This is a genomic window from Bradyrhizobium sp. 2S1, assembly GCF_011516625.5.
Lineage (GTDB): Bacteria > Pseudomonadota > Alphaproteobacteria > Rhizobiales > Xanthobacteraceae > Bradyrhizobium > Bradyrhizobium septentrionale.
The window spans coordinates 8,292,674-8,519,034 of sequence record NZ_CP147717.1 but is presented as its reverse complement, the minus strand read 5'-3'; the positions used below and the strand labels follow the sequence as shown (position 1 = coordinate 8,519,034).

Annotated in this window: 204 protein-coding genes, 1 tRNA gene and 18 pseudogenes (2 of these 223 running past the window's edge); 137 read left to right on the top strand and 86 right to left on the bottom strand. The window is 64.5% G+C overall.

Translation table 11 applies throughout. From position 1 onward, the window contains the following. Window positions 1-831: the 3' portion of an amino acid permease gene (locus HAP54_RS40315; protein ID WP_166306902.1), read on the top strand. Its footprint begins 657 nt before the window's first position; only the last 831 of its 1,488 coding nucleotides appear in the window; the start codon falls outside the window, past its left edge; its stop codon occupies window positions 829-831. A gap of 354 nt (window positions 832-1,185) precedes the next feature. Here HAP54_RS40315 and HAP54_RS40310 read toward each other — a convergent pair whose 3' ends face one another. Together HAP54_RS40310 and HAP54_RS40305 are read right to left on the bottom strand one after the other, a co-directional pair. Then, on the bottom strand, window positions 1,186-2,535 hold the full coding sequence (locus HAP54_RS40310; protein ID WP_224741576.1) for an aspartate aminotransferase family protein: 1,350 nt from the start codon (window positions 2,533-2,535) through the stop codon (window positions 1,186-1,188). A 12-nt stretch (window positions 2,536-2,547) separates the two neighbouring features. Then, complete coding sequence (locus HAP54_RS40305) at window positions 2,548-3,492, bottom strand: GntR family transcriptional regulator (protein ID WP_166296757.1); 945 nt, start codon at window positions 3,490-3,492, stop codon at window positions 2,548-2,550. A 56-nt stretch (window positions 3,493-3,548) separates the two neighbouring features. Here HAP54_RS40305 and HAP54_RS40300 point away from each other — a divergent pair, with 56 nt between their 5' ends. From HAP54_RS40300 to ggt, 6 genes and pseudogenes are all read left to right on the top strand, one after another. After that, on the top strand, window positions 3,549-4,709 hold the full coding sequence (locus HAP54_RS40300; protein WP_166296754.1) for a C45 family autoproteolytic acyltransferase/hydolase: 1,161 nt from the start codon (window positions 3,549-3,551) through the stop codon (window positions 4,707-4,709). After that, window positions 4,709-6,280, top strand: coding sequence for an ABC transporter substrate-binding protein (locus HAP54_RS40295; RefSeq protein WP_175619296.1), 1,572 nt, complete (start codon window positions 4,709-4,711; stop codon window positions 6,278-6,280). Before HAP54_RS40300 ends, HAP54_RS40295 begins: the two co-directional genes overlap by 1 nt. A gap of 16 nt (window positions 6,281-6,296) precedes the next feature. Beyond that, a complete protein-coding gene (locus tag HAP54_RS40290) occupies window positions 6,297-7,241 on the top strand; it encodes an ABC transporter permease (protein WP_166296751.1) in 945 nt (314 codons plus the stop codon). A 16-nt stretch (window positions 7,242-7,257) separates the two neighbouring features. Next, window positions 7,258-8,070, top strand: a complete 813-nt coding sequence (locus tag HAP54_RS40285) for an ABC transporter permease (protein WP_166296748.1) — start codon at window positions 7,258-7,260, stop codon at window positions 8,068-8,070. Continuing rightward, a pseudogene (locus HAP54_RS40280) lies at window positions 8,067-9,681 on the top strand (dipeptide ABC transporter ATP-binding protein). Before HAP54_RS40285 ends, HAP54_RS40280 begins: the two are co-directional and overlap by 4 nt. 127 nt (window positions 9,682-9,808) lie before the next feature. After that, a complete protein-coding gene (gene ggt / locus HAP54_RS40275) occupies window positions 9,809-11,545 on the top strand; it encodes a gamma-glutamyltransferase (RefSeq protein WP_166296745.1) in 1,737 nt (578 codons plus the stop codon). 66 nt (window positions 11,546-11,611) lie between these two features. Here the strand turns inward: ggt and HAP54_RS40270 are convergent, their stop codons facing one another. Continuing rightward, window positions 11,612-11,965: a hypothetical protein gene (locus tag HAP54_RS40270; RefSeq protein WP_166296742.1), complete on the bottom strand. Its 354-nt coding sequence runs from the start codon at window positions 11,963-11,965 to the stop codon at window positions 11,612-11,614. Between the two features lie 552 nt (window positions 11,966-12,517). Here HAP54_RS40270 and HAP54_RS40265 point away from each other — a divergent pair. The 3 genes from HAP54_RS40265 to HAP54_RS40255 all read left to right on the top strand — a co-directional run bounded on the left by HAP54_RS40265 (window position 12,518) and on the right by HAP54_RS40255 (window position 15,822). Next, complete coding sequence (locus HAP54_RS40265) at window positions 12,518-14,995, top strand: penicillin-binding protein 1A (protein ID WP_166296739.1); 2,478 nt, start codon at window positions 12,518-12,520, stop codon at window positions 14,993-14,995. A 158-nt stretch (window positions 14,996-15,153) separates the two neighbouring features. Further along, window positions 15,154-15,227 (top strand) — tRNA-Gln (locus tag HAP54_RS40260). Window positions 15,228-15,414: 187 nt separating this feature from the next. Then, window positions 15,415-15,822 (top strand): GNAT family N-acetyltransferase, encoded by a 408-nt coding sequence (locus tag HAP54_RS40255; RefSeq protein ID WP_166296736.1) that lies wholly within the window; start codon window positions 15,415-15,417, stop codon window positions 15,820-15,822. Between the two features lie 20 nt (window positions 15,823-15,842). Here the strand turns inward: HAP54_RS40255 and HAP54_RS40250 are convergent, their stop codons facing one another. The 3 genes from HAP54_RS40250 to HAP54_RS40240 all read right to left on the bottom strand — a co-directional run bounded on the left by HAP54_RS40250 (window position 15,843) and on the right by HAP54_RS40240 (window position 20,773). Further along, the gene (locus HAP54_RS40250) at window positions 15,843-16,355 is read right to left on the bottom strand and encodes an invasion associated locus B family protein (protein WP_175619593.1); all 513 of its coding nucleotides are present in this window, start codon (window positions 16,353-16,355) and stop codon (window positions 15,843-15,845) included. Window positions 16,356-16,460: 105 nt separating this feature from the next. Next, a complete protein-coding gene (locus tag HAP54_RS40245; RefSeq protein ID WP_166296730.1) occupies window positions 16,461-19,607 on the bottom strand; it encodes a multidrug efflux RND transporter permease subunit in 3,147 nt (1,048 codons plus the stop codon). After that, complete coding sequence (locus HAP54_RS40240) at window positions 19,604-20,773, bottom strand: efflux RND transporter periplasmic adaptor subunit (protein ID WP_166296727.1); 1,170 nt, start codon at window positions 20,771-20,773, stop codon at window positions 19,604-19,606. The genes HAP54_RS40245 and HAP54_RS40240 overlap by 4 nt, the downstream gene beginning before the upstream one ends. 182 nt (window positions 20,774-20,955) lie before the next feature. Between HAP54_RS40240 and HAP54_RS40235 the strand changes: the two genes are divergently transcribed. The 7 genes from HAP54_RS40235 (at window position 20,956) to HAP54_RS40205 (ending at window position 27,624) form a co-directional block, all read left to right on the top strand. Next, window positions 20,956-21,417, top strand: coding sequence for a MarR family winged helix-turn-helix transcriptional regulator (locus HAP54_RS40235; protein WP_166296724.1), 462 nt, complete (start codon window positions 20,956-20,958; stop codon window positions 21,415-21,417). A gap of 126 nt (window positions 21,418-21,543) precedes the next feature. Then, window positions 21,544-21,783 carry a hypothetical protein gene (locus HAP54_RS40230; RefSeq protein WP_166204262.1) on the top strand — a complete coding sequence of 80 codons (240 nt, stop codon included), beginning with the start codon at window positions 21,544-21,546 and terminating at the stop codon, window positions 21,781-21,783. Window positions 21,784-22,047: 264 nt separating this feature from the next. Beyond that, on the top strand, window positions 22,048-24,594 hold the full coding sequence (locus HAP54_RS40225; protein WP_166296721.1) for a TonB-dependent receptor: 2,547 nt from the start codon (window positions 22,048-22,050) through the stop codon (window positions 24,592-24,594). A 20-nt stretch (window positions 24,595-24,614) separates the two neighbouring features. After that, window positions 24,615-25,304 (top strand): Fe2+-dependent dioxygenase, encoded by a 690-nt coding sequence (locus HAP54_RS40220; protein ID WP_166204264.1) that lies wholly within the window; start codon window positions 24,615-24,617, stop codon window positions 25,302-25,304. A 3-nt stretch (window positions 25,305-25,307) separates the two neighbouring features. Beyond that, entirely contained in the window at window positions 25,308-26,348 is a 1,041-nt protein-coding gene (gene exbB / locus HAP54_RS40215) for a tonB-system energizer ExbB (RefSeq protein ID WP_166296718.1), read from the top strand. Between the two features lie 3 nt (window positions 26,349-26,351). Further along, complete coding sequence (exbD, locus tag HAP54_RS40210) at window positions 26,352-26,819, top strand: TonB system transport protein ExbD (protein ID WP_166296715.1); 468 nt, start codon at window positions 26,352-26,354, stop codon at window positions 26,817-26,819. Between the two features lie 13 nt (window positions 26,820-26,832). Next, on the top strand, window positions 26,833-27,624 hold the full coding sequence (locus HAP54_RS40205) for a TonB family protein (RefSeq protein ID WP_166296712.1): 792 nt from the start codon (window positions 26,833-26,835) through the stop codon (window positions 27,622-27,624). A gap of 112 nt (window positions 27,625-27,736) precedes the next feature. On the opposite strand, the gene HAP54_RS40200 is transcribed toward HAP54_RS40205, so the two are convergent. The 5 genes and pseudogenes from HAP54_RS40200 to HAP54_RS40180 form a co-directional block, all read right to left on the bottom strand. Then, window positions 27,737-28,957 carry an ABC transporter substrate-binding protein gene (locus HAP54_RS40200; protein ID WP_166296709.1) on the bottom strand — a complete coding sequence of 407 codons (1,221 nt, stop codon included), beginning with the start codon at window positions 28,955-28,957 and terminating at the stop codon, window positions 27,737-27,739. Between the two features lie 78 nt (window positions 28,958-29,035). Further along, window positions 29,036-29,748 (bottom strand): annotated as a pseudogene (locus HAP54_RS40195) (IS5 family transposase). 204 nt (window positions 29,749-29,952) lie between these two features. After that, window positions 29,953-30,381 (bottom strand): hypothetical protein, encoded by a 429-nt coding sequence (locus tag HAP54_RS40190; protein WP_224741577.1) that lies wholly within the window; start codon window positions 30,379-30,381, stop codon window positions 29,953-29,955. 81 nt (window positions 30,382-30,462) lie between these two features. After that, window positions 30,463-31,143 carry a site-2 protease family protein gene (locus HAP54_RS40185; protein WP_029078626.1) on the bottom strand — a complete coding sequence of 227 codons (681 nt, stop codon included), beginning with the start codon at window positions 31,141-31,143 and terminating at the stop codon, window positions 30,463-30,465. 85 nt (window positions 31,144-31,228) lie between these two features. Then, on the bottom strand, window positions 31,229-32,143 hold the full coding sequence (locus HAP54_RS40180) for a DMT family transporter (RefSeq protein WP_166296703.1): 915 nt from the start codon (window positions 32,141-32,143) through the stop codon (window positions 31,229-31,231). A gap of 91 nt (window positions 32,144-32,234) precedes the next feature. Between HAP54_RS40180 and HAP54_RS40175 the strand changes: the two genes are divergently transcribed. Then, complete coding sequence (locus HAP54_RS40175; RefSeq protein WP_166296700.1) at window positions 32,235-33,119, top strand: LysR substrate-binding domain-containing protein; 885 nt, start codon at window positions 32,235-32,237, stop codon at window positions 33,117-33,119. A gap of 83 nt (window positions 33,120-33,202) precedes the next feature. Here the strand turns inward: HAP54_RS40175 and HAP54_RS40170 are convergent, their stop codons facing one another. From HAP54_RS40170 to HAP54_RS40155, 4 genes are all read right to left on the bottom strand, one after another. Then, a complete protein-coding gene (locus HAP54_RS40170; RefSeq protein ID WP_166296697.1) occupies window positions 33,203-33,934 on the bottom strand; it encodes an SDR family NAD(P)-dependent oxidoreductase in 732 nt (243 codons plus the stop codon). Between the two features lie 26 nt (window positions 33,935-33,960). After that, on the bottom strand, window positions 33,961-34,692 hold the full coding sequence (locus HAP54_RS40165) for an SDR family oxidoreductase (protein WP_166296694.1): 732 nt from the start codon (window positions 34,690-34,692) through the stop codon (window positions 33,961-33,963). Window positions 34,693-34,812: 120 nt separating this feature from the next. Then, window positions 34,813-36,651, bottom strand: a complete 1,839-nt coding sequence (locus tag HAP54_RS40160; protein ID WP_166296691.1) for an IlvD/Edd family dehydratase — start codon at window positions 36,649-36,651, stop codon at window positions 34,813-34,815. Window positions 36,652-36,863: 212 nt separating this feature from the next. Beyond that, window positions 36,864-37,892 (bottom strand): LacI family DNA-binding transcriptional regulator, encoded by a 1,029-nt coding sequence (locus HAP54_RS40155; RefSeq protein ID WP_166296688.1) that lies wholly within the window; start codon window positions 37,890-37,892, stop codon window positions 36,864-36,866. Window positions 37,893-38,098: 206 nt separating this feature from the next. Between HAP54_RS40155 and HAP54_RS40150 the strand changes: the two genes are divergently transcribed. The 10 genes from HAP54_RS40150 to HAP54_RS40105 all read left to right on the top strand — a co-directional run bounded on the left by HAP54_RS40150 (window position 38,099) and on the right by HAP54_RS40105 (window position 48,360). Then, window positions 38,099-39,166: an ABC transporter ATP-binding protein gene (locus tag HAP54_RS40150; protein WP_166296685.1), complete on the top strand. Its 1,068-nt coding sequence runs from the start codon at window positions 38,099-38,101 to the stop codon at window positions 39,164-39,166. A 78-nt stretch (window positions 39,167-39,244) separates the two neighbouring features. Continuing rightward, a complete protein-coding gene (locus HAP54_RS40145) occupies window positions 39,245-40,564 on the top strand; it encodes an ABC transporter substrate-binding protein (RefSeq protein ID WP_166296682.1) in 1,320 nt (439 codons plus the stop codon). Between the two features lie 109 nt (window positions 40,565-40,673). Then, window positions 40,674-41,633, top strand: a complete 960-nt coding sequence (locus HAP54_RS40140; protein ID WP_166296679.1) for a carbohydrate ABC transporter permease — start codon at window positions 40,674-40,676, stop codon at window positions 41,631-41,633. Between the two features lie 65 nt (window positions 41,634-41,698). Next, window positions 41,699-42,625, top strand: a complete 927-nt coding sequence (locus tag HAP54_RS40135; RefSeq protein ID WP_166296676.1) for a carbohydrate ABC transporter permease — start codon at window positions 41,699-41,701, stop codon at window positions 42,623-42,625. A 70-nt stretch (window positions 42,626-42,695) separates the two neighbouring features. Continuing rightward, window positions 42,696-43,682 carry a D-erythronate dehydrogenase gene (gene denD, locus HAP54_RS40130; protein ID WP_166296673.1) on the top strand — a complete coding sequence of 329 codons (987 nt, stop codon included), beginning with the start codon at window positions 42,696-42,698 and terminating at the stop codon, window positions 43,680-43,682. Between the two features lie 29 nt (window positions 43,683-43,711). Continuing rightward, a complete protein-coding gene (locus HAP54_RS40125; RefSeq protein WP_166296670.1) occupies window positions 43,712-44,668 on the top strand; it encodes a sugar kinase in 957 nt (318 codons plus the stop codon). Then, window positions 44,665-45,315, top strand: coding sequence for a bifunctional 4-hydroxy-2-oxoglutarate aldolase/2-dehydro-3-deoxy-phosphogluconate aldolase (gene eda, locus HAP54_RS40120; protein WP_166296667.1), 651 nt, complete (start codon window positions 44,665-44,667; stop codon window positions 45,313-45,315). Before HAP54_RS40125 ends, eda begins: the two co-directional genes overlap by 4 nt. Before the next feature lie 45 nt (window positions 45,316-45,360). Beyond that, window positions 45,361-46,533 (top strand): acetyl-CoA acetyltransferase, encoded by a 1,173-nt coding sequence (locus HAP54_RS40115; protein ID WP_166296664.1) that lies wholly within the window; start codon window positions 45,361-45,363, stop codon window positions 46,531-46,533. A gap of 1 nt (window position 46,534) precedes the next feature. Then, window positions 46,535-48,085, top strand: a complete 1,551-nt coding sequence (locus HAP54_RS40110) for a class I adenylate-forming enzyme family protein (RefSeq protein ID WP_166296661.1) — start codon at window positions 46,535-46,537, stop codon at window positions 48,083-48,085. A gap of 74 nt (window positions 48,086-48,159) precedes the next feature. Then, window positions 48,160-48,360, top strand: coding sequence for a hypothetical protein (locus tag HAP54_RS40105; RefSeq protein WP_029078642.1), 201 nt, complete (start codon window positions 48,160-48,162; stop codon window positions 48,358-48,360). 139 nt (window positions 48,361-48,499) lie between these two features. Here the strand turns inward: HAP54_RS40105 and HAP54_RS40100 are convergent, their stop codons facing one another. Continuing rightward, window positions 48,500-49,564, bottom strand: coding sequence for an IS630 family transposase (locus HAP54_RS40100; protein WP_166204319.1), 1,065 nt, complete (start codon window positions 49,562-49,564; stop codon window positions 48,500-48,502). 81 nt (window positions 49,565-49,645) lie between these two features. Here HAP54_RS40100 and HAP54_RS40095 point away from each other — a divergent pair, with 81 nt between their 5' ends. From HAP54_RS40095 to HAP54_RS40075, 5 genes are all read left to right on the top strand, one after another. After that, window positions 49,646-50,845 carry a CaiB/BaiF CoA transferase family protein gene (locus HAP54_RS40095; protein ID WP_166296658.1) on the top strand — a complete coding sequence of 400 codons (1,200 nt, stop codon included), beginning with the start codon at window positions 49,646-49,648 and terminating at the stop codon, window positions 50,843-50,845. 11 nt (window positions 50,846-50,856) lie between these two features. Continuing rightward, the gene (locus HAP54_RS40090; protein ID WP_166296655.1) at window positions 50,857-52,023 is read left to right on the top strand and encodes an acyl-CoA dehydrogenase family protein; all 1,167 of its coding nucleotides are present in this window, start codon (window positions 50,857-50,859) and stop codon (window positions 52,021-52,023) included. Window positions 52,024-52,185: 162 nt separating this feature from the next. Next, on the top strand, window positions 52,186-53,322 hold the full coding sequence (locus tag HAP54_RS40085) for a thiolase family protein (RefSeq protein WP_166296652.1): 1,137 nt from the start codon (window positions 52,186-52,188) through the stop codon (window positions 53,320-53,322). Continuing rightward, window positions 53,319-53,678, top strand: coding sequence for a Zn-ribbon domain-containing OB-fold protein (locus tag HAP54_RS40080; protein ID WP_166296649.1), 360 nt, complete (start codon window positions 53,319-53,321; stop codon window positions 53,676-53,678). Before HAP54_RS40085 ends, HAP54_RS40080 begins: the two co-directional genes overlap by 4 nt. Before the next feature lie 572 nt (window positions 53,679-54,250). Next, entirely contained in the window at window positions 54,251-54,778 is a 528-nt protein-coding gene (locus HAP54_RS40075) for a carboxymuconolactone decarboxylase family protein (protein WP_166296646.1), read from the top strand. Between the two features lie 163 nt (window positions 54,779-54,941). On the opposite strand, the gene glsA is transcribed toward HAP54_RS40075, so the two are convergent. The 4 genes and pseudogenes from glsA to HAP54_RS40055 form a co-directional block, all read right to left on the bottom strand. Beyond that, window positions 54,942-56,801: a glutaminase A gene (glsA, locus tag HAP54_RS40070; protein ID WP_166296643.1), complete on the bottom strand. Its 1,860-nt coding sequence runs from the start codon at window positions 56,799-56,801 to the stop codon at window positions 54,942-54,944. A gap of 22 nt (window positions 56,802-56,823) precedes the next feature. Continuing rightward, window positions 56,824-59,020 (bottom strand): annotated as a pseudogene (locus tag HAP54_RS40065) (TRAP transporter permease). Window positions 59,021-59,067: 47 nt separating this feature from the next. Continuing rightward, window positions 59,068-60,231, bottom strand: coding sequence for a TAXI family TRAP transporter solute-binding subunit (locus HAP54_RS40060; RefSeq protein WP_166296640.1), 1,164 nt, complete (start codon window positions 60,229-60,231; stop codon window positions 59,068-59,070). 153 nt (window positions 60,232-60,384) lie between these two features. Continuing rightward, window positions 60,385-60,606: an acetyl-CoA carboxylase biotin carboxyl carrier protein subunit gene (locus tag HAP54_RS40055; protein ID WP_166296637.1), complete on the bottom strand. Its 222-nt coding sequence runs from the start codon at window positions 60,604-60,606 to the stop codon at window positions 60,385-60,387. 130 nt (window positions 60,607-60,736) lie between these two features. Between HAP54_RS40055 and HAP54_RS40050 the strand changes: the two genes are divergently transcribed. Together HAP54_RS40050 and HAP54_RS40045 are read left to right on the top strand one after the other, a co-directional pair. Continuing rightward, entirely contained in the window at window positions 60,737-61,711 is a 975-nt protein-coding gene (locus HAP54_RS40050; RefSeq protein ID WP_166296634.1) for an IclR family transcriptional regulator, read from the top strand. After that, a complete protein-coding gene (locus HAP54_RS40045) occupies window positions 61,641-63,200 on the top strand; it encodes an acyl-CoA carboxylase subunit beta (RefSeq protein WP_166296631.1) in 1,560 nt (519 codons plus the stop codon). Before HAP54_RS40050 ends, HAP54_RS40045 begins: the two co-directional genes overlap by 71 nt. Window positions 63,201-63,323: 123 nt before the next feature. Here HAP54_RS40045 and HAP54_RS40040 read toward each other — a convergent pair whose 3' ends face one another. After that, a complete protein-coding gene (locus HAP54_RS40040) occupies window positions 63,324-64,487 on the bottom strand; it encodes a patatin-like phospholipase family protein (RefSeq protein ID WP_166296628.1) in 1,164 nt (387 codons plus the stop codon). Window positions 64,488-64,709: 222 nt separating this feature from the next. Between HAP54_RS40040 and HAP54_RS40035 the strand changes: the two are divergent. The 3 genes and pseudogenes from HAP54_RS40035 (at window position 64,710) to HAP54_RS40025 (ending at window position 68,017) form a co-directional block, all read left to right on the top strand. After that, window positions 64,710-65,494, top strand: a pseudogene (locus HAP54_RS40035) (acetoacetate decarboxylase). 138 nt (window positions 65,495-65,632) lie between these two features. Then, entirely contained in the window at window positions 65,633-66,652 is a 1,020-nt protein-coding gene (locus HAP54_RS40030; RefSeq protein WP_166296625.1) for a transporter, read from the top strand. Window positions 66,653-66,676: 24 nt separating this feature from the next. Beyond that, entirely contained in the window at window positions 66,677-68,017 is a 1,341-nt protein-coding gene (locus HAP54_RS40025; protein WP_166296622.1) for a carbohydrate porin, read from the top strand. 27 nt (window positions 68,018-68,044) lie between these two features. Here HAP54_RS40025 and HAP54_RS40020 read toward each other — a convergent pair whose 3' ends face one another. Beyond that, window positions 68,045-69,349, bottom strand: a complete 1,305-nt coding sequence (locus HAP54_RS40020; protein WP_166296619.1) for an MFS transporter — start codon at window positions 69,347-69,349, stop codon at window positions 68,045-68,047. Between the two features lie 110 nt (window positions 69,350-69,459). After that, the gene (locus tag HAP54_RS40015; RefSeq protein ID WP_166296616.1) at window positions 69,460-70,656 is read right to left on the bottom strand and encodes an acetyl-CoA C-acyltransferase; all 1,197 of its coding nucleotides are present in this window, start codon (window positions 70,654-70,656) and stop codon (window positions 69,460-69,462) included. 726 nt (window positions 70,657-71,382) lie between these two features. Between HAP54_RS40015 and HAP54_RS40010 the strand changes: the two genes are divergently transcribed. Beyond that, a complete protein-coding gene (locus tag HAP54_RS40010) occupies window positions 71,383-71,643 on the top strand; it encodes a hypothetical protein (RefSeq protein WP_166293446.1) in 261 nt (86 codons plus the stop codon). Window positions 71,644-71,697: 54 nt separating this feature from the next. Beyond that, window positions 71,698-72,303, top strand: a complete 606-nt coding sequence (locus tag HAP54_RS40005; RefSeq protein WP_166296613.1) for a CarD family transcriptional regulator — start codon at window positions 71,698-71,700, stop codon at window positions 72,301-72,303. Window positions 72,304-72,374: 71 nt separating this feature from the next. Here HAP54_RS40005 and HAP54_RS40000 read toward each other — a convergent pair whose 3' ends face one another. Then, entirely contained in the window at window positions 72,375-73,058 is a 684-nt protein-coding gene (locus HAP54_RS40000; RefSeq protein ID WP_166296610.1) for a hypothetical protein, read from the bottom strand. Window positions 73,059-73,453: 395 nt separating this feature from the next. On the opposite strand from HAP54_RS40000, the gene HAP54_RS39995 reads away from it, so the two are divergent. The 4 genes from HAP54_RS39995 (at window position 73,454) to HAP54_RS39980 (ending at window position 75,879) form a co-directional block, all read left to right on the top strand. Further along, a complete protein-coding gene (locus HAP54_RS39995) occupies window positions 73,454-73,924 on the top strand; it encodes a VOC family protein (RefSeq protein ID WP_339156805.1) in 471 nt (156 codons plus the stop codon). A gap of 274 nt (window positions 73,925-74,198) precedes the next feature. Beyond that, a complete protein-coding gene (locus HAP54_RS39990) occupies window positions 74,199-74,534 on the top strand; it encodes a hypothetical protein (protein WP_224741578.1) in 336 nt (111 codons plus the stop codon). A 6-nt stretch (window positions 74,535-74,540) separates the two neighbouring features. Further along, entirely contained in the window at window positions 74,541-75,200 is a 660-nt protein-coding gene (locus HAP54_RS39985; RefSeq protein ID WP_224742013.1) for an aminoacyl--tRNA ligase-related protein, read from the top strand. After that, a complete protein-coding gene (locus HAP54_RS39980) occupies window positions 75,109-75,879 on the top strand; it encodes a His/Gly/Thr/Pro-type tRNA ligase C-terminal domain-containing protein (protein WP_312022782.1) in 771 nt (256 codons plus the stop codon). The genes HAP54_RS39985 and HAP54_RS39980 overlap by 92 nt, the downstream gene beginning before the upstream one ends. A gap of 36 nt (window positions 75,880-75,915) precedes the next feature. Here HAP54_RS39980 and HAP54_RS39975 read toward each other — a convergent pair whose 3' ends face one another. Both HAP54_RS39975 and HAP54_RS39970 read right to left on the bottom strand, forming a co-directional pair. Next, window positions 75,916-76,428 (bottom strand): ParB N-terminal domain-containing protein, encoded by a 513-nt coding sequence (locus HAP54_RS39975; protein ID WP_166306890.1) that lies wholly within the window; start codon window positions 76,426-76,428, stop codon window positions 75,916-75,918. A gap of 177 nt (window positions 76,429-76,605) precedes the next feature. Beyond that, the gene (locus tag HAP54_RS39970) at window positions 76,606-76,773 is read right to left on the bottom strand and encodes a hypothetical protein (protein WP_166296607.1); all 168 of its coding nucleotides are present in this window, start codon (window positions 76,771-76,773) and stop codon (window positions 76,606-76,608) included. A 195-nt stretch (window positions 76,774-76,968) separates the two neighbouring features. On the opposite strand from HAP54_RS39970, the gene HAP54_RS39965 reads away from it, so the two are divergent. Further along, window positions 76,969-77,613 (top strand): hypothetical protein, encoded by a 645-nt coding sequence (locus HAP54_RS39965; RefSeq protein WP_166296604.1) that lies wholly within the window; start codon window positions 76,969-76,971, stop codon window positions 77,611-77,613. A gap of 216 nt (window positions 77,614-77,829) precedes the next feature. Next, the gene (locus tag HAP54_RS39960; RefSeq protein ID WP_166204319.1) at window positions 77,830-78,894 is read left to right on the top strand and encodes an IS630 family transposase; all 1,065 of its coding nucleotides are present in this window, start codon (window positions 77,830-77,832) and stop codon (window positions 78,892-78,894) included. A gap of 9 nt (window positions 78,895-78,903) precedes the next feature. Here HAP54_RS39960 and HAP54_RS39955 read toward each other — a convergent pair whose 3' ends face one another. Further along, a complete protein-coding gene (locus HAP54_RS39955; protein WP_248114375.1) occupies window positions 78,904-80,124 on the bottom strand; it encodes a histidine kinase in 1,221 nt (406 codons plus the stop codon). Window positions 80,125-80,161: 37 nt separating this feature from the next. Here HAP54_RS39955 and HAP54_RS39950 point away from each other — a divergent pair, with 37 nt between their 5' ends. Then, entirely contained in the window at window positions 80,162-80,806 is a 645-nt protein-coding gene (locus HAP54_RS39950) for a response regulator transcription factor (protein WP_166296601.1), read from the top strand. 270 nt (window positions 80,807-81,076) lie between these two features. On the opposite strand, the pseudogene HAP54_RS39945 reads toward HAP54_RS39950, so the two are convergent. Further along, a pseudogene (locus HAP54_RS39945) lies at window positions 81,077-81,841 on the bottom strand (IS5 family transposase). Window positions 81,842-81,919: 78 nt separating this feature from the next. Beyond that, entirely contained in the window at window positions 81,920-82,066 is a 147-nt protein-coding gene (locus HAP54_RS39940) for a hypothetical protein (protein WP_166296598.1), read from the bottom strand. A gap of 363 nt (window positions 82,067-82,429) precedes the next feature. Between HAP54_RS39940 and HAP54_RS39935 the strand changes: the two genes are divergently transcribed. Beyond that, window positions 82,430-83,689, top strand: coding sequence for an MFS transporter (locus HAP54_RS39935; protein WP_166296595.1), 1,260 nt, complete (start codon window positions 82,430-82,432; stop codon window positions 83,687-83,689). A gap of 99 nt (window positions 83,690-83,788) precedes the next feature. Here the strand turns inward: HAP54_RS39935 and HAP54_RS39930 are convergent, their stop codons facing one another. Beyond that, a complete protein-coding gene (locus HAP54_RS39930; RefSeq protein WP_166296592.1) occupies window positions 83,789-84,559 on the bottom strand; it encodes an enoyl-CoA hydratase in 771 nt (256 codons plus the stop codon). Window positions 84,560-84,693: 134 nt separating this feature from the next. Here HAP54_RS39930 and HAP54_RS39925 point away from each other — a divergent pair, with 134 nt between their 5' ends. Then, window positions 84,694-85,269, top strand: coding sequence for a PaaI family thioesterase (locus HAP54_RS39925; RefSeq protein WP_166296589.1), 576 nt, complete (start codon window positions 84,694-84,696; stop codon window positions 85,267-85,269). Window positions 85,270-85,329: 60 nt separating this feature from the next. After that, window positions 85,330-85,941, top strand: coding sequence for a TetR/AcrR family transcriptional regulator (locus HAP54_RS39920; protein ID WP_166296587.1), 612 nt, complete (start codon window positions 85,330-85,332; stop codon window positions 85,939-85,941). A 28-nt stretch (window positions 85,942-85,969) separates the two neighbouring features. Here the strand turns inward: HAP54_RS39920 and HAP54_RS39915 are convergent, their stop codons facing one another. After that, complete coding sequence (locus HAP54_RS39915; protein WP_166296584.1) at window positions 85,970-87,541, bottom strand: winged helix-turn-helix domain-containing tetratricopeptide repeat protein; 1,572 nt, start codon at window positions 87,539-87,541, stop codon at window positions 85,970-85,972. A 171-nt stretch (window positions 87,542-87,712) separates the two neighbouring features. Here HAP54_RS39915 and HAP54_RS39910 point away from each other — a divergent pair, with 171 nt between their 5' ends. Beyond that, complete coding sequence (locus tag HAP54_RS39910; protein ID WP_166296581.1) at window positions 87,713-87,952, top strand: DUF1127 domain-containing protein; 240 nt, start codon at window positions 87,713-87,715, stop codon at window positions 87,950-87,952. 113 nt (window positions 87,953-88,065) lie between these two features. Here HAP54_RS39910 and HAP54_RS39905 read toward each other — a convergent pair whose 3' ends face one another. Next, window positions 88,066-88,971, bottom strand: coding sequence for a LysR substrate-binding domain-containing protein (locus HAP54_RS39905; RefSeq protein ID WP_166296578.1), 906 nt, complete (start codon window positions 88,969-88,971; stop codon window positions 88,066-88,068). A gap of 103 nt (window positions 88,972-89,074) precedes the next feature. On the opposite strand from HAP54_RS39905, the gene HAP54_RS39900 reads away from it, so the two are divergent. Continuing rightward, on the top strand, window positions 89,075-89,968 hold the full coding sequence (locus tag HAP54_RS39900) for an acyl-CoA dehydrogenase family protein (RefSeq protein WP_166296575.1): 894 nt from the start codon (window positions 89,075-89,077) through the stop codon (window positions 89,966-89,968). After that, the gene (locus HAP54_RS39895; protein WP_176422114.1) at window positions 89,863-90,234 is read left to right on the top strand and encodes a hypothetical protein; all 372 of its coding nucleotides are present in this window, start codon (window positions 89,863-89,865) and stop codon (window positions 90,232-90,234) included. Before HAP54_RS39900 ends, HAP54_RS39895 begins: the two co-directional genes overlap by 106 nt. 3 nt (window positions 90,235-90,237) lie before the next feature. On the opposite strand, the pseudogene HAP54_RS39890 reads toward HAP54_RS39895, so the two are convergent. Then, a pseudogene (locus tag HAP54_RS39890) lies at window positions 90,238-91,163 on the bottom strand (LysR family transcriptional regulator). A gap of 120 nt (window positions 91,164-91,283) precedes the next feature. On the opposite strand from HAP54_RS39890, the gene HAP54_RS39885 reads away from it, so the two are divergent. From HAP54_RS39885 to HAP54_RS39845, 9 genes are all read left to right on the top strand, one after another. Continuing rightward, window positions 91,284-92,780, top strand: a complete 1,497-nt coding sequence (locus tag HAP54_RS39885; RefSeq protein WP_166296569.1) for a CoA-acylating methylmalonate-semialdehyde dehydrogenase — start codon at window positions 91,284-91,286, stop codon at window positions 92,778-92,780. Between the two features lie 22 nt (window positions 92,781-92,802). After that, a complete protein-coding gene (locus HAP54_RS39880; protein WP_166296566.1) occupies window positions 92,803-93,948 on the top strand; it encodes an isobutyryl-CoA dehydrogenase in 1,146 nt (381 codons plus the stop codon). Beyond that, on the top strand, window positions 93,945-95,027 hold the full coding sequence (locus tag HAP54_RS39875) for an enoyl-CoA hydratase/isomerase family protein (protein ID WP_166296563.1): 1,083 nt from the start codon (window positions 93,945-93,947) through the stop codon (window positions 95,025-95,027). The genes HAP54_RS39880 and HAP54_RS39875 overlap by 4 nt, the downstream gene beginning before the upstream one ends. Window positions 95,028-95,052: 25 nt before the next feature. After that, window positions 95,053-95,940, top strand: coding sequence for a 3-hydroxyisobutyrate dehydrogenase (mmsB, locus tag HAP54_RS39870; protein WP_166296560.1), 888 nt, complete (start codon window positions 95,053-95,055; stop codon window positions 95,938-95,940). 99 nt (window positions 95,941-96,039) lie between these two features. Next, the gene (locus tag HAP54_RS39865) at window positions 96,040-97,764 is read left to right on the top strand and encodes an AMP-binding protein (RefSeq protein WP_166296557.1); all 1,725 of its coding nucleotides are present in this window, start codon (window positions 96,040-96,042) and stop codon (window positions 97,762-97,764) included. 13 nt (window positions 97,765-97,777) lie between these two features. Next, the gene (locus HAP54_RS39860) at window positions 97,778-98,257 is read left to right on the top strand and encodes a MaoC family dehydratase (RefSeq protein WP_106323062.1); all 480 of its coding nucleotides are present in this window, start codon (window positions 97,778-97,780) and stop codon (window positions 98,255-98,257) included. A 311-nt stretch (window positions 98,258-98,568) separates the two neighbouring features. Next, entirely contained in the window at window positions 98,569-98,715 is a 147-nt protein-coding gene (locus tag HAP54_RS39855; protein ID WP_165123242.1) for a hypothetical protein, read from the top strand. A gap of 264 nt (window positions 98,716-98,979) precedes the next feature. Beyond that, complete coding sequence (locus HAP54_RS39850) at window positions 98,980-99,867, top strand: SDR family NAD(P)-dependent oxidoreductase (protein ID WP_166296554.1); 888 nt, start codon at window positions 98,980-98,982, stop codon at window positions 99,865-99,867. A 32-nt stretch (window positions 99,868-99,899) separates the two neighbouring features. Further along, complete coding sequence (locus tag HAP54_RS39845) at window positions 99,900-101,120, top strand: NAD(P)/FAD-dependent oxidoreductase (RefSeq protein ID WP_166296551.1); 1,221 nt, start codon at window positions 99,900-99,902, stop codon at window positions 101,118-101,120. Window positions 101,121-101,211: 91 nt separating this feature from the next. On the opposite strand, the gene HAP54_RS39840 is transcribed toward HAP54_RS39845, so the two are convergent. Further along, window positions 101,212-102,429: an MFS transporter gene (locus HAP54_RS39840; RefSeq protein WP_166296548.1), complete on the bottom strand. Its 1,218-nt coding sequence runs from the start codon at window positions 102,427-102,429 to the stop codon at window positions 101,212-101,214. Window positions 102,430-102,521: 92 nt separating this feature from the next. Here HAP54_RS39840 and HAP54_RS39835 point away from each other — a divergent pair, with 92 nt between their 5' ends. Beyond that, window positions 102,522-103,424, top strand: a complete 903-nt coding sequence (locus HAP54_RS39835) for a LysR family transcriptional regulator (RefSeq protein WP_166296545.1) — start codon at window positions 102,522-102,524, stop codon at window positions 103,422-103,424. Between the two features lie 183 nt (window positions 103,425-103,607). On the opposite strand, the gene HAP54_RS39830 is transcribed toward HAP54_RS39835, so the two are convergent. From HAP54_RS39830 to HAP54_RS39820, 3 genes are all read right to left on the bottom strand, one after another. Further along, on the bottom strand, window positions 103,608-104,687 hold the full coding sequence (locus HAP54_RS39830) for a D-TA family PLP-dependent enzyme (RefSeq protein WP_166296542.1): 1,080 nt from the start codon (window positions 104,685-104,687) through the stop codon (window positions 103,608-103,610). Between the two features lie 108 nt (window positions 104,688-104,795). Continuing rightward, window positions 104,796-106,622, bottom strand: coding sequence for an ABC-F family ATP-binding cassette domain-containing protein (locus tag HAP54_RS39825; RefSeq protein WP_166296539.1), 1,827 nt, complete (start codon window positions 106,620-106,622; stop codon window positions 104,796-104,798). Window positions 106,623-106,626: 4 nt separating this feature from the next. After that, window positions 106,627-107,124, bottom strand: a complete 498-nt coding sequence (locus tag HAP54_RS39820; RefSeq protein WP_166296536.1) for a YaiI/YqxD family protein — start codon at window positions 107,122-107,124, stop codon at window positions 106,627-106,629. Between the two features lie 136 nt (window positions 107,125-107,260). Between HAP54_RS39820 and HAP54_RS39815 the strand changes: the two genes are divergently transcribed. Then, window positions 107,261-108,052, top strand: coding sequence for a hypothetical protein (locus HAP54_RS39815; protein ID WP_166296533.1), 792 nt, complete (start codon window positions 107,261-107,263; stop codon window positions 108,050-108,052). Between the two features lie 161 nt (window positions 108,053-108,213). Here the strand turns inward: HAP54_RS39815 and HAP54_RS39810 are convergent, their stop codons facing one another. Then, the gene (locus HAP54_RS39810; protein ID WP_166296530.1) at window positions 108,214-110,586 is read right to left on the bottom strand and encodes a xanthine dehydrogenase family protein molybdopterin-binding subunit; all 2,373 of its coding nucleotides are present in this window, start codon (window positions 110,584-110,586) and stop codon (window positions 108,214-108,216) included. 212 nt (window positions 110,587-110,798) lie between these two features. Between HAP54_RS39810 and HAP54_RS39805 the strand changes: the two genes are divergently transcribed. From HAP54_RS39805 to HAP54_RS39795, 3 genes and pseudogenes are all read left to right on the top strand, one after another. Beyond that, the gene (locus HAP54_RS39805) at window positions 110,799-111,842 is read left to right on the top strand and encodes a Ppx/GppA phosphatase family protein (protein WP_175619294.1); all 1,044 of its coding nucleotides are present in this window, start codon (window positions 110,799-110,801) and stop codon (window positions 111,840-111,842) included. A gap of 171 nt (window positions 111,843-112,013) precedes the next feature. Next, window positions 112,014-112,706 carry an RlmE family RNA methyltransferase gene (locus tag HAP54_RS39800; RefSeq protein ID WP_166296524.1) on the top strand — a complete coding sequence of 231 codons (693 nt, stop codon included), beginning with the start codon at window positions 112,014-112,016 and terminating at the stop codon, window positions 112,704-112,706. 387 nt (window positions 112,707-113,093) lie between these two features. Further along, window positions 113,094-113,845 (top strand): annotated as a pseudogene (locus HAP54_RS39795) (IS5 family transposase). A 69-nt stretch (window positions 113,846-113,914) separates the two neighbouring features. On the opposite strand, the gene HAP54_RS39790 reads toward HAP54_RS39795, so the two are convergent. After that, window positions 113,915-115,249: an IS1182 family transposase gene (locus HAP54_RS39790; protein WP_166296518.1), complete on the bottom strand. Its 1,335-nt coding sequence runs from the start codon at window positions 115,247-115,249 to the stop codon at window positions 113,915-113,917. Window positions 115,250-115,451: 202 nt separating this feature from the next. Here HAP54_RS39790 and HAP54_RS39785 point away from each other — a divergent pair, with 202 nt between their 5' ends. The 4 genes from HAP54_RS39785 (at window position 115,452) to HAP54_RS39770 (ending at window position 119,556) form a co-directional block, all read left to right on the top strand. Next, window positions 115,452-115,703, top strand: coding sequence for a hypothetical protein (locus tag HAP54_RS39785; protein ID WP_018271177.1), 252 nt, complete (start codon window positions 115,452-115,454; stop codon window positions 115,701-115,703). Window positions 115,704-115,902: 199 nt separating this feature from the next. Beyond that, the gene (gene guaB / locus HAP54_RS39780; RefSeq protein ID WP_166306884.1) at window positions 115,903-117,393 is read left to right on the top strand and encodes an IMP dehydrogenase; all 1,491 of its coding nucleotides are present in this window, start codon (window positions 115,903-115,905) and stop codon (window positions 117,391-117,393) included. A gap of 732 nt (window positions 117,394-118,125) precedes the next feature. Continuing rightward, window positions 118,126-119,148, top strand: a complete 1,023-nt coding sequence (locus HAP54_RS39775; protein WP_166296515.1) for an NADP-dependent oxidoreductase — start codon at window positions 118,126-118,128, stop codon at window positions 119,146-119,148. 144 nt (window positions 119,149-119,292) lie between these two features. Further along, window positions 119,293-119,556, top strand: a complete 264-nt coding sequence (locus HAP54_RS39770) for a hypothetical protein (RefSeq protein WP_166296512.1) — start codon at window positions 119,293-119,295, stop codon at window positions 119,554-119,556. Window positions 119,557-119,562: 6 nt separating this feature from the next. Here the strand turns inward: HAP54_RS39770 and HAP54_RS39765 are convergent, their stop codons facing one another. Both HAP54_RS39765 and HAP54_RS39760 read right to left on the bottom strand, forming a co-directional pair. Beyond that, entirely contained in the window at window positions 119,563-120,402 is an 840-nt protein-coding gene (locus HAP54_RS39765; protein WP_166296509.1) for a metallophosphoesterase family protein, read from the bottom strand. Between the two features lie 135 nt (window positions 120,403-120,537). Next, window positions 120,538-120,642, bottom strand: a pseudogene (locus HAP54_RS39760) (IS5/IS1182 family transposase); the annotation flags it as partial. Between the two features lie 219 nt (window positions 120,643-120,861). Here HAP54_RS39760 and HAP54_RS39755 point away from each other — a divergent pair. Beyond that, complete coding sequence (locus tag HAP54_RS39755; protein ID WP_166296506.1) at window positions 120,862-122,067, top strand: serine hydrolase domain-containing protein; 1,206 nt, start codon at window positions 120,862-120,864, stop codon at window positions 122,065-122,067. Window positions 122,068-122,342: 275 nt separating this feature from the next. On the opposite strand, the gene HAP54_RS39750 is transcribed toward HAP54_RS39755, so the two are convergent. Beyond that, complete coding sequence (locus HAP54_RS39750) at window positions 122,343-122,780, bottom strand: hypothetical protein (protein ID WP_166296503.1); 438 nt, start codon at window positions 122,778-122,780, stop codon at window positions 122,343-122,345. A 149-nt stretch (window positions 122,781-122,929) separates the two neighbouring features. Between HAP54_RS39750 and HAP54_RS39745 the strand changes: the two genes are divergently transcribed. Both HAP54_RS39745 and HAP54_RS39740 read left to right on the top strand, forming a co-directional pair. Further along, on the top strand, window positions 122,930-123,352 hold the full coding sequence (locus HAP54_RS39745; RefSeq protein WP_166296500.1) for an MAPEG family protein: 423 nt from the start codon (window positions 122,930-122,932) through the stop codon (window positions 123,350-123,352). Window positions 123,353-123,374: 22 nt separating this feature from the next. Beyond that, window positions 123,375-124,682 (top strand): RsmB/NOP family class I SAM-dependent RNA methyltransferase, encoded by a 1,308-nt coding sequence (locus tag HAP54_RS39740; RefSeq protein ID WP_166296498.1) that lies wholly within the window; start codon window positions 123,375-123,377, stop codon window positions 124,680-124,682. Window positions 124,683-124,782: 100 nt separating this feature from the next. Here HAP54_RS39740 and HAP54_RS39735 read toward each other — a convergent pair whose 3' ends face one another. After that, entirely contained in the window at window positions 124,783-126,060 is a 1,278-nt protein-coding gene (locus HAP54_RS39735; protein WP_166296496.1) for an MFS transporter, read from the bottom strand. 116 nt (window positions 126,061-126,176) lie between these two features. Between HAP54_RS39735 and HAP54_RS39730 the strand changes: the two genes are divergently transcribed. Beyond that, entirely contained in the window at window positions 126,177-126,629 is a 453-nt protein-coding gene (locus HAP54_RS39730) for a winged helix-turn-helix transcriptional regulator (protein WP_166296494.1), read from the top strand. A 203-nt stretch (window positions 126,630-126,832) separates the two neighbouring features. Here HAP54_RS39730 and HAP54_RS39725 read toward each other — a convergent pair whose 3' ends face one another. Both HAP54_RS39725 and HAP54_RS39720 read right to left on the bottom strand, forming a co-directional pair. Beyond that, a complete protein-coding gene (locus tag HAP54_RS39725; protein WP_166296492.1) occupies window positions 126,833-127,165 on the bottom strand; it encodes a DHCW motif cupin fold protein in 333 nt (110 codons plus the stop codon). A 221-nt stretch (window positions 127,166-127,386) separates the two neighbouring features. Continuing rightward, window positions 127,387-127,758 carry a nuclear transport factor 2 family protein gene (locus HAP54_RS39720; protein WP_166296490.1) on the bottom strand — a complete coding sequence of 124 codons (372 nt, stop codon included), beginning with the start codon at window positions 127,756-127,758 and terminating at the stop codon, window positions 127,387-127,389. A gap of 138 nt (window positions 127,759-127,896) precedes the next feature. Between HAP54_RS39720 and guaA the strand changes: the two genes are divergently transcribed. Further along, window positions 127,897-129,495 (top strand): glutamine-hydrolyzing GMP synthase, encoded by a 1,599-nt coding sequence (gene guaA / locus HAP54_RS39715; protein WP_166296488.1) that lies wholly within the window; start codon window positions 127,897-127,899, stop codon window positions 129,493-129,495. 172 nt (window positions 129,496-129,667) lie between these two features. On the opposite strand, the gene HAP54_RS39710 is transcribed toward guaA, so the two are convergent. The 5 genes from HAP54_RS39710 to HAP54_RS39690 form a co-directional block, all read right to left on the bottom strand. After that, window positions 129,668-129,904, bottom strand: coding sequence for a hypothetical protein (locus HAP54_RS39710; RefSeq protein ID WP_166296486.1), 237 nt, complete (start codon window positions 129,902-129,904; stop codon window positions 129,668-129,670). 294 nt (window positions 129,905-130,198) lie between these two features. Beyond that, window positions 130,199-132,493 carry a calcium-binding protein gene (locus HAP54_RS39705; RefSeq protein ID WP_166296484.1) on the bottom strand — a complete coding sequence of 765 codons (2,295 nt, stop codon included), beginning with the start codon at window positions 132,491-132,493 and terminating at the stop codon, window positions 130,199-130,201. Between the two features lie 334 nt (window positions 132,494-132,827). Next, window positions 132,828-133,784, bottom strand: a complete 957-nt coding sequence (locus tag HAP54_RS39700; RefSeq protein WP_210297476.1) for an alpha/beta fold hydrolase — start codon at window positions 133,782-133,784, stop codon at window positions 132,828-132,830. A 27-nt stretch (window positions 133,785-133,811) separates the two neighbouring features. Continuing rightward, window positions 133,812-134,207, bottom strand: coding sequence for a DUF427 domain-containing protein (locus HAP54_RS39695; protein ID WP_166296482.1), 396 nt, complete (start codon window positions 134,205-134,207; stop codon window positions 133,812-133,814). A gap of 54 nt (window positions 134,208-134,261) precedes the next feature. After that, complete coding sequence (locus tag HAP54_RS39690; protein WP_166296479.1) at window positions 134,262-135,005, bottom strand: SDR family NAD(P)-dependent oxidoreductase; 744 nt, start codon at window positions 135,003-135,005, stop codon at window positions 134,262-134,264. Window positions 135,006-135,122: 117 nt separating this feature from the next. Here HAP54_RS39690 and HAP54_RS39685 point away from each other — a divergent pair. Continuing rightward, window positions 135,123-136,036 (top strand): annotated as a pseudogene (locus HAP54_RS39685) (LysR family transcriptional regulator). Window positions 136,037-136,607: 571 nt separating this feature from the next. On the opposite strand, the gene HAP54_RS39680 reads toward HAP54_RS39685, so the two are convergent. Continuing rightward, a protein-coding gene (locus HAP54_RS39680; RefSeq protein ID WP_166204126.1) for an IS3-like element ISRj2 family transposase occupies window positions 136,608-137,737 on the bottom strand; the annotation gives its coding sequence in 2 pieces (ribosomal slippage) (window positions 136,608-137,485 and window positions 137,485-137,737; 1,131 coding nt in all). A gap of 90 nt (window positions 137,738-137,827) precedes the next feature. Here HAP54_RS39680 and HAP54_RS39675 point away from each other — a divergent pair. Beyond that, window positions 137,828-138,594: pseudogene (locus tag HAP54_RS39675) on the top strand (IS5 family transposase). Between the two features lie 449 nt (window positions 138,595-139,043). On the opposite strand, the gene HAP54_RS39670 reads toward HAP54_RS39675, so the two are convergent. Next, entirely contained in the window at window positions 139,044-140,057 is a 1,014-nt protein-coding gene (locus tag HAP54_RS39670; RefSeq protein WP_166296476.1) for an IS30 family transposase, read from the bottom strand. A gap of 166 nt (window positions 140,058-140,223) precedes the next feature. Then, a complete protein-coding gene (locus HAP54_RS39665) occupies window positions 140,224-141,288 on the bottom strand; it encodes an IS630 family transposase (protein ID WP_166204319.1) in 1,065 nt (354 codons plus the stop codon). A 181-nt stretch (window positions 141,289-141,469) separates the two neighbouring features. Here HAP54_RS39665 and HAP54_RS39660 point away from each other — a divergent pair, with 181 nt between their 5' ends. After that, window positions 141,470-141,946: a VOC family protein gene (locus HAP54_RS39660; RefSeq protein WP_166296474.1), complete on the top strand. Its 477-nt coding sequence runs from the start codon at window positions 141,470-141,472 to the stop codon at window positions 141,944-141,946. 127 nt (window positions 141,947-142,073) lie between these two features. Here HAP54_RS39660 and HAP54_RS39655 read toward each other — a convergent pair whose 3' ends face one another. The 5 genes from HAP54_RS39655 to HAP54_RS39635 all read right to left on the bottom strand — a co-directional run bounded on the left by HAP54_RS39655 (window position 142,074) and on the right by HAP54_RS39635 (window position 145,503). Continuing rightward, the gene (locus HAP54_RS39655; protein WP_166296472.1) at window positions 142,074-142,571 is read right to left on the bottom strand and encodes a peptide deformylase; all 498 of its coding nucleotides are present in this window, start codon (window positions 142,569-142,571) and stop codon (window positions 142,074-142,076) included. Between the two features lie 69 nt (window positions 142,572-142,640). Then, complete coding sequence (locus tag HAP54_RS39650; protein WP_166296470.1) at window positions 142,641-143,513, bottom strand: bifunctional helix-turn-helix transcriptional regulator/GNAT family N-acetyltransferase; 873 nt, start codon at window positions 143,511-143,513, stop codon at window positions 142,641-142,643. A gap of 78 nt (window positions 143,514-143,591) precedes the next feature. Continuing rightward, on the bottom strand, window positions 143,592-144,059 hold the full coding sequence (locus HAP54_RS39645) for a carboxymuconolactone decarboxylase family protein (RefSeq protein ID WP_166296468.1): 468 nt from the start codon (window positions 144,057-144,059) through the stop codon (window positions 143,592-143,594). An 80-nt stretch (window positions 144,060-144,139) separates the two neighbouring features. Next, on the bottom strand, window positions 144,140-145,000 hold the full coding sequence (locus tag HAP54_RS39640) for a DMT family transporter (RefSeq protein WP_166296466.1): 861 nt from the start codon (window positions 144,998-145,000) through the stop codon (window positions 144,140-144,142). Beyond that, window positions 144,997-145,503 (bottom strand): MarR family winged helix-turn-helix transcriptional regulator, encoded by a 507-nt coding sequence (locus HAP54_RS39635; RefSeq protein ID WP_166296464.1) that lies wholly within the window; start codon window positions 145,501-145,503, stop codon window positions 144,997-144,999. The genes HAP54_RS39640 and HAP54_RS39635 overlap by 4 nt, the downstream gene beginning before the upstream one ends. 215 nt (window positions 145,504-145,718) lie before the next feature. On the opposite strand from HAP54_RS39635, the gene HAP54_RS39630 reads away from it, so the two are divergent. Continuing rightward, window positions 145,719-146,516 carry a DUF899 domain-containing protein gene (locus HAP54_RS39630; RefSeq protein WP_166296462.1) on the top strand — a complete coding sequence of 266 codons (798 nt, stop codon included), beginning with the start codon at window positions 145,719-145,721 and terminating at the stop codon, window positions 146,514-146,516. Between the two features lie 34 nt (window positions 146,517-146,550). Here HAP54_RS39630 and HAP54_RS39625 read toward each other — a convergent pair whose 3' ends face one another. Next, the gene (locus HAP54_RS39625) at window positions 146,551-147,435 is read right to left on the bottom strand and encodes a LysR family transcriptional regulator (RefSeq protein ID WP_166296460.1); all 885 of its coding nucleotides are present in this window, start codon (window positions 147,433-147,435) and stop codon (window positions 146,551-146,553) included. A 99-nt stretch (window positions 147,436-147,534) separates the two neighbouring features. Here HAP54_RS39625 and HAP54_RS39620 point away from each other — a divergent pair, with 99 nt between their 5' ends. Together HAP54_RS39620 and HAP54_RS39615 are read left to right on the top strand one after the other, a co-directional pair. Then, the gene (locus tag HAP54_RS39620) at window positions 147,535-148,092 is read left to right on the top strand and encodes a GNAT family N-acetyltransferase (protein WP_166296458.1); all 558 of its coding nucleotides are present in this window, start codon (window positions 147,535-147,537) and stop codon (window positions 148,090-148,092) included. Then, window positions 148,089-149,282 (top strand): MFS transporter, encoded by a 1,194-nt coding sequence (locus tag HAP54_RS39615; protein WP_166296455.1) that lies wholly within the window; start codon window positions 148,089-148,091, stop codon window positions 149,280-149,282. The genes HAP54_RS39620 and HAP54_RS39615 overlap by 4 nt, the downstream gene beginning before the upstream one ends. 1 nt (window position 149,283) lies before the next feature. Here the strand turns inward: HAP54_RS39615 and HAP54_RS39610 are convergent, their stop codons facing one another. Beyond that, window positions 149,284-150,723, bottom strand: a complete 1,440-nt coding sequence (locus HAP54_RS39610; protein WP_166296452.1) for an MFS transporter — start codon at window positions 150,721-150,723, stop codon at window positions 149,284-149,286. A gap of 127 nt (window positions 150,724-150,850) precedes the next feature. On the opposite strand from HAP54_RS39610, the gene HAP54_RS39605 reads away from it, so the two are divergent. Then, window positions 150,851-151,777, top strand: coding sequence for a LysR family transcriptional regulator (locus HAP54_RS39605; protein ID WP_339156802.1), 927 nt, complete (start codon window positions 150,851-150,853; stop codon window positions 151,775-151,777). Between the two features lie 12 nt (window positions 151,778-151,789). Here the strand turns inward: HAP54_RS39605 and HAP54_RS39600 are convergent, their stop codons facing one another. Next, window positions 151,790-152,698, bottom strand: a complete 909-nt coding sequence (locus tag HAP54_RS39600; protein ID WP_166296446.1) for a LysR family transcriptional regulator — start codon at window positions 152,696-152,698, stop codon at window positions 151,790-151,792. Between the two features lie 162 nt (window positions 152,699-152,860). Here HAP54_RS39600 and HAP54_RS39595 point away from each other — a divergent pair. Both HAP54_RS39595 and HAP54_RS39590 read left to right on the top strand, forming a co-directional pair. Continuing rightward, window positions 152,861-153,807 (top strand): IS630 family transposase gene (locus HAP54_RS39595; RefSeq protein ID WP_166296443.1). Its coding sequence is split into 2 segments (ribosomal slippage): window positions 152,861-153,200 and window positions 153,200-153,807, totalling 948 coding nucleotides; the frame shifts between segments, so codons are not numbered across the junction. A gap of 159 nt (window positions 153,808-153,966) precedes the next feature. Beyond that, window positions 153,967-155,483, top strand: a pseudogene (locus HAP54_RS39590) (MFS transporter). Window positions 155,484-155,534: 51 nt separating this feature from the next. Here HAP54_RS39590 and HAP54_RS39585 read toward each other — a convergent pair. Both HAP54_RS39585 and HAP54_RS39580 read right to left on the bottom strand, forming a co-directional pair. Further along, on the bottom strand, window positions 155,535-155,939 hold the full coding sequence (locus HAP54_RS39585; RefSeq protein ID WP_166306878.1) for a cupin domain-containing protein: 405 nt from the start codon (window positions 155,937-155,939) through the stop codon (window positions 155,535-155,537). 93 nt (window positions 155,940-156,032) lie between these two features. Further along, window positions 156,033-156,434, bottom strand: a complete 402-nt coding sequence (locus HAP54_RS39580) for an Ohr family peroxiredoxin (RefSeq protein ID WP_166296440.1) — start codon at window positions 156,432-156,434, stop codon at window positions 156,033-156,035. Between the two features lie 148 nt (window positions 156,435-156,582). On the opposite strand from HAP54_RS39580, the gene HAP54_RS39575 reads away from it, so the two are divergent. Further along, window positions 156,583-157,050 (top strand): MarR family winged helix-turn-helix transcriptional regulator, encoded by a 468-nt coding sequence (locus tag HAP54_RS39575; protein ID WP_224741582.1) that lies wholly within the window; start codon window positions 156,583-156,585, stop codon window positions 157,048-157,050. A 144-nt stretch (window positions 157,051-157,194) separates the two neighbouring features. Beyond that, window positions 157,195-157,653: an EF-hand domain-containing protein gene (locus HAP54_RS39570; RefSeq protein WP_166296434.1), complete on the top strand. Its 459-nt coding sequence runs from the start codon at window positions 157,195-157,197 to the stop codon at window positions 157,651-157,653. 8 nt (window positions 157,654-157,661) lie between these two features. Here the strand turns inward: HAP54_RS39570 and HAP54_RS39565 are convergent, their stop codons facing one another. Beyond that, a complete protein-coding gene (locus HAP54_RS39565; protein ID WP_166296431.1) occupies window positions 157,662-158,999 on the bottom strand; it encodes an ATP-binding protein in 1,338 nt (445 codons plus the stop codon). Then, entirely contained in the window at window positions 158,996-159,742 is a 747-nt protein-coding gene (locus HAP54_RS39560) for a response regulator (RefSeq protein ID WP_224741583.1), read from the bottom strand. The genes HAP54_RS39565 and HAP54_RS39560 overlap by 4 nt, the downstream gene beginning before the upstream one ends. Window positions 159,743-160,005: 263 nt before the next feature. On the opposite strand from HAP54_RS39560, the pseudogene bamA reads away from it, so the two are divergent. Beyond that, window positions 160,006-162,519, top strand: a pseudogene (gene bamA / locus HAP54_RS39555) (outer membrane protein assembly factor BamA). 109 nt (window positions 162,520-162,628) lie between these two features. After that, complete coding sequence (locus tag HAP54_RS39550; protein WP_166296428.1) at window positions 162,629-163,180, top strand: carboxymuconolactone decarboxylase family protein; 552 nt, start codon at window positions 162,629-162,631, stop codon at window positions 163,178-163,180. 8 nt (window positions 163,181-163,188) lie between these two features. Here the strand turns inward: HAP54_RS39550 and HAP54_RS39545 are convergent, their stop codons facing one another. Next, a complete protein-coding gene (locus tag HAP54_RS39545; protein ID WP_166296425.1) occupies window positions 163,189-163,332 on the bottom strand; it encodes a hypothetical protein in 144 nt (47 codons plus the stop codon). A 40-nt stretch (window positions 163,333-163,372) separates the two neighbouring features. On the opposite strand from HAP54_RS39545, the pseudogene HAP54_RS52655 reads away from it, so the two are divergent. From HAP54_RS52655 to HAP54_RS39530, 4 genes and pseudogenes are all read left to right on the top strand, one after another. Further along, a pseudogene (locus HAP54_RS52655) lies at window positions 163,373-163,657 on the top strand (hypothetical protein); the annotation flags it as partial. 441 nt (window positions 163,658-164,098) lie between these two features. Further along, entirely contained in the window at window positions 164,099-165,265 is a 1,167-nt protein-coding gene (locus HAP54_RS39540; RefSeq protein ID WP_224742014.1) for an ABC transporter substrate-binding protein, read from the top strand. A gap of 142 nt (window positions 165,266-165,407) precedes the next feature. Further along, entirely contained in the window at window positions 165,408-166,625 is a 1,218-nt protein-coding gene (locus HAP54_RS39535) for an MFS transporter (RefSeq protein WP_166296419.1), read from the top strand. Between the two features lie 170 nt (window positions 166,626-166,795). Beyond that, the gene (locus tag HAP54_RS39530; protein WP_166296416.1) at window positions 166,796-167,128 is read left to right on the top strand and encodes a hypothetical protein; all 333 of its coding nucleotides are present in this window, start codon (window positions 166,796-166,798) and stop codon (window positions 167,126-167,128) included. A 27-nt stretch (window positions 167,129-167,155) separates the two neighbouring features. Here the strand turns inward: HAP54_RS39530 and HAP54_RS39525 are convergent, their stop codons facing one another. Next, window positions 167,156-167,806, bottom strand: coding sequence for a glutaminyl-peptide cyclotransferase (locus HAP54_RS39525; protein WP_166296413.1), 651 nt, complete (start codon window positions 167,804-167,806; stop codon window positions 167,156-167,158). Between the two features lie 88 nt (window positions 167,807-167,894). Beyond that, window positions 167,895-169,115: a helix-turn-helix domain-containing protein gene (locus HAP54_RS39520; protein WP_166296410.1), complete on the bottom strand. Its 1,221-nt coding sequence runs from the start codon at window positions 169,113-169,115 to the stop codon at window positions 167,895-167,897. 92 nt (window positions 169,116-169,207) lie between these two features. Here HAP54_RS39520 and HAP54_RS39515 point away from each other — a divergent pair, with 92 nt between their 5' ends. After that, window positions 169,208-169,456 (top strand): hypothetical protein, encoded by a 249-nt coding sequence (locus HAP54_RS39515; protein ID WP_414646165.1) that lies wholly within the window; start codon window positions 169,208-169,210, stop codon window positions 169,454-169,456. A 5-nt stretch (window positions 169,457-169,461) separates the two neighbouring features. Here the strand turns inward: HAP54_RS39515 and HAP54_RS39510 are convergent, their stop codons facing one another. Continuing rightward, window positions 169,462-170,553, bottom strand: a complete 1,092-nt coding sequence (locus tag HAP54_RS39510; protein ID WP_166296407.1) for an adenylate/guanylate cyclase domain-containing protein — start codon at window positions 170,551-170,553, stop codon at window positions 169,462-169,464. 75 nt (window positions 170,554-170,628) lie between these two features. Here HAP54_RS39510 and HAP54_RS39505 point away from each other — a divergent pair, with 75 nt between their 5' ends. Further along, a complete protein-coding gene (locus HAP54_RS39505) occupies window positions 170,629-171,081 on the top strand; it encodes an SRPBCC family protein (protein WP_166296404.1) in 453 nt (150 codons plus the stop codon). 12 nt (window positions 171,082-171,093) lie between these two features. On the opposite strand, the gene HAP54_RS39500 is transcribed toward HAP54_RS39505, so the two are convergent. From HAP54_RS39500 to HAP54_RS39490, 3 genes are read right to left on the bottom strand one after another with little or no spacing between them, the layout of a single operon-like run. Next, window positions 171,094-171,255 (bottom strand): hypothetical protein, encoded by a 162-nt coding sequence (locus HAP54_RS39500; RefSeq protein WP_166296401.1) that lies wholly within the window; start codon window positions 171,253-171,255, stop codon window positions 171,094-171,096. 36 nt (window positions 171,256-171,291) lie between these two features. Beyond that, the gene (locus tag HAP54_RS39495) at window positions 171,292-171,771 is read right to left on the bottom strand and encodes a Dps family protein (RefSeq protein ID WP_166296398.1); all 480 of its coding nucleotides are present in this window, start codon (window positions 171,769-171,771) and stop codon (window positions 171,292-171,294) included. 41 nt (window positions 171,772-171,812) lie between these two features. Continuing rightward, window positions 171,813-172,454 (bottom strand): HD domain-containing protein, encoded by a 642-nt coding sequence (locus HAP54_RS39490; protein ID WP_166296395.1) that lies wholly within the window; start codon window positions 172,452-172,454, stop codon window positions 171,813-171,815. Window positions 172,455-172,660: 206 nt separating this feature from the next. On the opposite strand from HAP54_RS39490, the pseudogene HAP54_RS39485 reads away from it, so the two are divergent. Together HAP54_RS39485 and HAP54_RS39480 are read left to right on the top strand one after the other, a co-directional pair. Continuing rightward, window positions 172,661-173,626 (top strand): annotated as a pseudogene (locus HAP54_RS39485) (GlxA family transcriptional regulator). An 89-nt stretch (window positions 173,627-173,715) separates the two neighbouring features. Next, a complete protein-coding gene (locus HAP54_RS39480; protein ID WP_166296392.1) occupies window positions 173,716-174,282 on the top strand; it encodes a histidine phosphatase family protein in 567 nt (188 codons plus the stop codon). Between the two features lie 122 nt (window positions 174,283-174,404). Here HAP54_RS39480 and HAP54_RS39475 read toward each other — a convergent pair. After that, a pseudogene (locus tag HAP54_RS39475) lies at window positions 174,405-174,671 on the bottom strand (MmcQ/YjbR family DNA-binding protein); the annotation flags it as partial. An 88-nt stretch (window positions 174,672-174,759) separates the two neighbouring features. On the opposite strand from HAP54_RS39475, the gene HAP54_RS39470 reads away from it, so the two are divergent. Next, window positions 174,760-175,889, top strand: a protein-coding gene (locus HAP54_RS39470) for an IS3-like element ISRj2 family transposase (protein WP_166296389.1) whose coding sequence is annotated in 2 segments (ribosomal slippage) — window positions 174,760-175,012 and window positions 175,012-175,889 — 1,131 coding nt in all. Because the reading frame shifts where the segments join, the coding sequence is not laid out codon by codon here. Window positions 175,890-176,035: 146 nt separating this feature from the next. Here HAP54_RS39470 and HAP54_RS39465 read toward each other — a convergent pair. Further along, window positions 176,036-176,116 (bottom strand): annotated as a pseudogene (locus tag HAP54_RS39465) (MmcQ/YjbR family DNA-binding protein); the annotation flags it as partial. Between the two features lie 197 nt (window positions 176,117-176,313). On the opposite strand from HAP54_RS39465, the gene HAP54_RS39460 reads away from it, so the two are divergent. The 3 genes and pseudogenes from HAP54_RS39460 to HAP54_RS39450 all read left to right on the top strand — a co-directional run bounded on the left by HAP54_RS39460 (window position 176,314) and on the right by HAP54_RS39450 (window position 178,423). Further along, window positions 176,314-176,934, top strand: coding sequence for a PadR family transcriptional regulator (locus tag HAP54_RS39460; protein ID WP_166306869.1), 621 nt, complete (start codon window positions 176,314-176,316; stop codon window positions 176,932-176,934). 26 nt (window positions 176,935-176,960) lie between these two features. Then, a complete protein-coding gene (locus HAP54_RS39455) occupies window positions 176,961-177,605 on the top strand; it encodes an O-methyltransferase (protein WP_166296386.1) in 645 nt (214 codons plus the stop codon). 123 nt (window positions 177,606-177,728) lie between these two features. Beyond that, a pseudogene (locus tag HAP54_RS39450) lies at window positions 177,729-178,423 on the top strand (GNAT family N-acetyltransferase). Window positions 178,424-178,459: 36 nt separating this feature from the next. On the opposite strand, the gene HAP54_RS39445 reads toward HAP54_RS39450, so the two are convergent. After that, on the bottom strand, window positions 178,460-180,376 hold the full coding sequence (locus HAP54_RS39445) for a right-handed parallel beta-helix repeat-containing protein (protein WP_166296383.1): 1,917 nt from the start codon (window positions 180,374-180,376) through the stop codon (window positions 178,460-178,462). Between the two features lie 255 nt (window positions 180,377-180,631). Between HAP54_RS39445 and hchA the strand changes: the two genes are divergently transcribed. After that, entirely contained in the window at window positions 180,632-181,504 is an 873-nt protein-coding gene (gene hchA / locus HAP54_RS39440) for a glyoxalase III HchA (protein ID WP_166296380.1), read from the top strand. Window positions 181,505-181,689: 185 nt separating this feature from the next. Continuing rightward, window positions 181,690-182,394: a PA1136 family autoinducer-binding transcriptional regulator gene (locus tag HAP54_RS39435; protein ID WP_166296377.1), complete on the top strand. Its 705-nt coding sequence runs from the start codon at window positions 181,690-181,692 to the stop codon at window positions 182,392-182,394. A 26-nt stretch (window positions 182,395-182,420) separates the two neighbouring features. Here the strand turns inward: HAP54_RS39435 and HAP54_RS39430 are convergent, their stop codons facing one another. Further along, a complete protein-coding gene (locus HAP54_RS39430; protein ID WP_166296374.1) occupies window positions 182,421-183,353 on the bottom strand; it encodes a LysR family transcriptional regulator in 933 nt (310 codons plus the stop codon). A gap of 97 nt (window positions 183,354-183,450) precedes the next feature. On the opposite strand from HAP54_RS39430, the gene HAP54_RS39425 reads away from it, so the two are divergent. Next, window positions 183,451-184,674: an MFS transporter gene (locus HAP54_RS39425; protein ID WP_166296371.1), complete on the top strand. Its 1,224-nt coding sequence runs from the start codon at window positions 183,451-183,453 to the stop codon at window positions 184,672-184,674. Window positions 184,675-184,737: 63 nt separating this feature from the next. Next, a complete protein-coding gene (locus HAP54_RS39420; protein WP_076831854.1) occupies window positions 184,738-185,082 on the top strand; it encodes a Lin0512 family protein in 345 nt (114 codons plus the stop codon). Between the two features lie 30 nt (window positions 185,083-185,112). Here HAP54_RS39420 and HAP54_RS39415 read toward each other — a convergent pair whose 3' ends face one another. After that, the gene (locus HAP54_RS39415; protein WP_166296368.1) at window positions 185,113-185,994 is read right to left on the bottom strand and encodes an SDR family oxidoreductase; all 882 of its coding nucleotides are present in this window, start codon (window positions 185,992-185,994) and stop codon (window positions 185,113-185,115) included. A gap of 78 nt (window positions 185,995-186,072) precedes the next feature. On the opposite strand from HAP54_RS39415, the gene HAP54_RS39410 reads away from it, so the two are divergent. Continuing rightward, the gene (locus tag HAP54_RS39410) at window positions 186,073-186,777 is read left to right on the top strand and encodes a glutathione S-transferase family protein (protein ID WP_166296365.1); all 705 of its coding nucleotides are present in this window, start codon (window positions 186,073-186,075) and stop codon (window positions 186,775-186,777) included. Here the strand turns inward: HAP54_RS39410 and HAP54_RS39405 are convergent. Beyond that, window positions 186,774-187,328 (bottom strand): disulfide bond formation protein B, encoded by a 555-nt coding sequence (locus tag HAP54_RS39405; protein ID WP_166296363.1) that lies wholly within the window; start codon window positions 187,326-187,328, stop codon window positions 186,774-186,776. The genes HAP54_RS39410 and HAP54_RS39405 overlap by 4 nt on opposite strands. A gap of 8 nt (window positions 187,329-187,336) precedes the next feature. Further along, the gene (locus HAP54_RS39400; RefSeq protein ID WP_165445965.1) at window positions 187,337-187,495 is read right to left on the bottom strand and encodes a DUF5993 family protein; all 159 of its coding nucleotides are present in this window, start codon (window positions 187,493-187,495) and stop codon (window positions 187,337-187,339) included. A gap of 143 nt (window positions 187,496-187,638) precedes the next feature. On the opposite strand from HAP54_RS39400, the gene HAP54_RS39395 reads away from it, so the two are divergent. The 3 genes from HAP54_RS39395 to HAP54_RS39385 all read left to right on the top strand — a co-directional run bounded on the left by HAP54_RS39395 (window position 187,639) and on the right by HAP54_RS39385 (window position 191,706). After that, complete coding sequence (locus tag HAP54_RS39395) at window positions 187,639-188,967, top strand: dicarboxylate/amino acid:cation symporter (protein WP_166204477.1); 1,329 nt, start codon at window positions 187,639-187,641, stop codon at window positions 188,965-188,967. 417 nt (window positions 188,968-189,384) lie between these two features. Continuing rightward, window positions 189,385-190,026: a glutathione S-transferase family protein gene (locus tag HAP54_RS39390; RefSeq protein WP_166296361.1), complete on the top strand. Its 642-nt coding sequence runs from the start codon at window positions 189,385-189,387 to the stop codon at window positions 190,024-190,026. Between the two features lie 426 nt (window positions 190,027-190,452). Next, window positions 190,453-191,706, top strand: coding sequence for a Spy/CpxP family protein refolding chaperone (locus tag HAP54_RS39385; protein ID WP_166306866.1), 1,254 nt, complete (start codon window positions 190,453-190,455; stop codon window positions 191,704-191,706). Window positions 191,707-191,795: 89 nt separating this feature from the next. Here the strand turns inward: HAP54_RS39385 and HAP54_RS39380 are convergent, their stop codons facing one another. After that, window positions 191,796-192,278 carry a lipocalin-like domain-containing protein gene (locus HAP54_RS39380; protein ID WP_166204480.1) on the bottom strand — a complete coding sequence of 161 codons (483 nt, stop codon included), beginning with the start codon at window positions 192,276-192,278 and terminating at the stop codon, window positions 191,796-191,798. A 342-nt stretch (window positions 192,279-192,620) separates the two neighbouring features. Next, window positions 192,621-194,162, bottom strand: coding sequence for a winged helix-turn-helix domain-containing tetratricopeptide repeat protein (locus HAP54_RS39375; protein WP_166296359.1), 1,542 nt, complete (start codon window positions 194,160-194,162; stop codon window positions 192,621-192,623). Between the two features lie 163 nt (window positions 194,163-194,325). Between HAP54_RS39375 and HAP54_RS39370 the strand changes: the two genes are divergently transcribed. From HAP54_RS39370 to HAP54_RS39360, 3 genes are all read left to right on the top strand, one after another. Next, window positions 194,326-195,366, top strand: coding sequence for an alpha/beta fold hydrolase (locus tag HAP54_RS39370; RefSeq protein ID WP_166296357.1), 1,041 nt, complete (start codon window positions 194,326-194,328; stop codon window positions 195,364-195,366). 21 nt (window positions 195,367-195,387) lie between these two features. After that, window positions 195,388-195,897 (top strand): cytochrome P460 family protein, encoded by a 510-nt coding sequence (locus HAP54_RS39365; protein WP_166296355.1) that lies wholly within the window; start codon window positions 195,388-195,390, stop codon window positions 195,895-195,897. Window positions 195,898-195,995: 98 nt separating this feature from the next. Then, window positions 195,996-196,364, top strand: a complete 369-nt coding sequence (locus tag HAP54_RS39360) for an ArsC family reductase (RefSeq protein ID WP_166296353.1) — start codon at window positions 195,996-195,998, stop codon at window positions 196,362-196,364. Between the two features lie 812 nt (window positions 196,365-197,176). Here the strand turns inward: HAP54_RS39360 and HAP54_RS39355 are convergent. After that, window positions 197,177-198,520 (bottom strand): IS1380-like element ISBdi2 family transposase, encoded by a 1,344-nt coding sequence (locus HAP54_RS39355; RefSeq protein WP_166296351.1) that lies wholly within the window; start codon window positions 198,518-198,520, stop codon window positions 197,177-197,179. A gap of 291 nt (window positions 198,521-198,811) precedes the next feature. On the opposite strand from HAP54_RS39355, the gene HAP54_RS39350 reads away from it, so the two are divergent. Next, window positions 198,812-199,072 carry a hypothetical protein gene (locus HAP54_RS39350; RefSeq protein ID WP_166296349.1) on the top strand — a complete coding sequence of 87 codons (261 nt, stop codon included), beginning with the start codon at window positions 198,812-198,814 and terminating at the stop codon, window positions 199,070-199,072. 381 nt (window positions 199,073-199,453) lie between these two features. Beyond that, complete coding sequence (locus HAP54_RS39345) at window positions 199,454-200,797, top strand: IS1380-like element ISBdi2 family transposase (protein ID WP_166204320.1); 1,344 nt, start codon at window positions 199,454-199,456, stop codon at window positions 200,795-200,797. Between the two features lie 166 nt (window positions 200,798-200,963). On the opposite strand, the gene HAP54_RS39340 is transcribed toward HAP54_RS39345, so the two are convergent. Beyond that, a complete protein-coding gene (locus HAP54_RS39340; RefSeq protein ID WP_166296346.1) occupies window positions 200,964-201,581 on the bottom strand; it encodes a hypothetical protein in 618 nt (205 codons plus the stop codon). A gap of 342 nt (window positions 201,582-201,923) precedes the next feature. On the opposite strand from HAP54_RS39340, the gene HAP54_RS39335 reads away from it, so the two are divergent. From HAP54_RS39335 to tnpC, 3 genes and pseudogenes are all read left to right on the top strand, one after another. After that, a complete protein-coding gene (locus HAP54_RS39335) occupies window positions 201,924-202,271 on the top strand; it encodes a transposase (RefSeq protein ID WP_029085231.1) in 348 nt (115 codons plus the stop codon). Continuing rightward, window positions 202,268-202,612 carry an IS66 family insertion sequence element accessory protein TnpB gene (tnpB, locus tag HAP54_RS39330; RefSeq protein WP_165125830.1) on the top strand — a complete coding sequence of 115 codons (345 nt, stop codon included), beginning with the start codon at window positions 202,268-202,270 and terminating at the stop codon, window positions 202,610-202,612. Before HAP54_RS39335 ends, tnpB begins: the two co-directional genes overlap by 4 nt. A 74-nt stretch (window positions 202,613-202,686) precedes the next feature. After that, window positions 202,687-204,278: pseudogene (gene tnpC, locus HAP54_RS39325) on the top strand (IS66 family transposase). On the opposite strand, the gene HAP54_RS39320 reads toward tnpC, so the two are convergent. Further along, window positions 204,253-204,702, bottom strand: coding sequence for a PAS domain-containing protein (locus HAP54_RS39320; RefSeq protein ID WP_166296343.1), 450 nt, complete (start codon window positions 204,700-204,702; stop codon window positions 204,253-204,255). The pseudogene tnpC and the gene HAP54_RS39320 overlap by 26 nt on opposite strands. Before the next feature lie 249 nt (window positions 204,703-204,951). Between HAP54_RS39320 and HAP54_RS39315 the strand changes: the two genes are divergently transcribed. The 8 genes from HAP54_RS39315 (at window position 204,952) to HAP54_RS39280 (ending at window position 213,219) form a co-directional block, all read left to right on the top strand. After that, complete coding sequence (locus tag HAP54_RS39315) at window positions 204,952-206,295, top strand: IS1380 family transposase (RefSeq protein ID WP_166296340.1); 1,344 nt, start codon at window positions 204,952-204,954, stop codon at window positions 206,293-206,295. Window positions 206,296-206,666: 371 nt separating this feature from the next. Beyond that, on the top strand, window positions 206,667-207,422 hold the full coding sequence (locus HAP54_RS39310; protein ID WP_024581422.1) for an ABC transporter ATP-binding protein: 756 nt from the start codon (window positions 206,667-206,669) through the stop codon (window positions 207,420-207,422). Beyond that, window positions 207,415-208,158 (top strand): ABC transporter ATP-binding protein, encoded by a 744-nt coding sequence (locus HAP54_RS39305; RefSeq protein ID WP_166296337.1) that lies wholly within the window; start codon window positions 207,415-207,417, stop codon window positions 208,156-208,158. The genes HAP54_RS39310 and HAP54_RS39305 overlap by 8 nt, the downstream gene beginning before the upstream one ends. Window positions 208,159-208,200: 42 nt before the next feature. Then, window positions 208,201-209,421 carry an ABC transporter substrate-binding protein gene (locus tag HAP54_RS39300; RefSeq protein ID WP_166296334.1) on the top strand — a complete coding sequence of 407 codons (1,221 nt, stop codon included), beginning with the start codon at window positions 208,201-208,203 and terminating at the stop codon, window positions 209,419-209,421. 64 nt (window positions 209,422-209,485) lie between these two features. Further along, the gene (locus tag HAP54_RS39295) at window positions 209,486-210,349 is read left to right on the top strand and encodes a branched-chain amino acid ABC transporter permease (RefSeq protein WP_029083566.1); all 864 of its coding nucleotides are present in this window, start codon (window positions 209,486-209,488) and stop codon (window positions 210,347-210,349) included. Window position 210,350: 1 nt separating this feature from the next. Beyond that, window positions 210,351-211,319, top strand: a complete 969-nt coding sequence (locus tag HAP54_RS39290) for a branched-chain amino acid ABC transporter permease (RefSeq protein ID WP_166296331.1) — start codon at window positions 210,351-210,353, stop codon at window positions 211,317-211,319. 147 nt (window positions 211,320-211,466) lie between these two features. Next, a complete protein-coding gene (locus HAP54_RS39285) occupies window positions 211,467-212,111 on the top strand; it encodes a DUF47 domain-containing protein (protein ID WP_166296328.1) in 645 nt (214 codons plus the stop codon). 103 nt (window positions 212,112-212,214) lie between these two features. Then, window positions 212,215-213,219, top strand: coding sequence for an inorganic phosphate transporter (locus tag HAP54_RS39280; protein ID WP_166296325.1), 1,005 nt, complete (start codon window positions 212,215-212,217; stop codon window positions 213,217-213,219). A gap of 56 nt (window positions 213,220-213,275) precedes the next feature. Here the strand turns inward: HAP54_RS39280 and sugE are convergent, their stop codons facing one another. After that, on the bottom strand, window positions 213,276-213,590 hold the full coding sequence (gene sugE / locus HAP54_RS39275; protein ID WP_029083562.1) for a quaternary ammonium compound efflux SMR transporter SugE: 315 nt from the start codon (window positions 213,588-213,590) through the stop codon (window positions 213,276-213,278). A 155-nt stretch (window positions 213,591-213,745) separates the two neighbouring features. Between sugE and HAP54_RS39270 the strand changes: the two genes are divergently transcribed. Then, window positions 213,746-215,362 (top strand): peptide chain release factor 3, encoded by a 1,617-nt coding sequence (locus HAP54_RS39270; protein WP_166296322.1) that lies wholly within the window; start codon window positions 213,746-213,748, stop codon window positions 215,360-215,362. A gap of 381 nt (window positions 215,363-215,743) precedes the next feature. Here HAP54_RS39270 and HAP54_RS39265 read toward each other — a convergent pair whose 3' ends face one another. After that, complete coding sequence (locus HAP54_RS39265; RefSeq protein WP_210297479.1) at window positions 215,744-216,634, bottom strand: LysR substrate-binding domain-containing protein; 891 nt, start codon at window positions 216,632-216,634, stop codon at window positions 215,744-215,746. Window positions 216,635-216,733: 99 nt separating this feature from the next. On the opposite strand from HAP54_RS39265, the gene HAP54_RS39260 reads away from it, so the two are divergent. The 11 genes from HAP54_RS39260 to der form a co-directional block, all read left to right on the top strand. Further along, a complete protein-coding gene (locus HAP54_RS39260) occupies window positions 216,734-217,192 on the top strand; it encodes an amidase family protein (RefSeq protein WP_166296319.1) in 459 nt (152 codons plus the stop codon). A gap of 59 nt (window positions 217,193-217,251) precedes the next feature. Further along, a protein-coding gene (locus tag HAP54_RS39255; RefSeq protein ID WP_166204126.1) for an IS3-like element ISRj2 family transposase occupies window positions 217,252-218,381 on the top strand; the annotation gives its coding sequence in 2 pieces (ribosomal slippage) (window positions 217,252-217,504 and window positions 217,504-218,381; 1,131 coding nt in all). 148 nt (window positions 218,382-218,529) lie between these two features. Continuing rightward, entirely contained in the window at window positions 218,530-219,363 is an 834-nt protein-coding gene (locus HAP54_RS39250; protein ID WP_166296316.1) for an amidase family protein, read from the top strand. 57 nt (window positions 219,364-219,420) lie between these two features. Beyond that, the gene (gene gloA / locus HAP54_RS39245) at window positions 219,421-219,816 is read left to right on the top strand and encodes a lactoylglutathione lyase (RefSeq protein ID WP_166296313.1); all 396 of its coding nucleotides are present in this window, start codon (window positions 219,421-219,423) and stop codon (window positions 219,814-219,816) included. 100 nt (window positions 219,817-219,916) lie between these two features. Further along, window positions 219,917-220,528, top strand: a complete 612-nt coding sequence (locus HAP54_RS39240) for a hypothetical protein (RefSeq protein ID WP_166296310.1) — start codon at window positions 219,917-219,919, stop codon at window positions 220,526-220,528. Window positions 220,529-220,726: 198 nt separating this feature from the next. Continuing rightward, complete coding sequence (locus HAP54_RS39235; protein ID WP_166296308.1) at window positions 220,727-221,311, top strand: NnrU family protein; 585 nt, start codon at window positions 220,727-220,729, stop codon at window positions 221,309-221,311. Between the two features lie 2 nt (window positions 221,312-221,313). Next, window positions 221,314-222,135 (top strand): 3-methyl-2-oxobutanoate hydroxymethyltransferase, encoded by an 822-nt coding sequence (panB, locus tag HAP54_RS39230; protein ID WP_166296306.1) that lies wholly within the window; start codon window positions 221,314-221,316, stop codon window positions 222,133-222,135. An 11-nt stretch (window positions 222,136-222,146) separates the two neighbouring features. After that, on the top strand, window positions 222,147-223,739 hold the full coding sequence (locus HAP54_RS39225) for a class I adenylate-forming enzyme family protein (RefSeq protein ID WP_166296304.1): 1,593 nt from the start codon (window positions 222,147-222,149) through the stop codon (window positions 223,737-223,739). Window positions 223,740-223,896: 157 nt separating this feature from the next. Then, window positions 223,897-224,553 (top strand): tetratricopeptide repeat protein, encoded by a 657-nt coding sequence (locus HAP54_RS39220; RefSeq protein ID WP_166296302.1) that lies wholly within the window; start codon window positions 223,897-223,899, stop codon window positions 224,551-224,553. A gap of 108 nt (window positions 224,554-224,661) precedes the next feature. Then, window positions 224,662-225,225, top strand: coding sequence for a hypothetical protein (locus HAP54_RS39215; protein ID WP_166296300.1), 564 nt, complete (start codon window positions 224,662-224,664; stop codon window positions 225,223-225,225). A gap of 140 nt (window positions 225,226-225,365) precedes the next feature. Continuing rightward, on the top strand, window positions 225,366-226,361 hold the 5' portion of the coding sequence (gene der, locus HAP54_RS39210; protein ID WP_166296298.1) for a ribosome biogenesis GTPase Der. 390 nt of this gene lie beyond the right edge of the window; 996 of the gene's 1,386 nt are visible here — the first part of the coding sequence; the start codon lies at window positions 225,366-225,368; the stop codon falls past the right edge of the window.

The following is a 226,361-nucleotide window of genomic DNA, read 5'->3' as shown; positions in this document are numbered from 1 at the left end:
TCGGTGTCGCTGGCGAACTGGGTGACGGCGGGCAATCCGGACGGCGCGCTGATCCCGCCGAATGCCGGCCCTGGCGCATTCGGCTGGTCCGGTGTGATCCGCGGCGCGGCGGTGGTGTTCTTCGCCTATATCGGCTTCGACGCGGTCTCGACTGCGGCGCAGGAGGCGAAGACGCCGGAGCGCGACATGCCGATTGGCATTCTCGGCTCGCTTGTGATCTGCGCCGCGCTCTATGTCGCGGTCGGCTTCGTGCTGACCGGCATCGTGCCATACGACAAGCTCAGCGTGCCCGATCCGATCGCGGTCGGCATCGATGCGATCGGCATCGGCTGGCTCGGTCCGTTCATCAAGCTCGGCATCCTGTTCGGGCTGACATCGGTGATCCTGATCATGCTGCTGGCGCAGCCGCGGATCTTTCGCGCCATGGCGCATGACGGGTTGCTGCCGGGCTTTGCCGCCAAGATCCATCCGCGCTTCCGGACCCCCTATGTCTCGACCATCTTCTCCGGCACCGTCGCCGCTGTTCTCGGTGGGCTGCTGCCGATCGGGCTGGTCGGCGAACTCGTCTCGATCGGCACGCTGTTCGCATTCACCGTGGTCTCGATCGGCACGCTGGTGCTGCGGCTGCGCGATCCGGAACTGCCACGCCCATTCAGGGCGCCGGCGATCTGGCTGGTGGCCCCGGCCGGCGCTGGGACGTCGCTGTTCCTGATGTTCGGCCTGCCGCTCGACACCTGGATCAGGCTCGCAGTGTGGCTCGTGATCGGGCTGCTGATCTATGCCGCCTATGGTCGTCGCCACAGCCGGCTGCGGGCGAGGGGTGGGGTGTAGATTGGCCGCAGCGAGGATTCGCTTTGTTCGCGACATTGCGAGCCCGTTTCCGCGAAGAGACAATCGTCCCTGCGAAAGCACTTGCCCCGTCATCCTGAGGTGCGAGCCTCTTCGGCGAGCCTCGAAGGATCGACGGCCACCAGCCGGGCCGTGCATCCTTCGAGGCTCGCTCCGCTCGCACCTCAGGATGACGGGTAAGTCTCGCGCACTGTCAAAGAGCATTGAGGACGTGGATCCGCATTCTTGCGACACGATCTGCCCGAGCTTTGCATCGCTTCGCCGACTGCCCGAACTGGCCACGCGAGCGAGGCGCAAGTTGCGTCCGATCCGTGGCCGGTCGAGTTCGGCCGGGGCTCAGCCGATCGCGTGCAGCGCGCGGCGGATTGCTGCGAAGATGGCCTCGATCTGCTCCTCGGTGATGATCAGGGGCGGTGAGATCATCAATGTATCGGCGGCGGCGCGGATCAAGATGCCGTCGTCATCGTAGCATCGCCTAGCGCATTCGGTGCCGCGCGCGCCGACGGCGCCGTCGCGCGGCTTCAGATCGATCGCAGCCAGCAGGCCGATGTTCCTGACATCGATGACATGGGGAGCATCCTTCAACGCATGCGCTGCCGCCTCCCAGATCGGCGCAATGCGCCGGGCGCGGTCGAACAGGCCGAGGTCCTGATAGACGTCGAGCGCGGCCAACCCTGCCGCGCAGGCAAGCGGATGCGCCGAGTAGGTGTAGCCGTGGAACAGCTCGACGGTATTTTCCGGTCCGTTCATCAAAGCGGAATAGACTTTGTCTCTGACGATGACGCCGCCCATCGGCACGGCGGCATTGGTCATGCCCTTGGCGCAGGTGATGAGGTCAGGCGTCACGCCGAGCGCATTGGCCGCGAACGGCGCGCCGAGCCGCCCGAAGCCGGTGATCACCTCGTCGAAGATCAGCAGGATGCCGTGCTGGTCGCAGATCTTGCGTAGCCGCTCGAGATAGCCTGATGGAGGCGGGTAGACGCCGCCCGAACCGGTCACGGGTTCGACGATCACGGCCGCGACGGTCGAGGGATCGTGGATCAGCAAGAGCTTGTCCAGCTCATCGGCGAAATGCGCGCCCCATGCCGGTTGCCCGCGCGAGAATGCGGTGTGCTCGGGATCATGGGGGAGCGACAGATGGTCGACCTCGGGCAGCAGCGGGCCGAAATCGCGACGGTGACGGTAGAGGCCGCTCACCGACAATCCGCCCCAGCCCATGCCGTGATAGGCCTTGGCGCGCGAGATGAAGCGGATGCGGCTGGCTTCGCCGCGGGCGCGGTGATAGCCGCGGGCGATCTTGAGCGCGGTATCGACCGACTCTGAGCCCGAATTGGTGAAGAATACGTGGTCGAGGCCTTCAGGCGTGATCTCGGTGATGCGTCCGGCGAGCTCGAATGCGGCCGGGTGGCTCATCTGGAACGAGGACACGAAATCGAGCTTCGCGGCCTGCGCCTGGATCGCCTCGACGATCCGCTTCTGGCCGTGCCCGGCGTTGACGCACCAGAGCCCCGCCATGCCGTCGAGAATGCGCCGGCCGTCCTGCGTGATGTAGTGCATGCCCTCGGCGCCGGTGAACAGCCGCGGGTTGGATTTGAACTGGCGATTGGGCGTCATCGGCATCCAGAACGGCTCCATCGCCTCGCGGGTGAGGGGCGTGTTCGTCGCCGCGGCGTGCGGTGAATGCATGGAGGCCTCCTGTTACTTGCTGTTGTTGATGCGGCGGCCGTTGGCCGGATCGTCGGTGACGCGTTTGACCTTTGAGGCGCCTTCGAGATGGCTGCGCATCAGCGCGGCCGCGGCCTCGCGCTCGCCGGCCTCGAGCCGGTCGAGGATCGCAAGATGCTCGCGGCAGTTCACCAGCACGCGCTGATAGCCAAAGGTCCAGTCGTAGTTCGCGAAGCTGCGCAGCCGGTTCTGCTGCTGCACGGCGACCAGCAGGAAGCGGTTGCCGGACGCGGCCGCCAGTCCTTCGTGGAAGGCTGCGTTCATCTCGAAGAAGGCGATGCTCGCGGTCTCATTCCAGGTTTGCCTGGTCGCGTCCTGATGACGCCGGCGCATCTCGGCGGCCCAGCCTGGGTCGAGCTGAAAGCCCGGCTCCAGCAGGGCGGCCGGCTCGATCAGCATCCGGTAGCGATAGCTTTCGGCGCGCGCCTGCGCGTCGGCGATGATCGGCTGAAATCGCCAGCCATGCCCGGGCTTGCGCTGCACCGCCGCGACCTCTGCAAGCTTGGCCAGCACCCGCTGCACCACCGGACGCGACGCGCCGTAGCGCTGCATCAGGTCGCGCTCGGAGACGTCGACCGGAAGACGGCCGCTGCGCCGGTCGCGCGCGATCGCAACGAACAGCCGGTCGGTATCTGCTGGCGCGGGCTTGCCTGGTGTCTTCGGCGCTGGCGGTGCCGTGTCCGTCACGAAGTAGCCGCGGCTTGCACCGACCCGTACGAGGCGGCGGCCTGCCAATAATTTCAGCGCCGCGCGCACCGGCGTGCGTGAAACCTGCAGCCGCTCCGCCAGCGCCACCTCGGCAAGTCGCGTGCCGGGCGCGAGTTTTTCCGCCCGGATCAGCTCCAGGATGCCCGCGGACAGTTCGCGCTGCAGGCGGCTCGGGGCTGCCTTCGCAATGGGCGCAGATTTTTGTTTCATGTACTCACAAAATACATTAGTCTTTGTGGAAACGCAAAAGGAAGTTGGCGCAAACGATGGTCGAACCCTTTCCCCTGATCGAGATTTCCGGTCCGCCTCATGAGCGTGGCAAGCAGTACGGCCGCCAGGCGGCCGATCGCATCCGCAAGGGCACCTCGCACTACTTCTCCCAACTCAAGGAGCTTTCGCTCGACGCCGCCGGCGTGGCCGAGCTGGTGCGCGACTATCTTCCGGTGATCGAGGCGTTCGAGCCTGATTATATCGAGGAGATGCACGGCATCGCCGAGGGCGCCGGCGTTCCGTTCGAGGATATCGTGCTGCTCAATGCCCGCACCGAGATCCTCAAGCTCGCCGAGCCCTCGGTTCGGGCGCGGCTGAAGACGCCCGACGAGCCCGACGGCTGCACCGGCGTCGTCGTGCTGCCGCAGGCGAGCGCGTCGGGGCGGCTGATCCACGCCCAGAACTGGGACTGGAAGCGCGAATGCGCAGAGACCGCCGTCGTGCTGAAGGTGCGCCGCGACGATGGTCCTGATCTGATGACCTTCACCGAGGCCGGTGCGCTCGGCCGCTGCGGCTTCAACGCGGTTGGTATCGCCATCACCGCGAATTATCTGCAGTGCGACCGCGACTATCGTCAAATCGGCGCGCCGCTGGCGCTGATCCGGCGCAAGGTGCTGGAGAGCGAGCATGTCGCGCTGTCGATGCGCACGGTCTATTGCACCAAGAAATCCGCCGCCAACAACATGATTGTCAGTCACCGCGACGGTGTTGCGATCGACTTCGAATGTGCGCCGGACGAGACCTTCCAGGTGCATCCCGATCGCGGGCTGCTGGTGCATGCCAACCATTTCGTCAGCCCGGTCGCGCTCGGCAAGCTCAAGGACACCGGCATCGCCAGCACGCCGGACAGCCTCTATCGCGACATCCGGGTCCGCGATTTGTTGCAGCCGCATCTCGGCGCCATCAGCTTCGAGACCGTGAAGTCGGCGCTGTTCGACGATTTCGCCTATCCATGGTCGGTGTGCCGGCCGCCGCGCCGCAACCTCGGCAACAATCTCAGCGCCACGGTCGCGATGATCCTGATGGAGCCGGCCAGCGGGCTGATGGAGGTCGCGCCGCTGCCGGCGCTGAACCGGCAGTTCACCAGCTACCGGCTCGAGGTGGCGGCCAGCCCGCGCAATGAGGCGGAGCCATCAGCGATCGCGAGGGCGTCCTGATGAACCTGTGTCGGCCATCGCGTGCGATGATGGTCGGCCTGATGGCGCTCGCCGCGGTGGTCGCGGCGCAGCCGTCGCGCGCCGGCGCCGAGACCCTGTTGCGGGCGCGGCTCAACGCCGACATCCGCTCCACCGATCCCGGCACCAACCGCGACGCCAACACCGACGGCGTGATGGCGCATATCGTCGAGGGCCTGGTCGCGTTTCGCGACGATACCTCGATCGGTCCGATGCTGGCGGATAGCTGGACCACCTCGAACGACGGCAAGACCTACACGTTCCATCTGCGCCAGGGCGTCAAATTCCAAAACGGCGCGATCATGACGGCCGCCGACGTGGTGTGGTCGTTGAAACGCTGGCTCGATCCCGCCACGCAATGGCGCTGCCTGTCCGAGTTCAGCGCAACCGGCATCGCCCGGATCGAGGCCATCGAGACGCCTGATACGCAGACCGTCGCGATCAACCTCGACCGTCCGACGGCGCTGTTCCTGTCGACATTGGCGCGGCCCGATTGCGGGCAGACCGCCATCATCCATCGCGACTCGGTCGGGGCGGACGGCAAGTGGATCGCGCCTGTCGGCACCGGGCCGTTCAAGCTCGGCGAATGGAAGCGCGGCCAGTACGTCGATCTGGTGCGCTTCGACGGCTACGCCGCGCGCAGCGAGCCGCGCACCGGCTATACCGGCGCCAAGATCGCGGAAGTCGACCGGATCAGGTTCAACGTCGTTCCCGACGGCTCGGCGGCCAAGGCGGGCCTGTTGTCCGGCTCGCTCGATGCAATCGGCAATCTTGCGATCCCTGATGTCGAGGACCTCAAGGGGCGGCCGGACGTGCAGCTCAGCATCACGCCCGCGCTCGGTCTCACCGGCATCCTGTTCCAGACCCGCGATCCGCTGCTCAAGGACGTGCGGATCCGGCGGGCGATCGCGCTCAGTCTCGACACGCCGCAGATCATCGAGGCGGTGATGGAGGGCATCGCGCGCGCCAACAATTCGGCGCTGCCGATCGGAAGCCCGTTCTACGGCGAGGTGGAGACGCATGGCTACACCCAGGACATCGCCGAGGCCAAGAAGCTGCTGGCGCAGGCCGGGTGTCACGGCCAGCCGATCAGGATGATTGCCAACAAGCGCTACAGCTACGTGTTCGATTCAGCGGTGCTGGTACAGGCGATGGCGCAGGCCGCAGGCATCAATATCGAGATCGAGGTGCTGGACTGGGCCGCCCAGCTCGATCGCTACAACCGCGGCGATTATCAGTCGATGGCCTTCGTCTACTCGCCGCGGCTCGACTCGTCGCTCAGCTTGGAGATGTTGATGGGGCCGAAGGCTGTGCAACCGCGCAAGGTCTGGGACAATCCGGAGGCGCAGCGGATGCTGCAGGAGTCGATGATGATCGACGACAAGGCGAAACGCCAGCTTTTGTTCGACGAGCTGCACCGCCGCTTCATCGACGATGTGCCGATGATCGTTCTGTTCAACGGCGCCGAGATCGCCGCCCTGCGCAACAACGTCAAGGGATTTTCCGGCTGGCTGTTCGGGCAACCGCGCTTCTGGGGCGTGAGCGTGCAGTAGGGGAGGGATCGCGGCGATGCTGGGCTACCTCGCACGACGGCTGGCCATGACGATCCCGACGCTGCTCCTGGTGGCGGTCGCGGTGTTCACGCTGGTGCGTCTGATCCCGGGTGATCCGGTTCAGGTGATGCTCGGCGACAACGCCGATCCGGCGCAGGCCGCGCAATTGCGCGCGCAGCTAGGGCTCGACCAGCCGGTGCCGCTGCAATTCCTGTACTGGCTCGGCAAGCTTGCGACCGGCGACCTCGGTCATTCCATCACCAACAATCTTCCGGTGCTGCCGCTGATCCTGGAGCGCTTCCAGGTCTCGGCCGTGATCGTGCTGGTGGCGGTCGGCCTTGCCGCCTGCATCGCGGTGGTGGCGGGCCTGATCGCGGCCTGGAAGCAGAACAGCGCACTTGATCTTGCGATCGTCGGCGGTGCCACGCTGTTGCTGTCGATCCCGAGCTTCTGGCTCGGCCTTCTGCTGCTTTTGCTGTTCGGCTTGAAGCTGAAATGGCTGCCGGTGATCGGCTACGTGCCGTTCTCGGAGAATGTCTGGCAGGCGATGATGTTCATGGTGCTGCCGATCGTGACGCTGACCGCCGTCGAGATCGGCGTGCTGACGCGGATGGCGCGTGCGGCCTCGATCGAGGTGCTGCGGCTCGAATATGTCACGCATGCGCGCGCCAAGGGCGTTCCGGAATGGCTGGTGCTCGGCCGCCATGTGCTGCCGAACGCCTTCGCACCGACCTGGACGCTGATCGGGCTGGTGCTCGGCCATCTGCTCGGCGGCATCGCCGTGATCGAAACCGTGTTCACACTGCCGGGGCTCGGTCGGCTGCTGGTCGATTCGATCTTCGCGCGCGACTATCCGGTGGTGCAGGGCTGCCTGCTGTTCACGGCGGTGATCTATGTCGTCGTCAATTTGATCGTCGATCTCTGTTATCCGCTGTTCGACCCAAGGGTGGCCGTGGCATGAAATGGGTGGCCGTGGCATGAAATGGCGCGTCAACACCATGATCGGCGGCGTGCTGATCGCGCTGCTGCTCGGCACCGCCGTAACAGCCGCATTCTGGACGCCGTTCGATCCGCTGCGGATCAATTTGAAGGCGCGGCTGCAGGCGCCCTCCGCGCTGCACTGGTTCGGCACCGATGAATTCGGCCGCGACGTGCTGAGCCGGCTGATGACGGGAGCCGCCGCCAGCGTGGTGGTGGCGCTCGCCACCGTCCTGATCGCCGTCAGCATCGGCGTGCTGGTCGGCGGCGTTGCGGGCTACCTGCGCGGCTGGACCGACCGCGTCATCATGGCGGTCAACGACGCGCTGCTGGCGTTTCCCGGCATCCTGCTGGCGCTTGCGGTGATGATCGTGATCGGCGCCAACAAGTCCGGCCTCGTGCTGGCGCTGGGGCTTGCCTATATCCCCTCGGTTGCGCGCGTGGTCCGCGGCACCGTGCTGTCGATCCGCGAGAAGGAATACATCGAGGCCTCGCGCGTGATCGGCAACTCCGAACTCTATTCGATGCTCCGCCACGTCTTGCCCAATGCGATCGCGCCGGTGGCGGTGCTCGCGACCAGCATGTTCGGCTGGGTGCTGCTGGCCGAGAGCGCGTTGAGCTTCCTCGGTCTCGGCGTGCCGCCGCCGGCGCCGACCTGGGGCAACATGCTGGCGGCGAGCCGTCCCTATATGGAAACCGCGGCCTGGCTCAGCATTGCACCGGGGCTCTGCATCGCGCTGACATTGCTCGGCATTAATCTGCTCGGCGATTCCCTGCGCGATCGCCTCGATCCCAGGATGGCGCACGGATGACCGCGCCGCTCTTGACCGTCGATCATCTGCGCATCGAAGCCGCCAGGACCGGCGCTGTTGTCGTTGGCGATGTGTCGTTTGCGATCGAGCGCGGCGAATTCCTCGCCGTGGTCGGCGAGTCCGGCAGCGGCAAGACCGCGGCGGCGCGTGCCATTCTCGGCCTGCTGCCGCCGGGCCTGCGGCTGGTCGGCGGCGCGGTCCGGCTCGATGGCGAGGATCTCGCTGTTATCGCGCCTCAGCGCATGCGCGCGCTGCGCGGCCGCTCGGTCGGCATGGTGTTCCAGGAGCCGATGGTGTCGCTCAATCCGGCGATCAGCGTCGGCACGCAGATGGCCGAGGGCCTCGCCCTGCACGAGAAGCTGACGCGGGGCGAGATCAGGCAGCGCTGCCTCGACATGCTGGCGCGGGTGCAGATCCGCGATCCCGCGCGGACCTTCGATGCCTATCCGCATGAATTCTCCGGCGGGATGCGGCAGCGGATCATGCTGGCCTCGGTGATGCTGTTGAAGCCGAAGCTGCTGTTGGCCGACGAACCGACCACCGCGCTCGACACGCTGAGCCAGCGCGAGGTGCTCGACCTGATGGTCGAACTGGCGCGCGATCACGGCACCTCGGTGATGCTGATCACCCACAATCTCGGCCTGGTGTCGCGCTATGCGCAGCGCGCGGTCGTGCTGCGGCAGGGCAAGCTGGTGGAGACCGGCAGCGTCCGGCAGATCCTCTCTGCGCCGCGCGAGGCCTACACACGTCAACTGGTCGATGCGCTGCCGCGGCGGCGCGCCGCGACCGGGCGCCGCGCGGCCGGCGAGCCGCTGATCAGCGTGCGCGGCTTGAAGGTCTCGTTCGGCGGGCGGCAGCGGCTGTTCCGCAGGGATGCCGATGTTGCGGCGGTCAATGGTGTCGATCTCGAGATCGGCGCCGGCGAAACCGTCGCCGTGGTCGGCGGCAGCGGCTCGGGCAAGACCACGCTTGGCCGCGCCATGCTGCGGCTGATCCCGGCCGCAGGCGGCGAGATCCGCTTTCAGGGCAGGGACGTGATCGCGACGCGCGACCGCGCGTTTCGCCTTGGCCTCGCAGCTCGTGTTCCAGGATCCGTATTCGTCGCTCGACCCGCGCATGCGGGTCGGCGAGATTGTCGCCGAGCCGCTGCGGCATGTCCCGGCGCTTTCGTCCGCCGAGCGCGATCGGCGCGTCGCTGATATGCTCGACGAGGTCGGGCTTGCCGGCTTCGCGCAGCGCTGGCCGCATGAACTCTCAGGCGGTCAGCGCCAGCGCATCGCGATCGCACGCGCAATCGTGCGACATCCGTCCTTCGTGGTCGCCGACGAGCCCGTCTCCGCGCTCGACATGACGATCCAGGCCCAGGTGCTGAAGCTGTTCGAACGGCTGCAGGCGCAATACGGCTTTGCCTGTCTCTTCATCAGCCATGACCTCGCCGCAGTCGAGCAGGTCGCCGACCGCGTGGTGGTGATGCAGGGCGGCCGTATCGTCGAGCAGGGTTCGCGCGACGACGTGTTCGACCGTCCGCAGCATGCGTACACAAAGGCGCTGCTCGCCGCGACGCCGGTGTTGGATTTTTCCGGGCAAGCCGCGGCGCGCGCGTCGGGCTGATGGAACTCCAACGCTGACGCTGCGCGCGACGACCCCATAGTCCGCGGGCGCGCGGCCTGCTACACTTGCTCGCTCCGATAGAAGGAACTCACGCCGCACCCAGACGGCGGCAATCGGGGAACTCCCAATGCGGAATCCACGAACGGGCACGCGATGGATGATCGCGGCCATTGTCGCGATCGGCCTCACAGCTTCAGTCCCTGGCCGCGCCGCGTCGGTTGCGCCGGTCGCTGCCGAGAACGGCATGGTGGTCTCGGCGCAGCATCTCGCGACCCAGGTCGGCATCGAGGTGCTGAAGCGGGGCGGCAATGCGGTCGACGCCGCGGTCGCGGTCGGCTACGCGCTCGCGGTGGTCTATCCCGCCGCCGGCAATCTCGGCGGCGGTGGCTTCATGACCATCCAGTTCGCCGACGGCCGCAAGACCTTCCTGGATTTCCGCGAAACCGCGCCGAAGGGCGCCACCGCCAACATGTATCTCGACAAGGACGGCAAGGTCGTCAACGGCCTCTCCACCAAGGGGCATCTCGCCGTCGGCGTGCCAGGCTCGGTGTCAGGCATGGAATATGCGCGCGAGAAATACGGCACCATGAAGCGCGCGGACGTGCTCGCGCCGGCGTTGCAACTCGCCGAGGACGGTTTTGTGCTCGACCGCGGCGACATCGAGATGTTGAACTCCGCGGTCGACGATCTTCGCGAGGATCCGCCTTCGGCCGCGATCTTCCTCAACAACGGAAAGCCGTTCCAGGTCGGTGAGCGGCTGGCGCAGCACGAACTTGCCGAGACGCTGCGTGAGATCAGCAAGCGCGGCACCGACGGCTTCTACAAGGGCTGGGTCGGGGCCGCGATCGTGGCCGCGAGCCAGGCCGGCAAGGGCCTGCTCACGCAGGAGGATCTCGACCATTACAGGGTTCGTGAGCTCGCGCCGGTCGAATGCGACTATCGCGGTTACCACGTGGTCTCCGCGCCGCCGCCAAGCTCGGGTGGCGTGGTGATCTGCGAGATCCTGAACATTCTGGAAGGCTATCCGCTCAAGGATCTGGGCTACCATTCCGCGCAGGCGGTGCACTACCAGATCGAGGCGATGCGTCACGCCTATGTCGATCGCAACAGCTATCTCGGCGACCCCGACTTCGTGAAGAATCCGCTCGCGCGTCTGCTCGACAAGGACTATGCGGCGAATATCCGCGCCGTGATCGATCCGGCCAGGGCAGCCGTCTCCAAGGACATCAAGCCCGGCGTTCCGCCGCATGAGGGCAGCAACACCACGCATTATTCGATCGCCGACAAGGACGGCAACGCGGTGTCGGTCACCTACACGCTGAACGACTGGTTCGGCGCCAAGGTGACCGCGGCCAAGACCGGCGTGCTGCTGAACGACGAGATGGACGACTTCACCGCCAAGGTCGGCGTGCCGAACCTCTATGGCCTGGTGCAGGGGGAGGCCAATGCGATCGCCCCCGGCAAGCGTCCGCTGTCCTCGATGAGCCCGACCATCGTATCCAAGGACGGCAAGCCGGTCATGGTGGTGGGCACGCCGGGTGGCAGCCGCATCATCACGGCCGTGCTGCTGACGATGATCAACGCCATCGACTATGACATAAACGCGCAGGAAGCCGTGGACATGCCGCGCTTCCACCAGCAGTGGCTTCCCGAAGCCACCAATGTCGAGGATTTTGCGCTGTCGCCGGACACGCGGAAAATCCTGGAAGGCATGGGCCACAAATTCGGCCCGCCGCAGCCGGCCAACCATCTCGCGGTCATCATCGTCGGCGCGCCGTCGCTCGGCGGCAAGCCGGTCGGCAACAACCGCTTCTATGGCGCGAACGATCCGCGCCGCAATTCGGGGCTCGCCGCCGGCTATTGATTGTCGCTGTGCGATTGCGTGGTGGCGGCCGGGCAGGGCCCCGGCGCTTGCGAGATGGATCTCGCGTCAGGCGACCGCCGTCGACCTGCCGTCGCCGTCCTGGCCGCCGATAAGCAGCAAGCGCCGGCGGATCGCGTCCTCGACCAGCGCCAGCGATTGCCGGGCTTCACGCGCCTCGGCCTCGGCGGCCTGAGCGCGGAATTCGGCGGCGTCGATCTGCTCCTGCTGGGACTCGATGCGCCGTCGGGCCTCCTCGAGCGCCCGGGAGGCGTCCCCCAGCTTGCGCTCTGTGGCAGCGATGATTTCGAGCTGCGCCTGTTCGGCGGCCTCGGCGCGCGCCTCGCCGGCGCGGGCCCGGTCCTCGATGCTGCGGAACAAATCCGCCGCCTGATAGACGAGGTCCAGGGCTTCCGTGCCCACAGCCGATGTGGGTGGTCTTGGAAATCCAAGAACGGTTGAATCGGTTGTAAAAGGCCGTCTAAGTCCGCGCAGTGCCATCGGAAATCAGCCCGCCGCGAGTAACGTGAATGGCAGCAGCTTGCGGTAGTTATAGTTAACAAATCTTTAATCCAGCCGACCCGGCGGTACTGTCCACCGATTTCTGATATCGCACCACCCTCAACGGCAGCGGGGTAGTGCAAGCGATGGGGCGGGCCCGCGTTTTTTTCGCAACGCGCGCTCTGCGCAAGCGCAGCGGTTGGAGAACGGCGGGCAATTCGGTGAGGCGCGCGCGAATCGCAGTGCCGTGTATCGGAGATCGATGCAGCACCGTGGAGCGTCGCCCGGTCGGGATGTCTGCTGATTTGGCTTGAGCGCGCGAGCCGGGCTCTATGGCATAAGTTTGACGCCTGGCCTGGTTTAATTCTCCCGCGTTGAATTGCAGGTCCCTGGGGCGACCGATATACCGGGCATCCTAAGTGGCACGCAGCGCGCTCAGAACGAGCGACGCACTCGCCACGGAAAATCTGGTCGATGAAATTTCTGTTGCGGTTCTTCGGGTTCCTGTTCACCGCAGGAACCATCCTGTTCCTGGCTGGTCTGGCCGCGGTCGCAGGGCTGTTCTGGCATTTTTCCAAGGACCTGCCCGACTATTCGCAGCTGCAGAACTACGAGCCGCCGGTGATGACCCGCGTGCACGCGGCCGATGGCTCGCTGCTCGGTGAGTTTGCCAAGGAGCGCCGGCTTTATCTGCCGATCCAGGCGGTGCCGAAGCTCGTGATCAACGCGTTCCTCGCCGCCGAGGACAAGAATTTCTATGAGCACGGCGGCATCGACTATACCGGCATGGCACGTGCCGGCGTCTCCTATGTCCAGAACTTCGGTTCCAACCGCCGTCCACAGGGCGCCTCCACGATCACCCAGCAGGTCGCCAAGAACTTCCTTCTGACCAACGAGGTCTCGTTCAGCCGCAAGATCAAGGAAGCCCTGCTGGCGATGCGAATCGAGCGGGCCTATTCCAAGGACAAGATCCTCGAGCTCTATCTCAACGAGATCTATCTCGGCCTCGGCGCCTATGGCATCGCGGCCGCCTCGCTGGTCTATTTCGACAAGTCGGTGAACGAGCTGACCGTCGCCGAAGCAGCCTATCTGGCGGCGTTGCCGAAAATGCCGGCCAGCCTGCATCCGGTGCGCAACCGCGCGCGCGCCATCGAGCGGCGCAATTACGTGATCGACCGCCTGCAGGAGAACGGCTGGATCACCACTGCCGACGCCGACAAGGCGCGCAAGGAGCCGCTGACCGTCACCAACCGCAGCAATGGCGCACACACCTTCGCCGGCGAATATTTCTCGGAAGAGGTCCGCCGCGACATCTTCGAGCGCTACGGCGAGAAGAAGCTGTATGAGGGCGGCCTGTCGGTGCGCACCACGCTCGATCCCAAGGTCCAGGTGATGGCGCGCAAGGCCATGGTGGCGGGGCTCGTCAATTATGACGAGCAGCAGGGCTATCGCGGCGCGATCCAGAAGCTCGATCTGACCAGCGACTGGGGCGTGCCGCTCGCCGAGATCAAGTCGCTCTCCGACATCTCACCGTGGCGGATGGCCGTGGTGCTGGAGAGCAACGACCAGTCGGCGCGGATCGGCTTCCAGCCGGGCCGTGAGCTCGGCGGCGCCGTCAGCAAGCAGCGCGAGACCGGCATCGTCACGATGGACGGCGTGCGCTGGGCCAAGAGCAAGGGCAAGACGCCGACCTCGGTGGCGCAGGTGCTGCAGCCCGGCGACGTGATCTACGCCGACCCGCTGTTCAAGGACGGCCGCGCCGTCGAAGGCCAGTACCGGCTGCGCCAGATCCCCGAACTGTCGGGCGCGATGGTGGCGATGGACCCGCACACCGGGCGCGTGCTCGCGATGGTCGGCGGCTTCTCGTTCGACCAGAGCCAGTTCAACCGCGCGACCCAGGCCTATCGGCAGCCCGGCTCGACCTTCAAGCCGATCGTTTATTCGACGGCGCTCGACAACGGCTATACCGGATCGACCGTGATGATCGACGCGCCGATCGAGATCGACCAGGGGCAGGGCAATGTCTGGCGGCCGGAGAACTTCTCCACCGGCAAGTATCAGGGCCAGGTGACACTGCGCAACGCGCTCCGGCTGTCGCTCAACACAGTGACGGTGAGGCTGGCGCAGGAAATCGGCATGCCTGTCATCGGCGAATACGCCAAGCGCTTCGGCGTCTATGACGAGCTGCCGAACTATCTCGCCTATGCGCTCGGCGCCGGCGAGACCACGGTGATGCGGATGGCCACGGCCTATTCGATGATCGCCAATGGCGGCGTCCGCGTGAAGCCGACCCTGATCGACCGCATCCAGGACCGCTACGGCCGCACCATCTTCAGGCACGACCAGCGTGAATGCCGCGGCTGCGACGCCCCGGAGGGCTGGAAGAACCAGGCGGAGCCGCAGCTCGTCGACCGCCGCGAGCGGGTGCTCGACGCGATGACCGCCTACCAGATCACCTCGCTGATGGAGGGCGTGATTCAGGCCGGTACCGGCACCGCGCTGAAGGAGGTCGGCAAGCCGATCGCCGGCAAGACCGGCACCTCCAACGAGGCCAAGGACCTCTGGTTCGTCGGCTTCTCGCCGGACCTCGTGGTCGGCCTCTATGTCGGCTACGACAAGCCGCGCTCGCTCGGCCGCAACGCGCAGGCCGGCCACACCGCGGCGCCGATCGCGCGCGACTTCATGAAGCTCGCGCTGGCCGACAAGCCCGCCACGCCGTTCAAGCAGCCGGTCGGCATCAGGCTGGTGCTGGTCGATTCCAAGACCGGCCTGCGCGCCTCGTCCGGTCAGAACAGGGGCGTGGTGCTCGAAGCCTTCAAGCCGGGCCAGGCGCCGCCGTTCTATGATCCGACGATGGTCGCCGGTACCGATGTGATCGACGGGACCCAGCAGCCGATCTCACCTGACGCGGGCCGTGCGGTGATGCAGTCCAGCCCGAGGGGGCTGTATTGAGGGCGATTTTCACGCCCATTCCCCGCCAACAATGCTTGCCAAGCGTGGGACCAAGCAGGTAGAAGGTCGCACTCGCGCGGGCGCTGATTTGGCAAGCGAAGGCGCTGCACCGAGATGTCCAGTCATCCAGCTAAGCTGTTGATACCACGGACAATTCTTGGGGAATGGTGTAACGGTAGCACAACAGACTCTGACTCTGTTTGTCTTGGTTCGAATCCAGGTTCCCCAGCCAATCTGCCTTAGTGGCGCGAGCAACCCTCAAAATCCCGACGCGACTGCGCGGCGCAGCCTGCTCCTGATGGAGGACCGGTCGTCACCCAGCGTGCCCTCACGGCATCGAGGGTGGATTAGACCAGCGCAATCCACCATGGTCGCGCGCGGCTCCGGCCGCTGCAATGTTGCGACAAAGGTTTAAGCTGATGGACGAACTTCTTTATGCCCGCGAGCCGTCGATCGGCATCGACGAGTTCATCGAGGTGCTGCGCCAGTCGAGCCTCGGCGAGCGGCGTCCGCTCGCGGATACCGACCGGATGGAGCGCATGATCGCCAATGCCAATCTGATCGTGACGGCGCGGAAGGGGCACACGCTGATCGGCGTCTCGCGCGCGCTGACAGATTTCGCCTATTGCTGCTACCTGGCCGATCTTGCGGTCGATCGTCGGCACCAGGGGCACGGCATCGGCAAGCGGCTGATCGCGGAAACGCGGCGCCACGCCGGACCTGAATCGATGTGCCTGTTGCTGTCGGCGCCCGACTCGATCGGGTTCTACAAGTCGATCGGCATGCCGCAGCCGGACAACGCGTTCCTCTACAAGCGGGAGCGATAGCGCGGGCAGCATGCGCGGCCTTACTTGATCTTGTCGTAGACCGCCGCGAAGTCGGCGAGCGGCATCGGGATGCTGATAGTTTCCTTGGCGAGATTCTGGAACGAGACCTTGAGCTGCTTGCCCGATTTCAGCTGGCTCAGCACATCGGCCGCGATCGGCGCATTGATGTAGCAGCCGCGCGCCTCGCAGGTCTGGATCGGCACGTCGACGGCCTTGCCGTCGTCGACCTGCAGCTTGGCGCCAACGGGCAGGTTCAGCCCGAGCGGAAGCTGGATCAGCGCGACCGGCGTGCGGGTGTCGCCGGGAACGCGGATGTTGACCAGCACGATGAGCTGGCCGGTCTTGGTGAGTACCGCGGTCTGCTCCATCGCGCATTCGAGCGGCGCGTCGCGGCTTGCGCTGGTGCAGCGCGCGACCCAGCCGGTGTTATTGCCCGATGCGGCGTCGCCTTGCGGAGCTGCGGGAGCGGCTGCCTGAGCCGGCACGGGGGCATTCTTGGCCTTGGGCGTCTGAGCGTGGCCGAGGCCGGCCATGCCGAACGCGGTCAACAGGACGACAAGCGACTTTGCGACAATCTGCACGGTACCGGCTCCGAAACGAACATCTTTCGGATGTGCCGGTATGAGGGCAAAGTCAAGTCACTCGGCGGCCTGCTTGACCGATCCGTCTTCGCCGTCGTCAGCGTCGTGGTCGGCGCGCGGCGAGCGGCCCCAATTCGCAAACGCGTTGGAGAGCTTGTCGAGATAGAGATAGACGACGGGCGTCGTGAACAGCGTCAGCGCCTGGCTGACGATCAGGCCGCCGACCATGGCGTAACCGAGCGGCTGGCGGATTTCCGAGCCGGTGCCGGTGCCGAGCATCAGCGGCACGCCGCCGAGCAATGCCGCCATCGTCGTCATCATGATCGGGCGGAAGCGGAGCAGGGCAGCCTGACGGATCGCCGCCTCCGGCTCCATATGCTGGTCGCGTTCGGCGGCGATCGCGAAGTCGACCATCATGATGCCGTTCTTCTTCACGATGCCGATCAGCAGGATGATGCCGATCAGTGCGATCAGCGAGAAGTCGAAACCGGCCGCCATCAGGATCGCCAGCGCGCCGACGCCGGCCGAAGGCAACGTCGACAGAATGGTGATCGGGTGGATGTAGCTTTCGTAGAGAATGCCGAGGATCAGGTAGACCACCACGAGCGCGGCAAGGATCAACAGCGGCACGGTCGACAGTGATTGCTGGAACGCCTGCGCCGTGCCCTGGAAGCTTGTGCTCAGGGTCGCCGGCGCGCCGAGGTCGACCATCGCCTTCTGCACCGCTTCCGTCGCCTGGCCGAGCGCGACACCCTGCGCCAGGTTGAAGGAGATGGTGATCGCCGGGAACTGGCCCTGGTGGCTGATCGAGAGCGGCCGCACCGGCACGCTGGTCCATTTCGCAATGGTCGAGATCGGCACCTGTTCGCCGGTCAGCGGCGACTTGATGTAGATGTTGTTCAGCGTGTCGATCGCGCCCTGCAGCTCGGGCAGGACCTCGAGGATCACGTGGTAGCTGTTGAGCTGGGTGAAGTACTGCGTCACCTGGCGCTGGCCGAACGCGTCATAGAGCGTGTCGTCGATCAGCTGCGGCTGGATGCCATAGCGCGAGGCGGTGTCGCGGTTGATCTTCAGCTCGACCGTGGTGCCGTTGGTCTGCTGGTCGGTGGCGACGTCGCGCAGCTGCGGCAGCGTCTGCATCTTGCTGAGGATTTTCGGCGCCCACTGGTTCAGTTCGCTGAGGTCGGCATCCTGCAGCGTGAACTCGAACTGGGTGCGGGTCGGGCGGCCGCCGAGACGGACGTCCTGCGCCGCCTGCATGAACAGCCGGGCACCCTCGATCTTCTCCAGCTTCGGACGCAGCCGGGCGATCACTTGCTGCGCGTTGGCGTCGCGATCCTTGAGTGGCTTGAGCGTGATGTACATCGCGCCGTTGTTGCCGGCACGGCCGCTGCCGCCGATCGCCATCGCCACCGTCGCGACGGCCGGATCCGTCATCACGATCTTGCCGAGCTCTTCCTGTCTCCGCTTCATTTCGGCGAAAGAGATGTCCTGGCTGGCTTCCGACGTCGCCGTGATCAGGCCGACGTCCTGCTGCGGGAAGAAGCCCTTTGGAATGACGACGAACAGGTAGACCGACAGCGCCAGCGTCCCGAAGAAGATCATCAGCGTCGTGAACTTCCAGCGCAGCGCGAGATCGAGCCCGGACTGATAGCCGCGCAGCATCGCGTCGAAGCCGCGCTCGCTGAGCTGGTAGAAGCGGCCGTGCCGTTCCTCATTGTGGGCGCGCAGGAACCGCGAGGCCATCATCGGTGTCAGCGTCAGCGACACGAACATCGAGACGAAGATCGTCATCGCCAGCACGACCGCGAATTCGCGGAACAGGCGGCCGATGATGCCGCCCATCAAGAGCAGCGGGATCAGCACCGCGACCAGCGAGATGCTGATCGAAACGATGGTGAAGCCGATTTCCTGCGAGCCCTTGAAGGCGGCCGCCATCGGCTTCTCGCCCTCTTCGATATAGCGGCTGATGTTCTCCAGCATCACGATGGCGTCGTCGACCACGAAGCCGACGGCGATCGTCAGCGCCATCAGCGACAGATTGTCGAGCGTGTAGCCGAACACCCACATCAGCGCGCAGGCGCCAAGCAGCGCCAGCGGCACCGTGACGGTCGGGATCACGGTCGCCCAGAAACTGCGCAGGAAGACGAAGATCACCATCACGACCAGGAAGATGGTCAGGAGCAGGGTGAACTGGACGTCCTCCACCGCGGCGCGGATCGTGGTGGTGCGGTCGGAGATGACATCGATCTTGATCGCCGGCGGGATCGCCGCCACCAGCCGGGGCAGCGCTGCCTTGATCTTGTCGACGGTGTCGATGACGTTGGCGCCGGGCTGCTTGAAGATGACGAGGAACACGCCGCGCTTGCCGTTGGCCCAGGCGGCCTGCTTGGCGTCCTCCGGGCCGGTGACCGCCCGGCCGATGTCGCGAATGCGCAGCGGCCCGCCATTGCGGTAGGCGATGATGACGTCGTTCCACGGATCGGCCGTGAGCAGCTGGTCGTTGGCATAGATGGTGTAGGCGCGGGTGGCGCCGTCGATATTGCCCTTCGGGCTGTCGACGGTGGCGATGTTGATCGCGGCGCGGACGTCTTCCAGCGACAGACCTTTGGCGACCAGCTTAGCCGGATCGATCTGGACGCGAACCGACGGCTTCTGCTGACCGCCGATGATGACCTGCGCGACGCCGGAGATCTGGCTGATCTGCTGGGCAAGTTGCGCATCGACGGCATCGCTGACCGTGGTCAGCGGCAGCGTGTCTGACGTCGCCGACAGCAGCATGATCGGCGAGTCGGCCGGGTTGACCTTGCGATAGGTCGGCGGCGAGGGAAGGGTCTTCGGCAGCTGGCCGCTTGCCGCGTTGATGGCGGCCTGCACGTCGTTGGCGGCGCCGTCGATTGAGCGGTAGAGATCGAACTGGATGGTGACCGCCGCGGTGCCCAGATAGCTCGTCGAGGTCATCTGCGCGATGCCGGGGATCTGCGCGAACTGGCGTTCCAGCGGCTGAGCGACCGAAGTCGCCATCGTCTCCGGGCTTCCGCCCGGCAGCGTCGCGGTGATCTGGATGGTCGGAAAGTCGACCTGCGGCAGCGGCGCCACCGGCAGCAGCGGATAGGCGACGAGACCTATGAACAGGATGCCCGCCATCAGCAGCGAGGTGCCGATGGGGAAGCGAATGAATGGTGCGGAAATTCCGGCGCTCATTCCTGCGTGACCTTCGACTGGGATTGATCCGAGCTCGCCACCGCCGTCGTCACCAGGGTCCCCGGCGAGACCTTGTACTGGCCCGCGGTGATCACCTGCTGTCCCGGCGACAGGCCTTCCTCGATCACCGACTTGCCGTCGATCGACTGGCTGACCTTGATCTTGCGAAGCTCGGCCTTGTTCTCCTGATTGACTGAATACGCGTAGAGGCCTTCGGTGCCATGCTGCACCGCGTCATCCGGGACGACGGTGGCATCTTTCAAGGTCCTGACCAAGAGCCGGGTCGAGACCGACTGCCCTGGCCACAGCGCATGGTCCTTGTTATCAAACACCGCCTTCAGCCGGACAGTCCCGCTTGACGTGTCGACCTGATTGTTGATCAGCGCCAGGGGTCCGGTGGACAGCACCCGCTTGCCGTCGGTGGTCAGGGCAATGGTCTTGGGCGGCGCCACGGCCAGCGCCGCCTTGATGTCGGGCAGCTGGTCTTCGGGTGCGGTGAAGATCACCGTGATCGGCTCGATTTGGGTGATCGTCACAATGCCGGTCTGGGCCGAGGCGTTGACGATGTTGCCGATATCGACCAGTCGCAGGCCGACGATGCCGTCGATCGGCGACTTCACGGTGGTGTAGTCGACCTGGGTCTGGGCGTTGAAGATGGCGGCCTCGTCGGCGGCGATCTGGGCCGTGAGCTGGGCCACGGTGGAACGCTGGGTGTCGAGCTGCTGGCGCGTCGCGAACTCGCCGAGCTTGGTGTAGCGCTGCAGGTCGAGATTGGCGTTGGCGATATTGGCCTCGTCCTGCGCCTTCTTGGCCTTGGCCTGGTCGAGCGTTGCCTGATAGGGCCGCGGATCGATCTCGACCAGCGTGTCGCCGGCCTTGACGAACTGGCCTTCCTTGAAGGCGATCCTGGTGATCTGGCCGTCGACCCGGGTGCGGACCTGGACGGTGTTGAAGGCCTGCACCGTGCCGAGACCGGTGAGATAGACCGGGAAGTCAGCCTTCTCGACCGGAGAGATCTTGACCGGAACGGCCGGGCGCTGGGCAGCCCGCTTCTGCGCAGCCGCGATCGCCTGCTGGTTGTCGGTGTATTTCTGCCAGCCGAAATAGCCGGCCGCGCCGACCGCCGCGATCACTAAAACCCAACCGATGGTGCGTGACTTTGACATGCGGACTCTTGGGCTCGACGTAACAATAAAGGGTGATCGAAACGGTTCACAGAGCTTGCGGATATAATATGCGTGCACTTAATGTGTAAACACACCAAGGCTTGAGAATCCTAAACATTTGGAAAGGTTTAGGTCAGAAACGAGCAGAAACATTCCGTCTGGGAAACGCACCGAGGACCCCTATGTCGCTCGATCTCAAACGCCAGTTCATTGCGCAACTCGTGGAGAGTTCCAGGCTGCTGCGCAATTATATCGATCATCGCGCCAAGGCGCGAGGCACCACGCGTGCACAATGGATTGTGCTGTTCCGCCTGCGCGAGCAGGAGGGACCGTCCCAGGTCGATCTCGCCGACGTGCTCGAACTGCAGCCGATCTCGCTGGTGCGACTGCTTGATCGCCTTGTCGAGCATGGCCTGCTCGAACGCCGGCCTGACCCCAGAGATCGCCGCGCCAATCGCCTGTTCCTGACCAGGACCGGGCGCCGCCTCGTCGACGACCTCGACAGTCTGCGCGATGCGATCGCCGTCGACGTGCTGCGCGACGTATCCGACAAGCATGTCGAAAGCGGCCTCAACACGCTTCGCGAGGTCAAGGATCGCATCAAGGCGCTCGGCGAGCAGGCGGAGCACATCGCCGCGAAATAGCGCGGATCTCGTCGCGCGCAGATCTGCTTTCTTGTCCGTTCACCTGCTGCAGCTTGCGCGACGTGGTTGAAACGCCGCGTGATGTCGTTCATACGCGAGCGACGATGCGAGAGGATGAGGGCAGCGATGGATGAGTTGAACGGGCGCATGATGGCATGCCAGATCCTGGTCACCGGATTGATCGCGCGCGTCGCCAACGAGCAGCGCGACCCGCTGCGCTTCCTCACCGACTTCCGCGACGAGATCAAAGCTGTCGTCAACGGCGTCAATATCACGGGCCTGGAGAACAGCGACAGCGTGCGGCAGGTCGCGCAGCGAACCATCGACGAGCTGTTTTCGCTGATGAAGCCACCGAGCGCCGAGTGATCGGGACGACGTACAGATCAGCGCCTTGCAAGGCGGTGGCCGGTAACGCTTGGTTGCCACTTTAGAACAGTTATTAGAACGCTTAAAAACTAGAGTTTAGAACGATTTCAAAGCGCAGATTAGAATCGCTTTGAATTGGGGCGATTCAAGCCGATTGTGGCGCTGATCGCATTGATAAAAAAACTCACGCTCGATAACCGATGAAGACAGTTCGTCGCAGCTTCATTTCGCGAACGAACTGGATTTATCTGGGGCACGCAAAAAATGAGCAATGTGAAGGCGCCGAGATCGTTGCGCTTCGATGCAGCGAACGGTTCGGCTGATGATACGGGCTATTCCGCCACGAAGGTTTCCGCGGTCGCTGGTCTGATCGCGGTGGCGTCGTTTTCGGGGGCGGAAGCGCAGCAAACCAACCTTCCGCCGGTGAATATCGATGCGCCGGTCGCTCGGCCCAAGCCCGTCACGTCAAAGCCGACCTCGGACCAGGTGCGCGCCCGCAATGCGCTGCGTCGTGCCGCGCGCCACAACAATCAGCAGGCGCAGCAGGCACCGGTGCCGTTTCCCAACGCAGGCGGTCTTGCCGCCGATCGTGATCCCTACGCTGACCCGGCCGCGCCGTACAAGGGCGACCGCTTGCAGGCATCCGGCAAGTATCCCGAGCCGATCCTGAACACGCCGAAGTCGGTCACCGTGCTGACCAAGGACGTGCTCGAAGACAAGAATGCGACCTCGCTGAAATCGGCGATCCTGTCGACGGCGGGCGTCACGCTCGGCACGGGCGAGGGCGGCAACGCCTTCGGCGACCGCTTCTTCATCCGCGGCTTCGATGCGCGCAATGACATCTTCATCGACGGCGTCCGCGACGCCGGCGTCAGCGTCCGCGAGAACTTCTTCACCGAGCAGGTCGAGATCCTGCGCGGTCCGGGCTCGTCCTTTGCGGGACGCGGCACCACCGGCGGTGCGATCAACATCGTCACCAAGCAGGCGACGACGGAGAAGAGCTTCTACAACATGGACACCACGTTCGGCACCGATCGCACCAAGCGGGTGACGCTCGATGTCAACCAGGTGATCAGCCCGACGTTGGCGATCCGCGCCGGCGGTCTGTTCCAGGATGCCGGCGTTGCCGGCCGCAGCTACGTCACCGACAATCGCGATGGCGGCTTCGTCGCGGCGACCTGGAAGCCGGTCGATGCGGTCAAGATCACCGGCAACTACATCCACACCGAACTCACCGGTATCCCGGATTTCGGCGTGCCGTACTACCGGCCGAGCACGGCCGGTGGCCCGTTCCCGGACTTCGGCGTCAACCGCAACAATTTCTACGGCTTCGTCAACCGCGACTTCTTCAGGACCGGGCAGGACATCGGCACGATCAATGCCGAGGTGCAGATCACGCCGGATCTGATGATCAGCAACAAGATCCGGGAATCGCGTTCGACCCAGAAATACATCGGCACGCTGCCTGAATCGCCGACGCTGGCCGCCGGCGCGCCGTTCACGGCGTATACGCTGAGCGCCAATCCGCAGAGCCGCTTCCAGGTCACCGACGTGTGCGCCAACCAGACCGAGGCGACCTACAAGTCGGTCGACGGGCTCGGCTTCAAGCACACGACGACGGCCGGCGTCGAATACGACAACGAGCGGTCCTCGATTGACAGCTTCACCGGCCTGAGCTCCGAAATCACCACCGGCACATCGTCGTTCACGGGGAGCGGTTCGCTCTCCGGCGTCAGCGTCTTCAATCCGCAATATACAAATCAGCCGTTCGGGATACCGTCGCTCCTGGGAAGACCGACCAAGATCGGTATCGATACGGTGAGCGGATACGTCATGGATTCCGCCAACTACAACGACTTCGTCATCCTCAATGGCGGCGTCCGTTACGACGACTACAAGATCAACACGTCCGCATTCGCGACCAATGGTACCCTCGGCCAGCAGTCGGCCGAGTTCGGGATGCCGAACTTCAACCTCGGCCTCACCCTGAAGCCGCTCCCGAACGGCAGCGTCTATGCAGCCTACGCGACCTCGTCCAACCCTGTCGGCGCCGAGTTCGACGGTACCAGCACCGCCTATGGCGGCATCAATCCCAACCTTCCCGGCGGCAACACCCAGATCTTCGGGCCGGAAAAGAACAAGGCCATCGAGGTCGGCACCAAGTGGGAGCTGTTTGATCGCCACTTGCTGGTGACGGCGGCGCTGTTCCAGACCGAGAAGGAAAACGCGCGCGAAGCGCAGAATGTCAACAACGCAACCGCGGCTTCAGCGCTTGGATGCACCTACCCAGCCGGAACGACCGGCAACATCTCCTGCATCACGGCGGGAGCCGCCTATCGCATCCGCGGTATCGACCTCGGCGTCGGCGGCAAGATCACCGACAAATGGAGCGTGTTCGGCGGACTCGTGCTGATGCAGTCGGTCGTGACGAAGTCGCTCGCGCCGCCGGCCAACACGATCTTGTACTCCAGCAACGTTGGATTGCCGCTCGCCAACGTCGCGCCTCAGTCGTTCAGCATGCTGACGAAGTACCAACTCACCGACATGTGGGAGCTCGGCGGGCAGGCGGTGTACCGCTCGAAGGTGTATGGCGGCACGTTGCTCGCAGCGAACCAGGGCACGTCGATCCCGAGCTACTGGCGCTTCGATGCCTTCGCCGAGGCAAAGATCGACAAGAACTGGACCATGAAGCTGTTCGTCAACAACATCTTCGACAAGCGCTACTACGACGCGTTGTACCAGAGCGCAGCACCGTTCGTGCTCGAAGCACCCGGACGCGCCGCGTATCTGGTTGTTTCTGCGCGTTACTGACGGAGGCTTCGCGGCGGACGATGCTGGTCTGTGTTCCCAACGTATTGAGCAAGGCTGATGTGGCGGACTTCCGCCGCATCATGGATGCCAGCGGATGGGAGGACGGCCGCTCGACCGCCGGTGCTGCTTCCGCGCTGGTCAAACGCAACGAGCAGCTGCCGCCCGACAGCGAGGTCGCGCGGCAGCTTGGCAACCGGATCCTGAGCGCGCTGTCGGCAAGCCCGCGCTTCATCTCGGCGGCGATCCCGCTTAGAATCTTTCCACCCTTGTTCAACCGCTATGCCGCAAGCGACGGGCACCATTTCGGCCTGCATGTCGACAATGCGGTGCGCGGCGACAAGCTGACGGGCCTACGGATCCGCACCGACCTCTCGGTCACGCTGTTTTTATCGGAGCCGGAGGACTACGATGGCGGCGAGCTTGTGATCGAGGACCTCTACGGATCCCATGAAATCAAGCTGCCGGCGGGCGATCTCGTAGTTTATCCTGCTTCCAGCTTGCATCTGGTCACGCCGGTCACCCGGGGCACCCGGGTTGCGTCTTTTTTCTGGCTGCAGAGCATGGTACGGGATGCACACGTGCGCAGCCTGATCTTCGATCTCGATACGGCGATCCAGGCTCTGGTGGAGCGGCTGGGGCGCGATGACCCTGAAACGGTCAAATTGACCGGCATCTATCACAACCTGATCCGTCACTGGGCTGAAGTGTAACTGATGATGACATCCAAGTTCCCCGCTGCATCCGCCGTGATCGCCTCGCTGGCGATGTTGATGCTGGCCGCGCCGTCTTCGGCGCAGCAGCAAACGGCGCCTGCCGCGAAACCAGCGCCCGTGACCCAGTCTCAGTTGCCCGTGGCCCAGGCGCCCGCGGCCCAACAGGTGCCGGCGGCCCCATCCCCAGTGGCTGCGCCGGTGGCCCCGGCGGCACCCCAAGCGCAGGCCGCCCCGGTACCTGCCGCGGCGGCTCCGGCACCGACCGCGATCGATGCGTCGTCGGCCGCGCCCGCAGGCGGCGATGGCAAGTCGCTGAAGTCGACCGGCACCGGGCTGCGCGAATTGTCGCCGTGGAATATGTTCCTGAACGCCGATATCATCGTGAAGGCGGTGATGCTCGGCCTTGCCTTCGCGTCGCTCGTCACCTGGACGGTGTTCATCGCCAAGATGGTCGAGCTGACCGTGGCGCAGAGCAGGCTGCGTGGCGCGCTGGCCAAGATCGCTGAATCGCGCTCGCTGGCGGAAGCCCAATTCGCGCTCGGCGCCAAGGGCAGCGTGCTGTCGTCGTTTATCGCGGCCGCGATGCGCGAGGGACGTCTGTCGGCGGGGATCTCCAGCGACAGCGGCATCAAGGAGCGCGCCGCGTCGAGCTTTGCCGAGATCGTGCGCGCCGAAGCCCGCAAGATCCGCATCGGCATGGGCCTGCTCGCGACCATCGGCGCAACGTCGCCCTTCGTCGGCCTGTTCGGCACCGTCTGGGGCATCATGAACAGCTTCATCGGCATTTCGAAGTCGCAGACCACGAATCTTGCCGTGGTGGCGCCGGGCATCGCGGAGGCGCTGCTGGCAACCGCGATCGGCCTCGTCGCGGCGATCCCCGCCGTGATCATCTACAACCATTTCTCGCGCGTCACGAAGGTCTACCTCGAACTCGTCAACCGCGCCTCGGGTGCGGCCGGACGTCTGTTGTCGCGCGATCTCGATCGCACCCATGGCAGCGTTCCGCTCGGCACGCATGCGCGCGCCGCGGCGGCGGAGTAGGCGATGGCAGTCTCGATCTCCGAGAACGATGGCGACGACGATTTCGCGGAATCGCACGAGATCAACGTCACGCCGTTCATCGACGTGATGCTGGTGCTGCTGATCATCTTCATGGTGGCGGCGCCGCTCTCGACCGTCGACTTGCCGATCGATCTGCCGACCTCCAGCGCGACGCCGCAGAAGAAGCCGGACAAGCCGACCTATGTCAGCATCAAGCCGGACCTGACGCTGGCGATCGGGGAGAATTCGGTGAAGCGCGCCGACCTGGTCAATGCGCTGGATGCGGTGCCCGAGATGAGCAGGGACAAGTATGTGTTCGTGCGTGCCGACCGTGTCGTGCCCTATGGCGAGCTGATGGGTGTGATGGAGCTGCTGCGCGCCGGCGGCTACACGCGGGTCAAGCTCGTCACGCTCGAAGGCGTTCCGGGAGCGCCCGCGGCACCGCAGGCCGCCGAGCCGGCCAAACCCTGACGGGCGAACGACGATGTCCACCAACCCCGATCTCGATCTGCGGACGTCCAAGCGGCTCTGGGTGATCGCCGCGGTGACGGCGGTCGGGCTGCATCTGGGCGGCGCGGCGCTGGCGCTGACCAATTTACGCGACGACGGCGACGAGGGCCTTGGTGCTGCCGGCGCGGAATATGCCGTCGAGCTTGCCTCCCCGGATGTGCCTGAGGAAGCGGCACCGCCCGGAGCGCCGGCCGACGAGCAGCAGGCCGTGCAGGAGATGACCCAGCAGAAAGCGGAGGTCAAGGATACCGACCTGCCGCAGGCCCAGCCGATGGAGGCCGACGACCCCGATCGCATCGTCACCGAGGACAACAGCAAGAAGCAGAAGGAGGAGGAGGCCAAGGTCGCCAAGGTCGAGACCAACGCGCAGGAGGCTCAGCAGGCTTCGGAAGCGGCGGCGCCGACCAAGCTGGAAGACGCTTCGCGCCAGTCGGAGACCACCAAGGCCCCCAATCCCGGCATCGGCAAGGACAAGCTCGCGCTGACCGCCAAATGGGGCAAGAAGATCAGCGCCTATCTCGACCTGCACAAGAAATTCCCGGAGAACAAGATCAAGGATGCCAAGGTCAAGGTGGCCCTTGTGCTCAACCGCGTCGGCAAGGTGCTGTCGGTCGCTGTGATGGAATCGTCGGGTGACGCCGCCTATGACGACGCGGCGGTCTCGATGGTGCACCGTTCCGATCCGGTGCCGGCGCCCCCGGCCGACCTGACCGACGATCAGTTCTCCTTCAGCCTCGACGTCAAGTTCAACAAGCCGAAGAAGTAAGCGGAAAGACTCGCGACATAATCGCAAGTCTTCGTCATTCCGGGGCGCGACGAAGTCGCGAGCCCGGAATCCATTCCACCGTTGAATACGCTGCCCAGTCGCGTAGGGCGCGTTAGCTTTTCTTCACCAATGGGCAGACGCTCTTCTCGAGCGGCAAAAAGGCTTCATCGGCGGGGATGGTGGCGACCAGCTTGTAATAGTCCCACGGGTACTTTGACTGCGACGGCTTCTTCACCTCGAACAGATAGGCGGGGTGGATCTTGCGGCCGTCGATGCGGATCGAACCCTTGCCAAACAGCGGATCGTCGGTCGGCAATTCCTTCATCTTGGCGACCACGGCGCGGCCGTCATGCGGATTGCCACCGAGCGCCTCAAGCGCCTTGAAATAATGGATCAGCGACGAATACACGCCGGCCTGCACCATGGTCGGCGGGTTCTTCTTGAAGCGCTCCATGAACCGCTTGGTGAAGGCGCGGGTCTGGTCGTTCAGGTCCCAGTAGAACGTCTCGGTGAAGTTCAGGCCCTGCGCGACGTTGAGGCCGAGCGCGTTGACGTCGGTCAGGAACATCAGCATGCCCGCCAGCTTCTGGCCGCCGGCGACGATGCCGAACTCGGCCGCCTGCTTGATCGCATTGGTGGTGTCGCCGCCGGCATTGGCCAGGCCGACGATCTTGGCCTTCGAGCTCTGCGCCTGCAGCGGGAAGGACGAGAAGTCGGCGTTATTGAGCGGATGCTTGACGCTGCCGAGCACCTTGCCGCCATTCGCGGTGACGACCGCCGCGGTGTCGCGCTCGAGCGCCTGGCCGAACGCGTAGTCCGCGGTGAGGAAGAACCATGTGTCGCCGCCGGACTTCACCAGCGCCTTGCCGGTGCCGTTGGCCAGCATGTAGGTGTCGTAGACCCAGTGCACCGTGTTCGGCGAGCATTGCGCGCCGGTGAGGTCGGAGGATGCCGAGCCCGAGTTCAGGTTGACGACGTTCTTCTCCTTGGCGAGGTTGGCAATCGCAAGCCCGACGCCCGAGCTTGCAAGGTCGACGAACACGTCGACCTTCTCGACGTCGATCCACTGCTTGCCGATGTTGACGCCGACGTCGGGCTTGTTCTGGTGATCGGCCGAGATCACATCGATCTTCCAGCCCTTGGCGAGCAACCCGGAATCCTCGATCGCCATCTGCGCCGCCACCGTCGAGCCGGGACCGCCGATGTCCTGATAGAGACCGGACTGATCGCCGAGGCTGCCGACCCGGACAACCTTGTCCATCGTCTGCGCCAACGCAGTGCCGGCAAACACGAGGCTCGTGGTCATAATCAGGGCTGCAATGGAACGCTTCATCTTCCCTCCAGTATGATTTTGTTTTTTGAGTTCCACATTATGCCCGGCATCGGGCGTATCGCCTAGGTGGTGTGGACACTAGCGCATCCATAGAACGATGGCTGCGAGAGTGACGACGGCCCGGTAGTTCCGGGCCGTTTTTTCGAAGCGGGTTGCGACGCGGCGGAACTGCTTGAGCTTTGAGAAGCAGCATTCGACGAGATGACGCTGGGCATAGAAATGCTTGTCGAGTGGATATTTGAGCGCGCGTGACGGGTTGTTGGGGATCACGGCGAGCGCGCCTTTGGCGGCGATGGCTTGGCGCAAGTGATCGGCGTCATAGGCCGTATCGGCCATGACGACCTCGGCGGATAAGCCTTCGATCAATGCGGCGGCTTGCGGTGCATCGCCCTTCTGACCTGCGGTGAGCTTGAACCGCACCGGACATCCCAAGCCTCGAACGGCCATATTGTATCTTGGTGCTCAGGCCGCCGCGCGAGCGGCCGATCGCTTGATCTTCCGCTTGATCTTCAGACCCCCCTTTTTGGCGCCGGCGGCGTGCTGATGCGCCCGAACGATGGTGGAATCGACGATCAGATATTCGAAGTCCGGATCATCGGACATCGCCTCGAAGATCCGCCACCAAACACCCTTGATGCTCCATCGACTGAAGCGCCGGAACACGCTGTTCCAGTCCCCAAACACCTCCGGAAGCGCCCGGTGGAGCCCTTCTGATCGGGGCGCCCTATGATCAGCGGCGCTATCCGCTCCCACGCCGCGTCGCTCAATACCAAACGGTCCATCACACCCAAGGCGGCCTCCCCAAAAGCAGCCTTGAATCTGATTTGCTCCTAAAAGGGAATCCTTAGAGTCCACACCACCTAGGGCACTGGCGCGATCGGTCGCACGCGTTATTCCACGCTGCGGCGATATGAGTGGCCGGTGACGCGCGACGGGATGCCGCGGCGTCCGCGCGTCGATCATCAAAACGGGAAAGGGTTGAAGCGCGGCCTGCGCTATTTGAAGTAGTAGCGGATCGCGACGTAAACCACGACAAGACAGGCGAAGATCAGCGCGACCGGCATCGGGCGCTTCGCGTTCGCGTCGGAGGCGCTCGCCTTCTTCGCAGGCAGGCGGCGAAACGTGGTGACGTTGCCGGTGTCGGCGACCGGTTCGCGCGAGCGCGCTGGAACTTCCGGCGCTTTGCCGGCGCCGCCCATCTCCGCATAGTAGGTGCGATACATCTGCTGGATGGTTGCCTCGCCGGCATCGGCTTCGCTCATCTGGTCCACAAGCTTCTTGTAGATGGCGAGGAAATTCTGCGCCTCGGGCGGCAATGCGGAGGCGCCGTTCAGCTTGGCCATCATCTTCCAGGTCGCAAAGTCAGCCCGCGCGCGGGTGTCGGCGCGTCGTGCAATCAGCATATCGGCAGCTTTGATCACCATGGCCTCGAAGCGTTCCCGTTCCCGCGCATGACCCGGACAAATGGACGCCGGTTTTCCGATCAGGTCATGCCTAAAGCAAGGCTATGTGTTTCCGGTAATGAGGAGAAGGGCATTGATCACATAGCCGGTCAGAGTTCGCAGTATCGTTGAAATAACATCAAGATTTAGGCCGATCTGCCGGCCGACCACCGGCAGCAGGATCAACAGCCCGATCAGGATCAGCATGCCGTAGGGCTCGAGCCTGGAGAGCGGGATCGCCAGCGGCCGCGGCAACAGCCCGACCGCGACCCGGCCGCCGTCCAGCGGCGGAATCGGCATCATGTTGAAGATTGCGAGCACGATATTGATCAGGAAGGCGTTTTTCAGGTTGTCCGCGGTCCATTTTGCGGCATCGGCCGGCACCAAGGGCAGCGCGTGGAATGCCAGCGCTGCCGCGGTCGCCAGGATGATGTTGGTCACCGGGCCGGCCAGCGCCACCCACACCATGTCGAGCTTGGGATGGTTGAGCTTGCGGAAGTTCACCGGAACCGGCTTGGCGTAGCCGAATAGGAACGGCGAATGCGCGAACAGCAGCATGGCCGGCAGGATCAGCGTGCCGAACGGGTCGATGTGCTTCAGCGGGTTGAAGCTGACGCGGCCAAGCTGCCAGGCGGTGTCGTCGCCGAGCCGGTGCGCGACGAAGCCGTGTGCGGCTTCGTGGAAGGTGATGGCGATGAGGACCGGCAGCACCCAGACGGAGACGTCGTAGAGGGAAATATTCAAATGCGTGCCGCCTGTGCGTTCGGGACCAGACCGTCAGGCTAGCACGGATTCGCCAAAGACTTGGCTGGCAGGCGTTTGCCGCAGGTCAGCGCGGGTCAGGTGCGACGGCGGGCCCGGTTGCGTGCGCCTGTTGCGGCCGGGTGGTGGCGATCCAGATGCCGGCGAACACGGTGACGATGCCGGCGATCAGATTCCAGCTCAGCGGCTCGCCGAGCAGGACTGCGCCGACCAGCGAGGCCGCGATCGGGTTGACGGTGACTGATATCGCCACCCGGGTCGGCGTAGTCCGCTCCAGCGCGAAGGCCCAGAGATAGAATGTGAGCGCTGCGCCGAAGGCGCCGAGATAGATCGCGCCGAACCATTGCGGTGCGCCGAAATCGGCAACCGGCGCAAAGCTGCCGCGCACGAGCGAGGCCGTTATGAGGACCGCAGCCCCGGCCGCCATGGCGAGTGTGGTGAAGGGGATCGGGCCGGAACGGCGGATGAAGGGTTTCGACCAGATGCTGTAGAGCGCCATGCACAGCGCGGCGGCGACCATCAACAGGTCGCCGCGCCAGGCGCCCACGGGCGCCGTGGCGAGGCCGGAGAGCAGCGCCAGCGAGACGCCAAGGATCGTGACCAGCACGCCTGTAGTCTTGCGTGCGGTCAGCGGCTCGGCACCGAGTGCCGCGCCGACCAGCATCGTCAGCAGCGGCAGCGTCGAGAGCGCGAGCGCGCCGCGCGCGGCGGTCGTTGATATCAGCGAAGCGTTGAACAGGATCGGAAACGCCGCAAAGAACAACAGGCCAAGGCCGGCGACGCCGGGCCAGTCACGCCGCGGCGGCCAGCTCCGACGCTGCAACAGCGCCAGCGGCAGCAACGGCAAGACGCCGATGCCGAAGCGGAATGAGCCGATGGCCAGCGGATCGATGGCGCCGACCAGATACCGCGTCGCCCCGATCGAGGTGCCGCCGAGCGCACTCGACAGCACCGCCGCCAACACCCCAGAGATCTCGCCCATGCCGTTCGCCCCCGGTTTCGCTTGCGCAATCTAGGGAAGGGGAGATAATCAGGAAATGGAATAGATTTGATAAATCAAATCACGGTTCGTTATGACTGTTCCTGTCCTGGATCCGGATCTGCTGCAGGCCTTCGTCGCGGTGGCGGAGCATCGCTCCTTCACCCGCGCCGCCTCGGCGCTGAACCGGACCCAATCGGCCGTCAGCATGCAGGTGAAGCGGCTGGAGGAGCGGTTGCAGGCCGAGCTGTTCCACCGCAGCACGACCAATGTCGATCTGAGCGCCGCCGGCGAAGGGCTGCTTGGTTACGCCCGCCGCATTCTGAGCCTCAATGCGGAAGCAGTCGGCCGGGTGCGCGAGCGCGGCACGGACGGGCGGGTGCGCCTTGGCGTGATGGACGACTACGGGACATTGATCGTCCCGCCGTTGCTCAAGGACTTCATCGCCAACTATCCGCTGATCCATGTCGAGATGGAGACCGGACTGACCTCGTCGATGACCGACCGGCTCGGCGAAGCCTATGACCTCGTGATCGCGATGCACCCCGAGGGGCGCGGCGAGGGCGAGCTGCTGCGCACCGAGCAGGCGGTGTGGGCCGCGAGCCCCGCGTATCGCGTCGAGCAGCTCGATCCGCTGCCCGTCGCGCTCTATCCGCAGGGCTGCCTGTTCCGGAGCTGGGCGATGCAGGCGCTCGACGAGGCCAACCGGCCGTGGCGGCTCGCCTTTGTCAGCCACAGCCTGTCCGCCGTCGAGGCGATCGCGGCGCAAGGCCTTGCCGTGACCGTCGTCAAGTCGGGTACATTTCCGCCGAGCTTGCGGCGCCTGACCGCGCGCGACGGCATGCCGCGACTGCCGCGTGCGGAGATCCGCCTGCACCGCGCGCAAAATCTTTCGCGCGCCGCGGCATTGCTGGCCGATCATCTCGTCACGGCGCTGCGGCAGCCGGGGAAACGGGGCGCGTTAGAGCCAAGGTTCTGATCAGATCAGAACCTTGGCTCTAGTTGTTATTTTTTGACGCGTTTTCTTCACGCGAACCGGGGTCCACTTCGCTCGAAAACGCTCTAGTAAGTCGCCCGGCCGCCGGAGATGTCGAACACCGCGCCGGTCGAGAAGGCGCAATCCTCCGACGCCAGCCACGCCACCATCAACGCCAGCTCCTCGACCTGCACGAAGCGGGCCTTCGGAATCTTCGACAGCATGAAGTCGATATGCGCTTGCGTCATCTGGTCGAAGATCGCAGTCTTCGCCGCGGCCGGCGTCACCGCATTGACCAGGAGCTCCTTGCCCAGCGATTTCGTCAGCGCGATCAGGCCGGCCTTCGACGACGAATAATGCGCGGCGTTCGGGTTGCCTTCCTTGCCGGCGATCGAGGCGATGTTGACGATGCGGCCGTATTTCTGGCCGATCATGGTCGGCACGATCGCCTTGCAGCAGATGAAGGGACCCTCGAGATTGATGCGCATCACCCTGCGCCAGTCGTCGAGATCGGTTTCCCACACAGGCTTGTTGGTCCCGGTGATGCCGGCGTTATTGACGAGGATGTCGATCTTGCCGAACGCCCGCAGCGTCTGATCGCGCGCGGCGTCGACCGCGGCGGGCTCGGTGACATCGGTCTTGATCGCGATGACGTTCTCGCCGATCGCCCGCGCGGTCTTCTCGGCCAGCGGCTGGTCGAAATCCCAGATCGCGACCTTGGCGCCGGACGCGACAAAGCGCTCGGTGATGGCGCGGCCGAAGCCTTGCGCGCCGCCGGTGACGACGGCACAGCGGCCGTTGAGATCGATCCTGTTCATGCAAAATGCCTTTGATCGCGTGGAGGTCAGAGCATGAAGCCGCCGTCGACGACCATGTCGACGCCGGTGGTGAATGCGGCCTCGTCGCTCGCAAGATAGACCGCCATGGCCGCGATTTCCTCTGCGGTGCCGAGCCGGCCCATCTTCTGGCGGGCGACGAATTTCTCGCGTCCATCCGGGCCGGCGGCGGCCGCGCGATCGAGCATCGAGGGCGTCTCCACGGTGCCCGGGCAGATCGCGTTGCAGCGGATGCCCTGGGTGATGAAGTCGAGCGCGACCGCGCGCGTCAGCAGCGAAACCGCTGCTTTCGACGCGCTGTAGACATAGCGATTGGCCGGCGGCCGCAATGCCGCGCAAGACGAAATGTTGACGATGCTGCCGCCTCCGCCCGCCAGCATCGCAGGCAGGAACGCCTTGATGGTCCGGTGCATGGATTTGACGTTGAGGTCGAACGAGAAGTCGAAATCCTCGTCCGAGCACTCCAGAATCGTGCCGTGATGCACGAAGCCCGCCGCATTGAGCAGGATGTCGATCTTGCCAACGCGCTTGGCGAAGCTGTTGACCTCAGCGCTGCTGCGAACGTCGAGCCGGGCGGTCTCGGCGACGCCTTCCTTGCCCAGCGTGGCGATGCCGCTCTCATTGATGTCGGTGGCGATCACGGTTGCGCCTTCACGCGCGAATGCGATTGCGCATGCACGCCCGATGCCCGCCGCCGCAGCGGTGACGACGGCGCGCTTTCCCTTCAGTCGATCTGACATGCGTTTCTTCCTTCAGCTCTCGTATGTTTTCTGCTGTCATGCGCGGGCTTGACCCGCGCATCCATCTTGCGAAGAGCGATGGATTGCCGGGTCAAGCCCGGCAATGACGGTTTTGATGGTCTAGTGATTATCCCGCGCCACGCCGACCTTGCCGACGATGTCGTGGTAACGGGTCGCGAGCTCGAGGCAGGCGCCGGTCGCGTGCTGGCCGACGGTCTGGCGGTACAGCTCCTGCCACGGCGTCTGGTTGGCCGGCTGCGGGAAGCCGCCCTTTGCCTTCAGCTCGGCGCGGCGGGTGCGCAGCTCATCCTCCGAGATCAGGATGTTGGCGCTGCCCTTGTTGAGGTCGATGCGGACCTTGTCGCCGGTCTTCAGGACCGCGAGCCCGCCATCGGCGGCGGCTTCCGGCGAGGCGTTGAGGATCGACGGCGAGCCCGAGGTGCCCGACTGCCTTCCGTCGCCGATGCAGGGCAGGGACAGGATGCCGCGTTTGATCAGCGCCGCCGGCGGCTGCATGTTCACCACCTCGGCGCCGCCGGGATAACCGATCGGGCCGGTGCCGCGGACGAACAGCACGCAGTGCTCGTCGATGTCGAGCGCGGGGTCCTCGATCCGGGCGTGATAATCCTCGGGGCCCTCGAACACGATGGCGCGGCCCTCGAAGGCGTTGAGGTCCTTCGGGTTGGACAGATAGCGGTCGCGGAACTCCTTCGAGATCACGCTGGTCTTCATGATCGCGGAATCGAACAGATTGCCGCGCAGCACGAGGAAGCCGGCGTCCTTCACCAGCGGCTTGTCGTAGCCCCAGATGACGTCGCCGTCCGGCTTCGGCGCTTCCTTGCAATTCTCGCCCATGGTGCGGCCGTTGACGGTGAGGGCGCCCTCATGGATGCGCTTGTGCTTGATCAGCTCGCGCACCACCGAGGGCACGCCGCCGGCGCGGTGATATTCCTCGCCGAGATAGAATCCGGCCGGCTGCATGTTCACCAAGAGGGGCACGTCATGGCCGTATTTCTGCCAGTCGTCGATCGAGAGCTCGACGCCGACATGGCGCGCCAGCGCATTGATGTGGATCGGCGCATTGGTCGAGCCGCCGATCGCGGAGTTGACCACGATGCAGTTCTCGAACGCCTCGCGGGTCAGGAAGTCCGACGGTTTCAGATCCTCCCAGACCATGTCGACGATGCGCTTTCCGGTCTCGTAAGCGATCTGGCCGCGCTCGCGATAGGGCGCCGGGATCGCCGCGCAGCCCGGCAGCGAGAAGCCGAGCGCTTCCGCAAGCGAGTTCATCGTCGAGGCGGTGCCCATCGTGTTGCAATGGCCGACCGAGGGCGCCGAGGAGGCGACGATCTCGATGAACTGCTCATAGTCGATCTCGCCGGCGGCGAGCCGCTCGCGGGCCTTCCACACCACCGTGCCGGAGCCGGTGCGCTGGCCCTCGTGCCAGCCGTTCAGCATCGGTCCGCCCGACAGCACGATCGCCGGCAGGTTGACGGTCGCCGCCGCCATCATGCAGGCCGGCGTGGTCTTGTCGCAGCCGGTGGTCAGCACCACGCCGTCCAGCGGATAGCCGAACAGGATCTCGACCAGGCCGAGATAGGCGAGGTTGCGGTCGAGCGCCGCGGTCGGACGCTTGCCGGTTTCCTGGATCGGATGGGTCGGAAACTCCATCGCGATGCCGCCGGCGGCGCGGATGCCCTCGCGGACGCGGTGCGCAAGCTCAAGGTGATGCCGGTTGCAGGGCGACAGATCGTTCCCGGTCTGGGCGATGCCGATGATCGGCTTGCCCGACTGCAATTCCTCGCGGGTCAGCCCGTAATTGAGGTAGCGCTCGAGATAGAGCGCGGTCATGCCCGGATTGTGCGGGTTGTCGAACCATTCCTGGGAGCGGAGCCGGCGGCCCTTGCCCTGCTTGGTCTCGCCTGCGGCGCTGTGCCCGTTGGTGTGGGGTTTTGTCATTGGTTTCTCCCGCAATGCAAACTCTTGATGGGCCCATTCAAGGGCTCTGGTTCAACGTTGTTCTACCTTGCGCAAATCGTGGCGCATTACAAACCTCGACGATCACGCACAGGTGTTTCACTGGATGGATTGGACCTTAGTTGAAGGCTCTTGGGTGCGCTACCATTTTGTCATTTTTGCTTCCCTTGTGACGGGCTGTTGACGGGTGGATGTCAGGTGCGTCGCGCCGAGCTTTGCCGTTCCATGACACTGAAGCCGAGATCGACGACGGGCTCGGCGGGGCGGCGTCCTTCCAGCGTCTCGATCACCATCATGGCAGCGGTTCTGCCCATTTCGTAGCGATTGGTGCGCACGCTGCTCAGCGTCGGCTCGCTCGACGCCATGAATTCGAGGTCGTTGAAGCCGACGATCGCCATCTGCTCCGGCACCGCCACGTGACGGCGCTTGCATTCGAACAACGCGCCCAGCGCAAGGTCGTCATTGACGCAGAACACCGCGTCGATATCGGGCGCCTTGGCGAGCAGGTCGGCAAACAACGTGCCGCCGAGCGTGACCGAGGTCGGTATAGCCGTGGTGACGATCAGCTGTGGATCGAACAGCCCGGCCTCGGTCATCGCGGCGCGATAGCCGTCGAGCCGGCGCTGCACCCGCGGATCCATTCGCGCGCCGAGGAAGCCGATCCGCCGATAGCCCTGGGCGAGAAGATGTGCGATCGCCGCTTTTGCCGCGTCAAAATGCGAGAATCCGATCATCATGTCGATCGGGGCGGGGCCGACCTCCATGATCTGCACGATCGGGCAATCGACCGTTTCCATGATGCTGCGGGAATCGGCGGTCTGATTGATGCCGGTGATGATGAGGCCTGCCGGCCTCTGTGCCAGAAAAAGACGCAGCAGGCGCTCCTCCTGGAGGATGCTGTAGCGGGTGTTGGCGAGCTGGATGCTGTAGCGGCTGCCATCGAGCGCGTCATAGATGCCGCGCAGCACGTCGGAGAACACATTGTTGGTCAACGACGGGATCAGGACACCGACCACCTCGGTGCGCTGCGATGCGAGCGCGCGTGCCGCGAGATTGGGCACATAACCGAGTTCTTTTGCCGCACTCTCGACCCGGGCGCGCTTGCCGAGTGAAAGCGCTTCCGGATTCCTGAAGAAGCGCGACGCCGTAATCGGGCTCACTCCAGCGAGCTTTGCGACCTCAGTGAGCCGGATCTTGCCTGGCGTGATGCGCTTTCGGGCCATTTGCCGCTCATATCACGACGTTCGTCGCAGACAAACTGATATTGACAGCGCTACCAAGCGATTGCTAATCGAACGATTGCCAAAACCGGATAAACTGCGGACAATAAGTTCAGTCCAACAGAGCCGCGCACCCAGCGCGGCCGGAACAAAACAGAGCGGTGGCGGCACTCGTCGTACGTCGTCGGGAACTTGAGGGAGGGAAGTGGATGTCGTCGGTCCAGATTCGCGACGTGCGGAAATCGTTCGGCAATTTTGAAGTCCTGCACGGCGTGTCGATCCCGATCGAGGACGGCGAGTTCGTCGTTCTGGTCGGCCCTTCCGGCTGCGGCAAGTCGACCCTGCTGCGCATGCTGGCCGGGCTTGAGAACATCACCTCGGGCACGATCTCGATCGGCGACCGCGTCGTCAACAATGTCCAGCCCAAAGAGCGCGACATTGCGATGGTGTTCCAGAACTACGCGCTCTATCCGCACATGACCGTCGCCGACAACATGGGCTTCTCGCTGAAGCTGCGCGGCGCTAAGCCTGAGGAAATCTCGAGCGGCGTCAAGCGCGCAGCGGAGATCCTTGCCCTGACGCCGCTGCTCGAGCGCTATCCCCGCCAGCTGTCAGGCGGCCAGCGCCAACGCGTCGCGATGGGCCGCGCCATCGTGCGCGATCCGCAGGTGTTCCTGTTCGACGAACCGCTGTCGAACCTCGACGCCAAGCTGCGCGTCGCCATGCGCACCGAGATCAAGGAGCTGCATCAGCGGCTGAAGACCACGACGGTCTACGTCACCCACGACCAGATCGAGGCCATGACCATGGCCGACAAGATCGTGGTGATGCATGACGGCATCGTCGAGCAGATGGGCTCGCCGCTCGAGCTCTACGACAAGCCGGAGAACCAGTTCGTGGCCGGCTTCATCGGCTCGCCCGCGATGAATTTCCTGAAGGGCAAGGTCAAGGTGAACGGCGCCGCGTATTTCGAGGGACCGAACGGCGTCAAGCTGCCGCTGAAATCGGCGCCGGCCAATTCCGACGGCCAGCCCGCGGTCTACGGCGTGCGGCCGGAGCATTTCACCATCGCCGATGATGGCGCCGAGGCCGAGATCGTGGTGGTCGAGCCGACCGGCTCGGAGACCCAGGTGTTCGCCAAGCTCGGCGGCGAGCAGGTCGTCGCCGTGTTCCGCGAGCGCCATCAGTTCAATCCCGGCGACAAGGTTCGGCTCAAGCCGGATCCGGCGCTGGTTCATCTGTTCGACGATTCTACGGGGAAACGACTGAATAGCTGACGGATCGATTGATCTGAATGGCCGACCAACAGGCCAGATCAAAAACAAGAAAAACACAAATCATTTGGAGGAAGGACGATGCACGATTTGACTCGCCGCTCGCTACTTCAGGGCGGCACCGCGCTGGCCGCAACCGGCATGCTCACCGGGCCGGCGCTGTTTGACTTCGCCAAGGCCTGGGCGCAGAGCGCGCCCTGGAAGGCGGAGCCCGGCGCCAAGCTCACCGTGATGCGCTGGAAGCGCTTCGTGCCCGCGGAAGATGACGCGTTCAACGCCATGGTCGCGGCGTTCAAGGCGGCGACCGGCACCGAGATGAACGTGTTCAGCGAGTCCTTCGAGGACGTGCAGCCGAAGGCGTCGGTTGCCGCCAACACCGGCTCCGGTCTCGACCTCGCCTGGGGCCTGCACACGCTGCCGCAGCTGTTCCCGACCAAAGTGCTGAAGATGAACGACGTTGCCGACTATCTCGGCAAGAAATACGGCGGCTGGACCGACGCTGCCGCGAAAACCTGCAAGCAGGGCGATGACTGGCTCGGTATTCCCGTCGCCACCATTGGCGGTTACCTGACCTATCGCAAGTCGGCGGTGGAGAAGGCGGGGTTCAAGCAGGTGCCGTCCGACTTCCCGGCCTATCTCGAACTGTGCAAGGCGCTGAAGGCAAACAACACACCGGCCGGCTTTGCGCTTGGCCACGCCACCGGCGACGCCAACGCCTGGGTGCACAACATCCTCTGGGGCCACAATGGCTGGACCGTCGACAAGGACGACAAGGTCATCATCAATTCGCCGGAGACGATGAAGGCGCTGGAATATGCCAAGGCGTTGTCGGACACCTTCATTCCGGGCGTGGCGTCCTGGAACGACTCCTCCAACAACAAGGCGTTCCTGTCCGGCGAGCTGTATCTGACCTCGAACGGCATCTCGATCTATGTCGCGGCCAAGGACGATCCGAGCAAGAAGGAGCTCGCCGAGGACATCGACCACGCGCTGTGGCCGGTCGGGTCGCTCGGCAAGCCGACCGAGCTGCAGCTTGCGGTTCCGATCCTCGCCTTCAACTTCTGCAAATATCCGAACGCGGCGAAGGCCTTTATCGCCTTCATGCTGGAGAAGGAGAATTTCGAGAAGTGGCTGTCCGGCGCGCGGGGCTATCTCACCCACACGCTCAATGCCTACGACACAGCGCCGGTATGGACCGCCGACCCGAAGAATGCCGTGTTCGGCCAGGCCTCCAAGCGCGCGCTGCCGGCCTCCGGCATCGGCACGCCCGGTGAGAAAGCAGCGACCGCGATCGCCGACTTCATCGTGGTCGACATGTTTGCGAACTACTGCACCGGCGCCAAGGACGGCAAGACTGCGATGGCGGAAGCCGAGCGGCAGTTGAAGCGCATCTATCGCTGATGTGATGCCCGCGAGCGGCGGACAGCCGCCGCCCGCGCCATCACTGGAATGCCATCATTGGAAGTTTGCGTGGTCATGCTCAATCGTTTGAGCAATCGGGACATCGCCTATGGCTGACATTGCCCTCGCGCCGCGACGTGCGAAGACGGAAATCCGCGAAGCGACCACGTGGGATCAGCTTCGCCACAACAAGAACTGGCTCGGCTTCTGGTTCATGTTGCCGGCGCTGGCCTTCCTGATCTTCTTCCTAGCCTATCCGCTGGGGCTCGGCATCTGGCTGTCGTTTACCGACACGCGGATCGGCCGCGTCGGTCATTTCATCGGCACCGAGAACTATGAGTGGCTGTGGGACGATTCCATCTTCTGGCTGTCGGTGTTCAACACGCTGCTCTACACCTTCGTCGCCAGCGCCATTAAGTTCGCGGTCGGGCTCTATCTGGCGCTGCTGCTCAATGAGCGGATGCCGTTCAAGGCGCTGCTGCGCGCTGCCGTCTTGATTCCCTTCATCGTGCCGACCGTGCTGTCGGCGCTGGCGTTCTGGTGGATCTTCGATTCCCAGTTCTCGATCATCTCCTGGTCGCTGAAGCATCTCGGCGTGATCACGCAAAACATCAATTTCCTCGGCGACACCACCTGGGCCCGCATCTGCGTGATCTTTGCCAATATCTGGCGCGGCGTTCCGTTCGTCGCGATCACGCTGCTGGCCGGCCTGCAGACCGTGCAGCCCTCGCTCTACGAGGCCGCGACGCTCGACGGCGCGTCGCGCTGGCAGATGTTCCGTTTCATCACCTATCCCTTGCTGACGCCGATCATCGCGGTCGTGATGACGTTCTCGGTGCTGTTCACTTTCACCGATTTCCAGCTGATCTGGGCGATGACCCGCGGCGGCCCGGTCAACGCCACCCATCTGATGGCGACGCTGTCCTACCAGCGCGCGATCATCGCGGGACAATTGGGCGAGGGCGCTGCGATCTCGAGCGCGATGATCCCGTTGTTGCTCGCCGCGATCATGGTGTCCTGGTTCGGCCTGCAGCGTCGCAAGTGGCAGCAGGGAGAGAACAATGATTGACCTCTGCCGCCTTGCTTATTTCTTTGCGCGAACGGGGCAGGCCCCGCGCGCGCTGGGAGAGAACAATGACTGACCTGCCCACCAGATCCATCGATCTCAAGGCCGTGCTGTCGGGCTCGACACCAACGGCCGATCACAGCGAGGGCATGAGCTACCTGCAGTCGGTGCCGCGGCGGATCGTGACGCTCTACATCCCGCTCTCGATCATCGTCATCATCCTGCTGTTCCCGTTCTATTGGATGGGCCTGACCGCCATCAAGCCGGACGACCAGCTGCTCGACCTCGACAAGTACAATCCGTTCTGGACCTGGAATCCGACCTTCAAGCACATCCACAAGCTGCTGTTCGAGAGCTACTACCCGCACTGGCTCTGGAACACGATGTATGTGGCGATCGGCGCCACCGTGCTGTCGATCGGCGCGAGCGTGCTCGCGGCCTATGCGATCGTGCGGCTGCGCTACAAGGGCGCCAACCTCGTCGGTGGTCTGATCTTCCTGGCCTATCTGGTGCCGCCCTCGATCCTGTTCATTCCACTTGCCACCGTCGTGTTCCAGTACGGCCTGTTCGACTCGCCGATGGCGCTGATCCTCACCTATCCGACGATCCTGATCCCGTTCTCGACCTGGCTGTTGATGGGCTATTTCAAGACCATCCCGTTCGAGCTCGAGGAATGCGCGCTGATCGACGGTGCCAGCCGCTGGCAGATCCTGATCAAGATCGTGCTGCCGCTTGCGATCCCCGGCCTGATCTCGGCCTTCATCTTCTGCTTTACGCTGTGCTGGAACGAGTTCATCTACGCGCTGACGTTCCTGCAATCGACCCCGAACAAGACGGTGCCGGTCGCCATCGTCAACGAATTCGTTGACGGCGACATCTATCGCTGGGGTTCCCTGATGGCAGGGGCGCTATGCGGCTCGCTACCGCTGGTTATTCTTTACGCCTTCTTCGTTGAGCATTATGTCTCGGCGATGACGGGCGCCGTGAAGGAATGAGCGCGCAAGGCCCGCATCCGAATTCGAAGAACAAGCCAAGAAGACGAGACAAGAAAAGGAGAGCAGGGTCGTGCACATTCTGATTCTGGGCGCCGCCGGCATGGTCGGCCGCAAGCTGACCGAGCGACTGCTGCGCGAGGGCCGCCTCGGCAAGCAGGACATCACCAGGATGACCCTGCAGGACGTGGTCGCGCCGGCCAAGCCCGCGAATGCCGCGATCCCGGTCAATGTCGTCGCCTCCGATTTCGCCGACGCCGGCGCTGCGGCGCCGCTGATCGCCGAGCGGCCCGACGTGATTTTCCACCTCGCCGCGATCGTCTCCGGCGAGGCGGAGGCCGAGTTCGACAAGGGCTACCGGATCAATCTCGACGGCACCCGCTATCTGATCGACGCGATCCGCGCGGTCGGTGGTGGCTACAAGCCGCGGCTGGTGTTCACGTCCTCGATCGCGGTGTTTGGCGCGCCGTTCCCCGAGAAGATCGGCGACGAGTTCTTCCACACGCCGCTGACGAGCTACGGCACGCAGAAGTCGATCTGCGAACTCTTGATCAACGACTACACCCGCAAGGGCTTGCTCGACGGGATCTCGATCCGTCTGCCGACGATCTGCGTGCGTCCGGGCAAGCCGAACAAGGCGGCGTCCGGCTTCTTCTCCAACATCATCCGCGAGCCGCTGGCGGGCGAGGAGGCGGTCCTGCCGGTCTCCGAGGACGTCCGGCACTGGCACGCCTCGCCGAAGTCTGCGGTCGGCTTCCTGGTCCATGCCGGCACCATGGACCTCAATGCGATCGGGCCGCGGCGCAATCTCAGCATGCCCGGGATGTCCGTGACGGTCGGCGAGCAGATCGCGTCGCTCGAGCGCGTAGCCGGCAAGAACGTCACCGCGCGCATCAAGCGGGTGCCCGATCCGACCATCATCGGCATCGTCTCCGGCTGGCCGCGCGATTTCGTTACCGACCGCGCGCTGAAGCTCGGCTTCACCACCGCCGAGAAGACGTTCGACGATATCATCCGTATCCACATCGAGGACGAGCTCGGCGGCAAGTTCGCCGCCTGAGCGACGTCCGGGCGAGCGCGGCTCTCGAGATGACCAGGGTTGCCAGCATCGGCGAATGCATGATCGAGCTGCGTCAGGCCCCGGGCGGCCAGATCGGCGGTCTGTATTCGCGCTTCTACGGCGGTGACACGCTCAACACCGCCGTCTATCTGTCGCGGCTCGGCGTCCACATCGATTACATCACGGCGCTCGGCGATGACGCGCTGAGCGATGAGATGATCGCCGGCTGGGCGAGCGAAGGCATCGGCACCAAGCATGTCGCGCGATTGGCAGGCAAGCTGCCGGGGCTCTATCTCATCCAGACCGACGACAAGGGCGAGCGGCGCTTCTTCCACTGGCGCGACAGCGCCGCCGCGCGCGAGCTGATGGATCTTCCCGAAACGGACGACCTGCTGAACTCGCTCGCGACCTATGACGTCGTCTATCTCTCGGCGATCACGCTCTCGATCCTGCGCGAGGACGGGCGGGAGCGGCTGATCGCGGCGCTCAAGCGCGCGCGGCTGCTGGGGACGCGCTTTGCGTTCGACACCAACTTCCGCGCCCGTGGCTGGCCGGATCTGAACGTCGCGCGAAAAGTCTTCAGCAGCGCGTTCGAGACCGCCGATATCGTGCTCGCCTCGACGGAAGATCTGGCGCCGCTTTATCCCGGCGAGAGCAACACGGCGCTACTGGCGGGCATCTCGAGCCCGGAGGTCGTGCTGAAGCTCGCCGAACCTGCCTGCATTGTGCGCTCTGCCGGCGGCACGCGCGAGGTGAGGGCGGAGCCGCTGCCAAAGCCGGTGGTCGATACCACCGCGGCCGGCGACAGTTTTGCCGCGGCCTATCTCGCCGCGCGGCTCGGCGGCGCCGAGCCCGAGGAGGCGGCGCGCGCCGGCCATCGGCTGGCCGGCGTCGTGGTGTGCTATCCAGGCGCGATCATTCCACGCTACGCCATGCCGCCGAAGAAGGCGCCTCGTCCCCCACCATCCCGCAAGGCCTCGCAATGACAACGACATCAAAGCAGGACCAGATTGCCGAACTGATCCGCCAGGCCTCCGTGATCCCGGTGCTGACCATCGAGCGGCTCGCGGATGCGGTGCCGCTCGCCAGGGCGCTGGTCGCCGGCGGCGTGCGGACACTCGAGGTGACGCTGCGCACGCCGGTCGCGGTTGACGCGGCCAGGGCCATCATCGCCGAGGTGCCCGACGCGATCGTCGGGATCGGCACGATCCTCAATGGCGACGATCTGGCGCGCGCCGAAGCGCTCGGCGCCAAATTCGGCATCAGCCCCGGCGCGACGCCCGAGCTGCTGAAGGCGGCCGCTGCCAGCCGGCTGCCTTTCGCGCCGGGGATCGCGACCGCGTCCGAGCTGATGCAGGCGCTGGCGCAAGGCTTTGACGTCGTCAAATTCTTCCCCGCCGAGCAGGCCGGCGGTATCAAGGCACTGCGGGCTCTGGCCGGTCCGTTCCCGCACGTCAGGGTGTGCCCGACTGGTGGTATCGGCGAGGCCAATGCGGCGACCTGGCTCGCCGAGCCCAATGTGCTGGCCGTCGGCGGCTCCTGGCTGTGCCCGGCCTCCGATATCCGCGCCGGCAATTGGGCAGGCATAACCGCCATGTGCGCGCAGGCGATGAAAACGCTGAAAGCGGCCTGAAGATACGCTACATAACTCCCTGAACAGGAACAGGGAGATACGGCCATGACAGCAGCCAGCATTGTGGGTTGGGCGCACACGCCATTCGGAAAGTTCGACGCGGAGACCGTCGAGAGCCTCGTGGTCAAGGTCGCGAATGAGGCGCTCGCCGATGCCGGTATTGCTGCGTCCGACGTCGACGAGATCATGCTCGGCCATTTCAACGCCGGCTTCTCGCCGCAGGATTTCACGGCCTCGCTGGTGCTGCAGGCCGATCCGGCGCTGCGCTTCAAGCCGACCACTCGCGTCGAGAATGCCTGCGCCACGGGATCGGCCGCTGTGCATCAGGGCATCCGCGCCATCGAGGCAGGCGCTGCGAAGATCGTGCTGGTGGTCGGCGTCGAGCAGATGACGCGGACGCCGGGTCCGGAGATCGGCAAGAACCTCTTGAAGGCGTCGTATCTGCCCGAGGATGGCGACACGGTCGGCGGCTTCGCCGGCGTGTTCGGCAAGATCGCGCAGGCCTATTTCCAGAAGTATGGCGACCAGTCGGACGCGCTGGCGATGATCGCCGCCAAGAACCACAAGAACGGCGTCGCCAATCCCTATGCGCAGATGCGCAAGGATTTCGGCTTCGAGTTCTGCCGCGCCGAGAGCGACAAGAACCCGTTCGTCGCGGGGCCGTTGAAGCGCACCGACTGCTCGCTGGTCTCCGACGGCGCCGCCGCGCTGGTGCTGACCGATGCCGAGACGGCCAAGACCATGGGCAAGGCGGTGAACATCCGCGCCACCGCGCATGCGCAGGATTTCCTGCCGATGTCCAAGCGCGACATCCTGCAGTTCGAAGGCTGCACCGTCGCCTGGCAGCGCGCGCTGCAGAAGGCCGGCCTGCAGCTCGCCGATCTCTCCTTCGTCGAGACCCATGACTGCTTTACAGTCGCCGAGCTGATCGAATATGAAGCGATGGGCCTGACGCCGAAGGGGCAGGGCGCGCGCGCGATCATGGAGGGTTGGACCCAGAAGGACGGCAAGCTGCCGGTCAATCCGTCCGGCGGCCTCAAGGCCAAGGGCCATCCGATCGGCGCCACCGGCGTCTCCATGCATGTCATGAGCGCAATGCAGCTCACGGGGCAGGCGCCTGAGGGCATGCAGCTCAAGAACCCGCAGATCGGCGGCATCTTCAACATGGGCGGCGCCGCAGTCGCCAACTACGTCTCGATCCTCGAGCCGGCCAAGTAGCTTGAACGTTGCCGAATGGCTGGCGGCGACGGCGCGGGCGCGTCCCGACGCGCCGGCGCTGCTGACCGGCTTCGACCTCGACGCTGACTACGCAACCTTTGCCCGCCGCGCCGCCTCGATCGGGGCGACGCTGGCGCGCGATCACGGCATTGCCGCCGGCGACCGCGTCGCGCTGTTTGCGACGAACTGCACGCAATATCTCGAATGCCTCTACGGCATCTGGTGGATCGGCGCCGCCGCGATCCCGATCAACGCAAAACTGCATGGCCGCGAGGCGGCGTGGATCTGCGGCAATGGCGGCGCGAAGCTCGCCTTCGTGTCCGATGATACGGTCGGCGCCCTGAGCGAGGCGAAGGACGACTGTCCCGCCGGCATGACCATGCTGTCGGTCGACAACGCTGCCTACAAGGCGATGCGAAGCGGCGAGGGCGCGCCCGCGCCGCTTCCGCGCGAAGTCAACGACCTCGCCTGGCTGTTCTACACCTCAGGCACGACAGGCCGTCCCAAGGGCGTGATGCTGAGCCACGGCAATCTGGTCGCGATGTCGCTGTGCTATCTCGCCGACGTCGATGCGGCGACGCCGAACGACGCCTCGCTCTACGCCGCGCCGATCTCGCATGGCGCCGGCCTCTACAATTTCCCGCATGTCCGCATGGGCGGCCGTCACGTCGTGCCGGAATCCGGCGGCTTCGATCCGGATGAGGTGCTCAACCTCGGCCGCCAGCTCGACAACCTCGTGATGTTCGCGGCGCCCACCATAGTGCGTCGGCTGGTCGATGCCGCCAAGAAGCGCGGCGAGAACGGCGAGGGGCTGCGCACCATCATCTATGGGGGCGGGCCGATGTATACCGCCGATATCCTGGACGCGATGGCGACGATGGGCCAGCGCTTCGTGCAGATCTATGGCCAGGGCGAGTCGCCGATGACCATCACGGCGCTGTCGCGCGACTGGCACCGGCAGAGCGATCATCCGCGCTATCTCGAACGGCTGGCCTCGGTTGGCACGGCGCAGAGCGTCGTCACCGTGCGCATCACCGACAAGGACGGCAAGCCGCTGCCCGCGGGCGAGACCGGCGAGATCGAGGTCAAGGGCGCAACCGTGATGCTCGGCTACTGGAACAACCCGAAGGCCAATGCCGAGACGCTGAAGGACGGCTGGCTGCGCACCGGCGATGTCGGCCGGCTCGATGCCGACGGCTTCCTGACGCTGTCGGACCGCTCCAAGGACGTCATCATCTCCGGCGGCACCAACATCTATCCGCGCGAGGTCGAGGAAGCCCTGCTGACCCATCCCGACGTCCGCGAGGTCTCGGCCATCGGTGTGCCGGATGCTGAATGGGGCGAGATCGTCGTCGCCTGCGTTGTGCTGGAGGACGGCGCCGCGGCCGACGACGGCAAGCTCGACGCGCATTGCCTGGCCTCGATCGCCCGGTTCAAGCGGCCGAAGCGCTACGTCTATCTCGATGCCCTGCCGAAGAATAATTATGGCAAGGTGCTGAAGACCTCGCTGCGGGAGATGATGGCCAAAGGGATAGGCCAAGCGATAGGCTAAGGGATAGGCTAAGGGATAGGCCGCCGGCTCCCGCCGCGCTAAGCTGTCTGCGCCTGTCACCGGGAGAACGGACCATGGGAATCGAGACGTCTCTGTCACTGTCGGAAGTGAACAATCGCATCGCAATTCTCCGGGACAACATCAGGCAGCTGATCGAGCAGGCCGCAGGCGCTGCGGGCGCCGAAGTCGAGGAGCGCATCGCCGACCGCCTCGAGCAGCAGAATGCGGAACTAGAAAAGCTCCTGAAAGCACGCGAGGCGATGACGGGGCAGTAACCGACGTTGGGGGCGGCGGACACGCTTCGGTTTTCCGCCGTTCCGCCGCGTGGAAACCGTCCGGCCGCCGCCGCGCATACGCCCATACGCCTGGCGCCGGTTGATCTCGGCAAAGACCTCCCGTTACTAGTACCCAGAATCAGAGCTGAGTGATACGGCGGCCTTTGAAACGGCGTTGACGGACCTTTTTCTTGGTCCAGACGAAGGGCTCGGCTCTGTCGTTGTATGCGTTGACGTAGGCATCGATGTGCTCCTGAAGCTGCGTGAGGCTTGTGAAGGAGGTGCCGCTGAGCGACTGCCCCTGCAAGATCGAAAACCATACCTCGACCTGATTGAGCCAAGACGCACTTGTCGGCGTGAAATGAAATTGCACGTTGGGGTGGGCCTTGAGCCAATGCTCGTTCTTCTTGTGGGTGTTGAGGTTGTCGAGGATGACGTGAAGCTTCCGGTTCGGAAAAGCCGCGGTGACGCTGTTCATGAAGTCGAGAAACTCGACGCGGCGTCGGCGTTTTGAATGCGCCGCGATGATCTTTCCGGTGGCGACTTCGAGCGCCGCAAACAATGTTGTGGTGCCATGCCGCTTGTAATCGTGGCTCTGGCCGGTCAAGGCGCGGCCATTGGGCAACTTCAGATAACCCTGCGCTCGCTCCAAAGCCTGGATCGAGGGCTTCTCGTCCACGCACAGCACAATGGCCTTCGCGGGCGGGGCGACATAGAGGCCGACAACATCGGCGGCTTTGGCCGTAAAGTTCGGGTCGTTGCTCTCACACCAGGACTTACGAGCCGCGAGGTCAATCTTGTGGCTGCGCAGGAACCGCCAGACATATTGGACGTCAACATCGCCCAGCGCCCCGGCCAGCAGGGGCCCGGTCCAGCGTGCGAACCCGTCCGGCGGCGGCTTGTCCAGCAGCTTCAGAATCCGCTTGTCGGTGGCCTTCGTATAGATTGGCTGCTTGCCCGGTCGCGGCTTGTCTTGCAGCCCTTCAAGGCCTTGGTCGGCATAGCGATGCCGCCAAAGGCTGACAATCCGCGGCTGGACCCCAACTTCCTTGGCGATCGACCGAGTGCTGCGTCCATCCGCCGCCAACAGAACTATCCGCGCCCGCTTCAAATCGCGCTGCAACGTCACCGGGGAGCGGCAACACGCCTCAAGCACCTTGCGATCTTTCCTCGAAAGGTGGACTTCTCTTGCTTCGGGTATCATCCCGACCTTGAATCACGACTCACGCTTTAAGAACAGTAGGTACTAGCTCCGTAACCAGAACATCCGGGAGCGAACAGGACGATGGGACCATTGCAGGGTATCAAGGTCGTCGACATGACGACCGTGCTGATGGGACCCTATGCCACGCAGATGCTTGGCGACTACGGTGCCGACGTTATCAAGGTGGAATCGCCTGACGGCGACGTCACGCGGCAGATCGGTCCGACGCGGCACCCCGGCATGGGGCCGGTGTTCCTCAATACCAACCGCAGCAAGCGCTCGGTCTGTCTCGATCTGAAGAAGCCGGCGGGGCGCGAGGCCGTGCTGCGGCTGATCGCGAAAGCCGATGTGCTGGTCTACAATGTGCGCCCGCAGGCGATGGCGCGGCTGCAGCTCGGCTACGACGTCGTCGCCAAGGTCAATCCGCGGCTGGTCTATGCCGGCGTGTTCGGCTTCGGCCAGGAAGGGCCGTATGCCGCAAAGCCCGCCTATGACGATCTGATCCAGGGTGCCACCGCATTGCCGGCGCTGATGGCGCAGACCTCGGACGGCGTGCCGCGCTACGTGCCGAACGCGCTGGTCGATCGCATCGTCGGCCTCACCGCGGTCGGTGCGATCTGCGCGAGCCTCGTGCATCGCGACCGCACCGGGCAGGGCCAGCGCGTCGACATTCCGATGTTCGAGACCATGGCCGGCTTCGTCATGGGCGACCACATGGGCGGCCTGACCTACGATCCGCCGCTCGACAAGGGCGGCTATGCCCGCCATCTGTCGCCGGACCGGCGGCCGTACAAGACGCTCGACGGCTATATCTGCGTGATCGTCTATAACGACAAGCAGTGGGAGAACTTCTTCAAGGCGACCGGCCGCGACGATCTGCGCAGCGATCCGAAGTTCGCGACCTTCGCCGGCCGCGCCAGCAACATCGATGTCGTTTACGCCGAGCTCGCGCGCATCCTGCTGACCAAAGCGACTGCCGAGTGGAACGAGATCCTCGAGAAGGCCGACGTGCCTGTGATGCCGATGCACGATCTCGAGAGCCTGCTGCAGGACCCGCATATGGTCGCGACAGGCGTCTTTCCCGTCATCGATCATCCGACCGAAGGCCGCATCCGCAGCATGACGCCGTCGGCGCGCTGGTCGGAGACCAAGGTTGAGCCGAGCCGGCTCGCACCGCGGCTTGGCGAGCACAGCGCGGAGATCTTGCAGGAGGCGGGTTACTCCACCGACGAGATCGCGGCGATGGTGCGCGACGGCGCCGCCAAAGCGGCGCAGGCATAGGAGCAGGACAGATGGATTTCGCACTCTCCGCCAACCAGGAATCGATCCGCGACGCCGTCGGAAAAATCTGTACGCGCTTTGATGAAGCCTATTGGCTGAAGAAGGACAAGGAGGGCGGCTATCCCTCTGACTTCCACCGCGCGCTGGCCGATGCCGGCTGGCTCGGCATCTGCATGCCCGAGGAATATGGCGGCTCCGGCCTCGGCATCACCGACGCGGCGATCATGATGCGCACGATCTCCGAATCTGGTGCCGGCATGTCCGGCGCTTCGGCCGTGCACATGAACGTGTTCGGGCTCAATCCTGTGGTGGTGTTCGGCACCAAGGAGCAGTGCCAGCGCATGCTGCCGCCGATCATCGACGGCCGCGACAAGTCCTGCTTCGCGGTGACCGAGCCGAACACCGGCCTCAACACCACGCAGCTCAAGACCCGCGCGGTGCGCCAGGGCGACAAATACATCGTCAACGGCCAGAAGGTGTGGATCTCGACTGCGCAGGTCGCCAACAAGATCCTGCTGCTCGCGCGCACCACGCCGCTGGAGGAAGTGCGCAGCCCGACCCACGGCCTCAGCCTGTTCTACACCGATTTCGACCGCAAGCGCGTCACCGTGCACGAGATCGAGAAGATGGGCCGCAAGCCGGTCGACTCCAACGAGCTGTTCTTCGAGAATTTCGAGATCCCGGTAGAGGACCGCATCGGCGAGGAAGGCCGCGGCTTCGAATACATCCTGCACGGCATGAACCCCGAGCGCATCCTGATCGCGGCCGAAGCGGTCGGGCTTGGCCAGATCGCGCTGAAGCGGGCGTCCGAATATGCCAAGGGCCGCATCGTGTTCAACCGCCCGATCGGCATGAACCAGGGGATCCAGCATCCGCTGGCGAAGTGCTGGATGGAGCTCGAGGCCGCCTGGCTGATGGTGCTGCGCGCCGGCTGGCAATATGACCAGAACCTGCCGTGCGGCCCCGCCGCGAATTCGGCAAAATATCTCGCCGCGGAGGCCGGCTTCCACGCCTGCGAGCAGGCGGTGATGACCCATGGCGGTTTCGGCTATGCCAAGGAATATCACGTCGAGCGTTATCTTCGGGAATCGTTGATCCCGCGCATCGCGCCGATCAGCCCGCAGCTGATCCTCAGCTTCATCGGCGAGAAGGTGCTCGGCCTTCCGAAGTCGTATTGAGATGATGCGCTCGCGCAGACACATCGCGCTCTTCTCCCTCCCCCTGAAAGGGGGAGGGCAGGGTGGGGGGCAGCCACAGGCGACAGCGCATGGTGCGGAGACAGATCCCCACCCGGCTTGCTTGCGCAAGCCGACCTCCCCTTTGCAAGGGGAGGTTAAAAGATGAGCTTCGTCACCGGCGTCGGCCTCATGTCCTACGGCAAGCATGAGGGCTCATCCTCGCTCGATTTGATGAGCAAGGCGGCCGAGCTTGCGATATCAGATGCCGGGCTGAAGCGCTCCGAGATCGACGGCATCCTTTGCGGCTATTCCACCGTCTCGCCGCACATCATGCTAGCGACCGTGTTTGCCGAGCATTTCGGCATCCGGCCGTCCTACGCCCACGCCGTGCAGGTCGGCGGCGCCACCGGGCTTGCGATGACCATGCTGGCGCATCACCTCGTCGACGCCGGCGTTGCAAAACACGTGCTGGTGGTCGGCGGCGAGAACCGGCTGACCGGGCAGAGCCGCGACGCCTCGATCCAGGCGCTGGCCCAGGTCGGGCATCCCGACTACGAGGTGACGCTTGGGCCGACCATCCCGGCCTATTACGGCCTGGTCGCGACCCGCTACATGCATGAATACGGCCTCACGCAAGAAGACCTCGCCGAGTTCGCGGTGCTGATGCGCAAGCACGCGCTGACGCATCCCGGTGCGCAATTCCACGAGCCGATCAGCGTTGCCGACGTGATGGCCTCGAAGCCGGTGGCGATGCCGCTCAAACTGCTCGACTGCTGTCCGGTGTCCGACGGCGGCGCCGCCTGCGTGATCAGCCGCGAGCCGACCGGCGAGCGGCGGGTCCGCGTCCGCGGCTGCGCCCAGGCGCACACCCATCAGCACGTCACGGCCGCGCCGGCGCTGAGTGAGCTTGGCGCGGAGATTTCGATCGCGAAGGCGAAACAGGCGTCGGGCATCGCGATCTCGGACGTCCGTTATGCGGCGGTCTACGACAGCTTCACGATCACGCTCGCGATGCTGCTGGAGGACCTCGGCCTCGCCGGGCGCGGCGAGGCGGCGGCGCGGGTGCGCGCCGGCTATTTCAATCAGGATGGCGAGATGCCGCTCAACACCCATGGCGGGCTGCTCAGCTATGGCCATTGCGGCGTCGGCGGCGCGATGGCGCATCTGGTCGAAACCCAGCTGCAGATGACCGGCCGCGCAGAAAACCGTCAGGTGCGCGACGCCTCGGTCGCGCTGCTGCACGGCGACGGCGGCGTGCTGTCGTCGCATGTCAGCATGTTCCTGGAGCGCGTGCGATGAGCGGACCGATCGCTGACTGGACCGAGGGCGCGGAAGCCATCGTCTATCAGAGCTGCAGCGCCTGCGGCGCGCGGCAATATTTCCGCCGCAGCTTCTGCGCGGCGTGCGGCGCGTCCGATCTCGCCGAGCATCGCGCGAGCGGGGCAGGGACGGTGTATGCGACCTCGCTGGTCTGCCGCGCCGCGACACCGGCGACGCGGGCGCACGTGCCTTACAACATCCTGCTTGTCGATGCCGACGAGGGCTTTCGCATGATGGCCCATGGCGACCACGACCTCGCCGTCGGCGACAAGGTTTCCGCGCGCTTCACGCAATTCGCGGGACGGCTGGTTCCATACTTCGCGAAGACGAAATGAGGGGCTGAACGATCCGATCAGAACGCGAGACCAGGCTGAATTGGTTCGCTCGCGCCCCTCATAGTTTGCGGATAACTTGTGGGCATGATTAAACCGCTACACACTTTTCCGGATCATGCCTCAGTGCCAATAAAAGACAAAGCTGGCGATGACGAGCATCGCCGTCACCGCCAGCATTTGCGCAAGCGCTTCCGAGGCCGCCCTCTTGGTGGCTTCCTTCATGCGTTTCCCCTAGACTTGGGCGTGACTCATCGTTGCGCCGAGAGAGCGCAAGACGGCCAGATTTTTGTACTCGGAACACCCCGCGTCGAGCATCCGCTTTTGATGAGTCCCCACTCAGCGAATATCGACTGTGACAAGGTTGTCTCGGAATGCGGCGGCAATTTGACTCGCGCGTGTTGCTCCTGCGACGGCCGCCCGTACAGAGCGTTTTCGAGCGCAGTGGATGCCGGTTCGTGTGAAGAAAACGCGTCAAAACAAGGATCTAGAGCCCCGTTCCAATTTCATCGGAACGGAAAAGGCTCTAGTGTTTCGGAACCCGACAGAAACAACGGCAAGATCAAGGTTAGGAAATGGCCCGCATCGACTACTCCGATCCCGCGAAGGCAAACCCGCGCACCCGCGAGATCCTCGACAAGAACCGCAACGCCAACATCTTCCGCATGATGGCGCATTCGCCGAGCTACTTTGAACAATACTGCCGGCTCGGCGGTGCGATCCGCCACAAGGGCGAACTCGATCCGATCGTGCGCGAGCTTGCGATCACGCGCACCGGCATTCTCTGCGAGGCGCCCTACGAGATCGTTGCGCACAAACGCATCGGCAAGAATGTCGGCGTCACCGACGAGCAGAACGCGGCGCTGGACAACTGGCAGTCCGCGACCTGCTTCAACGAGGTGCAGCGCGCGGCGCTCACCTTCACCGACGAGATCGTCAAGCTGAGGAAACCGACCGACGCGACCTTTAAGGCGATCGCGGCGATGCTGACGCCGGCCGCGCTGATCGAGCTGCAGCTCTCGGTCGGCTTCTACATCATGACGTCGAAATTTCTCGAAACGTTCGAGATCGACATGCAGCCGGTGACGGAAGTGGTGAGCTAAGGCGTCGCGCGGAGAGGCCGGAGCGCATGCACCCTCCGACGTTATGGCCGGGCTTGACCCGGCCATCCACGTCTTTCTTCACGGTTAGCAGCAAGACGTGGATGCCCGGGTCAAGCCCGGGCATGACGGAGTTGTACAAGTCCTCGCGCTGCATGATTGGAATCTACCCCGACGTCAGCAGATCCACCTTCGCATTCGCCAGGATCAGCCGCTCGGCGAGAATATGCGCGAGGTTGCGCATGATCCGCTCGCCGGCCCGCGGATGCTGCTCGCGGAAGCGCTCGAAATCCTTGATCGTCACTTCGTAGGTGGTCGCCGACATGTCGGCGACCACGTCCGCGATCCGCTTCGGCTCCAGCAGTCCCATCTCGCCGAACGCCATGCCTGCGGTCAGCGTCGCCAGCCGGATGCCGTCGGGCAGGGTGACGTGGACCACGCCGCTGCGCAGGAAGAACAGCGAGGTCGCCTCGCTGCCCGCGGCGATGATCTGCTCATTCGGCTGGTAGGTCCTGACCGTGCAGAGCGGGATAAGATCTGCAATCTCCTGCTCACTTAGTCCGGCGAGCAGCGGCTGCTCGGCAAGCTCCGTCGTCTCGAGGAAGTCGATCGAGCCGCCATAGCGGTAGACGATTTGGTCCTCCGCCCACTCGATCGCGGTGTCGAGCAGATAGAAATCCCTGATATTGCCGAGCCGGTTGGTCCACTCGCTGATCGTGGTCCATTCGCGCGAAGTCCGCTTGATGCCTGAGAGGATCACGGTGACGCCGAGCTCGGCCAGTTCCTGGAAGGCTTCGGCGACCAGCCGGGCGCCGGCGCGGGTCGTCGCGGTGACGCGGCGCAGATCGAAGATCACGAACTCTGGCCGCGGCCCGCCACCGAGGCGGCGCGCGACATAGTCGACATTGGAGAGCGACAGCGTGCCGACCAGCTCGATCACGCGCACCTCCTGGAAGTGCTTCGCCAGGATCTCCTGCTCCTGCGGTCGGCGCACCCGCCGCGACGGGTTCTTACCAATATTGTAGTCGGCGATGATGCTGTGGCGGGCGTCGTCGCTGCGGTTCAGCATGTGTAGGTCGTAATGCGACGACAGCGCCTCGCACACCTTGATGCCGCGCACGCTGTTGCCGTGCTTGTCTAGCTTCGGCGAGTAGCTGCCGAGCCCGAGCCGAGCCGGCAGCGCCGCCAGAATGCCCCCGCCGACGCCGCTCTTGGCGGGGATGCCGACCCGGTAGATCCATTCGCCGGCGTAGTCGTACATGCCCGACGACGTCATCACCGAGAGCGTGCGCGCGATCGCGTAGGGCGTCACCACTTGCTCTTCGGTCAGTGGATTGATGCCGCGGTTGGCAAGCGTCGCCGCCATCACGGCGGTGTCGCGCGCGGTGACCAGGATGGCGCATTGCCGGAAATAGACGTCGAGCACCGCAGGCACGTTGTCGGTGATCACGCTGTTGGTGCGCAAGAGATAGCCGATCGCCCGGTTGCGGTCGCCGGTGGCGCTCTCGGAGGCGTACACCGCCTCGTCGACGCCGAGCTCGCGGCCGGCGAAGCGGCCGAGCGCCTGGCGGATGAAGTCGAACGCGCCGTCGCCCTTGTCGGCGTGGAGCAGGCCGGAGCAGGCGATCGCGCCGGCATTGACCATCGCATTGAACGGGTGGTTGTCGGCATTGAGCCGGATCGAGTTGAAGGGGTCGCCCGACGGCTCGACGCCGATCACGCTCTCCACCCGCTCGGCGCCCAGCGTGTCCAGCGCCAGAGCGAACACAAACGGTTTTGACATCGACTGGATGGTGAAGGGCACCCTGGTATCGCCGACTTCGTAGACATGGCCGTCGAGCGTCGCGAGGCTGATGCCAAAATGGGCAGGGTCGGCCTTGCCGAGCTCGGGGATGTAATCGGCGACCGCGCCGGCGGCCTCCGGGAGGAAGTCTGCGTAACACGTGTGCAGAAACCGCAGCAGCGGCGGCTGCGAGCTGGTCCAGTTGACGGTGCTGGCGGTGACAGGCGGAGGCGATTGTTTCATCGCCTCCTGTTGTGCAACGCAATCAGGGCGCGCGCAACTGGTTCGCAACCAGCGCCTGGCGGCGCACCAGCACCAGCGCGATCAGGGTGGTCGGGGCGAGGATCGCAAGACCCAGCAGGGTGATCTGGAGCTGCGACAGAGGCATGATGCCGCCGCCGGGCGTCGCCACTACGAAACCGCCGATCACCAGCAGCACCCGCAATGGCCATTCCATGATGCCGGCCCTGCGCAGGTCGCCGACATAGGCCTGGTAGCCCTGAATGCCGCCGCAGATGAAGACGATGCCGAAACAGGCAAGGCCGGTGAGGCCGAGCGCCTCGAGATAGGGGTTGCTGCCCTGGAGCAGCAGGGCCGGGTTCAGCACGAAGAAGAACGGGATGAAATAGATGATGCTGCCGACCCACATCGATTCCCATCCGGTCTTCATCGCCGGCGCGCCGGCGATGCCGGCCGCCGCGAAGGAGGCGATCGCGACCGGGGGCGTGATCGATGAGAGCATGCCCCAGTAGAAGATGAACATGTGCACGGCCATCTTGTTCAGCCCGAGCTTCTCCAGCGCGGGGGCGACAAGAATGGCGAGGAAAATGTAGCAGGACGTCGTCGTCAGCCCGAGCCCAAGGATCAGGCTGGTGATCGCGCACATGATCAGCAGCAGGAAGGCATCCCCGGCCGCGATGCTGAGCAGATCGTTGGCGAGGCTCGAGATGACGCCGGTCAGCGAAAACGCGCCGATCAGGAGGCCGCAGCCGGCGAGGATCGCGATCAACTCGACGAAGGTCTTGCCGTTCAGCTCGAGAAATTGCAGCCAGCGGGCGCCGCCCCAGTTCTTGCCCGGGAAGAACTCATTGAGCGCTACAAGCAGGCACATTCCCCAGCACGGCGTTGAGCACGCCGAACCAGAGCATCAGCGCCGTCACCGCGACCGACAGGGCGAGCACCGCCGTGTTGCCGGCCTTCCACGGCGCCGGGCCCGACCATTGGTGCAGGATCACGAGCAGGGCGGAGGCATAGAACGGCGCGTGGCTTTCGCGCTTGAAGTAGAGCAGCATCACTACCAGCACGACGATGACGAACAGATAATACCAGCCCTCCATAAAGGCATCGCGGAACCGCGGCAGCTCGGCGCGCGGAATGCCTTCCAGTTTGTGGCGGGCGGCGTACGCATCGACCTGAGCGAACAGGCCGACATAGTAGAGCACCGACGGAATGGTCGCGGCGAGCGCGACGTCGGCGTAGCTCGTGTTCATGAACTGCGCCATCACGAACGCCGTGGCGCCGAGCACCGGAGGCGCCAGCACCGCGCCGGTCGAGGCGCAGGCCTCGATGGCACCGGCATAGGACGGCGTGAAACCGGTCTTCTTCATCGCAGGGATCGTCATGGTGCCTGCGGTAAGCACGTTGGACACGATGCTGCCGCCGACGGTGCCGAGCAGTCCCGAGGCGAACACGCAGACCTTGGCTGCGCCGCCGCGGAAGGTGCCGCACATCGCGAACGCGATATTGATGAAGAACTTGCCGGCACCCGTCATCATCAACGCGGTGCCGAACACCAGGAAGCCGATCACCGTGTCGGCAAAGGCCTGGATCGGGATGCCGAGCAGGCTCTCGCCGGAGAGCATGTGATAGGCCGTGGTTTGCTGCAGCGTCGACTGCGTGCCGCGGAATGGGCCGAGCCAGCTGGCGTCGGCAAACAGCGGATAGAGCGTGAACGGCAACACGCTCAGCAGCAGGCTCCAGCCGCCGGTGCGGCGCAACGCCTCCATCAGCACGAACCACATGATCAGTCCGGCAACGATGACATTGGTCGGCGCGCCGTCGAACTCCCATCCGGCCGCTGCAGCCTTGCGGATATTGGCCGTCAGCCAGATCGCCGAGCCGAATGTCAGCGCGAACAGCAGCAGGTCGTACCAGGGAATCCGGTCGAGCGGCGCGGTCTCGCTTCCCGGGAAGATCAGGAAGGTGAACGGCAGCATCAGCGCGATCAGGACGTAGAAATATTCGGTGTTGAGCTGGGTGTAATCGATGAAGAAGCGCAGCGAGAATTGCTGGTTGACGCACAGAAGGATGGTCGCAGCCGTGGCCACCAGCAGGGCCCAGCGCCAGGCGCCGCGCAAGGTGCGGATGCGCGTGACCTCGGACTCCTGCAGGTCGGCCGCCGCGGAGAGATGCGGATCGTCGAACTCGACCTTCTTCGCCGTCGCGGCCGCGCCGTCGGACATCGCGCTCCCCTCTCGATGATCTTGTTATCGCGGCAGCCTAACCGCCTTTAGTCGAAGCCATTAGGCATATTGGCTTTCGCAAGTGCCGCGGCGCGCGCCTTCATCCAGCCGTCGAGGAAGGCTTTTTCGTCGGAGGGTGGGTTGGACTTGCCGTAATCCGTCCAGGCCGCGCCCAGCACTTCCTGGCGCTTGTACAGCGCGTTGTTATGCGCGTCCTGCTCGTGGCTCCAGTAGCCTGCTTCCTTGAGCGCCTTCACCGCGCCGGGATGCACCGGGACGACCCAGTTCTTGGTCTGGCGGTCGGCGCTGAGGCCGCCGGCGCCGGGGGCCGAATCCTTGTAGGTGTCGTAGTTGATGATCATCGCCTTGGTGATCGCATAGATCTGGTCGGCCGGTTGCGCGGCGTAGGCGACGAAGATCGGGTAGGGGTAGTTGCCAAGCTGGATCGGCTTGTCCGGCGAGATGCCGGCGCCGCAGGTTGCGGTTTGCGGGAAGAAGAACGAGCCGACCTTCTTCACCCGCGCCCAGCCTTCCTTGTCGCTGGCGGGCAGCGGCGGCCACATCAATCCGCGCGGCGAGGTCTCGGCCTCCTTGGCGGGGCCGGTGATCGTGGTGCCGAAGGCGGCGTCGGTGTCGTTGTTGATAAGGCCCTTCCACATCGCGCCGTAGCTCGCGAACTCGACGATCTTGACGTCGTTCTGAGTGAGGCCGCCGAAGGCGAGCATCGCCAGCGAGTTCTGGTTCAACGCCGGCGAGCCGACCACGAAGCCGACGCGCTTGCCGCGCAGATCCTTCATCTCCTTGACGCCGGCATCCGCCGCCACGCCAAGGGCGCCGCAATTGCAGTCGACCGACGACAGCATCAGCTGCAGCGGCTGCGGGCCCCACTCCTTGGCGCCGAACTCGAACACGCCTTCCTGCGCGAAATAGGTCCCCGATCCCATCGCCGACGAGACGGCGCGCTTGGCGCGCAAGGGTGCGAGACGCGCGACGTCGTTGCCGGCCGGCAGCACGCGGACGTCGGTGCCGTATTTGTCCTTCATCATCTTGCCGACGCCGACCGCGATGTTGAAGCCGGCGGTGCCGGTGTCATAGGCGGTCACCGCCATGGTCGGCGGCAGCTTGATGTCCTCGGCCGAGGCGGGCAGGGCAGCGACGAGTGACAGGCCGGCAAGCGCGGCAGGCGCGAGCGCCATCAGCCGATGGATCATAATCCCTCCCTTTGTTTCGCTGTGCGAAACTTTTCCGGGCGGGATGATTGCATCGCGATCCGGCGATGGCAACGCCGCCTTGGCCGCAGGCCGCCTATTTCGGCCGCTGCATCACCGGACAGATTGTCGCGGCTGGCCGGAGGTTGCGAGATCTCAGGTCTCGACGATCGCGACCGCCTGGCCTTCGGCGATGACGTCGTCGATCTTGACCAGAATCGACTTGATTTTGCCTGCTGCCGTCGATGTGACCGGTATTTCCATCTTCATCGCCTCGACGAACGCAATCTCGTCGCCATCGCCGACGCTGCTGCCGGCCTCGACAGGAAGCGCGCAAACGCGCCCGGCAACTTCGGTCACGACCTTGATCTCTGGCATTCCACTCTCCGATACCGTCTTGCGGAAATTTCATCCGGCGAATGGCTTTTTGTTGTGGCGGCAGATTGCCTGAGGTAGCTTCATCTGCAAGTGGAATTTTATTCCGCAGGACGGAATGGAGACAAAACAAATGGGTCGGCGCTCGGAACGACTTAGCAGGCAGGGAATGCGCGCCAGCGAGACAGGCGATGGCGATGTCATCCAGGTGGTGTCGCGCGCCTTTGATGTGTTGCGGTGCTTCGAGGGGCACGAAGCCAGGCTCGGCAATCTCGAAATCTCCAACCGCTGCGGCCTGCCGCGTTCGACGGTGTCGCGGTTGACGCACACGCTGACGCGGATGGGACAGCTCGTCTATCTGCCGCGCGACCAGAAGTATCGGATCGGTCCGAGTGCGGTCGCGATGAGCACCACGATGATGAAGGGGCTGCAGCTGCGCAATCTGATCCGGCTGCGCCTGCAGGATGTCGCCGATCAATTGCCGGGCACGGTGGGCTTCGTGATCCCCGACCGCTTTCCAATGGTCTATCTGGAGTTCGCCCGCGCGGCGAACGCGCTCGGCCTGCATGAGGCCACCGGAAGCCGCATCTCGATGGCGACCACCGCCGCCGGCCACGCCTACACGGCCGCGCTCGATCCTGTGATCGGCGACGCGCTGATATCAGAGATGGAGGGCGAGTTGCCTGAGAGCGCCAAGATGCTGACGCCGCGCATCGAGGCCAACCGCCGTCACCTGCAGGAACACGGCTACGTCGTCGCCTGCGGCCTGTGGAGCCCGCACATCAACGGCGTCGCGGTGCCGCTGTGGTCGCCGCAGTATCAGACCTATGTGGTCACAACGATCGGCCTGCTCTCGGCGATGTATGACGAAGAGCGGCTGCACCGCGAGGTCGCACCGCAGATGGTCGAACTCGCCGCCGCGCTCGGCAGCCTGCTCGAAGGCGCCGACGGCGATATCTTCAGCAATCGCATCGAACGCAAGTCGCTTTCGGTCGCCGCCCATAACAACAACAAAATGATCAAGACGGAGGCAATGAATGAGCTGGAAGCCGGAACTCGACGACCTCGCCCGGCGCGAAGCGTTCGCGCGGGAGATGGGAGGCGTTGACAAGGTCAAGCGGCAGCGCGACCAGGGCCGGCTCACCGTCCGCGAGCGCATCGACAAGCTCGTCGACCAGAGCAGCTTCCACGAGGTCGGTGCCATCTCCGGCATCGCCGAATATGACGAGAGCAACGAACTCAAGCATCTGACGCCTGCGAACTGCGTGTTCGGCCGCGCCAGGGTCGACGGCCGCACCGTGGTGGTGGTCGGCGACGATTTCACCGTGCGCGGCGGCTCGGCCGATGCATCGATTTCCGCCAAGCCGCTGATGGCGGAGGAGATGGCGCATGACTTCCGCCTGCCGATCGTCCGCGTGATTGAAGGCTCGGGCGGCGGCGGCTCGGTGAAGACGATCGAGACCAAGGGCGCCGCCAATCTGCCCGGCGGCGTCGGCGGCACGCGCTGGTACTGGTACACGACCGCCAATCTGGCGCGCGTGCCGGTGGTCGGCCTCGGCCTCGGTTCGGTCGCCGGCTTAGGTGCGGCGCGGCTGGCGGCGACGCATTACTCCATCATGACCAAAAGCTCCGCGATGTTCGTCGCCGGCCCGCCGGTGGTGAAGCGCCTGGGGCAGGACCTCACCAAGCAGGAGCTCGGCGGCGCCGATATCCAGACCCGCGCCGGCGCGATCGATCAGGCGGTGGAGACGGAGGAGGAGGCGTTCGACTACGCGCGGCGCTTCCTGTCCTATCTGCCGTCGTCGGTCTACGATTTGCCGCCGACCATTCCCTGCACCGACGATCCGGAACGCGGCGAGGAGGCGCTGTTGAAGGCTGTGCCGCGCAACCGCAAGCAGGTCTACAAGATGCGGCCGATCATCGAGGCCGTCGTCGACAAGGGCTCGTTCTTCGAGGTCGCCGCCAATTTCGGCCGGCCTGTTATCACCGGGCTGGCGCGGATCGAGGGCAGGGCGGTGCTGCTGCTCGCCAGCGATCCGTTCCACTATGGCGGTTCGTGGACCGCGGACGCCTGCCAGAAGGTGGTGCGGTGGGTCGACTTCGCCGAGACCTTCCATCTACCGGTGGTCTATCTGATGGACTGCCCGGGCTTCATGATCGGGCTCGAGGCGGAGAAGTCGGCGACCATCCGCCACGGCGTGCGGGCGATGGCCGCAGTCAACCAGAGCACGGTGCCGTGGTGCACCATCATCATCCGCAACGCTTTCGGTGTCGCCGGCGTGGTGCATCAGCCGGCCAACCGGTTCTCGATGCGCTATGCGTGGCCGTCGGCCTATTGGGGCTCGCTGCCGCTCGAGGGCGGCATCGAGGCGGCCTATCGCGCCGAGATCGACGCGGCCAGTGATCCCGCCGCCAAGCTGCGCGAGATCGAGGATCGCCTCAACAAGCTGCGCTCGCCGTTCCGCTCGGCCGAGAAGTTCTGGGTCGAGGAGGTGATCGATCCGCGCAAGACGCGCTCGCTGCTCTGCGAATTCGCGCGTCTGGCCGAACCGATCCGCACCCCGGGCCCGCCGGGCAACATGTCGACGCGGCCGTAAGCGTCGCCGCAAATTCAGCAAGTCATGCGCGGGCTTGACCCGCGCATCCATCGTCCGCGCGAGCGGACGAGTAATTTGTCCGAAGCGGGATGGATTGCCGGGTCAAGCCCGGCAATGACGATGCTACTCGCTCTCCCGATGCACGTCGTGGATCACGATGCCCATGCCGTTCTCCGGCATATTGATCCATTCGCGATGCTTCAGCGAACGCTTGGTGTCCTCGTGTCCGCTCACCCAGTGCTCGCGCATCGAGGTGCCGGAGAATTCGTGGTCCTTGGCGTCGCCCTCATAGGCCTTCTGCTGATAGATCAGCTGCAGCAACGTGATTCCGGGCAGCCGGCTGTTCGCCTTCTTGAGCTGGCGCTCTTCATCCGAGAGCTGATCGTCGGGGATTTTCCCCAACGCGTTGTGCAGGGCGGTGCGCAGATTGTAGGTCTTGCGGTAGACGTCGGTGTTGTAGCGGGTGCGCGACGAATACATGATGTCCTTGTGGCGGGCCATCACGTCCTGGATGTCGCGCGGCAGCATGCCGCGCGCCGAGAACAGGTCGACCTGGAACACCAGCGAGTTGGCGGTGTCTTCCTGGTCCAGCAGGTGCTGCAGCGGCGTGTTGGAGACGATGCCGCCGTCCCAGAAATGATCGGTGCCGACCTTCACCATCGGCAGTGCCGGCGGCAGCGCGCCGCTCGCCATGATGTGCTCGGGGATGATCTCGTCATGGGCATTGTCGAAATAGATGAAGTTGCCGGACAGCACGTTCACCGCTCCGACGGCAAACCTCATCGTCTTGGAATTGATGCGGTCGAAATCGACCAGCTCGAGCAGTGATTCACGCAACGGCGTGGTGTCGTAATAGCTGGTGGCGGTGCGCGCGCCGGCCGGGCTGAACCACGGATTGGTCTGATGTGGGGTGAAGAAGCCGGGTTGCCCGAGCGTCGTCGTCAGCCATGAGCTGGTGAAATTGCGCGCCTTGCGGAAGACGTCGCCATCCGGCGTGTAGTGCCAGATCTTGCGGCTGGTGATGCGATCCCAGAATGTGTGCAGCCGCTCAAGCCGCTTCGAGGGCGGATTGCCGGCGATGATCGCCGAGTTGATCGCGCCGATCGAGACGCCGCAGACCCAGTCGGGCTCGATATTGGATTCATGCAGCGCCTGATAGACCCCGGCCTGATAGGCGCCGAGCGCGCCGCCGCCCTGCAGCACCAGCGCCACGCGATCGCAGCCTTCGGGGCGCCAGCCGGGCGTCGCGTGCTCGATATCGTCAAAATGAGGGGTTCGCGCGTCCATCTCAGACACTCCAAAAAATTCGCGGCGAGAATTCAGGGCGCCGATGACGCCGTGATGACAAACGCCGCGTCGGCCCATGGCGCATCCGCCGTGCCTGCCTGCATGGTTAGCATTGGCCTCATCAGCGAAACGCGGGTCATGCGGCTGACGGAAATCCCTCATCTCGCTGTCAATCTCGGCCGTTAGCTTCCGCGCAAGCTTTTCAAACAGGGGGTTATTGCGATGCGCAGGGAAGATCTGCTCAAGCTTCCGTCCATGCCGGCCGCCGGTCCGAGCTATCCCGCCGGTCCCTACCGCTTCATCGATCGCGAATTCTTTGTCATCACCTATGAGACCGATCCGGAGCTGATCCGTGCCGGCCTGCCTGAGCCGCTGGAGCCGATCGAGCAGGCGATCGTGCATTACGAATGGATCAAGATGCCCGACAGCTCCGGCTTCGGCAGCTACACCGAGTCCGGCCTTGTGATCCCCGCGCGCCTGCATGGCGAAGAGGTCAACTTCGTCTGCCAGATGTATCTCGACGATGATCCGCCGATCGCGGCCGGCCGCGAGATCTGGGGCTTTCCGAAGAAGTACGCCCACCCGAAGCTCGAGATCGTCAAGGACACGCTGACCGGCACGCTGGAATATGCCGGCCAGCTCGTTGCGATGGGCACGATGGGCTACAAGCACGAGAGCATGGCGGGCAATGGCGACAACACCCGCGCCACGCTGTCGAAGACGCAGATCAATCTGAAGATGATCCCCGGCGTCGACGGCCATCTCGAAATCTGCCAACTGGTTGCGATCAACCTGACCGACATCGCGTCAAGGGATCGTGGATCGGGCCGGGCCGGCTGCATCTGGTGCCGCATGTCAACGCGCCGGTCGCGGATTTCCCGGTCAAGCGCGTCGTCGGCGCGCACCATTTCCTCGCCGACCTGACGCTGCCGTTCGGCCGCGTGGTGCACGACTACAACAAGGAAGCCGCCGAGGCGGCGACGCCGACCGGCCTTGCGGCCGAGTAGGGCTGTCGCTGACATAAAACTGTAACGGGCGCGTCCTCCAATATGACGAAGGACGCGCCCGCCCGGTTTTGCGCGGCGGCGGGTTTTTGAGCATGTCATTTCGCGCGGTTGCCTTGAAGAGTCTTTTGGAGAGCGGCCATGCTGGCTGATCCACCTCCTGCTCCTGTCGGCTCGCTGCTGACGCGTGAGGCCGTCCCCGGCCTGGTCTGGGCGTTTCGCCTGCACCACGACGGCCGTGCCGAGGCGCTTCCGATCGACAAGCCGATCGAGCCGAGCCATGACGGACGGTTGTGGCTGCACTTCAACCTGAGCGATGTCCGCACCCGGGCGTGGCTCGCCAACATGCACATCCCGCAGCTCGCGCGCGACCTGCTGCTGTCGAACGACGAATTCCAGCAGATCCACACCATCGACAATTGCGTCTATGGCCTGTTTTCCGATCTGGTCCGCAGCATCGATGCGCCGACCGAGGAGACCGACTTCCTCCGGTTTGCGATGACCGAGCGTCTCCTGATCAGTGGACGCCACCAGGCGCTCTGCGCGGTCGACGCGACGCGCCGCGTGCTCGAAAGCGGCTATCGCGTGGATAGCGTCGCGGCGCTGCTGGAAAAGATCATCCACGAGGTCGCCGACACCATGGACCGCATGGCCGACAAGATCGGCACCGAGATCGATGCGATCGAGGACCGGGTGGTCGCCGGCGAAACCAATTCCGAGATGCGCGGCACGCTCGGGCGGATGCGCCGGACCTGCGTGCGGGTGCATCGCCAGCTCGCCGGCCTGCGCGTGCTGTTTCACCGGCTCGAGCTGAAGAACATGGACAATCTCAGCCCGGCGCTGCGGCTGCAGGCCGGCAAGCTGGCACAGCGGCTCGACGGCCTCGACCACGACATCGTCGAACTGCGCGAGCGCAGCCGCCTGCTGGAGGAGGAGCTGCGCTTCAAGCTCGAGGAGGAGAGCAACAAGCATCTGCATGCGCTCTCCGTCGTCACCATGATGCTGCTGCCGCCGACGCTCGTCACCGGCATCTTCGGCATGAACACCAAGGGATTGCCGCTGACCGATGTCGACAGCGGATTTCTGTGGGCGGCAGGCTTGTTGGTCGGATCGGCGCTCTTGGCTTATCTGCTGATGCGACGGCTGCGCATCGTCAAATAGCGCGATCGCACCGCGGCATCTCCGATGAGCAGAGCTCCTTCCCGCGCAACACTGGTGGCCGCGGCCCTCGCGCTCTGCGCCCCGGCGCATGCGGACGACAAGCCGGTCGCCGATCGCATCGCGGATACGCGCGCCGCGCTGGAGGAGGCCGGCTACCAGTTCAGCATGACCTATATCGGCGAGGCGTTTACCAACACCTCGGGAGGTGTGAGCAACGGTGCGGCCTATACCGGCCGTCTCGATCTCGGCACCACGATCGACCTCGAGAAGGTGATGGGCTGGACCGGCGCGACCTTCCACGCCAACATGTTCCAGATCCATGGCGACGGGCTGTCGCGGGGCTATGTCGGCAATTTGTTTCTGGTGTCCGGCGTCGCGTCGCTGCCGGCGACGCGGCTCTACGAGTTCTGGATCGAGCAGAAGCTCCTCGACGGCAGGCTCGCGGTGCGCGTCGGCCAGCAGGGCTCCGACGTCGAGTTCATCGACAGCCAGTACGATGACATCTTCATCAATTCGGCGTTGGGCTGGCCCGGCATCACCGGCGTCAATCTTCCGACCGGCGGGCCATCGCCGGCGCTTGCCGTGCCCGGGATCCGCATCAAGTCAAGCCTGACCGACCGCCTCACGGCCTATCTGGGGCTGTTTGACGGCTCGGCCGCTCCGCCGCAGGGAACCGAGAATCCGCAACTCCTCAATCCGCACGGGATCCTGTTCCGCGTCAACGATCCGCCCTGGTGGATCGGCCAGCTCAAATACAAGTTCGAGATCGGTGAGAGCAGGCTGCCGGCCACGATCACCGGCGGCGGCTGGTATCACATGATGTCGTTCGCCGATCAGCGCTTCGGGGCCGACGGGCTGTCGCTCGCCGATCCCAACAGCTCCGGCGACACCCGGTGGCTGCGACGGGACAACGGCATCTTCATGGTCTATGAGCAGTTGCTCGCGCGCGTTGAGCCGGACGCGGACAAGGGCGTCGCGTTCTTCATGCGAGTTTCGGTCAGCCCGTCGGACCGCAACCTCATCAGCACCTATGTCGACGGCGGCTTCCTGTTCACCGGCTTCAGCGACAAATATCCGGACGACCGGTTCGGCATTGCCGGGATTTACGGCAGGATTTCCGACGCCGCCCGCGCGCTCGATCGCGATACCCAGATCTTCACCGGCACGGCGTATCCGATCCGCGACTATGAGGCGATCCTCGAGATCACCTACCAGCACGTCGTGAATGCCAATTTCACGATGCAGCCGATGTTTCAATACATCGCCCATCCCGGCGGCGGCGCCGTCGACCCCAATGATCCGACGCAGACGCATCGGATCAAGGACAGCATCGTGTTCGGGATGCGCACCATCCTCTCGTACTGACCAGCGCAAGTCGCGCAGGCGAGGGCCTCAAGCCGCCGCCGGTTTCGGCTCGGCCGCTGGCTTCGGTTGCGGCCGTGCGATCGCCAGCGCGATCAGCGCGGCGAACACGCAGAGCGCGCCGGCAATGAAGAACGCCGGCAGATAGCTCTGATAGAGGGTGCGCGACAGGCCGGTGCCGAATGCGGCGGTGCCGGCGCCGAGCTGGTGGCCGGCGAAGGTCCAGCCGAACACCAGATTGGCACGCTCGGCGCCGAAGCGCTGCGCCGTGAGGCGCACCGTCGGCGGCACGGTCGCGATCCAGTCGAGTCCGTAGAACATCGCAAACAGCGACAATCCGTAGAACGTGAAGTCGGAGAACGGCAGGAACAGCAGCGAGAGGCCGCGCAGACCGTAATACCAGAACAGCAGATAGCGGTTGTCGTAGCGGTCCGACAGCCAGCCCGAGACGATGGTGCCGAAGAAGTCGAAGATGCCCATTGCGGCGAGCAGGCTGGCGGCCTGCACCTGCGGGATGCCGTAATCGAGACACATCGGGATCAGGTGGACCTGGACCAGGCCGTTGGTCGATGCGCCGCAGACGAAGAAGGTCGCGAACAGGATCCAGAACACCGACGATTTCGAGGAATCGCGCAGCGTGCCGAGCGCGACCGCCATGATCGGCGTATTGGCCGGCGGCGGCGCGGGGAGGGGCGCGGTGCCGTCATCGCCGAACGGGCGCAGGCCGACGTCGCTTGGCCGGTCGCGCATCACCATCAGCACGGCAAAGGCGGCGACGCCGAGCATGACGCAGACCAGCCCGAGCGCGACGCGCCAGCCATAACGCTCGGTCAGCGTCGCGAGCAGCGGCAGGAAGGCGAGCTGCCCGGTCGCGACGCTCGCGGTGAGGATGCCGACCACCAGGCCGCGGCGTCCGACGAACCAGCGCGCCGCGATCGTCGCGCCGAGCACCAGCGCGGTCATGCCGGTGCCGATCCCGATCACGACGCCCCACAAGAGCACCAGCTGCCAGACCTGCGTCATGGCGAGGGAGGCGAGCAATCCCGAGACCACGATCAGCTGTGCCGCCAGCGTCACGTTGCGCAGGCCGTAGCGGTTCAGCAGCGCGGCGGCGAACGGCGCCATCAGTCCGAACAGGATGAAGCGGATCGACAGCGCCGAGGAGATCTCGGCGGTGGACCAGCCGAACTCCTTCTGCAGCGGCACGATGAAGACGCCGGGCGCGCCGACGGTGCCGGCCGAGATCAGTGCGGCGAGAAAGGTCACGGCGACCATCACCCAACCGTAGTGGATGTTGCGGCGGGCGAGGGTGGAAGCAAGCCAGTTCGAGATCATTGGGCCCCAATTGAAATGCGATGAGGGTTCTGTTCGTGATGCGCAATATGGCACGAGGGAGCTATGTCTAAAATGACATAGTTCCCTCGTTTTCGGACTCGTGCCTCAGGTCAGTGCGCGACGCGCTCGACCGCGATCGCGGTGGCTTCGCCGCCGCCGATGCACAGCGCAGCGACGCCGCGTTTCAGATTCTGCGCTTCCAGCGCGTGCAGCAGCGTCACGATTAGCCGCGCGCCGGTGGCGCCGATCGGGTGGCCAAGCGCGCAGGCTCCGCCATTGATGTTCAGCCTGTCCCTGGGAATTCCGAGATCGCGCTGCGCCGCCATCGCGACCACGGCGAAGGCTTCGTTGATCTCGAACAGGTCGACATCGCCGACGCTCCAGCCGACCTTGTCGAGCAATTTTCTGATCGCCGGGATCGGCGCGGTGGTGAACCACTGCGGCTCCTGGCTGTGGGTGGCGTGGCCCTTGATCTCGGCCAGCACCGGCAGCCCGTCGCGGTCGGCAAGCGAGCGCTTTGCCAGGATTAGCGCCGCGGCGCCGTCGGCGTTGGCGGAGGAGGCCGCCGGCGTGATGGTGCCGTTGGCACGGAATGCGGGCTTGAGGCCGGGGATCTTTGCGGGATCGACCTTCAGCGGATGCTCGTCATTGGCGATGATGCGCGGGCCGGATTTTTCCTGCAGCGTGATCGGCGCGATCTCGGCCTTGAAGGCGCCGCCCTCGACCGCCTTGCGGGCACGGCTCAGCGTCTCGATCGCGTAAGTGTCCTGGTCGGCGCGGGTGAACTGATAGGCCTCCGCGGTCGCCTCGCCGAAATCGCCCATCGAGCGGCCGGTCTCGTAGGCGTCCTCGAGCCCGTCCATCATCATGTGGTCGATGATGCGGTCATGGCCGGCGCGATAGCCGCCGCGCGCCTTTTGCAGCAGATACGGCGCGTTGCTCATGCTCTCCATGCCGCCGGACAGCACGATCTCGGCCGAGCCGGCCTTGATGATGTCGTGGGCGAGCATGGTCGCCTTCATGCCGGAGCCGCAGACCTTGTTGACGGTGGTGGCGCCGGTGGCATCGGGCAGTTTTGCGCCGCGCGCGGCCTGACGGGCAGGGGCCTGGCCCTGGCCCGCGGGCAGCACGTTGCCCATGAACACCTCGTCGATCCGCTCGGGCGCGAGTTTTGCGCGTTCGAGCGCCGCGCCGATCACGTGCGAGCCGAGCTTGCGCGCCGCGAGCGGCGTCAGTTCGCCCATGAAGCGGCCAAGCGGGGTGCGGACGGCCGAGAGGATGACGACGGGATCGGCGCTGGATGCCATGGCAGGATTTCCTTCAATGCCGGGGATTTGATTGAATTATCTTCATCATATGATGCAATGCAAGAAATGCAACTGCGTGTCCGCCTGCCATGACAAAATGTCGTGTTCGCATGAGTTGGGGAGGGAGCGCGGGCTGCTGTTGCATCGATGTCCGCTGTCGTCCCTGCGAACCCCAACCCGGGATGTCATCACCCGCGCATGCGGGTGATCCAGTATTCCAGAGACAGCTTTGCTTGAGCCCAGGGGCCGCGGCGTACTGGATCGCCCGGTCGAGCCGGGCGATGACAGTGTGGGTGGGGACACAGCTTCGCGTTCTCGCGACATGATTTGTCCGAGCTTTGCTCTTCGTTTCGCCCTCTCACTTGGCAGAGGGCGCAGGGAAAGCCGGGTGCCGATCGCACCCATGGGCCCCGTGCAAAGGTAGAAAGCACGGGGGTAGGACCACAGGTGTAACCGGAAACACTCCGGCTTTCCCTGCGCGATGGGTTACGGCTTACTTCGTGCTCTCCCCGGCGAGACTGGGCTTGTTTGTCACCGCCTTCGCAAGACGCTTTCGCGCTTTGCTTGAGGACACCTGCCACTAGGGCGTCAGGACCACACGACTTCACCGTCCGCATCCGTCACACTCGTCAGTCGTGACGTCAGCGTCCACCGCATCTCACGCCGCGTTCGTGACGACCGCGAAGCGCCCCTCGATCGGGTGAGACGAACAGTTCATACACTGAGTTGGGTATTCAGATAAACCGAAATATTTTTGCTGCGGGGGCTTGCGCCGTCGGGCAACTCAGTGATCGAGATTTCGGCACGGAACCGTTGATTTTCGCCGAGCGGGAACACGTTGCCAAGAAACCACAGCCATCTAAGGGAATGGAAATTGGAGGCGTCATTTTCGTGGCGGCGCACGCGCTCGCGGCTTATTGGTTAGGGATCAAATCGGGCAGCGTGAATGATTTCCGGCCCGGCAGTTTGTTTCAGATGCGTGATTGATCAGAGCTGGAATTGGCATCAACCGATTCAAGAAGCCATGGAGCTTGTCGCGAAATGAATTTTGATAATCGATCCAAATCCAATTATTCGAACCACCCCCATTCGGCATCAGCGAACCCCGTCGGCGAAACGATTGAAAACCAGAACGCTGAGATGCGCTTTGGTTTCAAGGCGACGGACTTGATCGTGTACCCTGCGCACGGCGTCGGCCAAATTGTAGCGATTGAGGAGCAGACAGTGGCAGGGGCTTGCCTCGAGTTCTTTGTCGTCTATTTCGCGAAGAGCAAGATGACGCTGCGCGTTCCGACGAGGAAAGCGGCAAGCGCCGGAATGCGTAGACCGTCCGATCCCGCTGCCATCCAGCACATGCGACGAATCCTGGGTCAAGCGCCGCACAAAGCGCGGGGGAATTGGTCCCGACTTGCGCAGGAATACGAAAGCAAGATCAATTCGGGCAATATTGTCGCCATCGCGGAAGTCATGCGCGATCTCTATCGGCCCTCGGTCAATTCCGAACAGAGCTACAGCGAACGACAGCTTTACGCGGCGGCAGTCGATCGCCTGTCCGGAGAAGTCGCGCTCGTCAGCGGCATTACCGAAGCAGAAGCCGTCAGGGAGCTTGAAAGCCTGATGCTCGCTGAGGTCAGGCGGAGCGCATAGAGCGCTCTGCTCGGACATCGTCGGAACGTCCGCTTCCGCCTCCAGGCTGACGTTCCGGCGCCGCTGGCGCTCTAGGATGGCCGCTCGACGAAGGCGACGGCCTTGTTGCTATAGGTCCATATCGCGCCGTCGCGTTTGCTGATCCCGAGAAAGGCGGTCGGCGAACCGGCATATTTCATGTTCCGATTGCCGCCGTCGATGCCGTAGGCCCATGGGTCGAGGCACAGAAACTCGGTGATCTTGCCGTCGGCTCCCGAAGTGCGGTGGCCGACGATGCCGACATAATGGGCGCCGCCAAGGGAGGCCCGCACCGGCACCTTGTTTTCAAGATTCTTGATCGTCCAATCCACCGCTTTGCTGGGATCGCGGGCCGCGCTCACCTGGTCGCGCGCCGTCGGTTCGGCCATTTTCCAGCCCATGTAGCGGACGAACACGATCTTGATGATCGAACCGCACCAATATTGATTGTTCACCGCCTTGAGGAAGCCGCCATTGTTCTGGTTCCATGGCAGCCTGCTCTTCTTGTAGGTCTCCATCGACTCGTCCGCGGTCGCCGCCAGGGTGGGAAGGGTGTTCAGCGGTTCATCCACCAGCATTTCATAGACGCGATGGCGGCTGTCCAATTCGTCGCCGGGGTCTTGGTTGCTGTAGAACTTGCGATAGGCGGGCGTTTTGGCCGCCGTCGTGACGGTGTGGAAATAGTGCCAGATTAAATCGGTTGTCCACGAGGAGTCGCGGGTATGGGTGTCGGACATGGAAAGGTTCCAAATAGGGCATTCGGCTGCGGCGGCTTCGCGGCCGTTTCTCACTTGCGGTCAGACCAGCCGCGCTGAAAGGTTAGTCCCCGCTCGGTTGATGACGGTTCACTGAGGACTTCGCGACGCCCGATCTGGTCTTGGCAGGAACATTGATCAAGCAAACCGTCTTGGAAGCACCGGCCGCATGATCGAATAGCGTCTCTTTTTGGTGCACCGCTTGAGCCGGGATTTGGCCCTTGGCGGACCTGCGCGTGTCCCAGGCTGAGGTCGCGAATGACCCCAAAGCAGATTTCCGCGCCCGCCTACCGTGCGACCGAGCGAGCCGGTAGGCTTGCAAGAACTGGAGGGCCAGTTGCCGGAGTCACCCAGCGGAGGTGTGCCCGCGCGTCCGAGTGCACGGCGTTGATGACGGGAGTAACGAGATGATACTCAATCCTGACCATGTCACCATCGCAGTGGCCGACGCCGGCCCGGCGATCGCGTTCTTCGCGCTGCTTGGCTTCAGAAAGGCGCATGTCGCGACGATCGACGGTGGCGTGCCCGCTCAGTACATGGGCATGCCGGGCATGAAGGCGCAGCACATCACCCTCGCACTCGAGGGAGCGGATCCTCATTTCGAGATCCAGCTGCTCGCGTTCGACCCGCCGCCTGCGACCGATCCGGGTGCGCACCCAACGAATCTGCGACGACGGGGCTTCAACCACCTCGCGTTCCGCGTCGACGACATCGAGGCGGCCACCGCACACCTCGTGGCCAACGGCGTCACCATGCTGAGCGACGAGATGGATTACATCAGCCGAAAGCTCCGGCTGTTCGAGGGTCCCGAGGGCATCACGATCAAGTTGGTGCAGCGGGACGACTGAGACGCTTCCGATTAAGGGCCGTTACTCGGCGGGACGCCGACGGCTCGCGCCGGCGTTGACGCCCGGGCGTTTTGCCGCCATATACAACTCATGAACAAGCTTTTCTCAGCCGCTTTGACCACCACCGCGACCGCTGACGGCGGATCGCCTGCTGGTTGCGCGCGCTAGAGACAAGCGTCCTTCACCCAGAAAAGGCCCCGCCGGCGACGGACGGGGCCTTTTCTGTTTGGGTGGTCACCGTCCGCGCTGTTTCCCATCACAAGGAACAATAGCCATGGACGATCTCGACCACAGACATCTCGGCGTACAGCTCAAGCTCTGGCACCTTCAGGATGATGCGCCGGGCATGGTGTTCTGGCATCCGCGCGGCACCGCGCTCTACCGGGTGCTGGAGGACTATGTCAGGCGCAAGATGCGCCGCGCCTTCTATGCCGAGGTGCGGACGCCGCAGCTGCTGCCAAAGCTGCTCTGGGACCGCAGCGGCCACTGGGACAAGTTCGGCGCGCACATGTTCCGCGTCGATGACGGCGAAGCGGCGATGGCGCTGAAGCCGATGTCGTGTCCGTGCCATGTGCAAATCCTCAACAAGGGGCTGCGCTCGTGGCGCTAGCTTCCGATCCGTTATGCCGAGTTCGGCGCCTGCCATCGCAACGAGCCGTCCGGCTCGCTGCACGGCATCATGCGGACGCGCGCGTTCGAGCAGGACGACGCGCATGTGTTCTGCCGCGAGCAGGACGTCGAGAGCGAAGTCGCGTGCTTCATCGCTCTGCTTGATGAGGTCTATCGCGAGCTCGGCTTTCCCGACTACGAGGTGGCGCTGGCGACGCGGCCCGCGCTGCGCGCCGGCGACGATGCGAGCTGGGACTGGTCGGAGGCGAAGCTCGGCGACGCCGCGCGGCGCTGCGGCCTCGCGCCGCAGATCAATCCGGGCGAAGGCGCGTTCTACGGACCGAAGCTGGAATTCGCGTTGCGCGACCGTCTCGGACGATCCTGGCAGTGCGGCACGGTGCAACTCGACAGTGTGCTGCCGGAGCGGCTCGAGGCGTCCTATATCGCTCCCGACGGCAGCCGTGCGACGCCGCTGATGATCCATCACGCCATCTTCGGATCGCTCGGCCGCATGATCGCGATCCTGCTCGAGCATCACGGCGGTGCGCTGCCGTTCTGGCTGTCGCCGGACCAGGTTGCGGTGGCGCCGATCGATCTCGCAAGAGCAGGCGGCGTATGGCGCGGACGTCAAGGCAGCGTTCGAGGATGCCGGGATCCGGGCTGTTGACTACGACGGCGCCGACACGCTGTCGCGACGCATCGTGGCGGCGCATGACATGGCGGTGCCTGTCATGGCGATCGTCGGCAGGCGCGAGATGAGGGAGGGCCGGGTGACCTTGCGCGAGCGCGACGGCGCGCAGGCCGACATGCCGCTGGCCGATGCGGTGTCCCGCCTGCAGGCGAGGGCGCGGCCGGGTGCCGTGATGGCTGAAGCGTTGAAGCCCGCGGATGCAGGTCCCAAGCGAGCAGGCGCCAGGATAAGGGGGTCTTCGCCCGTTGGCCCACTGCGGACCTGCCGATCGGCGGCGCTGCCAGACGCTTTCACCGCTTTTTCTTGGGCGCGGCTTCGCTGCTCGCGGCTGCCTCGCGCTCCAAACGCTCCGCCTTCAATCGCTCACGGTTCGCATGAAACGCGTTCTGGACGCGTTGGTGTTCCGATGTCGCGCTCTTGGTCCCAGCTGCCCGGAACGCCTTTTGGGCCTCGCGCTGAGCCTGGGTGGGTCTCCTCGACTCATGGGTGTAAGGCATTTCTTCCTCCTTACCGGGGCAGTGCTCCCGACTTGGGCTCTCAGGGGCGTCGCTTGCCGGAGGCAAGAAGTCTACTCCCGATTCGCCCTAAAGTTCCATTTTGCGGTGCAGCGGATCGCACGCAGCGTTCGAAGACGCTGTCTTGTGTGCACCTCTGAGCATACGCGGAAGGCAGAAGGGGTGTCAGCCGGCAATCAATAGCGACCACCATCGCGCTTCTGTTGTGTGAGCCATTCCGACAGGGTCTTGGTTTTTGATCCTGGTTCGGCCGACGCCCCTCGTCTGATGCTCCCGCCGGAACGCGTTGTCCGAAGCCCGGTTGATTGAGTTTCCGTGACTGCCTCCGCGGAAGCGGTCGATCTCTCCGCAGCTTCCTTTTCGAGGCGCAGCTTTTTCAATCGCGCCATCTTGTCCCGCTCGGCCTCAGTTTCAGCTGTGTCCGACAACAGCGCCTTGTGGTGAGCGGTCTCTGCTGAACCCAGGACTCCGATAATCGTCGTCTCGCCAAGCGCCTTGCAGGCCTCGAGCCGATGCAATCCCTCGAGCAGAACGAGCCGGCCTTCGTCAGGCCGAACGAGAATGGGAATCTGTTGTCCTGATTCCAGAATACTCGCCGCGATTTCCTGAACGAGCTCAGGCCTCAGCGTTTTCCTCTTCTTGATGGGAACGTAAATCTGGTCGATTGGAAGACTTTCCGGGTCGAGCACAGTCATACTCCCTCCTCAGGGTCCGTCCACAATACGGTTTAGGGATGAAGCGCTATGCCGCCAAGGGATTTCTAAGGCATTTTTCATCCTGCGCTGCGGCGATCTGCACGAGTTCTTCTGCACTTGTCGCGGCCCGGGAGCGCGGTCCCGCATTCGATGCCACAAGGCCGGCGTGCCTCAGTCCGAACGCCACGCGCCGAGCAGGAATCGCCGCTTCGGTGTGGCGCCTGCCTGCTTGTGCAGATCGGGCAGATCGACGGCGTAACGCTTCATCAGGAGCCGGATTGCGACCCCAAGGATCACAAAGGGCGTCAGATAGATCGCGAAAACTTCGAAGGCTGTCATGTGGTCCTCCGCAGCTTTGAAGCGGGCATGCTACCCCAAAAGCCAGCACGGCGGCACCTAAAACTGTACCGGTCACGCTGGGTCCGCGTTAACCGAATTCCCGAACGCCGATCAATTCAAGGTTGCGGCATGGTGGGTCCGTTTACCGACCGGATGCTAGGCATCGCCGATTGTGCAATGGAAAGTCATATCGCAATGTCCGTCATCGCTGTCGAGCAGTCGTCCGTGCGCATTCCGCTCTCCGTGAAGATCGGCTTCAGCGCCTTCATGGCCGTCCTGGTGCCGGTGTACACATATTCCTACGGGCCGACGAATTTTCTGTATTTCTGCGACGTCTGCCTGATCCTCACTTTGATCGGGGTCTGGACCGAAAGCGCGCTCTTGATTTCGATGTGCGCCGTCGGGCTGCTGGTGCCGCAGACCGTCTGGGTGATCGACTTCCTCGCGCATGTCGCCGGCTTTTCGCTGACCGGAATGACCGATTACATGTTCGACTCGAACCTCTCGCTGTTCCTGCGCTTCCTGTCGGGCTTCCACGGCTGGCTGCCGTTCCTGCTGCTGATCCTGGTCTGGCGTCTCGGTTACGACCAGCGCGCGCTGATCGCCTGGAGCGTGCTGGCGTGGGCGCTGCTGCTGCTCTGCTACTTCGTGATGCCGCCACCACGGCCGGACCCGGGCATGTCCCCGGTCAACATCAACTACGTCTTCGGCACCAGCGACAGGGCGCCGCAAGGCTTCGTGCCGCCGCTGGTGTGGCTCGCCGGCCTGATGATCGGCCTTCCGCTGCTCGCCTTCATTCCCACCCACTTCATGCTGCGGCGCGCCGTGCCGCGGACGTGAAGGACGTCGGCTTCCGCAGATCGAAGACCCCGCCGCTGATGCCACCGCGGCATGGCGGCATGCGGCGGCGCCGGAGTACGATCCGCTGTATCGGCATCCGCGGATGCGTTAACATCCAGCGGCGCCGTCGTTGCAGAACGAGCCGGGGCGGCGGCGCGGTCTGGCCGGCACTAGTACCTACTGTTCTTAAAGCGTGAGTCGTGATTCAAGGTCGGGATGATACCCGAAGCAAGAGAAGTCCACCTTTCGAGGAAAGATCGCAAGGTGCTTGAGGCGTGTTGCCGCTCCCCGGTGACGTTGCAGCGCGATTTGAAGCGGGCGCGGATAGTTCTGTTGGCGGCGGATGGACGCAGCACTCGGTCGATCGCCAAGGAAGTTGGGGTCCAGCCGCGGATTGTCAGCCTTTGGCGGCATCGCTATGCCGACCAAGGCCTTGAAGGGCTGCAAGACAAGCCGCGACCGGGCAAGCAGCCAATCTATACGAAGGCCACCGACAAGCGGATTCTGAAGCTGCTGGACAAGCCGCCGCCGGACGGGTTCGCACGCTGGACCGGGCCCCTGCTGGCCGGGGCGCTGGGCGATGTTGACGTCCAATATGTCTGGCGGTTCCTGCGCAGCCACAAGATTGACCTCGCGGCTCGTAAGTCCTGGTGTGAGAGCAACGACCCGAACTTTACGGCCAAAGCCGCCGATGTTGTCGGCCTCTATGTCGCCCCGCCCGCGAAGGCCATTGTGCTGTGCGTGGACGAGAAGCCCTCGATCCAGGCTTTGGAGCGAGCGCAGGGTTATCTGAAGTTGCCCAATGGCCGCGCCTTGACCGGCCAGAGCCACGATTACAAGCGGCATGGCACCACAACATTGTTTGCGGCGCTCGAAGTCGCCACCGGAAAGATCATCGCGGCGCATTCAAAACGCCGACGCCGCGTCGAGTTTCTCGACTTCATGAACAGCGTCACCGCGGCTTTTCCGAACCGGAAGCTTCACGTCATCCTCGACAACCTCAACACCCACAAGAAGAACGAGCATTGGCTCAAGGCCCACCCCAACGTGCAATTTCATTTCACGCCGACAAGTGCGTCTTGGCTCAATCAGGTCGAGGTATGGTTTTCGATCTTGCAGGGGCAGTCGCTCAGCGGCACCTCCTTCACAAGCCTCACGCAGCTTCAGGAGCACATCGATGCCTACGTCAACGCATACAACGACAGAGCCGAGCCCTTCGTCTGGACCAAGAAAAAGGTCCGTCAACGCCGTTTCAAAGGCCGCCGTATCACTCAGCTCTGATTCTGGGTACTAGTGCGCAGGCAATCGATTGTTGTGGAGTTCATTTGACCAAGCACTTTGACGAGATGGCCGTCGTGGTGGACTGGCTCGACTGCTGCAGGAGCCGCGATCTCGAGGCGCTGCTCGACTACTACGGTAGGCGGTTTGCGAGAGCAGGCCGTCGAGATCATTCAGACGCTGATCGATCTGCGATTGAAGGCTGAGGCCGGGAGCCTGGGATTTGGCATTGCGCAGCAACGCCTGCACGCTGGCCACTAGTCCCAGCTCCGTGACGTAGAGCGGGCTCAGTCCCTCCAGCACGCGCCGGTTGGCCTGCTGCAGGGCCTCGGCCGCGCTGAGGATGCCATGCGCCGGCGAGCCGGGCTCGGGAGGGCCCTCGGCCTCGGCCAGCGCCGTGGCGTTGGCGCGGATGGCGAACAGCAGCGGGCCCATCTCGTCATGCAGTTCGCGGGCGAGCTCGCGGCGCTCGTCGTCCTGCACCGCAACGAGCTTGCGCAGCAGCTCGCGATTGTCCTGGCTGAACCGCCTCAGCGTCGCGGCGAGCTGGTTGGCTTCCGCGCAGCTGTTGCGGATCTCGGGCGGGCCGGCCAATGGAATGGCGGCATCGTATTCGCCGTTTCGCATCCGGGTCAGGCCGGCGCCGAGCTGGGCCAGCGGGCGCAGCGCGGTGCCTGTCGTGAAATAGGCGCTGAGTGCGGCGAGCTGCATCAGCGCCATACCGGACGCCACGATGGCCAGGAAGCCCACCCATTTCTCGGAGATTTCGGCGGAAAGGTTGGGGCTGAAAACGATATCGCCCACATGCGCAGGTCCGATTTTGACCGGATGCGTTGAGCCAAGTTGGGGGACCTGCAGCAGAGCCGTGAACCAGGCGGGAACGTTGCCGCGATCGGTGTCCGAGGCCGTGCGGTGCGGCCTCGACCCCGACGGCACGAACTCGATCGCAGAAAGCGTGCCGAGCCCGCCCGCGAACGCATTGAGGGTCTGCTGCGGGTTGTGCGCAGCCGCGAGTGCGGCATTCAGGGCATCGGCTACAAGCTGGGCGGAGCGCGCACCCTGGGCGTTCTCCTGCTCGAATTGCTCGGGTGAAAAGGTCTGCAGGGCGAAGCCGGCGAACATCAGTGCGCCGATCATCATCGCCGCCATCGGCAGCAACAGCCGGGCGCGAAGGGAGAGGCGGGTCCAGAGTTTCGGCACGTCGGGCTCCGTTTTGGCGATTTCGCTTCCCATTCCCGCGCGAAGTTTCTATCAAGGCGGAGGGGTAGTCATGCACGAAACGGCCAAATCAGCCACCAGGGTATTGATCGTTGACGACCATCCGGTCGTGGTCTCGGGCTGCCGCTCCCTGTTTGCCTCCGACAAGACGGTCAAGATCGACGAGGCCGCCGATGCCAAGGCCGGCCATCGTGCCTTCATGCAGAAGCGGCCCGACGTCACCGTCATCGACATCAAGCTTCCCGATGTCTCCGGGTTCGCGCTGCTGCGCAGGATCCGCAAGGACGATCCGGACGCCCGCATCATCATGTTCAGCATGAATGACGACCCCGCATTCGTGGTGCGGGCCGTGGAGATGGGTGCGCAGGGCTACCTCTCGAAGAGCGACGATCCGCGCCTGTTCGTGAAGGCGGTGCGCAAGGTCGCGGCCGGCGAGCGGTTCATCTCGCCGCATCTCGCGGAGGCGATCGCCTTCGCCGGCGCCGCGATCAAGGCCAACCCCGCCTCACAGATGTCGGCGCGGGAACTGGAGATCCTGCGGCTGCTGGGCCGCGGCGACAAGATCGTCGATGTCGCCTCCGCGCTCGGCATCTCCTACAAGACCGTCGCCAACACCACCTCGCTGCTCAAGCAGAAGCTCGGCGCCAAGAACCACTCCGACCTGGTGCGGATCGCGGTCGAGCTGGAGCTGGGCTGAGCTTTGCGGAAGACGGCCATTCCTGCCTTTCGGGAAAAATATGCAGCCGGCTGGAACTGTTTGTCTCTGTCCTGTCCCGGTTGATGCTGTGCGTTAAGACACAATCAACTTCCCAATAAGACTCCGGCGCAGCTCCCCGGCTGCGCCGGAGCTAATTTTTGTGTGCAGTGGTGGAGCAGGAACGAGATCAGGCGCGGCGGTCGCGCCGCGCGGGAGACCACAGGCCTGAAAGAGCGTTGGTACCTGAACCCGCGCTAGGTGGTGTGGACACTAGCGCATCCATAGAACGATGGCTGCGAGAGTGACGACGGCCCGGTAGTTCCGGGCCGTTTTTTCGAAGCGGGTTGCGACGCGGCGGAACTGCTTGAGCTTTGAGAAGCAGCATTCGACGAGATGACGCTGGGCATAGAAATGCTTGTCGAGTGGATATTTGAGCGCGCGTGACGGGTTGTTGGGGATCACGGCGAGCGCGCCTTTGGCGGCGATGGCTTGGCGCAAGTGATCGGCGTCATAGGCCGTATCGGCCATGACGACCTCGGCGGATAAGCCTTCGATCAATGCGGCGGCTTGCGGTGCATCGCCCTTCTGACCTGCGGTGAGCTTGAACCGCACCGGACATCCCAAGCCTCGAACGGCCATATTGTATCTTGGTGCTCAGGCCGCCGCGCGAGCGGCCGATCGCTTGATCTTCCGCTTGATCTTCAGACCCCCCTTTTTGGCGCCGGCGGCGTGCTGATGCGCCCGAACGATGGTGGAATCGACGATCAGATATTCGAAGTCCGGATCATCGGACATCGCCTCGAAGATCCGCCACCAAACACCCTTGATGCTCCATCGACTGAAGCGCCGGAACACGCTGTTCCAGTCCCCAACCTCCGGAAGATCGCGCCAGGGAGACCCCGTACGCACGATCCACAGCACACCTTCCACGAACATCCGGTTGTCGCGCCCGGTGGAGCCCTTCTGATCGGGGCGCCCTATGATCAGCGGCGCTATCCGCTCCCACGCCGCGTCGCTCAATACCAAACGGTCCATCACACCCAAGGCGGCCTCCCCAAAAGCAGCCTTGAATCTGATTTGCTCCTAAAAGGGAATCCTTAGAGTCCACGCCACCTAGAGCGGGGCCCGGACCTGCGGCACGGCCGGCATTGCAGGGCTCCTTGCCGCCCGGGACTCGACGAACAGGCTGGATGTGACGATCAGCGCGATCGAGAACAACGCCACCACCGACATGCATGCGACCTGATCGCCAGCGCCCATTTCGCTCCTCCGCGGTTGCTTCGAATGGAGAACTTGGGGGAGATCGGTTCGTTCCTGTGATCGGGAAAAACCAGCAATACTCGCTTCGTCGTTGCCGGCGCTTCCGCCAACGCATGATCGGCTGCGGCTGATTCGGACCGGGTTTGACGCGAGGCCGTGACGCGAGCGGTGCGAAGAGGGCCGCGCCCGGCATGGCCGCATGCGGCGGCCGCGATTGACAGGGGCGGCGTTGGCGCTACGCTTCCGGCACAGGGAAGTTTTCCCAAACGTTTGCAATCAAGACCGGACCCATCACGACCAGACTAAGAGCCAACCAAGAACCAAGAACAAGGGCAGGAACGCCGTGAAACGCGTCATCGCGTCTTGAGCGGAGCCACGCGGACCTCCGCGCTCGCGCCATTTCGCATCCGCAGCTATCGCTTTCAATGGCCGTCCGATTTGCTCACCTCGTGGGCGTTCGAGGTCGAGACGCTGGTGCTCGGCTGGTACATCATGGTCGAGACCGGCTCGGTCTTGCTGCTGACCGTGCTCGCCTCGCTGCAATATGTCGGCACGCTGGTCGCGCCTGTGGTCGGCATGATCGGCGACCGCATGGGGCATCGCGATCTGCTCGCCGTGATGCGCTTTGCCTATACCGTACTCGCCGGCACCATCATGACGCTGGCGCTGACGGGGCATCTGGCGCCCTTGAACGTCATGATCATCGTCGCGATCATGGGCGTGATCCGCCCGTCGGATCTCGGCGTGCGCGGCGCGCTGCTCGCCGACATCATGCCGCCGGAGCGACTGGTCGGCGCCATCAGCCTGGCACGCACCACGCAGGATTCGGCGCGGATCGCCGGCGCGCTGACCGGGGCCGGATTGTTCGCGGCGCTTGGCATCGGCTATGTCTATGTCGGGATCGCCGGCTTCTATTTCATCGCGGCGATCCTGATGCTGTGCATGGGCCGTCCGAAATCACACGGCGCAGCCGATCTCGCGGCCGACGATCTGCCGGGTTCAAAACTGCTGCGGGACCTCAAGGAGGGCATTTTCTATGCCTGGAGCGGCCCGGGCATGCGCGCCGCGCTGTATGTTGCGTTCCTCGCCAATCTGACCGCGTTTCCGCTCACCAACGGCTTATTGCCCTATGTCGCGCGCGACATCTTCCACACCGACCAGACCGGGCTCGGCTATCTCTCGGCGAGTTTTGCGGTCGGCTCGCTGATCGGCTCGATCACGCTCAGCATGGCCGGCGGCGTGCGCATCGCGCGGCTCCTGATCGGCGCGACCTTGGCCTGGTACGCAATGCTCTTGGTGTTCGTCGAGCTCAGGACCATGCCGGTGGCGATGGCCTGCCTGGTGCTGGCCGGCATCGCGCAGAGCATGTCGATGATCTCGGCGGCGGTGATGCTGATGCGCAATGCCAGCGCGCATCTGCGCGGCCGCGTAATGGGCGTGCGCATGATGGTGATCTACGGCCTGCCGCTCGGCCTGCTCGCGGCCGGCAGCCTGATCGACCTGATCGGCTACACCGCAACCGGCACGCTGCTCGCCGCTGCCGGCTTCATCGCGATGCTGGCGATCGCACTGCACTGGCGCGCCGACCTCTGGCCGACGCATGCGCCGGCGAATGCAAGGTGAGGGGATGACGTCAGCGTAGCCCGGATGAGCGGAGCGAAATCCGGGGACAGACGATCCCGCATGTCGCTGCGCTCATGCGGGCTACAAGATGTCGCCCGCCTACCGCTTCCGATCCAAAAACCCCTGCAGCAGGCGCTGCGGCTCGCCGGTCTGGAAGGATTTGCCGAACACGTCGACGCTCAGATTCACCGACTCGGTCAGCGGCAGCTCTTCCCATTGCCGCAGCAAATCCTTCTGGATGCGCAGCGCTTCGGGACCGCATTCCAGCAGCGCCTTGACGGTGTGCTCGACGGCGTCGTCGAGGCCGCCGGGCTTTGCGACGGTGTCGACCAGGCCCCAGGCCAGTGCGGTCGGCGCGTCGATATTCTCCGCGGTCATCATCAGCCAGCGGGCGTGGCCCCAGCCGATCAGGCGCGGCAATAGCGCAGCGTGAATCACCGAGGGGATGCCGACGCGCACCTCGGGCATGCCGAACATCGCGTCATGCGCCGCGATACGGACGTCGCAGGCGGCCGCGACCTCGAGCCCGCCGCCGAGGCACCAGCCGGGCAGGCGGGCAATCACCGGCGCCGGGAATTTGCGCACGGCCTCGCAGAGGTCGCGCAGGCGGCTGATGAACGCTTCCGCGGATTTTTGGTCGAGCTTCGCCATCTCCTTGATGTCGGCGCCGCCGATCATGCTGCGCTCGCTTTCGCCTACGAGAATCACCGCGCGGATGCCGCGGTCGGCGGCGAGGTGCTCAAAACCCTCGCGCACACCGTTGGTCACGGCCGAACTGACGATGTTCAGCTTGCCGGCGTTGCAGATTGTGAGGCGGACGACGCCTCTGGCGTCGCGGTCGATGCCGCAGTGGGGGTTGAGCATGTCCATGGAAAAAGTCCCGGCGCAGGAATTGGTTCGCGCCATGTCCCGGACAAGCGCGCCTCTGTCAAGGGACCGGACTGGCGGTTGCGCCGCAGGGCGCGCATCTATAGAATTATATTCATCATACCAATGGAGCCGTCATGACCGCCGCCGAGACATCAGACCTTCATTCACCCGATCTGATGCGTACCCGCGTGGTGGAGTGGCAGGCGCCCGGGCCGGTCGCGAAGGCGGCGATGCCGATGTCCGGCATCGAGGCGATGCGCGCGATCCGTGACGGCCGGTTGCCGCCGCCGCCGATGGCGAAGCTGATCGGCTTTCGCATGGCCGTGGTCGAGCCCGAGCGGATCGTTATGGAACTCGAGCCGCATGAGAGCCTGGAGAACACCATCGGTCTGCTGCACGGCGCGACCGCCGCGGCGCTGCTCGACACCGCGATGGGTTGCGCGATCTCGACGGTGCTGCCGGCGGGGCAGACTTCGGTGACGCTCGACCTCAAGCTGACCTATCTGCGCCCGCTGTCGGTGCGCTCCGGCACCATTTCGGCGGAGGGCAGGGTAATCAAGCTCGGGCGGCAGACCAGCTACACTGAAGGCTTCGTTCGCGACGGCAGGGGCAATCTTGCGGTGCACGCGACTGCGACATTTTCCATGCTCGGCGGGGAACCCAAGACTCTGGGCAACAGTCGGGACCAGACACCGAATGAGACGAAATAAATGCAGCAACGCGGCCGCAAATCTGCTATTATATGATTAGAAACATTCCATGAGAGCGGCATGCGCTATTCGAAAGAGCACAAGCAGGAGACCCACGCGCGGATCGTGAAGAAGGCCGCGACGCGGCTGCGCGAGCGGGGTGCCCATGGCATCGGCGTCGCCGACCTGATGAAGGATGCCGGGCTGACCCATGGCGGCTTCTACGCGCATTTCGATTCGCGCGAGGCGCTGGTGATCGAGGCCTTCAGCTATGCGATGGACCGCGCCATCGAGCGCTGGCGCAAGGTCGCGGCGGACATACCGCCGGAGAAGCGGCTGTCGACCATCATCGACGGCTATCTGTCGGCGGTGCATCGCGACGATCCCGGCCAGGGCTGCGCGATCCCGGCGCTCGGCGCCGAGATCGCCCGCGAGAGCCCGAAGACCCGCAAAGCCTTTGCCCTCAAGCTCGACCAGATGATCGACATGATCGCCGACCAGATCCCCGACGTGCCGCGCAAGGCCGCGCGCAAGCAGGCGATGGCGGTTCTCGCGACCATGATGGGCACCATCGTGATGTCGCGGATCTCGGGCAACGGCGAAATGTCCGACGAGATCTTGAGTGCGGGCCGCGAGGCGGCACTCGGCCGCGTCGTCTCGGCCAAGGCGCCGGCGAAGAAGAAGGTGAATTAGGACGTAAGGGCGGGCCGCGACCTCACGATCATTCCGGAAGCCCCGCTTCGTGAAGGCCCTTGGCAAAAAGGGCAATATCCTCCGCTCGACGAAATGGTGCCAGATCTCCAAGGTTAGAGATGCGCAAATCGGGATTGCATTCGCGTGCACGTGCGATGCCTTTTTGTGCCAGTTCGAGGCGTCCGGTGAGCGCATTGCTTGCTGCGAAAATGCAGATTGCCAGCAGGAAATCCGGATTGTCGCGCAATGCCTTTTCGGCCCCTGACGACGCCAGATCATAGCGGCCCGAGAGAAAATGAGCGTACGACATGGCTCCGTGCATTGCGTACATAGACGGATCGAGCGGGCTCAGGCGCATGGCACGCGCAGCGTAGTCAAGTGCGAGGTCGGGCTCACCTCTAAAAGCTCTCACCCAGGCACCAAGATTCCAAGCGTGCGCCAGGTTCGGATTGATCGACAGTCCGCGATCCACGAAAGCAATAGCATCATCGAACTCATGGGCGATAAAGGCGAGTACGTATGCACCCATACACATCGCTGCGGGGTCATCTGCTCCCAGATGCACTGCTTTCCAGCCTAGCCGCGTAGCTTCCGCACTTTCCTGCTCACGATCGATCATCCAGCGACGCGCTTTGCGCTGGATGTAGCACCATCCGGCCATGCCATAGGCGCACGCCAGACCGGGGTCGAGCTCGATCGCCTTGCAAAAGAGCAGGAGTGCTTCGCTGTTCGCTTCCCTGGTCCAGCGACGAACGCTCGCCAACCCACGCAGGTAATAGTCGTATGCATCCAGGTTCTCGGTCGGCTTGCGCCTGGCTCGCCTGATTTCCTCGCGCTGCAGCATGGGCGCGATGGCACCCACGACGGTAGAGGTGACCTGGTCCTGCAAATCGAAGATATCCTCGAGCGCACCATCAAAACGGTCGGCCCAGAGATGCGCGCCGGTTTCGGCATCGATCAGCTGACCGGCGATACGAATACGATTTCCGGCCTTGCGCACGCTCCCTTCGAGGACATAGCGCACCGCGAGTTCGCGGCCGACCTGCTTGATGTCCACGGGCCGGCCCTTGTAGGTGAAGCTCGAATTGCGCGCGATCACGAGCAGCCAACGAAACCGCGACAGTGCCATCGTGATATCTTCCACGACGCCATCGGCGAAATACTCTTGCTCCGGGTCGGCACTCAGGTTCTGGAAGGGCAGCACGGCGATCGAAGGTTTGTCGGGGAGCGCGACGGTTGGCTTCGATAGTTCCAGCTCAGCGCCGGCCGTTGCCGCGCTTGCCGGCCCCCGATCTTCCCGGACCGCACCGACGAACCGGAAACCTTCGCGTGGCAGTGTCTTGATCAGGCGCTGTTGTTCGCCGGAATCACCGATTGCGCTGCGCGCGACGTTGAGGCGTGTGGTCAGCGCTGCATCGGACACGCTGCGCCCGTTCCAGATGGCGTCGATGACGTCGTCCTTGCTGACGACGCGCTCCCTGTTGCGGATCAGAAAGTCGAGCAGGTCGAATACCTGTGGCGTGACGGAGACCACCTCCGCCCCGCGATGCAGCTCGCGCCGGTCAGTGTCGAGTGCGTACTCCTCGAAGAGATAGCGCAAGCCGCGAATCCCTTGGGTGTGCCTCCGATGATCGTCATGAGGCGCCTTGGCACCGCCTGGAGCGCCAAGAATAAGCCGCCGGTGAGGAAAATGTAAGCCGCCGGTGAAGCGCGCGCGCTCATGCCGCGGCACCTTGTGCGGGTGAAGAGAACGTATCCCGGAGGTGCTGCAATGAGCACGACCTACAGTCCAACGCGTTCAGCCCGGACCACCGCATCGACGCCGCGCGGCCCCGGCGCCTTCAGGGGTTTTTGGGATGCAATCCAGGAATGGCGCAAATGGGAGCGGCTGCGCGCCGATCTCGCCAGTTTGAGCGATCGGGAGCTCATCGATATCGGGATTTCCCGTGGCGAGATCGACCACGTCGCCGGGAACCGGGACACCGACCCGCGGGGCATCCGATCCGCCTGACGATGTCGATATCCGGCGGCGGTCGGAATTGGACACAACCATGCGTCTCCTGGCGCAGATGCCCGCCCTGAACGGTCGGTTACGCTTCCCGCCTATGCTCTGCCGCAGGCGGGCTATCCGGCGGCCTGTGCCCAGTTGATGAACGCCGTGATCAAGTCCGTCTTCGGGTGTCCTGCGCGGTGCACGATGTAGAATCCGTAACCCGGCAGCTTGATCCGGGAGACCGGCACCAGCGTGCCGTTTGCGAGTTCGGGACCGATCAGGACGGTGCTGCAGATCGCCACGCCCTGGCCGGCGACCGTGGCCTCGATCGCATGCAGTTCCTCGCGAAAGCTCAGACTTGGCAGCGCCGCGAAATCGGGCGCGGAGCGATGGCGTCGGCTGGCGACGCGTTGCCAGTGCTGCCAGCGCGGCGCATCAAGATCGGCCGGTGGCCATTCGGCTTCGATCAGGGGAAATCGCGCCAGTTCGGCTGGGCTCAACGGTCGCTTGAGGTTGCCGACCAGCCGGGGACTGGCGACGACATAGAATTCGTCGCGAAGCAGCTCGACGGAGGGGCCGCCCGGCGGCGCCTTGCGGGCGTAGCGAACGGCAATGTCGGCCTCTCCGCTATCGAGATCGAGCACCGTGTCAGTGCCGATGATGTCGAGCTTCAGGCGTGGATAGGCGTCCCGCCAGTCGGGCAATCGCGGCACTAGCCACCGTGCGGTGAATGCGTTGGTCGCGGTCAGGCGGAGTCGTCCGCTTGTGCCGCCGCTTCGTATCCCGCTCAGCGCCTCGGCGAAGGTTTCGAAGCCGTCGCGAACTACGGGGAACAGCTGTTGTCCGGCGCGCGTGAGCGCCAGCGGCCGCGGCCGGCGGCGGAACAGCGACTGGCCGCAGTGACGCTCCAGCAATTTCAGCTGGTGGCTGATTGCGGTTGGCGTGACGCCCAACTCGGCCGCAGCCAGCTTGAAACTGAGGTGGCGGGCGGCGGCCTCGAACGCGCGCAGTTCGGTCAGCGGCGGCAATTTGCGCATGCGGCATTGTAGATGAATTCAGTTCACCTGCACCTGAATTCTTCGGATTTGCCGTGGCAGTTCCTGCTTTCTAGACTGCCTGTCGCGCGTGATGGAGGTGTCCATGCTGATGACGGCTCACACCGGTGTGTCGGATTATCTGGCCGCCGTGCAACGGCTCGTGCCTCTCATCGACGAGCATCGAGGAAGCTTCGATACGGAGCGCAGGATCCCCGATGCAGTGTTCATCGCGCTGGCCGAGGCCGGACTATTCCGCCTCTATCTGCCGAAGATACTGGGCGGTCCCGAACTGTCACCGTTCGATTTCATGAACGTCGTCGAAGCCGCTTGCGCGCTTGACGGTTCGGTCGGCTGGCTGGTTGGCAACGGCGCTGGAATGAGCCGGACCGGTGGCTATCTGCCGGAAGCGGTGGTTCGCGACTGGTTCGCCGACCCTCACACGTTCATTGCCAGCGCGACCGGAGCCGTCGGCGTGGCGGAACGCGTGGCCGGAGGCTATCGCGTCAGCGGGCGGTGGCCGTTTGGCAGCGGCGCCCATCACGCCACCAGGTTCATGGGACTGGCCAGCGTCAAGTCCGCCGACGGTGAGAGCGAGCCGCCATTGTGCTGCTATTTCGCGAAGTGCGATGTCACCGTTCACGACAACTGGTTCGTTTCCGGTCTGCGCGCCACCGGCAGCTGCGATTTTGAAGTCCGCGACGTCTTTGTCTCCGCCGACCACTCGCATCCGTTGGTCGACTTCAAGCCGACGCAACCGGGATTGATCTACCGCTTGCCCGGCCTGTCGGCCTTTGCATCGACCATCTCGGCCGTTCCACTCGGGATCGCGCGGGGGGCGATCGACGCATTTATTGCGCTTGCCGGCCGCAAGACGCGCGCTTGGGCAGCACCATGTTGCTGCGCGAGAGCGAGCTCGTTCAGGCGATGGTGGGGCGCGCGGAAACGGCGCTGCACGCCGCGCGTGCCTTGCTGGTCGATGCCATGGCGGAGCTCATGACGGCGACCGATATCGGCGGGGATCGTCTCTTGCAGGCGCGCGCCGCGTTTCGAGCGGCCTGCAGCAATGCAACCGAATGCGCGCTGCAGATTGTCGATAGCATCGCGGCCAACGCCGGCACCGCGGCCATCTTCGAGTCCGGAAAGCTGGAGCGTGCGGTTCGCGACGCCCAGGCGGCGGCCAAGCATGTGGCGGTCAGTCCAAACAACTACACCATCGTCGGGCGGCTTGCGCTGGGGCTCGAATCCGGCACCACGCGCGTCTGACCATCAGGCGTCAGCGCGTCGGGAAGGCCCGCTGAACAGCGCGCGCTCGGTTTCCACCGTCTCGTAGATGTAATCCGCCACCGCGCGGATGCGGGCGAGGTCCTTGCTGTCGGCGTGCATCAACAGCCAGAAGGTGCGGGAGATCCGCACCTCGTCCGGCAGCACCGGCGCCAACTCGCGGTCGCCATGAAGTGCGGCAGCACGGCGATGCCGAAGCCGGCGATGGTGGCGTTGAGCTGCGCGATCAGATTGGCGCTGCGGAATTTTGCCGAGATTTTTGGCGAGACTTGCGGCAGATAGTCCAGCTCCGGCGTGAACAACAGCTCCTCGATGTAGCCGACGAAGCGGTGCTGCGGCAGGTCGGCGCGCGCGGCGATCCTTGGCGCCTGCGCGAGATAGCCGGGTGCGGCATAAAGCCCGAGGGTGTAGTCCAAGAGCTTGCGGCCGACGATGCGGCCTTCCTTCGGCATGGTCAGGCTGATCGCGATGTCGGCCTCGCGCTTGGAGAGCGAGAACAGCCGCGCGGTGGCGACGAGCTGCAGATCGAGATCGGGATACCGCTCGGTGAACTTGACCAGCCGCGAGGCCAGGAAGTGGCTGCCGAAACCGTCGGGCGCGCCGATCCGCACCGTGCCGGTGAGGTGCGCGCGCGAGCCGCCGACCGCCTCCTGGTTGGCGACGATGGTGGATTCCATCGCCTCGGCGCTGTCGGCGACGCGCTGGCCGGCCTCCGTCAGCAGATAGCCGGTCTTGCGGCGATCAAACAGTTTTGCGGAGAGGTGGCGCTCCAGCCGGTCGACACGGCGGATCACTGTGGCATGATCGACGCCGAGTTGCTTGGCGGCAGCCGAAACCGACCCGCCGCGCACGATCGCCAGCACGAAACGGAAGTCGTCCCAGTCGATCGCGTCGCCGCCTTGATCCTGCATTTCCGCACATCTATGGTGCAATTTATCGGACTTGAATCCTATAAAATGCAGGGTCATTAGGGTTTGTAAAGTGATCTCGCCGCCAGCCGCGGCGATTCTGGTCCCCAAGGGAGGATATTCATGCGCTCGATCGGACATTTCATCGGTGGCAAGGAGGTCAAGGGCACATCGGGCCGCACGGCCGACGTCTTCGAGCCGATGACCGGCGAGGTCCAGGCCAAGGTGGCGCTGGCCTCCAAGGCTGAAGTCCGTGCCGCGGTCGAGAACGCCCGCGCCGCCCAGCCGGAATGGGCCGCCACCAATCCGCAGCGCCGCGCCCGCGTCATGATGAAATTCGTCGAACTGGTGCAGCGCGACTACGACAAGCTTGCCGAGCTATTGGCGCGTGAGCACGGCAAGACCGTTCCCGATGCCAAGGGTGACATCCAGCGCGGCCTCGAAGTCGCCGAGTTCGCCTGCGGCATTCCGCATCTGATGAAGGGCGAGTACACCGAAGGCGCCGGCCCCGGCATCGACATCTATTCGATGCGGCAGCCGCTCGGCGTCGTCGCCGGCATCACGCCGTTCAATTTCCCGGCGATGATCCCGATGTGGAAGTTCGCGCCGGCGATCGCCTGCGGCAATGCCTTCATCCTGAAGCCGTCGGAGCGCGATCCGGGCGTGCCGATGAAGCTTGCCGAGCTGATGATGGAAGCGGGCCTGCCGGCCGGCATCCTCAACGTCGTCAACGGCGACAAGGAAGCGGTCGACGGCATCCTCGACGATCCCGACATCAAGGCGGTCGGCTTCGTCGGCTCGACCCCGATCGCGCAATACATCTACGAGCGCGCCGCGCAGACCGGGAAGCGTTGCCAGTGCTTCGGTGGCGCCAAGAACCACGCCATCATCATGCCCGACGCGGACATGGACCAGACCGTCGACGCGCTGATCGGCGCCGGCTACGGCTCGGCCGGCGAGCGCTGCATGGCGGTGTCGGTCGCCGTCCCGGTCGGCAAGACCACCGCCGACCGTCTGATGGAAAAGCTGATCCCGCGCGTCGAGTCGCTCAAGATCGGCACCTCGGTCGATCCGTCGGCCGATTACGGCCCGCTGGTGACCCGCGAGGCGGTCGAGAAGGTCAAGAACTACATCGACATCGGCATCAAGGAAGGCGCGACGCTTGCGGTCGACGGCCGCGGCTTCAAGATGCAAGGCTACGAGAAGGGCTTCTATCTCGGCGGTTCACTGTTCGACAACGTCACCAAGGACATGCGGATCTACAAGGAAGAGATCTTTGGGCCGGTGCTCTCGGTGGTGCGCGCGCACGACTACAACGAAGCGCTGGCGCTGCCGTCGGACCACGACTACGGCAACGGCGTTGCGATCTTCACCCGCGACGGCGACACCGCGCGCGACTTCGCCGCCAAGGTCAATGTCGGCATGGTCGGCGTCAACGTGCCGATCCCGGTGCCGATCGCCTACTACACCTTCGGCGGCTGGAAGAAGTCCGGCTTCGGCGATCTCAACCAGCACGGTCCGGACTCGGTCCGCTTCTACACCAAGACCAAGACGGTGACCTCGCGTTGGCCGTCCGGCGTCAAGGACGGTGCGGAGTTCTCGATCCCGACGATGAAGTAGGGTTCGTCAGAGCGAGGCGATGATGCAGTTCGCTCTCAACGAGGACCAGATCGCGGTTCGCGACATGGCGCGGGCGTTTGCGGCGGAGAAGATCGCGCCGCACGCGCTCGAATGGGACGAGAAGAAGCACTTTCCGGTCGACGTGATGCGCGAGGCCGCAGGCCTCGGCATCGGCGGCATCTATATCAAGGACGATGTCGGCGGCTCGGCGATGACACGCTTCGACGCGGCGCTGATCTTCGAGGCGCTGGCGACGGGATGTCCGACCACATCGGCCTTCATCTCGATCCACAACATGGCGTCCTGGATGATCGATGCCTATGGCAACGACACCCAGCGTCACACATGGCTGCCAAAACTCTGCACCATGGAGCTGATCGCCAGCTACTGCCTGACCGAGCCGGGCGCCGGCTCCGACGCGGCCGCCTTGCGTACCCGCGCGGTGCGCGACGGCGATCATTACGTGCTCAACGGCCAGAAGCAGTTCATCTCCGGCGCCGGCAGCACCGACCTGCTGGTGGCGATGGTGCGGACCGGCGGCGATGGTCCGGGCGGCGTCTCGACTGTTGTCGTCGACGGCAAGACGCCGGGCGTGTCGTTCGGTGCCAACGAGCGCAAGATGGGCTGGAACGCGCAGCCGACCCGCGCTGTCGTGTTCGAGAACGCGCGCGTGCCGATCGCAAACCGGCTCGGCGAGGAGGGCATCGGTTTCAAGATCGCGATGGCCGGCCTCGACGGCGGCCGTCTCAACATCGCGGCGTGCTCGCTCGGCGGCGCGCAGTCAGCGCTCGACAAGGCGCTGGCCTACATGAAGGACCGCAAGGCCTTCGGCAAACGCCTCGACGAGTTCCAGGCGCTGCAATTCAAGATCGCCGACATGGCGACCGAGCTCGAGGCCGCGCGCACCTTCCTGTGGCGCGCCGCGGCCGCGCTCGACCGCAAGGACCCGGATGCCTCCATGCTCTGTGCAATGGCAAAACGGTTCGGCACCGATGTCGGCTTCGAGGTCGCCAACCAGGCGCTGCAGCTGCACGGTGGTTATGGCTATCTCAGCGAATACGGTGTCGAGAAGATCGTGCGCGATCTGCGCGTGCACCAGATCCTCGAAGGCACCAATGAAATCATGCGGCTGATTGTGTCGCGCAAGTTGATCGAGGGCGCGCGATGAACGATGCGGCTTCTGCCGAAGGCGACCTGATCGCGCGCAGGGAAGGATCGGCGGGCATCATCCGGCTCAACCGGCCGAAGGCGATCAATGCCGTGACGCTGGAGATGTTCCACGACATCGACAGGGCGCTCGACCTGTTCGAAGCCGATCCCGAGGTCGCGCTCATCGTGCTGGAAGGCGCCGGCGAGCGCGGCCTGTGCGCCGGCGGCGATATCCGCGCGCTGTGGGAAAGCTCCAAGGTCAGGGGTGACCTCGGCAAGATCCTGTGGCGCGACGAGTACATCCTCAACGCGCGGATCAAGACATTCCCAAAACCCTATGTCGCCTTCATGGACGGCATCGTGATGGGCGGCGGCGTCGGCCTGTCGGCGCACAGCCGCCATCGTGTGGTGACCGAGCGAACCAAGCTCGCGATGCCCGAGGTCGGGCTCGGCTTCTTCCCCGATGTCGGCGGCACCTACCTGCTGTCGCGCTCGCCGGGCGAGATCGGCACCTATTTTGGGCTTACCGGCACCACGATGAATGGTCCGGACGCGATCTACGCGAAGTTCGCCGACGCCGTGGTGCCGAGCGCCAAGCTCCCTGCGTTGCGCGAGGCGCTGACCAAAGTTGCGCCAGGCACCAGCTCGGTCGAGATCGATCGCCTGATCGCAGGCTTCGCCACCGGCGAGACATCCGGCCCTGTTGCCGCGATGCAGGCCAGGATCGACAGCTGGTTCGCGCGCGGACGGATGGAAGACATCATTGTCGCGCTGAAGGCTGATGGCTCCGACCTGGCGCAGGCCACGTTGAAGACGCTGGCTGAGAAGTCGCCGCGCGGCATGGTGGTGACGCTGAAGCTGCTACGATTGGCGCGCGCGACCGAGACGCTGGAAGAGTGCCTGGTGCGCGAATATCGTGCCGCGCTCGCGGTGTTCGCCAGCGACGATTTCCGCGAGGGCGTGCGCGCCGCCGTGATCGACAAGGACCGCAATCCGAAGTGGTCGCCGGCGAATATCGAGGACGTGACGCCGGAGATGGTTGCACCGTATTTCGCCGAGATCGGCGCCGACGAATTGAAATTTCCTGACAGCAAATAGAAACGTCGCAAGCGGAGGACTTCCCATGGCAAACGTCGCATTCATCGGGCTCGGCAATATGGGCGGGCCGATGGCGGCCAATCTGGTCAAGGCCGGCCACAAGGTGACCGCGTTCGATCTGGTCGCAGCATCGCGCGATCAGGCGAGGCACGACGGTGCCGCGATCGCCGAGAGCGGCGTCGCTGCCGTGAAGGGCGCCGATGTCGTGATCACCATGCTGCCCGCCGGCAAGCATGTGCTCGGCGTCTGGAACGAGGTGCTTCCCGCCATGAGCAAAGGCGCGCTGATCATCGACTGCTCGACCATCGACGTCGAAAGCGCCAAGCAGGCGCATGCGCTCGCCGCCAAGCACGGCATGGCCTCGGTCGACGCGCCGGTCTCCGGCGGCACCGGCGGCGCCAAGGGCGGGACGCTGACCTTCATGTGCGGCGGCGAGGCGAAGGCGTTTGCGGCGGCCCAGCCGATGCTGGCCAACATGGGCAAGAAGATCGTGCATTGCGGCGCCGGCGGCGCCGGGCAGGCGGCCAAGATCTGCAACAACATGATCCTCGGCATTTCCATGATCGCGGTCGGCGAGGCCTTCGTGCTGGCCGAAAAGCTCGGCCTGTCGCACCAGGCGCTGTTCGACGTCGCCTCGACCTCATCGGGGCAGTGCTGGTCGCTCACGACCTATTGCCCGGTTCCCGGCCCGGTGCCGACCTCGCCGGCCAACAACGACTACAAGCCGGGTTTCGCCTCCAACCTGATGGTGAAGGACCTGACGCTGGCCCAGGACGCCGCCAATGCCGCCGGCGCGGTGACGCCGCTCGGCAAGCATGCGCAGGAGCTCTACAAGACCTTCGACGCGTCGGGCCATGGTGGGGTCGACTTTTCCGGAATTATCCAGCACGTTCGCAGCCTCGCTGGGAAATAGTATTGGTTCCGTCATCCTTCGAGACGCCGCTTCGCGGCTCCTCCAGCGACAACGCGAAGCGTTGCGCGGGGATGACGCAAGAAAACGTGGTGAAGCCGGATGACCACATTTCAGGACGCACGCGCCTTTCTGCTCAAGCACCGCACTGACTACGACACGGCGGTGCGGGATTTTCGCTGGCCGGATCCGGTGCCGTTCAACTGGGCGCTGGACTGGTTCGATGCGGAACTGGCGCACAACGCCGGCAGCCGTGATCGGCCGGCGCTGTGGATCGTCGATGCCGCCAGCGGCAACGAGACCAAGCTGTCGTTCGCTGAACTTTCACGCCGCTCGAACCAGGTGGCGAATTTCCTGCGCGCGCAGGGGCTGCAGCGCGGCGATCATCTGTTGCTGCTGCTCGGCAATGTCGTGCCGCTGTGGGAGACCATGCTGGCGGCGATGAAACTCGGCGTCGTCGTGATCCCGGCGACCACGCTGTTGACTGCGGATGAACTGCGCGACCGGCTGGATCGCGGCCGGGCCAAGGCGGTGGTCGCGACGCTGGATCAGGTGGCGAAGTTCGCCGGCCTCGGCACCGACCAACTCGTCCGCATCGTCGTCGGCGCGACGCAGGCGCAGGACGGCTGGCTGCCGTTCGAGGGCGCCGCGAAGTCGCCCGAAGCCTTCACGCCCGATGGCCCGACCAAGGCCGACGACCCGATGCTGCTCTATTTCACCTCGGGCACCACGGCAAAGCCAAAGCTGGTGCGGCACAGCCAGCGCAGCTATCCGGTCGGCCATCTCTCGACCATGTACTGGATCGGCCTGCAGCCCGGCGACGTCCATCTCAACATCTCGTCGCCCGGCTGGGCCAAGCACGCCTGGAGCTGCTTCTTCGCGCCGTGGAACGCCGGCGCGACGATCTTCATCGCCAACCAGCCGCGCTTCGAGGCGAAAGGACTGCTCGCGACCATCGCCCGCTGTGGCGTCACGACGCTTTGCGCGCCGCCGACGGTGTGGCGGATGTTCATCCAGGAGCAACTCGCGGACTTCAAGGTGAGCCTGCGGGAAGTCTGCGGCGCCGGCGAGCCGCTCAATCCCGAGATCATCGACCAGGTCAAATCGGCTTGGGGGCTGACCATCCGCGACGGCTACGGCCAGACCGAGACCACCGCGCTTGCCGGCAATTCGCCGGGGCAGAAGGTCAAGGTCGGCTCGATGGGCCGGCCGCTGCCGGGCTATCGCGTGCAGGTCACCGACAATGACGGCCATGCGTCCAAGGAAGGCGAGGTGACGCTGTTGCTCGGCGCCGACAGGCCGGCGGGCCTGATGCAGGGCTATCAGGCCGACGACGGCAAGCTCGCCGGTGCCGATGGCGAGATCTATCGCAGCGGCGACGTCGTGTTCACCGATGACGAGGGCTATCTGACCTTCGTCGGCCGCACCGACGACGTGTTCAAATCCTCCGACTACCGGATCTCGCCGTTCGAGCTGGAAAGCGTGCTGTTGGAGCACGATGCGGTGGCGGAAGCTGCCGTGGTGCCGAGCCCGGACCCGATCCGGCTGGCGATCCCCAAGGCCTATGTGCTGCTGGTCTCGGGTGTCGAGCGCACGCCGGAGACCGCGCTGTCCATCTTCCAGCACCTGCATGCAAGGCTGGCGCCGTTCAAGCGCATCCGCAAGATCGAGCTGGTGACCGAGCTGCCGAAGACGATCTCCGGAAAAATCCGCCGGGTGCAGTTGCGCCGGCTCGAACATGACGATAATCGCAGCGATGCGTTGCGCGGAGTCGAGTTCCGCGAGGAAGAATTTCCGGAGCTGCAGAAGGTGCGGACCTCCGGTTAGCAGAGGTTAGCCAATGAACGAAGTCTGGAAGAAGCCGCCGGTGTCGCTGGAAACCTACCAGGGCATGGTCGGCAAGGAGATCGGCGTGTCCTCATGGCACCTGCTCGATCAGGGCCGCATCGACACCTATGCCGACGTGATCGAGGATCACCAGTTCATCCATGTCGATCCCGAGCGCGCGAAGAAGGAGACCGCGTTCGGCACCACGATCGCGCATGGTTTCCTCACGATGTCGCTGATGTCGATCATGTCCTACGAGGTGATGCCGGTGCTCGAGGGCACCGCGATGGGCGTCAATTACGGTTTCGACAAGCTGCGCTTCATCTCGCCGGTGCGCTCGGGAAAACGCGTCCGCGGCCGCTTCGTGCTGGCGGAAGCCACGCTGCGCAAGCCGAAGGAGCTGCTGTCGCGCACCAACGTCACGGTCGAGATCGAGGGCGAGGACAAGCCCGCGCTGGTCGCCGACTGGCTCGGCCTGATCTATTTCAGTTAAAGCGACGTAAGATCGTCTGAATAGTAGCCACGACGAGGTTGCGCTCCTACTCCCGCTCGCGGGCGGGGCGAGCGCAAATGACGTCTGAGGCTTTGAAACTGACGTTTCCACGTCGTCATGGCCGGGCTTGTCCCGGCCATCCACGTTTTCCTTTATGCCGAAACCAAAGACGTGGATGCCCGGGCCAAGCCCGGGCATGACGAGTTTCATAGGCGGTGAGTTGCTCGCCAAGTCCACTTGGCGCATTGACGGCGATGGTTCCTGGTGTCCATCATCCACCCTTTAGGCGGTGCGGTCCCGGAGTGGCAGCCATGGTGCAGAACATCGTCGCCGGACTTGTCGTAGTCGCTTTGATTGTGATTGGGGCGATCAGCTACGCCCAGGAGCATCATGAGTGCTGGAGCGGGCACCTGCTCAAAAGCCTGAAGCCCTGCGGGTCGATGACGCCTTCCGTATAGCGCGCCCGGTGGCCGCCTTGGACGGTCCTGGCCGGGCTTGACCCGGCCATCCATCGCTGCTCAAAAGCTGCCGATCGCGCGCGGCAGCACCCTCTCCCCCTGTGGGAGAGGGTGGCTTCGCGGAACGCGAAGCCGGGTGAGGGGTCTGCCTCCACACAAAGACTCTCGCTTGAGCTCTCGGAGACAGACCCCTCATCCGGCGCGCTGGCGCGCGCCACCTTCTCCCACAAGGGGAGAAGGGAAGTAAGAGCAGGAATGACAAGCATGGCAATCAGGTTTGACGGACGCGTCGCTATCGTCACCGGCGCGGGCAATGGTCTCGGACGGGCGCATGCGCTGGGGCTCGCCAGCCGCGGCGCCAAGGTCGTGGTCAATGATTTCGGCGGCGCGCGCGACGGCACGGGCGGCTCGCTGTCGCCGGCCGAGACCGTGGTCGAGGAAATCCGCAAGGCGGGCGGCACCGCGATGGCCGACGGCGCCGACGTCTCGAATTTCGAGCAGGTCACCGCGATGGTCGAGCGCGCTACCAAGGAGTGGGGTAGCGTCGATCTGCTCTGCGCCAATGCCGGTATCCTGCGCGACAAATCGTTCGCCAAGATGGAAGTCGCCGACTGGGACAAGGTGCTCGGCGTGCATCTCACCGGCACCTTCTACTGCTGCAAGGCGGTGTGGGCCGGCATGCGCGAGCGCAACTACGGCCGCATCGTGCTGACGACCTCGTCGTCCGGCCTGTTCGGCAATTTCGGCCAGGCCAATTACGGCGCGGCGAAGGCCGGCATGGTCGGCCTGATGAACGTGCTCGCCGAGGAGGGCCGCAAGAACAACATCAAGGTCAACACCATCTCGCCGACGGCGGCGACCCGCATGACCGAGGAACTGCTGCCGCCGCAGGCGCTGCAGCTGATGCGGCCGGAAGCGATCACGCCGGCGGTCGAATTCCTGCTCTCGGAAGATGCGCCGACCCGCACCATCATGGGCGCCGGCGCCGGCTCGTTCGCGGTGATCCAGGTGCTGGAGACCGAAGGCGTCAACCTGCCGCAATCCGAATGGACGCCCGACGGCGTCGCCGCGCACTTCAAGGACATCGCTGACATGTCGACCGCGAAAGCGCTGCAGGGCGCCTTCGAGCAGACGCAGAAATACGTCGCCTAGGCTGCCGCGCGGGCGGGGATCAAGCTCTGAGCATGGTCGTCGCCGTCATCGGAGCCGGACCTGCCGGCCTGATGGCGGCGGAGGCGCTCGCGCAAGGTGGCGCTGAAGTCACCGTCTACGAGGCGATGCCGTCGGCCGGCCGCAAGTTCCTGATGGCTGGCCGCGGCGGGCTCAATCTCACCCACTCAGAACCGCTGCCGGATTTCCTGAAGCGCTATCGCGAGGCGATGCCGCGCCTGAAGGCCGCGGTCGAGGCATTTCCGCCCGACGCCCTGCGCGCCTGGAGCGAGGCGCTGGGGCAGCCGACCTTCGTCGGCACGAGCGGCCGCGTCTTCCCCGAGGCGTTCAAGGCATCGCCGTTGCTGCGCGCCTGGCTGCGGCGGCTCGATGCTGCGGGCGTGCAGTTCGCATTCCGGCATCGCTGGACTGGATGGGACGCGGGCGGCGGACTGCTGTTCGAGACGCCGGATGGCCGGCGTGCGATCAGTGCCGACGCAGCCGTGCTCGGGCTCGGCGGCGCGAGCTGGCCGCGGCTCGGATCGGATGGCGCCTGGGCGGAGATCCTCGCCGAGAAAGGCGTTGCCGTGGCGCCGATGCGACCGGCCAATTCCGGCTTCACCGTCGCCTGGTCCGACATCTTCCGCGATCGGTTCGAGGGCCAGCCGCTCAAGGGCGTCGCGCTGACGATCGGTCCGCACACCGTGCGCGGCGAGGCCATCGTCACCCGCGCCGGCATCGAAGGCGGCGCCATCTACGCATTGTCGGCGGAGTTGCGCGAGGCGGTGCTCGACAAGGGAACGGCGACGCTCAGCGTGGCGCTGCGGCCCGACGCCGCGCGCGACGAGCTGATCGCGCGGCTGTCGGCGCCGAAGGGCAAGCAATCCTTCTCCAACTTCCTGCGCAAGGCCGCACAGCTCTCGCCGGTCGGCATCGGGCTGTTGCAGGAGGCGGCGGTCGCCTCCGGCCGGTCGCTGGCCGCGCTGTCGCCGGCCGAACTGGCCGGGCTGATCAACGCGGTGCCGATCAGGATCACCGGCGTGGCGCCGATCGCGCGCGCGATCTCGAGCGTCGGCGGGATCAGGTTCGACGAGCTCGACGAGCACTTTATGCTACGGCGCCTGCCCGGTGTTTTCGCCGCCGGCGAGATGCTCGACTGGGAAGCGCCGACTGGTGGTTATCTGCTGCAGGCATCGTTCGCGACGGGGGCCGCCGCCGGAAAAGGCGTGTTGGTGTGGCTCGCGCAGAAATCGTAGGATGGGTAGAGCGAAGCGAAACCCATCAACTTTCTTCCGCGCGGAGACATGATGGGTTTCGCTGCGCTCTACCTATCCTACGCGATGCTGCTCATTCCGAGCCGGTATTCGTCGCCATGTCGGTGACGAAGCCGAGCACACCGAACGCCGCAGCCACCGCGCAGACCATCGCCCAGCCGCCATAACTCCACGCCGCGGAGGCCGCTGCCGCGCCGATGGCGCCGCCGATGAAGAACAGCGCCACGAACAGGCCGTTGATCCGGCCGCGCGCCTCCGGCCGCAGCAGGTTGACGGCGCGGCGGCCGAGCGTCTGGTCGGTGGTGATGCCGAGATCGAGCAGGATGGTGCCAAGACTGAGCACGACAAGCGCTGCGATCCGGGATTCGAGCATGCCGGCCCAGGCGCACAGCACGAGCGAACCGATAATGAGAAGATGCGACACGATCAGCAACGGCCGCGCAAAACCCCTGTCGCCCCAGCGCCCGGCGATCGGGGTTGCCGCGGCCCCGGCGACGCCGATCAGCGCGAACAGCGCGATGCCCTTGGCATCAAGGTTGAACGGCGCGTCCGGCAGCCGCAGCGCAACGGCGGCCCAGAACGCGGTGAACGAGGCCATCACCAGCGCCGCGGTCCAGGCGCGGACGCGCAGCACCGGTTCCTCGTGCAGCAGTTTTGGGAACGAAGCCAGCAGTGCGCCGTAACCGACCTTCGCCGCCGGCTGCAGCGTCGGCAGGAAGCGCGCCAGCGCACCGGCGAGCACGGTCATCAGGATGGCGGAGGTGACGTAGTAGCCGCGCCAGCTCCAGGCATCCGCGATCAGGCTCGCCATCGGCCGCGCCAGCAGAATGCCGATCATCAAGCCGCTCATGACATCGCCGATCGCCTGTCCCCGGCGCTCCGGCGCGACCATCGAGGCGACCAGCGGCACCACCATCTGGATCGCGGCGCAGGACGCGCCGAGGATGAAGGTGGCCGCGAGCAGGATCAGCGGCGTCGGCGCCAGCGCGGTGCCGATCGCGGCGGCGATGGCGCAGGCGAGCGTGCGCAGGATCAGCCGCTTGTTCTCGACGAGGTCGACCAGCGGCACCAGCAGCAATAGCCCGAGCGCGTAGCCGAGCAGGGTCAGTGTCGAGATCAGGCCGGCCTGCAGCGCGGTCATGCCGAGCGAGCGGCCGATCAGACCGACCAGAATCTGCGGCGCAAACAGATTGGTGACGACGGTGCCGGTGGTGATGGCGCCGATCCAGATCAGGGGACGCACGGAGACGGCGCGCGCCGGGGAGAGCTTGGTGGCTTCGGAGATGGTCATGGGACCTCGCGATGGAGTGGCGAGGCCCCTTTAGGGGATCGGGCTAATATGCTACAATTCAAATAAGGTGATGATGAATATGCGAGATTGTTATGAACACGCATGACCTTGTGGCGTTCGTCGCCGTGGTGGAGACCGGATCGATCGTCGCGGCGTCGGCGCGGCTGAATCTGACCCAGCCCGGCGTGACGCGGCGGATCCAGAATCTCGAGGAGATGCTCGGCGCGCAGCTCCTGGACCGGTTGTCGAAGCCGCTGAAGCCTACGGCCGCGGGGGTCGAAGCCTATGAGCAGGGCCGCCGCGTGCTGCGCATGCTCGAGGACCTCAAGTCGGGCGTCGCCAATGACGGCGTGGTGCGCGGCGAGTTCAGGCTCGGCCTGACGCCGTTTTTGTCGGAGGCGGGGCTGACCGGACCGCTCGATGCGGTGCGCGGCGAATTTCCGGCGCTCGCGGTGCGCGTCGTCTCGGGCTGGTCGCCCAATCACATGGAGCGGGTCAGCCGCAACGAGCTCGACGCCGCCGCGATCTGCCTGCCTGACGGCACCGCGCCGCCCGATGATCTCGTGGCCTCCGATCTCGGCGCGCAGCCGGTGGTCTTCGTCGTCGCGCGCGAGATGAAGACGCCGAAATTCGTCGACCTCGAATGGCTGTCGCGGGTCGGATGGGTGATCAACCAGGATGGCTGCGGCTTCCGTCAGACATTGAAGCGCCATTTCGATGCGGCGCATCTGCCGTTCACCATCGCGGTCGAGGCGCTCGACAGCGAGCTGCGCCTGTCGCTGGTGGCGCGCGGCCTCGGCATTGGCCTCGTCACGCCGGTGGCGCTGAAGCGCAGCGCGTTCAGGAGCCGGCTCAAGACCGTGAAGATCGCGGACTTCAATCCCGCGGTCCGCGCCTGGATCGTGCATCGCCCACCCGCCGGCCGGCTGGAGCGGCCGATCGAGGTGTTTCGCGCGGCGCTCGACCGCGAACTGCAGGCGCTGATCCGAGGGTAGGGTAACGCGACTTCCCTGGCGCCGTGCGTCCCGCCGTCGCACTTCGAGGCCTCCGCTGCGCTACGGCACCTCCAGCGACAACGACTTCGCCGTTGCGCGGGTGTGACGGCTCAGAGAGAGCGTCATCCTGAGGTGCTCCCTTAGCGCCGCTAAGGGAGCCTCGAAGGATGCGCGGGCTCTCAGTCAGCGCAGCTTGCCTCTTGCCGCGACCGGCAGCGCGCCGATGATTTCGTCGCCGCGCACCATCACGACCTCGTCCATCATGTTGACGACGACGCAGACATGGTTCGGCACGATCCGCACGACGTCGCCCACGTTCGGGCGCGTGTTGCTGCGGGAGAGATCGAGGAAGCCGTGCTCCTCGGCAAAGCGCGCGATCTTGGCCTCGGGATGTTCGAGGATCAGGCCGTGGCCTTCCAGCCCGCCGGTGTCCGAGGTCAGCGTCTTGGAGCCGGCATCGAGGATGCCGCGCTCGGGGCCGGCGCGGCTGACGACGGTCGAATAGATATGCAGCGCGCAGTCGTCCCAGGTGGCGACGCCGGCCGCGACCTGCATGCGGTCGTTGTAGATATAGGTGCCGAAGCGGTGCTCGGTGCCGCCTTTCAGCTTGCCGAGATTGACCAGGTTCGGCGTGCCGCCGGTAGAGACGATTGTCGCGTCGAGGCCGTGGGCGCGGACGCCGGCCAGCGCCTCGTCGTAGAATTTCTGCGCATCCGCCCAGCCGGTCTCGGTCGGGTACAGCATGAAGCCCGCAAAGCTCAAGCCCTTCGAAGCGGCGATCTCGCGCGCCAGCGCGATCGCCTCGGCCGGCGTCTCGACGCCGGCGCGCTTGCGCCCGGTGTCGCACTCGACCACGACGGAGAGCGGGCGGCCGGAGGCGGCCGCGGCCCTCGGCAGGTGGCCGACGACGACGGAATTATCCGCCGCGACGGTGACGTTGGCCTTGCCTTGCAGCGCGCCGAGCCGCGCCATCTTCTCGTCGCCGAGCAGATTGTAGCTGATCAGGATGTCGTCGATGCCGGCATCCGCCATAATCTCGGCCTCGCCGAGCTTCTGGCAGGTGATGCCTTTGGCGCCGGCCTTGACCTGCAATTGCGCCAGCGTCGGATTCTTGTGGGTCTTGATGTGCGGCCGGTTGGCGACGCCGGCCTGATCACAGGCGGCCTGGATGCGCGCGATGTTGCGCTCGACCCGGTCCATGTCGATCACGGCGCAGGGCGTGCCGTACTCCTTGGCGATCTTGGCGGCGAGGGGCGTGGTCATCGGGTCAACTCCAGTTCAGCCTCGTAGGATGGGTAGAGCGCAGCGAAACCCATCGAATGCCTTCATTGTGTCGTGATGGGTATCGCTGCGCTCCCCCCATCCTACGCGTCACGCCTGTTCGATCTCTTCGCGCAGCACTTCGAGTTCGAGCCAGCGGTCCTCGGCTGTGGCGAGCTCGTCCTGCGCCTTGGCGATCGCGGCCGATGCGGCGTCGAACTTCTTGCGATCCTTGCTGTAGAGATCGGGATCGTCGAGCAGCTTCTGCTGTTTGGCGATTTCGGCGTGCAGCTTGTCGATCGTCTTTGGCAAGGTTTCCAGCGCGTGCTTCTCGTTGAAGCTCAGCCGGCGCCTGGGTGCCGCTTCGGGCGCCGTGGCGGTCACCGCAACCTTGGCTTCCTTTTTCTCCTCGACCGCGGCGTCTGCCTTCACGGTCTCGCGCTTCACGTCGGCGCCGCGCTGCGCCAGCATGTCCGAATAGCCGCCGGCATATTCGATCCAGCGTCCCTGACCTTCGGGCACGATCACCGACGTCACCACGCGATCGAGGAAGTCGCGGTCATGGCTGATCAGGATCACCGTGCCGTCGTAGTCGCCGAGCATCTCCTCGAGCACGTCGAGGGTTTCGAGATCGAGGTCGTTGGTCGGCTCGTCCAGAATGAGCAGGTTCGACGGCTTGGCCAGTGCGCGGGCCAGCATCAGCCGGCCGCGCTCGCCGCCGGAGAGGGCTTCGAGCGGCGTGCCGCGCTGCTCCTGCGCGAACAGAAAGTCCTTCATGTAGCCGATGACGTGCTTCGACTTGTCGCCGACCATGACATGGTCGCCGCGGCCGCCGGTCAGGGCTTCGGCCAGCGTCAGCTTCGGATCGAGGCTTTCGCGATGCTGGTCGAGCGTCGCCATCTCGATATTGGCCCCCAGCCGCACCGAGCCGGAATCCGGCGGATCGTTGCCGATCAGAAGATGCACCAGCGTGGTCTTGCCGGCGCCGTTCGGGCCGACGATGCCGAGCCGGTCGCCGCGTTGGATCCGGGTCGAGAAGCCGTCGACGATCGTGCGTTCGCCATAGGCCTTGGTGATGTTCTTCGCCTCGATCACGAGACGGCCGGATTTGTCGGCCTCGGCAGCGGCGAGCGTGGCATTGCCGGTGGCGCCGCGATAGTTGCGGCGCTGGTCGCGCAGCGCAAACAGATTGCCGAGCCGCTTGACGTTGCGCTTGCGGCGGCCGGAAACGCCGTGGCGTAGCCAGTGCTCTTCGTTGACGATTTTGCGGTCGAGCTTGTGCTGGTCGCGCTCTTCTTCCTCCAGCACCTCGTCTCGCCACGCCTCGAACGCGCCAAAGCCGCGGTCGATCTGCCGGATCTGGCCGCGGTCGAGCCAGGCCGTGCTGCGCGAGAGGTTAGTGAGGAAGCGGCGGTCGTGGCTGATCAGGACCAGAGCGCAGCGCCGGCTTTCGAGCTCGCCCTCGAGCCATTCGATGGTCGGCAGGTCGAGATGGTTGGTCGGCTCGTCCAGCAGCAGGATGTCGGGCGAGGGCGCCAGCACCCGCGCCAGCGCCGCGCGGCGCGCCTCGCCGCCGGAGACATGCGCCGGGTCTTCCTCGCCGGTGAGGCCGAGCTGCTCGAGCAGATAGCGCGCCTGGTAATGGTCGTCGCCGGGGCCAAGGCCGGCTTCGACATAGGATAGCGTCGTCTTGTGGTCGCCGAAATCAGGCTCCTGCGGCAGATAGCGGATGGTGGCGCCGGGCTGCACGAAACGGCTGCCGGAGTCCGGCTCGACCAGGCCGGCCGCGATCCGCAACAGCGTCGACTTGCCGGAGCCGTTGCGGCCGATCAGACCGACGCGCTCGCCTGCGGAGACCGACAGCTCGACGCCGGTCAACAGCGGCGTGCCGCCAAAAGTCAGGCTGATGTCCTTGAGCTGGATCAGCGGTGGGGCCATCGCGCTAACCCCCGTTCGCCGCCGCCTGCTCAGCGCGGCGGCGCAGGATGCGGCGGATGGTCTGGTCGAGCGTCGCGAGGAACGTCGAGCGGTCGCGCGGCGAGTAGGATTTCGGCCCGCCGGTGATCTCGCCCGACGAGCGCAGATCGGTCATCAAATTGCGCACCGCGAGCGTCATGCCGATCGACTGTTCGGTGAACGGCTTGCCGTTCGGCGCGATCACGTCGGCGCCGGCCTTGACGCAGCGGCTCGCCAGCGGAATGTCCGCGGTGATCACGACGTCGCCCTCATGCGCGCGTTCCGCGATCCAGTCGTCGGCGGCGTCCATGCCGGAACCGGCGGCGACGCGCTCGATCAGGGGATCCTGCGGCACGCGGATGAAATTGCCCGCGACCACGCTGACGGGCACGCCGAGCCGGATCGCGACGCGATAGATCTCGTCCTTCACCGGGCAGGCGTCGGCGTCGACATAGATGCGGGTGGGAGCAGGGGTTTCAGTCATCGATTCAATGGTTGGCAGGCGCGGCCTGCGTGTACTCCATGGTGCGGAAAATTGCGAGCAAAACGAGAGGCTTGCCACGCCTCCTTGTTCGACTACCATTGTCACCAGAAAAACAACGGAAATAAGGGAAAACCCCATGGACTCGCAGACCTACCGCGTCTCGGCCTACAACACCTCGAAACTGTCGGAGAACAAGATCCACGACGACACGGTGGCGCGGAAGTTCGGCTTTTCGGGCGGGCTGGTGCCGGGCGTCGATGTGATGGCCTACATGATGCACCTGCCGGTCGAGAAATGGGGCCGCGATTTCCTCGAACGCGGCCTGATCGAGGCGCGCTTCGTGAAGCCGGTCTATGACGGCGAGATCGCGGAATTGACCGGGCGAGAGACCGGCAATGGGCTCACGATCGAGCTCTCCAGCCGCGGCGAGCTCTGCGCCACCGGCACCGCATCGCTGCCGGCATCGGCGCCGAAATTTGTGCTCGATGGTTACAGGCAGGTCGCAGCGGTTGCCGAGCGCAAGCCCGTGAGCGCCTCGTCCTATCAAGAGGGCCAGTGGCTCGGCACCATCCCGCGCGACTGGTCCGGCGATGCCGCGAAGGAGTATCTCGCCGATATCAGGGAGACCGACCCGATCTATTTGCGCGAGGGTCTAGGCCATCCGGGCCTGTTGCCGCGGGTGATGAACAAGGTGCTGGTCGACAATGCGATCCTCGGCCCCTGGATCCATGTCGGCACCCGCATGCAGCTGTTGTCGGCAGGAAAGATCGGCGACGAGCTGACGGCGCGCGCCAAGGTCACCGGCAATTACGACAAAAAGGGCCATCGCTTCGTCGAGCTCGATGCGCTGGTGCTCGGCAACGGCACGCCGCTCGCGCATTGCTGGCACATCGCGATCACCCAACCGCGCGAGCAGGCCGCGGCTTAGAGAAGGAGCAAAACCCGTCCCGCACCAACAGGTGTCATACCCCGCGCATGCGGGGTATCCAGTACGCCGCGGCGTCTCGGCTCAACAACTGCTGTCTCTGGAATACTGGATCACCCGCTTTCGCGGGTGATGACAGTGGTGTGTGATGGTGAAGTCGTGCCTTACGCCGCCTTCGCTTTGGCGTCCTGGATCGCGCGCCAGACGCGCTCGGGCGTCAAGGGCATGTTGATGTGCTTGATGCCGTACTCTGACAGCGCGTCGACCACGGCATTGACGATGCAGACGAGGCTGCCGGCGCAGCCGGCTTCGCCGCAGCCCTTGGTGCCGAGCGGATTGGATTTGGCCGGCGAGGGATGATCGCCGACCTGCATCGAGGGCACGTCGCCGGCGCGCGGCAGCGCGTAGTCCATGAACGAGCCGGTGATCGGCTGGCCCGAGCCGTCGTAGCTGACTTCCTCCATCAGCACCTGGCCGATGCCCTGCGCGACGCCGCCATGCAGCTGTCCCGCGACGATCATCGGATTGACCACGGTGCCGAAATCGTTGACCGCGGAGTAGCGCACGATCCTGACCACGCCGGTGTCAGGGTCGATCTCGACCTCGGCGACGTGGCAGCCATTCGGGAAGGTCGACGCCGTCTCCTTGGTGGCGTGGTCGACGTCGAGCGTCTCGGGCGTGCCATCGGGCATCTTGGCTGTGCGCATCCGCTCGGCGAGCTCCATGATGCCGATCGAGCGGTCGGTGCCGGCGATGGTGAAGCGGCCCTGGCCGAACTCAATGTCGGCTTCAGATGCCTCCAGTATGTGCGCGGCGGCCTTCTTGCCCTTCTCGACGACGAGCGCCGAAGCCTCGACGATCGCCTGTCCGGTCGCGGTGATCGAGCGCGAGCCGCCGGTGCCGTTGCCGAAACGGACCAGATCGCTGTCGCCCTGTTCGAGCGTGATCTTCTCGAAGGGAACGCCGAGCTGCTCGGACAGCACCTGCGCGAACGGCGTGGCGTGGCCCTGGCCGTAGTCGAGCGTGCCGGTGGTGAGCTTCACTGAACCATCAGGCTCGAAGGTGATCTTGCCGAGCTCGCCGCTCGGCGGCGCGGTCACCTCGAGATAGGAGCCGACGGCGATGCCGCGCAGCCTGCCGCTCTTTTTGCTCTCCTTCTTGCGCCTGGTAAAATTCTCGTAGTCGGAGATTTCCAGCGCCTTCTGGAACACGCCGGCGAAATCGCCGCTGTCATAGGTGACGCCGGAGGCCGCCGGGAACGGCAGCTGCGACGGCTTGATGAAATTGCGCTTGCGCAAGGTGAAGCGGTTGATGCCCATCTCGTCGGCGGCGGCGTCGATCAGCCGCTCCATGTAGTAATTGGCCTCGGGCCGGCCGGCGCCGCGATAGGCGCCCATCAGCGTGGTGTTGGTCAAAACCGTCTTGATGTCGACGCTGAGCAGCGGCGTGCGATAGACGCTGGCGAGGTTCTTGCCGGTGTTGAGCGACAGCGGGCCCGGCGCGACGCCGGTGATGTAGGCGCCGAGATTGCCGTAGCCGGACAGCCGCACTGCGAGGAACTTGCCGTCGGCATCGAGCGCGAGCTCGGCATGGATCAGCTGCGCGCGGCCCTGGCTGTCGGAGAGGAAGCTGGTCGAGCGCTCGTCCAGCCACTTCACCGGGCGGCCGAGCTCGCGCGCCGCATGCGCGATGCAGGTGTATTCGGGATAGTTCATGTTCTTCATCCCGAACGAGCCGCCGACATTGGCGGTGAGAATACGAACCTTGTCGGCGGGCACGTTGAGGATCTTTGCAAACCCGGCCTTGTTGCCGGAGACGCCCTGGGTCGGCACCTGCAGGGTGAAGCGTTCGGTCTTCTTGTCGTAATGCGCGAGCGCAACGCGCGGCTCCATCGAGACCACGGCGACGCGGGTGTTGACGATGTCGAGTTTTGTCACATGCGCGGCGCCGGCGAAGGCGGCCTCGATCTTCGCGGTGTCGCCATAGTGATAATCGAGCGCGACGTTATCAGGGATGTTGTCATAGAGCTGCGGCGCGCCGGGCTTGGCGGCTTCGGCCGCGTCGGTCACCGCCGGCAACGGCTCGATGTCGACCTCGACGGCCTCGGCCGCATCGCGCGCCTGCGCCGCGGTCTCCGCGACCACGAAGGCCACGGGATCGCCGACGAAGCGCACCTTGTCGGTGACCAGCGCGGGGCGGTTGGTCTGCTTGAGCGGCGAGCCGTCGCGGTTCTTCAGCGGCAGGCCGCAGGTGAAGGGGTTGTAGCCTGCGGCTGCCAGATCGGCGCCGGTCCAGGCCCCGAGCACGCCCGGCATCGCCCTGGCGGCCGCCGTGTCGATCCCCTTGATGATTCCGTGGGCATGGGAGGAACGAACCATCCAGCAAGTGACTTGGCCGGGCAGGGAGAAATCGTCGGTGTATTTGCCCTTGCCGCGCACCAGGGTGTCGTCCTCCTTTCGTCGAACCGGCTGTCCGACACCGTATTTTTGCAGTGCGATAGCGTTCTCGAGGGAGGCGGGCGGCGTATGATCTTGCATCGGAAAATGACCTGAAATGCCCGGATTTGCTGGAGTTTGGGGGCGCTGAGGAGATAACGCACACCCCCCTTAACGACAACGCCCGATTAGGCATGGACCCAATGTGAACGGAGTTTGCGCAGGGCTTTGGCGCTGCTAAAGTTTCCGTGAACGACAATTCTTCGGCGGGCCCTATGGATTCCCCGTGGGCCCTGCGGAAAGACAGTATTTTGATGAATGACCATGTGCGGCTTTGTGACGGTCCTCCGGCCGGCGAAGCCCCGTCAGGCTTGGTTGCGGCAGGACCGGAGACCGGCGTCTACGCCGCGCTCGATCTTGGCACCAACAATTGCCGGCTCCTGATCGCCTGTCCGACCGGCGACGGGTTCCGCGTGGTCGATTCGTTTTCGCGGATCATCCGGCTCGGCGAGGGCATCGCTGCGACCGGCTCGATCAGCGAGGCGGCGATCGAGCGTGCGGTTGCTGCGCTCGCCATTTGCAGCGACAAGATCCGCTATCGCAAGGCCCGCCGGCTGCGGCTGATCGCCACCGAGGCCTGCCGTGCCGCCGGCAACGCCGAGAGTTTTCGCGCGCGCGTCGCGGCCGAGACCGGCATCAAGCTCGAGGTGATCGACCGTGAGACCGAGGCGACGCTCGCCGTGATCGGCTGCTCGCCGCTGCTCGATCCCAGGGGGCGCGGCGCCATCCTGTTCGACATCGGCGGCGGCTCGACCGAGCTGGTGCGGATCGAGCGCGATCCTGAGGCGCCCAATGCTCCGCCGCGCATCAAGGCGTGGATGTCGATCCCGCTCGGCGTCGTCACGCTGGCCGAGCATTTCGGCGGCAAGAACGTCACGCGGGATTTGTATGCCCAGATGATCGACGAAGTCGCGCGGCATGTCGCGCCGTTCGCGGCCGAGCACGGCAAGGACCTGCGCGACATGCACATGCTCGGCACCTCGGGCACCGTGACCACGCTCGCCGGCGTGTTCCTCAATTTGTCGCGTTACGACCGCCGGCGCATCGACGGCATCTGGATGAACGATGGCGACGTCACGGCGACGATCCAGAAGCTGCTCGGCATGAGCTATGAGGCGCGCGTCAACAACAGCTGCATCAGCGTCGAGCGGGCCGATCTGGTGCTCGCCGGCTGCGCGATCCTCGACGCGATCCGCAACGCATTCCCGATGCCGCGGCTCCGGGTCGCCGATCGCGGCCTGCGCGAGGGCATGCTGGTCGAGATGATGCGCGAGGACGGCGCGCTGCGGGCGTGCTAGATCGTCAATCCAAGTAAGCGTTCAGTTCACCTCGCCCCGCTCTTGCGGGGAGAGGTCGGATTGCGCAGCAATCCGGGTGAGGGGCTCTTTCCACGCATTCGCTGTGCGGAAGCAGCCCCTCACCCCAACCCTCTCCCCGCAAGAGCGGGGCGAGGGAGAAGAGAAAATGAAATGGCGAAAGACACCACCGGGCGGCTGCACGTCACGGTCAAGAGCGGCGGCAAACGAAAGCTGTCGTCAAAACTCTGGCTCGAGCGCCAGCTCAACGATCCCTATGTCGCCAAGGCCAAGGCGATGGGCTACCGCTCGCGCGCGGCCTTCAAGCTGCTCGAGATTGACGACAAATACCGCCTGCTCAAGTCGGGCATGACGGTGGTCGACCTCGGCGCTGCGCCCGGCGGCTGGAGCCAGATCGCGGCCAAGCGCACCGGCGCGGCCGACGGCAAGGGCAAGGTGATCGCGATCGATCTGCTGGAGATGGGCGAGATCCCCGGCGTCACCTTCGCGCAGCTCGATTTCCTCGACCATGACGCGCCGGCGAAGCTGATCGCGATGATGGGCGGCCGCGCCGATTTCGTGATGTCTGACATGGCCGCCAACACCACGGGCCACCGCAAGACCGACCAGCTGCGCATCATCGGCCTGGTCGAGACCGCCGCGCATTTTGCCGGCGAGGTGCTCAATCCCGCCGGCACGTTCCTGGCAAAAGTGTTTCAGAGCGGCGCCGACGCCGAGCTGGTGGCGCAGCTGAAGCGCGACTTCGCCAGCGTGCGCCACGTCAAGCCGTCCGCCAGCCGGCAGGATTCCTCGGAGCGCTATGTGCTGGCGACGGGGTTTCGCGGGCAGCAGCAGCCGTCATTGTGAGGCACTGAGGCCGCTTCTTGCAGGACTGGAAAATTGGGTAACGCAGGCGCATATCTCACATATGGCGACCATTGTTCAATGCATTTGCGGCGCCGAGTACAGACGCACTGAAGAGAAGTTCTTGGTGCCGCATACGGGTGACGCGATCTGCACGGTCTGCGGAGCTGCGCTGGAATCGTGGCTGGAAACGACCCACGTTCCCACATACGAACTTGTTGAACGTCCGGATCGAAGACAGCCAGCCGGAACGACCGGCCCCCCTAAGGGCCTGGCCGTGATCAGACGGCGGCCTGCAGCGTCCGTGCCTCGGGAACGGCTCGTTCGCTCGACTAGGGCCTGTTTGGATTCCGGATTCTCATCCTGGCTTGGTTGTGATTCAAGCTTGGGATGGACCGATTCGTTTTGACTGATGCCCAATGGGCGAAGATGGAGCCGCTTTGTCTTGGCAAGCCGGGTGATCCCGGCCGGAGCGGCAATAACAACCGGCTGTTTGTCGAAGCCGTGCTGTGGATTGCGCGCACGGGCAGTCCGTGGCGCGATCTGCCGCGCGCCTTCGGCAACTGGATAACCGTGTACACGCGCTTCCGCGACTGGGCCAAGGCGGGCGTCTGGAAGCGCATGTTTGATGCGGTCTCGGACGAGCCGGACATGGAGTACGTCATGGTTGATGCCACCATCGTCAAAGTCCACCGCCACGGACAGGGCGCAAAAGGGGGACGCAAAACCAGGCGATCGGCCGCTCGAAAGGCGGAATGACCACCAAAATCCTGGCACTGACCGACGCGCTCGGCAATCTCCTGCGTTTCGTGCTGCTGCCAGGACAGCGCTTCGACACGGTCGGCGTCCCGCCGTTGATCGAAGGGCTGACCTTCGATGCGATGATCGCCGACAAGGCGTTCGACAGCAACGCCATCATTGCCGACCTCGACGCACGCGGCGCCAAGGTCGTCATCTCCCAGCACCCGCGGCGCGCAAAACCTCTCGCCATCGACGCGGAAATCTACAAATGGCGACATCTGATCGAAAGTTTCTTCTGCAAGCTCAAGGAATTCAAGCGGATCGCCATGCGAGCCGACAAAACAGATATCAGCTTCGAAGCCATGATCAATCTCACCGCCGCTGTGATAAATTCAAGATGAATCCAAACAGGCCCTAGGAGCCCGTCCAGATATGTTTTCGTGACGGGCATTTGTTGTAGAGTAGCAGGCTCAGGCTGCGTTTGCGAGGTTGAACAGCTTGAGGAGGTTATGGACGGTGCAGATCATTGTCCACTCGGCGCGCACTTTCTCGATGCCCCGCAACAGGAACTGGCGGAAGCCTCTTGCCTGTTTGATCTGCCCGAACACCGGCTCCACCACTTGCTTTCGCAATCGGTAGGGTGTTTCGAAGCCGCCATCGTCGATCTTCTTTCGCATGGCCTGTGTCAGCGGGCCGCCGACTTTTCCGTTCGCTACTGTCGGGTGCTTGGCGCGTCCGGGCGCGACATAGCCATCGATGCTGCGTGTGTCGAGCGCTTCGAGATTGGCTTCGCTGCAGTAGCCGGAATCCGCTGAGGCCTGCCGCGGCTTGCGGCCAAGATTGCTCTCGATGGCCTCGATCAGGGGCACCAACTGGCCCTGATCGCTGCCGTGCTGGGTCAGTTCTTGCGCGACAATGATCTGGGCATGTGCATCGACGGCCGCCTGGGCATTATAGGCCTGAACGAAGCCATCCTTCGACTTCATGATGCGGCTTTCCGGATCGGTGAAGTTGCGTTGCGCCTTGGGATTGGGTTCCTCCGATGGCAGCGCCGCCGGTTTGCCCGGCTTCTTGCGGCCTTCGGCCTGGCGCTGCTGTTCCTTTTCGGCCTCGATGCGGCGCTCTTCCTCCGCCGCCAGTTTGGCGTCCGCTTCCAGCGCCGCCATCGCTTGCTGGATCTTCGCCAGCCGTTTCTGCTTGTCGACGGTCCAGTCCGGCAGTTCGTCGCTGTTGCCGAAAGTATCATCCTCCGAGGCATCCGCCGCCTCGGCGGCCGCCAGCATGCGAGCGACCTCGGCCTTCAATTCCGCCTCGCGCTTCTTCATGCGCTCATAACTCATCGCCTTGTGTTTCGACGCGTTCGCCTTGATCTTCGTACCATCCAGCGCGACATGACCGAGCTTGACCAGCCCGGCCGTCTCGCACAACTTCAGAACCTGCACGAATAGCGCGCCGAGCGCCTTCAAATGTCGCTTGCGAAAGTCGCTGATCGTCCGAAAATCCGGCGCATCCAGCGCCACGATCATCACAAAATCGTTCCGCTCCCGGCAGGCCTTGGCAATCCGACGCGACGAATACAGCCCACTCGCATAGCTATGCAGCAGCAGCGCCACCATCATCCGCGGATCAAACGGCGGCTGCCCAAGCCCGCTCACATAGCTGCCCATGATCTCCCTGAGATCGAGGCTCTCCCGCACCAGATCAACCATAAACCGCGAGACATGGCCTTTCGGCACGAAGTCCTGCACATTCGGCGGCAGAAGCAGCGTCTGATCGATGTTCCAAGGCCGAAAATACTTGCTCATCGCCCAATGTTGAATCAGACCCGACCAGATTTGAACAGCGACTATCCAGACAAGCTCCTAGTGGTTCAGTTGAAGGTTCAGTTGAAAAAGGCGGGGCGAGGGGGCCATTCATCCTGCCTCCGGCGGCGCTATTGCGGAACCGGCCAAACGCCCTAAATCCTGCCTGACGCTGGTATGCATCCGCCAGCGTTTGAGGTCTGCCGTGATCTACGTCCTTGCCGCTCTGCTGCCGCCGATCGGGCTGCTCCTGAACGGACAGCCGTTTTCGGCCATCTTCAACCTGGTCCTGATCGTGTTTTGCGCGGTTTTCGGGCTGTTTTTCCACGTGTTGCTGCTGGTGCCGTCGGCCCATGCGGTGATCGCGGTGCATATGAAGCGGGAGGACCGCCGCCACCGCGAGATGGTCGAGGCGATCCGCCGGCACGGGCCGCCGCCGGGTTACCGGGCCCCCTGAATTGGCGCCGTAAGCTGCCGGGCGCCTTAAAAAGCCTGTGCATGGCTGGCAAACGCTTTGATTCGTCATCCCGCCATGCTATCGACCCGCGTCAACCCCATCGATGGGCTCCGATTCGACGGTGACGCAGCAAGCGTCGCCGCGGACGGCGTTCATCCGTAAGACCATTGCGGCGGATGCCGCAGATAAGGAGTTGGCAATGGCCACGGGATTTCAGGCTATCCGCGAAGCCTACACGTTCGACGATGTGCTTCTGAAGCCCGGCCTTTCGGACATCCTTCCCTCGGAGGCCGACATTCGTTCGCGCGTCACCCGCGCGATCCAGCTCAACATCCCGATCATGGCGTCCGCAATGGACACCGTCACCGAGGCGCGGATGGCGATCGCAATGGCGCAGGCCGGCGGCCTCGGCGTCATCCATCGCAATTTCGACCCCGAAGGCCAGGCCGCCCAGGTGCGGCAGGTCAAGAAATTCGAATCCGGCATGGTGGTCAATCCGCTCACCATCGGTCCCGACGCCACGCTGTCGGATGCGCTCTCGCTGATGAAGGACCACGGCATCTCCGGCATCCCGGTCGTGACCGGTGCGGCCAAGAATTTGCCCGGCAAGCTGGTCGGCATCCTGACCAACCGCGACGTGCGCTTCGCAACCGATCCGCGGCAGAAGGTTTCGGAGCTGATGACGCACGAAAACCTCGTCACGGTGCGCGAGGGTGTCAGCCAGGACGAGGCCAAGCGGATGCTGCATCAGCACCGCATCGAGAAGCTCGTTGTCGTCGACGATCAATATCGCTGCGTCGGCTTGATCACCGTCAAGGACATGGAAAAGGCGGTCGCCCATCCGCTCGCCTGCAAGGACGCGCAGGGCCGGCTGCGTGTCGCCGCCGCCACCACGGTCGGCGAGACCGGTTATGAGCGCACCGAGCGGCTGATCGATGCCGGCGTCGACGTCGTCGTGGTCGACACCGCGCACGGCCACTCGCGGCATGTGCTCAACGCCGTCAACCGCATCAAGCGGCTCTCCAATGCGGTGCAGGTCGTCGCCGGCAACGTCGCCACCGAAGGCGGCGCGCAGGCGCTGATCGATGCCGGCGCCGACTGCATCAAGGTCGGCATCGGCCCGGGCTCGATCTGCACCACGCGCATCGTCGCCGGCGTCGGCGTGCCGCAGCTCACCGCGATCATGGACGCGGTGGCGGCGGCGAAGAAGGCCGACATTCCCGTGATCGCCGATGGCGGCATCAAATATTCCGGCGACCTCGCCAAGGCGCTCGCCGCCGGTGCCGACATCGCGATGGTCGGCTCGCTGCTCGCCGGCACCGACGAGACGCCCGGCGAAGTCTTCCTGTGGCAAGGCCGCTCCTACAAAGCCTATCGCGGCATGGGCTCGGTCGGCGCGATGGCGCGCGGCTCGGCCGACCGCTACTTCCAGCAGGACATCAAGGACACGCTGAAGCTCGTGCCTGAAGGCATCGAGGGCCAGGTGCCCTACAAGGGCCCGGTCGGCAATGTCATGCATCAGCTCGCCGGCGGCCTGCGCGCCGCGATGGGCTATGTCGGTGCCAAGAATATTGCCGACTTCCACGACAAGGCCGAGTTCGTCCGCATCACCGGTGCGGGCCTGCGCGAGAGCCACGTCCACGACGTCACGATCACCCGCGAAGCTCCGAACTATCCGGGCGGGGTGTAAGCGCCTCGTACGTCATTCCGGGATGGTCCGAAGGACCAGACCGCAGACACGCAATTGCGCAGGATGATGGCGCAAGCGCCACAAACGGGGCTGCCGTCAACTGAGGCGGCTTTACCATCCATTTCGTTCGGCTTGTTTTGCCATCTCACGCAGATGGCGAGCCAGCTCCAAGTAAATCTCTCGGGCGGCATGGTCGTGCACGCTTGCTGCCTTTGCCTCGGCTTCTTCGGCTTGGAGTCGGTACTCTTCCGCTTTCGGGTTTGGCATCCGGCATCAGGTCGGTGACTGCAATCCGGGTGAGGTCAACCAGTCTGTCATGTACGCCGCGGCTTCACGCTGCCGCGCCCTTCGGATCAGGGCTTCGCGCTCGACACCGTGCGGCATCTTCCCGGCCCGCGCGCGCAACTCTTCGGCTTCAATCGTCAGTCTCTCTTCGAGCGACAGGTCGTGCTTTACGCGGTGTCGGAGTTGTCCCATGCATTTTCCCTTTTCGGTTCCTGCCCGGAACGCAGAGTCTAATTGTCAGGCAGCCGTAAGGTTCCAATGCCCCTCAAATCTGCTCCACCACGAATGCCGATGCCGGGCGGGCGCATCGTCTCGAAATGACGGCCGTCATTTCAAACAGAATTTCAAACAAGTGCGGGCGAAAGAGCAAATCCATCTCCCTTGCGGGGAGCTGGATTGCGTGACTACGTGTCCGCCACGAACCAATCACCTCAAGAGGAAATCAGCATGTCCCAAGGAAAGCGCATCGTTCTTGCCTCGCGCCCGCATGGCGAGCCCACGCCGGCCAATTTCAGGCTCGAGGACTACACGCCGCCGGTGCCGGGCGCAGGCGAGGTGCTGCTGCGCACCATCTGGCTATCGCTCGATCCCTATATGCGCGGCCGCATGGCCGACGGCCCGTCCTATGCCGCACCGGTGCCGGTCGGTGGCGTGATGGAGGGCGGCACCGTCAGCGAGGTGGTCGCCTCGAACAATCCCGGCTTTGCCAATGGCGATATCGTGCTGTCGCGCGCGGGCTGGCAGACCCATGTGCTGTCCGACGGCAAGGGTCTCGCCAAGATCGATCCGAAGATCGCGCCGATCTCGACCGCGGTCGGTGTGCTCGGCATGCCCGGCATGACCGCCTATACCGGCCTGCTCGAGATCGGCAAGCCGCAGGCGGGCGAGACTGTGGTGGTTGCGGCCGCGTCCGGCGCGGTCGGCTCGGCGGTCGGCCAGATCGCCAGGATCAAGGGCGCGCACGCGATCGGCATCGCGGGCGGCAAGGACAAATGCGCCTACGTCAAGAACGAGCTCGGCTTCGACGAGTGCCTCGATCACCGCGATCCCAACCTTGCGGCCAAGCTCAAGGAAGCCTGCCCGAAGGGCATCGACGTCTATTTCGAGAATGTCGGCGGCGCGGTGTTCGACGCGGTGTTTCCGCTCCTCAACGCGTTCGCGCGGATCCCGGTGTGCGGCCTGATCGCGCACTACAACGACACCGAGGCGCACGCACCGAAATGGGCCGGCGCGATGATGCGCAACATCCTGACCAAGCGGCTGACCTTCCGCGGCTTCATCGTCAGCGACTTCGCCGCCATGCACGGCGACTTCCTGCGCGACATGTCGCAATGGGTGCGCGAGGGCAAGGTCAAGTACAAGGAGTTCGTGACCGAGGGGCTGGACAGCGCGCCGGAGGCCTTCATGGGCCTGCTCAAGGGCGCCAATTTCGGCAAGCAGCTGGTCCGGGTCGGGCCGGACAGAGCGTGAACCGGGGGGCTTTCACCTCCCAATCCGCGCAATAAAGTGTCAAAAACGCCACTATGACGGGATTTTGGGGGCTTTTTGGCCCCCATTCGCTTGACTGGGAACCGGAGCAATTGAAACAATATGGCTATATTTCAGAGTGTAGCCATGGTTTTTGAGCTTATTGTTTCCGGGGTCATTCTCCTCGCAGTCGGCTATTGGGCGACGATGTTCGTCATGGGCCGGCGCGACGACGTCTTGCATGGAAAGTTCGTGGAGCAGGAGGAGGACGCCGAGCCGCCGCGGCGCCAGATGCCGCCGCTGCCGCGCGCACGGCCCGTGGTGCAGGCCGCACCGCAGCCGAGCAAGGACTCGCTGCAGGCGCTGCTCACCGTCATCAAGCAGGACCTGCACGACGCGGCGCGGAGCTGACGCCTCTCAGGCCACCGGCTCTTTGCCGAGCAGCATGTCCAGGTCGACATCGACCTGGCCCTTGGCCCTGACGTGGCGGACCTCGAAACTGTCTGGCTGGAAACGGTACTCGACGAAACCAACTTCCTTGACGCCGATCCACTCCTGCTTGGCGTCGGGGACGGTGAAGCCGACCGAGGGCGCCCAGACATGTCTGATGTGCTCGAAAGTGTAGTCGCGGCGTTGGTGCACATGGCCGCAGCCGACCAGGCGCCAATCGACCTTGCCGAACATCTCGATCAGGCGCCGCCGCGCCGGTTGCGGCACGTAGCGGAACGAGGTCGCCTCGCGCTCGGCATCGTAGGGCACGTCGAGATAGAGCGGCTTGTGTATGAACAGCGCGACCGGCTTGCCGACGGCCTTGTCGAGTGCGGTGGCGAGCCAGTCGAACTGCTCGGCCTCGCTGTCGAGGCCGGTGTTCATGATCAGCGAGTTGAGGCCGATGAAGCACCAGCCGGCGGCGTCGAAATGCCAGCGGTCCTCGCCGACCACCGAGGTGAAGGCGTCGCAGGTCGCTTCGCTCGGCAGTTGCGCCGGCACCGCGCCGACCGCGGTCGGGTTGTCGCCGATGTCGTGATTGCCGGGCAGATAGAGGCAGTCGACCGGCAGCGCGGTGTGCAGCTGTTTGGCGAACACCAGATCGTCGCGGCTGTTCGGCCCGTCGAACGAGACGTCGCCGGAGTTGAGCACGAGGTCGGGACGCGTCGCGTCGATGTGCTCACTGACCCGATGAAAGTTGTCGATGAGCGGTTTGTGGCGGCGCGCGAGATGGGTGTCGGAGATTTGTGTCAGGCGAAATTGGGGCATGCATCGATCCTTTCGCACCAATCATAAGCCGGCGCGGAAGTCGGAACGATGACGATTTCAATGACTTATTCGATGCTCTGTTTGATGTCTTGTTTGATGACTTGTTCGATAATTTGGCGCGGGCCGGCGCGGGAGCTAGGACGCGGACTCATTGGCGCGCAGCCCTAGCCTGATCGATGCGAGTTGAACGAAGGCAAGGTAGTTGACGGCGGGCTTGTCATAGCGCGTCGCAACCCGCTTTGGTCGCGATGCGCCCGAAAGCGGACGCGTTATGCTCACTCTGAGTTTTGTCGTTCGTGACCCTGAGCGGACATTCATCCCCTGACGGGGCTATGTCTCCGCAACGGTCGGCCGTCAGCATGCCAGCGGGACAAGACCACGTCAAACCAACTTGATTTGCTTTGCAAACGCGCCGTTCCCGGGCGATTTGGCGTCGTCTCAACGAACGAGGGGGTATTCATGGCCAATCCTGCACCGACGAATGCCGCTGATGACACCGATCCGGCGCGGGTGGCTCCGGATATCACGAACACAACACCGGAAAACCAGGCGCCGACCTTCCGCAACCAGGACCAGATCTGGCCGCACCGCGTCTTCCGGCGCGGCGACGCAGTGCGGCCACTGCCACCGCACGCCCGTTCGCTCGCGGACCTGACGTTCGAGGTGGGCGGGGTGCGCGTCGGCCTCAGCGACTACATGGCCCGCCGCCGCACGGCTGGGCTGCTGATCCTGAAGCGCGGCGAGATTGCGCTGGAGCGCTACGGCATGGGCAACGGCCCGGAGAGCCGGTGGGCCAGCATGTCGACCGCGAAGTCGATCACCGCGACGCTCGCCGGGGCTGCGCTCCACGATGGCGCGATCGGCAGCCTTGACGATCGCTGCGAGCAATACCTGCCGCGGATGCGCGGCTCGGCCTACGAGGGCGTCACGATTCGTAATCTCCTGCGGATGTGCTCCGGTGTGGCCTGGCGCGAGGAAAACGATGCAGACGGACGCTCAGAGGACTATCGCCTCGGCAAGGCCATGGTGAGCCGGCGGCCAGGGTCCGTCCTGGACCTCCTGTGCAAACTGCCGCGTGCTCATCCGCAGGGCGTCGTCTTCAACTATTCGACCGGCGAGAGCTGCCTGATCGGCGCGCTGGTCGTGGCCGCTACGGGCCGGCCCTTGGCCGACTACTGCGCTGAGAAGATCTGGGGACCTGCCGGCATGGAGGCCGACGGATATTGGCAACTCGAGTCCGAGGGCGGGCTGGAGCTCGCCGGGTTTGGCGTCAGTGCGCGCCTGCGCGACTTCGGCCGCTTCGGTCAGCTGGTGCTGGAGGATGGCGAAGCGTTCAATGGCCGACGGGTGCTACCGCCCGGCTGGCGCGATCTCGCTGGACAGCCCGACAGCGCGCCCACTGGCTTCGGTCGGCTCATGCCCGGTTCACCGGCGGGATACGGCTATCACTGGTGGGCGGTGCCGCCCTTGCCGCGCGGCGTCAACAACGGTGCCTTTGCGGCGAATGGCGCCTTCGGCCAGTTCATCTTCGTCAATCCGACCGAGCAGGTGGTCATTGCACTTCAGAGCGCGTGGCGTCAGCCTCGCGACAGCGACGCCGCGGTCGAAAACATCGCGATGATCAGAGCCGCGGTACGCGCGCTCCAAACGGAGCCAGCGTCGTAGGCCGCGGCGCGGCGACTTCCGTCGCTAGCCTGGCCGACTGGTGGAAACATTACTCCGCGGCGCCGGACCGTCAGCCGTGTCCGGTCGAATTAGCACCGGGAGTCGACCCTGGCGGACAAGCCGACAATAAGAGCCGCCTACGGGCGGCGCTATCGGCCAATGTCCGGAATTGGCCCGAAGGCGAAGTGCCGCGATGTCCGCTCCCGCGCCGCTGTTGGGGGAGAAGCAGACATCTGGTGGCCGAGTCGCAGCAACCGACTTTACGAGTACGCACCCTAGATCGCCAGCTGCTTGATCGAGGGCGGGGGCGGGGCAGGCGGACCGAGGCGGCGTCCGAGCAATCCGGTGTCGGGCAGATTGGTCCCCGTGACTGATGGTGTCGCGGTGAGCCCGAAATAAGCGAGCGCATCGCGCCTGACATCGTAGACCGCAACGCCGATCAGGGTCAGCACCAGCGCCGCGGCGAGCCCATGCCTGACCATGTCGCGCGTCGAGCGATAGCCGCTGCGGAAATAGATCGAGAGCAGGATTGCGACCAAGAGCGCCGCGGCGACGCCTGCGAGCCCCGACATCACCATGCCGAGCCCGCCATCGGCTGCGTCATCGAACCAGCCGGTGGGGGGATCGATCGCCTGCAGCAGGGGTGTGGTGATATCGCCGAGAGTTTCGGTCGCCTGGGCCGCGCCGTCGAAAATCCGGGAGATGATGCTCATCGCGTCATCCATGAGGGGCTGAAACCGTCGTAACTCCTGAGAGTTGGTCATCCAGGCTCGGATGATGGTTCAACGGGCTCCACAGCTGCTTGATTGCGCCGGGCGGGGTTGGCGGCTAAGAGGACGACCGGGCGCTGAGGGAGATTCTGATGTCAGTTCAAATGGTTCTGTTACGGGTCTTCATCCAGATTGGGCTCACCTTCGCACTCCTGTTCGCGATGGCGACGACGCGCACCAGGGCGCTGACGAGCGGCGAGACCAGGATCAAGGACATTGCGCTGCGCGAGCCGAACTGGCCGGCCGGCGCCACCAAGTTCGGCAATTGCTTTGCCAACCAGTTCGAGCTCCCGGTGCTGTTCTATGTCCTGATCGCCATTGCGCTGCCGTTGCGCCGTGCCGATTTGTTCATCGTGCTGATGTCCTGGGTATTCGTGGTCACGCGCTTTGCCCATGCCGGGGTGTTCGTCACCTCCAACGACGTGCGGCCGCGCTCGCTCGCCTGGTTCGCCGGCGTGCTGGTGCTGGCGGCGATGTGGCTGTATTTCGCGCTCAAACTGCTGCTGCTGATCTGACGCGCCCAACCGAAAGAGACCAATGACCCCCGCTGCCCGGCTTTCCGCCGCGATCGAGTTGATCGCCACCATCGACGCACAGCGCATTCCCGCGGCGAAAGCGCTGAAGGAATGGGGCACCGCGCACCGCTATGCCGGCTCCGGCGATCGCGCCGCGATCTCCGGCCTGATCTGGGACGTGCTGCGCCGGCAATCCTCCGCGGCCTGGCTGATGGAGGATGACAGCGCCCGCGCGCGGGTGATCGGCATGCTCAAGCTCGAACGCGGCATGGATGTCGCCACGATCGCTGCGCTGTGCGACGGCGGACGCTTTGCGCCTGACGCGCTGACCGCGACCGAGGAGGCCGCGCTGGCCTCGCGCTCGCTGAAGGATGCGCCGGCGCCGGTCGCGGGCGATTATCCGGAATGGCTCGATCCCTATCTGGCAAAAGTGTTCGGCGAGGACCGCGCCGCGGAAGCGACTGCGATGGCGAGCCGCGCGCCGCTCGACCTGCGCGTCAACACGCTCAAGGGCAAGCGCGAGAAGATGCTGCCGCGATTGCATCATTTGGGTGCGAAGGAGACGCCGTGGTCGCCGCTCGGCCTGCGCATCGAGCTCGGCGCCGACGCGCGCAATCCCGGCATCCATGCCGAGGAGGATTTCATCAAGGGCGCGATCGAGGTGCAGGACGAGGGCTCACAGCTCGCGGCGCTGCTCTCGGCCGCCAAGCCCGGCGAGCAGGTGATCGATCTCTGCGCCGGCGCCGGCGGCAAGACGCTGGCACTCGCCGCGATGATGCAAGGCAAGGGCCGGCTGATCGCGACCGACAGTGACAAGCGCCAGCTCGTGCCGATCCATGAGCGGCTGTCGCGCGCCGGCGTGCACAATTGCGACGTCCGCACGCCGCGCGGCGAGGAGGAGGTGCTGTCCGATATCAAGGCGTCCGCCGACCTCGTGCTGATCGACGCGCCGTGCACCGGCACCGGCACCTGGCGCCGCAATCCCGACGCCAAATGGCGCATGCGCCCGGGCGCGCTCGAGGTGCGGCTGAAGGACCAGGCCGAGGTGCTGGAGCGCGCCGCGCCGCTGGTGAAGGGCGGCGGCCGCATCGCCTACATCACCTGCTCGGTGTTATCAGAGGAGAACGGCGAGCAGGTCAAAGCGTTCATCGCGCGGCATCCGGAGTTTGCGGTGCAGCCGCCGGAGCAGACCGCATCCGTGCTGTGGGACAAGGCCGAGACCTTTGCCGAGGCCGCGCTGCAATCGGCCGAGGGCTGGCTGATGACGCCGCGCCGCACCGGCACGGACGGGTTTTTCGTCAGCATCCTCAAACGCCAGGCGTCATCCTGAGGTGCACGCCGAGCGGTGCGCCAGCAACGCTCGGTGGGCCTCGAAGGATGAGGATGGAGCCGGGCCGTCGCCCTTCGAGACGCGCGCATGGGCGCGCTCCTCAGGGTGACGATACCGAACACACGCCCGCCGGCATCGGCGTCTTGCTCACCACGACGACCCAGTACAGCAGCGCACAGGCGCTGATCGCGGCGCCCAGCACACAGACCCCGAGCCAGCTGGCCGCTGCATAGGCCATCGTCGAGCCGATCGCGCCGAGGCCCGAGCCGATCGAATAGAACACCATGTAGGCGCCGATCAGACGGCTCGATGCGTCGGGGCGCGTCGCCACGATCAGGCTCTGATTGGTGACATGCACCGCCTGCACCGCGAAATCGATCATGATCACGCCGGCCAGCACCAGCCATAGCGAAGAGTGAAGGCAGGAGATCGGGATCCAGCCGGCGAGCATCAGCATCAGCGACAATCCGGTGGTGCGCTGCGCCCAGCCGCGATCGGCGAGGCGGCCCGAATTGCGCGCCGCCAGCGCGCCGGCGAGCCCGGCAATGCCGAGCATGCCGATCGTGGTGTGCGACAGCGACAGCGACAGCGGGGGAGAAGCGAGCGGCAACACGACCGAGCTCCAGAACGCGCTGAAGCTTGCGAAGATCAACAGCGCGAACACCGCGCGTTCGCGCAGCACCGGCTCCTGGACGACCAGGGCTGCGGTCGAGCGCAGCAGCTTGGTATAGGACGATCCGGCGAGCGGCTGCGGCTGCCGTCGCGGCAGCGCATGTGCGAGCAGCGCCGCCATCACCAGCATCAGCACGGCCGAAGTCAGGTAGACCAGACGCCATCCGCCGATGTCGGCCAGCGCGCCGGACGCGAAGCGGGCGAGCAGAATGCCCGAGACGACGCCGCTCTGGATGGTCCCGATGGTCTGGCCGCGTTCGGCCGGCGTTGCGAGTGTCGCGGCGTAGGCGACGATCACCTGGATGACGACGGCGAGCAGTCCGGCCAGCGCCATGCCGATGAACAGCACGATTGCGTTCGGCGCCATGCCGACGACGGTGAGGGCAACCGCGGACAGCATCACCTGACCGACGATCAGCCGGCGGCGGTCCCAGAGGTCGCCGAGCGGCACGATCAGCATCAGGCCGAGGGCGAGGCCGATCTGGGTCAGCGTCACGACGATGCCGATCGCGGCGGGGGTAATGCCGAGATCCTGCGCCATGGCGTCGAGCAGCGGCTGCGCGGAGTAGATGTTGGCGACGCTGAGCCCGCAGGCGACGGCAAACAGCAGGACGATGGCGGGCGAAAGCGGGCCTGTTGTCGCGTTGTCGGCGTCGTTCGCGGCTTCCTGGGCCGGTCGGGCCTCCGCCATGGTCCTGTTCGTCATCATGCCTCCGCTGCAGTTCGCAATCTCGTCTTATGATGAGACCAGTTGCGCCGGGCGCTGTCTAGTCCTATTTTAAGACCAGTTTCGGGAAAGTGATCGAGGAGAGGCTGAACGCGATGCAGCGGACCGGATTTGCGAAAGCGGACTGCCCGGTGGCCCGTGCGCTGGATGCGATTGGCGACTGGTGGTCGCTGTTGATCGTGCGCGATGCGTTCGACGGGTTGCGCCGGTTCGGCGACTTCCAGAAGAATCTCGGCATCGCAAAGGGCATGCTGACGGCGCGGCTGCGCAAGCTGGTTGAAACCGGCGTGCTCGAGCAGGTCGCGGCCTCCGACGGCAGCGCCTACCTGGAATATGTGCTGACCAAGCGGGGGCACGATCTCTTTCCGATCGTGGTCTCCTTGCGGCAATGGGGCGAGGCGCATCTCTACGCGCGCGGCGAGCCGCATTCGGTGCTGCTGGATCAGGCCGGGCAGGCGGTCGGGCAGCTCGTGTTGCCGTCGAAGAGCGGCAAGGCGCTGAGCTGGTCGGATACAAAGGTGAGGAAGGTCGCGGCGCGCAGGAGGTGACGCGTGTGTACGCACAACGTCGTCGATATCCCCGCACTCCGCCGTCATCCTGAGGTGCGCGCCGAGCGATGCGTCAGCAACGATCGGCGAGCCTCGAAGGATGGGGAGAGAGCCGGGCTGTCGCCCTTCGAGACGGTCGCTTCGCGACCTCCTCAGGGTGACGGGAGAGAGTAGGGTCGCCGCGCGCCGGCGCTCAGCGGCCTTCAATCCACGATGAACAGCGTCGCGCCGGTCGTTGTCGACGAGCGGTGCGCGGCGTCGCCGAAATCGGAGACCTGGTAGCTCATGCCCGGCTTCAGCGTGAACCGGCGGCCGTCACGCAGCTCGGTGTCGAGCTCGCCCGTGACGACGTAGAGCACATGGCCGCGGTCGCACCAGTGATCGGCGAGATAGCCGGGGGAATATTCCACCATCCGCACCCGCAGATCGCCGATATCGAGCGTGCGCCACAGCGCTTGCCCGGTCTCGCCGGGATGCACCGTAGGCTCGAGCTGGCTCCAGTCGGTGATGGTGAAGGGCAGGGTCGGGATTTTCATGGTGCGCGTCCTATGCTCGATTTTTGCGTCTACATCCCCAAATGCTGACGTCATCCCCGCGCAACGGCGAAGCCGTTGTCGCTGGAGGTGCGCGTCGAGCGGTGCGACAGCAACGCTCGGCTAGCCTCGAAGGATCGGGATGGAGCCGGGCCGTCGCCCTTCGAGGCTCGCTTCGCGAGCACCTTAGGGTGACGGTCAGGCCTGGTGGTGCCACGTTCGTATCAATGCACCAGATGGTTCGCCGAACCCTGGCTGATCTTGCCGTCAGCATCGAGCCGCAGATATTCGCAGATCTTGTTGCCGCGTTCGTTCTGGTAGAACACGACGACGCTGTCGGGCGAGACGTAGAGGTCGATCAGCTCGAAATGCAGCTCGGGCAGTTTTGCGAGCGCGGCGCTCCAATAGGCGCGCAAGCTCGCCTTGCCGCGCACCGTGCCTGACGCGCCGAAGCCGAGCGCCGGAATCCGGTCCGAGGTCATCTCGGTATCTTCCGCATACATCGCCAGCACGCGCTCGAGATCGCGCGCATTCCAGGCAGCGATCCAGTCGTGGCCGAGGGTTTTGAGGCGGGACGGGTCATGGAAATCTGGCATGGGTTTCCTCCAACATTCCTTTTGGCTGAAGTAGGTCAATAATATTGACCTATATCGATTTGTCCATGCCCAAAGAAGAATGTGGGCGCCCCGCGCAGCGCGGTTGCGGGGGCGGGCGGTGTCGCGTATCTGCTTGCCATGACAGCCCAGCACACAGCCCGCGAACCGTCGACGCCCACCGTGGCCTCGGCGCATGACAAGATTCTGATTGTCGATTTCGGCAGTCAGGTGACGCAACTGATCGCCCGCCGCGTCCGCGAGATGGGGGTCTATTCCGAGATCGTGCCGTTCCAGAAGGCGGAGGCCGCCTTCAAGGAGATGAAGCCGAAGGCGGTGATCCTCTCCGGCGGCCCCGAGTCCGTGCACGAGACCGGCTCGCCGCGCGCCCCGCAGCTGATCTTCGAATCAGGCGTTCCCGTGCTCGGCATCTGCTACGGCCAGATGACCCTGGCCGCCCAGCTCGGCGGCGAGGTCGAGGGCGGGCACCATCGCGAGTTCGGCCGCGCCGATGTCGAGGTCAAGACCGACAGCTCGCTGTTCGATGGCGTCTGGGCCCACGGCGAAAAGCATCAGGTGTGGATGAGCCATGGCGACCGCATCACCAAAATGCCGCCCGGCTTCTCGGTGGCCGGCGTCTCGCCGAACGCGCCGTTCGCGATCATCCAGGACGAGAAGCGGAAGTACTACGGGCTGATGTTCCATCCCGAGGTGGTGCACACGCCCGACGGCGCCAAGCTGTTGCGCAACTTCGTCCGCAAGGTCGCAGGGCTAACCGGCGACTGGACCATGCGCGCGTTCCGCGAGGAGGCGATCGAGAAGATCCGCGCCCAGGTGGGCTCGGGCAAGGTGATCTGCGGCCTGTCCGGCGGCGTCGATTCCGCCGTTGCCGCGGTGCTGATCCACGAGGCGATCGGCGACCAGCTGACCTGCGTGTTCGTCGATCACGGCCTGCTGCGGCTCGACGAGGCAAAAACCGTCGTCGACCTGTTCCGCAACCACTACAACATCCCGCTGGTCCATGTGGACGCGTCGAAAGAGTTTCTGGGCGAGCTCGTTGGCGTCACCGATCCGGAAGTAAAGCGCAAGACCATCGGGCGCCTGTTCATCGACGTGTTCGAGGCGGAGGCCAAGAAGATCGGTGGCGCCGAATTTCTGGCGCAGGGCACGCTCTATCCCGACGTGATCGAGAGCGTCTCCTTCACCGGCGGTCCCTCGGTGACCATCAAGTCGCACCACAATGTCGGCGGCCTTCCTGATCGCATGAACATGAAGCTGGTCGAGCCGTTGCGCGAGCTGTTCAAGGACGAGGTGCGCGTGCTCGGCCGCGAGCTCGGCCTGCCCGAAGTCTTCGTCGGCCGCCACCCGTTCCCGGGCCCCGGCCTCGCCATCCGCTGCCCCGGCGACATCACCCGGGAGAAGCTCGACATCCTGCGCAACGCGGATGCCGTCTATATCGACCAGATACGCAAGCACGGCCTCTATGACGCGATCTGGCAGGCCTTTGCGGTGCTGCTGCCGGTCAAGACCGTCGGCGTGATGGGCGACGGCCGCACCTACGAATACGTCGTCGGCCTCCGCGCCGTCACCTCGACCGACGGCATGACCGCGGACTTCTATCAGTTCGACATGAAGTTCCTGGCCGAGACCGCGACGCGCATCATCAACGAGGTGAAGGGCGTCAACCGGGTGGTGTACGACGTGACGAGCAAGCCGCCTGGGACGATTGAGTGGGAGTGAGGTGCGTCGGCGGTTGAACAGCGGCCGTGCCGCTTCCTCTGCTGCTGCCTTCTCCCGAGACAATCGAGCTCTGGCAGTGCCATTGTCCCGGCATTTCGTTATACGTCGCGGTGGCGCATCGCGCCGGTTGAACAGCTGAGGCCAGCTCGACCGATCGATGCGCGCGGCGAGATCAATACGGACCCGGCTCGCAAGGGACGTTGTCGCCGGTCCAGGGTGCAGTGGCGAATGCACCGACGCGCGGCGCCGGAATGCAGGCGCGGCCGTCAACATAGACGGGCTCGTTGCGCGCGGCGACACCGGCCTCCGCGACATGCCGGGAAACGGCGTGGGTCTCACGCGCCATCGCCGGTGACGCGATCATGGCAACCGCGATGAAAGCAGCCGACAACAGTTTGACGTTGGTCATTGAGTTTCTCCGTTTTGGTTTTATGGGCCAAGGAGTCTGGCCTCGTCAGATAGATGTGCACGGAGAGGGCGCATTTGAACGCAATCCTTGCTCACGCCGGCTCAACGCTGCGTGAGTCACGCGATCGGTCGCCGCTGTATTTGAGAGACGGAGTTCCGTGCGCGGCTCAAAGCGGCAACCATCATTGGTTTGCTGGCCATCGTCCGCATCCTGGATGAACGAAACGTAATCCATCACGTCTTCGCGCGAAGCGCGTGAAGGCGGGCTACGCGATCGCTCACCCGCCGCCGCGAGCTATGTGAGCCTGAACATGCTCGCGTCCAGTTGCCCCGGCGCCCATCCGACCAGCCAGGCCGCGCTGCCGGCGGCATCGGTGATGATCGTGGTGTTGGTGCCAGGCACATAGAACTCCGCGGCCTGCACGTCGGCAAACGAATGCAGCGATGTGCCGGCGAAGTTCACGACGTCATTGACGCCACCTGCGTTGAAGTCCTGGATCACCATAGACCCCAACGTCGTGTCGTTGATCATGAATGTGTCCGAGCCGCCGCCGCCCCAGGCATAGTCGATCCCGCCGCCGCCGCTGATGACGTCTGCGCCGCTCCCCATCAGGAACACGTCGACGCCGCTGCCGCTGCCGCCGGTGACGGTGTCGCCGCCATTGGAGCCGTAGACATAGTTCTGGCCCGAACCGCCGTAGATATAGTTGCCGTCGGTCTCGCCGGAGGAAATGAAGATGTTCTCGCCCGAACCGCCGAACATGGTGTCGACGCCGGCGCAGCCGTAGAAGTAATTCGTCCCCAGGCCGCCGTAGAGGTCATCGCCACCGTTGCCACCATACATGACGTTGACGTCGGAGCCTGCCGTGCCGCCCGATCCGACCAGAATGTCGTTGCCGTCACCGCCAAACAGATAGTTGAAACCGGCGCCGCCGTAGATGCTGTCGTTACCGGCTTCGCCGAGGAGCACGTCCAGGCCATTGCCGCCGAACAGCACGTCATTGCCGGCGCCCGCATAGATGTAATCGTTGCCGTCGCCGCCATAGTTGACGTCGTCGCCGGCGAGGCTGACCAGAACGTCGTTGCCGGCAAGGCCGCTCAGCGTATCGTTGCCGCTGCCGCCATACATCAAATCGTTACCGGCGGTCCCGGTGCTGTTAATCGGCAGGTCGCTGACGTTCACCGTCATATCCGCAAACTGCAGATGTTCGACGTTGGTCAGCGTCACGACATTGGTGCCCGACACCAGGATCTGGCCGCCCGATTTGCTGATCGTGTAGCTGCTTCGATTGCCGGAGAACACCGCGGTGTCATCTCCAGCGCCGCCGTCGATAGTGTCGTTACCATTGCCACCGGTAATAGTGTCATTGCCGTCGCCGGCGCTGATCGAATCCGCACCGGCGCTGCCGTTGATGATGTCGGCCTGGCTCGATCCAATCACGGGAGTGGCGACAAAACTGACGTTGATCGTGATGCTGTCGACCCCCGCGGTCCATGACTGGAAGGACACGCCCGACAGATCGACCTGGCTGCTGTTGATGACGATCTTGTCGATACCGGCGCTGCCGACGATAGTCGGAACCGCCGTGACCTGCGTATTGCCCATAAAGGTGATGGTGGAGTTGCCGCTCAGGAACACCAGGCGTTCGACATTGGTGAGGCGGCCATCGCCATAGGTGATGTTGGCGGATTCGAGTTCGATCGTGTCGTTGCCGGCGCCGCCGTCGAGGTCTCCGCCAGCGCTGGAGGCGTTATAGATGAAGGTGTCGTCGCCGGCGCCTCCCTGAACGTTACCCGCGCCGTTCAGGGTAATGGTGTCGTTTTGATTGGTTCCGACCAGTGAACCAAAATTGCCGTTGCCGGTGATGATGTTGATCGTATCGACGCCGGGGGTCCACGACGTGAAGGTCAGATGCGAGAAATCGCTGTAGGCATTCTTGAAAGTGACGGTGTCGGCCTGCGCGCTGCCGATGAAGGTATTGATCTCTTGGTAGCCGGCGTGCACCCCTTGCCCGGAGTCGAAGGTGGCGCTCGAGACGCCGGTGTCGAACTTGACGGTGCTGATTCCGGTAAACGTTCCGGTGCTGAAGTCGACGCTGCCGGCATTCTCGAGATCGATGATGCCCGACCCGGTATCGCCGATCCCTTCGCCCGCCGCAAAGTCACCCGCGTTGAGTATGAAAACGTCGTTGCCGCCGCCGCCGTTCAGATTATCGGCACCGGCGCCGCCGGTGATGGTGTCGTCGCCCGTGTGACCCCAGATATGATCGGCCCCGGACGAGCCGACGATGCTGTCGTTACCTGCGAGGATGCCGGTGAAGAAATGTCCGGCCTGGTATCCGAGCGTGATGTTTGTGATGCTTTCGAGCACCGTGGTGCCGTCGGCCGCGACATGATCGACCGAGGTCAGCGTCGTCCATGTCGGGTCGTTCGAAACGGTCAGGCCGGTTCCGTTCAGATAGGTAAGCGTGCCGTCGCCGTTGTTGAAAATCAGCCGGGTCGAGGTGGAGTGCACCGAGTCGATGCTGCCGAGGCCGTCGAATGCCCAGGACGCGTTCGCAGTCCCGGAAAAAGCTGTCCAGGTCGCCATAAAATGCCCCCGTAGTATGTAAAAGTTCGAAAAAGCCGAGATTCTTCAGGAATATAGCTCAGTGTGTCAAATTGTCGCGATTAAGTCCAGTGGTAACATTCGAATATCCAAAGCGTGGTGAATGACGCGCGGGTTGGGGTGCTCGGCGTCGCGAATGATGCGCGGCTCATGGAGGGATCGACGGGGACAGGGCAGGGCGTACCTTGCCGCAGAGACGGCGTTGCCAGTCCGCCGTCTCGCGTACACGTCCGGTTTCTCTGACCTCCTGTGCAGTAGTCCCACTCGTTGGCGCGGCTGTCGTGCGCAGCCGAGTGCGGTGTTTGCCGTGAGCGGGCTAAATTCCTTTGGTCGAGACGATGGAGGGGAACGGCAGCCGTTCGGATGGCCGCAGATTCGTATCGTCGCCCTGCAGTCCCGATCTGAGGAACTGGTCGGCGTGCGATACGAAGAGTTCCGGGTACTGGTAGAACGATCCGTGATTTGCATCCGGGTAGAGGATCAGTTGCGCGTTCGCTAGTTTCTGCTGCAGGACATAAGAGTTCACCGTGGGGATGATGACATTGTTGCTGCCCTGCACGATCAGGGTTGGCTGACGGATATCTCTCAGATAGTCGAAGACGCTCTCGGCCGGCGCGATATATTTGCCGATCGCTTCGCGCTGCGCCGCCGCGGCTTCTTCGCTCATCTCGGGGTCGCGATCCAGACGGAGAAGCTTGCGTTTCAGAAAGGCAAGGCCAGCGGCCCGGCTCGAAGCGGACGGCGAAAAGTGAACCGCAAGCCAGAGGTGCTCGGGTGGATCGTAGGTGCCGCCGAAGATCTCTGCGGATTTGCTCGTTGACATATCGGCGCCGCGCGGCCCGGTGCCGACAAGAATGAGCCGGCGAACGAGATCGGAAGCCTGCACGGCGATTTCCTGAGCGACCATGCCGCCGATGGAAAAACCGAGGACGTCGACCTTGGCAAGTCCGAGAGCCTTGATGAAGGCGATGGCGTTTGCCCCCATCTCCTGAAAGCTCGTCGGGACCTGCCCCGAACTGCTGGAAACACCCGCGTTATTGAAAAGAATGACCTCGCGGTTCCTGGCCAGGCCGTCGGTGACGGCTGGATCCCAGTAATCCATGGTCCCGCGGAAATGCTGGTTGAAGACCAGCGGCACGCTGCCTGTCTTGCCAAAACGGCGATAGGCGAAACGGATGCCGTCGGCCTCAACGAATTGTGTTGGCACGGTCTGGTGGGTGTGAGTTATGTCTTGGCGCGGATGAATCATTTCTGGACGGGTGTGGATCACCATGATCTGAGCCTCGATTGTTGCCCGATCTCAGGGGCGTTCTTCGATCGCGTCGACGCGATCGGGGTAGAAGGCCAGGTGGTCCTTGATGGATACCACCGCCGGGTGGGGCGCCTCATACGTCCAGACGGCATTGGTCGAACGCTCGCCGCCGAGCGGAATGCTGAAATAGGCGCAATCGCCTTTATAGGGACAGTAGGTGGAGTGATCCGTCCGCTGAAGGAGCGCCATATCGACGTCCTTGCGCGGAACATAGTGGACGGCCGGATAGGCGGCCTCACGGAGCGTCAATGCGTCCCGCGTGCGGGCAATGATGCGGCCCGCCATCGAGATCACAACCTGATGGGGATTGCGCTCGATCGTGATTGGATGATCCGGCCCCGGAACCTTGATCGGCCCGGCGGGCGCATCTTTGATCTGTTGCATGATTTATCCTTTGGATCGTTCAGCGCGACGCGACCCTTCGCGCCCGGACCGGAGTTAGTGGCTCTTGCCACCATCGACATTGAGGACATGGCCGGTGATGTATGACGCTTCGTCCGACGCGATGAAGACGATCGCGTTGGCAAGCTCCTCCGAGAGGCCAAGGCGAGCCATCGGAACGGTCGTCACCAGAGCCGCCTTGTTGTCCGGCGTGCCGGTGAAGCGGGGCAGCATGCCGGTGTCCGTCGGGCCGGGCGCCACCGCGTTCACGCGGATTCCGGATTTCGCGAGCTCGAGCGCCACCGACTTGGTGATGCCTTCGACGGCGTGCTTGCTGCCGACGTAGATCGAGGCCCCCGCCGCGCCCTCGTGCCCATAGGTCGAGGAGATGTTGATGATAGTACCGCTGCGTTGTCCCTGCATGACGCGCGCTTCGTGCTTCATGCTCAGGATCACGCCGAGGACATTGGTGTCGAACGTCGCGGCATAGCTTTCCGCGGTCTGGTCCGTGATCGGGCCGGGTCGGCCTTCGGTGCCGGCGTTGTTGACCGCAACATCCAGCCGGCCGAACCGCGCGACGGTCTTGTCGACGAGGGAGCGGACGTCATCTTCCTTGCGAACATCGGCGTTGATGAACTCGGCCTCCGCACCGAGGTCACGCAGCTCGCTTGCCAACGCCTTGCCGGCCTCGTCGCGCCGGCCGGCAACGACGACTTTGGCGCCCTTCCTGGCGAAAGCGATGGCTGCGGCACGCCCGATGCCGGTAAGTCCACCTGTGATCAAGACGACGGGGTTGCTCATGGATCCAATCCTTCATTGCGTTGCGTTGGACCGAAGATGGGCTCCCCCGCAGGCTTGAAAAATGGGCTGTAGTTCCAAACATATCGGACTTGGTTGTCCGCAATGGAGCTTCGGTGGATGGACAGTCTGGGATCGCTACATGCCTTCGTTCAGGCCGCGGAAGCCCGAAGCTTCACGGTTGCGGGACGGCGACTCGGCGTGTCGTCGTCGGCGATCGGCAAGGCGGTGGCGCGGATGGAGGAACGACTCGGCGTGCGTCTCTTTCATCGCAGCACGCGCAGCATCACGCTGACCGTGGAGGGCGCCCTGTTTCTCGAACGCTGCCGGCGCATCTTCTCTGAAATCGAAGCGGCCGAGCTCGAACTATCGCAGACGAAGGACGTGCCGCGCGGCACACTGCGTGTCGGCCTGCCATTGGCCGGCATTCTGCTGATGCCAACTCTCGTTGCGTTCATGCGGGCCTATCCAGAGTCCTGCTGGATCTCGATTTCAGCGATCGGGTGGTCGATGTGATCGAGGAGGGCTTCGACGCGGTGGTACGCTTCGCCGATTCCGGTGACTCGCGTCTGATGTCCCGGGCTTTGGGCATCTATCGCCGGCGACTGGTGGCGGCCCCGGCCTACCTGGCGGCGAGGGGTGTTCCTCTGACCCCGGACGACCTCAAGGCTCATGCCTGTCTGCACCACAAGTTTCCGACCAGCGGAAAGTTCGAGCGCTGGCCGCTGCGGCCCGAGCATGCCGGCGTCGAGAGGGAGCTGCCCAGAACGGCCGTGGCAAGTACGCTCGAGCCAATCATCTTCATGGCCGAACAGGGCATGGGTATCGCCTACCTGCCGGACTTCGCCATCAGCAGGCAACTTCGTGAGGGCCTCCTCGTCACGGTGCTCGACGACTACACTGACCGCTCGGGGCCGCTGCGGGTCCTATGGCCGTCGAACCGGCATCTCGCTCCCAAGCTCCGCGTGTTTGTCGACTTTCTCGCCGCGAACCTCATCCCCGCCGTCGAAGGCGAAGCAAGGGCAGCTGTATAAGTTGCGGGGTAACAAACGTCGGGATGAGTGTCGCGAGATCTGAGGGTCCGCGCAACGCGCTCCGTTACGCGATTGATTTGCGTCGGATGGCGCAAATCAAATCCCGCTCCCTGGCCTGCGACAAATCACCCCGACGGGCAACTCAGCAAAACCTGTCAATCCCGCGATAAGAAAATATTCCGCTTGGCGTTTCACCCAACTCAGATGTTCAATCTGCGTGTCCCACCCGATCGAGGGGCGTTTCGCGATCGTCACGAGCGCGGTGTGGGATGCGGTGGACGCGGAGCGTGTGACTGACGAGAGCATGCGAAGCGGACGGTGAAGTCGTGTGGTCCTGACGCCCTAGGTGGTGTGGACTCTAAGGATTCCCTTTTAGGAGCAAATCAGATTCAAGGCTGCTTTTGGGGAGGCCGCCTTGGGTGTGAAGAGCTGGCGCCGGTTGTTTGGACAGCGCCCCGCGGGATTTAAGTGGATTCCTGCCGGGTTATGCTGAACGCGGGGCCTTACGATTTTGTCGTTGCGTCGGGAGGGCGTAGCCCGACCAGAGCGACGACAAAATCGTCGGCGACGGTCATGCGGCCATCACCATAGCTTGCGTGCCGAAGTAAGCCTCGTCGGGCGTGCGCCCGTCAAGGCTCGAGTGAGGGCGTCCCTGATTGTAGAAGGCCAGATACTTGGCAATTGACGCTCGCGCCTCGGACACGCTGTCGTAGGCGCGGAGATAAACTTCTTCGTATTTGACCGTGCGCCAGAGCCGCTCGACAAACACGTTGTCGCGCCAGGCGCCCTTGCCGTCCATGCTGATGGCGATCTTCGCGTCCAGCAGCACATCGGTGAACTCGAGGCTGGTGAACTGGCTGCCCTGGTCCGTGTTGAAAATCTCGGGCCTGCCGTGCTTCGCCAACGCCTCCTGGACCGCTTCGACGCAGAAGGCCGCCTCCATTGTGATCGAGACGCGATGGGCCAGGACCCGTCGGCTGAACACATCGACGACCGCCGCGAGATAGACGAAGCCACGCCGCATCGGAATGTAGGTGATGTCCATTGCCCACGCCTGGTCGGGCCGCTCGATCTTCAATCCGCGCAACAGGTACGGGTAGATCTTGTGACCCGGTGCCGGCTTACTCGTGTTCGGGCGACGATAGACCGCCTCGATCCCCATGCGCTTCATCAGCGTCGCGATGTGGCGGCGACCGGCGTATACGCCCTCCCGCCGCAGCAACGATCGCTGCATACGCGCTCCCGCGAAGGGATAATCGAGATGCAGCTCATCGAGCCGACGCATCAAGGCAAGGTCCTCGGCCGAAACTGGCCGAGGTTCATAGTAGACCGTGCTGCGAGCCAGCTTCAGGACCTTCGCCTGGCGCACGATAGAAAGATCATGACCGCGGTCGATCATCGCTTTGCGCTCAGCAGGCCCGCCTTGGTGAGCGCGCCGGACAAAAAATCGTTTTCCAACGCCAGCTCGCCGATCTTGGCATGTAACGCCTTCAAATCGACCGGCGTCTCGGCCGACGCCTTGTCATGCCCAAACACGCCGGCGGCGCCTTCCAGGAGCTGGTTTTTCCAGATCGTGATCTGGTTCGGATGAACATCAAACAGTTGCGCCAGCTCCGCCAGCGTCTTGTCGCCTTTGACCGCAGCCAAAGCAACCTTCGCCTTGAATGCCGGAGAATGCATCCGGCGGCTCTTCTTCGTCATCTTCGCTCCTGATTCGCGGCAAGAATCCTCGCCGCTGTCAGGCAGAAAATCCACTCAAGCTACTGTCCGAATTTGCGGAGCCAGCTCTTGATGGACCGTTTGGTATTGAGCGACGCGGCGTGGGAGCGGATAGCGCCGCTGATCATAGGGCGCCCCGATCAGAAGGGCTCCACCGGGCGCGACAACCGGATGTTCGTGGAAGGTGTGCTGTGGATCGTGCGTACGGGGTCTCCCTGGCGCGATCTTCCGGAGGTGTTTGGGGACTGGAACAGCGTGTTCCGGCGCTTCAGTCGATGGAGCATCAAGGGTGTTTGGTGGCGGATCTTCGAGGCGATGTCCGATGATCCGGACTTCGAATATCTGATCGTCGATTCCACCATCGTTCGGGCGCATCAGCACGCCGCCGGCGCCAAAAAGGGGGGTCTGAAGATCAAGCGGAAGATCAAGCGATCGGCCGCTCGCGCGGCGGCCTGAGCACCAAGATACATATGGCCGTTCGAGGCTTGGGATGTCCGGTGCGGTTCAAGCTCACCGCAGGTCAGAAGGGCGATGCACCGCAAGCCGCCGCATTGATCGAAGGCTTATCCGCCGAGGTCGTCATGGCCGATACGGCCTATGACGCCGATCACTTGCGCCAAGCCATCGCCGCCAAAGGCGCGCTCGCCGTGATCCCCAACAACCCGTCACGCGCGCTCAAATATCCACTCGACAAGCATTTCTATGCCCAGCGTCATCTCGTCGAATGCTGCTTCTCAAAGCTCAAGCAGTTCCGCCGCGTCGCAACCCGCTTCGAAAAAACGGCCCGGAACTACCGGGCCGTCGTCACTCTCGCAGCCATCGTTCTATGGATGCGCTAGTGTCCACACCACCTAGCGGCAGGTGTCTTCTCGCGGAATGCGAACGCGTCTTGCGAGGGCGGTGACAAGCAAGCCCAGTCTCGCCGGGGAGAGCACGAAATAAGCCGCACAACCATCGCGCAGGGAAGGCCGGGATGTCCCGGTTACACCTGTGGTCCTACCCCCGTGCTTTCTACCTTTTGCACGGGGCCCATGGGTGCGATCGGCACCCGGTCTTCCCTGCGCCCTCTGCTTCGGCGAGGGCGGAACGAAGAGCAAAGCTCGGGCAATTCATGTCGCGAGGATGCGAAAGTACGCCCCCATCCACATCTGTCATCGCCCGGCTCGACCGGGCGATCCAGTACGCCGCGGCCTCTCGGCTCAAGCACAGGCGTCTCTGGAATACTGGATCACCCGCATGCGCAGGTGATGACACCGCGTGGTGCGACAACTTGAATCGAGAACCATCCTCATCGTCGTCCTGGCGGAAGCCAGGAGGTGGATTCACACTCGAAGTGCAACACTTGGGAGAAGGCCTCGGCGGGAGTTTGGAAGTCAAGAGATTTGCGCGGGGTGTTGTTGTAGGCGTTGAAGGACTGATGGAAGCGGCGGGTCGGGAGGGTTGCGAGGTCGGTTTTGCGCGGGATGAAGCGCCGCATTCGACCGATCGCATTCTCGATGCCGCCCTTCTGCCAGGGCGCGTGCGGATCGCAGAAGAAGGTCTCGATCGCGAGGCGGTGCAGCGCCGTGTGGCAGGCGAACTCGGTGCCATTGTCGAAGGTGACGGTCTGGCACAGGTCCTGTGGCAGGGATGCGAACAAGCGAACGAGATGACGGGCGACCCCGCGCGCAACCTTGCTGGCGAGGCGGATGCCGAGCAGCAGGCGCGAGGTGCGCTCATGCACAGTCAGGACGGCCTGACCGTATTTGGAGAACATCATCAGGTCGGCTTCCCAATGACCGGGAGTGCTGCGATCGGCGGCCTCGATAGGCCGTTGATCCAAGGAAACACGGCCTTCGATGAAGCTTGCGGGGCTGCCGCCCTTCTTGCCGCGGTAACCGCGCTTGCTCTTGCCGCGCGGCAGATAACGCCGCCAGCTGAAGTCCGAGGTGCGTCGGATCTGGGCGTAGATGAAGCGGTAGATGGTCTCGTGGGAGATCACCTTGCGGCCGTGTTCGCGGGCCAGCCGGCCGGCGACCTGCTCGGGCGACCAGCCCCGACCCAGGCGTTCCAACACCGCACGGCGCAGGCCGGGCTCCCGTTCGAGGCGTACGCCCGTCCAGCGCCGTGCTCGCATCTGTTGCTGGGCATAGCCGGGTTTGTAGCCGACCTGGACGCCTCGATTGCGGGTCAGCTCCCGAGAGACCGTTGATGGCGAGCGATCCAGAGCTGCCGCGATTTGCCGGACCGAGCTGCCATTGGCCGAAAGCCGGGCAATCTCGCATCGCTCGTCCAGGGATAGCTGCTCGTAACTCCGCCCCATCGCAACACCTCCTCAAGGAAGTGTTGCACTTCGTTTGTGAACTCAGGGGACCCATTACCCCAGATGGCAATTGTTATGCGACGCTGGGGCCATGATCTCGTTGATAACCAAATTCCGTGGTTATGGGTCCTGGCTCCCGTGCGCAATTGCTCACTAGTACCCAGAATCAGAGCTGAGTGATACGGCGGCCTTTGAAACGGCGTTGACGGACCTTTTTCTTGGTCCAGACGAAGGGCTCGGCTCTGTCGTTGTATGCGTTGACGTAGGCATCGATGTGCTCCTGAAGCTGCGTGAGGCTTGTGAAGGAGGTGCCGCTGAGCGACTGCCCCTGCAAGATCGAAAACCATACCTCGACCTGATTGAGCCAAGACGCACTTGTCGGCGTGAAATGAAATTGCACGTTGGGGTGGGCCTTGAGCCAATGCTCGTTCTTCTTGTGGGTGTTGAGGTTGTCGAGGATGACGTGAAGCTTCCGGTTCGGAAAAGCCGCGGTGACGCTGTTCATGAAGTCGAGAAACTCGACGCGGCGTCGGCGTTTTGAATGCGCCGCGATGATCTTTCCGGTGGCGACTTCGAGCGCCGCAAACAATGTTGTGGTGCCATGCCGCTTGTAATCGTGGCTCTGGCCGGTCAAGGCGCGGCCATTGGGCAACTTCAGATAACCCTGCGCTCGCTCCAAAGCCTGGATCGAGGGCTTCTCGTCCACGCACAGCACAATGGCCTTCGCGGGCGGGGCGACATAGAGGCCGACAACATCGGCGGCTTTGGCCGTAAAGTTCGGGTCGTTGCTCTCACACCAGGACTTACGAGCCGCGAGGTCAATCTTGTGGCTGCGCAGGAACCGCCAGACATATTGGACGTCAACATCGCCCAGCGCCCCGGCCAGCAGGGGCCCGGTCCAGCGTGCGAACCCGTCCGGCGGCGGCTTGTCCAGCAGCTTCAGAATCCGCTTGTCGGTGGCCTTCGTATAGATTGGCTGCTTGCCCGGTCGCGGCTTGTCTTGCAGCCCTTCAAGGCCTTGGTCGGCATAGCGATGCCGCCAAAGGCTGACAATCCGCGGCTGGACCCCAACTTCCTTGGCGATCGACCGAGTGCTGCGTCCATCCGCCGCCAACAGAACTATCCGCGCCCGCTTCAAATCGCGCTGCAACGTCACCGGGGAGCGGCAACACGCCTCAAGCACCTTGCGATCTTTCCTCGAAAGGTGGACTTCTCTTGCTTCGGGTATCATCCCGACCTTGAATCACGACTCACGCTTTAAGAACAGTAGGTACTAGGCCAGGACGACAGTGGTGCGAGCAGAGGCGGTGCTGCGACAAACGCCATCCTGCAAATTATTTTCATCAGTCTGTTGCCGCGGTGTCGGCTGGCGTCTTCGCCAATCGTCCTGTGCACAAACCAGGAGACTGCAAATGACCGATCTCGTTACATGCCTTTGGTTCGACCAGGGCCGGGCGCGCGAAGCGGCGGAGTTTTACACCGCGACATTCCCCGACAGCCATGTTGATGCGGGCCACCCATCGCCGATACCGGGTATCGGGCAGGGCGACGAACTGACTGTGGAGTTTACGGTGCTTGGCCGCAGCTTCGTCGGGCTGAACGGCGGCTCCAACTACACGCCGAACGAGGCGGTGAGTTTCATGGTGCTGACCGACAGCCAGGACGAGATCGATCGCTACTGGAATGCGATCACCGGCAATGGCGGCAAGGAATTGCCGTGCGGCTGGTGCCGGGATCGCTGGGGCTTTGCCTGGCAGATCACGCCGAAGCGGCTGCTCGCGCTCGTCAACGGGGCTGACCGCGCCGCCGGACGGCGCGCGATGGAGGCGATGATGACGATGTCGAAGATCGATATCGCCGCGATCGAGCGGGCGGCAGTGAATGCGTAGGGTAGATTAGCCGAAGGCGTAATCCACCATGCCGTTGGGTCTTGGTCCATATGGCGGGTTACGCGAAGCCTGTCATCGGGCCGCGCTTCGCGCGGACCCGTTGGCTAACCCACCCTACGATTCCGGCCTAACCGGGCGACAGCTTCTCGAACCGCTTGATCAGGCGCTCCCGCTTCAAGCGGGACAGCCGCCTGATCCAGAACACGCCGTCGAGCTGATCGATCTCGTGCTGATGGCACACCGCGCGCAGGCCGTCGGACTCCTCGGTGTGCATGTTGCCGTCGGTGTCCTGATAGCGGATGCGGAGGCGCGCGTGCCGCTCGACCTCGTCATTGACGCCGGGCATCGAGACGCTGCCTTCTTTGTGCAGGATCATCTCGCCCGACGCCCAGATGATCTCCGGATTGACATAGGTGCGCGGGCCCTCGCTTGCGTCGAGCTCGAGCACCACGACCCGCAGCGCCACGCCGATATGCGGCGCGGTGATGCCGATGCCGGGCGCGGCGTGCATGGTCTCGAGCAGGTCGGCTGCCAGCTCGCGCAGCGCGTCGTCGAACAGGCTCACCGGCAGCGCGGTGAGCGCAAGCCGCGGATCGGGATAGCGGACGATGGGGCGGATGGTCATGCCAGCGTCTTAGGCCAGCGCGCGGCGCCGGACAACACGCGCTTGCAAGGGCGCCGCGGGGCGTGTCGTTCAGAGACGTTTTTCGAAGAACAGGTCGGGGTAGGGGTCGTCGTTGAAGCGCGGGATCTCGGTCCAGCCGCTCCGGCGATAGAGCTGACCGGCTTCCGCCAGTGCGCTGTTGGTGTCGAGCCGCAGCACCGCGACGCCAAGCTCGCGCGCGGCGCGCTCGGCCGCGTCCATCAGGCGGCGGCCGAGGCCGAGCCCGCGCGCGGCCGGCGCGACCCAGAGCCGCTTGATCTCCGCGAATTCGCCGCTGCTGCCCTTCAGCCCGACGCAGCCGAGCGGCAGGCCGTCCGACATCGCCACGATGAAGCTGCCGCGCGGACGCACCATGTCCTTGGCATCAGGATCGCGCGACAGCTTGACGTCAAACCCCTGTTTGAAGCGTCGCCCGAGCTCGGCGTAATATTCGCCGAGGCAGTAGCGCGCTTCCTCGCTGCGCGGGTCCATCTCTTGCAGAGCGGTGCCGTCGCGCCCCAGTGCCGAGGCGATCATGTCCATCGCCGCCAGCAGCGCCTCGCGTTGCGTGTGGTGGGCGAGGAAGTCCTTTACCTGCCGGTTGGAGATCGCCTCATAGGCGTTGAACTCGCGCTTGCCCGCCGGCGTCAGCCTGGCGATGCGGCGGCGCGCGTCGTCGCCATGCGCCGTGGTCTCGATCAGCCCCTCGTCCTCGAGGCTGCGCAACAGTCGGCTCATCAGGCCGGAATCGAGGCCGAGATAATCCCTGATCTCGCCCACGTCCGTGCGTCCATGCCCGATCGCGTTGAGCACGCGCGCGGCGCCGAGCGGCCGGCCGCGCCCGAGAAACGAGGTGTCGAGCGCGCCGACGGCGGAGGTCACGGCACGGTTGAAACGGCGGACGCGGGAAACGGGGTCGAGCATATATCTGACTTTAGTCAGATATCGTCTTGGCGTCAATCGCCCGCTGATCCGCTGCGTCCCTTCATGCCATGTCCGCGGTCACGCGACGGCCATCCTGACCTTGACGGCCTGTGGATCGACGAAGCCGCCGAAGCCGACCGCGATCCGGTTCCAGCCGTTGATGATGTTGATCAGCAAGGTCACCTTGACCTGCTCTTCCGCCGTGAAATGCGCCTTCAGCGTCTCATAGGCTTCGACATGGGTGTGCTGCTCGCAGAGCCGCGTCAGCGCCTCGGTCCAGCCGAGCGCGGCGCGCTCGCGGTCGGTGTAGCATGGCGCCTCGCGCCAGGCCGACAGCAGATAGATGCGCTGCTCGGTCTCGCCCTCGTCGCGGGCGAACGTCGTATGCAAATTGATGCAATTGGCGCAGCCATTGATCTGGGAGGCGCGGATCTTGATGAGCTCGGCGAGCCGCGGCTCGAGGCTGGCCGCGATCGCGACGGAGGCCTCGAACCAGATTTTCATAATCCTGGGGGCGGCGGCGAGGGGATCAAGTCTGACAGTCATGCTGGGGTCCTCGGTGTTGTCCGACATCAAGACGAACGAGGAACGGCCAAAGTGACATGATGGCGAGATTTTTCTGGAATCTAGTCCCGCGACAGCACCAGCACATTGCCGGCCAGGGTCGCGGCGGTGCCGGCGAGCACCGGCCAGCCGAGCGCAAGGTGCTCGAACAGCGCCGACAGCACCAGCGCGACCAGCGGCACCAGCGCGAGTGTGTAGGCGGCGCGGCCGGGGCCGAGGCGGCGCACCAGCTCGAAATACAGCATGAAAGTGATGCAGGACGCGGCGATCGCGAGATAAAGGAAGCTTGTGAGATAAGAAAGGGAAATGTCGGCCGCAAACGGCGTGCCGGTCGCTGTGGCCCAAAGTGCGCTCGCGGCTGCGCCGACAAATGCGCCCCAGGCCAGCACGGAGACGACGGGCAGTCCGGCGCGCTGGTTGCGCGCACCGACGGTTGTTCCGGCGCCGGTTGCGATCGCCGCGGTGAGCGCCCAGGCGAAACCCGCCAGCGGCGCGGTGCCATGCGCGGCGGCGCCGGGCAGGAAGATGATCGCCAGCCCAAGGATGCCGCACAGCGCGCCCCACACGAAGCGGGAGGAGATCGGAACGCCGAGCGCGGCGCGCGCGATGACGGCCGCGAACAGCGACGATGTCGACAGCACCAGCGCCCCAAGCCCGCTCGGCATCCGCGCGGTCGCTTCATAGAAGGCGATGGAGGCAATGGCGAAGAACAGCAGCCCCTGCAACGCGACGGCCGGACGATCTTTGCGCGGGATCGCCAGCGGCACGCCGCGCAGCCGGCCGTAGCCGACCAGGATGAGGCCCGCCAGCACCATGCGCAGCGCGACCGACCACGGCGCGGGCGTCACGCCGGCCTGCATCGCGGTCGCCAGCGCGCCGCCGCCCCACAGCAGTGCGGTGAGCGCGAACAGTGCGGCGGTCATGGCGCGCCGGCGTCGTCAAGCAACGCGTGCCAACCGCCGCCGTCGATCCGTGCGCTTTCTCCCTCAAGCCTGGTGAGGGCGGAATCCAGCGTCGTTCGCTCGCCCTCAGAGAGGCGCGCCAGCAGCCGCGCCTCGATCGCGCAGCCGAGCGCGGCGATCCGGTTGAAGGCGGCCCGGCCGCTGCGGGTGATGCTGACCGCGGCGAAGCGGCGATCGGTCTTGCCGGGGCGGCGCAGCGCGAAGCCGAGCTCGACCAGCTGGCCGATGCCGCGGCTAACCGCGAACGGATCGAGCGCGCAGGCGCGGCCGATCTCGGAGGCATTGGCGGCATTCCGTTCGGCGATGACGGCGAGGATGCGCCAGCCGGCCTGGCTCAGTCCGAATGTCTCGCCGTAAAAACTCTCGAGCGGGCGGGCGACCTGCGCGGCGACCAGGAACAGGCGGTAAGGCAGCCAGGCGCTGAGCTTGAGGCCATCATCGGACGCACGGGCGGTCTGTTTCATGGGGCAGGAGGCTCGCATGCGTAATTGCAAAGTGCAAGCATATCGCAAGGACGAAGTCGGGCATCGAGACGCATGCGGGAAAATCCCGACACACTTGTCACTCCCACCCGTCGCTGCCGCTGCGCCAGATTGCGGCATGGCCAATGACGAACGGCCGCGGACGTGGAACTGCGCAGTGGTCGCGGAGTTCGTCCAAATCGGAGACGGAGATCAATATGAGCAAATCAGCGGAAAACGATCGCGGCGGACTGGCGGCGATGCAGACCCCGCCGGTGGTGTCGCAGGAGGCGTGGGAGGCGGCGCGCCTGCAGATGCTGGCGAAGGAGAAGGCGCAGGTGCGGGCGCGTGACGCGCTCGCCGCCGAGCGGCGGCGGATGCCCTGGATGGCGGTCGAGAAGCCGTATGTGTTCGAGGGACCGAACGGCAAGGTCAGCCTGCTCGATCTGTTCGAGGGCCGCCGGCAGCTGATCGTCTACCGCGCCTTCTTCGAGCCCGGCGTGTTCGGCTGGCCGGAGCACGGCTGCCGCGGCTGCTCGCTCGGCGCCGATCAGGTCAGCCATCTCTCCCATCTGAACCAGCGCGACACCACGCTCGCCTACGCCTCGCGCGCGCCGCAGGCCGATATCGCGCGGCTGAAGGCGCGGATGGAGTGGGAGATGCCGTGGTACACCATCACCGACAGTTTCGATGCCGACTTCGGCGTCGCCGAGTGGCACGGCCACAACGTCTTCATTCACGACGGCGCGCGGATCTTCCGCACCTATCTCGTCAACAGCCGCGGTGACGAATCGATGGGGACGGTCTGGAGCTATCTCGACATCACGCCGTTCGGCCGCCAGGAGCTCTGGGAGGATTCGCCGAAGGGCTATCCGCAGGGCCCGACCTACAAATGGTGGAACTGGCACGACAATTACGATGCCGAGGCGACGCCGAATGCAAAATGGGCGGCAGTCACCGATGCCGGCGAGGCCGCGTTCCGTGAGATCGCGGAGCAGGAGCGCAAGGCCACTTGACGGGGTGGGGCAGGGAGGGCGCGCAGCGTCCTCCCTAGCGGCAGTTGTTCCTTGCGGCCGACAGCGTCTGCCGGAGCCCGCGGTCAAGGCGTTTGTCGCGGCGGATGACGACGGCGAGCCGGCGGTACAGCTTTGGCGACAGCGAGCGCACGACGAGATCGCGCTGTCCGGTCCTGGCGGGGACGGCCATGCCGGGCAGCACCGCGCAGCCGAGCCCGGCGCGCACCATCTCCTTGATCGCCTCGACGCTGCCGAGCGACATCAGCGGTTTCGACGACGCGCCGCCGCGCGCCAGCCACTCGTCCGCGGTGCGTCGCGTGTTGCCGCCGGGCTCGAACAGCAGGACCGGCCTGGTCGCCAGCACCTCGGGCGTGATCCGCGCCGGCAGTTGCATGTCGCGGGGCGCGATCAGCACGAACTCGTCGTTCATGACAGGGGTGATCTCAAAACTTCGTCCCGACACCGGCAGTGTGACCAGTGCGATGTCGATCGCGTTGTCCTCGACGGCTCTGGCGATCTCCGCCGTGTTGCCCGTGGTGACCGTGATCTCCAGCGAGGGCAGTGCGGCGCGTAGTTCTTTCAGGATCGGCGGCAGCAGGAAGATGCACGCGGTCGCGCCCGTGCCGAGCCGCACCCGGCCTGCCGTTCCCGTCGTCTGCTGCGCGACGGCGTCGACCGCCGACGTCACGGCCGCGTTGATCTGCTGCGCATGCGACAGCAAGGCGACGCCGGCGGCGGTCGGTCTGGCCCGCCGTCCGACCCGCTCGATCAGGGTTGCATTCAGGCTGCGCTCGAGCTGGCGCACCTGCAGGCTCACCGCGGGCTGCGTCAGCTGCAGCCGTTCGGCCGCCGCGGAGAAGCTGCCGCAATCGATCACCACGGCGAAGCTCTCGAGATAGTCGAGGTTGAGGCTCTTCATCAAAGTATCTCTTATGCGTCGCATAAGCTGTCAAAGCTTCACTTATATAACGCCAGGGCGCATGCTCGAGCAACATTGACGGCTTGGGTGAGAGACGGAATGGCGGTAGGCAGCAACGGCGTCGTGGTCCGCGACGCTGCGGACGGTGACATGGCTGACGTGCAGGGCATCTACGCCCATCACGTGCTCAACGGACTGGCGACCTTCGAGGAAGTGCCGCCGACGGTGGACGAGATGCGCAGCCGCCGGAACGCCGTTCTGGCGGCTGGGCTGCCGTATCTCGTGGCTGTCGTTGACGGCCGGGTGGCCGGCTATTCCTATGCGACATCGTATCGGCCGCGGCCCGCCTATCGCCATACGATCGAGGATTCGGTCTATGTATCGGAAGGCCTGCGCGGGCGCCGCATCGGCGCTGCTTTGCTCGAAACACTGATCGCGCGGGCAGAAGCAGGACCGTGGCGACAGATGCTGGCCGTGATCGGCAACAGCGGCAACGCCGGATCGATCGCGCTGCACCGTCGCTTGGGCTTTCAGCCGGTGGGCACCCTGACCTCGGTCGGCTTCAAGCTCGGCCAATGGGTCGACACCGTGCTGATGCAGCGGCCACTTGGGCCGGGCGCTGCCACGCTTCCTTCGGACCGGGAGACGCCTCGTTGATCGCACGCCGGGTTGTGGTCGCCCTCGGGCTTGCTCAACTGATATCGTGGGGCGCGACCTATTACCTGATCGGCGGCTTCGGCGAGCAGATCGTTTCAGATCTCGGCTGGAGCCGCGACATCGTCTACGGCGGATTTGCCGCTGCGCTGTTGGTGATGGGCGTGACGTCACCGCTCGCGGGCCGGTGGGTGGACGGGCGCGGCGGCCGCGAGGTCATGGTCGCGGGTGCCGTGATCAACGCGCTCGGCTGCGCCGGTCTCGCTGTCTCGCATCAGATCAGCACCTATTTCGTATCTTGGATCGTTCTTGGTCTCGGTATGCGGCTGACGCTGTACGATGCGGCGTTCGCGGCGCTGGCCCGGATCGGCGGACCGGAGGCACGCCGCGCGATGTCCGGCATCACCCTGCTCGGTGGCCTGGCGGCGACGGTGTTCTGGCCGCTCGGCCATACGCTCTCGGAACATTTCGGCTGGCGGGCCGCGGTGCTGGCCTATGCGGGCCTTGCGCTGCTGACGATCCCGCTGCATCTGCTGATCCCGAACCAGCGGTTTGCCGGCGTGCCGGGCTCCAGTTCGGTGGTGCCCAAGCAGCCGCGCGCGGTCGGCCGGCGGCAGCTTGCGGCGGCAGGCGGGCTCTACGCCGCGATCATGACCGGCGCGAATTTCCTGAATGCCGGGATGTCCGCGCACATGATCGCGGTGCTCTCCGGCCTCGGGCTCACCGTCACCATGGCGGTGTGGATCGCAACGTTCCGCGGAATTGGGCAATCCGCCGCGCGTCTCTGCGAAGTGCTGTTCGGCGGACGGATCGATCCGCTCGCGCTCAACCTGGTCGCTTGCCTGATCATGCCGCTCTCCTTCATCGCCGGCCTGTTCAGCGGGTCGTCGAAGGAGATGGGGATCGCCTTCGCGCTGCTGTACGGCGCCTGCAACGGCATTCTGACGATTACGAGGGGAACGCTGCCGCTGATCCTGTTCGATCATCGCAGCTATGGCACGTTGGTCGGCCGGCTGATTGTTCCGAGCTTCATCCTGCCGGCGGCGGCGCCGCTGGCCTATGCGATCGTGATCGACCGGCTCGGCGATGCGAGTGCGCTCTATCTGTCCACCGGCCTTGCCGCGATGACGTTGCTTGCGGCCGCCCTGCTGAAGCTGCTGTTTCCGCCGCGTCGTGAGGACGCGAAGCAATAGCTCAACCCGCCGTCGGCTCGCGAGGCAGCCACAGCGAGAGCCAACCGCCGACGGCCAGCAGCGCCACGTTGCAGCCGAGCGCGATCGTGAAAGCGTGCGCGTAATCGTCGGTCTGCGGATGCGGCCCAAGCAGGCCGTAGAAGACGCCGCCGATCACCGCGACGCCGAGCGCGGCGCCGATCTGGAAGGTCGAGATCATCATGCCCGATGCCAGCCCGGCATGGCGCGGGTCGATGCTGCCGATCACGGCCTTGATGACCGAGGGCATCACGGTGCCGAAGCCGAGCCCGCCGCAGATCAGGCCGAAGGCGAGGCTTTGTGGCAGCGCGCCGCCGACCGACAGCATGACGATACCAAAGCCGATCACCTGCAACGCAAAGCCCAACGTCAGCGTGCGGGCGCCGAGCCACTGCATCACCAGCGGTGACACGAGCGAGCTCACGAAGAAGCCGGTGGCAAAGGGCAGGGTGGCAAGCCCGGCCGCCAGCGGAGACCGATGCAGTCCGCTTTGCAGGTAGACCGCAAAGGTCAGGTAGAACGACGACAGCATGTAGAAGGCGAGGGCCATCACCAGGCCGATGACGAAATCGCTGTTGCGCAGCAGGTGCAATGCGACCAGCGGGTCGCCGCCGCGGGCTTCGAGCCGCGCCTCGAAGCGGACGAAGGCGGCGAGCACTAATGGCGAGGCCAGCAGCATCGCGATGATCCACGCCGGCCAGCCGAGTTCACGTCCCTCGATCAGCGGATAGACCAACAGGCCGAGCGTCAGCGACAGCAGGATGACGCCGCCGATGTCGAGCCGCTGGGCGTGCTCCGCGCGGGAGTCGGTGAGGTACAGCACGCCGCCGACAAACGCCACGAGGCCGATCGGCAGGTTGATGAGGAAGATCGCCTGCCAGACCAGTCCGAACGGATGGGCCGATACCAGAACGCCGCCCAGCACCTGGCCGCAGATGTTCGCAAGGCCGAAGGTCGCGCCGTAGAAGCCGAGCGCACGGCCCTGTTCAGCCTCCGGAAACAGCACGCGGATCGAGGCAAGCACCTGCGGCGCCATCACCGTCGCGGTGAGGCCCTGCAGGATTCGTCCGGCGACCAGCACCGTGGGCGACCATGCGATGCCGCACAGCACCGACGCGATCGTGAAGCCGGCGACATCGGTCAGGAACATGCGGCGACGTCCGAAGAGATCGCCGAGCCGGCCGCCGGTGATCAGGAACACCGCGTAGGTCGCGGCATAGGCCGAGATCACGAACTGGACCTCGCTTGCGCTGGCGCCGAGATTGTCGCGAATGGCCGGCAGCGCGAGATTGACGACATTGAAATCGAGGATCGGCAGGAAGGCGCCGGTGAGCAGCACGGGCAGGGCCAGCCATCGCCGCGGGTCCGCTGTCGCCGGCCGTGGGTCGTGCAGTTGCAACGTCTCGGTTGTCTCGCTTGTCACCTGCCAGCCCCTCCTCGGCAATCGGCAAGGCTCGGGTGGGGTGCGCGAGGCCGATTGAATAATGGAGAAGATGGCCTGTTCGCTCGCGATCGGATATTATTCAGATATGGCAAATGAGTTTGCAAAAATGCACAGTGCAGGAATGCACAGCGCGCTGGACTGGAATGATCTCCGGCTCGTCCTCGCCATTGCGCGGGAGGGTAGTCTTTCGGGCGCGGCGCGGAGGCTCGGCGTCACGCATTCCACGGTGTTTCGCCGTCTCGGCACGATCGAGCAAACGATCGGAACGCGGCTGTTCGAACGCTTCCGCGACGGCTATGCGCCGACGCCTGCGGGAGAGACCGCCGCGGCATCGGCGGCCCGTCTCGAGGACGAGGTGCTCGCGCTAGAGCGCAAGCTGGCGGGACAGGACCTCAGGCCGTCGGGTCCGGTCCGGATCACGACAACCGATACGCTCGGCGCGGTCTTGATGCGGCATCTGCCGGCGATGCGGGCCGCGCATCCGGAGATTCAGCCCGAGATCGCCATCTCGAATGCGATGGCGAACCTGACGCGCCGCGAGGCCGAGATTGCGATTCGGCCGACGCCCGCGCCATCCGAGCTGCTGGTCGGGCGGCGCGTTGCCGATATTGCGCATGCGGTCTACGGATCGCGGGCTTATCTCGCCCGGCGCGACGACAAGGATCTGTCTGCACACGACTGGATCGGGCTCGACGACGTGCTGGCGGGAACCGTGATTGCCGGCTGGATGCGCGACAAGTTACGTTCAACGCGGATCGCCTGCCGGGTCGATGCGCTTCCCGCGCTGCGCGACGCGGCCATCGCCGGAATGGGGCTCGCCTTGCTGCCCTGCTATGTCGGCGATCTCGCGCCCGCACTGCGCCGCGTAACCCCGAAGACGCTTGCCGAGCCGCGATCGGCGCTGTGGCTGTTGACGCATGACGATCTCAAGCGCACCGCGCGCATCCGCGCCACGCTCGATTTTCTGGCCAAGGCGCTCGCGTCGGAGCGCGCGCTGTTCGAGGGCAAGCGCGCCGACAGCGCGCGACGCTAGTCGGCATATGGTTCAGGACCCAGCCGCTTCCATGACGGCACGGATTTCCTCGGCTGCGCGATCTGCAGGCAGCCGATGATGCTCGCGAAAGGCGCTGACGAGCGTCTTCAGCACGACGCGGGATTTTGCATCCGATAACGCTGACAGCAGGACGATCTCGGACGGCGGAAGGGCAGGCAGGCCGAACCGGCGGCTGACCTCGATTGTGCCTGCCGGTGCGAGGCGGCACGAGAACACCAAGGTGGCGAGGCCGGCGGCGACCGCGTCGGCGACCGCAAAGGATCCGCAGCCGAGGAAGGTCTCCGTCCACGGAATGCTCGCCGCCGCCAGCGCCCGCGTGGCGATGTTGAGCACGCCGCAGGACGGCGAGGAGGCGGCCAGTCGCAGCGGCTCGCCGGCGCGATGGACAAAGTCCGGCGTGGCGAACCAGCCGTAGTGATCCGTCGCCAGCATCTCGCCGTCGCGGCGGTCGTCCTCGCGGCGGATGATCGCGGCGTCGATCTGGCCGCGATCGAAGGCGTCCAGCAGGTCGCGGGAATCGTCGAGTCGGACCTCGATGGTGAGCGCCGGGTCGTGCGCATGCAGCCGCGCCAGCAAGGTCGGGACCTCGGCGCCTCCGACATGGGTTGCGATGCCGAGCGAGAAGCGGCGGCGGCGCGCGGGTGACAGTCCCGCGACAGCGCGATCATGTGCGGCGAGCAGTTCGCGCGCCGGCACGAGGAATTCGGCGCCCTGTGCCGACAGGCGTACGAGCCGCGGTGTCCGCTCGATCAGCCTGTGGCCGACCCGGCGCTCCAGCCCCTTCAGCTTCACGCTGATCGCACCCTGCGTCGTGCCGAGTGCTTCGGCGGCGCGCGTAAAACTCCTGAGCTCGGCGATGGTCACGAAGGTCTTCACGGCATCGACGTCAAGCGTGGTCATGTCAGTCATCCGGAATTGTTGTCTCTGAAATATCTAGTCATCCAATTCACCAATGCTCAAGCCGTGACTAGAGCATTTTCCGACCGGAATGAATCGGGTGGGGATTCCCAAAACGGCGCGAGTCAGATTCAAGCTGCATGCTGGCGAGGGAGGCCAGCATGTATGGCCAGGGCGCTTTCGGTTGATCTTCGTCAAAGGGTGATAGCCGCGATTGACGGTGGCATGTCCTGTCGACAGGCTGCTGAGCGCTTTGGTGTCAGCGCGGCCAGTGCGATCCGCTGGCGCGGTCGCCTCAAGGAAGTTGGCGACATCGTTCCTAAACGCCAGGGCGGTGACCGCAAATCGCAGCGCATCGAAGCGCATTCGCAATTGATTCTGGAGGCAGTGACAGCGAAGCCGGATATCACGCTCGCCGAGTTGCGAGAACTGTTGAAACGTCGTGGAATATCGACTGGCATCGCGTCGCTCTGGCGTTTTTTCCAGCGCAGAAAGATCACACTTAAAAAAAGACAGCGCACGCCGCCGAGCAACGGCGCGGCGATATAAATGCCGCGCGTGAGGAGTGGTTCGAAGGGCAAATCGATCTTGACCCTGAGCGTCTCGTCTTCATCGACGAAACCAGCGCCAACACCAAAATGGCGCGGCTTTACGGCCGCTCGCCACGCGGCGAGCGATGTCGTGCAGCTATCCCACACGGACATTGGAAGACGACGACATTCACCGCTGGATTGCGCTCCGACGGTCTGATCGCGCCGCTTGTTCTGGACGGTCCAATGGATGGCGACGCTTTCCTGGCCTACGTCGAGCAATTGCTCGCCCCATCGCTGCGGCCGGGCGATACCGTTATCATGGACAACTTGCCCGCTCACAAGGTCCATGGCGTTCGAGAGGCCATCCGGGCGGTCGGAGCAAGCCTGCTCTATCTTCCGCCCTACAGTCCAGACTTCAACCCGATCGAAATGGCCTTCTCTAAACTGAAAGCCCTGTTGCGGGCCGCCGCAGCGCGCACCATGCCCGATCGCTGGCAAGCAATCGCCAACGCTCTCAAGCGCTTCTCACCCGAGGAATGCCAAAATTATCTCGTCGCGGCTGGTTACGACGCAACGTGATCGGAAAATGCTCTAGCTTTGCGCTCTGAAGCGCCGCGGCCACCCGATTCCTGCCGCTGCTGCCTCAATACATCGTGAGTCAATCGACCGACGCTGCTGCCAGCACCCTGGCAACAGCGTGCGGTATGCCGTTGGCTCGGCACAACAAAAGGCCTGATCATGTCTTCTGAACTGAGCCGCCGCGGCGCTGTCGTGCTGTCAGCCGTATGCCTTGCCTGCCTGATGTTTGGATTGGAGATCTCCAGCATCCCCGCAATCCTGCCGACGCTCGAGCAGGTGCTGCATGCCGACTTCAAGGCGCTGCAATGGATCATGAACGCCTACACGATCGCGGTCACCACGATGCTGATGGCGATCGGGACGGTGGCCGACCGCTATGGGCGCAAGCGCATCTTCCTGGTCGCGATCGCGGCGTTCGGCATCACCTCGCTGATCTGCGGCGTCGCGCAGAGCGTAGAAATGCTGATCGTCGCCAGGTTTCTGCAGGGCCTCAGCGGCGGGGCGCTGTTGATCTGTCAGATCGCCGTGCTGTCGCATGAATTCCAGGGCGGCCGGGTGCGTGCGGTCGCCTGGGGCTGGTGGGGCGTCATCTTCGGCATCGGTCTCGGTTTCGGGCCGATCATCGGCGGCGCCGTTGCCGCGGTGTTGAGCTGGGAGTGGGTGTTCCTTGTCCACGTGCTGTTCGCGGCTGTGGCGTTCGTGCTCACGATCGGTGGCGTCCATGAATCGAAGGACCCGAAGGCAAGCAGCCTCGACGTCGCCGGCATCGTGACGATGTCGCTCGCCGTGTTCTGCCTCGCCTTCTACATCACGCAGGGGCCCGATCTCGGCTTCCTAGGCACGAAGGGGCTCGCGATCCTCGGCGTCTCCGCCGTGAGCTTCGTCGCGTTCCTCGTCGCCGAAAAAGTCAGCCGGCGGCCGATGTTCGACTTTTCTGTGTTCCGTATTCCAGCCTTCTCCGGTTCGATCATCGGCTCGGCGGCGATGAACCTCAGCTACTGGCCGTCATGATCTATCTGCCGATCTGGTTTCACGCCGGCCTCGGCTATGACAGCGTGTCCGCCGGTCTTGCGCTGCTCGCCTATACGCTGCCGACATTGGTGATGCCGCCCTTCGCTGAGCGCCTGTCGCTGCGCTATCAGCCGGGCCTGATCATCCCAGTGGGGCTGTTCATCATCGGCACCGGATTCATGCTGATGAGGTTCGGCAACGCCGCTGCGCAGCCCGACTGGCTGACGATGCTGCCGGGCTGCCTGATCGCCGGAATTGGTCTCGGCATCACCAACACGCCGGTCACCAACACCACGACGGGCTCGGTGTCGAGCGACCGTGCCGGCATGGCCTCCGGGATCGACATGAGCGCGCGGATGGTCTCGCTCGCGGTCAACATCGCGCTGATGGGTTTTATCCTGGCGAGCGGTGTGCTGGCGCATCTGAAGGCGGTGCTGCCGGCACTGGACGGCGCGCAACTGCGCGTCATCGCCGAGCGGATCGCGGCCGGCGATGTTGCAGCGTCGCCCGAGCTGACCGGCCCGGTCGTGCATCAGGCGCTCGCCAGCGGCTTTGGCTGGGTGATGCTCTATGGCGGCGTCGGCGTGTGGATCATGGCCGCGACCAGTCTGCTGATCTTCAACGCGCGGCCGGTGCGGCAGGCCGAGGTTCAATGCACGAAGTGAAGGAGATATCGCCGCGCCCGCCCCGGGATAGGGCCGGGCAGGTGGCAGGCTTCACTTCACGAGAGAGAGCAGCGGCTTGTCCTTCTCGACAATATAGGTCGCAAGCTCGCTGGCGGTAACATTGCCGACGTTCTTCGCCGCATGGATCGTGCCTGCGGGGATGAACTGCACGTCGCCGGCCTTCAGCGTCGCCGGCGGCTTGCCGTCGACGTCGTATTCGAGCGTGCCGGCGAGCACATAGATGATCTCTTCGCCGGGATGGGAGTGCCGGCCGAACGCCTTGCCGGGCGCGATGTCGACACGCACCTGGACGGCTTCACGTCCGGGCACGCTGAGATCATGGCGCTGCAGGTCGGTTCGCGTGATGCCGGCCGGCTGCTGAGCCTGCGCGGTCGGGATCGTCAGGAAGCTTCCAGCGATCAGGGCCGCTCTTGCGAACAGGCGCGTCGCCTTCATCAGTCTGCTGGTCATTTTGAACTCCTGTGCTTCGTCGTCCGACCGCGAGCCGGCAAGTGGCCGGCCCGCGCCGGAGGTCGTCATGCGCGCGTCTCAGACAAGGGTGGTCGTGACGTCGATGTTGCCGTGGACCGCCTTGGAGTAGGGGCAGATGCCGTGGGCGGCTTCGATCAGCTGCTGCGCAACCTCGCGCTCGACGCCGGGAACGTGGACGTTGAGGCGCGCGCTCAGGAAGAAGGCGCTACCGGCCTGGTTCAGATCGATCTCGGCGTCGACCTCAGGCTCGCTCGCGAGCTTGACCTTGCGTTGTCCCGCGGCGAGTTGGATCGCGCCGATGTAGCAGGCCGACCAGGCGGCCGCGAACAGGTTTTCGGCGGCAGGGTGCGGCTGCGGCAGCTTGACGTCGAGGAAGCCGTCGCGCGAGCGGGCGGCGCCGTTCGCTCCGGCGGTGACGTGGGTCTTTCCGGTGACGAGAACCTTGGCATTGGCGGTCATGGCGAGCTCCTTTTGGATGTATATAGATCGTATACGATCTAATCGGATGCGCGTTGAAATAGACCTGGCGCCTGAGCGTGTCAAGCACTTCCGATTTAATCGGATACGATTTATATTGACCCGGACATCACGAACTCCGGAGACGCCCGTGACCCGCCCCTCCAAGGCCGACACCAAAGCCCGAAAACTCTCGAATTTTCTGTGCTTTGCGGTCTATTCGGCCAATCTGGCCTTCGGCCGCGCCTACAAGCCGCTGCTGGACGCGGTCGGCCTGACCTACACGCAATACATTGCCATGGTGGCGCTGGCGGAGGCCGACGATCTGACCGTCAGCGCGCTCGGCGAGAAGCTGTTTCTGGAATCCAACACGCTGACGCCGATCCTGAAGAAGCTGGAGCAGAGCGGCTATATCAGCCGCGTCCGCGATCCCGCCGATGAGCGGCAGGTGCGGGTCAACCTGACGCCGGCGGGAAGGCGCCTGCTCGACAAGGACATCAACTTCTCGCTGATCGAGGCGACCGGGCTCGGCGACGAATTTCCCGTCGTACAGAAGAGCGTTGTCAGGCTTCGCGACAATCTGCTGCACAACACGCGCGGCGATCCGAAGAAGGGCTGATCCCGCGGCGGCAAATTGTAACGCGCTGTATCCGCACCGGGGCCTTCCGCATTTTCGCCACGGCACGACCGGCAACTCCGGCCCGCGTCGCAATGATGCGGAGGAGGGATCAGTTTGCGCGGAAGATCGTCATCGATCTGCGGGATGATTGCCACGATGAGCCTGCTCTGCGCGGTCATCTCCTTCGCATCGGCTCAACCGGTTCCGTCAGATCAGGAGCATCGTCGCGAGGCGGGCGGAGATCGTTCGCCGGCGAGCGCAGCCGAGATCTGGGACGCCAATCGCGATGGCGTTTATACCTGCGACGAGTGGAAGGCCTATCTCGGACGGCTGTTCGATCGTGCCGACCGCAACCACGACGGCAATCTGACGCCTGCCGAGTTCGAAGGCGTTCGTCGGCCCGGCAGCGCGCTCGCCGACGCGGATTTCGGCTATTTCGACGAGAACCAGGACGGCAAGATCACGCGCAGCGAGTTCGTCGGCAAGCCGAACGAGTTCATTTTGCAAAACGACAAGAACGGCGACTGCCGCGTCACCCAGGACGAGCTCAAGAATACCGGAACGGACCAGAAGCGACCGGCAGGCAGAGGCAAGAAATCCTGACGCTCAGCCTATCCAAGGGCGTCCTCGTGAAGCAGTCGGCGCGACGAATTCGACCCGCTGCGATCCGGCTCCTGGCGCGGCGTTCCTGGCAGCTCAATGCGGACGAGCAGGCCGTGCGGCACGTTGTTGTGCAACGAGAGCCCGCCGCCATGCCCGCGGACCACGGCGTCGGCGATCGAAAGGCCAAGTCCGAAGCCGCTTTTCTCATCCATGGTGCGCGCCTCGTCGCCGCGCACGAAGGGCTTCAGCATTTCGGCGCGGCGGTGTTCGGGAATCCCCGGACCGTCGTCCGCTACGTCGATGGTGGCCCGGTCGGCCGATGCGGTCAGCCGAATCTCCACCTCGCTTCCGAAGCGCAGGGCATTCTCGACCAGGTTGGTCACGGCGCGGCTGATCTCGCCGGAGCGGATCATCAGGGACGCCCTGTTCGGGCCCTGGTAGCGCACGACATGGCCGCAGTCGGAGAACTGCTCGCTGATCGTCTGCAACAGGGCAGCCACGTTGACGAGGGTCGGCTTCGCCGCGCTGCCGCCGCTCAGAAATGACAGCACGGATTCCAGCATCGCCTGCATCTGGTCGAGGTCGTGAAGGGTTTCCGCGCGGTGGGCGTCGTTCTCGATGTATTCCGATCTGAGCCGCAGCCGGGTGATCGGCGTGCGCAAATCGTGGCTGATCGCGGCGAGCATGCGCGTGCGGTCGTTCATCAGGCTGGTGATGCGTTCGCGCATCTGATTGAGCGCGACCGCCGCCGCGCGGATTTCCTCCGGGCCCGTCTCGGGAAGCGGTGCAGCCGCCTGGCTGATGCTGAAATTCTCGGCGGCGCGGGCGAACGCGGACAATAGAGCGCTGAGCGCGCGCCCGGCCCACACGCCGAGCAGCGTGACGCTGACGAACAGGAACAGGAACGTACTCAGCCAGAATGCGCCGATGAAGGGCGGCATTTTCGATGGGCCGATCGTTGCCTCGAACAGGGCGCCGTCCGGCAACCGAACCGCCGCCGGTGCGGTCTTCGCGGAAAACTCATCGACATCGTCGACGGCTGGCGCATTGGCATCGTCAGACAAACCCGGGCCGGCGTCGCGCAATGTGAAGTGCAGCCGGGGAAAGGCCCGATCGGCCGCCTGTAACAGCGTTGCGCGATTGGCCGCAGGGGTCACAGCCAGAAGCTTGGCAATCAACTGGAACTGATGGATCGGCCGGTCAGCAAACGATCGCGGCTTCTGGCTGGTGAAATACAGTCCGATCAGCGCGTGGATCAACACCAGCGAAAGCAGGATCAGCGCGGCGATCTGGCCGCTGATCCGCCGGAAACTGAAAAGCGCGGCAATCCTGCGGGTCCAGTTCATGCGTCTTCCACATGCGGCGTGAAGATGTATCCGCCGGTCCGCACTGTCCGGATCACGGATGATCCTTCGTTCGTATCGAGCTTGCGACGCAGCCGGCTGACCAGCACATCGATGCTGCGCCCGAACGGACTGGCCGGCCGGCTGCGCGTCGTGGTCAGCAGGCCATCCCGCGTCAGGATACGGCCGGGCCGCTCGCAAAATGCTTGCAGCAGATCGAACTCCGCGCTCGTCAGCGGCACCTGGGCGCCTTCGGGATCGCGCAGTTCGCGCACGCGCAGGTCGATGGTCCAGTCCTGGAAGCGCAGCCGGGTCGAGCTCTGGCCGGAGCGCCCGGCAAGATCGGCCTGGGCCTGACGGCGCAGCACGGCGTTGATCCGCGCCAGCAGCTCGCGCGGATTGAATGGCTTGGCGAGATAATCGTCGGCTCCCATCTCGAGCCCGAGGATCCGGTCGAGGTCCTCGCCTTTCGCCGTGAGCATGATGATCGGGATCGTCGAATCGCCGCGCAGGCGGCGGCACAGCGTCAGCCCATCCTCTCCCGGTAGCATCAGGTCGAGCACGACGAGATCGAGCGAATGCCCGGCAAGGTAGCGATCCATCTCCCGGCCGTTCGAGGCGGTGGCTACCAGGCAGGATTGGTCGCGCAGGTAGCGGGCAATCAAGTCCCTGGTTTGCTGATCGTCCTCGACGACCAGGATCTTTGGCGTATGTGCAAGCATGGTCCGTGTCTGGGCCCTGGTCATGATGTCATCTGGCGCGCGTTCTGGTGCGCGTTCAGCCACCAATCGACCAGCATACGCGTCGCTTGTGGGCGGCATTGTGCCTTTTCGTCAGTATAGTGTTTCTGGAGTGTAACCGGCGCGCGCCCGCCGGAAACAAACCGGGCAAGGGCTGCGTCGCGTCGCGCTTACAGTCCCAAACCACTGGAAATAAACCCGCAACCTAGCAGCCACACCGCAGCCATCACCGTCCCTTCACAACGGGTGGCTTGTTCGCGAGGTGTGGAATGAAGACGTGGCGGAGCCTTGTCGTGGCGGTCGTGCTCTCGGGTTTGTCGATCCCGGGAACGCCGGGGACATGGCTGTTGGTGGCTCCAGCGGCGGCGCAATCGGTCGATGCGATCACCGTCGAAGGCAACCGGAGAATCGAGGCGGAAACCGTCCGCTCCTATTTCAGGCCGGGGCCCGGCGGCCAGCTCGATCAGGCCGCGATCGACGACGGCTTCAAGGAGCTGCTCGCGACCGGGCTGTTCCAGGACGTCAAGATCAATCGCGCCGGCGGCCGGATTGTCGTCTCGGTGATCGAGAACCCGGTGATCGACCGGGTCGCGTTCGAGGGCAACAAGAAGATCAAGGACGAGCAGCTCTCGGCCGAGGTGCAGTCGAAGTCGCGAGGCACGCTGTCGCGGCCGATGGTGCAGTCGGATGCGTTGCGGATCGCCGAAATCTACCGGCGCTCCGGCCGCTACGACGTGCACGTCACGCCTGAGATCATCGAACGGCCGAGCAACCGCGTCGATCTCGTCTTCACCGTCGAGGAGGGGCAGAAGACCGGCGTCAAGACCATCGAGTTCATGGGCAACAACAGCTTCTCGGCGGCGCGCCTGAAGGACATCATCAAGACCCATGAGTCGAACCTCCTGAGCTTTCTCGGCAACGGCGACATCTACGACCCCGATCGCGTCGAGGCCGATCGCGACCTGATCCGCCGCTTCTACCTCAAGCATGGCTATGCCGACGTGCAGGTCGTGGCCGCGCTCGCCGAATACGACCCGGGACGCAAGGGCTTTCAGGTCACCTTCAAGATCGACGAAGGGCAGCAGTACCGCGTCGCGACGGTGAGCTTCCGCTCGACCATCGCGGGATTCGATCCAAATACCCTGCGCTCGCTCTCGCGTGTCAGCGAAGGTTCGCTCTACAACGTCGAAGCCATCGAGAAATCGGTCGAGGACATGCAGATCGAAGCCTCGCGCCGCGGCTATGCCTTCGCCGTGGTCCGTCCGGACGGCAGCCGGAATTTCGAGGCCCACACGGTGGGGATCATGTTCCGCGTGGAGGAGGGGCCGCGGACCTATATCGAGCGCATCGACATTCGCGGCAACGGCCGCACGCGCGACTACGTGATCCGGCGCGAGTTCGATCTTTCCGAGGGCGATGCGTATAACCGCGCGCTGGTCGATCGTGCCGAGCGGCGGCTGAAGAATCTCGACTACTTCAAGACGGTCAAGATCACCACGGAGCCCGGCTCATCGAGCGACCGCGTCGTTCTGGTCGTCAATCTGGAGGAGAAGTCGACCGGCGACTTCTCCGTCTCGGGGGGCTATTCCACGACCGACGGCGCGCTGGCCGAGGTCAGCATCTCAGAAAGCAATCTGCTCGGCCGTGGCCTGTTTGCGAAGGCAACGGTCAGCTACGGCCAGTACTCGCGCGGCCTGTCGCTGTCCTTTGTCGAGCCGTATCTGCTCGACTATCGCGTCGCGCTCGGGCTCGATGCCTATTACAAGGAGCAGTTGCCGACAGATTACACGACCTATGGCGTGAAGACGATCGGGTTCTCACCGCGGTTGGGTCTGGCACTGCGCGAGGACCTGACGCTCCAGCTTCGGTATTCGCTCTACCAGCAGGAAATCTCGCTCGATAGCGCCTACGCGAACTGCAACAACAACGCGTCCAACCCGTCGCTCGCGTTCAATCCCACGCCCGCCTACATCCAGAGTGTGCTCGGCGGCGTCGATCCGACCAACTCGGTCTCGTCAGGGCTCTATGGATATGGTTGCTACGGCGACGGCGAATCCACCTTGCCCGTGCGCAAGGAACTGGCTGCCGGTGCGACCTGGACCTCGCGCTAGGCTACACGCTCAGCTACAACACCCTCGACAACAACAAGAACCCGACCGACGGCCTGCTGATCGACTTCAAGCAGGATTTTGCCGGCGTTGGCGGCGACGTGACGTATCTAAAGAGCGCGGTCGACGCCAAATACTATACGCCGCTGGTGTCCGACCTTATCGTGCTGATCCACCTGCAGGGCCGCCTGCTCACCAAGATCGGAGACAACGATCTGCGCATGCTGGATCATTTCCAGATGGGGCCGAATCTCGTGCGCGGCTTCGCCACCAACGGCATCGGTCCGCGTGACATCACCTATGCGAGTCTCGGGGGGGGGGGGCGGGGATGCGCTCGGCGGAACCAAATATTGGGGTGCTTCGATGGAGCTGCAGATGCCATTCTGGTTCCTGCCCTCGGAGGTCGGGCTCAAGGGCGCGGTCTATGCGGATGCCGGCTCGCTCTGGGGTTACCAAGGACCGACGTCGTGGGCCGCGACCGGCGAGGTTAATACGGCTGCTTGCAAATGCGGCCTCCAATACGACGACGAGAATGTCGTGAGAACCTCGGTGGGCGTCGGACTAATCTGGGCGTCGCCGTTTGGGCCGCTGCGTTTCGACTACGCGGTGCCGATCACCAAGGGCAAGTACGACATCGTGCAGGAGTTCAGGTTCGGCGGCGGGACGTCGTTCTGAGCTAGTGGCGCCGACCTGACGCGACGCCTGCCATGCGGCGCTGCGGCTTGCGGCGCCTGCCGAAGCGGGGCAGGCTGCGTCGGTTCAGTTCCGATCCGAGGCAAGATCCATGTCACGCGTGTCCATCAAGACCAAGAACGACCTGCCGGCCGAGCTCAAGCCGCTGTGGGACAAGATGACGACCTATGGCGCGTTCGAGAACCAGGCCGGCGTCATGGCGCAGCGCCCGGCGATCTTCAAGCACACGTGGTCGCTGCTGGTCGATCTTGCCGACGAGGCGGTACTGTCGAAACGGCATCTCGAACTCGCGCTGGTGACGGTGTCGCTGTTGAACAAGTGCGAATATTGCGTGTCGCATCATGCGCCGAAGCTCGCGATCCAGGGCGTCTCGGAGGCGGGCGCCGAACGGCTGCTCGACTATCAGGATCATCCCGAGCTCGACGCGCTCGACAAGCTCGTGGTCGAATATGCGATCGCCGTCACCAACAACTGGAACAAGACCCGCGACGAGATCTTCGCGCGGCTGCGCGCGCATTTCTCGGAAGCCCAGATCGTCGAACTGACCTGGCGGATCGCGCTGTGCGGGGCCTTCAACCGCTTCAACGATATTTTGCAGCTCGATGGCGAGCAGGGCATTCAGCAGCGCGAGGCTGCGGAGTGATGGCCTGATCAGGCAACAGGTGTGATGCAGCCGCCGAGCGTCGCCAGGACGAAGTCGACGCGCTCAGATGATGAAACCTTCGGCAGGCTGATCACGTCGTAGTCGAGCGTCGGAAGCGTCTCTATCAGGTGCTGATTCTCTGCCGTCGCCACCTCGAACCCGTGCCGGCGCTTCGCTTCTGGAAGGCATGCTATGACTATGTGGCAGTCTGCAGATACTCTTCCGTCGAAAGCGCAAATATATGAGTACTGGAGGCATCGATTTTCGCGGTTGTACTTGCATGTAGAACCGAGGAAGCCTCGCTGTTGGGCTTGCGGATTTCACTATGGCACAAGGTACGACATCAAGCGGCCTGACGTGGGTTGGGACGAAATACTGCGATGTTGGAATCGCATTCCTCTTCAACGCTGTCACATAATCCCAAGATCGCTTAACGGAAGCGACAATGTGTCAAATTTGTTCTTGGTGTGCCGCGAGTGCCACGACCAGATGCCAAACACGAGCATTCCTGAGGTGTTCTTCAGGTGGGTTCGCTCACAAAACTGGGAGTCTCGTGAGGATGCCAAGATTCGAGATGCGATGAGGGCTTTCGGCGTGGACACAGTCAGCTTTCAAGATCTCGATCAGGTGATCGGCTCGTCTGAGTTCAAATCCTGGATCTCGGGCAAGTTCGGGTTGCATCGTCCACAATCGAACTACGCGCCGATTTCTTCGCGGCTCACGCCGGCGACGTTTGTAGGGTTGGCTGTCCTTTATCATCGCGAATTGGCCGATACCTCTCGGAGGTCGCGAGGCAATTCCGCAACCAAGCAATACCTGCGGGATTGCCCCGGCGGTTGCGCTCTTAACCAATCCTTTCGAGCCGCGCAGCTAGGCTCGGCTGACGTTGCGCTTGTCGGCGGTGCGAATCGAGGACACATGGCATCACGCACGATCACGTGCATCGCGCTCGCGTTGCTGCTCGGCTCCACGGCGCTGCGACCTTCGCGCGCAGCGGACGCCGGCGGACCGATCCGCGTCGGCGCGGTGCTGCCGTTTTCCGGTGGCGTCGAGCTTTATGGCCAGCAGGCGAAGCTCGGGCTCGATCTCGCGGCGCGCGACATCAACGCGGCGGGCGGGATTCTCGGCCGGCCGGTCGAGATCATCTATGCCGACGACAAGACGCGGCCGGAGGCCGCCGCTGACGCGATGCGCTCGCTGGTCGAGAAGGACGGCGCGCTGGCCGTGGTCGGTCCGATCACCTCGCGCAATTTGAATGCGCTGGTGCCGCTGGCCGAGAGTTCGAAGACGCCGCTGCTCTACGCCACCAATTACGAGGGCGGCAAATGCAGCCGGTATCTGTTCTCGTTCGGCGCGGTGCCGAACCAGGAGCTCGGCCAGCTGCTGCCCTACATGACCCAGACCTTCGGCAACACATACTTCCTGCTCGGCGCCGACCGGGTCTGGCCGCACCAGATGTTCGACATCGCGCAGCCCTTGATCGAGAAGCTCGGCGGCAAGGTGGTCGGGACCAAATACACGCTGGGGACCGAGACCGACTTTTCGCCGTTGATCAAGGAGGTCGCGGCGAGCAGGGCCAAGGTGCTGCTGTTCGCGCTGAAGGGCGACGGCATGGATTTCATCCGGCAGGCCGACGAGGCCGGGTTGCTGAAGGAGATCACGGTCGCTTTCCTTGGATTGTCGGAGGTCGATCTCGGCATCTTCCGCGGCAAGGGACAGAACATGGTGACCGTGGTGCCGGCGGTTGCGGCGAGCGACGACCCCTCGGTCAAGGCTTTCGTCGCCAAGGCGCGCGCTGCGGCCAGTGCCGGTGTCGCAGTGTCGAATTACGTGATGACGCACTACAACACCCTGATCGCGCTCAAGGTGGCGGCCGAGAAGGCCGGCAAGCTCGACAAGGAGGCCATCATCGACGCGATGGCGGGCCTCACCATTGCGTCGCCGACCGGCCCGGTGACGCTCGGTCCGGATCACCACGCGGCGATGAACATGTTCATCGCCAGGACGCAAGGGAGCGAGCTGGTGCAGGTCCGCGCGCTCGGCGAGATCGCGCCGCAGCCCGGATGCAGTTTGGCTGGTCGCTAGGCGCCGAGGGGGGAGGGGCGCGGTTGCGGCCATTGGAGGCTGCCTCGCTCGCAAAAAAGTGAGCCGGAGCGGATCGCCGGCTGTCGGTTCCTCGCCGTCCCGCTCGTCTTCCATCCAGAACGAGCTGAATGGGAGTTCCGGAATGAGCAATTCGACCTATCGCTGGGTGATCGTCGCGGCCGGCGGCCTGCTCGGCTGCGTCGCGATCGGCGGCATGTTTTCGCTGCCGGTGTTCCTCCAGCCCATGGCGCGGGAGACCGGCTGGTCGGTGACCGGCATCTCCAGCGCGATGACGATCGGCTTCCTCGCGATGGCCTTCACCAGCATGATCTGGGGCACGCTGTCCGACCGGTTCGGGCCGCTCCCGGTGGTGCTGACCGGATCGGTCGTGCTGGCGTCGAGCCTTGCGCTGGCAAGCCAGGCCACGTCGTTGCTGGCGTTTCAGTTCGTGTTCGGCGTGCTGGTCGGCGGGGCCACCGCCGCGATCTTCGCCCCGATGATGGCCTGCGTCACCGGCTGGTTCGACACCCATCGCAGTCTCGCCGTCTCGCTGGTGTCGGCGGGCATGGGCATGGCGCCGATGACGATGTCGCCGCTTGCGGCCTGGCTGATCTCCCACCACGACTGGCGATCCGCGATGCTGATCGTAGCAGGCGTGGTCGGCGCGATCATGATCCCGGTCGCGTTCCTGGTGCGTCGTCCGCCGGCGTTGCAAGGCGACCACGCTGAGGCGGTCACCGAGAACGGGGAGCCGCCGATGTCGCTGGCGCAGGCGCTGCGCTCGCCGCAATTCATCATCCTGACCGCGACCAGTTTCTTCTGCTGCGCCACCCATTCGGGCCCGATCATCCACACCGTCAGCTACGCAATCACCTGCGGCGTCCCGATGATCGCAGCGGTGACGATCTACAGTGTCGAAGGACTGGCCGGCATGGGCGGCCGTATCGCCTTCGGCCTGCTCGGCGATCGCTTCGGCGCCAAGCGCTTGCTGGTGTTCGGCCTGCTCGCCCAGGCGTTCGGCGCGCTCGGCTACGCCTTCGTCCGCGAGCTTGCCGCATTCTATGCGGTGGCGGCGGTGTTCGGATTCATCTATGCCGGCACCATGCCGCTCTATGCCGTGCTGGTCCGCGAGAATTTTCCGCTGCGGATGATGGGCACTGTGATTGGCGGCACGTCGATGGCCGGCAGCCTCGGCATGGCAACCGGCCCCTTGCTCGGCGGTCTGATCTACGATGCCTTTGCGAGCTACACGTGGCTCTATGTCGGCTCCTGGGCCATGGGCATCGGCGCGTTCCTGATCATGATGACGTTCCGGCCGATGCCGGCGGCGCGGCCCAATGCGGTGCCGGCGCCGGCGTGAAGTTTGCCATGCGTCATGCAGCGCGCCGCCCGGACCGACGTATTGTTCTTGCCGAGCGGCAGGCGAAACGGCAACGTTGTGGCATCATTGGATCGGTCGGGCGCTCACCCGCCCGAACGCCATTGCAGTGACCGTCATCACTGCGCCAACGAAGTCCGCGAGAGCCCACCATGTACCATGATCTCGAATGGTCCCCGGCCGAGAAGAAGATCGCGCGCAAGGCCTACGATTCAGCGCTAGTGTGCGCACTCGCCAGGGTGATGGCCGAATTCAAGAGCAGGGCCGGCGCAGCAGGGACGCCGTCGGAGATGTGGGAAGTTGGTGACTATCTGCACCGGCAAAGGAGGGAGATCGACGAGATGTTCGATTACCGGTACTCGCAGCTGCCACTTGTCTTCGCGCGGCTCATTCGAGAAGAGCATCTCGACGAGGCGCTGCTCGCGGGTTTGTCGGACGAAAAGCGTCGGATCATCCGCTCTATTCTTTCCCTGGCCGCGAAGTGATCACAGATATCCCTGAATAGGCCATCGTCATCCGGCGCGCGCTCCTCGCTTCGGCCGCCGGATGGCGCGCACCTTGTTGTTGGTGGAGCCGCTGCCGCAGAAGAACCGGTCCTTCCCGTCGGATTCGAGCCCGGAGACGAACACGCCCTGCGGCATCTCCAGCCGTTCGATCACTTCGCCGGTCTGCGGATCGATCCGCCGCACGTCGCTCTGGTCCTCCTCCCATGTGCCGTGCCAGAGTTCGCCGTCGACCCAGGAGACACCGGTGACGAATCGGTTGCTTTCGATGGTGCGGAGAATCTTGCCGGTCTCCGGATCGATCTGGTGGATCGTGCGGTCGCGATACTGGCCGACCCACAGCGAGCCTTCCGCCCAGGCCATGCCGGAGTCGCGGCCGCCGCCGGGCGCGGGGATGGTGGACACCACGCGTCCGCTGTCCGGCTCGATCTTCAGAATGCGGTCCTCGGCGATCTGATAGAGGTGCTTGCCGTCGAAGGCGGTGCCGGCATGGGCCGCGATGTCGAGGATGCGGGTGGTCTTGCCGCTGTCGGGATCGAACGCGATCAGCCGGCCGCCGGCGGCGAACCAGACCTGCTCGCCGTCGAAGCTGACGCCGCCCACGCTCTCGACGCCTTCGAAGGCATATTCCCGGATGATCTCGGCTTCGAACTTCTTCATGCGGCGCTCCTGGTTCTTGTTTTGACGCGTTTTCTTGACGCGAACCGGTACCCACTTCGCTCGAAAACGCTCTAATTGCGCCCTGATGCTAGCCGTTCGGCAGCGGGGCAGGGAGTAACAACGTCGTCGTGAATCCCGGCACCGGCGGCGTCATCCAGCGCCGGGCGCGGGCGCGGCCAACCGACTGCACCTTGCCTGTGGCGGCCAGCGCGTCGAGCGCGCGCTGCACGGTGCGCTGGCTCGCCCCCAGCGCCACCGACAGCGCCGAGCTCGACCAGGCCTCGCCGTCGGCGAGGAAGGCGAGCACTTCCGCATGCTCCTCCTCGACCGGCAGCGCCAGCACGGCGACGTCGCGCCGGTTGTGCGGTTCCAGCACGAAGCCGTCGGGCGTCGCACTGAGATCGGCGAGCGGCTGCAATGCCCGGCGCAGACGTCCGATCTCGACCCGCAGCCGCGCGCGGTGCGATTCATCGGCGTGCTTGCCGCGAAATGCGCGCGCGATCAGCGTGCCGCGCGACACGTCCTGCGGCCAGGCTTCGCCAAGTGCACGGGCGAGCGCGAACAGCACTGGCCGCCGCGTCAGCGACACCGTGGTGCTGATATCGCGCACGACATAGCGGCAGGCATCGACGACAAGCGCCTTCGACGCCAGCAGGGCCTCGACCTCCGCGAGCAGCAGCGGCCGCTCGCTGCCGCGTGCGATCAGACGCGCCGCCGGCGTCGCGAGCAGCTGCGCGGTGCCTTCGACCTCCGCCGCGAGTTCGGCGATGCCGGCGCGTCGCGCCGCATCCCTGGCCCTCGCCAGCGCTTCGCGTGCGGGCTTGGTGCGCAGCCGCCGCATCGCGATCCCGGCCACGACCAGTTCATGGCCGACCCGCAGCGCCGGCGGGAAGGGCGCTGGGTCGAGGTCGTCGAGCATGCGCTCGGCCGCATCGAGGCTTCCGATCAGCAGCAGGCGGCGGATTTCGAGATAGCCGGCATGCGCGGCGTTGAGCGCATCGCCATGCGCTGCCAGCGTCGCGCGCGCCGCGGCGAGCGCCTTCTTGGGAAAGGAGAGATCGCGCGACACCACCGCGATCTCGGCCTCGGCCACCACGCAGCGCGCCCGTGCGATGGCTTCCCGCGGACCGAAGGCCCGGCCCGCCCGCCGCAGCAGCTCCTTGGCGCGGGCGAAATCGCCGAGCCGGGCCATCGCTATGCCGCGCAGCGCCAGCGCCGGCGCATCGTCGCGCAGGGCCACCCGTTTCAGTGCGCCGAGGGGATCACCCGCCGCGAGCGCGCGCGCCGCAGCTGTAATCAGCGAGTCCATTCGAATCCCGACACACTTGTCACTCTCGCCCTCCGAGGCCCGGTCCTAACCTAGCACATGACGACATGGATCAGCTCCAGAGAGATCGAACGATGAGCGGTATCGAAACACGTGAGGATTGGTCGAGGGGCGGGCTTGGCGGGCGCGGTCCGATGGTGGCGCGCTGGCTCTCGCTGGCGGCGGCGCCGACCTTCGCGCTGATGGCGCTGGTTGCGGCGATGGCGCCGGCCGACATGATCTGCGGCGGCATGCAGGGGCCGCTTTCACTGCAGGGGATGGTGCCGATGTATGCGCTGATGAGCGCCTTCCATCTGGCGCCGTGGCTGCGGCTGTTCCGATGACCGGCTCATCCCTCGGGCAAGGTGAAGACCGCACATGGCCGTGCGATGCCGCGCAGCTCGTGGGTGCCGAGTGCGATCAGCGGCATCTCGGTCTCGGCGGCGAGTGCGCCCGAGACCAGCACGGTCTGCTCGAGCGGCTTGCACAGTCCTTCCAGCCTGCTGACCAGATTGACCGCGGCGCCGATCGCCGTGAAGTCGAGGCGGTCGGCCGCGCCGATATTGCCCCAGTGCACCTCGCCGAGATGCAGCGCCGCGCCGAATGGCAGCGGCGGCAGGCCGCGGCCGCGCCGCTCGGCATCGAGATGCGCCATGCCGACGCGCGCCGCCGATACCGCGCGCAGCGCCGCCTCGCATGCGCCGCGCGCGCTGGTCGTGACCGGAAAGATCGCGAGCAGGCCATCGCCAATGAATTTCAGCACCTCGCCGCCGAAGGCATGGATCGCGCCGGCGATGCGGTCGAACCAGGCGTCGAGCGCCGCGATCACCTCGGCAGGCGGATGGCTTTCGGAGAGCGCGGTGAAGCCCCGCAGATCGGCAAACAGCAGGGCTGCACGGATGGTCTCGCCGGTGTTGCGCCGCAAGGGAGACGCCAGCACGCGCGCCGCGCTGCGCCGGCCGAGATAGGCTTCCAGCGCCGCGGTGAGTGTCGCGCGCGCCGCGAGCGCGGCAAGCGGTGCGGCCGTGAAGCGCGCCGCCTCGCGCAATTGGTCCGCCTCGGCGGGCGTGAAGGGGCGTGTTCCGATCCAGCCGAGGGTCGGGCCATCCGGTCGCGTTCCGATCGTGTTCTCGTGGATGGGGCCGGGCGCAAGGCTGCCGAGCCAGCGCCGGCCGGCATCGCCGGATCCCACCAACTCGGGCATCGCAAAGGGTTGTTCCGGCGCGAACCCGAGCGCCTCGATGACCTCGCCATTGCCCGAGCGCCACAGCCAGGTGCGCCGTTCGATCAGGGGATGCGGAACTTCGAGTGTCAGCGCGCCGCCGGCAAGCGGCAGGCCATCCGTGATAAGGTGGCTCCCGAGGTCCGCCAGCAACCGGTTGGCGCCCGCGGTCTCGGCGGCGGCGTCGACCAGCCAGCTCAGTGTCGAGGACAATCGCATCACCCATCATGGAGTTGATGCGCCGCCCTTGTCACGAATTATCCCGAAACCTGACCGCCCATGGAGGATCAACCGATGACCGAAGCCTTCATCGTTCAACGCGAGATGCAGATCGCAGCTCCGCCCGCAACCGTGTTCGCCTTCCTGACCGATCCGCAGAAGATCGTCAGTTGGATGGGGCTCGAGGCCGAAACCGAGCTGCATCCCGGCGGGCTCTATCTGCTCAAGGGCGTCTCCGGCGATCTGTCGCGGGCGGCGCGCGGCGCGTTTCGCGAGGTCGTGCCGGTGCATCGCCTGGCCTACAGTTTCGGCTGGGAGGGCGGCGCCGAAGTGCCGCCGGGATCGAGCCTGATAGAGATCGACCTGATGGAACAGGACAACGGCACGCTGTTGCGCATGACCCACAGCGGCCTGCCAAATGCGGCGCAGTGCGCGAGCCATGACAAGGGTTGGACGCACTACCTTGCCAGGCTCGCGCTCGCGGCCGGTGGGCGAGCTCCAGGCCCTGACCGCGGTCCGCACGCCTGAACCGCGCCGGGTTCAGTCTGCTCGCATCGAGGAGATCGGATCGCTGCAGGGAAAGCTGTCCTCGAGCGCGACGTCGAGCCAGTAGTCTTTATGGATCGGCTGGTCGTTGCCGCGAAACGCTGGCTCGGCATGCAATGCCGCGGAGGCGTCGCGATTGATCTCGAAAGCGGTCATTGTCGTTCTCCCTGATATGCCTGCTGTTGGGCGGTCCTATTTCACGTCGAGCGTCGCGCGCAGCATCCAGGCGTGCTTTTCGTGAGCGGCGGTGCGGGCGTTGAGCATGTCCATCGTCGCTTCATCGCTGGCAGACTCGGCGACTGCGAAGGCGCCGCGGATGGCCTTCACGACGGTCTCGTTGTCGAGCAGCAGCTCAGCCACCATGGCGTCGGAGTCGAGGCTGGCGTGGCCGTCCTTGATCGCGGTGAGATTGGCGAACGCGGAGTAAGTCTGCGGCACCAACTCGCCGAGGGCGCGAATGCGCTCGGCGATGTCGTCCAGCGCCTGCCACTGTTCGCTATATTGTCCCTCAAACAGCGTATGCAGGGCTTGGAACGTCGGACCCGTTACGTTCCAGTGGTAGCCATGCGTCTTCAGATACAGCGCATAGGTGTCGGCAAGCACCTTCGAGAGCGCCTCGGCGATGCTGGTCCGTTCGGCTTCGGCGAAGCCGGTGTTGACGGCGATGGACATGGTTGTCTCCTTCGCGACTCGAATTGCAATTCGGCGCGGCGTCATGTCGGCCATTTCGAGCCGAGGATGATCGAGCAGAAGTTCATCCTTGTGTAATTCATGTCCTTCAGCGCCAGCACGACGGCCTTGACGTTGCCGAAGGTGGTGAGCGGCTTCTTGATCGTGCCGGCAGCGAAATGGTCGATGATGTTTTCCTTGAAGTTGGCCTCGCGCGGATGGTGCGCGCAGACGTGGTCGCGGTGTTCGTGCGCGAAATCGTCATATGCGATGCCGAGCACGTCCATCTCGACGCCGGCGGTGACCAGTGCAATGGTCGGGCGCATGTGCTCGGGAACGCCGGGCGTGGTGTGCAGCGCGATCGATGTCCAGACGTCCTCGATGTCGCGTTCCGACACGCCGTAACTCTTGAGGAAGTCGCGCGCGGCGTTGGCGCCGTCCACCTCGAAGCGCAGGTCCGGGCTCGCATGCGCCGCCGTCAGACCCATGTCATGGAACATGGCCCCGATATAGAGCAACTCGGAATCGAATTTCAGCTTGCGGCGGTTGCCGGTCAGCGCGCCCCAGAAGAACACCCGGCGGCTGTGGTTGTAGAGCAGGTAGTCCTCGGTATCGCGCACCAGCTGGGTGGCGGCGCGGGCCATGACACTGTCGGGTACGCGGATGCCGGCGATGATCTCGGTCATTTCAAGACGCTCCTCGATATGGCAAGACGATGCCGTGGCGTGCGAACGCGCGGGCGCCAGCGCTCGTCTCTGCGGTGGGTTCGGATCGCCCGGTGGCGTGATCCGTGGGGTCTATGTCGCCCGTTTGGCCTGATCTCGCAACGATCGCGCGCCGCCGGATCGGGCCAACGAGACGTCGTTTTGCGCCAGCTGAGCAAGGAGAAGGTATGGCGGTTCAGAAGATTGCGATCGCAATTCATGAAGGGGTGCAGGCGCTCGATGTCGCTGGTCCCGTCGATGTGTTCGCGGAGACGAACGGCTTTGTACCCGCTGGCCATGGCTACGAGACCGTGCTGGTCGGCGCCAACCGCGAACCGCTGCGCGCATCGAACGGCATGAAGATATCCGCCGACCTCAGCTTCGACGAGGCAAACGAGAAGTTCGATATTCTGCTGGTCGCCGGCGGGCCTGGATTGCCCGACGCCGATCCCGATCCCGAACTGACGCAGTGGCTGCGCGGGGCGCCCGGGCGCGCCGAATTGTATGGTTCGATCTGCACCGGCGCGTTCGCGCTCGGCCATGCCGGGCTGCTCGACGGCCACAAGGTGACGACGCATTGGCAGAACGCGCAGCGGCTGGCGGCGCGCTTTCCGGCCGCCGAGGTGATCTTCGACCGGATCTACATCCGCGACGGCAAGCTGATGACCTCAGCCGGCGTGACCGCTGGGATCGATCTTGGATTGGCGCTCGTCGCCGAGCGTCATGGGCCACAGGTCGCGGTCGCGGTGGCAAAGCGGCTGGTCGTGGTGGCGCAGCGCTAGGGCGGGCAGTCGCAGTTCAGTCCCTATCTCACCGCGCCGGTCGACGAGGATTCGCCGATTGCGCGCGCGCAGGCGCATGTCATGCAGCGCGTCGGCGAGCGCCACTCGCTGCAGTCGCTGGCCGAGGCCGTCGGCATGAGCGTGCGCAATTTCGGCCGCAGCTTCGCGCAGGAGACCGGCATCACGCCGCACGAATACGTCGAACGCGCGCGGGTCGACGCCGCGCGCCGGCTGCTCGAGGGCTCGGACCGGCCGCTGAAGGCGGTTGCGTTCGACTGCGGCTTCGGTTCGGCAGATCGGATGCGGATCGTGTTCTCCGAGCGGCTCGGCGTTTCGCCCGCGCAGTACCGCGCGAGTTTTCGCAAATTGTGATGCCGTTCATGAAGCGGACGCTTGATCGGGGGTAGGATCGATGTCGCCGACGCCGTTTCCCCCCGCATATCCTTCCCCACGAGGCCGCCATGGACGCGCTCACGCTCTTCATCATCCGTCATGCCGAAAAGCCTGATGATGGCTTTCCGGGGCCCGGCTTCACCGCGGACGGCGTGTCCGATACCGAGTCACTTGTGCTCCGCGGCTGGCAGCGCGCGGGTGCCTGGACCGCGTTGTTCGGCACCGATCTCACCGGCGGTGACTATGCCAAGCCTGACGCGATCTACGCCGCGACGCCCGGCACCACGCCCAACCAGCCGCCAAGCAGCCGTCCGGCCGAGACGATCTCGGCACTCGCCGCGCGCCGCTCGCTGGCGCCGAACGAAGGCTTTGGCAAGGGTGATGAGCCGGCGCTGATGCAGGCCGTGCTGGCGCTGAAGGGCGTCGTGCTGTTGTGCTGGGAGCACAAGGCGATCATCTCGGACATCCTTCCGCTGATCCCGGTCAGCAAGGGTACGCCGCCGACCAAATGGGAGGGTAGCCGCTTCGACGTCGTGCTGCGCTTCGACCGCGCAAAGGGCGACGACAAGTTCGCCTTCAAGGAGCTGTTTCCGAAATTGCTGTCGGGCGATTCCGACAAGCCGTTGGGTGGTTGAGCGGCGCTGCGGTCGGAGCCTTTGCCGTTCCGATTGAATCGGAACGGGGCTCCAGATTCTTGTTTTGGCGCGTTTTCTTCACGCGAACCGGTATCCACTTCGCTCGAAAACGCTTTTGCCGGTCACGCGAGCCCGAGCGCCTTGCGTGATTTCCGCGTCAGCTTCGCGGCGATCAGGGCATGCGCCTGCGCGAGATAGGCCTTGAGCTCGGCGTCGGGCAGGGCGTCGTTGGCCGCCAGCTGCACCCATGTGGCACGCGCCAGATACGGCGCCGGCCGCGCCAGGCCCTGCTCGATCAGCAGCTGATAGGCCATGTTCGAGGTCTTGAACATGAAGCCGCCGGTGCTCTCGATGTAGCCGCCGGCCAGCGCGAACATCTTGCCGCCGACAGAGCTGGCTCCGCAAATTCGGACAGTAGCTTGAGTGGATTTTCTGCCTGACAGCGGCGAGGATTCTTGCCGCGAATCAGGAGCGAAGATGACGAAGAAGAGCCGCCGGATGCATTCTCCGGCATTCAAGGCGAAGGTTGCTTTGGCTGCGGTCAAAGGCGAGAAGACGCTGGCGGAGCTGGCGCAACTGTTTGATGTTCATCCGAACCAGATCACGATCTGGAAAAACCAGCTCCTGGAAGGCGCCGCCGGCGTGTTTGGGCATGACAAGGCGTCGGCCGAGACGCCGGTCGATTTGAAGGCGTTACATGCCAAGATCGGCGAGCTGGCGTTGGAAAACGATTTTTTGTCCGGCGCGCTCACCAAGGCGGGCCTGCTGAGCGCAAAGCGATGATCGACCGCGGTCATGATCTTTCTATCGTGCGCCAGGCGAAGGTCCTGAAGCTGGCTCGCAGCACGGTCTACTATGAACCTCGGCCAGTTTCGGCCGAGGACCTTGCCTTGATGCGTCGGCTCGATGAGCTGCATCTCGATTATCCCTTCGCGGGAGCGCGTATGCAGCGATCGTTGCTGCGGCGGGAGGGCGTATACGCCGGTCGCCGCCACATCGCGACGCTGATGAAGCGCATGGGGATCGAGGCGGTCTATCGTCGCCCGAACACGAGTAAGCCGGCACCGGGTCACAAGATCTACCCGTACCTGTTGCGCGGATTGAAGATCGAGCGGCCCGACCAGGCGTGGGCAATGGACATCACCTACATTCCGATGCGGCGTGGCTTCGTCTATCTCGCGGCGGTCGTCGATGTGTTCAGCCGACGGGTCCTGGCCCATCGCGTCTCGATCACAATGGAGGCGGCCTTCTGCGTCGAAGCGGTCCAGGAGGCGTTGGCGAAGCACGGCAGGCCCGAGATTTTCAACACGGACCAGGGCAGCCAGTTCACCAGCCTCGAGTTCACCGATGTGCTGCTGGACGCGAAGATCGCCATCAGCATGGACGGCAAGGGCGCCTGGCGCGACAACGTGTTTGTCGAGCGGCTCTGGCGCACGGTCAAATACGAAGAAGTTTATCTCCGCGCCTACGACAGCGTGTCCGAGGCGCGAGCGTCAATTGCCAAGTATCTGGCCTTCTACAATCAGGGACGCCCTCACTCGAGCCTTGACGGGCGCACGCCCGACGAGGCTTACTTCGGCACGCAAGCTATGGTGATGGCCGCATGACCGTCGCCGACGATTTTGTCGTCGCTCTGGTCGGGCTACGCCCTCCCGACGCAACGACAAAATCGAAAGGCCCCGCGTTCAGCATAACCCGGCAGGAATCCACTTAAATCCCGCGGGGCGCTGTCCAAACAACCGGCGCCAGCTCTCACCGACGTGCCCTCCCATTGCACCACCTTGGTGGCGGCGGGCAGGCGCAGGCAATGGGTTTCGAAGGTTTTGGGGCGCATGAGTCGCAGAAGTTGGGAAACCTTCTGAAGCCATAGGCCAGCTGCGCGAACGTCGACAAGCCCAGTCGTTCCCAGCGAGCGTGGCCGTCGCGGCGTCGGGCCGCCGGGCTCCTCACGAAAACGTGGGTTGTTGCCCTCTCATCGGTAGATATATCGTAAGATATGTTTTTAGTAAGGAACCAGCAATGAGAAAGCAGATGTTTCGTGACCGGGACGATGATGGATTCCGGTTTGGGTTCTTCGCCATGGGCCGGCACGGCCGAGGTGGCCACCGCTTTGGCCGCGGCGGTCCTGGCTTCTTCGGACGAGGCGGAGGCGGCGACTTTCCGGGATCGCGGCGGCTCTCGTCGCAGGATCTGCAGCTCGTCATCCTGGCGCTGCTCGGCGAGCAGCCCGCGCACGGCTATGAGCTGATCAAGACCATCGAGGAGAAGTCGGACGGTTTCTACAGCCCGAGCCCGGGCGTGATCTATCCGGCGCTGACATTCCTCGAAGAGATCGGCCATGCCAGCGTCACCCAGGATGCAGCGCGCAAGCTCTACAGCATCACCGAGCAGGGCAAGGCGCATCTCGCCGACAACCGCGCCACCGCGGACACCATTCTCGAAGCGCTGTCGCGGATCGGCCGCCGCATGGAGGAGGTGCGCGAAGCCTTCGCCGGCGTCAGCGATCTCGATGGCGAAGCGTCCGACGAAATGCACCGCGCTCGTCACGCGCTGAAAAGCGCGCTGCGCCAGAAGCGCGGCAGCGATGCCGCCGAGGCGCGGCGCATCGCGAAAATCCTGGAGCGCGCTGCCGCCGAAATCCTGCAGCAATGACACAGTCGCAGCGAAGGAGACCTTTCATGTACAACGCTGAACCGCACAGCGCGATTACTGACGCCCGCGTTGCTGCCGTCGTCGAGCGCCTGCAGGCCACGCGCCGGGCGCCCGTGCGGGGCAATCCGATGCAGAGCGGCAGCCGCGATCCGCACGACTATGCCGGGCAGGGATTCTCGATCCATCCCGAGCAGGGCGAACTGATCTATCTCTTGTGCCGCGGCCTGCGCGCCAAACGCGTTGCCGAGTTCGCGACCTCGGTCGGAATGTCGACGCTGTATTTCGCCGCCGCGATGCGCGACAATGGCGGCGGCACGGTGATCGGCTCGGAGATTGTGCCGGCCAAGGTCCAAACCGCGCAGCGCAATCTCACTGATGCCGGCCTTGCCGACTACGTCGAAATCCGCGAGGGCGATGCGCGCCAGACGCTGCGCGATCTCGGCGGTCCCGTCGACTTCATCCTGATCGATGGCTGGCCGGGCGACAAGGGACCGACGCTGGCGCGCCAGGTGATCGAGATCGTCGCCCCGCAGCTTCGGGTCGGCGCCTATGTCATGAACGACAATGCCGAGGCGGATTTTCTGGAGTTCGTGCGCGATCCGAAAAATGGCTTCGTGTCGATCACGCTGCCGCTCAAGGGCGGCACCGAGCTCTGCCTCAAGGTGGCGTAGCCCGGCCGACGGCATCGCTTGACCGGCGGCTGGCGTGATTGTGAGCCGCATCCGCATCACGCCATGCTGGATTTTGCCGGCGCTTCTTGCTCTGTTCGAGGAAAATCAGGAGCGAAGCGCCGCATGTCCGCCGTACCGCCACTTCATCCGCTCGATCGCCCGATCTGGAGCGCGCTGACCACAAGACAACGCGGCCTGGCGGAGGGCGGCACCGACGCCCGGCGCTTTCCGCTCGCGATCGCACCCTTCGCCGACATGGTCGACATGTCGCCAGAGAGCTTTGCGGCGCTCGGCGCGCTGTTGTCGGGACCTGAGATCGCGGTGCTGTTCACGCCCGATCCGGTCACCGTGCCGGCGGCGTTCAAGGTGCTGCTGGCCGAGACCGGCGAGCAGATGATCGGCACACCCGCAGACTTTGCGCTGTCCGGCGTCGAGATCGTCACGCTCGGCGCCGCCGACGTTCCTGCGATGATGGCGTTGACGGAGCTGACAAAGCCCGGCCCGTTCAGTGCGCGGACGCATGAGCTCGGCACCTTTCTCGGCATTCGCGTGAACGGCGAGCTGGTCGCGATGACCGGGGAACGCATGAAGCCGGGGAACTTTACCGAGATGACCGCGGTCTGCGTGCATCCGGACTATCGCGGCCGCGGCTACGCGCAGGCGCTGCTGGCGGCGGTCGCCCGCCAGATCGTGGCGCGCGGCGAAATTCCCTTCCTGCACGTTTTCACCAGCAATGTTTCGGCGATCGCGCTGTACCGGCGCCAGGCATGGAAATCCGCCGCCGTCTGCACATCACGGTGTTGCAGAAGCAGGGGTAGGGCTGAAGTGTTATCTCTGCTCAATTCGGCGCTCGTTCATGCCAGCCGGTTGTTGGCGAGATGCACCGTGCGCTTGTCGCAGCTGGGATCGATCGCGACGGCATTCGCCGCGATCCGGCCGCGTGCGGCGACATTGTTGCTGATCTCGACGTTCCTGGAGTGGCCGACATAGATCGCGCTGTCGGGCCTGATCCGGAAGAACTCGCCGGCCCCGAACGCATTGCCGCGCACAAATGTCTGGCCGATCACATTGTCGGCGATCTTGAGGCCGTCGGCATTGCTGACGAAGATCGCGTAGATGCAGGAATCGTCGATATGATTGCCTTCGATGATGACGCGCCGGTTCTCGAAATTGTCCTGAAATCCCTTCGCGCTCTCCGGCTGCACCATGCCGACATAGATGGTGCCGAGGGTCCCGCTGCCGCCGGTCAGCTCGTTGGCGCCGTTGACGCAATGGCTGAAGCGGTTGCCTCTGAACACGAGGTTCTCGGCAAAGCCTGACTCCGACCAGAAGCCGATATCGCTTCCGGCCTGTAGCGCCACCCCGGTCGAGAACGTGAACTGGCAGTTTTCGACGATAGCGTTCGGCGCCTTCATCAGCACCCGGCCGCAGGCGTGGAAGCTGCACCTCAGCACCGTGGCGCCCGACCCGGCATGCGTCAGCGAGGTGATGGCGTCGCCGACCTTGAGCGGCAGGTCCTGCTGCAGGGTGACGTCATAGACCAGGTCCGGCTCGGTTGTCGGGCTCCTGTTGTTCCAGAGCTGGGCGATCTTCGCCTTCAGCTCCGGCGCATGGCGCTTGGTCAATTGCGCGACCTTGCCGCGCCCCAGTGAACGAAACGTCGCGTGATCGCAGCTCTCGATGTCGTCACCGGCCACAAGCCCGATGTCCCATTTCGGGCTGAGCAGAAACCGCCGCGGCGCGGTCTTTGCCACGACGTAGTAGTAGAAGCCGTGAACATTGACCGCATCGTCGGAGGTGTTGGCGAAACTGCAATCCTCGATGGTCGGACCCCGCGCGACCGCGGAGAAGTGCGAACCGTCGGAGTTGGTCGAGATCAGCCGGTCGGTCGTCGCGCCCTTCGGCCGGGGTCCCGGAACGACCGAAACTTTTTGCAGCATCATCGAGCCTTCGCCGCCATTCTCGATGATGCCCATGCCCGGCGAGGCCAGGAGCTTGAGGTCGATCAGGCTGGTTGCGACGCTGGAGTCCACCGTAACGGCGTGCGCGCCGCCGTTGGAGATCGCGACCACGTCGCCGATCGCGATCGGCAGCTGGCTCGGGAAGCGGTCATTCGCGCTCCACTGCAGCCGCACATTGATCAAGCCGTCACTGATGCGCGCGACGTGGCTCGGCGAGAGGAAGTCGCTGGCGCCAGTCTTCAGCGCCCGGTTGTGGCGGTCCATCACCTTGAAGAAGCCGCCGGCCATGGCGGCGAGCAGGGCGGCATCATCGGGATAGCCCGGATCGATCCTCACCGTGATCTCGAGTGCGGCCTTGTCGAAGGCCGCGATCGTACCCTGCGTGAACGGCAGCGGATCGTAGTCAATGCTGAGGTCACGGATCGTGAGGTGGCTGCAACCCGAGATCACGAAGGTCCCGCTGCGCGTCGTGTGGATCAGCTGCGCGCCATTGCCGTTAAGCTCGAAGCCGTGCAACTGCCGGAACGCGATCGGCCGCTTGATCCGGTAGCTGGCGTTCTTCTCTAGGTTGAGAACGATGTGAACCGGTCCAGCCTTGCTGGCGTCAGCCGCTGCCTTGGCAACGGCAGCCAGCGCCTTGGCGAAGGCCGCGTCGGCGTCGCCGCTGAAGGTGGCCGTGAAGCTGGCCATGTCGAAGGTTGCAGACCCAGGGAGCGGCGCCGGTTCGGCGCCGCTTTCGGCGCCGAGCAGCGGGCTCGCTATGACGAACGAGGCAAGCGTCAGCGCTCGCCGGCGGCTGATCGGCATCATGCACGACTCCTTGCGCGACCGCGATCGGTCGCGCGCACTATCCGGCCGCGGAGATGAATTGGAGCCAAACGACGCGGAGGTGGCGCAGGGGCTCTCGACGTTGTGATGAATATCGCCGCTGCGTTCCCTCAGGCTGCACCGGTCCGGCGCCGGGTTTCCCCCCCCCCCGCGAGCCATTGAGGGAAATCCCTCATTCGTGATTTCGGGGCTCGTGCTTACCTTTGCAGGACCGCAACACGATGAGAGGATATCGCGATGTCCGAGCAATCCCAGGACAAGCGTCCCGTACCCGATCCGGCGGAGAACAACGCCTTTTTTCCGTCGCCTTACTCGCTTGGGCAATTCACCTCGGCCAAGTCGGATCTCTCCGGCGCGGACTATCCCAATGCCTACAAGGGGGGCCGCTGGAAGATTCTGATGATCGCCGCGGATGAGCGCTATCTGCTGTTGCAGAATGGCACGATGTTCTCGACCGGCAACCATCCGGTCGAGACCTTGTTGCCGATGTATCACCTCGACAAGGCCGGTTTCGAATTCGACATCGCGACCGTCTCGGGCAACCCGGTCAAGATGGAGCTCTGGGCGTTTCCGAAGGAGGACGACGCGATCAAGAGCATCTACCAGAAATATCTCGGCCGGCTGAAGCAGCCGCTCAAACTCTCCGACGTGATCGAAAACAAGCTCGGCAAGGAGTCCGATTACATCGCGGTCTTCATTCCCGGCGGCCATGGCGCGCTGATCGGGTTGCCCAAAAGCCTCGATGTGAAGGCCGCCCTGAAGTGGGCGCTCGACAACGACAAGCATATCATCTCGCTTTGCCATGGCCCGGCGGCGCTGCTGGCGTCCGCGGTCGGCGAAGCCAAGGGCGATTATCCCTTCAAGGGCTACAAGATCTGCGCATTTCCCGACGCCATCGACCGCACCACGCCAGACATCGGCTACATGCCGGGCGCGCTGACCTGGGCCTTCGGCGAACAGCTGCAGGTGCTCGGCGTCGAGATCCTGAACAAGGACATCACCGGCAAGACGTATCAGGATCGCAAGCTGATCACCGGTGACAGCCCGTTCGCTGCCAACAATGTCGGCAAGGCGGCGGCAAAGGCCTTGCTCGATACGCTCGGCGGCTGAGGGGGGCTTGGCCATCGGCCAAGCCAGCGCACGGCGAGGGCAAACCTCGCCGCGTCGCCCGCGACCGGCAGACGATGGTGACGCGGCTTGAGTGACGCGGCTTGCGGGTCGGCTTCGGCTGAGGGAAAGTCCTCAATCGGCCGGGCCGCGCCCGGCGAGACTTTCCGGGACACGATGGCATCGACATGGACCGCTACATCGAAGCCGTGGTTGCGATCGAGGGCAGCGAGAGCTTGTCCGCGATCCAGGCGGTTGTGCGGTCGGCGTGCGTGCCGCTCGGTTACGACCGGTTCGTGATGTTCTCGGCATCCCCGGCGCGGGAGGACCTGGTCGACAGGATTTATTGGGTCGAGGGCGACTGGTTCGGCAAGGGCGTGACGGTCGATGCCGAGACCTATGTCCGGCACTGTCCCGTGACGCGCAATTTCCTCAATGTGGACGAGCCGTTTTTCTGGACCAAGGTGCTGTCCGCTCGTGGCGAGAAATACCGCGTGGTGCGCGCGCCACGCGGACCGGGTTTCCATGGGCTGCAGGTCCCGGTGTTCGGGCGCACCGGCCTCGAAGGCGCGATGAGCTTCGCCGGCATACGTATCGACGCGTCGCCGCGGACGCGGGTGGCGCTGGCGATGATCGGCGCCGCGGCCTTCCGCGCCGCTCGCCGGCTGATGGAAGCACGCGAGCCGGACGGTGCGTCGAGCCTGTCGCCGCGCGAGCGCGAGGTGTTGCGCTGGATCTCCACCGGACGGCGGCAGGCCCACATCGCGGCGTCGCTTGGTCTGTCGGAGCGGACGGTCGAAAACCATTTGCGGCGGGCCCGGCTTCGGCTCGGCGTCGCGACCACCGCGCAGGCCATCCGGCTCGCGATCCGCAGCGGCGAGATCGAGGATTGACGCGAGCACGAACTGGCTGCCGCTTCTTAGCGCTTCTTCGCCGCCCTCGTTTTGATTTTTGGCTGGCTGCTGCGCGCAGCAATCCGCGTCAACGCCTCCGCAAACGCGCGCGCGGCGGGGCCGAGCGGCTCGTCGAGCCGGTGCGCGAGATAGGCTTCCATCGCAAGCGCGGCGTTGCGGCCGAGCGCGCCGGTTTCGACCCGCACCAGGCGGCGTTCGCTGAGGTCGCGCGCCACCTGCCAGAGCGGCAGCCGGCCCCAGCCGAGCCCGGCCAGGATCATGGCGTGCTTGGTGTCCTGATTGCTGACCCTGCAAATCTGCGGCGAGAGCACGCCGAAGCTGCGGCCCTCCGACAGCGGTGTCGGATCCGACAGCACGATCTGCAGATGATCGGCGAGGTCGGCGACGCTCTTGCGGCCGCGGCGCGCGAGCGGATGGCTTGCGGCGACGACGGCGACCATCTGCACGGCGCAGATCGCATCGAGTGCGAGGCGGGGATCGCGGAAATCTTCCCCGACCGTGACGGCGAGCGCGCTGCGTCGTTCGGTCAGGGCGGCGATCGGCCCGCCCATCGGTTCGACCGCAAGCCGGACGCCGACCGATGGATAGGCCGCCCGCATTTCCGTCAGCGCCGCGCCGATGGCGGCGATCGGAAACAGCGTATCGACGACGAGCGAAAGTTCCGATTCCACCCCGTCGCCAAGGCCGCGCGCCCGCGCCCGCATCGCGTCGACGCGGAGCAGGAGGTCGCGCGCATTGCCGAGCAGCGCCTTGCCCTCGGCCGTCAGTGCCGGGCGGTGGCTGGAGCGATCGAACAGCATGAGGCCGAGTTCCGCCTCGAGGTTGGCGATGGCGTGGCTGACCGCGGATTGCACCCGCGTCAGCTTGGTCGCCGCGGCGCGAAAGCTGCCGTTCTCGGCGATGGCGACGATCTGGTCGAGCGTGAGGTTATTGAGCATGATCTATGAAATCGATCAACTGGATGCAAAACATATCACTCCTGTCGATGATCGGGAAACGCTACTCTGGTGAATTGGGCTGGGGCAGGGTTAACGCATGACGATCGAGACGGCCGTGGTGCAGCAAAGCGAGGCGAAGCGATGGGCGACGGTCGCCGTCGTGATGGGCTGCGGCATCGGCGCCGCCCTGCAGGTCGGCAAGGTGCCGATTGCGGCGTCGATGCTGCAACAAAGCCTCGGTATCGACCTCGCCGCGGTCGGCACCGTCGCCGGCATCTTTGCGGTGCTGGGGCTCATCGGCAGCGTCCCGGCCGGCGTCGTGATTGCCGCGGTTGGCGCGCGCCGGGTGTTATTGTGCGGCCTCGCAGCCATTGCGCTCGGCGCGGCCTCAGGCGCGCTCGCGCCGTCGCTTGCGGTGCTGCTTGTGTCCCGTCTGCTGGAAGGGCTCGGCTTCCTGCTGGTGATGGTCGCAGCCCCAGCACTGCTCGATCGCGTCGTCGATGTCAGCGCGCGCGACGTCACCATGGCGGTGTGGAGCTGCGTGATGCCGTTCGGGATCGCGCTGGCGCTGGTCGCTGGCCCGATCTTCGATGGCTGGCGCGCGATCTGGTGGGCCAGCGCCGCCTTTGTCGCCCTGCTGTTCGTGCTCGCCGGCGTCATCGTGCCGGAAGTGGCATCGCGGACCGGCCCGGCGCGAACTGGCCTGATGCAGGAAGCCGCGGCGCTGGCGCGGCGACGTACGCCTGCGCTCCTGATGGTGCTGTTTGCGCTCTACAGCCTGATGTTCTTTGCGCTGTTCAGCTTCCTGCCGATCCTGTTGACCGAGCGGCTCGGTGTGTCCAGCCAGAGCGCCGGCGGGCTTAGCGCGCTCGCGGCGGCCGGCAACGTCGTCGGGAATCTCGCCGCCGGCAATCTGCTCGCGCGCGGCGTCAGCCGCATCGTGCTCATCGCGGTGGCGGCCTTTGTGATGGGCGCCTCGGCGCTCGGAATCTTCCTGCCGTTGCTCGGCGGGTGGGGGGCATTCTTTCTGTGCCTGCTGTTCTCCGCGACCGGCGGCCTGATCCCGGCGACGTTGCTTGCAACCGCACCCGCGGCGGCGCGTTCGGCAACGATGGTCCCCGTCATGATGGGACTGTTGATGACAGGCAGCAATTTCGGCCAGGTGACCGCACCGATCGCGGTCGGCGCTGTGGTCTCGACATGGGGCTGGGGCGCGGCCTGTATCATGGTGGTTGCAGCGGCCATCCTTGCCGGTCTCGCGGCGTGGATGCTGGCGCGCGGCGATCACAAGCGCGTGGGTGAGGCGAGGGACCCGGCTTGACGCCGCTGGCGCAGAGGTCGAAGGAGTGACGGTCTCTCACGCCAACGACAACAGGGAAGCTTCATGACACGCGTGCGCTGTATCACCGAAATGGGCATGGGCGTCGACGTTCACGGCCGCGACGCCACCAAGGCCGCCAAGCGCGCGGTCTCGGACGCGATCCGCCATTCCAGCCTCGGCTTCTTCCGCATGCTCGGCAAGACCGCGAACGACATGTTCGTCGACGTCACGATCGCCGTGCCGAATCCCGAAGACGTCGATATCGAAGCGGTCGCCAAGGAACTGCCCTATGGCACCAAGACGGTGAAGGCAATCGCGGGCGGGCTCGAAATCCCGTCTGATCTCGGCAACGACCCGATCCTGATCGCGAACGCCGCCGTCATCGTCAGCTTCGACGACGGGAAATGATGAAACGGGCAGGCGACTGGTATGAGTGCGCTACTCGCCGCCCCTAAAATAGTCCGGCTTGCCGGTCGTCCAGGTCTCGCCCCAATGCTGGCCGCCGCCATCGACGGTCAGCGTCTCGCCGGTGATGAACTTGCCGGAAGGCGCGGCGAGATAGGCGGCGGCTTCCGCGATGTCCCAGGGCGTGCCCGGGCGCATCATCGGGTTGGAGCGCGGATAGGCGGCGCGTGCCGCTTCGCTGTAGACGTTCCAGCCCTCGGTCTCGATCGCGCCGGGCGCGATGCAGTTGATGCGGATGTCCAGCGGCGCCCATTCGACCGCGAGCGCGCGCGACAGCCCGATCACGCCGGCGCGCGCCGCGATGGTGTGCGCGATGCCGTAGAGGCCGTGTGTCGTGACCACGACGATATTGACGATGCTGCCGGGATGCTTGCGGTCGCGCCAGCGCTGCGCCGCAGCCTGCATCATGTACCAGGTGCCGTTGAGGTTGGTGTTGATGACCGCATTCCAGCCCTTGATCGAGAAATCGATCGCGGCCTGCGGGAACTGGCCGCCGGCGCTGTTGACCAGATGATCGATGCGGCCATGCGCGGTCCACAGCGTGTCGAACATCGCGCTGACTGCATCGGGATCCCTGATGTCGGCGACATGCGCGGACGCCTTCAGGCCGCGATGGCCGAGATGATCGACCAGCGCATCGAGCTTGTCCGCATTGCGGCCGACCACCACGACGTGAGCGCCGAGCCGGGCGAACAGCCAGGCGATGGCGCGGCCGATGCCGCCGGCACCGCCGGACACGACGACCACCTGACCGGCGAGCGCATCCGCCGCGAACACGGTCGGTTGATCAGCGAGTTCGTCATCGGAGAGGCCGAGACTTGTGCCCGTTCTTGCGTCTCTCTGTTGATCGTTCATGGCCGGTTGCAGACCTTGCGGCTTTCACTGAGCTCCGTACATTAGCCACCCAACAACAACCCTGCAAAGAATGTCGACATGACCGACCTGTCAGCCTTTCCCATCACAAAACGCTGGCCCGCCCAGCATCCGGATCGCCTCCAGCTCTACTCGCTTCCGACGCCGAACGGCGTGAAGGTCTCGATCATGCTCGAGGAGATCGGGCTGCCCTATGAGGTCCATCTCGTCGACTTCGGCAAGGACGACCAGAAGACGCCGGAATTCCTGTCGCTCAATCCGAACGGCAAGATCCCGGCGATCCTCGATCCCAACGGTCCAGGCGGCAAGCCGCTGCCATTGTTCGAGTCCGGCGCCATCCTGCAATATCTCGCCGAGAAGACCGGCAAGCTGCTGCCGGCTGATGCGGCGCGCCGCTACCAGGCCATCCAGTGGGTGCATTTCCAGATGGGCGGCATCGGACCGATGTTCGGCCAGGTCGGCTTCTTCCACAAATTTGCCGGCAAGGATTATGAGGACAAGCGGCCGCTGCAGCGCTATGTCGACGAATCCAAGCGCCTGCTCGGCGTGATGGAGATGCATCTCGCCGGGCGGCAGTGGTTCATGGACGATGAATACACGATCGCCGATATCTCGATGATCGGCTGGGTGCGCAATCTGATCGGCTTCTACGGCGCGCGCGAGCTCGTCGCATTCGACCAGTTCAAGCACGTCGCCGGCTGGCTGGAGCGCGGTCTCGCGCGGCCGGCCGTGGAACGCGGGTTGAATATTCCGAACCGGCCTTAGGCCGCTCGCTTCAGCAGCTCATAGACGACCGGATTGTCGGCACAGGCGCCAAAGCCGCATTCGAGCAGGGTGGAGAGCACGTTCAGCGCCGTCAGCACGACCACGAGCCACACGGCACCTTGCGCGAACTTGCCGGGCGAGGCGCCCGGCGCCGCGCGGTGGTTGAACTGGCCGTCGAACAGCAGCATGGCGGCGAGCAGGACGATTGCCGCAATGAAGGCGATCAACGCCCACGTATAATAATGATAGCCGAGCAGCGCCGAACCGTAGCCGGCGTCGCCGGGGAGGATGTGCAGCAGCACCTGCCGGGACGAGACCGTGGCGCCGAGCACGGCCGTCAGCAGGGACATGGCATAATGGCTCGGCCGTGGTCCGAAGGGGATGTTGAGGATCGGCCCGATCGCCAGCAGGGCGAAAAGGATGCGCTGCAGCAAACACAGCGGGCAGGGCAGCTCGTGCAGCACGAGCTGCGCGGCAAAGGCTGCGGCCAGCAGCAGCGCAAGGCCGTAAAGTGCGAGCGCGTTCAGGGTGACGGCCTGCGTATCGTTCATGGCTGGCCTCAGAACGACAAAGTGAGACGGTCGGTGGCGTGGTGCAGCAAGGTCGCAACGCAGGCGACCAGGATCACCGCGAACAATCCAATCGCGACAGGACGCGGACCACGCCAGGCCACCAGCATGGCGATGGTGATGGCGAGAAACAGCACGGTGAATTCCATCCTCAGCCTCCGGATGCGAGCTTGGCCGTAGTCAATGACAGATTCGTGTGCGCTCGCGGCGGGCCTGAATGGGCATTGTCGCTTGCGCAGTGCTCGGCCAAGATGGCATCACCAGTTGAATTCATCCTAACCCGGGGCACCTCATGACCACAGACGCGATCAGGCCCGCCGCCCAACGCCATCATCAGCCCTGGTACAAGATCCTCTACGTCCAGGTGCTGATCGCGATCGCGGCAGGCGTCCTGATCGGGTACTTCTATCCAAATCTCGGCAAGGAGCTGAAGCCGCTCGGCGACGGCTTCATTGCGCTGATCAAGATGATGATCGCGCCGGTAATCTTCTGCACCGTGGTGCACGGCATCTCTTCGATGGGCGACCTCAAGCGCGTCGGCCGGGTCGGGTTGAAGGCGCTGATCTATTTCGAGGCGGTGTCGACGGTCGCGCTCGCCGTCGGCCTGCTGATCGGCGAAGTGCTGCAGCCCGGCCGCGGCTTCAACATCGATCCCTCCACGATCGATCCGAAATCGGTCTCCACCTATGTGACGCAAGCGAAGGAGCAGGGCATCGTTTCCCATCTGATGGCGATCATCCCCGACAGCTTCTTCGGCGCGCTGGCGCGCGGCGACCTGTTGCAGGTGCTGCTGATCTCGATCCTGTCGGGATTTGCCATCGCCTTGATGGGTAAGCCCGGCGAGCCGATCGCCGAGGCGATCGACAAGGCATCCAAGATGTTCTTCGGCATCATCCGCATGATCGTCCGGCTTGCGCCGCTCGGCGCCTTCGGCGCCATGGCTTTCACGGTCGGCGCCTATGGCCTCGGCTCGCTGGTGAATCTGGCGGCGCTGATCGGCACCTTCTACCTCACCAGCGTGCTGTTCGTGCTGATCGTGCTCGGCGCGATCGCCCGCCTCGCCGGATTCTCGATCATCCGCTTCATCGCCTATATCAAGGACGAATTGCTGATCGTGCTCGGCACCTCGTCGTCAGAGACCGTGCTGCCGCAGATGATCCAGAAGATGGAGCATCTCGGCGCCTCGCGCTCGGTGGTCGGCCTCGTGGTGCCGACCGGCTACAGCTTCAATCTCGACGGCACCAACATCTACATGACGCTGGCGACGCTGTTCCTGGCGCAGGCCACCAACACGCATCTGACGATCTGGCAGGAGCTCGGCATTCTCGGCATCGCCATGATCACCTCGAAGGGTGCCTCCGGCGTCACCGGCGCCGGCTTCATCACGCTCGCCGCGACGCTGTCGATTGTTCCCGACATCCCGATCCAGTCGATCGCGATCCTGGTCGGCATCGACAAGTTCATGAGCGAGTGCCGCGCGCTGACCAATCTGATCGGCAATGGCGTCGCCTGCATCGTGATCAGCCTTTCCGAAGGCGAGCTCGACAAGGACGCGCTGCACGAGGCCATGGCGCATCCGCTCGAGCTCGGCGAGGCGCTGGAGCCGGGCGGGGCGGGCTAAAGCAATATGGAGTTATGGGGCCGTCGCAGGGGGGCGTTGCCAAAATATCGAAAACAACCCCATGCAAAGTAGTCGGCGGCGGTCGGCGTTCGACCAGGCAACTTGACACGTCGGGCAATTCAGGGATATATTTCTAATATGCAGAAATTGCCAAAATGTCCCCTCGCGCAAACGCAGTCGCATATGGCATTTGCGGGCTTCTGCAACTGAGGCTTCCACGTCGCAGGCGGGAGAGGGAACGCGCCGTATTCGCGGCCGCAGCCTGGGTCGGGAACCCATAAAGTGGGCAGGGCCCGCACGGTAGGATGACGAATATGCGCCAAGCCTTCAGCACATTATGCGCCATCGATAGTCCGTTGCGCGGCTGGCTTACCTCTGCGAGTTAGTACATCTAGCCGAATCCAGGAATGCTTAACTATGCTCACCGTCTATGGCGAAGGTCGTGGCTTCCGTGTTGTTTGGCTGCTCGAGGAATTAGGATTGGCTTATCGGCTGCGCCCGGTCGATCTGCTGGCAGCCGAGAAGGATCGCGATTTTCTCGCGATCAACCCCGCCGGCTTCATTCCCGCACTGCAGGACGGCGAGACGATCATGGTCGAATCGATCGCTATTCTTGTGTACCTGCTCGCCCGCCACGGCTCAGGCTCGCTTGCCGTCGCCCCGGACGATCCCGCCTTCGCTTCCTATCTGCAATTTCTCCACTTAGGCGAGGCCGGGCTTGCCGGGCCGATGAACGCCGTCATTGTCGGTCGCCAACTGGCGCCCGAAGCCGAGCGAGATGCCCGGGTAACCCGCTGGGCACTCGAGACCTTCGAGAGCCGGCTGGGGTTGGTTATCCGCCGCCTCGCGGATTGCCCCTATCTCGCCGGTGACCGATTCACTGCTGCCGATATCTCGGTGAGCTACGCCCTCCTGCTCGGCCTGCGAACCGGCAACTACGTCCCAGGTTCTACCGAGCGGGACTATCTCGCCCGCACGACGGCACGCCCTGCCTACGCCCGAGCGATGCAAAGCTGCCAGGCCACCAAGGCTTGGGCGGCAAGATCACCGGGATTGTAGTGCTCGCTTCATCGGAGCGGCCAAGCGACGGGAGTAGTACTGCGTAAGCCGTGTACTCATTGAGCGGCCGGCGCCTGACGTCCGCTTAACCGCAACAGCGGCGGAAAAGCGGACATCTCCCGAGATCGCCGAAGGGCCAGAAGCGGAAGCAATCCAGACAATACAGCCGGAGCCGATTATGCCCCGGCGTCAGCCCGGGCGGAGACTCGGGCATTAACTTCGGGGGCTAGGCTGAGGCGTCGGCAAAGCTTCTCTGCTTCTGCGTAGCTTTTCATCGCCACTACGGACGTCCGTGATCGATTTTGGATGGAAACGATATGGCCCCGCGTCGACGCGGGAGGGAACTTTCGGTTTCGCTCCGAGTCATATTTGTGACGAGATGCGGCCTGGCGCGGAGGGGGGATCATGTCGAAGTCCCGCATTGGAATGGCTGCGGCCGGCGTTGCCATGGTCGCTCTGGGCGCGCTGCCGAGCGCGGCCGAGGCGGGCTTCCGCCTGCGCGTTGGTGGCCCCGTCGGTGTCGCGCGCTTCGCGATGGCCAGCATGCTGTCGGTCGCAGGTCTCCGCCACGCACGCATGGCAGCACGCCACAGCCGCGTCCGAACCGCCGCCTTAAGACCGCAAGATCTCCGCTCCGCCGCCGAGTCGATCCACCCGAGTGCGCGTGCGCAGCTCACTGCCGTGGCGGCGCTGGCCGGCTGGCAGGGCGGCCGAGCTGCGCAAGGCTGGTGGCAGCACGCCGACGGTTCATACGGCTGGGTCGGTCCGCTGTTCTGGCCGTTCGCCTATAGCGATCTTTATGACTACGCGCTTCTCAGTGACGGTAGCGGCTTCTGGGCCTATGGCTACGGCGATCTCTACGCCGCGATCTTCTCACCTTACGCTGCCAGCGATCTCTCAGCGTTCGCGGCCGAGCGCCCTGCCGGGAGGCGGCATCGCAAAGCGCCCTCGGTGCAGGAGCTCTGCGGCGCTGACACCGCCAAGATGACCGGCCTTCCCTTCGAGCGGATCGGCCGGGTGGTCGCGGCGAACGAGGCACAGCGCACAGCCTTCGACGAGCTCGCGAGCGCCTGGACTTCCGCCGGCGACACCATCCGCGCCTCCTGTCCAACACAGGCCGCAACCACCGCGCTGGAGCGGTTCGCGGCCATGCAGAGCCGCGTCAACGCGATGCTGAGCGCGGTTGCGGCCGTTCAGCCACCGTTCCAAAAATTCTACGATCTCCTGAGCGATGAGCAGAAGGCGCGGCTCAACGCGCCCCAACGCGACCGCCGCGCCAACGCCGCGGCCGCGAAGCTGAAGGAGATGCAGGACGCCGCCTGCCAGGCGAGCCGCGAACTGCAGGACGAGCAACAGGCCGAAAAGCAATACCGCGAGCTGGTCGCCCAGCAATGGCCCCTCGACGACATCGCCGCCAGCCTGAAACTGAACGATAGCCAACTCGCCGCTCTCGAAGTGGTGCAGGACACCACAATGGGTACTATGGAAGCCTTAAGCGCATGCCCGCCAAAGGACGCGCTCACCCCGCCGGCCCGCCTTAAGGCCGCAAAGGCGCGGTTGGAAGCGATGCGAGAGGCGATCAGAAGCGTGAACGACGCGGTCGACGATTTCCATGCGAACCTGAGTGACGAGCAGAAGACGCAGTTCGAGGGGCTCGGGCCGAAGATGCGGGGGGTATGATTTTTCCATCCCCAAACGAGACTTTTTCACGAAAAGGGCCAACAGCAGACAGTTGGCTTCGGCGCGATCCGTCAGTTGCCGAAAGACCCTTAACGCTCACGCTCCCAATTGAGGGTGCCAACAACTCGCTTACCGGGAAGAACTGCGCTGGCCTGTTCGGCTGTTCGAATGGAGAGCTTGTCTCCTTCCAGCTTGAAGAACCGGACTTGGGACGTACCGGTCAAAAGCTCGTTCCACGATAGATCGACGTCGGTCGTAAGCTTGTCCCCGTCGATGGTAAATTTTCCGGTGTAGACCATCAGCGATTTGAGGAGCGCGGCCGAGTCCGCATCATTCGTTGCCGGCTTGCGATCTGGCCTAGCGATCATGAACGCCGAGAACCCGTCCGGCGTAAAGACCGCCCTACCTTTGGGTTTGGGACCGAAAGGCTCTGTAGCGTCTCCGCCGATAATCTGAATCGTCCATGAAGTTAGTTTCCAACTACCGGCAAGTCGTCCCGCGATATCCTCCGCAAGGGCAAATCCAGATTGAAAACAGAAGCATACAGCGACAAGGACACCGAGACGCATCATCTTCGTCCTCCTCCACCACTAACCAGTGCATCAAGTAATGAGCAGACTGCCCTGAGCGACGAAACGCGCGAGGGCAAGGCTTAGGGAAGTCCGCTTCGGGTCAAACTCGACAAAACTCAAAGTGAGCATAATGCGTCCGCTTTCGGGCACATCGCAACCGCTCCCGTCGGCACGGGCTCATTGAGCCTGACTGCCGAGCCATGATTCAAATCTTTGACCGAAGCGGGCCGAATCATGCGCTACGAACTCTACGACGAGGGATGCACCGCCATCAGGCCGATGCTGCCAAACAAGCCGCCCGGCGCACCACTGGTGAATGATCGTCGCGTCCTCCGAGCAGCATCAATCCGGGACGCCGGCCGCCTTGAGGGTTTCACGATAAGTCGCGGACATCGCTTCCACCGGGAACGGAATCCGTGACAGGAAGCCGGAGACCGTGAACTCCGGGTCGACCTTCAGCAAATCGCGCGCGATCTGCGTCGCGCGCTCGCGCTCGCCGGTCTTGACCCGCGCCACGATCAAGACGCGCAGCGCGACCGCGAAGCGGCGGTTCTGCGCCAGCGCCTTGTCGGCCCAGATCACCGCCCCAGTGAAATCCTGGTCGAGCACCGCGCAGATCGCCAGCGCCGCGGAGGCGAACCAGCCGCGCGGGTCGCGCGGGTTGAGCCGTTGCGCGCGCTCGATCATGGCACGGCCGGCCTTCTGGTTGCCGCGCATCGCCTCGATCCAGCCGCCGAGCACGAGCGCCATCGCCGAGTTCGGGTTAATCGCAAGCGAACGCTCGAACAGTTCACGCGCGGGCTCGATCTCGTCGGCCATGTTCCAGATCGCGAACGCTGCCATCCACAACACCTGCGGATCGCCGGGCGCAAGCTCGACCGCGCGCCAGGCCTGCGCGACCGCGCATTCCCGGTAGACATCGTTCGGGTTCAGCCAGCCCTGGAAATGGCGCAGCGCGTGACAATAGGCCGACGCCGCCAGCGCCGGCGCGTAAGAAGGGTCGAGCGCCAGCGCCTGGTCGAGGCAAGCGAGCGCGGCGGTCATGCTCTCGGGCGTGAACTCGTAGCGCAGGCTGTAGGCGCGCAGCAGCAGGTCGTAGGCGTCGAGCTTGTGCGGCGGCGCCGCGCGCAGCCGCTCGGCCTCCGCGACAAGCAAGGTCGGCTCGATCGCGCCGACCACGTTCTCGGTGATGCGGTCCTGCAGGTCGAACACGTCGGTCGCCGCGCCGTCGAACCGGTCGGCCCACGGATGCGCGCCGGAGACGGCGTCGATCAACTGCCCGGTGATGCGCAGCCGATCGCCGCCGCGGCGAACGCTGCCCTCGAGCACATAGCCGACACCGAGGTCGCGTCCGACCTGGCGGATATCGACCGCCTTGCCCTTGTAGGTGAAGGCGGAGTTGCGCGCGATCACGGTGAGGCGGCTGCAGCGCGCGAGCGCGGTGGTGATGTCCTCGGCGAAATAGTCCTGCTCGGGATCGCCGCTCATATTGGTGAACGGCAGCACCGCGATCGACGGACCCTCGCTCGGCCGCGGCGGGGTGACGTTGTCCGAGATCGGATGATCTGATGCGATGTCCTCCCTGACATCGCCGACAAAGCGGAGGCCTTTGCGGGGCAGGGTGCGGATCAGCCGCTGCTCCTCGCCATTGTCGCCGATTGCCGTCCGCGTGGCGTTGACCCGGCTGCTTAGCGTCGCTTCCGAGACGATCCGGCCGTGCCAGACCGCGGCCAGCACCTCGTCGCGGCTGACCACCCGGTCGCGGGCGCGGATCAGGAACTCGAGGAGGTCGAAGACCTGCGGCTCGACCGCCACCAGGGCATTGCCACGGCGCAGCTCTCGGCGCTCAGGGTCGAAGGTCAAGTCATTGAAATGGTAAGCCAAATTCGATAGTCCGGCGGCCGGCAGCTGACTGCGTGGCGGAACCTAGCACAGCCGGCCCGGAGCCAAAATCACGACGCTCTGAAGGACAAATCCACGTCCTCTGAAAGCAGACGCGGTCGGTCTCTGCAATATTCAAACCCGACACCAGACGCAGGAGATCGCCATGTCCCAATCCATCAATCAGCAACGCCGCCGCTTCCTAGGATTCGCCGGCGGGATCCTCGCCGCGTCCAGGTTCGGCTTGATCGGATCGGCCCCGGCCCAGTCCAAGCCGGCGCTGCCTGAGGTCAAGGTCGGCGCCCATACATCGATCGGTCCGGTCAAGCAGATCAATGCCGGCGTGCTCGACACCGGCTATGTCGAGATGGGGCCGGCGTCCGGTCCCGCGGTGATCCTGCTGCACGGCTGGCCCTACGACATCCACAGCTATGCCGACGTCGCGCCGGCGCTGGCCGAGGCCGGCTATCGCGTGATCGTGCCGCATCTGCGCGGCTACGGTACCACGCGCTTCCTCTCCACCGACACGATGCGCAGCGGCCAGCCGGTCGCGGTCGCCGCCGACATCATTGCGCTGATGGATGCGCTGAAGATCGAGAAGGCTGTGCTCGGCGGCTATGATTGGGGCGCGCGGACCGCCAACATCATGGCGGTGCTATGGCCGGAGCGCTGCAAGGCGATGGTGTCGGTGAGCGGCTACCTGATCGGCAGCCAGCAGGCCGGCAAGATGCCGCTGCCGCCGAAGGCCGAGCTGCAATGGTGGTACCAGTTCTATTTCGCGACCGAGCGCGGCCGCGAGGGCTATGCCAAGAACCGGCACGATTTTGCCAAGCTGATCTGGCAGCTCGCCTCGCCGCAGTGGAAGTTCGACGACGCCACCTATGACCGCAGCGCTGTTGCCTTCGAGAACCCCGACCATGTCGATATCGTGATCCACAATTACCGCTGGCGGCTTGGGCTCGCCGAGGGCGAGGCGAAGTACGACGCGTTCGAGAAGACGCTCGCCCAGGCGCCTGTGATTGCGATCCCGACCATCACGATGGAGGGCGATGCCAACGGCGCGCCGCATCCGGAGCCCGCGGCCTATGCCAAGAAGTTCTCCGGGCGTTATGAGCATCGGACCTTGACCGGCGGCATCGGTCACAATCTGCCGCAGGAGGCGCCGCAGGCCTTCGTCCAGGCCATCATCGACGTCAGCAAGGTCTGAGCCGAGAGCGGACCAAAGATCATGAAACAGGTTGTGAAATGGGCAGCTGCCGCGATCGCGGCAGCCAGCATCAGCGCCGCATTGCCGTTTGCCGTCGGGCGTGCCGACGATGCTGCACTGGCATCGCCGATCTTCGGCGTGACAATTCCCCAAGGCTATCGCGACTGGAAGCTGATCGCGGTCGGTGAGGAGACCGGGCTTGACGAGCTGCGCGGCGTGCTCGGCAACGCCACCGCGGTGAAGGCCTATCAGGACGGCGCCGCACGATTCCCTGACGGCACCGTGCTGGTGAAGCTCGCCTGGAAGCGAAAGCCGGTTGCAGGTCTCAATGGTGCCTTCATCACGGGGCCCGCGACCACCGTCCAGGTGATGGTCAAGGACTCCGTCAAATATGCCGCGACCGGCGGCTGGGGCTTTGGTCGCTTCATCGACGGCAGGCCGGTCGATGCCGCCCAGCACGAGACCTGCTTCGCATGCCACGAGGCCCACGCCAGCGATCACGATTTCGTCTTCACGCGCTACGCCCACTAGGCGAGCAATATCGGTGTGGAGACCGTCGCGGTCCGATCTGGCGCTGTGGTTGCGGCGGGGCTAGTTTCCCCGCTGCAAATCGCATCCGGGGAACGGCTTTGACCATCACCATCTACGGCATCAAGAACTGCGACACGATGAAGAAGGCGCGCGCCTGGCTCGACGATCATGGCGTCGCCTATGACTTCCACGACTACAAGACCACGGGGATCGCCAAGGACAAGCTCAAGCAGTGGAGCGACGAGGTCGGCTGGGAGACGTTGCTCAACCGCGCCGGCACGACCTTCAAGAAGCTGCCCGATGCTGACAAGGAGGGATTGAACGAGCGCAAGGCGCTGGCGCTGATGGCCGAGCAGCCGTCGATGATCAAGCGTCCGGTGCTCGATCTCGGGCCCAGGCGCGTCGTCGGCTTCAAGCCGGATATCTACGCCAAGGAAGTGCCGGTCAAGGCGCGCAAGAAGGGCTGAGGCTTTCCTGCGAAGTGGAGACCGGTTCGCGTCAGGAAAGCGCTTCAAGACAAGAATCTAGGGCGTGTACTCATAAATCCGATCAGCCTACACGAAGGCATGTCATGTCCGCCTTGCCCTCAGGAGCGGACATGGTCAGCTCGCTCAAGCTATTCGGCTATGTGCCAGTAGCCGACCGACATGATAATAAGAGGCCAAGGGACCTTACGTCGGCGCTTGCAGTTGTCCACGAGCGCCTTCATGGAAATGACACGTGAGATCAAAGCGGCTGAAGAGCATTCGGCTGCGGATAACTGAAGGGTCAGCAAACGAAGTCAGAGCCGGACCCAACAGGTCGCAAAGGCTGACTAATAGCGACTAGATCACAACAGCAAAACTACCAGTCGTCTTGCATTCCGAGCACTGGAAGGTGCGGACTTCCTGACCGGGTTGAGCAGGCTCGATGCAAGCCAACCGCATAGGCTTGCCACACTTGGAACACGGAAGAATCCCGATCTCCGCGCGGCTGTATAGTGGCTCCGCGCGGCTGTATAGTGGATTTGGTTGGATAGATGACATCATGCTTCCCCTGTATTGGGCGGGAGCATTATCGATCTCTCTGTCGCCGATAACTGCACTATTCGGACGCCGATGGATTCAGTCTAGCCCGTCCTATTCGTGAGAGTGCGTTTTTTTAGTCCGATTGATGTGGCCGCACATCTGCTCTGACGAGGCGCGCGGGATTGCCTTCGGCTTTTCACCGCCTGACGACCCGTACTTTGCAACGCGCTTGAGGGATGGGTTGGGCGAACGGGGGGCGGACGCCCCGCCGGTCAAGGACCGAGCGGCAGCAGCGCGCCTGGCAAGCCGCGGATCAGGTCGGCTTCGGGACATGCCGCGGCAAACGCAAGGCGAATGCGGCTCGTGGTCTCGACGACACGGGCAGCGAGTTTCAAGAGACGAAGACGCAGCGTCGCGAACTCGGCTGTGGCCAATTCCCGGGCTTTGGGAATCGCGTCGCGCACGGTCAGCATCAGCCAATAAGCGGCGGTGTGGAGAACGAGGCGGACTTGATTGGCGAGCGCCGAACGGCAGCTGGTGCGATCGGAGGCGAGCTGTGTCTTATGCAGCTTGATCAGATTCTCGGCTTGGCCGCGCGCGCAATACAGGCTGTCGTAGATCCACTCGGCCGAGCCGACATCGAGGCTGGTGACGACGAAACGGATGTCGAGGCCGAGCATCGTCGCCTCAATACGGGCGACGGTACGCCGTTCGCGATCCCAGGACTTGGCCTTGTGGCGCGTCTCGGTATAGCCACGCAGAACCGGCAGGTTCTCGATGGCGCGTCGCGTGCGGATGTCGTCGGCGGCCTCGTCGACTTTTCTGGCGAGCGGCTTGGTGCCGGACAGACCGAAGATGTAGTCGATGCCGTTGGTCTCGCACCACGTCATGGCCTCCGGCCGAGCATAGTGCCCGTCGCCACGGAACGTAATTCGCGTGTTGTGCCACCGCGTCCGGATATGCCGTATCAGGCGGCGCAGATGGGCACGCACCTCGACGCCGCCCGGCGTCTTGCCGGGCCGCAGCACGACCGCCACGGGCCGGCTCTTCTCCGTGTCGTAGACGTGGATCGGCAGGAAGCAGCGTTCGTCATAATGAGCGTTGAACAGCGAGAGCTGCTGATGGCCGTGGACGACATCGCAGGTATCATCGATGTCGAGCGTGACGGATGCCGGCTCGCGCGGGTAGCTATCCATCCATGCGTCGACCAAAGTGTAGGTCAGTCGGATCACGTCGCGCAGGCGCGGAGCATTCTCCAGCCGCGACAGCGTCGGTTGGGAACACAGATCGCGACCCGTGTCCGGCAGCCGTCCGCAGGCCAGCTTGAATGCGGGATCGGACCGCAGATGATCGAGGTCGTCGGCGTCCTCGTAGCCGCAGCAGATCGCGAACATGCGCGCGCGGAACATATCGACAAGGCTGTGCACGACCCGCGTCGGATCGCGCCGATCCGGGAACACCCGGGCCAAATTGTCGGCCAAGCCGAGACGCCGCTCGGCCATCGCCAGAAGCATCACGCCCCCGTTCGAGGTCAGCCGACCGCCATCGAAGGCAGCTGTGACTTTCTTGGCGTGAACGGCTGGAAACGAGAAGGGCAGAATCGTATCATCGGTCATGGCGGGCCTGGTGTTCGCGGCTGAAGGTGATGGGGTTGGCTTTGCAACCGAATCCTACGCCGCATCAGCGCTTTACACCACGCTCGCCAGCCTCTCAGGCGCACTCTGACGAATAAGACGGGCTAGCCCAATACGTCAATGCGGGGCTGGTCAATATTGCTCACATCGGAAAAGTTGAACGAAGGCGCACGAAATCAACTCCAACTCGCAAATGAAATAAATCCATTATCGCAGGAACCTCTTATCGCCCGACTCTATTTGCCTCCTGTCTCTAACCAGGAGGTAGACACCATGACGAAAGTTCTTTTGGCGACGGTTGCTGTTATCGCATTCACTGCACCTTCATTCGCGCAGCAGGACAAAACTACCGGTCAAGCGCCACCATCAGGCGCCTCCTCGTTCTACGTGGCTCAAGATACCGCGACGATGAAGTGTCAAGTTGTCAATACCCAGCCTGCCGCTGGAGGCACGATGAAGGTCATCGGTACGGCACACCCGACACAGGCATCAGCACAAACAGCCTTGGTGGCTGATAAGACTTGCAAGGAATGAAGTGACGGCGCGAGTACAGGGGCGGGTCGATTGGTTCCACAGAACTACTGACCCCCCCCCGCTACCTATGTTGCCCGATGGATGCATTTTCGGACCTGCGCGCGCAGTTGCGAGGTTCGGTTTATACCGATGAGCCGACATCATCAGACCGCTCCCGGAGGTCTGAAGAGGGCCAAAAGCGGATGTCGCCCAGCGTTTTCCTTATTGTGGCTCCCTCAGATGCCGTTCGCCATTTCGGCGCATTTATGGGTACGCCCTAGCCCGTCTTATTCGTCAGAGTGCGCCTGAGAGGCTGGCGAGCGTGGTGTAAAGCGCTGATGCGGCGTAGGATTCGGTTGCAAAGCCAACCCCATCACCTCAACCGCGAACGCCAGGCCCGCCATGACCGATGATACGATTCTGCCCTTCTCGTTTCCAGCCGTTCACGCCAAGAAAGTCACAGCTGCCTTCGATGGCGGTCGGCTGACCTCGAACGGGGGCGTGATGCTTCTGGCGATGGCCGAGCGGCGTCTCGGCTTGGCCGACAATTTGGCCCGGGTGTTCCCGGATCGGCGCGATCCGACGCGGGTCGTGCACAGCCTTGTCGATATGTTCCGCGCGCGCATGTTCGCGATCTGCTGCGGCTACGAGGACGCCGACGACCTCGATCATCTGCGGTCCGATCCCGCATTCAAGCTGGCCTGCGGACGGCTGCCGGACACGGGTCGCGATCTGTGTTCCCAACCGACGCTGTCGCGGCTGGAGAATGCTCCGCGCCTGCGCGACGTGATCCGACTGACCTACACTTTGGTCGACGCATGGATGGATAGCTACCCGCGCGAGCCGGCATCCGTCACGCTCGACATCGATGATACCTGCGATGTCGTCCACGGCCATCAGCAGCTCTCGCTGTTCAACGCTCATTATGACGAACGCTGCTTCCTGCCGATCCACGTCTACGACACGGAGAAGAGCCGGCCCGTGGCGGTCGTGTTGCGGCCCGGCAAGACGCCGGGCGGCGTCGAGGTGCGTGCCCATCTGCGCCGCCTGATACGGCATATCCGGACGCGGTGGCACAACACGCGAATTACGTTCCGTGGCGACGGGCACTATGCCCGGCCGGAGGCAATGGCGTGGTGCGAGACCAACGGCATCGACTACATCTTCGGTCTGTCCGGCACCAAGCCGCTCGCCAGAAAACTCGACGAGGCCGCCGACGACATCCGCACGCGACGCGCCATCGAGAACCTGCCGGTTCTGCGTGGCTATACCGAGACGCGCCACAAGGCCAAGTCCTGGGATCGCGAACGGCGTACCGTCGCCCGTATTGAGGCGACGATGCTCGGCCTCGACATCCGTTTCGTCGTCACCAGCCTCGATGTCGGCTCGGCCGAGTGGATCTACGACAGCCTGTATTGCGCGCGCGGCCAAGCCGAGAATCTGATCAAGCTGCATAAGACACAGCTCGCCTCCGATCGCACCAGCTGCCGTTCGGCGCTCGCCAATCAAGTCCGCCTCGTTCTCCACACCGCCGCTTATTGGCTGATGCTGACCGTGCGCGACGCGATTCCCAAAGCCCGGGAATTGGCCACAGCCGAGTTCGCGACGCTGCGTCTTCGTCTCTTGAAACTCGCTGCCCGTGTGGTCGAGACCACGAGCCGCATTCGCCTTGCGTTTGCCGCGGCATGTCCCGAAGCCGACCTGATCCGCGGCTTGCCAGGCGCGCTGCTGCCGCTCGGTCCTTGACCGGCGGGGCGTCCGCCCCCCGTTCGCCCAACCCATCCCTCAAGCGCGTTGCAAAGTACGGGTCGTCAGGCGGTGAAAAGCCGAAGGCAATCCCGCGCGCCTCGTCAGAGCAGATGTGCGGCCACATCAATCGGACTAAAAAAAGCACTCTCACGAATAGGACGGGCTAGATCAGCTCGACTGAATCTTGGCTCGCCGGATGATCCACCGGCACGAACTTGCGGTCGATCACCGCGCGCACGGTCACGATCGGGATCGACTTCGGCGTCACGCCCATCAGGTTCTGCAGCCGAAATCCGCCCTCGATGCTGATCGCCTTGTACGAGCCGATGATGTGCTCGACGGTATCGCCGCGTCCGAACGGCAGCAGCAGCCGTTCATAGGAGACGTCCTTGCCGTCGGCGTCCGTCACCTCCGCAACCGTATAGGTCGGACGCTTGCGCGTCAGGCAGGCACGGTAGGACAGGATCACGCCGGCATAGCGCTCCGGGCCGATCGCATCATCCAGATAGCGGTTGGTGCGCAGCCGCGGATCGACATGCTCGTTGCCGTAGGCTGTGGTCAGCCTTGCGCCTTGTTGGGTGATCAGGAAGCGGGCGTCCTCGCCGCTGCCGACCACGTCAAAGCCCATCATGTCGGCGCGCTCGTCAGCGGTGCCCTCGGTATGGAAGTCGCTCAGCTTAGGGAGCGCGTCCGGCTTGCGCACCGCGCGCAGCCAGGCATTCAGCAGCACCCGCTGCGTGATCGATTTGACCACCGATGGATCGGCACTCTTGAATGGCATCGGCTAACCGAATTCAAGCACATCCCCGAGCGGGATGCGGCCGGGGGCACGGTGGTACAGGTCGCGGTCGATGATCGCGCACAGCTTGAGCTCGGCAGCACGAAATTGCCGCGCATCAGATTGCGGATTTCGAAATGGCCGTTGTCGCTGATCGTCTTCAGCGACGCGACCAGATGCGTGACAGCGCCGCCGTCCGAGAACGGCAGCAGCAGCCGTTCATAGGGTAAGCGGCAAAGAAACCCCGTCTGGCGGAGTGGTAAGCGATCGGCTATCGGCTGCTGAGTTTGTGAGCCGATGTGAGCTTCTATGTCTGCGCCTAGTTCTGGAACTAGAACCTTCCATATGATCGAAGCGGTCGCCGACCGTCTTGAGGGAGCGCCGCGGCAGCTTCGCCGACGCTGGTCGGACGAGTTCAAGGCGCAAATTGTGACAGAGGCGCTGGAGCCTGGCGCGAGCGTCTCGGCGATCGCCCGCCGGATCGGCATTCACCCGTCGCAGCTGTTCGCTTGGCGCCGTGATGCTCGGGCCGAGCGGCATTATCGCTCGCGGCACTCGAGTTGCGAGGGCGTGGTGGCGTCTGTGGCAGGCACAGTGATTGAGATTGCCATTGGCGAGGTCGTCGTGCGTGCCGGCGTGGACGTCGACGAGGCGCACTTGCAGCGAGTGATCCGGGCGGTGCGTTCGGCATGATTCCCTCGGGCGTGAAGGTGTTCCTCGCCAGCCATCCAGTCGACTTCCGCAAGGGTATCGATGGCCTGGTTGCGCTTGTGCGCGATGCGGGCTCAGATCCGTTCGACGGTGCGCTTTATGTCTTCCGGGCCAAAAGAGCCGACAGAATAAAGATCGTATGGTGGGATGGCTCCGGCGTGTGCCTCTATTTAAAACGTCTCGAAAAGGCGAAGTTCTGCTGGCCGCGGATCGGGCATCATCGGGTGCAGATGAATCCTGCGCAGTTGATGGCACTGGTGGATGGAATGGACTGGAAGCGGGTCCGGACCGTGGCGGTCAAGCCGCCGGAGATTGTTGGGTAAAAGCGCTGCGGCGAAGTGAATCAGTGAGCTGAAAAGGCAAGAGAACCGGGGCAAAATGTGCTCTGGTCGGGCCAATGACGCCGCCCGATCTCAACCTCCCGAATGACGTAGAGACGCTGAGAGCCATGGTGCTTGCCCTGGCCGAGAGGGCGGCCCGCGCCGATGCTCTGGAGAGCGAAGTCGCCGATCTCAGGGTGCGCAACGCCGATGCCGATGCGCGTATCGAGCGGCTGACGCAGATCCTGAAGGCCTTCGACCGCGCCCGGTTCGGCCGACGATCGGAAAAGCTCGGCTCTGCGAACGGCGACGATGAACAGCAGGCCTTTGTCTTCGAGGAAATTGAGACCGGCATCGCTGCAATCAAGGCCCAGGTCAGCAAGGGCCGTGAGCAAGCGGATGGCAAGCGTGCACCGCGTCGGCGCAAGGGCTTTGCGCCCCATCTGGAACGGATCGAAACCGTCATTGAGCCGGAAGACCTTGCTGAGCATGCCGGCAAGCAGAAGGTGGTGATCGGCGAGGACGTGTCGGAGCGTCTGGATGTGGAGCCAGCGAAGTTCCGTGTGATCGTCACGCGCCGTCCCAAGTATGCCTTCAAGAACGCGGACGGCGTAATCCAGGCGCCGGCTCCGGCCCATATCATTGAAGGAGGCATTCCGACGGAAGCGCTTCTGGCCAGATCGCGGTCGCCAAATACGCCGATGGCATGCCGCTCTACCGGCAGGAGGCGATCTACGCGCGCGATCATGTCGAGCTCGACCGCCAGCTGATGGCGCAATGGATGGGCAAGCTCGGCTTCGAGCTCGAGATCATGGCCGACTACATCTTCAGCGAGGTCAAGAAGGCCGAACGGGTCTTTGCCGACGAAACCACCCTGCCGACGCTCGCTCCCGGCTCCGGATCGACGAAAACGGCCTACTTATGCGCCTATGCCAGAGATGACCGCACCTTTGGCCGCAGCGGTCCCCCGATGGTGGCTTATCGCTTCGAAGACAGCCGCTCCGGCGAATGCGCGGTCCGCCATCTCAATGGTTATCGGGGCATCCTGCAAGTGGATGGCTATGCCGCCTATAACAAGTTGGCGCGCGCCGATCGCGGCAATGACGGCATCACATTGGCTGGCTGCTGGTCACACAGCAGACGCAAGTTCTACGAGCTGCATGTTGCAGGAAGCTCGAAAGTGGCAACGACGACGGTCGAGCGGATGGCAAAGCTCTGGCAGGTCGAGAAGACCGTGCGCGGTCAAAGTCCCCACGCACGCGTTGCCGCGCGTCAGCAAGCCTCCGCGGCGGTCGTCGCAGATTTCTTTGATCTCTGGCAGCAGACCTTGCGGCGGATCTCCGGCAAATCAAAACTGGCCGAGGCAATCCGCTATGCCGTCTCGCGCCGTGCCATCTTCGAGCGCTTCCTGACCGACGGCCGCATTGAGCTCGACTCCAACATCGTCGAACGCGCCATCAGGCCACAAACAATTACGAGAAAGAATAGCCTCTTCGCTGGCAGCGACGGCGGCGGACGAACCTGGGCGACCATCGCGACACTGCTGCAGACAGCGAAGATGAACAACGTCGATCCGTTCGCCTGGCTCACCCTCACGCTTCAGCGCATCGCCAACGGCTGGCCGAGCAGCCAGATCGAGGCGCTTATGCCATGGAACCACGCCGCGTGAACGGCCTCAGCTTGCCGCTTACTTCATAGGCCACGACGTGACCGTAGATGTCGTCGATGTCGGTGATGGTGTAGGCGGGGAGGCGGCGGGCGATGCATTCGTGGTAGACCGGCATCACGACCGGCGCGAGCCGCGGTCCGAGATAGTCGTCGAGCAGGCGGCCCTTGCCGCTGTGTCCGTAGGCGGTGGCCATCCGCGTGCCGTCGCTCTCGATCGTCAATCGCTGCGGCTGGGCCGCGGCGTCGACGCTGAGGAACACGGTGTCCGGCAGATCTTCCTCGATCCGCTCCGGCTGAAATTCATCCATGCGCGGGATCGTCTGGCTGCGGGCATAAAGTCGCAGCCACGTGTTCAGGAAATCACGTTGCCGGATCGACTTGACGACCGAAGAATTGGCGCTCTCGAAATGCAAGGCTCTGGCCATTCTCAATGCAATGGCCGGAGCTTCGGCGACAGGCGGAAATATTCTATGAAAGTGACGGTCCGGAGGAAAACACCGTTAACGGCCGCTTGCCCGAGGCGCAAAGCGCGCCCAAATGCCATTCGACTAACCCGTCTTATTCGTCAGAGTGCGCCTGAGAGGCTGGCGAGCGTGGTGTAAAGCGCTGATGCGGCGTAGGATTCGGTTGCAAAGCCAACCCCATCACCTTCAGCCGCGAACACCAGGCCCGCCATGACCGATGATACGATTCTGCCCTTCTCGTTTCCAGCCGTTCACGCCAAGAAAGTCACAGCTGCCTTCGATGGCGGTCGGCTGACCTCGAACGGGGGCGTGATGCTTCTGGCGATGGCCGAGCGGCGTCTCGGCTTGGCCGACAATTTGGCCCGGGTGTTCCCGGATCGGCGCGATCCGACGCGGGTCGTGCACAGCCTTGTCGATATGTTCCGCGCGCGCATGTTCGCGATCTGCTGCGGCTACGAGGACGCCGACGACCTCGATCATCTGCGGTCCGATCCCGCATTCAAGCTGGCCTGCGGACGGCTGCCGGACACGGGTCGCGATCTGTGTTCCCAACCGACGCTGTCGCGGCTGGAGAATGCTCCGCGCCTGCGCGACGTGATCCGACTGACCTACACTTTGGTCGACGCATGGATGGATAGCTACCCGCGCGAGCCGGCATCCGTCACGCTCGACATCGATGATACCTGCGATGTCGTCCACGGCCATCAGCAGCTCTCGCTGTTCAACGCTCATTATGACGAACGCTGCTTCCTGCCGATCCACGTCTACGACACGGAGAAGAGCCGGCCCGTGGCGGTCGTGCTGCGGCCCGGCAAGACGCCGGGCGGCGTCGAGGTGCGGGCCCACCTGCGCCGCCTGATACGGCATATCCGGACGCGGTGGCACAACACGCGAATTACGTTCCGTGGCGACGGGCACTATGCCCGGCCGGAGGCAATGGCGTGGTGCGAGACCAACGGCATCGACTACATCTTCGGTCTGTCCGGCACCAAGCCGCTCGCCAGAAAACTCGACGAGGCCGCCGACGACATCCGCACGCGACGCGCCATCGAGAACCTGCCGGTTCTGCGTGGCTATACCGAGACGCGCCACAAGGCCAAGTCCTGGGATCGCGAACGGCGTACCGTCGCCCGTATTGAGGCGACGATGCTCGGCCTCGACATCCGTTTCGTCGTCACCAGCCTCGATGTCGGCTCGGCCGAGTGGATCTACGACAGCCTGTATTGCGCGCGCGGCCAAGCCGAGAATCTGATCAAGCTGCATAAGACACAGCTCGCCTCCGATCGCACCAGCTGCCGTTCGGCGCTCGCCAATCAAGTCCGCCTCGCTCTCCACACCGCCGCTTATTGGCTGATGCTGACCGTGCGCGACGCGATTCCCAAAGCCCGGGAATTGGCCACAGCCGAGTTCGCGACGCTGCGTCTTCGTCTCTTGAAACTCGCTGCCCGTGTCGTCGAGACCACGAGCCGCATTCGCCTTGCGTTTGCCGCGGCATGTCCCGAAGCCGACCTGATCCGCGGCTTGCCAAGCGCGCTGCTGCCGCTCGGTCCTTGACCGGCGGGGCGTCCGCCCCCCGTTCGCCCAACCTACACCTCAAGCGCGTTGCAAAGTACCGGTCGTCAGGCGGTGAAAAGCCGAAGGCAATCCCGCGCGCCTCGTCAGAGCAGATGTGCGGCCACATCAATCGGACTAAAAAAACGCACTCTCACGAATAGGACGGGCTAAGGATCAACCGGAACTGGTCGCGCCGATACCGCACCGCACAGCTTTCGACCTTGCGTAACCGCCGCAGATGACGGCATATTCCGGCCCGGAGGCGACGGGCCCCGGACGGTTTCCAAGACGGTCGGACAACCTGTCGAGCACGAAAAAAGCTGGCCACGCGGGCGACGGGCTTCGCGGCGATGGCGTATGGGGGATTCTATTTGGCCGATGAGTTCATTCTCGAAACCAGCGGATTGACCAAGGAATTCGCGGGTTTCTTCGCCGTTCGCGACGTTGCATTGAAGGTGCGTCGCGGCAGTATTCATGCGTTGATCGGGCCGAACGGCGCCGGCAAGACGACCTGTTTCAATCTGCTGACCAAATTCCTGAAGCCGACGGGAGGGCAGATTCGCTACAAGGGCCAGGACATCACCGCGATGCCGCCGGCCGACGTGGCGCGGCTCGGGCTGGTCCGCTCGTTCCAGATTTCTGCGGTGTTTCCGCATCTGACCGCGCTCGAGAACGTTCGCGTGGCGCTGCAGCGCCAGCACGGGTCGTCGTTCGATTTCTGGCGGTCGAAAACCGTGCTCGACCGCTTCAATCCGCGCGCCCACGAGCTCTTGAACGACGTGGGCTTAAGCGAATTCGCCAACACGCCGGCGGTCGAGATGCCGTACGGCCGCAAACGCGCCCTTGAGATTGCAACGACGCTCGCGCTCGACCCCGAGATGATGCTGCTCGACGAGCCGATGGCCGGCATGGGCCACGAGGACATCGACAAGATCGCGGCGCTGATCAAGCGGATTTCCGCCAAGTACACCATCCTGATGGTCGAACATAACCTCTCGGTGGTGGCCAACCTCTCCGACATCATCACCGTGCTGACGCGCGGGCAGGTGCTGGCGGAGGGCAACTACGCCGACCTCTCCAAGGACGAGCGCGTGAAGGAAGCCTATCTGGGAGCGGGTCATGGCTGAGGCGAAACTGGCGGAGAAGCCCGTGGCTGCGGCCGGCGCCGAGGTGCTCACGGTCAAGGATCTGCAGGCCTGGTACGGCGAATCCCACATCCTGCACGGCGTCAATTTCAACGTGAAGGCCGGCGAGGTGGTGACGCTGCTCGGCCGCAACGGCGCCGGCAAGACCACCACGCTGAAGTCGGTGATGGGGGTGATCGGCAAGCGTTCGGGGTCGATCCGCTTCGACAACAAGGAGATCATCCGCGCCACCTCCGACCGCATCGCGCGGCTCGGCATCGCATTCTGCCCCGAGGAGCGCGGCATCTTCGCAAGCCTCGATGTGAAGGAGAACCTGCTGCTGCCGCCGGTGGTGCGCCCGGGCGGTCTGCCGCTCGACCAGATCTTCACGCTGTTTCCGAACCTGAAGGAGCGTCTCACCAGCCAGGGCACCAAGCTCTCGGGCGGCGAGCAGCAGATGCTGGCGATCGCGCGCATCCTGCGCACCGGCGCGCGCTTCCTGATGCTGGACGAGCCGACCGAAGGGTTGGCGCCGGTCATCATTCAGCAGATCGGTCACACCATTGCGCGCCTGAAATCGCAGGGATTCACCATCCTGCTGGTCGAACAGAATTTCCGTTTCGCCTCGACCGTTGCCGACCGCTACTACATCGTCGAGCACGGCAAGGTGATCGACGGCTTCGCAAATTCGGAGCTGTCGGCCAACATGGACAAGCTGCATACCTATCTCGGCGTTTAAAACCGCCAGAGCCAGAAAATTTAAAGACCGAGGAAATCCGACATGAAGAATACCATTTCTGCGCTCCTGCTCGGCACCGCGATGGTGCTGTCAGCTGCAAGCGTCGCCTCCGCTGACGACAAGACGGTCAAGATCGGCGTGCTGTCGGATCAGTCCGGCCTCTATGCCGACCTTGCCGGCCCCGGCTCGACGCTGGCGGCGCAGATGGCGATCGAGGATTCCGGCCTCAAGGCCAAGGGCTGGACCATCGACCTGATCTCCGGCGATCACCAGAACAAGCCCGATATCGGCACCACCATCGCCCGCCAGTGGTTCGACGTCGACAAGGTCGACACGGTCGTCGACGTGCCGAATTCCGGCGTCGCGCTCGCGGTCAACAACGTCGTGAAGGAGAAGAACGGCGTCTACATCAATTCGGGCGCCGCGACCTCCGACCTCACCAACGCGCAGTGCTCGCCGAACACCGTGCACTGGACCTACGACACCTACATGCTGGCCCACGCCACCGGCCAGGCGCTGGTGAAGGCGGGCGGGGACACCTGGTTCTTCCTGACCGCGGACTATGCATTCGGCGCCGCGCTCGAGCGCGACACCACGGCTGTCGTGACCGCCAATGGCGGCAAGGTGGTCGGCGGCGTCAAGCATCCGCTCAACACCGCTGATTTCTCCTCCTTCCTGCTGCAGGCGCAGGCCTCCAAAGCCAAGATCATCGGTCTTGCCAATGCCGGCGGCGACACCACCAACTCGATCAAGCAGGCCGCCGAGTTCGGCATCGTCAAGGGCGGCCAGAAGCTCGCCGCGCTGCTCTTGTTCCTCACCGACGTCAAGGCGATCGGGCTCGAGACTGCGCAGGGCCTCAACTTCACCGAGACGTTCTACTGGGACCTCAACGACAACACCCGCGCCTTCTCCAAGCGCTTCTCGGCGCGGATGAAGAGCGGCGCGCCCCCGACCATGGTGCAGGCCGGCGTCTATGCGGGCCTCATGCATTACTTCAAGGCGCTGGAAGCGCTCGGCGGCAATCCGCATGACGGCGCCAAGGTGGTCGCGAAGATGAAGACCATCCCGACCGACGATCCGCTGTTCGGCAAGGGCGAGGTCGAGGCCAACGGCCGTGTCACCCACGACGCCTATCTGTTCGAAGTGAAGAAGCCCTCGGAGTCCAAGGGTCCGTGGGACTTCTACAAGCTGGTCGGCACCGTGCCGGGCAACCAGGCCTTCACGCCGCTCGACAAGAGTACCTGCGCGCTTCTGAAGAAGTGACGGTCATGCCCGCCGGCCATGAGCGTGGCCGGCGGGCTTCATCTATCTAGCGAAAGCTCATTCGATGCAGGCTCTCTACGCACAGCTTCTGGTGGGACTGATCAACGGCTCGTTCTACGCGCTGCTCAGTCTGGGGCTCGCCGTCATCTTCGGCATGCTCAACATCATCAATTTCGCGCACGGCGCGCTCTACATGATGGGCGCCTTCGTGGCGTATTTCCTGCTCAACCTGGGCGGCATCAACTACTGGTGGGCGCTGATCATCGCGCCGGTCATAGTCGGCATCTTCGGCATGATCCTCGAGCGCACCATGCTGCAATGGCTGGCCGGCCTCGACCATCTCTACGGACTGCTCCTGACCTTCGGCATCGCGCTGATCGTGCAAGGCGTGTTCCAGAACTATTTCGGCTCCTCCGGTTTGCCGTATTCGATCCCTGATCAGCTCAAGGGCGGCGTCAATCTCGGCTTCATGTTCCTGCCGATCTATCGCGGCTGGGTCGTCATCTTCTCGCTGGTGGTGTGCCTTGCCACCTGGTTCCTGATCGAGAAGACGCAGCTCGGCGCCTATCTGCGCGCCGCCACTGAGAACCCGACGCTGGTGCGCGCCTTCGGCATCAACGTGCCGCGCATGATCACGCTGACCTACGGGCTCGGCGTCGGCCTCGCCGCGCTCGCCGGCGTGTTGTCGGCGCCGATCAACCAGGTCCGCCCGCTGATGGGGGCCGATCTCATCATCGTGGTGTTCGCGGTGGTCGTGATCGGCGGCATGGGCTCGATCATGGGCTCGATCATCACCGGCTTCGCGCTCGGCGTGATCGAGGGACTGACCAAGTATTTTTATCCCGAAGCCTCCAACACCGTGGTGTTTGTCCTGATGGTGGTGGTGTTGCTGGTGAAGCCAACGGGACTGACGGGACGGGCGGCCTGATATGTCAGCATTGACCGACGATACACTTCCGGTGACGCCGCGCGCGATGCGCGACGAGATGATCGTATTCGCCGTAATGGCGGCGCTGCTGGCGGTGGTGCCGTTCACGGGGATCTATCCTTTCTTCGTGATGCAGGCGCTGTGCTTTGCGCTGCTCGCCTGCGCCTTCAACCTGCTGATCGGCTATGGCGGCCTGCTGTCGTTCGGCCACGCGATGTTCCTCGGCACTGCCGGCTACGTTACCGCGCATGCGCTGAAGGTGTGGGGGCTGCCGCCCGAGCTCGGCATCGTGGTCGGCACCGCCGCCGCGGCGTTGCTCGGCCTCGTCACCGGCTTCATCTCGATCCGCCGCCAGGGCATCTACTTCTCGATGATCACGCTGGCGCTGTCGCAGCTGCTCTACTTCATCTATCTGCAGGCGCCGTTCACGCACGGCGAAGACGGCATCCAGGGCATCCCGCAGGGACGACTGTTCGGGATCTTCGACCTCTCGAAGCCGATGGTGCTTTACTACGTCGTGCTGGTCGGCTTCCTCGCCGGCTTCCTGCTGATCTACCGGACCATCAACTCGCCGTTCGGCGAGGTCTTGAAGGCGATCCGCGAGAACGAACCGCGCGCGATCTCGCTCGGCTACAAGACCGACCAGTACAAGATGCTCGCCTACATCCTGTCGGGCACGCTGGCGGGCTTCGCCGGCTCGCTGAAGGTGTTCGTGGCGCAGAACGCCTCGCTCACCGACGTGCACTGGTCGATGTCCGGTGAAATCGTGCTGATGACGCTGGTCGGCGGTCTCGGCACCATCTTCGGACCGGTGGTCGGCGCATTCGTGATCATCGCCATGCAGCAATATCTCGCCGGCTTCGGCCAGTGGGTGACGGTGATCCAGGGCGTGATCTTCGTCGCCTGCGTGCTGCTGTTCCGGCGCGGCCTGGTCGGCGAGCTGGCCCATATGCTCCGGCGGTCGCTGTAGGGCAGGGCGCGGCCCGCGATTTTCCGCTGACATAGCGGTGGACGACCGCCCGTTCGGGCGGTCGATCGGTGCTTTCCCCGCCAGATGCTCTATGACAGTTCTGTGACAGTCGCTAAAAGGGCTGTCCCGGAACGATGGAACTGAGACATGCTGCGCTGGTTTCGCGCCTTCCTGCCCAAGGAAGAGCGGTTTTTCGACCTGTTCGCCCGCCACGCCCAGACCTCCGTGAAGTGCTCGCTGGCGCTGCAGGACATGCTGAAGGGCGGCGAGGAGACCCCGGTCTTCTGTCAGCGCGTCAATCAGTTCGAGAACGACGCCGATAGTGTCACCCGTGAGGTGCTGACCGCGGTTCGCCGCACCTTCATCACCCCGTTCGACCGCGGCGACATCAAGAACCTGATCACGGCGATGGACGACGCGGTCGACCAGATGCAGGCGACTGCAAAGGCGGTCATGCTGTTCGAGGTGCGCGAGTTCGAGCCGCCGATGCGCGAGATCGGCACCCTGATCGTCGAATGCGCCAATCTGGTCGTCCGCGCGCTGCCCTTGTTGCAGGCGATCGGTCAGAACGTCTCGATGCTGACCCAGATCACCGAGGAACTGACCAAGCTCGAGGGCCGGGTCGACGATCTCCATGATATCGGGCTGAAGGAATTGTTCCTGAAGCACCGCAACGCCAACACGATGGACTTCATCGTCGGCGCGGAGATCTACGATCACCTCGAGAAGGTGGCCGACCGCTTCGACGACGTCGCCAACGAGATCAATTCGATCGTGATCGAGCAAGTATGAGCATGATCCGGAAAAGTGTGATGCGGTTTTCCGGCGCGACAAACGCGGAACGCGTTTGCGCGGAGATCATGCTCAAAAAAGCACAATAGAGCGGGGCCATCACGTGGACGCCACGCTGGGTCTTCCGGTTCTCACCATCCTGATCGCGGTCGCGCTGCTGTTCGACTTCCTGAACGGCCTGCACGATGCCGCGAACTCGATCGCAACCATCGTCTCGACCCGCGTGCTGCGGCCGCAATATGCGGTGTTCTGGGCGGCCTTCTTCAATTTCGTCGCCTTCGCAGTCTTCGGCCTGCACGTCGCCAACACCATCGGCACCGGGATCATCGACCCGTCGGTGGTGGACGCGACCGTGATCTTCGCCGCGCTGGTCGGCGCGATCGTCTGGAACGTGATCACTTGGGCGCTCGGCATCCCCTCGTCGAGCTCGCACGCGCTGATCGGCGGGCTGGTCGGCGCCGGCATGGCGAAGGCGGGCATTTCGGCTGCGGTGTGGAGCGGGCTCACCAAGACCTTGCTCGCGATCGTGCTGTCGCCGCTGGTCGGCTTCCTGCTGGCGCTGGTGCTGGTGGCCGTCGTGTCCTGGCTCTCGGTGCGCTCGACGCCGTTCGCGGTCGATCGCGCCTTTCGCATCCTGCAATTCGCCTCGGCCTCGCTCTATTCGCTCGGCCATGGCGGCAACGACGCGCAGAAGACCATGGGCATCATCGCCGTGCTGCTCTACTCGCAGGGCCATCTCGGCGACACCTTCGAAATTCCGTTCTGGGTCGTGCTGTCCTGCCAGAGCGCGATGGCGCTGGGCACCTTGATGGGCGGCTGGCGGATCGTGCGCACCATGGGGCTGCGGATCACCAAGCTGACGCCGATGCAGGGCTTTTGCGCTGAGACCGGCGGCGCCGCGACGCTGTTCATCGCGACCTATCTCGGGGTTCCCGTATCGACCACCCATACCATCACCGGCGCCATTGTCGGCGTCGGTGCGGCACGGCGGCTCTCCGCCGTGCGCTGGAATGTGGCGAGCTCGATCGTCTATGCCTGGGTGATCACAATCCCGGCGTCGGCTGCGGTCGCCGCCGCGACCTATTGGGCGGTGCAGATTCTGAAGTAGCGTTTTCGAGCGAAGTGGAAGCCGGTTCGCGTTAAGAAAACGCGTCCAGAAGAGATTCATCCGACGAGCTTCAGCCCGACGATGCCGGAAACGATCAGGGCGATGCTGGCGAGCCGCATCGCGGTCGCGGGTTCGCCGAGCAGGATGATGCCGAGCGCCGCAGTGCCGACCGCGCCGATCCCGGTCCAGACCGCATAGGCGGTTCCAATCGGCAGCGTCTTCAGCGCAATGCCAAGCAGGATCACGCTGCCGGCCATCGCCGCGAGCGTCAGCACCGACGGCACCAGCCGCGAGAAACCCTCGGTATATTTCAGCCCGATCGCCCAGCCGATCTCGAGCAGGCCAGCGGTGAACAGAATGGCCCAAGCCATCACGAACCCTCCAGAAAAGGCAGGGTCGTCCCCGCTGACGGTATGGTGAGGAGAAGGTCGTCCTTCTCGTACCTATATGGGGATGGTGCGCCCGTCCGCATTGCGACAAAACGCCCTTGATTGCGCCCGTTTTCCCTGCCAAACGCTGCCCCGCCATGTCCGATACCGCTGCAACAACCGAATCGCCGTCCCGCTCGCCACTGTCAGAGGAAGTGGCGCGACGGCGCACCTTTGCGATCATTTCCCATCCGGACGCCGGCAAGACCACGCTGACGGAAAAGCTGCTGCTGTTCGGCGGCGCCATCAACCTCGCGGGTCAGGTCAAGGCCAAGGGCGAGCGCCGCAACACCCGCTCGGACTGGATGAAGATCGAGCGCGAGCGCGGCATCTCGGTCGTCACCTCGGTGATGACCTTCGAGTTCAACGACCTCGTGTTCAACCTCTTGGACACGCCGGGCCACGAGGACTTTTCGGAAGATACTTACCGGACGCTGACCGCGGTCGACTCCGCGGTCATGGTGATCGACGCCGCCAAGGGCATCGAGGCGCGGACGCGGAAGCTGTTCGAGGTGTGCCGCCTGCGCGACATCCCGATCATCACCTTCATCAACAAGATGGACCGCGAGAGCCGCGACACGTTCGACCTGCTCGACGAGATCGAGAAGACCCTGGCGCTTGACACCACGCCGATGACCTGGCCGGTCGGCCGCGGCCGCGACTTCCTCGGCACCTATGACGTCGTCAATGGCGGCGTGCGGCTGCTCGAGGGCGGCGGCGCCAAGACCGGCGCCACCGAGCAGATCGACATCGCCGATCTCGGCAAGCGCAACCCCAATCTCGACGTCGCCGAGGTCAGGGACGAGCTCGCGCTGGCCTCGGAAGCCTGCAAGCCGTTCGAGCTCGCGGCGTTCCGCGAAGGGCATCTGACGCCGGTCTATTTCGGCAGCGCGCTGCGCAATTTCGGCGTCGGCGACTTGCTCGAAGGCCTCGGCAAGTTCGCGCCGGCGCCGCGTGCGCAGGATTCGGATCTGCGCAAGGTCGAGGCAGCCGAGCCGCGCATGAGCGCCTTCGTGTTCAAGATCCAGGCCAACATGGATCCGAACCACCGCGACCGCATCGCCTTCGCCCGGCTGTGCTCGGGCAAGCTGAGCCGCGGCATGAAGGCCAAGCTGGTGCGCACCGGCAAGAACATGAGCCTGTCGAGCCCGCAATTCTTCTTTGCCCAGGACCGCTCGGTGGCGGACGAGGCCTTTGCCGGCGACGTCGTCGGCATTCCCAACCACGGCACCTTGCGGATCGGCGATACCCTGACCGAGGGCGAGGATCTGACCTTCGTCGGCGTGCCGAGCTTTGCGCCGGAAATCGTCCGCCGTGTTCGCCTGACGGATGCGATGAAGGCGAAGAAGCTGAAGGAAGCCCTGCAGCAGATGTCGGAGGAGGGCGTCGTGCAGGTGTTCCGCCCGCGCGATGGCGCACCGGCGCTGGTCGGCGTGGTCGGCCCACTGCAGCTCGACGTGCTAAAGGCGCGGCTGGATGCGGAATATTCTCTGCCGGTCGAGTTCGAGATCTCTGAATTCTCGCTGGCGCGCTGGATTTCCTCCGACGACCGCAAGAAGCTCGATGCCTTCGTCGCCGCCAACAATTCCGGCATTGCCGACGACGTCGACGGCGATCCCGTGTTCATGGCCAAGAACGAGTTCTATCTCGGCTACACCCGCGAGCGCGCCGAGGGCATCACCTTCTCCAACGTCAAGGACGTGAAGAAGGCGTAAGGCCCATTCCTCGGTGTCGTCCCCCGGCTTGACCGGGGGACCCAGTACGCCGCGGCCTCTCGATTGATCACAACCGTCTCTGGAATACTGGATCGCCCGGTCGAGCCGGGCGATGACAGTTGGGTTATGACGCGAAAAGCGCGAGGACGTGAAGAAGCGGGCGTAGTGTCGCCAAGCCTGCCGCTGTCGTCCCCCGGCTTGCCGCCTTCGCTAAAGCTTCGGCGTGCCTGGGATTCGTGGCCTCGTCGAAGCCTTGGCGTAGACGGGACCGGGGGACCCAGTACGCCGCGGCTTCTCAATGACACACCGCCGCCTCTGGAATACTGGATCGCCCGGTCAAGCCGGGCGATGACAGCGAGTTTGTTGCTACCCGGAGCGGCGCTACCGAGCAAGCGCTCGGTTCGCGCCGTGTAGGCTATCGGCCAACGTTTCGACCAGGATGGCCTTCAGTCGCTCGGCGGCGGGCGACAATTCCCGGCCGGCATCATGCAACGCCAATCGGATCGTTGGGGCAGGCGGGAGGCCGGAGGATTCGTGCAGCACCGTCAGGGAGCGAGGCAAACCGACGACCGTGCGCAGGGTAATGCCAAGGCCCGCATCGACGGCGGCCCATAGCCCGTGCAGGCTGGTGCTTGTGAACGATGTGTGCCAGGCGATGCCGGCCTTGTCCAAGGCATCGATGCTCGCCTGACGGAAGAAGCAGGGAGGGCTGTACACCACCAGCGATATCGGCTCGCTCGTCTTGATCACAGACTCTTTCGATACGGGGCCAATCCACGTCATCGGCAGCTCGGCCAATTGATGCGCATCGGCACGTGGACCGCCGCCAAATGCGATCGCAAGATCAAGCTGTCCCTTATCCAGCCGCTCGAGCAGCAGCGCGTTGCGCTCGACGACGACCTCGATCAAGACAGCAGGATGGGCGCGCTTGAAGTGCCCCAACACTTTCGGCAACCACGTCTCGGCGAGGTCGCTCGGCAAGCCAAACCGGACGGTCCCCGCGATCGCGATTCCCCGCACCGCGGCGATCGCCTCGTCGTTGAGATCGAGGATGCGACGGGCATAGCGCAGGATCACGTCGCCGGCTTCGGTGGGGACCAACCCTCGTCCTTCCTTGCGGAACAAGGCCTCGCCAACCTGCTCCTCCAGTTTCCGGACTTGCTGGCTGACCGCTGACTGAGACCGGCCGACCTGGTCGGCAGCGCGGTTGAAGCCACCCAGGTCCTGGGCAGCCACCAAAGTCCGAAGGATGTCCATGTCGAGGTTGCGCATAGTTCAGTTAAATGAAATTGTTGGATAAGGAATATTGGTTTTTCTTATCATATGTCCCGAGCTATTTCCAGTGGCAACGCCACAACTGGAAATCGCGCCATGGATGACCTTTCTCAGCTGACCGCAACGGACGCCACTCGCCGCATTCAAAGTGGCAGGTTGAAGCCGGCCGACCTTCTCGAAGCGTGCCTCGCGCGTATCGCCGATCGCGACCCGGCGGTCCGGGCGCTGGCCTTCCATGATCCGGATCAGGCGCGAAGTGCCCGCGCAAATCCAGGGCCGCTCCATGGCATCCCGATCGGGGTCAAGGATGTCATCGATACGCACGACATGCCGACCGAGCATGGTTCTCCGATCTGGAAGGCGTGGCGTCCGAAAGCCGATGCGGCCGCCGTCACTTGGGTACGCGCCGCCGGGGCCGTGGTGATCGGCAAGACGGTCACCGCGGAGTTCGCCATCCGCACGCCTGGTCCAACGGTTCACCCGCTGACGCTCGGGCACACCCCAGGTGGATCGAGCAGCGGCTCGGAGAGCTGGCTCCGCAAATTCGGACAGTAGCTTGAGTGGATTTTCTGCCTGACAGCGGCGAGGATTCTTGCCGCGAATCAGGAGCGAAGATGACGAAGAAGAGCCGCCGGATGCATTCTCCGGCATTCAAGGCGAAGGTTGCTTTGGCTGCGGTCAAAGGCGACAAGACGCTGGCGGAGCTGGCGCAACTGTTTGATGTTCATCCGAACCAGATCACGATCTGGAAAAACCAGCTCCTGGAAGGCGCCGCCGGCGTGTTTGGGCATGACAAGGCGTCGGCCGAGACGCCGGTCGATTTGAAGGCGTTACATGCCAAGATCGGCGAGCTGGCGTTGGAAAACGATTTTTTGTCCGGCGCGCTCACCAAGGCGGGCCTGCTGAGCGCAAAGCGATGATCGACCGCGGTCATGATCTTTCTATCGTGCGCCAGGCGAAGGTCCTGAAGCTGGCTCGCAGCACGGTCTACTATGAACCTCGGCCAGTTTCGGCCGAGGACCTTGCCTTGATGCGTCGGCTCGATGAGCTGCATCTCGATTATCCCTTCGCGGGAGCGCGTATGCAGCGATCGTTGCTGCGGCGGGAGGGCGTATACGCCGGTCGCCGCCACATCGCGACGCTGATGAAGCGCATGGGGATCGAGGCGGTCTATCGTCGCCCGAACACGAGTAAGCCGGCACCGGGTCACAAGATCTACCCGTACCTGTTGCGCGGATTGAAGATCGAGCGGCCCGACCAGGCGTGGGCAATGGACATCACCTACATTCCGATGCGGCGTGGCTTCGTCTATCTCGCGGCGGTCGTCGATGTGTTCAGCCGACGGGTCCTGGCCCATCGCGTCTCGATCACAATGGAGGCGGCCTTCTGCGTCGAAGCGGTCCAGGAGGCGTTGGCGAAGCACGGCAGGCCCGAGATTTTCAACACGGACCAGGGCAGCCAGTTCACCAGCCTCGAGTTCACCGATGTGCTGCTGGACGCGAAGATCGCCATCAGCATGGACGGCAAGGGCGCCTGGCGCGACAACGTGTTTGTCGAGCGGCTCTGGCGCACGGTCAAATACGAAGAAGTTTATCTCCGCGCCTACGACAGCGTGTCCGAGGCGCGAGCGTCAATTGCCAAGTATCTGGCCTTCTACAATCAGGGACGCCCTCACTCGAGCCTTGACGGGCGCACGCCCGACGAGGCTTACTTCGGCACGCAAGCTATGGTGATGGCCGCATGACCGTCGCCGACGATTTTGTCGTCGCTCTGGTCGGGCTACGCCCTCCCGACGCAACGACAAAATCGAAAGGCCCCGCGTTCAGCATAACCCGGCAGGAATCCACTTAAATCCCGCGGGGCGCTGTCCAAACAACCGGCGCCAGCTCTCGGTGGCGGGTGTTGCGGACTACTTCTTCCCGCTTGCATATGGGACGCAGGCGATGGGCAGTCTGATCAAGCCGGCCGCCTATTGTGGCGTGGTGGGTTACAAGCCGAGCTTCGGAGTGATCAATCGCGGCGGTGTGAAGCTGGTCGCCGAGACCGTTGACACGGTTGGCGTTGTCGCCAGATGCGTCGCTGATTGCGCGCTCTTGGTCGGGACCGTCAGCGGCCTGCCGCTCGGCGATCCTGATCGGAAGCCTGAACGCGCGCCTCGCATCGGAATATGCAGATCGCCGAGCTGGGACAAGGCGCTGCCCGAGACCCGCAAGCTTCTTGCTGACGTAGCGACGGCGTTATCGCGCGCGGGTGCCGTGGTCGTCGATCGCGAGCTGCCGTCAGCGTTCGATGCATTTCACACTGCATTCCCCAAGGTGCTCAATCGCGAGGCCGCTCAAGGGCTCGGCTGGGAGCTGGCGCATGCACGAGACCAGATCAGTTCGCCTCTCCGGCAGCAACTCGACGCAGGATTGGCCATTTCCCACGCCGACTATCTCGAAGCGGCGGAGACACTTTCGCAGCTGCGCCGCCGGTTTCCGGCGACGATCGAGGATCTTGATATTCTGGTCACGCCCGCCGCGACCGGCCAGGCTCCCGAGGGCCTCGCTTCCACCGGGGACTCGTCGTTCAATTCACTTTGGACCGCCTTGCATGGCCCTGCCATCACCGTTCCTGCTGGAGCCGGCCCCGAGGGGCTGCCGCTTGGAATTCAGATCGTTGCCCGACCCGGTGCCGATCGAGAAGCGCTCGCCTGGGCGCAATGGGTCGCTGCCGCTCTGGCCTGATGAACACTGCGCAGCCGCTGACCCTAGCCATCGAAAGATTTTCCAAAAGGACTAGCCATGAACAGAATCCTGTACACGATGATCCGCGTCGGTGACCTCGAACGAAGCATTTCGTTCTACAAGCAGCTCGGCATGACGGAGCTCCGGCGCCGCGATGTTCCGGAAGGGCGATATACGCTTGCGTTTCTCGGCTACGGCGAGGCGGCCGGTTCGGGACTCGAGCTGACATACAATTACGGCATCGAGACTTATGAACACGGCAACGCGTTCGGCCAATTGGTCATCGAGGTCCCGGACATCTACGACCTCTGCGGCAGCCTTCGCGCGGCCGGAGTCAAGATCAGACGGGATCCCGGCCCGGTCAAATTTGGCACGTCGATCATCGCCTTCGTCGAAGATCCGGATGGCTACAAGGTCGAGCTCATTCAACACGCGCGAGCCGCGTCAGCCTAGCATCGCAGCATGAAACACGCGCGGGGACGTGAACGCGGCAAGGCTTGAACCTGCCCGCCGCGTTTCACATCTTGGTTGGACCGCCTTCCAGGGCTCGTCCATGCTCCGACGCATCGCCATCTACCTCGTTCTTGCCGTGCTGGCCATCTGCCCTGTGGGCGTGGCCGGCGCGCAGGAAAGGCAACAGACCAACCCGGTGCCGTTCGCGCACACACCCTGCAGCGTGCTCGACGGCGGGCCCTGCACGCCGTCTTATTGCAGCGTGTTCAACCACGGCCCGTGCCTTCCCGAGATGGATTATCCGTACGGCGAAAATCTTCAGCTCACGATCCTGACCGTGCCGCCCGAGGGGCAAGCCCAGAAGTACCGCAAGCCGGACCATGATCTCGATACCATCGGCGATCTCTTCGCCGCGCTGCGTTCCTGCTGGGCGCCGCCGCCGCCCGACGACGCGCGCGAGGGCATGCAGATGTCGGTGCGCTTCAGCTTCAAGCGGACGGGCGAGATGATCGGCGCGCCGCGCCTGACATTCGCGACGCGGGGCGTCCCGACGGACACCCGCACGACCTACCTCAATGCCATCAACGCCTCGCTCGGCGCCTGCCTGCCGCTGAAATTCACCGGCGGGCTTGGCGGCGCGCTGGCCGGCCGCCCGATCATGATCCGCTATGTCGACAACCGCGAGTTCGGCAAGCAACCAGAGAGACCTTGAGGCTCGTCATTCCGGGGCGATGCGGAGCATCGAACCCGGAATCTCGAGATTGGTTTGCGCGCCCGACAACTTCGAGATTCCGGGTCTGGCCCTGCGGGCCATCCCGGAATGACGGAATATGGCGGTGGGGGTGATGCATTGCCTACCGCCCGGCGAAGATGTTACGCGAAGACACCAATCAATCAGGGGAGGAACATCGTGGGACTGCTCGTCATGATCCTGGGTCTCGTGCTGTTCCTCGGCATCCATGTGCTGACCAGCCTGCGCGACCTGCGTGCCGGCCTGATCAAAACGATGGGCGAGGGCGTCTACAAGATCGTTTATTCGCTCGCCGCCGCGGCAGGGCTGTTCCTGATCGTCTGGGGCTTCGGCCATTATCGCGCGACCGGATGGATCGACGTCTGGACGCCGCCGACCGCTTTCAAGCACATCGCGGTGGCGCTGATGCTGCCCGCCGTCATCCTGGTCGTCGCCTCCTATATCCGCGGCCGCATCTATACCACGCTGAAGCACCCAATGCTGGCGGGCGTGAAGCTGTGGGCGTTTGCGCATCTGCTCGCCAATGGCGACCTCGGCTCGATCATCCTGTTCGGCTCGATTCTCGGCTGGGCGGTCTATGACCGCATCTCGCTGAAGCGCCGCACGGATGCCGGCGCGCCGCCGATCCCGGTGGGCGGCCCAACCAACGACCTGATCGCGATCGCGGTCGGTGTCATCGCTTATCTGGCGCTTGCGTTTGCGTTCCACCCGGTCGTGATCGGCGTGCCTGTCATGGGAGCCTGAGAATGTCTGTTCAATCCGCCATCAAGCGCAAGACCGCGCCAGATCTGCGCGCCCGCAAGAACGGCGAGCCGATCGTGATGCTGACGTCCTACCACGCGCACACCGCAGCATTGGTCGACCGTCATTGCGACGCGATCCTGGTCGGCGATTCCCTCGGCAACGTCATGCACGGCTTCGAGACCACGGTGCCGGTCACGCTCGACATGATGATCCTGCAGGGCCGCGCCGTGATGCGCGGCTCGCAGGCGGCCCTCGTCGTGGTCGACATGCCGTTCGGCTCGTACGAAGGCTCCAAGGAGCAGGCGTTTCAATCGGCGGTGCGGATCATGAAGGAAACGCTGTGCGGCGCGGTCAAGCTCGAGGGCGGCGCGCGGATGGCGGAAACCGTTGCGTTCCTTTCCGAGCGCGGCATTCCCGTGATGGGCCATATCGGCCTGACGCCGCAGTCGATCAACACGCTTGGCTCGTTCCGCGCCCAGGGCCGCGAGGAGACCAACTGGGCGCCGATCGAAAACGACGCTCACGCGATCGCGCAAGCCGGCGCGTTCTCGATCGTGGTCGAGGCGGTCGCCGAGCCCTTGGCGCGCAAGATCACGCAATCGATCGCCGTGCCCACCATCGGCATCGGCGCCAGTGCCGCCTGCGACGGCCAGGTGCTGGTGCTGGAGGACATGCTCGGCCTGTCGCCGCGCGCGCCGAAATTCGTGCGCCGCTACGGCAATCTCGGACCGATGATCGAGGAAGCCATCGCGGGCTATGCGCGCGATGTGAAGAGCCGCGCCTTCCCGGGGCCGGAGCACGTCTACGGCATGAAGAAGAGCTGACGAGGGCGCGCATGGACTGGTCGCAACACGCACTGCCGCCGATGCGGCTCGAGCCGCGCTTCGGTGACCGCGTCGTGCCGGCGTTCCCGGAACGGCCGGGCAGCCTGTGGGCGATGGTCACTGAGGCCGTCGCGCAGAACGGCGACGGCGAGGCGCTGGTCTGCGGCGATCAACGCCTGAGCTGGCGCGAGGTGGCCGAGCAATCGGCGAAGGTTGCGGCGGGCGTTGCCGCGCTTGGTCTTGCGCCCGGCGACCGCGTCGCGATTCTGCTCGGCAACCGCATCGAGTTCGTGCTGACGATGTTCGCCGCCGCCCATGCCGGGCTGGTCACGGTGCTGCTCTCCACGCGCCAGCGGAAGCCCGAGATCGCCTATGTGCTGAACGATTGCGGCGCGACGCTTCTGGTCCATGAGGCATCGCTTGCCGATCGCATCCCGGACGCTGCCGATATTCCAGGCCTCAAGCATCGCATCTCGGTCAGCGACGACGGCGCGTCGCAATTCGCTCGTCTGCGCGACAATGCGCCGGCCGAGGCGCCGGCGGAGGTGAGGGAAGAGGACACCGCGATGATCCTCTACACCTCGGGCACCACCGGCCGGCCGAAGGGCGCGATGCTCGCCCATTGCAACATCATCCACTCCTCACAGGTGTTCGCGTCGTGCCTGAAGCTAACCAAGGATGATCGCTCGATCGCCGCGGTGCCGCTCGCGCATGTCACCGGCGCGGTCGCCAACGTCACCACCATGGCGCGCTGCGCCGGTGCGCTGATCATCATGCCGGAGTTCAAGGCGGCGGAGTATCTCAAGGTCGCGGCGCGCGAGCGGGTCACCTACACGGTGATGGTGCCGGCGATGTACAATCTTTGCCTGATGCAGCCGGATTTCGACAGCACCGACCTGTCGAGCTGGCGGATCGGCGGCTTCGGCGGCGCGCCGATGCCGGTCGCCACCATCGAGAAGCTCGACGCAAAAATTCCCGGGCTGAAGCTCGCCAATTGCTACGGTGCGACCGAGACCACGTCGCCCTCGACCTTGATGCCGGGCGAACTGACCGCGGCCCATATCGACAGCGTCGGTCTGCCGTGTCCCGGCGCCGAGATCATCGTGATGGGGCCCGACGGCCGCGAGGTGCCGCGCGGCGAGATCGGCGAGCTCTGGATCCGCAGCGCCTCGGTCATCAAGGGCTACTGGAACAATCCGAAGGCGACCGCGGAGAGTTTCACCGCCGGCTTCTGGCATTCCGGCGATCTCGGCTCGGTCGACGCTGCTAACTTCGTCCGCGTGTTCGACCGCCAGAAGGACATGATCAACCGCGGCGGCCTGAAGATCTATTCCGCCGAGGTCGAGTCGGTGCTTTCAGGCCATCCCGCCGTGGTCGAGAGCGCGATCATCGCAAAGCCGTGCCCGGTGCTCGGCGAGCGCGTCCACGCCGTGATCGTGACCCGTACCGACGTCAACGTGGAGAGCCTGCGCGCCTGGTGTGCCGAGCGTCTGTCGGACTACAAGGTGCCGGAGACGATGGCGCTGACCGCCGAGCCGCTGCCGCGCAATGCCAATGGCAAGGTGATCAAGCGCCAGCTGCGCGAGAGCCTGGCGGGGGCGTGAGCCCGGGGCAGGACAAACTTCCCCGGTTAACGCTTTGATCCGCCTCGCTTTGCCTTGCCTCCGCCACACCGTTAGGGTAACGCCGCCGCGATGTGGGGATCGGGTGCGGGCATGGCCCACCGAGATTCACGGTCCCGAGGGGATGGGATAGCCTTAAGTGTCTGAATTATTTGACGAAGTCGACGAGGAAGTCCGTCGCGATCAGCTCAAGAAGCTGTGGGACAAGTACTCGATCTTTATCATCGCGCTGGCGATCCTGGTGGTCGCCGGCGTCGGTGGCTGGCGTGGCTACCAATATCTCGAGGCCAAGAAGGCGGCCGAGGCCGGTGCGGCGTTCGATCGCGCGGCCGAGCTGTCCGAGCAGAACAAGCACGCCGAGGCTGAGGCTGCCTTTGCCGACCTCATCACCAAGGCGCCGTCCGGCTACCGCAATCTGGCGCGGCTGCGCATGGCCGCCGAGGTCGCGACCCGCGACCAGCCGGCCGCCGCGAAGCTCTACGACGAGATCGCAGCCGACCGCAGCGTCGGTGGTCCCGAGCAGGATTTGGCGCGGATCCGCGCCGCGCAGATCCTGATGGAAACCACGACCTATCCGAACATGCTGCAGCGGCTCGAGGCGACGGCCGCGGCGAAGGATCCGACCTTCCGCCACTCCGCGCGCGAGCTGCTGGCGCTGTCGGCCTTGCGCGCCAACGATGCCACCGCCGCGCGGCAATGGCTCGAGCAGATAGCCAATGACGGCGAGACGCCGCCGAGCCTGCGTTCGCGCGCCGAAGCGCTGCAGGCCTTGTTGCCGCCGGTCGCCAAGAGCTGAGGAGGCATGATCCGCAAAAGTGGGAACCGGTTTTCCCTCGCGACAAACGCGAAGCGTTTGCGCGGAGATCATGCCCAGACGAACCCGAGTTTGAGTGAGAGATCGACCATGCGCCGCTCGCAACGCCTGATCGCAGCCGCAGTTCTCATCGCGCTTTGCAGCGTCTTGGCGGGCTGCGGCGGTGGCGGTATGGCCAATTTCGATCCGAGCGACCTGCTCGACTTCCTCGACACCAAGAAGAAGCTGCAGGGCGACCGCAAGCCGGTATTCCCGGAAGGCGTGCCCGGCCTCGAGCAGGGCGTGCCGAAGGAATTGTACAAGGGCTCGCAGCAGGAACAGCTCGACCAGCAGAACGCCGCGGCAGCAGCGGCCCAGGCGGCTCCGCCGCCCGAGCCGCCGAAGAGCGCCAAGAAGAACGCCAAGGGTAGGGCGGCGCCGGCCGCAGCCCCCGCGGCGGATCAGGCGGCGGCTCCCGACGCTGCGCCGGAGGAGGGCGCGCCCGCCGCGCTGCCGCCCGAGCCGAAGCCGAAGAAGATCGTCCGCCGCCGCGCCACCGCGCCACCGGCCGACGACCAGCAGGCGCAGCCTGCGGCGCCGGCCCAGACCCAGACCTCGCAACAATCCGGCGGCGGCTTCCCCGCGCCGGTGCCGAGCGGCGGCTTTACACGCTAACCGTTAAGCTGAGTTCCACCTCGCCCCGCTTGCGACGAAGGGGCAAGGTGCCCGATCATTTGCTTCGACCGACCAACATTCCTGCTGTAGTTCTTGCCAGCACCTTGACCCGCGCGTCGCAGACCGCGCCTGGATGATCCATGTCCTTCACCATCGCCATTATCGGCCGGCCCAATGTCGGAAAGTCGACGCTGTTCAACCGGCTGGTCGGCCAGAAGCTCGCGCTGGTCGACGACGAGCCCGGCGTCACGCGTGACCGCCGCGAGGGCCAGGCCCGGCTCTACGATCTCGACTTCACCATCATCGATACCGCGGGTCTCGACGAGGGCGTCAAGGGCTCGCTGACGGCGCGGATGCAGGAGCAGACCGAGACCGCGATCGAGCTCGCCGACGCGCTGATGTTCGTGATCGACGCCCGCGTCGGCCTGACGCCGACCGACCGCGCCTTCGCCGACTTCGCCCGGAAAGCCAACAAGCCGGTGGTGCTGGTCGCCAACAAGGCCGAGGGCAAGCATGGCGAGATCGGCGCGATGGAATCCTACGCGCTCGGCCTCGGCGATCCCGTCCAGATCTCGGCCGAGCATGGCGAGGGCATGGGCGATCTCCACGAGGCGCTCAGTGCGTTGATGCCGGAGTCTGCCGAGGAGGAGGAAGAGGAGATCGAGGGTGTCGAGGATTGGTCGGACGAGGAGATCGCGCAGCGACCGATCCGGGTTGCGATCGTCGGCCGGCCCAACGCCGGCAAGTCGACGCTGATCAACCATCTGCTCGGCGAGGAACGGCTGCTGACCAGCCCCGAGGCCGGCACCACGCGCGATTCGATCGCGGTCGAGATCACCTGGCAGGGCCGCCAGTTCCGCGTGTTTGATACCGCAGGCCTGCGCCGTCGCTCGCGGATCGAGGAGAAGCTGGAGAAGCTCTCGGTCGCCGACGCGCTGCGCGCGGTGCGCTTCGCCGAAGTCGTCGTGATGATGATGGACGCGCAGAACAGGTTCGAGGAGCAGGATCTGCGGATCGCCGACCTGATCGAGCGCGAAGGCCGCGCCATCGTGCTCGCGGTCAACAAATGGGACCTCGTCGAGCGCAAGCCCAACCAGATATCGCAACTGCGCACCGATGCTGACCACTGGCTGCCC

Coding starts and splice junctions, on each gene's coding strand:
- HAP54_RS40310 (WP_224741576.1), bottom strand. CDS start 2,535: ATGCATTCACCGCACGCCGCGGCGACGAACACGCCCCTCACCCGCGAG.
- HAP54_RS40305 (WP_166296757.1), bottom strand. CDS start 3,492: ATGAAACAAAAATCTGCGCCCATTGCGAAGGCAGCCCCGAGCCGCCTG.
- HAP54_RS40300 (WP_166296754.1), top strand. CDS start 3,549: ATGGTCGAACCCTTTCCCCTGATCGAGATTTCCGGTCCGCCTCATGAG.
- HAP54_RS40295 (WP_175619296.1), top strand. CDS start 4,709: ATGAACCTGTGTCGGCCATCGCGTGCGATGATGGTCGGCCTGATGGCG.
- HAP54_RS40290 (WP_166296751.1), top strand. CDS start 6,297: ATGCTGGGCTACCTCGCACGACGGCTGGCCATGACGATCCCGACGCTG.
- HAP54_RS40285 (WP_166296748.1), top strand. CDS start 7,258: ATGAAATGGCGCGTCAACACCATGATCGGCGGCGTGCTGATCGCGCTG.
- ggt (WP_166296745.1), top strand. CDS start 9,809: ATGCGGAATCCACGAACGGGCACGCGATGGATGATCGCGGCCATTGTC.
- HAP54_RS40265 (WP_166296739.1), top strand. CDS start 12,518: ATGAAATTTCTGTTGCGGTTCTTCGGGTTCCTGTTCACCGCAGGAACC.
- HAP54_RS40255 (WP_166296736.1), top strand. CDS start 15,415: ATGGACGAACTTCTTTATGCCCGCGAGCCGTCGATCGGCATCGACGAG.
- HAP54_RS40250 (WP_175619593.1), bottom strand. CDS start 16,355: ATGGCCGGCCTCGGCCACGCTCAGACGCCCAAGGCCAAGAATGCCCCC.
- HAP54_RS40245 (WP_166296730.1), bottom strand. CDS start 19,607: ATGAGCGCCGGAATTTCCGCACCATTCATTCGCTTCCCCATCGGCACC.
- HAP54_RS40240 (WP_166296727.1), bottom strand. CDS start 20,773: ATGTCAAAGTCACGCACCATCGGTTGGGTTTTAGTGATCGCGGCGGTC.
- HAP54_RS40235 (WP_166296724.1), top strand. CDS start 20,956: ATGTCGCTCGATCTCAAACGCCAGTTCATTGCGCAACTCGTGGAGAGT.
- HAP54_RS40230 (WP_166204262.1), top strand. CDS start 21,544: ATGGATGAGTTGAACGGGCGCATGATGGCATGCCAGATCCTGGTCACC.
- HAP54_RS40225 (WP_166296721.1), top strand. CDS start 22,048: ATGAGCAATGTGAAGGCGCCGAGATCGTTGCGCTTCGATGCAGCGAAC.
- HAP54_RS40220 (WP_166204264.1), top strand. CDS start 24,615: ATGCTGGTCTGTGTTCCCAACGTATTGAGCAAGGCTGATGTGGCGGAC.
- exbB (WP_166296718.1), top strand. CDS start 25,308: ATGATGACATCCAAGTTCCCCGCTGCATCCGCCGTGATCGCCTCGCTG.
- exbD (WP_166296715.1), top strand. CDS start 26,352: ATGGCAGTCTCGATCTCCGAGAACGATGGCGACGACGATTTCGCGGAA.
- HAP54_RS40205 (WP_166296712.1), top strand. CDS start 26,833: ATGTCCACCAACCCCGATCTCGATCTGCGGACGTCCAAGCGGCTCTGG.
- HAP54_RS40200 (WP_166296709.1), bottom strand. CDS start 28,957: ATGAAGCGTTCCATTGCAGCCCTGATTATGACCACGAGCCTCGTGTTT.
- HAP54_RS40190 (WP_224741577.1), bottom strand. CDS start 30,381: ATGGTGATCAAAGCTGCCGATATGCTGATTGCACGACGCGCCGACACC.
- HAP54_RS40180 (WP_166296703.1), bottom strand. CDS start 32,143: ATGGGCGAGATCTCTGGGGTGTTGGCGGCGGTGCTGTCGAGTGCGCTC.
- HAP54_RS40175 (WP_166296700.1), top strand. CDS start 32,235: ATGACTGTTCCTGTCCTGGATCCGGATCTGCTGCAGGCCTTCGTCGCG.
- HAP54_RS40170 (WP_166296697.1), bottom strand. CDS start 33,934: ATGAACAGGATCGATCTCAACGGCCGCTGTGCCGTCGTCACCGGCGGC.
- HAP54_RS40165 (WP_166296694.1), bottom strand. CDS start 34,692: ATGTCAGATCGACTGAAGGGAAAGCGCGCCGTCGTCACCGCTGCGGCG.
- HAP54_RS40160 (WP_166296691.1), bottom strand. CDS start 36,651: ATGACAAAACCCCACACCAACGGGCACAGCGCCGCAGGCGAGACCAAG.
- HAP54_RS40155 (WP_166296688.1), bottom strand. CDS start 37,892: ATGGCCCGAAAGCGCATCACGCCAGGCAAGATCCGGCTCACTGAGGTC.
- HAP54_RS40150 (WP_166296685.1), top strand. CDS start 38,099: ATGTCGTCGGTCCAGATTCGCGACGTGCGGAAATCGTTCGGCAATTTT.
- HAP54_RS40145 (WP_166296682.1), top strand. CDS start 39,245: ATGCACGATTTGACTCGCCGCTCGCTACTTCAGGGCGGCACCGCGCTG.
- HAP54_RS40140 (WP_166296679.1), top strand. CDS start 40,674: ATGGCTGACATTGCCCTCGCGCCGCGACGTGCGAAGACGGAAATCCGC.
- HAP54_RS40135 (WP_166296676.1), top strand. CDS start 41,699: ATGACTGACCTGCCCACCAGATCCATCGATCTCAAGGCCGTGCTGTCG.
- HAP54_RS40125 (WP_166296670.1), top strand. CDS start 43,712: ATGACCAGGGTTGCCAGCATCGGCGAATGCATGATCGAGCTGCGTCAG.
- eda (WP_166296667.1), top strand. CDS start 44,665: ATGACAACGACATCAAAGCAGGACCAGATTGCCGAACTGATCCGCCAG.
- HAP54_RS40115 (WP_166296664.1), top strand. CDS start 45,361: ATGACAGCAGCCAGCATTGTGGGTTGGGCGCACACGCCATTCGGAAAG.
- HAP54_RS40105 (WP_029078642.1), top strand. CDS start 48,160: ATGGGAATCGAGACGTCTCTGTCACTGTCGGAAGTGAACAATCGCATC.
- HAP54_RS40100 (WP_166204319.1), bottom strand. CDS start 49,564: ATGATACCCGAAGCAAGAGAAGTCCACCTTTCGAGGAAAGATCGCAAG.
- HAP54_RS40095 (WP_166296658.1), top strand. CDS start 49,646: ATGGGACCATTGCAGGGTATCAAGGTCGTCGACATGACGACCGTGCTG.
- HAP54_RS40090 (WP_166296655.1), top strand. CDS start 50,857: ATGGATTTCGCACTCTCCGCCAACCAGGAATCGATCCGCGACGCCGTC.
- HAP54_RS40085 (WP_166296652.1), top strand. CDS start 52,186: ATGAGCTTCGTCACCGGCGTCGGCCTCATGTCCTACGGCAAGCATGAG.
- HAP54_RS40080 (WP_166296649.1), top strand. CDS start 53,319: ATGAGCGGACCGATCGCTGACTGGACCGAGGGCGCGGAAGCCATCGTC.
- HAP54_RS40075 (WP_166296646.1), top strand. CDS start 54,251: ATGGCCCGCATCGACTACTCCGATCCCGCGAAGGCAAACCCGCGCACC.
- glsA (WP_166296643.1), bottom strand. CDS start 56,801: ATGAAACAATCGCCTCCGCCTGTCACCGCCAGCACCGTCAACTGGACC.
- HAP54_RS40060 (WP_166296640.1), bottom strand. CDS start 60,231: ATGATCCATCGGCTGATGGCGCTCGCGCCTGCCGCGCTTGCCGGCCTG.
- HAP54_RS40055 (WP_166296637.1), bottom strand. CDS start 60,606: ATGCCAGAGATCAAGGTCGTGACCGAAGTTGCCGGGCGCGTTTGCGCG.
- HAP54_RS40050 (WP_166296634.1), top strand. CDS start 60,737: ATGGGTCGGCGCTCGGAACGACTTAGCAGGCAGGGAATGCGCGCCAGC.
- HAP54_RS40045 (WP_166296631.1), top strand. CDS start 61,641: ATGAGCTGGAAGCCGGAACTCGACGACCTCGCCCGGCGCGAAGCGTTC.
- HAP54_RS40040 (WP_166296628.1), bottom strand. CDS start 64,487: ATGGACGCGCGAACCCCTCATTTTGACGATATCGAGCACGCGACGCCC.
- HAP54_RS40030 (WP_166296625.1), top strand. CDS start 65,633: ATGCTGGCTGATCCACCTCCTGCTCCTGTCGGCTCGCTGCTGACGCGT.
- HAP54_RS40025 (WP_166296622.1), top strand. CDS start 66,677: ATGAGCAGAGCTCCTTCCCGCGCAACACTGGTGGCCGCGGCCCTCGCG.
- HAP54_RS40020 (WP_166296619.1), bottom strand. CDS start 69,349: ATGATCTCGAACTGGCTTGCTTCCACCCTCGCCCGCCGCAACATCCAC.
- HAP54_RS40015 (WP_166296616.1), bottom strand. CDS start 70,656: ATGGCATCCAGCGCCGATCCCGTCGTCATCCTCTCGGCCGTCCGCACC.
- HAP54_RS40005 (WP_166296613.1), top strand. CDS start 71,698: ATGAATTTTGATAATCGATCCAAATCCAATTATTCGAACCACCCCCAT.
- HAP54_RS40000 (WP_166296610.1), bottom strand. CDS start 73,058: ATGTCCGACACCCATACCCGCGACTCCTCGTGGACAACCGATTTAATC.
- HAP54_RS39990 (WP_224741578.1), top strand. CDS start 74,199: ATGGACGATCTCGACCACAGACATCTCGGCGTACAGCTCAAGCTCTGG.
- HAP54_RS39970 (WP_166296607.1), bottom strand. CDS start 76,773: ATGACAGCCTTCGAAGTTTTCGCGATCTATCTGACGCCCTTTGTGATC.
- HAP54_RS39965 (WP_166296604.1), top strand. CDS start 76,969: ATGTCCGTCATCGCTGTCGAGCAGTCGTCCGTGCGCATTCCGCTCTCC.
- HAP54_RS39960 (WP_166204319.1), top strand. CDS start 77,830: ATGATACCCGAAGCAAGAGAAGTCCACCTTTCGAGGAAAGATCGCAAG.
- HAP54_RS39955 (WP_248114375.1), bottom strand. CDS start 80,124: ATGGGAAGCGAAATCGCCAAAACGGAGCCCGACGTGCCGAAACTCTGG.
- HAP54_RS39950 (WP_166296601.1), top strand. CDS start 80,162: ATGCACGAAACGGCCAAATCAGCCACCAGGGTATTGATCGTTGACGAC.
- HAP54_RS39940 (WP_166296598.1), bottom strand. CDS start 82,066: ATGGGCGCTGGCGATCAGGTCGCATGCATGTCGGTGGTGGCGTTGTTC.
- HAP54_RS39930 (WP_166296592.1), bottom strand. CDS start 84,559: ATGGACATGCTCAACCCCCACTGCGGCATCGACCGCGACGCCAGAGGC.
- HAP54_RS39925 (WP_166296589.1), top strand. CDS start 84,694: ATGACCGCCGCCGAGACATCAGACCTTCATTCACCCGATCTGATGCGT.
- HAP54_RS39920 (WP_166296587.1), top strand. CDS start 85,330: ATGCGCTATTCGAAAGAGCACAAGCAGGAGACCCACGCGCGGATCGTG.
- HAP54_RS39910 (WP_166296581.1), top strand. CDS start 87,713: ATGAGCACGACCTACAGTCCAACGCGTTCAGCCCGGACCACCGCATCG.
- HAP54_RS39905 (WP_166296578.1), bottom strand. CDS start 88,971: ATGCGCAAATTGCCGCCGCTGACCGAACTGCGCGCGTTCGAGGCCGCC.
- HAP54_RS39900 (WP_166296575.1), top strand. CDS start 89,075: ATGCTGATGACGGCTCACACCGGTGTGTCGGATTATCTGGCCGCCGTG.
- HAP54_RS39895 (WP_176422114.1), top strand. CDS start 89,863: ATGTTGCTGCGCGAGAGCGAGCTCGTTCAGGCGATGGTGGGGCGCGCG.
- HAP54_RS39885 (WP_166296569.1), top strand. CDS start 91,284: ATGCGCTCGATCGGACATTTCATCGGTGGCAAGGAGGTCAAGGGCACA.
- HAP54_RS39880 (WP_166296566.1), top strand. CDS start 92,803: ATGCAGTTCGCTCTCAACGAGGACCAGATCGCGGTTCGCGACATGGCG.
- HAP54_RS39875 (WP_166296563.1), top strand. CDS start 93,945: ATGAACGATGCGGCTTCTGCCGAAGGCGACCTGATCGCGCGCAGGGAA.
- mmsB (WP_166296560.1), top strand. CDS start 95,053: ATGGCAAACGTCGCATTCATCGGGCTCGGCAATATGGGCGGGCCGATG.
- HAP54_RS39865 (WP_166296557.1), top strand. CDS start 96,040: ATGACCACATTTCAGGACGCACGCGCCTTTCTGCTCAAGCACCGCACT.
- HAP54_RS39860 (WP_106323062.1), top strand. CDS start 97,778: ATGAACGAAGTCTGGAAGAAGCCGCCGGTGTCGCTGGAAACCTACCAG.
- HAP54_RS39855 (WP_165123242.1), top strand. CDS start 98,569: ATGGTGCAGAACATCGTCGCCGGACTTGTCGTAGTCGCTTTGATTGTG.
- HAP54_RS39850 (WP_166296554.1), top strand. CDS start 98,980: ATGGCAATCAGGTTTGACGGACGCGTCGCTATCGTCACCGGCGCGGGC.
- HAP54_RS39845 (WP_166296551.1), top strand. CDS start 99,900: ATGGTCGTCGCCGTCATCGGAGCCGGACCTGCCGGCCTGATGGCGGCG.
- HAP54_RS39840 (WP_166296548.1), bottom strand. CDS start 102,429: ATGACCATCTCCGAAGCCACCAAGCTCTCCCCGGCGCGCGCCGTCTCC.
- HAP54_RS39835 (WP_166296545.1), top strand. CDS start 102,522: ATGAACACGCATGACCTTGTGGCGTTCGTCGCCGTGGTGGAGACCGGA.
- HAP54_RS39830 (WP_166296542.1), bottom strand. CDS start 104,687: ATGACCACGCCCCTCGCCGCCAAGATCGCCAAGGAGTACGGCACGCCC.
- HAP54_RS39825 (WP_166296539.1), bottom strand. CDS start 106,622: ATGGCCCCACCGCTGATCCAGCTCAAGGACATCAGCCTGACTTTTGGC.
- HAP54_RS39820 (WP_166296536.1), bottom strand. CDS start 107,124: ATGACTGAAACCCCTGCTCCCACCCGCATCTATGTCGACGCCGACGCC.
- HAP54_RS39815 (WP_166296533.1), top strand. CDS start 107,261: ATGGACTCGCAGACCTACCGCGTCTCGGCCTACAACACCTCGAAACTG.
- HAP54_RS39810 (WP_166296530.1), bottom strand. CDS start 110,586: ATGCAAGATCATACGCCGCCCGCCTCCCTCGAGAACGCTATCGCACTG.
- HAP54_RS39805 (WP_175619294.1), top strand. CDS start 110,799: ATGAATGACCATGTGCGGCTTTGTGACGGTCCTCCGGCCGGCGAAGCC.
- HAP54_RS39800 (WP_166296524.1), top strand. CDS start 112,014: ATGGCGAAAGACACCACCGGGCGGCTGCACGTCACGGTCAAGAGCGGC.
- HAP54_RS39790 (WP_166296518.1), bottom strand. CDS start 115,249: ATGAGCAAGTATTTTCGGCCTTGGAACATCGATCAGACGCTGCTTCTG.
- guaB (WP_166306884.1), top strand. CDS start 115,903: ATGGCCACGGGATTTCAGGCTATCCGCGAAGCCTACACGTTCGACGAT.
- HAP54_RS39775 (WP_166296515.1), top strand. CDS start 118,126: ATGTCCCAAGGAAAGCGCATCGTTCTTGCCTCGCGCCCGCATGGCGAG.
- HAP54_RS39770 (WP_166296512.1), top strand. CDS start 119,293: ATGGTTTTTGAGCTTATTGTTTCCGGGGTCATTCTCCTCGCAGTCGGC.
- HAP54_RS39765 (WP_166296509.1), bottom strand. CDS start 120,402: ATGCCCCAATTTCGCCTGACACAAATCTCCGACACCCATCTCGCGCGC.
- HAP54_RS39755 (WP_166296506.1), top strand. CDS start 120,862: ATGGCCAATCCTGCACCGACGAATGCCGCTGATGACACCGATCCGGCG.
- HAP54_RS39750 (WP_166296503.1), bottom strand. CDS start 122,780: ATGAGCATCATCTCCCGGATTTTCGACGGCGCGGCCCAGGCGACCGAA.
- HAP54_RS39745 (WP_166296500.1), top strand. CDS start 122,930: ATGTCAGTTCAAATGGTTCTGTTACGGGTCTTCATCCAGATTGGGCTC.
- HAP54_RS39740 (WP_166296498.1), top strand. CDS start 123,375: ATGACCCCCGCTGCCCGGCTTTCCGCCGCGATCGAGTTGATCGCCACC.
- HAP54_RS39735 (WP_166296496.1), bottom strand. CDS start 126,060: ATGACGAACAGGACCATGGCGGAGGCCCGACCGGCCCAGGAAGCCGCG.
- HAP54_RS39730 (WP_166296494.1), top strand. CDS start 126,177: ATGCAGCGGACCGGATTTGCGAAAGCGGACTGCCCGGTGGCCCGTGCG.
- HAP54_RS39725 (WP_166296492.1), bottom strand. CDS start 127,165: ATGAAAATCCCGACCCTGCCCTTCACCATCACCGACTGGAGCCAGCTC.
- HAP54_RS39720 (WP_166296490.1), bottom strand. CDS start 127,758: ATGCCAGATTTCCATGACCCGTCCCGCCTCAAAACCCTCGGCCACGAC.
- guaA (WP_166296488.1), top strand. CDS start 127,897: ATGACAGCCCAGCACACAGCCCGCGAACCGTCGACGCCCACCGTGGCC.
- HAP54_RS39710 (WP_166296486.1), bottom strand. CDS start 129,904: ATGACCAACGTCAAACTGTTGTCGGCTGCTTTCATCGCGGTTGCCATG.
- HAP54_RS39705 (WP_166296484.1), bottom strand. CDS start 132,493: ATGGCGACCTGGACAGCTTTTTCCGGGACTGCGAACGCGTCCTGGGCA.
- HAP54_RS39700 (WP_210297476.1), bottom strand. CDS start 133,784: ATGGTGATCCACACCCGTCCAGAAATGATTCATCCGCGCCAAGACATA.
- HAP54_RS39695 (WP_166296482.1), bottom strand. CDS start 134,207: ATGCAACAGATCAAAGATGCGCCCGCCGGGCCGATCAAGGTTCCGGGG.
- HAP54_RS39690 (WP_166296479.1), bottom strand. CDS start 135,005: ATGAGCAACCCCGTCGTCTTGATCACAGGTGGACTTACCGGCATCGGG.
- HAP54_RS39670 (WP_166296476.1), bottom strand. CDS start 140,057: ATGGGGCGGAGTTACGAGCAGCTATCCCTGGACGAGCGATGCGAGATT.
- HAP54_RS39665 (WP_166204319.1), bottom strand. CDS start 141,288: ATGATACCCGAAGCAAGAGAAGTCCACCTTTCGAGGAAAGATCGCAAG.
- HAP54_RS39660 (WP_166296474.1), top strand. CDS start 141,470: ATGACCGATCTCGTTACATGCCTTTGGTTCGACCAGGGCCGGGCGCGC.
- HAP54_RS39655 (WP_166296472.1), bottom strand. CDS start 142,571: ATGACCATCCGCCCCATCGTCCGCTATCCCGATCCGCGGCTTGCGCTC.
- HAP54_RS39650 (WP_166296470.1), bottom strand. CDS start 143,513: ATGCTCGACCCCGTTTCCCGCGTCCGCCGTTTCAACCGTGCCGTGACC.
- HAP54_RS39645 (WP_166296468.1), bottom strand. CDS start 144,059: ATGACTGTCAGACTTGATCCCCTCGCCGCCGCCCCCAGGATTATGAAA.
- HAP54_RS39640 (WP_166296466.1), bottom strand. CDS start 145,000: ATGACCGCCGCACTGTTCGCGCTCACCGCACTGCTGTGGGGCGGCGGC.
- HAP54_RS39635 (WP_166296464.1), bottom strand. CDS start 145,503: ATGAAACAGACCGCCCGTGCGTCCGATGATGGCCTCAAGCTCAGCGCC.
- HAP54_RS39630 (WP_166296462.1), top strand. CDS start 145,719: ATGAGCAAATCAGCGGAAAACGATCGCGGCGGACTGGCGGCGATGCAG.
- HAP54_RS39625 (WP_166296460.1), bottom strand. CDS start 147,435: ATGAAGAGCCTCAACCTCGACTATCTCGAGAGCTTCGCCGTGGTGATC.
- HAP54_RS39620 (WP_166296458.1), top strand. CDS start 147,535: ATGGCGGTAGGCAGCAACGGCGTCGTGGTCCGCGACGCTGCGGACGGT.
- HAP54_RS39605 (WP_339156802.1), top strand. CDS start 150,851: ATGCACAGTGCAGGAATGCACAGCGCGCTGGACTGGAATGATCTCCGG.
- HAP54_RS39600 (WP_166296446.1), bottom strand. CDS start 152,698: ATGACCACGCTTGACGTCGATGCCGTGAAGACCTTCGTGACCATCGCC.
- HAP54_RS39585 (WP_166306878.1), bottom strand. CDS start 155,939: ATGAAGGCGACGCGCCTGTTCGCAAGAGCGGCCCTGATCGCTGGAAGC.
- HAP54_RS39580 (WP_166296440.1), bottom strand. CDS start 156,434: ATGACCGCCAATGCCAAGGTTCTCGTCACCGGAAAGACCCACGTCACC.
- HAP54_RS39570 (WP_166296434.1), top strand. CDS start 157,195: ATGATTGCCACGATGAGCCTGCTCTGCGCGGTCATCTCCTTCGCATCG.
- HAP54_RS39565 (WP_166296431.1), bottom strand. CDS start 158,999: ATGAACTGGACCCGCAGGATTGCCGCGCTTTTCAGTTTCCGGCGGATC.
- HAP54_RS39560 (WP_224741583.1), bottom strand. CDS start 159,742: ATGACCAGGGCCCAGACACGGACCATGCTTGCACATACGCCAAAGATC.
- HAP54_RS39550 (WP_166296428.1), top strand. CDS start 162,629: ATGTCACGCGTGTCCATCAAGACCAAGAACGACCTGCCGGCCGAGCTC.
- HAP54_RS39540 (WP_224742014.1), top strand. CDS start 164,099: ATGGCATCACGCACGATCACGTGCATCGCGCTCGCGTTGCTGCTCGGC.
- HAP54_RS39535 (WP_166296419.1), top strand. CDS start 165,408: ATGAGCAATTCGACCTATCGCTGGGTGATCGTCGCGGCCGGCGGCCTG.
- HAP54_RS39530 (WP_166296416.1), top strand. CDS start 166,796: ATGTACCATGATCTCGAATGGTCCCCGGCCGAGAAGAAGATCGCGCGC.
- HAP54_RS39525 (WP_166296413.1), bottom strand. CDS start 167,806: ATGAAGAAGTTCGAAGCCGAGATCATCCGGGAATATGCCTTCGAAGGC.
- HAP54_RS39520 (WP_166296410.1), bottom strand. CDS start 169,115: ATGGACTCGCTGATTACAGCTGCGGCGCGCGCGCTCGCGGCGGGTGAT.
- HAP54_RS39515 (WP_414646165.1), top strand. CDS start 169,208: ATGAGCGGTATCGAAACACGTGAGGATTGGTCGAGGGGCGGGCTTGGC.
- HAP54_RS39510 (WP_166296407.1), bottom strand. CDS start 170,553: ATGCGATTGTCCTCGACACTGAGCTGGCTGGTCGACGCCGCCGCCGAG.
- HAP54_RS39505 (WP_166296404.1), top strand. CDS start 170,629: ATGACCGAAGCCTTCATCGTTCAACGCGAGATGCAGATCGCAGCTCCG.
- HAP54_RS39500 (WP_166296401.1), bottom strand. CDS start 171,255: ATGACCGCTTTCGAGATCAATCGCGACGCCTCCGCGGCATTGCATGCC.
- HAP54_RS39495 (WP_166296398.1), bottom strand. CDS start 171,771: ATGTCCATCGCCGTCAACACCGGCTTCGCCGAAGCCGAACGGACCAGC.
- HAP54_RS39490 (WP_166296395.1), bottom strand. CDS start 172,454: ATGACCGAGATCATCGCCGGCATCCGCGTACCCGACAGTGTCATGGCC.
- HAP54_RS39480 (WP_166296392.1), top strand. CDS start 173,716: ATGGACGCGCTCACGCTCTTCATCATCCGTCATGCCGAAAAGCCTGAT.
- HAP54_RS39460 (WP_166306869.1), top strand. CDS start 176,314: ATGTTTCGTGACCGGGACGATGATGGATTCCGGTTTGGGTTCTTCGCC.
- HAP54_RS39455 (WP_166296386.1), top strand. CDS start 176,961: ATGTACAACGCTGAACCGCACAGCGCGATTACTGACGCCCGCGTTGCT.
- HAP54_RS39445 (WP_166296383.1), bottom strand. CDS start 180,376: ATGATGCCGATCAGCCGCCGGCGAGCGCTGACGCTTGCCTCGTTCGTC.
- hchA (WP_166296380.1), top strand. CDS start 180,632: ATGTCCGAGCAATCCCAGGACAAGCGTCCCGTACCCGATCCGGCGGAG.
- HAP54_RS39435 (WP_166296377.1), top strand. CDS start 181,690: ATGGACCGCTACATCGAAGCCGTGGTTGCGATCGAGGGCAGCGAGAGC.
- HAP54_RS39430 (WP_166296374.1), bottom strand. CDS start 183,353: ATGCTCAATAACCTCACGCTCGACCAGATCGTCGCCATCGCCGAGAAC.
- HAP54_RS39425 (WP_166296371.1), top strand. CDS start 183,451: ATGACGATCGAGACGGCCGTGGTGCAGCAAAGCGAGGCGAAGCGATGG.
- HAP54_RS39420 (WP_076831854.1), top strand. CDS start 184,738: ATGACACGCGTGCGCTGTATCACCGAAATGGGCATGGGCGTCGACGTT.
- HAP54_RS39415 (WP_166296368.1), bottom strand. CDS start 185,994: ATGAACGATCAACAGAGAGACGCAAGAACGGGCACAAGTCTCGGCCTC.
- HAP54_RS39410 (WP_166296365.1), top strand. CDS start 186,073: ATGACCGACCTGTCAGCCTTTCCCATCACAAAACGCTGGCCCGCCCAG.
- HAP54_RS39405 (WP_166296363.1), bottom strand. CDS start 187,328: ATGAACGATACGCAGGCCGTCACCCTGAACGCGCTCGCACTTTACGGC.
- HAP54_RS39400 (WP_165445965.1), bottom strand. CDS start 187,495: ATGGAATTCACCGTGCTGTTTCTCGCCATCACCATCGCCATGCTGGTG.
- HAP54_RS39395 (WP_166204477.1), top strand. CDS start 187,639: ATGACCACAGACGCGATCAGGCCCGCCGCCCAACGCCATCATCAGCCC.
- HAP54_RS39390 (WP_166296361.1), top strand. CDS start 189,385: ATGCTCACCGTCTATGGCGAAGGTCGTGGCTTCCGTGTTGTTTGGCTG.
- HAP54_RS39385 (WP_166306866.1), top strand. CDS start 190,453: ATGGCTGCGGCCGGCGTTGCCATGGTCGCTCTGGGCGCGCTGCCGAGC.
- HAP54_RS39380 (WP_166204480.1), bottom strand. CDS start 192,278: ATGATGCGTCTCGGTGTCCTTGTCGCTGTATGCTTCTGTTTTCAATCT.
- HAP54_RS39370 (WP_166296357.1), top strand. CDS start 194,326: ATGTCCCAATCCATCAATCAGCAACGCCGCCGCTTCCTAGGATTCGCC.
- HAP54_RS39365 (WP_166296355.1), top strand. CDS start 195,388: ATGAAACAGGTTGTGAAATGGGCAGCTGCCGCGATCGCGGCAGCCAGC.
- HAP54_RS39355 (WP_166296351.1), bottom strand. CDS start 198,520: ATGACCGATGATACGATTCTGCCCTTCTCGTTTCCAGCCGTTCACGCC.
- HAP54_RS39350 (WP_166296349.1), top strand. CDS start 198,812: ATGACGAAAGTTCTTTTGGCGACGGTTGCTGTTATCGCATTCACTGCA.
- HAP54_RS39345 (WP_166204320.1), top strand. CDS start 199,454: ATGACCGATGATACGATTCTGCCCTTCTCGTTTCCAGCCGTTCACGCC.
- HAP54_RS39340 (WP_166296346.1), bottom strand. CDS start 201,581: ATGCCATTCAAGAGTGCCGATCCATCGGTGGTCAAATCGATCACGCAG.
- HAP54_RS39335 (WP_029085231.1), top strand. CDS start 201,924: ATGATCGAAGCGGTCGCCGACCGTCTTGAGGGAGCGCCGCGGCAGCTT.
- tnpB (WP_165125830.1), top strand. CDS start 202,268: ATGATTCCCTCGGGCGTGAAGGTGTTCCTCGCCAGCCATCCAGTCGAC.
- HAP54_RS39320 (WP_166296343.1), bottom strand. CDS start 204,702: ATGGCCAGAGCCTTGCATTTCGAGAGCGCCAATTCTTCGGTCGTCAAG.
- HAP54_RS39315 (WP_166296340.1), top strand. CDS start 204,952: ATGACCGATGATACGATTCTGCCCTTCTCGTTTCCAGCCGTTCACGCC.
- HAP54_RS39305 (WP_166296337.1), top strand. CDS start 207,415: ATGGCTGAGGCGAAACTGGCGGAGAAGCCCGTGGCTGCGGCCGGCGCC.
- HAP54_RS39300 (WP_166296334.1), top strand. CDS start 208,201: ATGAAGAATACCATTTCTGCGCTCCTGCTCGGCACCGCGATGGTGCTG.
- HAP54_RS39295 (WP_029083566.1), top strand. CDS start 209,486: ATGCAGGCTCTCTACGCACAGCTTCTGGTGGGACTGATCAACGGCTCG.
- HAP54_RS39290 (WP_166296331.1), top strand. CDS start 210,351: ATGTCAGCATTGACCGACGATACACTTCCGGTGACGCCGCGCGCGATG.
- HAP54_RS39285 (WP_166296328.1), top strand. CDS start 211,467: ATGCTGCGCTGGTTTCGCGCCTTCCTGCCCAAGGAAGAGCGGTTTTTC.
- sugE (WP_029083562.1), bottom strand. CDS start 213,590: ATGGCTTGGGCCATTCTGTTCACCGCTGGCCTGCTCGAGATCGGCTGG.
- HAP54_RS39270 (WP_166296322.1), top strand. CDS start 213,746: ATGTCCGATACCGCTGCAACAACCGAATCGCCGTCCCGCTCGCCACTG.
- HAP54_RS39265 (WP_210297479.1), bottom strand. CDS start 216,634: ATGCGCAACCTCGACATGGACATCCTTCGGACTTTGGTGGCTGCCCAG.
- HAP54_RS39260 (WP_166296319.1), top strand. CDS start 216,734: ATGGATGACCTTTCTCAGCTGACCGCAACGGACGCCACTCGCCGCATT.
- gloA (WP_166296313.1), top strand. CDS start 219,421: ATGAACAGAATCCTGTACACGATGATCCGCGTCGGTGACCTCGAACGA.
- HAP54_RS39240 (WP_166296310.1), top strand. CDS start 219,917: ATGCTCCGACGCATCGCCATCTACCTCGTTCTTGCCGTGCTGGCCATC.
- panB (WP_166296306.1), top strand. CDS start 221,314: ATGTCTGTTCAATCCGCCATCAAGCGCAAGACCGCGCCAGATCTGCGC.
- HAP54_RS39225 (WP_166296304.1), top strand. CDS start 222,147: ATGGACTGGTCGCAACACGCACTGCCGCCGATGCGGCTCGAGCCGCGC.
- HAP54_RS39215 (WP_166296300.1), top strand. CDS start 224,662: ATGCGCCGCTCGCAACGCCTGATCGCAGCCGCAGTTCTCATCGCGCTT.